Raw genomic sequence first — 230,686 nt, 5'->3', positions numbered from 1 at the left:
GGCGTCCCTGTCAAAATCATCTTCGAAAATGAGAGCGGCAATCACGGCATACTGATTCCGGAGATGAAGCTGCGGCTGGATGCCAAGAACGCCTCGCAGGTTGTCCTGCCCGAGGAAGCCGGAACCTTCGAGATGACCTGTGCCATCATGTGCGGCTCCGGCCACAGCGGAATGACTGCTAAGATTATTGTGGAGTAAGCACTCCAGTTCCAAGGGGCCGAATTACGCAAGTGGAAACGGCTTTGCCGTCCTTTTAAAGGACGGTACCGTTTTGGCGAGAAATAGAAGGATAATGTATAGCGTGGAACATATAAATTCTTATATTTGAACAAAATGCCTGCGGTATAGCCGGATGTGGTCAGTTTTTCGACCTTATTCGGCTCACTCGCCTCCGCCGCGCCAAATGTGATCGGTTTTCCGTTCTTATTCGGCTCACTCGCCTCCGCCGTGCCGAATGTAATCGGTTTTCCGTCCTTATTCGGCTCACTCGCCTCCGCCGCGCCGAATGTGATCGGTTTTGCGACCTTATTCGGCTCACTCGCCTCCGCCGCACCGAATGTAATCGGTTTTCCGTCCTTATTCGGCTCACTCGCCTCCGCAGCGCCGAATGTAATCGGTTTTGCGACCTTATTCGGCTCACTCGCCTCCGCCGTGCCGAATGTGATCGGTTTTGCGACCTTATTCGGCTCACTCGCCTCCGCCGTGCCGAATGTAATCGGTTTTGCGACCTTATTCGGCTCACTCGCCTCCGCCGTGCCGAATGTAATCGGTTTTCCGATCACATTCGGTTCTTGCACCTACGCACACAACTTATCCATATCGGACGAAAATCATGATTTCCTAGTCAGCAAATAAGCCGGAAGGGACAAGATCCCTTCCGGCTTATTTGCTCTGTATGCTTAAGCGGCTGCTACAGCCCCTGCTCTTACTTCACACCCTTGCTGCGGCCTGAAATGTCCAGCCAGACGGCGATGACCAGGATCGAGCCTTTGACCACATACTGCCAGAACGACTCCAGTCCCATCAGCGACATGCCGTTATCGAGCGAGGTCATCACCAGCGCCCCGATGAGAGCGCCAATGACCGTTCCGGCTCCGCCCATCAGCGAGGTTCCGCCGATGACGCAGGCGGCAATCGCGTCCATCTCGGCCATATTGCCTGCGGTAATGGTCGCCGAGGCCAGGCGGGAGGTCAGCACGATGGCGGCGATGGAGCCGAGCAAGCCGCTCAGGATGAAGACCAGCATCGTCTTGCGTCTGATGTTAATGCCGGAGAGCCGCGCAGCCTCAATATTGCCGCCGATGGCGTAGATATGGCGGCCGAAGGTCGTCTTGGTGGACAGGAAGTAGAAGATGACCGCCAGCACAATGACGAAGATGATCGGGAACGGAATCCCTTTGTAATTGTTCATCAAGGCCACAAAGACTACCACGAGCAGGGACAGTCCTGTTACCTTCGCGATATCCATGCCGAGCGGGGCGACGGTGAACCCGTATTTCTTGCGGGAGCGCCGCTTCGTGAACGCGCTATACAGCAGCAGAGCCACTGCGAGCACGCCGAGAATGATTCCGAAGCCTGAGGCAAAATAGGCATTGCCGAGCAGCGCCAGCACCGGATCAGATACCGGAATGGTCATGGATTCGGTCACGCCCATCAGCACCCCGCGGAACACCATCATCCCGCCGAGGGTGACAATGAAGGCGGGGATCATTTTATAGGCGACCAGCCAGCCTTGTACCAGACCCAGCACCGCACCTGCCGCAACCGTGCCCAGGATGACCACGATAGCGGGCAACTCCAGCCAATTGCTGAGAATCGCCGCCATCCCGCCGGTCAAGCCGACGATGGAGCCGACGGACAGATCGATATGGCCCGCCACGATTACCAGCACCATGCCAATAGCCAGTATAGAGGTCACCGACATCTGCGTGAACAGATTGGACAGGTTCCGCGAGGTCAGGAAGGTCGGATTCAGCACGCCGAACAACACCCAGATCAGAATCAATGCGCCAATCATTGTATAGGCGCGCATATCCATTTTGCCGAACAGGGTACGCAAGCGCGATCCTCCGGCGGCCGGAACCGCTTCAGGTTCCTTAAGCTCTTTTTGCAGCTGCATCTCTATCTGCCTCCTGTGGCGGCCAGCATAATATTCTCCTGTGTTGCTTCGCGCCAGTCATATTCCCGTACCAGTTGTCCTTCGCACATCACCAGAATCCGGTCGCTCATCCCCAGCACCTCGGGAAGCTCGGAGGAGATCATTATAATAGCTACTCCCTGCTCCACCAGCTTGTTCATCAGATTATAGATTTCGTACTTCGCCCCGACATCGATGCCCCGGGTGGGTTCGTCCATAATCAGAATCTTGGGGTCACTCATCAGCCATTTGCCGATAACCACCTTCTGCTGGTTCCCCCCGGACAGTGTGCCGACAAGCGTCTCCAGCGAAGCTGTCTTCGTCTTCAGATCCTTCACGTACTGCTCAGACCACTTGATCTCCTCATTCTCATTGATCACTCCCAGCCTTGAGACCTTGCCGAGTGTGGCCAGCGTCGTATTGCGCTTGACATCCATCCCCATGACCAGCCCCTGACGCTTGCGGTCTTCCGTGACCAGGGCAATCCCGGCCTTGATCGCTTCGGCAATCGAACGGATCTTAACGGCCTTGCCTTCGATCAGAACCGTACCTTCGCTTCTTCCGCCATATGCGCCGAACAGGCTGCTGACCAGCTCTGTCCGCCCGGCCCCCATCAGCCCGGCAATGCCCAGAATCTCGCCTTGACGGAGCGTGAATCCAATATCTCTAAGCACCTTCTGCTGACGCTTCTCCGGGTGCCAGACATTATAGTCTGCGACCTCAAGCACCTTGTCTCCGGGTGAATGCGGGACGCGCGGATAGCGCTCGGTCAACTCACGGCCGACCATCAGCGATACCACCTGATCGTCGTTCGTCGCCTGGCGCTCCAGGGTTGCCACCGTCCGTCCGTCGCGCAGCACGGTAATCGAATCGGCCAGTGCGAACACCTCGGGCATTTTGTGGGAGATATAGACACAGGTAACCCCTTCGCGCCGCAGCTGGTCCAGAATGCCCATCAGGATGGACACCTCACTCTCGGTCAGCGCCGCTGTCGGTTCATCCAATATGAGAATCCGGGTATGCTTGGAGAGCGCCTTGGCGATCTCTACGAGCTGCTGCTGGCCGATGCCCAGATTGCCGATCTTCGTATCCGGCGACAGGTTCAGCCCTACCTTCTTCAGCCACAGCGAAGCCTGATGGTACAGCTCATTCCACTGGATCGCCCCGCGCTTCACCGGCTCTGCCCCCAGGAAAATATTCTCGCCGACCGTCATCTCCTTCACGAGCGCCAGCTCCTGATGGATAATCGCAATGCCGGCCTGCTCGGCATCGGTAATTTGGTGGAATGCCTTCTTCTCCCCGCCGATGCGGATTTCGCCTTCATATGTCCCCGCAGGATACAGTCCGCTCAGCACCTTCATCAGCGTGGATTTGCCTGCGCCGTTCTCCCCGCACAAGGCGTGAATCTCTCCTTGCTTCACCTTGAAGTTCACATGGTCCAGCGCCTTCACGCCGGGGAAGCTCTTGCTGATCTCTGCCATTTCAAGTACATCCATGCCTGCCGTTCCTCCTTCCCGCCCTCAAGCAGCAAGCAGATGCGGGTTCGCCACTGGCTCCGCATCTGCTTGCCGTACAGGCTGCCCTTATTGTTTCGGCCACTGGTCCTTCGGAACGTTCTTATACACATCCTCCAGCTTGTGGAAGCCGTCCTTGATCAGCACATCCAGGTTATCCTTGTTGACGGCAAGCGGATCAAGCAGCACGGATGGAACATCAATTTTACCGTTGTTAACAGTCTTATCTGTCGAAATAGCCTCGCCCTTGGCAGCTGCCACCGCCATTTCCGCCGCCTTCGTGGCAATCGCGTTGATCGGCTTGTAGACCGTCATCAGCTGTGTGCCTTCCGCGATACGCTGTACAGCAGCGAGGTCAGCATCCTGACCGGATACCGGAATTTTGCCCGCCATGCCCTGCGCCGTAAGCGCCTGGATGGAGCCGCCTGCTGTCCCGTCATTCGCTGCTACAACGCCCTGTACATCGTTATTGTTTGCGGTCAGCGCATTCTCCATATTTTTCAGCGCTTCTTCCGGCTTCCAGTCCTTGGAGAACTGGTCGTAGACGATTTTGATATCGCCCTTCTCTTCCAGCGGCTTCAGAATATTCATCGCGCCTTCCTTGAACATGTGGGCATTGTTATCGGTATCTGCGCCGCCGATGTAGACGATATTGCCCTTAGGAGCCTTGTCGATAACCGCCTGAGCCTGGAATTCACCGACACGCACATTATCGAAGGAGATGTAATAATCCACCTCGGAATTGTTGATCAGCCGGTCATAAGCAATAACCTTGATGCCTTCCTTATGCGCCTTATCCACGATGGGAGCCGTAGCCTCCGCATTATGGGCAATGACCACGAGCACATCCACACCCTGGGAGATCAGTTGCTCCGCCTGGCTTAGCTGGGTAGCATCATCCCCGTTCGCGGCCAGCACCTTCACTTCACCGCCAAGCTCCTGTACTTTTGCTGTGAAAATATCCCGGTCCTTCTGCCAGCGCTCCTCCTTCAAGGTATCCATGGACATGCCGATGACAATTTTGTCCCCGTCCTTGGCCGCTCCAGCAGACTCCTTCTTCTCGTTGTCACCGCTTGAGACCACACCGCAGCCCGCCATCGATGCAGCCAGCACCATCGCCGCCAGCCCGAGGGAAATTGCTCTTCCGTATTTTCTCACGATTACTACGCCCCTTTTCGTCAGCCCTATATTTGATTGCGCTTACAAAAAAAGTGTAGCATGGAAAAACCGCCCCGGGAGCAGCGATTCCCTGCACTTATTTGCCCTCCACCCGCATTCTTGGTCTTGCCTGCTGTAATGTAATTCTCCGCCCCGGCTTTCATAGGATAATCCGGGGCAACAGCACAAAAAAGTCCTTGCTCACTCAGCAAGGACCCGGCTTCTCCTGCTGCTGGCGGAATTCGCTTGGCGTCATCCCCGCAGCCTTCTTGAAGACCCGGCTGAAATAATTCGGGTCCTTATAGCCTACTTCATAGCAGATTTCCTTCAGGTTCAGCTGATCCTCAGAGATTAGGCGTTTCGCTTCATTCATCCGCAGCCGTGTGACATAGTCGATGAAGGTCTCTCCTTCATGCTGCCGGAATAATTTGCTGAAATAATGCGGGCTCAGGTTCACATATTCAGCCGTCTGCTCCATGGAGATATCCTCTTTATATTTCTGGCTGATATAGAGCAGCGCCCGCTGATGCACATGGGACCGGTGATGCTCCTGCTCCTCCTCCAGGCCATCGATCAGCCGCTCCAGCCAGGACTCCGCGCTTAACCGCAGAGCACGCGGATCTTCCGCTGCGTTCAGCGAAGCCAGCAGCTCTGCACCGGCCGTGGAGTGAACGCCTCTGGCCAGGAACAGCAGCAGGCCTGTTACCTCCCCACGCACGGCGGACAGCGGCTGGTCCCCTCCTTGCTCGAAGGAGTCATACAGCAGGCTGAAGCGCTGGGCGGCCTCCTGCTTGCTGCGCTGGAGCAGGGCGGTAAGCAGCTTCTTCTCTTCATCCAGAGAGACCGCCGTCTGCCCCGAGCTCTGGATCATATCATCGTAATGGTGCACACCGAATGAATGCTGGTGGTCCGCACATATGCGGACGGCTTCGCGGTAGGAACGGCTAAGCCCGTCCCAGCCTTCACGGATCGAGCCGATCCCGACGCCAAGGGGCAGGCTGAAGCGCTCCCGGGTATAGGTGCGGAGCCGCTCTCCCCAGTCCAGCGAGCTGACGCGCTGGGAATATCCGGTCCTCCCCGGCGGCAAGGGAATGAACAGCGCCAGCTGATGCCCGGCCAGCGGTCCGGCAAGGCAGCCCAGTCCTGTTTTGGCAAACTGCTTGACCGCCTCATAGATCTCCCGCTTGGACTGCCGGAACGTCTCCCAGCCGCTCTCCCCGTGCCGGGGGAATGACAGGACCATCGCGTAGCCCTTGCTGAAATGCAGCTCCAGCAGCCCGGCCAGCTGCTCCGGCTCCAGATCCTGCACATGCTCCAGCATCAGCATCAGGGTCAGCTCATTCTCGGCCAGCGGCAGCAGATGGGCCAGCTTTTCCTGCAGCTCCAGCTGTTCATTCCTGCGCCGCCGCTCCTCCTCGATGACCGCCATCAGCTTCCTCAGCACCTCCGCCACCTCTTCCCGCCGGGCCGGCTTCAGCAGATAGTCGCGGACACCCAGCAGCAGCCCCTCCTTGGCATACGCGAAGTAGTCATGGGCCGTAATCATCACAATCTGCGCCGCCGGAAGCTTCTCCCGAATCTGCCGCACCGCCTCCAGCCCATGAATCCCGGGCATCTTAATATCCATGAAAATCATATCCGGCCGGTGCTCCTCCGCCAGCTGAATCGCCTTCCGCCCGTTCCCCGCATGCAGGAATTCGAATTTGTCCGGGATAAGATGCCGGATCATCAGCTCCAGCCCCTCCCGCTCCAGTGCTTCATCATCTGCGATCAGCAGCTTGTACATCGTTATCGCTTCCCCCTTCACTTCATATGAGTGCCTCTAGGCCGAGGTCCGGAAGGGCAGCCGGAACAGCACCGCCGTCCCCTGCCCTTCACTGCTGTTGATCTCGATGAGCTGCTGGCCGTCGAAGAATAAATGCAGTCTTTTGAAAACATTATGTGTCCCAAGCCCGGTAGACTGGCCCTTGCTGCTGGAATGCGGCGCCTCCTGCTGAATCGATCCCATCAGCCGGGCTACCGTCTCGCGGTTCATGCCCGCTCCGTTATCGCTGATTACAATCTCCACCTGCCCGCTGCGGTAACGGATCGATAGCGTAAGTATAGCCCCCTCCTCCATCTGCTCCAGACCGTGAACGAAGGCATTCTCGAAGATCGGCTGCAGCGTCAGACACGGCACCATCCCGTCCATCGCCTGCTCATCAATCTCCATTTCAAAAGCAATCCGGTCCCGGAAGCGGGCCCGCTGGATGTTGATATACTCGTTCACATGCTCGACCTCCTCGCGCAGCGGAACAGCCTGGTCCAGCTTTTGCAGATTATAGCGGAGCAGACGCGAGACCGACACGGTCAGATCGCTGGTTCTCGCCGCCCCTTCCAGATACGCAAGCTTGGCGATGGAATTCAGTGTGTTGAACAGGAAATGCGGATTGATCTGGCTCTGCAGCATTTTCAGCTCCAGCTCCTTAACCAGCCGGTCCTTCTCCGCACTCTTGATGTTCTCCTTCATCAGCTCCTGGATATTATCGATCATCCCGTTAAAAGCGCGGCACAGTATGCTGATCTCATCGTTATTAACACTCTCCGGCGCCTTGGTATCCATCCGTCCCTTCGAGATTTGCTTGGCCGTTGCCACCAGGCGGCGGATCGGTCCGGTAATGCTGCTGGACAGCCAGACGGCCATACAGATGCTAAGCAGCGCCGCGGTGATCACCAGCAGACTGCCCATCCGGTTCAGCTTCGCTGTCGTAGACATAATCTCGGCGTAGATCGGCTTATATTGGTCCAGCTCCAAATCGACCAGCTCCTGGGCCTCCTCACGGATGAACCGCTGCGTCTGCTCCGCCTCAATATAGGCACCTGCCAGCGAATTCGCATCCTGTCCGTCAATCTCCGTGATCATCTGGCCCGCCTGCTCGACAAAAGTATCAATAAGGTGGCTGTAGTTCATCAGCGGAAGGCCGCTGCCCCCGATGGTATTCATCCCGTCCAGCCTGCTGCGCAGCTCCAGTACCGCGCCCAGATGCTTCTCCACCTCCGGGAAGCTGTCGGTATCCACCTGCATAATGAAGCGGTTCAAGGAGCGCATATTCTCGCCGACCTCATAGGATACCTCCTTATACAGCATGATCCGGTTCATCATCAGGTGGTAGCTCTCCTGCACATTCTTCCCGCTCTGGAACAGTACGAAGGAGACCGAGCTCATCAGCAGCACCAGCAGCGGAATACAGATCAGCAGCTTCAGGCGGATACTCATAGGCTCTCTCCCTCCTGCACATTGGTCTTATCCAGTACCTTCACTCCGGTATAATACCTGGGCTGTAACTCAGCACCATTAAAATGCTCATGGAGCAGCCGGACCGCCATATTCCCCATCAGGTAGGGCTGCTGCGCAACAGTCGCTGTGATCGCTCCCCGGCTGATGGCATCCAGCGTCTCCGCCTGATTATCGAAGCCGATAATGGTCAGCGGCCCGCGCTTCAGGCTCCTCGATGCCTGCAAGACTCCCAGCGCGTCCGTTGAACTGGTGCCGACCATGACATCGATCTCCGGATGATAGCGCAGCATATCTGCCGCCTGCTGGATCGCCTCCATATGCGAGATGTTGGAGCTGCGGACATCGACAATCTCCATGCCGCCGTAGTCCTTCACGATGTTCTTCAGCCCGTCCAGACGCTGAAGCTGGTTTTTGGCCAGCTCGCTGCCGATGATTACGCCTATTTTGCCTTTTCCGCCGGTCGTCTTCACTACCATGCGCCCCAGCGCCTCACCGGCAGCTACATTGTCAGTGCCCACATAGGCCAGTCTCCGGCTGGCCGGAGCATCCGTATCAATCGTGATCACCGGAATCCCCCGGTTCACGGCCTTATCAATCACCGGCGTGAACTTCTCGTCGTTGAGCCCCTGGACGATGATGGCATCCGCTTTAGCGGCAATCGCTTTTTCCAGCAGGCTGATCTGCTCCTCCATGTTATTGCGCACCGGTCCCGTGAATTCGATCTCTATCCCGTATTTCGCTGCGGCCTCTGCGGCCCCCTTCTCGACCATCTCCCAGTAAGGGTGGTACCGCTCCTGCTCGATCAGCACAATATGATATCCGGGCTTGTCCTGACTGGGCTGGCCGCTTAATTCCTTGACAATATTGCCCATCCGGGCAGAATGGCGCGCGAAGCCTATAAACAAATATGACAACAGTATAAAAAGCACAATAACCCCAACGCCGCTGACCCATTTCTTATCCATCCCGTTCACCTCAACCAACATCCTACCCCGGGTTGTAACCGGTTGCAATACTTATTATGTCAAAGATAATTCATGCAGGGGGCAGTTAGGCTAATGTATTCTTCGTAAATACGTTCGAACTAATTTAGCTCACATCTGGTGATTTAGGGGCACTTGTGCTCCTCATTTACTAATTTGGCTAACTTCTGCTGAAATCAGGAGCACTTGTGCTCCTCATTTACTCATTTGGCTAACTTCTGGTGGATTCAGGAGCACTTGTGCTCCTCATTTGCTCATTTGACTAACTTCTGCTGAAATCAGGAGCACTTGTGCTCCTCATCATGAGCTGTTATCGCCAAGTGTTGCACATTTTGCAGGATTCATATCGGATTGTAGCTTGAGAACGCCAAATGTTGCACATTTTGCAGGAATGTTACCAGTGGAGCGGTCGTTGGCTGAAATATGTTGCATTCTAGGCAGGATTTCCCGCAATTTGCTGCCTCAGAGGTACGAATGTTGTATTTAGTGCAGGATTTGTCCAAGATGGCAGCCTAGATGTCTTCTTCACTCCCCCCTTCCCTTCACCAACTTCCCCCCCCCAGTAGAAATTACTTCTGTCCCATACTTCACTTCAGCCAACTTTAGAGCAGCAGCCCCCCTTGCAGTCCCCCTAAGGAGGAATCCGTCCCCCGTCCCTGCACAGCAGAAAAAGCCGTTCTAAGCATTCCTGCTTACAACAGCTCTTCCTGTGATGCATCCGCCATTCAACTGTCCTGTTCGATCAGTTGAATCCATTCATTATATTCACTCTGTAGCTTGGAATATTCCGCCTGCAAGCTGCGATGCTCCTGGGACAGCTTCTCCAGCTCTCCCTGCTGCAGCTCGAACTGGGCCTGAACCAGCCGCAGCTGGCCTTGGACCATCTCATAGCTCTCGCCGATCTCATCCAGCTGCTGCGCCGCCTCAGTACGTGAGCGGCTGACTGCTTCCGCCTGAGCCTCGGCTTCCCCGGCCTCCTGCTGCCAGATCTCAATCTCCTCACGCAGCTGTGCTTCCTGCTCATTCCACTGCTGCTCGCGCTGTTGAAGCTCCTCAACTTTCTGCTTCCAGGTAGCTTCGTACTCCCGGGTCTCACGGAGTGCTTCCTGCTGCTCCGCCGACGCAGCGGCAGCTTCACGGCCTGCCTCGTATAGCTCTTCCATTCGCCGCGCAGCTTCCTCGCCTTCAGCTTCCAGCAGCTCGCAGCGTTCCTTTAACTGCTCCCCGTCCTGCAGAATCTCGTCGTACTGGGCAATCAGCTCCTCGTAACGGCCGCGCAGCGCAGCCAGTTCCTTGCGGGCTGTCTCTGCCGCCTCCTGCTGAACGGCAAGCTCCTGCTCCGCTTCGGCACGAAGCCGCGCCTCCTGATCAAGCTGCTGAACCATGCCGTCTGCCTGTCCGCGAAGAGTCTCCACTTCGCGCTGCAAGGCTGCCGACTTCTCCCCTTCTTCCAGAAGGTTCATCTCCAGCTCGCTGATATCCTCCATATGCTTGTTCGCACGCTCCTGCCAGGAAGCCGCTTCCTCGGCCGTACGGTCGAATTCGACCTGCGTCCGGCTGAGCTGATCTGCGGTCTCCCGCAGCGATGTGCGCAGTGCTGCCGCTTCTTCCTGCGTCAGCTCATAACGCTGGCGCAGCCCTTCCAGTTCATCGTTCAGCAGATTGCCAAGCTCCTTAGTAGTATGCAGCTCCTCCTGCGCTTCACTTAGCTTGCCCTCTACATCCCGAAGTTCGCTGCGGATATCCACCGCCTCGCTCTGTGTAGCCGCAACCTGATTACGCAGCTCATCCAGTTCTTCGTTCAACAGGGTGCCGAGCTCGCTCGCCGTGTGCAGTTCCTCCAACGCAGCGCTTAGCTTGCCCTCTGCGTCCCGCAGTTCGCTGCGGAGCGTTTCCGCCTCGCTTTGCGCAGCTGCAACCTGCTGGCGCAGCCCTTCCAGCTCTTCGTTCAGCAGGGTGCCAAGCTCGTTCGCCGTGTGCAGCTCTTCCAGCGCAACGCTTAACTTGTCCTCTGCATCCCGCAGCCCGCTCCGGAGCGCTTCCGCCTCGCTCTGCGAAGCCGCAGCCTGCTTGCGCACTTCCTCCAGCGCCGCACTCTGCTGCTCTCCTTGCTCAGCGGCAAGCCTCAGCTCCTCCCCGAGCTGCTCCTCCCGCTTCAGCACAGCTTCGTACTGCGCCAGCAGCGTCAGCCGCGCATCGCGTTCACCCTTAAGCCCGGCTTCCGCCGCACGCAGCCGGGACTGGAGCTGCCCGGTTCCGCCGCGCAGCTCGCCAAGCTGCTTCTCCAGCTCCTGAAGCTGCTGCTTATGCCGGTGCTCCTGCGTCCCCTGGGACTGCCGCAGCTCCTTGTTCTTGGCCAGCTCCTTCTCAAGCGCTTCCCGCTCCCCGGTAAGCTCACTTGTGAGCGCAGCCTTGGTATCAGCCAGCTCCTTGCTTAACGTGGAGCGGATCTCCACGATCTCGCTGCCCATCGACTCCCGGGTCTCATGCAGCTCCTGCTCCAGGGCAGACAACGTCTCCGTCTTCTCGCGGATCAGAGTCTCGCGCAGCTGCTCCAATTCCTGCTGATGGGCAGCCTTTATCTCTTCCAGCTGCTGCAGCCGCATGGCTTCTACGGCTTCCAGCTCCTGACGCGCTGCCTCGCGGCCTGCAGCCTGCTCTGCTTCATGGCCCTCGCGCAGCGCCTTCAGCTCATCCTCGCGTGCCTTCAGCTCCTGCACCAGCTGCTCGCGGCCGGCGGCCGCAGCCTGCTTCTCTTCCTCCAGCAGCTGGGCATGCAGCTGCCGCTCCTGCTCCTGCTGCTCCAGATGCCTGGAGCGTTCTTCTTCGGCAGCGGCAATCAGCCGCGCCGCCTCTTCCTTCGCAGCCGCTTCCAGCTTCTCATATTCCTCCTGCTGTTCACGCTGCGCTTCCTGAAGGCGTGACACCTCCACGCGAAGCTCGGTACGTTCACCGGTCAGCATATTCAGCTCATTCTTGAAATCCTGAACCTGGATTGCCTGCTCTGCCATATGTACAGCTGTAAGCACCGCAATCCGCGGCGTATCCAGTCTGGAATGTGATTTCGATATTGCACGCATATGCTCATCGACATGACGGGCGACCTGTTTCATATATTCTGTGCTGCTTCCTACAAGCTTGTAGGAAGTTCCGTATATCTCCACGGCGACACGGGTCCGGTCCATAGCCACAGTTGTGCCCTCCTTTGTATGTGTGCGGATTCTAAGTTGGTTTCTTTGCTCTTGCTCCTATTGTAGCGTGATTTCCTGACCTTTGGCAAAAGCACGCGTCCATTGCATTTATTTGCATGTTCCTCCGCACTTCACAAGGGTACAGAAAAGCCGCAGGGAATCTCTGTTTCTAAATGGATTCGCTGCGGCTTTGCACAATTCCTGCTATTTTCTTAATTCTGCACCAAAAGTTTGTTCAAGGGCAGAGACCACTTTGTCATGCACTTCCACAACCTCTTCGTCAGTCAGCGTATGCTCGGTATGGCGGTACAAGAGCGACAGGGCAACACTCTTCTTGCCTGCCTCCATCTTGCCTCCTGTGTAGATATCGAATACCTGCACATTTTGCAGCAGAGTGCCACCGTGCTCACGGATCGCCGCGATCAGGTCACCTGCCGGAACCGCGTCATCGACTACCACTGCAATGTCCCGCTCCATGCCCGGGAAGCGGTGAAGCTCGCTGTACTGCAGCCCGGCGCGTGCCGCATCATAGAGCGGCTGCAGCAGGACTTCGGATACATAGGTATCCTCCAGATCCATCCGGCGTTGCAGCTCGGGATGAATCTGCCCCATCGAACCGATCTTCACACGGCCCTCTGCCTGAAGCAGATAGATGGAAGCGGAGCGTCCCGGATGATAGCCTTCAGGCGCGTCCCCTTCATAGATTACGCGATCCGTAAGGCCCAGATGTGCAAATACAGTCTCCAGCGCACCCTTAAGGTCGAAGAAATCCACCGGCTCAGCAGCCACGTTCCACTGCTTGGCTGCACGCGTACCGCTCAGCAGCAGCCCCAGCACCGGCAGCTCGCTCGGCTGGCGGGTAAGGACTTCCTCCTCCGTGAAGAAGACGTTGCCGATTTCGAATAACGCCAGATCGCCTTGGCGGCGGTTCGTATTGTAGAGGGCAATCTCCAGCAGCTGCGGCAGCAGGCTGGTACGCAGCACGCTGCGCTCCTCGCTCATCGGCATCGCCAGCTTCACAGACTGCTTGCCTTCCGCCAGCATAGGGAAGAGCCTGCTCTGCTCCGGCTGGATGAAGGAATAGCCCATAACCTCCTGATATCCGCCCAGCGAGAGCATGCGGCGCAGCTCGCGGCGCAGAGATTGCTGTCTGGTAAGCGCGCCCGGTGTTGTTGTGCCTTCGATCAGGGTGGTCGGGATGTTGTCGTAGCCGTACAAGCGGGCGATCTCTTCAATCAGATCCACATCCTGCGTAATGTCTCCGCGCCGTGTCGGCACCTCGACCTCGACGATTCCCTGAGCCGCATCACCGCACTTGAAGTGCAGACGTCCGAACAGGGTCTTCACTTCCAGCAATGACAGATCTGTCCCGAGATAGCGGTTCAGCTTCTCCAGCGATAAGTTCAGCACCTTCTCCTGAGCAGCGGCGCTGCCGGCCTGGACAATCCCTTCATGCACCGTTCCTCCGGCATACCGGGCAATCAGTGCAGCCGCGCGGTTAAGCGCAGGGATGACCGCATTCGGGTCAACTTCCTTCTCGAACCGCTGGGACGCTTCCGAGCGCAGACCGAGCTGACGCGAGGTCTTGCGTACCGTTCCGCCATCGAATTTGGCTGATTCCAGTACGATATTAACGGTGTCTGCGGTAACCTCTGTAGACAGTCCGCCCATCACTCCGGCCAGGCCAATTGCGCCTGAGCCGTCGGCAATGACCAGCATCTGCGGTGCAAGCTTGCGCTCTTGTCCGTCAAGGGTAACCAGTCCTTCCCCTTCACGGGCAAACCGTACACCGATGGTTCCTCCCTGGAGCTGCCCGCCGTCAAATGCATGCAACGGCTGCCCGTATTCCAGCATCACGTAGTTGGTGATGTCCACGATATTGTTAATCGGACGTACCCCGGCCGCCATCAGGCGGTTCTGAATCCACAGCGGGGACGGCGCGGTCTTCACTCCGGCAATATAACGCACGGCATAATGGCTGCAGAATGCCTCATCCTCAATGGTAACCGTGATGGAGTCCGCAGCCTTCCCGCCCGTTTCCACGAGCTCTGCCGCCGGATCAGCCAGCTTCAGCTCACGGCCCAGTACCGCGCTTACCTCATAAGCGGCACCGATCATGCTCAGGCAGTCGGAACGGTTCGGCGTTAGATCGAAATCAAGAATTTCGTCATTCAGTCCAAGCACCTTGAGAATATCCTGGCCCACCTCGGTCTGTTCCGGCAGCACGAGAATGCCCTCCTGCAGCTCTTTGGGCAGCAGCTTGTCGTTCAGGCCCAGCTCTTTGGCCGAGCAGATCATCCCCTGCGACAGCACGCCGCGCAGCTTGGCTTTTTTGATCTCCAGGCCCGGCAGCTTGGCACCTACCAGCGCGACCGGAACCTTCTGGCCCGCTGCGACATTCTTCGCTCCGCAGACGATCTGCAGATCCTCGCCCTGCCCGGCATCGACGATACAGATATTCAGCTTATCGGCGTCCGGGTGCTTTTCTTTGGATTTCACGTAGCCGGTCACAATCCCGGAGATCCCTTTGTTGCGGCGTTCTATTCCGTCAATCTCGATGCCGGCGGTGGTGATTTTGTCCGCCAGTTGATCAGCGGTCACTCCTTCCAGCGATATATAATCGGCCAGCCAGGCGGTTGATACTTTCATAATCGCACACTTCCTTTTTGTTTCAGATGTATTGATCTCCATGCCGGTTGTGCTGGGGAGCGGAAGCGGATATAAACAAGCCCACGTCAACTTCGCGCAAGAAAATTCTGCATTGCAGTGTTCCTACAGAGAATATTTGGACTTCCGGCCGCTGTTGTGTTTGGATTTCCTGATTAGAACCGCTTCTCGCGGTAAAAATCCAAACACAAAGGCGGACGCTACCGCTCCTACAGTTCCAAAATTCCCCTCCGGTCCTTCAATCGCAGTCATTTAATTAGCACTGCCGTCATCCCTCCGGCTTAACAATATCCGTCCAACGCCCCCACACACAACCGCCAAATCCCTAAATACCCTTGAACTGCTTCACAAAGCCCATATCATTCGTGTAGAAGTAGCGGATGTCATCGATGCCGTATTTCAGCATCGCGATCCGTTCCGCACCCATGCCGAACGCGAAGCCGCTGTAAACTTCCGGATCGTATCCGCCCATCCGCAGCACATTCGGGTGCACCATACCGGCGCCGAGAATCTCCAGCCAGCCGCTCTGCTTACAGAGACGGCAGCCGCTGCCGCCGCATTTGAAGCAGTTCACATCCACCTCAACGCTAGGCTCGGTGAACGGGAAGAAGCTGGGGCGCAGACGGATACCCGCGCTAGGTCCGAACATCTCCTTGGTGAACTGCTGCAGAGTACCCTTCAGGTCGCTCATGCGGATATTGCGGCCGATGACCAGGCCTTCAATCTGATGGAACTGGAAGGAGTGGGTCGCATCGTCATCGTCGCGGCGGAAGACTTTGCCGGGACAGATGATTTTGACCGGAGACTCCCCGTTCGCCGCTTGCATGGTACGCACCTGTACCGGCGAGGTCTGGGTACGCATCAGAATATCATCCGTGATATAGAAGGAATCCTGCATGTCCCGGGCCGGATGGTTCTTCGGCAGGTTCAGCGCCTCGAAGTTGTAATAGTCCGTCTCCACCTCCGGCCCTTCAGCGATCCGGAAGCCCATGCCGATGAAGATATCCTCGATCTCCTGGAGCACCCGGCTCAGCGGATGAATCCCGCCCTGCGGCAGGCCGCGGCCCGGCAGGGTTACATCGACCTTCTCCGCATTCAGGCGGCTCTCTGTCTCCTGCTGCTGGAACAGCTCCTGCTTGGCGCTGATCACCTCTTCAATGGCGCTGCGCACCAGATTGGCCACCTGGCCGATCACCGGACGCTCTTCCGCGCTTAATCCGCCCATACCGCGCAGAACCTCTGTCAGCTCGCCTTTTTTGCCAAGGTATTTGACGCGCAGCTCATTCAGAATCTGCGGATCGTTTACCGCCTGCAGCTTCGTCAGCGCCTCAGCCTTCAGTGCTTCCAATTTGTCTTTCATGGCTTGTACTGCCCCCTCAAATCTCGTATTGTTCAACAAAAAAAGGCCTTTCCTCCCGGTAAAGGGACGAAAAGACCGTGGTACCACCCTTGTTAGACGGCCGTACGCTTCCCTTAAGAGCACTATTCCCTCTTTCGGTGCGGCAAAGACCTGTCTCACTTTATACAGAAATAACGGTCTGCGGCCGGTCCCCCCTACTAGCGCTCTTCAAGCACATTCAGGGAACTGCTCCGGAGTGAACTTCGGCAGCTCTGCTCTCTTAGAAACGCTCTCAATCTGCGGCGCTTCCTCCCTGTAAGCCAGGCACTGCGTACTCTTCTCCATCATTGCATGTATGCGGATTATAACCTCTGCACTTCGATCCTCCACTTGGGAAGATATGCCCATCTATTATATGCAAAAACAGCCAGTTTGACAAGCCGCACAAATTCCGCTTATTTTTTATCTTTTTTTAAGCTCCTTTTAAGCTTCAGCGCGGTTTGACTGCTCTTTTTTCAGCGGACATTCAGTCAATGTTGATATTTTCCCTTAAGAGATCACACAAGGAGGAAATTACATGCTTACACGAAAAAAAGCATTTGTTCTGCTGCTGCTCAGCACATTTGCCGCAAGTCAAACCGCTGGAAGCCCGGGAACCGCGGCCTATGCCGCTTCATCCGGTTCAACGGCTGCCACAGCAGCAAGCGCGGTCACGGAAGTCTCCACACTTAACGGTCTAAGTGCGCTCAAGCTCGGTACCGCGCTTCAGGTGAAGCTGAGCCATGTAGGGATTCAGAGCCAAACCGGCGGTAATATTCTCACCTACACGCTTACCTATACCAACACTGCCGGCAGCAGCGTCAATCTGGCGGACTATTTCTCCAAAATTGTAACTGCGGGCGGCAGCATCATTAAGGGAATTCCGGTCAGCGCAGACAGTGCGGTCAAGAAAATCCCTGCTAAACAAAGCACCAGTCTTACATACTATGCGAATATTGGAACCGCCGCCTCAGTCAAAGGACTCAAAATCAACATCTACGGCTGGAATTTCAGCGCCGCTAATTATGAACAGCGTATAGGCACGTTCACGATTCCTTCCAATTATTCTCTGTCCTCGCTTACAGGGGAGACCCGAAAGGTTGAACTCGGCGGCATTACTGCCGGCACCAAAGCCGAATCCGTGCAAATCTACAAATATAACGGCAAAGTCTATGCCAAGGTCGGGCTTAGCCTAACCAATCTGGGTACCAAAGTGCTTACAGATCCGGGCTATACCTTGTACCTGAAATCCTCGGGCGGCTCTGTCTTCACGCTTACGCTGGATGACAGCAGCTCCGAATTCAAGCTTCAGCCTCAGGAGAAGAAGACGCTCTATTATATGACCGAGATCCCCTCCTACATGAATCTCAGCAAGATGACGCTGCAGATTGCCAAGCTGGATGAAGGACTCAAGCTGTACCTGCCTGTCTCTTCCTACGCACTTCCGGCTGCGGTAACTGCAGATTTCACTGTAGCGGCGGGCTATACCAAAAAGGTCTCCATCGACAGCAATCTGGTGGACTTGCAGCTGCTGAAGGCAAGTGTGCATGCGGATAACGGGAATGGTGTCTGGAGCTATCAGCTCCGGGTGAAGAATACCGGCAGCACAGCCGTTACTTTGCCTGCTTATGAGCTTAACGTCAAGTCGGCGGAAGGCTATAGCTTCCCGGTGACGGCCACTGCCTTGAGCAGCCTGACCCTGAAGCCGCTGGAAGAAAAGCTGATTGAGCTGAGCGCCAGTGTTCCGCTGGAGCTGGCTCAGAATTCGCTGGAGCTGCGAATGATCGCTCCTGCAGCCAGCGCGGATAAAGTAACGCTGCCTGTGGCCTATTTCCGCATCCCTTATACGCCTGAGAGACAGATTCATCTCGCCTCTGAGACCAGTGTAACCAATACCTATGGCACCTTCGCTGTCTCTCTGGACTCGCTGCTGCGTCTGCCTTGGGGCAGCGAGGATCTGGTACAGGCTGTACTAACGATACGCAATGCAACGTCCAAATCCATTACCTTACCTGCTCTTACCGGCGTACTCCTGGCGGATCAGAAGGATCTCAGTTCCTCTTCGCAGACTTATACGGACAACAGCTCTTCGGTGCTTGCCCCGGGTGCCAGCACTCAGATCACGGTTCAAGGCCATATTCCATATACCCTGGAGGTCAGACAAATCAAGCTCATCCTCCAGGAGACCAAGGGTACAGAGGTGTCGCAGTTCCTCTCGCTCAGCACAAGCGACAGCACCGTTAAGAGTGTAGCTCCGGTGGCTGCAGGGGAAGCCTTCAAGATCACCGCCACCGGCAAAAAAGCCACCGTGAAGGAGCGCTCCACCCTCCTGTATACAGGAACCGGCTCGAACCTGGTGTACAGCGAAGTGGAAATGAACAGCGAAGAAGTCCGGCAGGCAGATCTGGCCCGTCTGTACGCACAGTTCAGGACTGCTGACGGGCAATATTTTGAAGCGACTGTCAACCAGTCCGAGCTGTCGACCAGCCCTGAAGGCAAAACACTGGTTACCTTCTGGGCGAAAGTCCCGGCCACCCTGGACACCGCAGGTCTTGAGCTGTATATCAGCCAGTCGATTGCGGATGGCAAGCTGACTGCCGCAGGAACGGCTGCGACGGGATACGTCAATACGGCAGCGCTGACACTGACACCGGCAGAGGTTACGCCTCTGACCAATCTGGCTTCCGTTCCACTTTTCCCTTATACACTGGCAGTTACCAGCTCTACAGGGGAACTCACGAAGGGCGCAAGCAGCATTGCTGTGACGTTCAATTACAATCTCAATCAGGATACTACCTACCAGACAGGTGCTTACCAGCATAAGCTCATCCTTCAGGTTATCGATCCTTATGGACAGTCTCACGAGAAAGCACTGACGCTGGGAACCGACTTGACACTGGGAACCAACAACTCTTATTCAACGACTCTATCCAGCGTCCTGTTCAAAAACCTCAGCTCCGGCACCTATGCCCTTAAATTCTACGATGAATTCCAGGGAGTACGGACAGAGCTCGCCAGCCAGGCCTATTCCCTTGAGGTTACCGCCAAAGCAACCACCTCTTCCCCCGAAGGAGCTGCACAATGAATAAGAAGAAGATCATCATTATCGCTTCAGCGATAGTCCTCGTTGCTATTGCAGGGATTACGGGCTATAAGCTCTGGCCGGATCAGAACCGGCAGATCAATGCCGCTCCGCTGAATACGGCAGTTGCCAGTAAGGGGGATATCCTGGTGGGTGTCTCGGGTTCAGGTGCAGTATCGGCGATCAACAGCGAGAGCATCCGTACCAAAGAAGCCGGGAAGGTCGATACGGTCATGGTTAAGAAAGGCGATGTTGTTAAAAAAGGTGCTGTGCTGATCACATTTGTTGCGGGCGATCTGGACGATAAGCTGAAGGAAGCCACCAAGTCACTGGAGAATCTCAAGACGGAGCTGGAGAATAAACAGGAGAGCTACAAGACGCTGGCTATGAATAACGCGACAGAGGAAGAGCTGGAATCGGCAAAAAAAGCCATTGATAAAGCCAATAGCGATATCGTGGACGGACAGGAATCCATCGCTGCCATCCATGAAGATATGGCTCCGCCTGATCCGCTGACCGCTCCGATCGATGGAACGATCACTGCCGTGAATATTACGGACGGTGAGCAGGCCCAGAATGGTACAGAGCTGTTCACCATGACCGACTACGTGAATCTAAGCGTAACCGTGCAGGTAGACGAGCTGGACATCCCCAAAATCAAGCTGAATCAAGCCTCTACCATTACACTGGATGCCCTTGAGGACAAATCTTTTACCGGTAAAGTTATAGATATCGCCAAAGAAGGGACCTCCTCTAATGGCGTCTCCCTGTTCAACGTCACTGTAGGATTAAATAACTCGGAGGGTGTGCTTATCGGCATGTCTGCGGAGGTGGCGGTTACGATCGAAGAGAAAAAGGATATTCTGACCGTTCCCATCGAAGCTGTAACGAAGATAAACGGGAAATCCTTCGTCAATGTGCCGGGAACCGGGGATGAGCAAGCTAACACAACAGACAGAGATGCTGCTGACTCCAAGCCCCCTGCTGGCGCTGCAGCGGACGGTGAACCCTCCGGTAGTGAAGCGGGTACCCGAGGCACAGGCGCCCGCGGCGGCAGAGAATTCCAGGGCGGTGAACTTCCGTCTGGAGAGTTCCCTGCTGGCGCGGAGTTCCCCGGCAGAGCAGCCGGAAGCAAAGGTGCAGCCGGTTTCGCCTCAGGCATGAAACGGATAGCTGTAGAGGTTGGTATCCACAATGAGAGCAGCATCGAAATCGTCAGCGGCTTAAGTGAAGGGGATGAAGTAATCCTCCCGACCGTGATCTCCTCAGGCAATGCCACCTCCCCGCAGCAAGGCGGTATGGGTGGTATGGGCGGCTTCAGCGGCGGAGGAATGACCGGCGGGAGCGGTGGCTTTCCCGGCGGGGGCGGCGGCTTCGGCGGAGGTGGCAGCGGCGGAGGCTTCGGCGGAGGCGGTGGCGGACGATGACCGCACCAGAGCCGCTGATCCGGGTTGAGAAGATGCAGCACAGCTACACGATGGCCGGAGAATCGATGACGGTTCTGAAGAGCCTGAGCTTCAGCATTAATCACGGTGAATTCGTTGCGATCATCGGTCCGTCAGGGTCAGGTAAGTCCACCCTGATGAACATGCTGGGCTGCCTCGATGTCGCCAATGAAGGCGATTATTTCCTGGACGGCCAGGAGATCCGCAAGCTGTCTGACAACAGGCTGGCCCAGATCCGCAACGAAAAGATTGGCTTTATATTTCAAAACTTTAATCTATTGCCGAAGTTATCAGCGGTAGAGAATGTGGAGCTGCCCTTGATCTATCGTGGAATGTCCCATAGGGAGCGCAGAGAGATTGCCCGCAGTGCCCTGGTCCGGGTAGGCCTGGAGAGCAGAATGAATCATCGTCCCTCCGAGCTGTCCGGAGGCCAGCAGCAGCGTGTGGCTATTGCCCGCGCCCTTGCCGGAACCCCACCGATTCTGCTTGCCGATGAGCCAACCGGAGCGCTGGACTCCAAGACAGGCAAGGAGGTTCTGGAGATGATTAAGGAGCTTAACGTACAGGGGCATACCATTATTCTGATCACGCATGACCTGGAGATTGCCGAGCAGGCCAAACGGGTGATCCGGATTCAGGATGGGGATCTTGTAGAGGATCGGAAGGTGGTGCCCTCATGATGCTGTACCAGAGTATGAAAATGGCCTTCAAAAGTATCCTCAGCAGTAAAATAAGAGCCTTTCTTACCATGCTGGGCATTATTATCGGGGTATCCTCCGTCATTGCACTTGTCGCTGTGGGTCAGGGCACCACCTCACAGATTACAGAGTCCCTAAGCTCCCTGGGCACCAACCAGCTGACCGTCAACATTATGGGCCGCGGAGCCACCACATCGCTAACCTACGAGGAGGCCCTGGCTCTGGGTGAGATTGAAGGGGTGGACAATGTATCCCCGGTAATCTCCGGGAACGTTACCGCCAAGCACGGTACCGAGAACGTTTCCGTATCCGTTGAAGGCATTACACCTGCTTACGAAGAGGTCCAGGATTTCCATGTGCAATCCGGAAGATTTCTGCTTGAGATGGATACAGAATACCGGCAAAAGGTTGCGTTAATCGGATCAGATACGGCAGAGGATCTGTTCGGTACAAATAATCCTGTAGGCCAAAAGGTACAGATCAACGGAAGCAGCTTCAAGATCGTCGGGCTGCTGGAGAGTAAAGGCTCCACCAGCGTGGGTTCAAGCGATGAGAAGCTGCTGATCCCCATCTCTACAGCCGAACGGTTCCTGCAGAGCAGGGGAATCCGCTCCATTACGATCACAACCACTTCCAATGACAATGTGGATGCTGTCAAAACCAGGCTGGAGGCCAGCCTTGATGCCAAATTCAATGCCGCCGAGAACGCCTACTCTGTCTTTGATTCCCGGGAGATGCTGGAAACGGTAAATGAAACCAGCGCCACTCTGTCCATGGCACTTGGCGGTATCGCCGGTATCTCCCTATTTGTAGGCGGGATAGGGATTATGAACATTATGATTGTCTCGGTCAATGAGCGAACCAGAGAGATTGGCATCCGCAAGGCCATCGGGGCCAAGAAAAAGAACATTATGATGCAGTTCATGATCGAGTCCGTAGTCTTAAGCGGAACCGGAGGCCTAATCGGAGTCGCACTGGGACTTGGCGCCAGCTGGGCTGTCGGTAACTATACCACCTTGAATGTGGCGCCTTCCTGGAATATGGTCCTGATCTCCTTTTCATTCTCCTTGATCATCGGTGTCGTATTCGGAATGATTCCTGCAAGCAAGGCTGCAAGAATGCGCCCGATCTATGCGCTGCGCAACGAGTAGCGCCATCCTAGACGCTGCGTTATCATCAGCTTTTCAATCCGCCAGTCTCAGATCCCTGGGCTGGCGGATTTTCCTGTTTTATTTTTAATGCACAATTGATACCAAAGGGGTATCGTTTGCAGCAAAAGTGGGTAATAGGACTCAAAGGTCAGAATACCTTGTACATAGTAGTAGGGTATACATAATAGTTCTTTGTATCGGCTGTAACGGATATGTCTCCACTGTTTCCCCTCCGGCTCCAGGGTGTGCTTCACGGCCTGTCATCCGCAGCGGAAGCTGACGGGGCTTATTATTTTTTCAGCAATTGCTCTGCTTAAGGGATGTCCTATATACTGGTGAAAAGAAACCGCGATCTAACCGGAAGTTATTCTTTCTATTGCCTCCTTCTTCCCCTGCTTTCTAGGACTCGCTAACGTATACTCTCTTACATGCCTGCAAGAAGCCATATTCCGCATAAGGATAAGTTTCGCATGCACCAAAGCTACACCCATGAGATTTGCAAAAGTTCTGTGCGGGGAGAGGATGACAGTGGCAGTTTTTTCGGAAAACAAAAGTACACGCAGACTGATTATATTATTCACATCCATCACCGTTCTTCTGGTTGGGATCAGTGTGGCCTCCCTGCTGATTCTGAATCATACGATGAACAAATTATCCGATTCCCTGTACAGTGACGTCTACCAGAATTCCGAGCTCATTCTGAACGCCGACCGCGATCTCTATCAGGCAGCCCTTGCGCTTCAGACCACAGTCGGCGGGGCGCTGACCAGCGCGCAGCGCAGTACGCTGTCGCAGGAATTCGAGGACAATAATGCCCAGGCGCTGCAGCGGGTCAATACCGCCCGCTACAATCTGGATGCTGTGAAGAGCCCGTTCAATGGAATGAAGCAGAGCGAGCTGCTGCTGGACGAGCTGAGGAACGAGTTGGATCACTTCGGAACCACGCTTACCGTGTGGAGGGATAACGGCCGGGAGCTGATCTCGCAGCGGGTTCAGAAGAGCTGGAATCCCGCCTCTTATTCTGCTCTCACCATACATACGGAGCTGAATGAAGTACGGGAAAGCTTGAATCAGGCAGAGGACAAGATCGACACCTATGCAAGCCAAGTGATGACAGAGTTCAATAATCTCAAAAGCTCCCTGTTCGCCGTCTACTCTGTATTTCTGTTCCTGCTTGTTATGGTCATCATCTATCTCAGCCGCAGACTGATCTCCCTGCAGAACGAAATGCAAGACGAGCAATCGCTCTACCAGCTGATCGGTGAGACGATGTCCGACTTCATTGTGCTGACAGATCCGAACGGTCTGATCCTGTATGCCTCGCCTTCCCATGCAACTGCACTGGGCTATGTGCCCAGCAAAGGGGCACCGCTCTCCAACTATATCCGTGAAGCCGAAATCTCCTGGGCCAAGCTCAAGAGTGTGGTGCAGTCTTCACCGAGAATATCCGAGCTGCGCATGCGTTCGGCCGAAGGGCACTGGGTGTGGCTGGAGACCAAGGTTACCCCGATTGCGGGCAGCCGCAATTTCCCGGCACAGTTCATGCTGGTCTCGCGTGAGATTACCCAGCGCAAGCAATATGAGGAGCGCCTGCACAAGCTGGCCTTCTATGATCATCTGACCGCGATTCCCAACCGTGCCCATTTCAAAATGTACATGGAGAACCTGATCAACCAGCCCGAGGAGCGCCGGCAGGAGATCGCCGTGGCGCTGCTGGACTGCGACCGCTTCAAGCAGCTGAACGATACGCTCGGCCATCTGGCCGGAGATGAATTCCTGCAGCTGCTCTCCCGGGAGCTGCAGCAGACCGTGAAGGGCTCCGGCCAGGCGTTCCGGATCGGCGGAGATGAATTCGCGGTGGTGCTGCACCGGTTCACCAGCCCGCAAATGCTGGACGAGCTGCTGAACCGTCTGCTCCAGCTGTTCAACAAATCCTGGTCTATCAACCAGGGCTCCAGCTTCCACACCTCTGCCAGCATTGGCGTGGCCCTGTACCCGCAGCACGGCAGCAGCATCAACGAGCTGCTCCGTGCCGCCGATCTGGCGATGTACCGCTCCAAGAACCATGGCGGCAATGAGGCTAATCTGTACAGCGAGCATGTGGATAAGAAGTACAGCGATCAGCGGAACTAGCACCAGCGGAAGCTCATTCCTATACTAAGGCTTCTTTAATAACTCTTAGCCAAAAAGAGCTGATTGGTTCCATCCCTGGGGGAGGAACTAATCAGCTCTTCTTATGTTCTAGCTGGTCTGCGGCAGCGGATCAGCCAGCTCTGTCCTATGCTCCGGACTACGCTCCCGAACCGTCACCTTGATAACCTGCTCCCCGCTGCCCGAGCAGTCGATGAAGCGGTCAGCGGTGCCGTCTTTCTCCTCCCAATCGTTCAGCCGGAGGATGTAGCCTATCGTGGAGGTCCCCGGCAGCACTTCAATCCGTGCTACGGCATGACCTTCCTCCATGTGCTGGAAGTCCCGTTGCCCATCCTGAATGCCTGTACCCCACACCCAGAGATTCCAGCCCCGGTAATCGCCGTCCGGGCGGTCATAATGAACTTCCACAATCTTCGATCTCGGCTCAGGCTCTCCGTATTTATCATAGAGCACCATCATCGACAGTCCGGCAACCTCAACACTGCCGTTCTCCGTTTGCCGGAAGGCCTCCGGTCCGGCATGGGTATGATCGACTACGATGTTCCAGCAGCCGGAGGTCTCCGGGAGGCACTGGGTGACCGGCTCCACATTGGCATTATAGATCACCACGATATTATTCCATGGATCTCCGCCGGCGTGATCCTTCAGTCTGTAGGCAACGATTCCGCTGTCACAGCGCAGGAACTCCAGACTGCGTTCAATCTCCTGGCGTCCGTGCAGGCGGAAGGCCGGATGTGTCCGGCGCAGCTCAATCAGACCTTTGTAATACTGAAATACTGCAATGAATTTGCTTTTGTTCTCCCAGCGGATCGCATTGATACAGTCCGGGCTGCGGTAGCTGTTATGATCTCCGTATTTGCTGCGCAGCAGCTCATCCCCTGCATGAAGGAACGGAATTCCCTGCGAGGTCAGAATGATTCCATTAGCCAGCAACGAACGGCGTACTGTCTCATTATCCAGCACATTCTCGGGATCTACTCCCACATACGGATTCGCCTGCTCTAGTGCGGCCTTGAGATCTCCGCCGCCCCGCAGCTTGCCGCCCTCAAGCTCCGGCAGTCCGGCTTCCCCGCGAAGTCCCCGGGAAGCCAGAATTTTGTCCCACAGGTTGAGATTATCATGTGCGGTTACATAGTTCACAGTCTCTGTAGGCGCATCGGTGAATTCATGAATCGCCCCGCTCACTCCGGACGCGATCGCACCTTCCTTGCCGTATTCCCCGGTCACGAAGCCTTTGCCCCAGCCGTCGCTGTCTCCCTTGATGGCTGCGCGGAAGTTGTCGTTGAAGACGGCGTAGCCTTTGCCGCGCTGCACGCCCTTCAGCGTCTTGGAGGCAAGCGGCGAGTCGCCGCCAGTCCACGGTTCACCATAGATCAGCAGCCCCGGATTAATCTCCAGCCGCAGCTCCTCGGTAATCTCGCGCATGGTCACGCTGTCCATCAGCCCCATCAGATCGAAGCGGAACCCGTCAATATGGTACTCCTTAGCCCAGTAGATTAGGGAATCCTTAATATACTTGCGGACCATCGGCCGTTCTGTAGCCAGCTCATTGCCGACGCCCGAGCCGTTAGAGAGCCGGCCGCTCTGATCATGACGGTAGTAATAGTCCGGCACCAGCGGCTGGAAGGGGCCCTTCTGGAAGCCGTAGGTATGATTGTAGACCACATCCATAATCACCGAGATGCCGCTGCTGTGCAGCGCCTGGACCAGCTCCTTGAATTCCCGGATACGGGCTAGCGGGTTAGCCGGGTCTGTGCTGTAGGAGCCTTCCGGCACATTATAGTGCTGGGGGTCGTAGCCCCAGTTATAGTCTGTGAAGATGGAGGATGCCGGTTCTTCCCCTGGCTTGCCCAGCTCATCCACCGTCTGATAATCGAATACTGGCAGCAAATGAACATGCGTGATGCCCAGCTCAGCCAGATGATCAATGCCCAGCAGATGACCCGCCTCATCCCGCAGGCCGGTCTCGGTGAAGGCCTTGAATTTCCCCTTATACGTCAGACCGGAGCTAGGGTCTGACGAGAAATCGCGGACATGCAGCTCATAGATTACTGCATCTGCCGGATGCGGCAGCACCGGAGAGGCATCGCTCTCCCAGCCGTCCGGGTCTGTCTCGGACAAATCCACAATGGCTGTGCGTGTTCCATTGGCCGATACAGCCGTAGCGTAAGGATCGGCCGCTTCATTAATCGACCCGTCCGCAAATACGGCGCGGTACATATAATATTTCCCCTTGAGGTTACCGGAAACCTGGATCGTCCATACTCCGCCCTCAGCGCGCTCCATACTAAGAATTTTGCCGCTGTCCTTGTAATCTGCGGTCTGCGGGGTCAGCCCGTTTCCGCCTGTTGCATATAATACGAGCGACACTGTGAAGGCTGTTGGCGCCCAGACTTTGAATACACAGTATTCCGCTGTGTAGGTCAAGCCGAGGTCATTGCCTTGATAGGTATCGATTTCTTGTTCTGCTTGTATATAATTGCTGCTCATTGCTATTCACCATCCCTACGCTCATCCGTAATACTCCCGGAGAACTATCATTCTATTACTATCAAGCTATGTCCACATTCTCCTTAACTAATACTTTGTACTTGCACAGCTCTGCAAGCGGATGACGCCGGAATTACTACATAGGGTTCATTATATAATATGTAACACTATGTTCACAGGTCTGGGTTAAGGGTTGAATTGTGTCACCGGATATATCCTATATCGGCATGGATCGCCGGGGAATTAAGCTAATGAAGTTCCAAAACATCATGACCGCTTCCGCAGCACCTTGCCATATAACGCAATCACAGGTAGCAGCAGGAAGCCCGCCGACAGCAGCGAAGCTCTGATAGAGATCCGGCTTCCGATATATCCTACAACCGGACCGCCTGCACTCTGGCCCAGGGCATCGGACTGGCTGATCATCGACAAGAGTGTAGCCCGGTTCCGGGATGGCAGCTTCGTGTTCAGCCAGGTGGTATAGATCGGGTCGCTGACCGAAGCGACCACCCCCAGGAGCAGTACCGCCCCGATAGCCCAGTAGAAATTAGGCGCAAGTGCCACCATTATAATGCAGCCGGCACGGACGGAGGTCAGGAGGAACAAGGCGGCCGCTACTTGACGTTCCTTTTGCAAATCAATGATTGTCCCGGCCATATAGACAGCCAGCACACCCAGTAGAGTCGTCGCCGCACTGATCAGCCCGAAGCCGGCCGCCATCGAGACTCCAATCTCCGGGAACCCGACTTCGTTCATAAGAAAGACTGGCCATAGGCGATCATATCCTTCAGACGCAGCACCGCTGAATAAAGTTACAACCGTCAGCAGCAGGAGCAGCGGATGATGCCTCAGGATAGAGATGCCGCCGACCCAGGTCTTGCCCAGCTCACGGATAGCGGAGGAACGCGGCGCACGCTCCCGGCGTATGAACCCCGTCTCCTTCATGTGCCGGATCAATATGAACCCCAGGACGAAATAGATGACTCCACCCGCCAGAAAAGGGAGATTAGACGCAACCTGGGATAACCCTACGCTGACCGCAATGCCTAGCAGAGAGGCGCTTAAAGAGAAGATTTTGGAGCGCATAAAGATTCTTCCAGCCTGCTCCTCCTCAAGCTCATCCATGATCCATGCGGTATCCGCTCCGCTCAGGAAGGTCCAGCCGATCCCGTACAGCATCTGGGAGATCAGCAGCCAGCCGAAGGCAGGCAACAGGGAAGCCGGATGCATGATCCAGACAATACTCCCTTCGAGGACAAAGGCACTCCCCAGAACGAACACGGCAATAATGACGGACAGTCTGCGGCTATAGGTATCAGCGACCACTCCGGTGATTCCCTCGAACACAAGCACCGTTATCTCCAGCACCGTTCCAATCAGCACAAGCTGAAGCGGGTTCAGCTTAAGGTCAACTACATAATAAATACTGTAGGTTGTGAATATCGTACTGGCGGCAAGCGACAACATAAACACATGGATCAAATAAATCTGTGAAGCACTGAATCTCTGCACAATGGTTCCACCCTCCGAAAGTAATGGACACATTATATAAAATAACGCCCGGGTGGGCGGTTCCAGATTTGCTGAAATTCAAATAACCGCAAAAAAAAGCCCCCTGTAAAGGGGGCCGGAAAGTAGTTGGAGTTATAAACCAATGCTTGAGTAAAGAATTAATTCACGCGGGACTGCACCAGTGCGGCTACTTCCTCGGCCGTGCCGAGCTGCAGGGCCTGGGCAGCCATTTCCTTCATGTCGGCCGCAGACAGCTTCGAGATCTGGCTGCGTGCTGGCAGGATGGAGGTAGCGCTCATGCTGAATTCATCGAGGCCAAGACCGAGCAGCAGAGGAATAGCTGTGGCATCCCCCGCCATTTCTCCGCACATCCCGGTCCACTTGCCTTCGGCGTGTGCAGCATCAATGACGATTTTGACCAGTCGCAGAATTGCCGGGTTGTACGGCTGATACAGGTAGGCTACCTGTTCATTCATACGGTCCGCAGCCATTGTATATTGGATAAGATCGTTGGTTCCGATACTGAAGAAATCCACTTCCTTGGCGAACTGATCCGCCAGTACAGCCGTCGAAGGAATCTCAACCATGATGCCCAGCTGGATGCTGTCGGACACTTCTTTGCCTTCTTCACGCAGCTTGGCCTTCTCTTCCAGCAGCAGATCACGGGCTGCACGGAATTCACCAAGGGTAGCGATCATCGGGAACATAATGCGCAGGTCGCCGTGGGCACTTGCTCTGAGCAAGGCACGCAGCTGGGTGCGGAAGATATCCTGACGGTCCAGACAGAGACGGATCGCACGGTAGCCGAGGAACGGGTTCATTTCCTTCGGCAGCTCCAGATAAGGCAGCTCCTTGTCTCCGCCGATATCCAGCGTACGCACTACAACCGGCTTGCCTTGCATATTCTCAAGCACGGTCTTGTAGGCATTATACTGGATCTCTTCGGAAGGCAGCTTGTCGCGGCCCATATAGAGGAACTCGGTGCGGTACAGACCTACACCTTCGCCGCCGTTCTCAATAACGCCAGTCACATCATTCGGAGTCCCGATGTTGGCTGCCAGCTCTACATGCTTGCCGTCGGCAGATACCGTTGGCTCGTCGCGGAGCTTTTTCCATTCAGCAATCTGATGATTGTAAGCTTCCTGCTTCGCTGTATACTCGGCTACCTCAGCTTCGGAAGGGTTAATCAGCACATCGCCGCTCAGACCATCCACGATAACCAGATCACCTGCTTTGACCAGGGACATCACGTTCTTCGTGCCCACAACCGCCGGAATCTCCAAGGAACGGGCCATAATGGCCGAATGGGAAGTCCGTCCGCCGATATTGGTGGTGAAGCCTTTGACGAAATTGCGGTTAAGCTGTGCTGTATCCGATGGGGTCAGATCCAGGGCAATAACGATAACCTCTTCACTGATCTCAGCCGGGCTCACATAGTGAATGCCAAGCAGGTGGTTCAGCACACGTTTGGTTACGTCACGCATATCTGCTGCACGTTCCTGCAGGTAAGCGCTCTTCATGTTCTGGAACATTTCCACGAATTGATTAGCTACTTCATTCAGTGCGTAGTCCGCATTTACCGATTCCTCACGGATTTTGTCCATTACAGGGGTAATGAGCTCAGGATCATCAAGGATCAGCAGATGTGATTCGAAAATCTCCGCCTTCTTCTCGCCAAGCTCAGCCAGGGTACGCTCTTTGATGGTCTGAAGTTCGCCTCTGGATTTGTCCAGGGCGTCATTCAGCTTCGCAAGCTCAGCGTCCACATCCGTGACCGCTGTTTTGGTAATGGTATAGTCCGGGTGTTCCAGGATAAAGGCACGGGCTACTGCAATACCTGCGGAAGCCGCGATTCCTGAAATTTTATTCATGAACTTCTCCCAGCCCTTCTTTAACCATAACCTCCTGCAACGCGTTCAGTGCTTCTGCTTCTTCACTGCCTTCAGTAATAAGAGTCAGGGTATCTCCTGCTTCAAGGCCCAGGGAGAGAACGCCCAGGATGGATTTAAGGGTAACTTTTTTGCCTTTAGCTTCTGCAAAAGCTTCAGTGCCTTTGAATTTTGTAGCTGTATTTACCAGCGCTGTTGCCGGGCGTGCGTGAATTCCGTCTTCGTCAATAATTCTGAAAGTTGTTTGCATAATATAATCCAACTCGCTTTCTGTTAATTTGGGATGGTGAATTATAGTGAAGGCTTGCGCTCCCCTTCATTATAATGGAAGCGCTTCGCCATTGCACATTTTACTGAATGGTGATGATATCCTTGTCGCCGATGACGACTCTGCCCGGCTTATTCAAGGTAACGGAGGAGCCTTCCGGCAGGTTGGAGAAGATGACCGGAGAGATGACAGAAGGTGCATTCGCCTTCACATACTCCATGTCCACTTCCATAATCGGCTGTCCGGCAGCTACCAGATCGCCTTCCTCCACCAGAACCGTGAAGCCCTGGCCCTTAAGCTTAACGGTGTTGACCCCGATATGCACAAGGACTTCCTTGCCGCCGTCTGACATGATGCCAATGGCGTGCTTACTAGGGAACACGTTGAATACCTTGCCGTATACCGGCGAAGCAATCTTGCCGTCTTCGGACAAGAAGGCGAAGCCGTCACCGGTCATTTTCTGCGAGAAGACCGCATCAGGAACCTCTGTAATATCCATCAGCTCGCCGTTTACCGGGGATACGATATCCTCAGGGATAATAGCGTCGCCCTGCTCGCCGGCCTGTTGTTCAAGCTCCGGCTTCGGAGCAGCAGGGGCTGCAGCCGGTGTTCTGCCGTTCATCACATCCTGAATCTGTGACTTGATCGTGTCCGAACGTGTGCCGAAGATCGCTTGTACGTTGTTACCCACTTCAAGAACACCAGACGCACCCAGCTTCTTCAGCCGGTTCTTGTCTACGCCCGCTTTGTCCTTCACTTCGACCCGCAGGCGCGTAATGCAGGCATCCAGATGGGTGATGTTCTCTTTGCCGCCCAGGGCGGACAGAATGTTGCGCGGCAGATCGTCGCCTGCCTTGGACACACTCTCCAAGCTTACCTCATCCTCCTCCTCGGAGGCATCCTCACGGCCGGGAGTCTTCAGGTTGAACTTACGGATGACGAACCGGAACCCAAAGTAATAGATCACGGCCAGTACCAGACCTACCGGGATAACCAGCCACCAGGCGGTACGGTTCGGAATGACGCCGAACAGCACATAGTCGATGAACCCGCCGGAGAAGGTCATGCCGATTTTGACATTCAAGAGGTGCATGGTCATGAAGGACAAGCCTGCGAATACAGCATGGACGGCGAACAGCAGCGGAGCCACGAACAGGAAGGAGAATTCCAGCGGCTCGGTGATCCCCGTCAGGAACGAGGTTAGCGCAGCGGAAACCATCAAGCTTCCGACAATCCGTCTGTTCTCAGGCTTCGACTCATGGTAGATCGCAAGAGCCGCTGCCGGAAGACCGAACATCATGAACGGATATTTACCGGTTGTAAATGTACCCGCTGTGAACTCCACACCGTCACGAAGCTGCTGCATGAAGATCCGCTGGTCACCTCGGACCAGATCGCCTGCCTTGTCAATATAGCTTCCGAATTCATACCAGAACGGTGAATAGAAGATATGGTGCAGGCCGAACGGAATCAGGGAGCGCTCGATGACCCCGAAGATAAAGGCCGACAGCGTCAGGTTGGTATTAATCATACTCTGTGACACATAGTTCAGACCGTGCTGGATCGGCGGCCACACAATCGTGAGCGCAAGACCGAGCATCAGGGAGGTCACTGCCGTCATAATCGGTACGAAACGTTTACCCGCGAAGAAGCCCAGATACGACGGCAATTCTATACGGAAGAACCTTTTGTACATGGATGCGGCCAATATCCCGACCAGGATACCACCGAAGACTCCGGTTTGCAAGGTGGGAATCCCCAGCACACTGGAATACGAGAAATCCTTCCAGGTCAGCACGTAAGCATTGACACCGACTACCGTACCCATGGTTACGTTCATCACCAGGAAGCCGATAATCGCTGCCAGCCCGGCCACGCCTTCACCTCCGGCCAGCCCGATAGCTACGCCGACTGCAAAGAGCAGGGACAGGTTATCGAATACGATTTGCCCGGAGTTCATTAGTACCGTGGCAATGGCCTGTACGATATTATTCTCCAGTGCAGGCACGTATTGCAGGAAGTCCGGATTCACCAGCATGTTCCCGATTCCAAGCAGCAGGCCCGCTGCAGGCAGAATGGCAACAGGAAGCATTAGCGCTTTACCGACTCTCTGCAGAACGCCAAATAATTTTTTAAACATTCAAGGTCACTTCCTAATCCTTAATTTCTGTCAACAGAAGCCAAAAAAGGCATGAGCAATACAGCACATGGATTGCCACACTAACGCTAACGTTAGCGTACCCCAAGTTGGGGCAGGACAACCATAATACTGTAAATTACTCATGCCTGATCGTATCAGTTACACGTTGGTATTCTGCTTCTGTTTCATAACAGGGATCATTGTAGCACCATTGATTTGAAGTTGCAAGCCCCAAAATCGCCTAAAGCCGTTCTACTCCTCCAGCTCCGGCTCATCTTCCTTCTTCTGGGCAATACGCTGCAGATGAATCGTCAGATAGCTGACCTCGGCCGGATATACCGGAATGCGCACCCGCTGCTCAATCACCTTCGTCAGCTTCCAGGCAAGCATGTACATCTCGGGATACTCCCGCTTCATTAGTCCATCCAGGGACGAGGTCTCGCGCACAGTCTCTCCCCGGCGCAGACGCTCCAGAACGAACCGCAAATGGGTCACCAGTCTTGAATAGTCCAGAGAATCCCGCGGAATGCGGTATTCCAGGCTATCCTCGACCAGTCCCACCATGTCCCCGATGAGCTCGGAATGTTGCTTCACCTCAGAGATATGGCGGTTGCTGAGCGCACTGACAATATGCAGAGCCACGAACCCGATTTCATCCGGCGGCAGCGTCACCTTCATTGCCTCATTGATCCGCTCCACCGCATATTCCGCCAGACTGTATTCCTCCGGATAAATCTCCCGGGTCTCGTATAGAAAGGGATTATGAATAGCCATATGCTGCTCGCTTCTGCGGATCGCAAAGGAAATATGGTCGGTAAGGGCAATATGGATATGCTCATTCAGCGTCTGGCGGCTGCTCTGCATAATATGCAGCACAATCTCCTGGACCACCTCAATCAGCTTCTCATCTACCTGCGGCACCAGCTGCTTGTATTGCTCCTGCTCCTCCTGGCTGCGCAGAATGAACATCTTCTCTACGGAGGACAGATTGATCCTGTCCCGCGTTTTACGATTGAAGCCGATCCCCTTGCCAATCACCACAACCTCGGCATATTGGGGATGCTCGGCAATGATAACGTTATTATTAAGCACCTTGCCCACGGTAATGCTGCTCACTTGCGACACCTCTTTTACTTCTGAATCCTGATCTATTCCAGCAGCACGATACATGTTTCAACGTGTGATTCGTTACCTTAAGCTCCTATCATAACATCAAGAATCCCAAATTAGAAGGGTGCCGCAAACCGCCCGCGGGCTCCGTTCATTTCACCCGAAACGTCCGGCCTGAGAACCTGTATACCATGATAAGCGCAGCCAGCATATACACCACAGCAGAAAGCACTACGATCACGGCAAACATTCCAGGCTCACTCTTGAACTGCATCGCGATGAATCCGACCCCCAGCACCACACTGTTCACAATCGTAAAGAACGGATTCTTCACATTCAGCTCCGTGCTGTAGGGCTGGAAGATGTAGTACATGAACAGATGATGCACCGAGAAGAACAGGGACAGCGCCACAATCGTCACGCAAAAGAGTACGGCATCCCCCGCGCCCCAACTCTCCGCTGACAGCACCAATAGCAGGTTCACCGCCAGGCAGATCGCGGCAGCCGGGATCAGATTAAGCACGCTGATACGCAGCAGCCGGATACGGAAGTTGCTTAGAATCGCCGATTGTTCACGGTAGAATCCGTAGCGCAGCAGGCTGAGATCACAGTTATAGAACATCGCCTTGCAGAGGCGTTCGCCAATGGACGTGTAGTTCATAATGATCAGGAAGGTCGGCAACGCGGTAATCAGATAATGAGTCAGTTTGGTAAAAGCGGATTGCGACAACAGCATCGTCAGCAAAGCCGCGGCAAAGAGCGATCCAATAATAACCAGCCGCCGTTGAATCGGACTGGTGATCAGCCGCCGGTGACGTGAGAAAAAGATTGCATTCAGGTAAGCGTACCCGCTTTTCCCCTCGAACTTCTCTTGATTCTGTTGTTCCGCCGAGTAGTGCTGATCTTGGGTGGCCACATCCTTCACCCGTGCTTCTTTCATCATCCGTCCCATGTCGAGCAGCGGATCATCGATTTTGGTGACGGCATCGACGGCATTCGTATAGTCCTTATAACGGGCGATATAGACCGCACTTAAGGTTCCCAGCACCAGCACGCCAAGCACCACAGGCAGATTGAACAGCATTCCGCTCTCTACTACCGCATATCCGGGGAGCAGCGGAAGATAGGCCAGCAGATAGCCAGCGCCGATGGCGGTCCAGATCCAGCTTGTTTTTTTGACAATAACCATGCCGTAGCGGTCAAACACCCACAGATGCAGCGCCTCGCACGCCGTCCGCCAGAACGTCAGCAGCAGCGTAAGAACCGCCCCATGCCACAGCGGAGCACCGAGAAGACTCCCGAAGACCAGCATAGCCGGAATAAAAGTAACCAGGAAGCTGATCCCGCGCAAGGTCAGTGTGGTCCGCATATACCGCTCTGCCGGCAGCCTCATCAGCTTCACGAATATGTATTTATCCCGCTTCGGCTCCAGAATAACCGCGCTGGAAACCCCGGCCGTAAGGAAGCTTATACACAGCAGCATCTGCAAATAGAGCTGGTACTGAACAGAAAGGGATAAGCTGATATCATTACCGATGAACTTCACCGGCAGATAGATCATGATCCCAAGATAAGCGAACTTCGTCACAAAGGCCATAAGTACCTTGAGGATATGCACGATAACAGATAAGGTCCGCTTCAGCGTGGTTTCCGAGTAGACCGAGGCCGGGATCAGCTTACCCAGCACCGGGAGCTTACGGATATAGAACATCAGCCGGTTAGCGCCGGACATCCCCCGCACTTCCAGAATCGCCTTCAACGTCCTAATCATGATCCTCATCCTTCAGCAGGGCAATAATCTGCTCTTCAAATTCCGGACTGTGCAGGGTCTCCGCCGGAATCTCCCGCAGTGTACCCTTATTCAGAATAACCAGCTCATCGCAGAGATCGGCGGCCAGCTGCAGAATATGAGTGGAGAAAATAATGATATGATCCTGCTTCATCTCCCGCAACAGCTTCTTGATCTCCAGTGCCACTACCACATCGAACGAGGTTAACGGCTCATCCAGCAGGATCAGCGGCGGACGGGAGATGATAAAGCACAGCATCTGAATTTTGTTCTTCATCCCGTGGGAATAGCCTTTGATCAGACGGTGCCTGTCCGCCTCCTCGAAACGGATGATATCGAAATATTCCTCGATGGTCCGGTCCGCTTGTATCTTCCCCTTATTGATGTCCATGTAGAACTTCACAAACTCATAACCGGTCAGGAAGTCAGGCAGAATCGGCAAGGAGAAGACGTAGCCGATCTCCTCCTCAAGCAGCGGAAGACTCACCTCATCTCTCCGCAGAAAAGCCCCGCCGCTATCCATTTGGATCTCCCCGCTCAGGCAGTTGAACAACGAGGTCTTCCCCGCGCCGTTACGGCCGAGCAAGCCGTATATCTTGCCTTGCTCAAAGGTAAAGTCAATCCCCTTCAACACCTCTCTGCCGTCAAAGCTCTTGCGTATATTATCCAGTATAAGCTCCATGCCTGCCTCCGTTTCAGCGCGAATGATAAAGAATCTCTGCTTATATAAGACGCACTTAAGTTTTGAACTTGAAGCTTCATCGTCACTGCGGTGAACATTTGGACTTCCGGCCGCTGTTGTCACCAGATTTCTTGATTTATTCCGCCTTCGCGGGTGAAATCCGGTGACAAAGGCGGTCGCTACCGCTCCTACAGTTCCAAATTTCCCCTCCGCTTCTTTTGCTTTTTGTTTATTTCTATAGTGCCTTTTATATAGTTAAATTCTTGTAAAAAAGGTATGGCTGGCGTTACTGCTGCCTGCCATACCTTGGTGGCTTGCTCTGCTCTTATCCTTCAGGGTGTTCTGAAGGTTCCACCGGTTGTGCCGGAGTGACCGGAGCAGCCGGGGCCGGTCTGGTGACGACAGAGGTTATGGGCGCCGCTGTATGTCTCACCACGTCCTTAGGCTCCGTCTTGCCCTTGGTCAGCCCTTTGATCAGCGCCTCGACATCAATGCCGGACACGCTTTTGAGCATCTCAGGGGCTGTGGACATCAGTTGGGTCACATAATTACTGACACGCGCAGCTCCTTCACCGTTGCCGGTATCCACCACAGTCAGCTTGTCGATAGACGCCAGCGGCTCGGCAATCTTCCCGGCCAGCTCAGGCAGCATTTTGACGATAATATCGAGAACCGCCGCTTCGCCGAATTTCTGGAAGGCTTCTGCCAGCTTCTCCTTGGCTTCCGCTTCCGCCAGACCGCGCAGACGGATAACTTCAGACTCTGCTTTACCTTTGGCCAGCTCTGCATCCGCAATCGCCTGACCTTCCAGACGTTTCTGCTCGGACGTAGCCTGAGCCTGCTTCTCGATACTATACTGCAGGGCGTCGGCTTCACGCATGCGCTTGGCCTTGTCAGCTTCCGCCGCCTGCTCGACCGCATAACGGTCTGCTTCCGCTTTCTTCTTCACTTCTGCATCATACTGCTTCTCGCGCACCTGGATTTCCTTCGCCTGAATATCGATTTCGCGTTCCTTGCGGACCAGCTCAACCTTCATCTGCTCTTCCACCACGGTCTGCTTGGCACGCGCCTCCTGAATGTGGTACGCCTGGTCGGCTTCCGCCTTGGCAGTATCCTGATCGCGTTTGAACGCTGCGACCTTGAGCTGGTTCTCCTTCGATGCTTCGGCGATGTTGGTATCCCGCAGCAGCTCCGCCTTCTGCCCCTGCTCCTCGGCATTGGCCTTCTGAATCCGCGCGTCACGGACAGCTTCCGCTTCCGCAATCTCCGCATCCCGCTTCACTGCGGCAATCCGCGGTTTACCCAGCGCTTCCAGGTATCCGTGCTTATCACGTACGTCCTTGATGGTAAATGAGACAATCTGGAGTCCCATCTTCTTGAGGTCACGGGCGGCAACCCCCTGAACCTCCTGGGCGAAGCGGTCCCGGTTGCGGTAGACCTCTTCTACAGTCATCGTACCAAGAATCGCCCGCAGATGTCCTTCCAGCACTTCCTGCGCTTCACTCTTCAGGGATTCAATCGGCTTGCCCATGAACTGCTCGGCTGCTGTTGCCACATCTTCCGTGGAGCTGCCTACCTTGATGATGGCGACCCCGTCGGCAATGACCGGCACGCCTTGCTCCGTATAGACCTCCGGGGTCGTCACATCGAGCTTATGGGAGAGCAGAGACATGAACTCCGCTTTCTGGAAGACAGGCAGAATGAACGCACCGCCGCCGCGGACGATTTTGATTTTGCGGCCGGAGCCGTCATCCGATATATGATTGTTGCCCAGGAAGGAACCGGTGACGATCATGCCTTCATCCGGGCCAACCGTCTTGTAACGCGCCCAGAAGGCGAGTCCGAGGACAAGCAGTACAGCGATTACTATCGCAGGTATAAACAGGGATTCTGGAATATTTTCTAGCATCATAAGTCCACTCCTTTTCTCTCTTCGAATTCAGATACAAGTGCTACACCCTCACGTACCTCAACTACTACAACCTTGATTCCGGCCGGCAGTGCATGCTGCTCGAAGCTGGCCGCCGTATGCAGGCTGTTACCTGCACCGAACTTCACCATAATCTCACCGTAGCCTGTGCCGGGGACCGGGACGGTAACCTCACCGATCTTACCCGGCAGTTCATTCATGGAGAAGCCGTTCGACATCTCACTGTTCCTCATTGGCTTCACTACCACCAAATGCATCAATACGCCCATGAATGCCGCAACCAGCAGGGACAAGGCAAGAATTACGCCATCTCCCAGTCCGCTGTAGCGGCCCAGCAGCATGCCTGCTCCACCGAATACAGTGATCCCTCCTGCCAATAGGGTAGGATTCAGGAAATCAAAGGATACGATGTCAAAAATCCCGTCCAGAGCGCTCCCGATCAGGTCGCCCAACACTACACTCACTAAGGCAAATAAAATACCCAGCGCCAAACAGCCCAAATACAGCGTTTGCATTATAGTCTCCTCCCGTCGATACTTCCGGACTGTCATACTAGTATAAACGCAACTGTCATGCCCTTGGTTTCACAAAGTTGGGTATTGCTCTCATTAATGTATGCCGGAAGCGGGAAAATTAACAGACCAAAGAAGCCGCCCCCTTAGACGGGAAGCGGCTGTACTGTCGATGGCTGACTTACAAAGCCAGCTTATAAATTTCAACTACGTCCTGACGCTCCAGCTTGCGGAAGTTGCCGAACGGACCGAAGCGGACCGCCTTGTCGGCCATGCTGCCGATTTCGCTGTCGTCGATATCGTAATCGCCGAGCGTCTTCGGAGCGCCAATGGAATCCCAGAAGCGGCGGAGCGCTTCAATGCCTTCGAGGCCGGTCTGTTCATCGGTTTTGCCGGAAGGGTCAATGCCGAACACGTTCACAGCCAGCTGGCGGAAGCGGGCAGGATTCGTGCTGAGGTTATATCTCATCCACTGCGGGAAGAGAATCGCCAGGCCGCCGCCGTGGGGAATATCATACACAGCGGATACGGCATGCTCAATGTTGTGCGTAGCCCAGTCACCGGCAAAGCCCATGCTGACCATTCCGTTCAGCGCCATCGTCCCGCAGTACATAATAGTCTCGCGAAGCTCGTAGTTGTTCAGATCCTCAATCAGCTTAGGAGCCGTCTCAATCACGGTACGAAGCAGAGTCTCCAAGAAGCCGTCCTGTAAAGGCGTATTGCTGTCTGTATGGAAATAATGCTCCAGCGTATGGGACATGATGTCCACCATACCGTACACCGTCTGGTCGCGCGGCAGGGAGAAGGTGTTCTCCGGGTCAAGGATCGAGAAGGCCGGATAGGCATGGATGCTGCCCCAGCCCATTTTTTCCTGGGTCACTTCGTTGGTGATGACCGAGCCGTTGTTCATTTCGGAGCCGGTGGCTGCCATTGTCAGCACGGTTCCCAGCGGAAGCGCACCTTGAGGTGCGGCCTTGCGTTCTACGAAGTCCCACATATCCCCTTCATATTTCGCTCCGACGGCCACCGCCTTGGCACAATCGAGCACACTGCCGCCGCCGACGGCAAGAATCAGGTCAATCTGATTCTCACGGCACAACGCTACACCTTTATGTACCGTTGAGAGACGAGGATTCGGCTCCACTCCGGCAAGCTCGGTAACTACGGCACCAACCGCAGCCAGCTCGGCAATGACGTTATCGTACAAGCCGCTGCGCTTGATGCTGCCGCCGCCGTACATCAGCAGTACGTTCTTACCGTATTTCGGCACCTCGGTACGGAGTGCCTGCAATGTTCCCTGTCCGAAAATAAGCTTGGTCGGGTTATAAAATTCAAACTTGCGCATATGGGTAAACCTCCATGAGTATGTGAATGTGAAGCACTGTCTATTATAGTCCTCCAGCTTGGCGCATTCAAATCGCACAGCTCTCTATTTTGGATTAGAATCAACGTGAGCACTTGGGTGGACGCTCCGCAAACAGAACGTTGTTCCAATCGCTGTTGTGTCCAGATTTCAAAGCAACAAAAAAAATCGCTCATTTGGTGAAATGGAGGGACCACCCAGCCATTCTCAAAGGAACGATTTCTTTGTACATTCATTCTATCCAGACTTAGTTAAAGCCGCTGCTGTTCAGGAACCGGCGGAAGGCCGCCTGCCCTTCCCGCGTGCGTTTGTAGACTCCGGCATGCTCCAGAATGTAAGTGAACTTCGTACCCACCTCATTCTGGATGGTCTTCACCGCTTCTTCTCGGTTCAAGGAGGTACCGAAGCGGCTTACCAGTTCGGTAATCCAGGAAGTGTGCAGCGCCAGCGGATGCTCCTGGCCCTGGCTCTGGACATCTCCGAGAAGCGCAGTGTCGCCCGCCAATATGCCAGCGATGGCGTCAAGCTCTTCCTTGAGCCGCCCCGGTAGAATCGCCAGACCCATTACCTCAATGAGGCCGATGTTCTCCTTCTTGATATGGTGCATCTCCCGGTGCGGGTGGAAAATCCCTTCGGGATATTCTTCGCTGGTCCGGTTGTTGCGCAGCACCAGATCCATCTCGTAGCCGCCGTCCTCTGCCCGGCGCACGATAGGGGTAACGGTATTATGCGGAACACTCTCACCGTCCTCTTCACTGAACGCCAGCACTTCGGCGGCCGGATCGCTGTAAGTCTTCCAGGATTCGTAGATATGGTTGCCTGCCTCCAGCAGCACCGCCGGATCTTCCGCATGCATCCGCAGCACGGACATCGGCCATTTCACAGTGCTTAAGCGGACGCCGGGATACGAGGCATGCGTGAAGGTGTCCTCTTTGGGCGCCTTCTGGATCGGGAACGTATGCCGTCCGCCCTGGAAGTGGTCATGCGTCAGAATGGAGCCGCCGACAATCGGCAGATCAGCATTCGAGCCGATGAAATAATGCGGGAAGGCTTCCACGAAGCTAAGCAGACGCTTCAGCGTATCCTTCGTCAGCTTCATCGGCACATGATCGTGGTGGAACACGATGCAATGCTCGTTATAGTAGACATAAGGCGAGAACTGGAAGAACCACTTCTCGCTGTTCATCGAGAGCGGGATCACGCGCAGGTTCTGACGCGGCGGGTGATTGACCCGGCCGGCATAGCCGACATTCTCACGGCATAGCTGGCACTTCGGATAGACCGGAGGCGGAAGCAGCCGGGCCATGGCGATTTCCTTCGGACTTTTCTCCGGCTTGGAGAGGTTGATCGTCATCTCAATATCCCCGTACGGCGACTCCTGAAGCCAATACACATTCTTCGCTACACGGTCCATACGGATATAGTTGGAATCAATGCTCAGCTTATAAAAGCGGTCCGTTGCCGCCTGAATGCCCTGTGCCGCCTGGATCGCGGCGAACTCCGCATTCACCTCAGACGGGCGGGCCATCAGAAGGCCCATAATCTTCGCATCCAGCAGGTCGCGGTACGTATCCGTATTCTCCGGGATCAGCCCGAGACTGAACCCGTAATCAATCAGCTGGTCCAGCGGGGCCTGCGGGCTGTCCAGCGGACCTTCAGTGAACTCGCCGGGATAAGGCTCGCTGAAGCCGAACTGGTCCAGGAGTTCATTGCGGCTGTAATCCACATCTGCTGGCTGAATAAGTCCCGTATGTCCGGCAAACAGAACCAGCTGTTCAATCGCATACAGCGCCTTCTCAGCGGCAGCAGCCGTACTATTATCGTTCTGCATTTCATTTCTCCTTCTATGGTGCCTTATGCGGCGCTTTGCATTCTGTCTATTTCACCTTCGGGCAACAAGCAGAATTGCTTCTTACTCCCCGTACCCTTGCGGATTGGCAGAGTGCCAGCTCCAGGCGCTCTGAATAATGCCTTCCAGATCGGCATGCTGCGGGTCCCAGCCCAGAACCTTGCGGGCTTTGTCAGAGGAAGCGACGAGTACTGCCGGATCTCCGGAGCGGCGGTCCTGAACCACAACCGGAATGTCCAGGCCGGTAACCTTCTTCGCAGTCTCAATGACCTGCTTCACAGAGAAGCCCAGGCCGTTGCCAAGGTTGAAGACATTGCTTGCACTGCCGCTGCGCAGATAAGTGACTGCACGGACATGCGCATCCGCCAGATCGCTGACATGGATGTAGTCGCGTACGCAGGTTCCGTCCTCTGTCGGATAGTCTTCCCCGAACACTGCAATATTCTCGCGCTGCTTCAGCGCAGCCTGGAGCACCAGCGGAATCAGATGGCTCTCCGGACGGTGGTCTTCGCCGATCTTGCCGCTGGCGTGTGCGCCTGCGGCATTGAAGTAGCGCAGCGCTACGTATTTGATACCGAGCACTTTGTCGAACCAGGCCATCATGCGTTCCATGGTCAGCTTGGTCTCGCCGTAGACATTCGCAGGCTCGGTGCGGTCAGTCTCTTCGATAGGCACCTTTTCCGGTTCGCCGTAGGTGGCGGCAGTGGAGGAGAAGACGATTTTATCCACACCAGCATGCTGCATGGCTTCTAGAAGACACTGCGTTCCATACACATTGTTGTCGTAGTATTTAACCGGGTCCTTCATGCTCTCGCCCACCAGGGAGCTGGCTGCGAAGTGAATCACCGCTTCGATCTCATTCTCGGAGAACAGCTTCGCCAGCAGCGCCTTGTCGCGCAGGTCGCCCTCGTACAGCTTGCCGCCCAGCAGCGCCTCGCGGTGCCCTGTCAGCAGATTGTCGATCACCACAACCTCTTCCCCGCGGTCCAGCAGCTCTGCTACTGTGTGTGAACCGATGTATCCTGCGCCGCCCGTTACCAGAATCGCCATCTTATTTCACTCCTTTCAATTCTTCCACGCCGTTGCCGATGCCGCATACATAGAATTCGCCGGTCAGGCCGGTTCTGTTCTTGTAGGCTTCTCCAACTTCCGTTATGAACCGCTGCACATCATCCTCGTGTACCAGCGATACCGTACATCCCCCGAATCCGGCCCCTGTCATCCGTGATCCCAGTGTGCCAGGAATGCGCTGCGCTTCTTCCACCATTACATCCAGCTCCTCGCAGCTGACTTCATACAGGTCGCGGAGGGAGACATGGGAGTCATTCATGTACAGGCCGAACTGCTTCAGATCATTGTTCTTCAGCACCTCCACCGAGTCAAGCACACGCTGATTCTCCTCCACTACATGGCGGGCCCGGCGTCTGACGGTTTCATCCGTAATTTTATCCTGATGAAGCTCGAATTGTTCAGGTTTCAGCTCAGCCAGATAAGACAGGCCCGGCACCTCTTGCTTAAGAATAGCCAGAGCCTCGTCACACTGGCTGCGGCGCTCATTGTACTTGGAGTCCACCAGACCGCGCTTCTTGTTCGTGTTGCCAATGACCAGCTTATAGCTGCCTGTCACAAAAGGTACGAGGCTGTATTCCAGCGTATCGCACATCAGCAGGATGGCATGGTCGCGCTTGCCGTTGGCTACAGCGAACTGGTCCATAATCCCGGAGTTCACGCCGACGTACTGGTTCTCCACACGCTGGGACAGCAGGGCCAGCTCCACCGTATCTATCTCTCCGCCAAGCAGCGTCAGGAAGGCGAAGCCTGTGACTACCTCGATCGAAGCGGAAGAGGACAGACCCGAGCCGTTAGGAATTTCACCGTGGAACAGGAGGTCATAGCCGCCGGATAGCGGAAGATCCTTCTTGGCCAGTTCTACCAGCACACCCACCGGATAGTCAATCCATTCGCCGGTCTTGGCTTTGCCGATCTCGCTATAGTCAATAGAAGCTTCGTAAGGTAAATTCGTCGATGCGAATTGAACCTTGCCGTCTGCACGCGGGCGCACGATCAGCGTGGTGCCGAAGTCCAGCGCCGCCGGGAAGACGTAACCTCCGTTGTAGTCCAGATGCTCTCCGATCAGATTCACGCGGCCCGGAGCGTAGAATACCCTTGCTTCTTCCTTGCTTTCCCCATATTTCTCAATAAATTTGCTGTTCAGTTCCTGTGTGCTCAACATTGCCACTCCACCCTTTCGCTGCTTGCGCTTTGGAATTCAACTTACGTCCTTCATGCTTACATTATAATAAAATCAGACTTGCCCTGATAATGCAATCATGTGTGCAATATATGGACAAATGTGACTTTCGTTCCTGAAGAGACTATACTCGGTATGAGGAAAAGTGAACGGGCGCTCCCTATACACTTAGCTATGGAAGCGTTCTGCTCAGGAAAGGCGGCTTGCAGTGCAACATACCTATTCAGTAGGATCAAATCCTGTCTATTACGATAAGCAGCTGCTGCATGTACTCTTTGCGGGAGAGAGCCAGACCCTCCCGCTGCATCAGGCGGGTCCCAAGATCTACGATTACTATCTGCTCCATTATATTGAATCAGGCTCCGGGGTCTTCCGGACAGAGGAGCATACGTACGAGCTGGGAGCCGGAGACTGCTTCCTGATCCACCCGGGCCAGCTGGTCAGCTACATCTCGGATCAGCAGGCGCCCTGGCGTTACCGCTGGGCCGCCTTCACCGGCGCCGATGCCGGACAGCTTGCGGAGCAGGCGGGCTTCGCGCCGCTCGCCCCGGTGCTGTCTACCGCAGGCGGCAGTGTAATACCCGGAGCGCTTGCCGGGATGATGTCCGCCTTCTATGCCAATAAGGAGAGCGCCGCCTTGACCTCTCTGGGGTATCTGTACCTTATCGCTGGCGAAGCGGCGGAGCTGCTGGTCTCCTCCACCCGGCTGCCGGGTGCGGAATCACAGATCAAGCGGACGGTGAAGCAGATGATTCACTACATGGCTTCTCAGTATGCCCATCCGGTCTCGATTGAACAGATGTGCGGCTCTCTTGGGTATAACCGTGCTTACCTCTCCCGCATCTTCAAGCAGGAGACGGGGCTCTCTCCGGTCACTTACCTGCTGAAGCTGCGGGTGGAGAAATCGCGCCAGCTGCTGCGTGAACGTCCCGAGCTGTCCGTGGAGCAGGTAGCGGCATCGGTCGGACTGACCGATGCCCTGTATTTCTCCCGGCAATTCAAGCGTTTCTACCGCCAGTCCCCCACCGCTTACCGCCAGGCCACAGTGAACCCTGGAGAGAAATAGCTATATCGCCTAGAGCAACAGCCCGTCTCCTGAACAGGAAGCGGGCTGCTTGCATTGTTATCTATGGAAGCCGGACCTTATGGCAACTCTTAGGCTGAGCGCCTTAAGCTTCAATCCTCTGTCTTAAGGATCGTTTCGATCCGGTCCAGCTCCTCCTGCGTGAAGTCACTGTGGGACAGCGCGGCGATATTCTCTTCGATCTGGCTGACCCGGCTGGCGCCGATCAGCGCCGAGGTGATCCGCCCGCCGCGCAGCGTCCAGAGCAGGGCAAACTGGGCCAGACTCTGGCCGCGCGTTACGGCCATCTGGTTCAGCGCGTGGATTCTGCGCAGCACCTCCGGCGTAATCCGGCTCTCATTCAGCGCTGCCGAAGGTCCGGCTGCCCGGGAATCTCCGGGAATGCCGTTCAGATATTTATTCGTCAGCAGACCTTGCGCCAGCGGAGTGAAGGCAATACTGCCCACCCCATGCTCCTCCAGCACATCCTGAAGCCCGCCTTCAATCCAGCGGTCCAGCATGGAATACCTCGGCTGATGAATCAGCAGCGGGGTGCCCAGCTCCTTCAGGATCGCAATAGCCTGCTGCGTCTGCTCCGCCGAATAGTTTGACAAGCCGATGTACAACGCCTTGCCTGAGCGTACAGCATGATCCAGCGCTCCCATCGTTTCTTCCATGGGCGTGTCCGGGTCCGGGCGGTGGGAATAGAAGATATCCACATAGTCCAGTCCCAGCCGCTTCAGGCTCTGGTCCAGACTGGACAGGATATATTTACGTGAACCCCAGTCCCCGTAAGGGCCGGGCCACATCGTATATCCCGCCTTGGTCGAGATCACCAGCTCGTCACGGTACGGCGCGAGATCCCGGGCCAGCACTTTGCCGAACAGCTCTTCCGCCGATCCGGCCGGAGGCCCGTAGTTATTCGCCAGATCGAAGTGGGTGATTCCAAGATCAAAGGCACGGGTAATCATCCCGCGGCCATTCTCAAAGGCATCAATGCCGCCGAAATTATGCCACAGGCCCAGTGAGATGGCTGGAAGCTTGAGACCTGACCTGCCGGTGCGGTTGTAACGCATTCCTTCATACCGTTCATCACTAGCCACATATACCATGTTATATCCCTGCCTCTCGTATCTCTTGTGTGAATACCCTTCTTTAAACTCATGGCTTCATAAGTAATCTCACTCTACAAAAAAACTGGGCATTAGCCCAGCAGTCCCTGCACTCTACCCAGCACATCTCCGATACGCTCTGTAATAATCAGATCTGCCTGATCGTCATACGGGGTAGGCTCGCCGTTAAGCAATACAGTATGCTGTCCCCTGAAGTAAGTAACCAGGCTTGCAGCAGGATGAACCGTAAGCGAGGTACCGCCGATGATCAGCAGATCCGCCGCTGCAATGGCATCCACGGCTTCAACCAGCACTTCATGATCGAGCGCTTCCTCATAGAGCACCACATCCGGCTTGATGATGCCCCCGCAGTCCTCACAGCGTGGCACAGAGCCTTCCTGCTCCAGCCATTCCTCCAGGCCGTAATAGCGCTGGCACCCCATGCAGTGATTGCGGTGGATAGAGCCGTGCAGCTCCAGAACCCGGCGGCTGCCGGCAATCTGATGGAGGCCGTCGATATTTTGCGTAATGACCGCCTTCAGCCTCCCGCTCTCCTCCAGATCCGCGAGCAGCCGGTGGGCCCCGTTCGGCTTCGCTCCCGGATGTATCATCTTGCTGCGGTAGAAATCAAAAAAAATGTCCGGCGAGGACATAAAAAAGCTGCGGCTGAGCATCACCTCAGGCGGATAAGGGGAGTTGTGCTGTGTCTGGTACAGACCGGCTGCCGAACGGAAGTCCGGGATGCCGCTCTCCGTCGATGTTCCGGCACCGCCGAAAAAGACGATATTATTGCTTTTTTGAATCCAGGAAGCCAGTAGCTGTAATTGTTCCATAATCTACACCTGTCCTCTCTGTACCTCATTCGTAATGCATTCAGATTGTTAAGCGGAGCGCCGGATAGCCGGATACCACAATATCCGCATCCAGCAGATGGTCTGTCCTTCCGTCCGGTGAGATCCCGACTGCAAGGCGCAGTCCCGCCCCACGGCCCAGCTGCATATCCGCATTGCTGTCACCGATAATCACTGTGTCTTCGGGACGCAGCTCCAGCTCCCGGCAGGCCTTCTCGGCTATCTCCGGTGCAGGCTTGCCGTACTTTACCTGGTCGCGGGTAACCACCGCCCCGAAGTATTCTGAAATGCCAAGCCATTCCAGATGCTCACGGGTAGTGGACAGATTGTCAGAGGTCACAACGCCAAGCTTCAGGGAAGCGGCGGCACACTGCCCCAGGAATGGCAATACTCCCGGCATGGGTACAGCCGTACGGCGGCGGCGAAGCTCATTCATGGCCTCCTTGGAGATGGCATTCACGCGCGTCACCGCTTCATTCCATGGGAGACCTGCTGTATAGAGTTGCCAGGCCAGAATTCCGGTGGATTCCTCAGCCGTTGCCATGGAGAGCGGACCGGCGGGATCATAACCGGTAATTCGTCCGGAAGCATCATGCGTCGTCCCCAGCACCGGGGCCAGATCGGCTCCCGTAACGGGTCTGCTGCCCATTAAAGTCAGCTGGCTGCCCAGCCCCTCAAGCACCAGTTCAGCCCAGCTGCCCCAGGTGGCCAGGAGATCAAGCAGCGTGCCGTCCTTATCGAACAGGATGCCGCTTACGGGAACGGAGAGTTCATTGATGTGCAATACAGGCATTCCAGCGCTCCTCTGCATAAGATATATTACTTCAAGTATTCGTTGTTCATTTGCTCTGGCGCAGATTCCCCAGCCAGTCCAGCATCGCCCGGACGGTCCGGGTCTGCTGTTCATCTTCGGTAATCGTAGCGGTCCCGTCACCCTTTTGCGCGCCATAGCTGCCGAATTGGGCATGGTTACCGCCGTCAACCGACACATATACGGTATTGCCCGGCAGATAGGAACGCCCTTTGTTATAGCTCTTCTGATCTACGACTTCATCCTGCGTGCCAAGCACAGACAAGACGGATAGCGTGGTGTTCTTCAGGCTGCCTTTCTCATCGGGATACGAGGCCAGAAAAAAAACGCCTTCCAGCTGGCCGGCATGATCCGCAGCGAAGCGTGAAGCCATTACGCCGCCGAGCGAATGTCCGCCCAGGACAAAGGACTGCTTCGGATGCACGCGGATAATCTCTTCGGCGGCATCCCCTTTAATTACAGCCAGATTAAGCGGCATTCTGGCAATGTAGAACGGGTGACCGGCAGCGGCAACTTTACGGGCCAGCGGCGCATATGCTTCCGCCTTGACCAGTGCGCCCGGATAAAAGATCACGGCGGTGCCGAGCACCACTGAAGGGTCGAACGAGATCCAATTGTCATTCTGTTCAACAGTGACGCCCCCGGCAGAGATCAGAGCGGTTTCAGCCCGTGCCTCCGGCTTATACGGGGTCAGATATCTCCATATAAACACCCCCGCCACCAGTAGAACCAACACCACTCCAATAAGCACACGGCGTCTGATTATATTCTTTTTCATTAGTGTTCACTCCCGATTCCTGCATACTGAAAATTATAAGGGAATCGGTGAATTCAAACAACCTTCAAGACTTCGCCACATCTGGCCCTATCCGTTTCCAATGATAGCGCTTACTATTGTGATGTATTTCACAATTTATTGTCCGGAAATCATGTATTTTAAAATTAAAGTATCAAACCCTACGCAAACCCTAATTTCATTGGAGGTTACGTCATGACCCGGGTAAGCCCGCTTAACACGCGCGGAGAGACCTTTTTTCTTAATCTGCGCTTCATGCTTATTGTAACTGTCTTTGTGGCCAATGCGATCGAACCCCTGATTCAAGAAATGAGCGGACTTCATACGCTTTACCAATGGATCTTCAGTTTTCATATGCCGCTGTTTGTGCTGGTAACCGGATACTTTGCCCGTTCAAGCTTGCATGGAGCGCCTGGGCGCAAGATGCTGCTACAGATTGCCCTGCAATATGTTATTTTTCAGAGCCTCTACTCCCTACTTGACGCCTCCCTGTTTCATGTGAATAATATACAGCATTCGTTCTTCGCTCCTTATCTGCTGCTCTGGTTCCTGGCCAGCCACATCTGCTGGCGCCTGCTGATGCTGGGCATGAGCCGCTGGACCCGCAGCGCCCAGCTGGCCTTCGCTCTTACCGCAGGGGTGGCCGTAGGTTATCTGCAGCTGGACGGGATCTGGTTCAGCATCAGCCGCACCTTTGTCTACCTGCCCTTTTTTGTGATCGGGTACCATTTCTCCTTCGGGGCTTTCGTGAAGCTGTACCAGCGGTATGTCAAAAGCATTGCCGCCGCCGCTTCGCTCCTGCTGCTCCTTGCTATCGGCCTGCTTGGCAGTAATCTCCCCATAGGCTGGCTATACGGCAGTATGACTTATATGCAGCTTGGCGCCCATGAATGGTACGCGGGTCTGTTCCGGCTCGCGGTCTATGGCCTGCAATTCATCGCTTCTCTGGCATTTCTGGGCCTGGTGCCTTACGGGTTAAGCCGCATGACCGGCCTGGGACGCCGGACCCTCTATGTTTTTCTGCTGCATGGCTTTGTGGTCCGCACGGCGGTGATTTCCGGATTGTATACTTATATCGGCAACCCGGCCGGAGCAGCGCTGCTGCTCGCCGGTGCAGTAGGATGTACGGTGCTGCTCGCCCAGCCTACGGTCAGACGTCTGCTGAACCCGCTCGTGGAGCCGTCCGTAGAGTGGATGATCTCCCTGCAGCGTGCCGCCATCCGGCGCTCTCTATAGAATGAAGCTGCCATGCTATATCAATTTGCCGAAGTCTATCCTATACGGAATAGGCTTCTTTCTGTATATTAGCCCAGACTTTACATGCGTGACCCCCCGACAAACTTCACACTGCCCGGTAGAAAAAACAGGATTTTTGTGATAGACTCTCTATTAACGTTCGTAACCAATCACCGCAGGGTACGTATATTTCGGGATTGCAATGCGTTAATGCGGCACTATATTCGCTTTACCAATATTGTTAGGGGGAAAAGTCATCATGGCAAACAAGAAAATGCGATCAGATATGATCAAAAAAGGCTTCGACCGCGCTCCTCACCGCAGCCTTTTGCGGGCAGCAGGCGTTAAAGAAGAGGATTTCGGCAAACCGTTCATCGCGGTCTGCAATTCCTATATCGATATTGTTCCGGGTCATGTGCATCTGCAGGAATTCGGCAAAATCGTGAAGGAAGCCATCCGTGAAGCCGGCGGGGTTCCATTCGAATTCAACACGATCGGCGTTGACGACGGGATTGCCATGGGTCATATCGGTATGCGTTATTCGCTGCCAAGCCGCGAGATCATTGCCGACTCTCTGGAAACGGTAGTATCCGCGCACTGGTTCGACGGTATGGTGTGCATTCCCAACTGTGATAAAATCACCCCGGGCATGATGATGGGCGCACTGCGCGTCAACATCCCGACAATCTTCGTCAGCGGCGGGCCGATGAAGGCCGGCGTAGACAGCAAAGGCAAGAAGCTCTCCCTCACTTCTGTATTTGAAGGCGTTGGCGCGCATCAGGTCGGCAAGATCAACGATGCTGAGCTGCTCGAACTCGAACAATACGGCTGTCCTACCTGCGGATCATGCTCCGGCATGTTCACTGCCAACTCCATGAACTGTCTGGCTGAAGCTATGGGCCTTGCGCTTCCGGGCAACGGCACCATCCTGGCCGTAGCCGAAGAACGCAGAGACTTCGTCCGCAAGTCAGCAACCCAGCTCATGGAGCTGATCAAGCTGGACCTGAAGCCGCGTGATATCGTAACCCAGGAATCGCTGGACAATGCCTTCGCGCTGGATATGGCGATGGGCGGCTCGACCAACACCGTACTGCATACCCTGGCACTGGCTCAGGAAGCCGAAATCGATTATCCGTTGGAACGCATCAACGAAGTAGCCAACCGGGTTCCTTACCTGGCCAAGCTGGCTCCGGCCTCCGATATCTTCATCGAAGATGTGGACCGGGCGGGCGGCGTAAGCGCCGTGCTGAACGAATTACTGAAGAAGCCAGGCGCAATCTTCGGCGATTGCATGACGGTTACCGGCAAGACACTGGCCGAGAATGTAACCGGCCATGAGATCCAGGATACATCTGTTATTCATACCATTGACAACCCCTATTCCCAAGTTGGCGGACTGGCTGTACTCTACGGCAACCTGGCTCCTGAAGGCTCCATCATCAAGGTGGGTGCCGTGGATGCTTCTGTTGGCGGCTATCACAAAGGACCTGCCATCTGCTTCGACTCTCAGGAAGAAGCACTGGAAGGTATCGCGAACGGCAAGGTCAAAGAAGGCCATGTAGTCGTTATCCGTTATGAAGGTCCGAAGGGCGGACCGGGCATGCCGGAAATGCTGGCGCCGACTTCACAGATCGTCGGTATGGGCCTGGGCGCCAAGGTTGGCCTGATCACGGACGGACGTTTCTCCGGTGCCTCCCGCGGGATCAGCATCGGTCACATCTCTCCGGAAGCGGCTGAGGGCGGACCGATCGCTTTTGTAGAGGATGGCGATATCATTGAGCTGGACCTCAACAACCGCAAGATCGAGCTGCTGGTTGACGAGGAAGTGCTGGCGGTCCGCCGCCAGGGCTGGAAAGAATTCGAGCCGAAGGTGAAGACCGGTTATCTGGCCCGTTACTCCAAGCTGGTTACCAATGCAAGCAAGGGCGGCGTGCTGAAGATCTAATCGTTAGAGCCGCAGCCTTAAGCAAATGTAATGATGATATGAGCAGCTCCAACCGCAAATTCGGTTGGAGCTGCTCTTTTTGCTGCAGGAATTGAAGCTTTGAGGAGAAAAATGTTGCATCATGTGCAGGAACTAAAAAACCGCCAGCCCATTCAGGCCAGCGGAGATTGTAATCAATATAAGTGCATTAAACTGCGTATGCTTCATCTTCAATGAACTACCGTTGCTCCGGGAAGCTCAGCTTCAAGCGTCCGTTCCTCTTCGTGTACCCGCTGCTCCACATGCTTGTGCGGAAGCTGACGGTTCATCTGGTCCAGAAGCTGCGATACCGGCATCAGTATCATCTTGGGCACCAGTTGGTCACTGCGTTCCTTAAGTCTTGCGCCGCCTGACGGATGAATCACACTCATGAGAATACTAAGGTAGAACTTGGTGCTGCTGGCGAACAGTCCGCTGGGCAGATCCAGTACGATGAAGCCGAACTTCTCCGGCCCGCGGTTGATCATGCTGACTCCGTAGAGCGCTTTGGCTTCAGCTAGCTCCACATCACCACAAATCCGCTCGGCCAGCACCGGCAGATCCTTCTCCATCCGGCGGATCAGGCGGATCGCAAGCTGGGCAGTGGAACGGGAATGAATTCCCAGCTCGAATAGCTGCCTGTTATCGAAATGCAGCTCGATCACCTTGTCGCCCTTGCTTAAGGTCTCGCCATTATCCATGTGGACCGTTCTGCCCTGGTACTTGCGCAGCCGGTAATGCAGGAACGGGTCTTCCTGCGAGATTGTCTTGATCTGGAACAGCAGCTGAAAGAGCTTCTCCCAGCCCAGCCATAAACCGACAAGCAGCCGCTTGCCGAAGGACAAATGCGTGATCGGGGAGCGCTGCACCGCCTTGATCATCTCGTCAATCCGGACGCTGTGCAGTCCGCGCCGCTCGGCCTCGGCCAACATCCGCTCCAGCGCAATCAGCATATGCTCCGGTGCATTCGGATCAGCGCCGATCGTCGTACCGCAGTCATGCAGCAGCAGCACCTCCCCCGGGCCGAGCTTCGCAATAAGCTTCTCGGTCAGCTTCTCCGCTCCAAGCTTTTCCTTCCAGTCGCCGAACATCGCCGACCACAGCACAATCTGCACCTGACGGCGTTTGGAGAAGTCGAACAGGTTCACGATTCCCCAAGGAGGACGGTAATACGTGCTGCGCTCGCCGGTAATGGAGAAGATGATCTCGTCCGTCCGGTCAATCTGCTTCCTCACCGTGGCGGGACGCATCAGCCAGTTCGTCTTGTGCACATAATTATGAATTCCGATCAAATGCCCTTCGTCATGCATTCGCTTGATGATCTCGGGGTGCTGCTCCGCGTGCGAGCCAACGACAAAAAAGGTCGCCTTCGCATCGTAGCGCTTAAGCAGATCGAGCAGCAGCGGTGTATAATGCGGGTCTGGCCCGTCATCAAAGGTCAGGCCGTAATCCGTACGCCCAATTCCTTTGCGGAAGACACGATAACCAAATAAACGGCTGATCATACCGGGAATAAAAGCATAAAAGGTAGAGATATAAAATAGCCAGAGCAGCAAAGTCTGCATGTACAATCACCGCTTTTCCAGAGTTGACTTTGGCTCGCCTTACGTCTGTTAGGAGATAGATGTGATACGGCCAAGTAGAGTAAGTAGAAGCGACAGCTTTAAAAAACATCACCTCCTAGTTTAACACAGCTGCCAAAGAAATAGACGTTTTTTATTAAAATCGTGTACAATGAGTTGAAGTGCAGGTTACAAATTCATCTTCACAAAGGGGTCGTTTAAATCTATGCTGCCGCTGTACAGAAAATATTGGCGCACCTTTTTCGACATTGGGCTGCTTGTTCTAACCGTATATTTAGTGATGCTCGGCTTCAGTAAATTGTACCAGCTGGCTGCGCCGGTGTTCCTGTCCTTTTTTGTATTTCTGCTGATTGAGCCGCTGGCCCGCTTCCTGAACCGCAAGGGAATGGCCAAGCCCTTCGCCTCTGCGATCTCCGTGGTGCTCTTCCTGGTCATCCTGCTGGGCGTCCTGTTCGGTGCCGGACTGCTGATTACGACCCAGGCGATTCACCTCCAGAATAATCTGCCCAAATATACATACGTGGTCCAGCAGCATTTCGCAGAGACTACGACCTATCTTCAGCACAAAATCGATTCGCTTCCATCCGATGTGACAGATAAGCTGAACGGTTATTTCACAGATGCCACCAATATTCTCTCGAAGTGGATGGTCGCCTTCTTCAAATATATGGTCGGAGTGCTTGGCTCTTTCTCTTCCTTTATGGCTAATTTCGGGATTGCGATCATTCTCGCCTTTTTCCTCAGCATGGAGATTAAGGACTGGCGCCGAATTGCCCACGAGAAGCTGCCGAAGACGTTCAAGACGGCCTACGCCTTCCTGCAGGGAAATGTGTTCAAGGCTATCGGTTCTTATATCAAAGCACAGATGATCCTGATCAGCATCACCTTCGTCATTATTCTTGCTGGCCTGCTGATTCTTCAGACAGGCAATGTACTCACCATCGCGCTGGTCTGTGCCGTGGTCGATCTGCTTCCGCTGCTCGGGGTACCTGCGGTGCTGATCCCTTGGATCATCTATCTGTTCATTGTTGGAAATACTTCGCTTGCTGTCGGGCTCATCGTTCTGCTGGCTGTAGTAATGGTGGTTAGACAGCTGCTGGAGCCCAAAATCACAGGGAATTCGATCGGTGTCTCCTCTGCCTTCCTGATGCTCTCCTTCGTGATTCTGTCCTCCTCCCTGTTCGGGATAGCAGGACTCATTCTGTCGCCGATTCTGCTGATTCTGCTCAAGGAGCTGCTCCAGCAGGGATATCTCCAGCAGTGGATCTATCTGCCGCAGGAGGAGTTCGTCGTCTCGCCCTTCGCGGCCTCGGGAACCTCTACGGCAGGCGCTCCCGTAAGCAGCAGTCCGGCCGGGAATGCCGAGTCTAATGCGCAGCCTGCCGGTCCAGGCCCTCAGGCCCCGGTTGATCCGCCTTCCAGCCCCGACAACAGCTCGAACACCTGACCGAACAGGCGGGTGGCGGCCTGCGGACTGTCTGGAGCCACATTCTCTATCGCCACAGACACCGCATATTTCGGATGGTCAACCGGACCATAGCCGATGAACCATTGATTGTTGCGCGGTGTGCCATGCACCAGCGTCTGGGCCGTGCCTGATTTGCCGGCGAGCGGCCAAGCGGCAGGCTTCAGCATCCGGCCTGTGCCCTCTGTGACTACGCTGCGCATCATGCCCAGCAGCACACGGGCAGTGGCCGGAGCGATCCGCCCCTCCGGCGCTGGCGCCAGATGTCCCGGAAGCTCCTTAAGCGTCTGTCCATTGGCAAAATCAACCCGCTCCAGAATCCGCGGCGCTCTCACCTCACCGCCATGCAGCAGTGTGACGACCAGATTCGCCGCCTGCAGCGGAGTGATCCGCACATCGCGCTGGCCGATCGCCGTCTGGACTCTCGCCCCGCCGTCATCCGGCAGGAGCGTGGTGAAGATGGTTCCCGGCTGCTCTCCGGCCAGCGGCCGGAGCAGCGGCAGACCGAGTGTATTCTCCGCCTGCCACCCGATGCTCCGGCCCAGTCCAAGGGCAAGGGCGGTAGCTTGAAGCTTCAGACCGCTCAGCCGCTCGGCCAGCGTAGCAAATACAGTATTACAGGACACGGCGAACCCTTGCTTAAGCGTAAGGGCGCCGTGTCCTTTGCCGTGGGGACATGACAATCCGTATTTCCCATATGCTCCTGCACAGAAGAAAGGCTCCTCCGGTGTGGTCAGCCCGGCTTCAAGTGCGGCAGCGGCCGTAACAATTTTGAAGATAGAGCCCGGAGCGGCCGCTTGAAGAGCACGGTTGTTCCATTCTCCCCCTTGCGGTGAGACCTGCTGCGGATTGTAGAACGGCAAGGAGACCATCGCTGCGATATCACCGCTCCGGCTGTCCATTACCACAATCGCCCCTTCCTTCACCCCGGCTTCCGCCGCCAGCTGCTCAATGCTCTCCTGAAGCTTCAGATCAATTGTGGTATATAGTGACAGCGGATAATAGGGGTTGCCCGGCGCCTTGACTGTGATCGGGCTTCCCGGAACCCGTTTGCCGCGCGCATCAACCTGGGCAACGGCCTCCGTGTGCCCCACGCCCTGCAGCAGCGGCTCCAGCGTCTTCTCCAGCCCGGCTGTGCCGGTTCTTGGAATTCTCAGCCCTGTAGGGGATTGAGTGACAGCTTCTCCTGAAGCTTCAGACAGATAACCGAGCCACTGTCGGCCGGATGCAGACCCGTTATATCTGCGGGCAAAAGGCAGCGCCCGGACACCTTCAATCGCAAGCGCCTCCACTTCTCTGGCCTGCGGCAGGGTCAGGGCCAGCGGCCCCGTGCCTTGGCCGGAAGGCCAGAGCAACGGCTCCTTCAGCCCCAACCGTCTTGCCTGCAGCTGGCTGTAGCTGACGCCAAGAATCTCCGCCAGACGGTGAAGCTGCTGGTCATCGTTATATTCACCGGCACCATGATGCCGGTGAAGCTCTTCCTCCGGCGGGAACAGCGCAGCGGTCCAGACCGTCTCTCCAGCCAGCGCCCTTCCGTGTTTGTCATACAGCCGTCCTCTTCCGCTGTCCAGCACCGTCTCCCGCTCACTTTGCAGCTCTGCCATCTGAGCTACTGTGTAACGGGTGCCGCTTACTACACTATCCTTCAGCAGCAGCTGTACCCAGGCCAGCCTGATCATCAGGCCCGCCAGCAGCATACACAGGATCAGGCAACCCCAAAATATGCGTGTATGAATCAGCTTGTGCAAATTGCTATTCCTCCATCCAATGGGCTGAAAAACCTTGGCTACTAGCAGCTCATCAGATTTAAAAGTGTGAGAATCACTTTAACTAATTGCTTGCTGAGGGTTAGCAGCGCCCCGATTAGGGTCCAAGGGGGAGGCTTAATTGCAATCTGTACAACTAAATCGCCGGATATGCCGCCGAATCTCTGTTTAGTTGTATTTCGTGCAATTAAAATGCCTCTATACCTGGATTTTCGCCCATTCGGGCAAATTTAGTTGTATGGAATACAGTTAGGAGAGGCAGGCCTTCCTTTTAACTGTTTTTAGTTGCACCGAATACACTTATCTCTCATGGTTCGTTACAAACTGAATATTTTGTTTAATCCATGGGGTTCTTTACTTGCTAAAGGTGGCTTCCTTCCAGAATATGAGCTCCCTCGTTCGCTACACCGAGTCCTCCATTTTAAATCTGATGCTGTACTAGTATACCCAGCTCTAAAAGCAAAATAACCGCTTCCCATAAAGGAAAGCGGTCTGAAGAAGTTAGGCTCATACGCTGAACTTGGATAATCGCTCCCGCAGTCTGGAGGAGGCATTCTCCAGCTTACTGGAGAGGGTAACCAGATATTCGCTTACATTCTCCTGTTCTCCGGTAAGGGAGGCTACCTCTTCAGAGGCGGCCGAGGATTCTTCGGCGAATGAGCTGACATTACCTATCGTCTCTGACAGGACCTGCTGCGAGTGGTTCAGGCCGTCAATCGAAGAAGATACCGAATCCAGCCTGGTAATCAACTGATGCATCTGCCCCTGTACACTAATGAAGATCTCACTGGTGTTCTGAACATAGTCCATCTGCTCCCCGAACAGCGGCGCAACCTCGGACAAGGCGTCTACCGTCTCATGCATATCCCGCATGATCCGGTCAGTGATCTCGCCCACCACGGCAATCGAACGCTTGGACTGCTCCGCCAGCTGGCGGATTTCATCAGCGACAACCGTGAAGCCTTTGCCCGCTTCGCCTGCCCGCGCCGCTTCAATAGTAGCGTTCAGCGACAGGATATTGGTCTGCTGGGTGATGCTCTGCATGACCTCCAGCACCTGAATGACCGATGAGGCAGTATCCTTAAGCTCATTCACCTTAAGGACCAGCTTGCCTGTCCTGTCGCCAGTCTCTTGTGTTCTGCCCAGCAGCTCCTGCAGCTTGACTACCCCTTCCGCACTGGCTTGCTCCACGCTATGCGCAGTTCCGCCAATCTCATGGGCTACTGCAATGACAGCTTCCATCTTCTCCGAGATCTGAGCCGTCATCTCATTCCCCCGGTCCGCCTCCAGTGAGAGGCTGCCGGCACCGCCGGCAATCTCTTCCGTGGCTGCGGCAATATCCTTCGCTGCCACCGCTGTGTCCCGCGAGGCATTGCCAAGGGCTTCCGCTGCTTCCGTAACCTCACGCGCGGTCTCATTGGTGTGGACGACCAGCTCTGTAATCTGCTCCATCATCAGGTTGAAGGAGCCGGACAGCTGGCCTATCTCATCACGGGTGACGACATCGGTGCGTACGCGCAGATCCCCGTCTGCCCCCTTGACCATCAGATCCCGCAGACGTGAGAGCGGACGTGAGACCATCCGTACCATCCAGAGTCCTATCAGTACGGCAACGGCAGCAGCGGCGGCCACCGCTATGTAGGTCGTGTTAAGGATGCGTCCCGCATCCTTGGTCAGATTGCCGGAAGGTACCACACCGAGCAGTCTCCAGCCGGAGGTATGCAGCGTACCGTAGACCGCAAGAATGGATTTGCCCTTCTCATCCTTGGTCGGCAGGGAGCCGGAGGTGTCACTTAATCCCTTGAACAGGGTTCCCCCCAGGCGCAGATAGGTGTCCGTCTCCTCTTGCTGGGAAGAGGCAATCAGCTCATCTGTGGCAGTCAGCAACTGGATATAGGAACCCTGACCCAGATCAACCATTTTCAGCTGGCTGTCAAGCTCTGTACTCTTAATATCGCAGACCGCCAGATAACCGGTGTGATCCGCTTCCGCCGCCACAGACTTAGCGAAACGCACCACTCCTTCAGCCTCTCCCTGCTTCAACGCTTCGGTAATCCACCGGCTCTGCGGCTTCTCCTGCAGCTGCTTGTACCATGCTGCATCACGGATAGCCGCTAGGAAATCATTATCCACTTCACCAGCTCCGGTTGCGGGCAACGCTTTATCCAGCGGAACCAGATACACTGCCTGCACGCCGGGTACAGCCGAGAGCCATTGATCGAGCTCCCCGTTAATCGTCGTGGACAGCTCTGTACGCTTCGCAGGATCTGCTGCAGCAGGGCCTGCCAGTGCGACCGCCTGCTGAATATCCTCATTGTAGAACAGCTGACCCAGATTATCTTCATAGCGCAGCAGGACGACATCCAGCTTCTCAGCCGTCTGCTCCACAGTCTGCTGATTAGCAGACAATGCATTGTTCTCAATCGTATGTCTGGCCACAGCGTAAGAAATATAACCCAGAGACAGCACAATTCCCATGGTCGCGATGAAAAAAACCAGAAAGAGCCGCATCCCCAGCGACTTGGAGGGATGCAGCCGAGAAAGAATAGAGGTACTCCGAACTGTTGACCTGCTCAAAAAACCACCGCCAGATTCTATGTATTCTTGAACGGAAGGAGCCCGTTACAAGGTCATGAACATCTGAAGCGTCCGATCAGAAAGATAGGGAAGATATTCATGACCATATTCATGATATACCAACAGATCTTTTACGGCTGTGATTTTGTTGTATGCGGCGAATTGTGTCGACGGCGGACAGATCGTATCGGCCAGACCGGTTACCCATAATACCCTGCCCTGTATACGACCGGCTAAATTCTGGATGTCAATATAACCGAGCCGGTTAAAAATCTCTTCCTCCCGCAGATGATGCGGATCAAAGAAGCGGAAATAATAGTGAATCTCCTCGTAGGCAGAGGTTGTAATATCCAGCGCCCATGCCCCCTTGTAATCAGAGAGGAACGGATAGACCGGAATGGCAAGCCTGACCCTTGGCTCCAGGGCAGCGCAGGCAACCGTGAGTGCACCGCCTTGGGAACAGCCGAAGGCACCCACCCGCTCCGGGTCTACCTCCGGCATAGTCATCAGAATCCGTGCCGTCTGGACCGTGTCCAGGAACACGTTGCGGTAATACAGCTTGTCGGGATTGGGATCATCAATGCCCCGGATGATATGCCCGCGGACCGTCGTTCCCCGGACAGTCAGATTATCCTCGGATAACCCGCCCTGCCCCCGGCAATCCATGGCAAGCACGCTGATCCCGTGAGCCGCGTAAGCCACCTTTTCCATCCAGTCCCCGCTGTCGCAGGAATAACCGTGGAACATGACAAGGCCTGCACCTTTCCCTGCTCCCGCTTTCTTAGGCCTTACATATTTACAGTGCACTCTGGCACCGCCCACTCCGGTAAAATACAAATGAAAACACTCGGCCAGCTCACTCGAAAACCCTGCAGGCACCAGCTCGTATGCCAGTGTCTGATGGTCCAATTCATGAAGCGCGCGCTCCCAATAAGCATCAAAGTCACCGGGCTTCGGACTGCTGCCCTGATAATCCAGCAATTGCGGTATAGATCTTTGGTTCATCTGAGCGTCTCCTCTCCGGTTGTCACCCTAGATTCTGCCAGGACCGGCATCATCGCCAACCTCTTCATGAGTCTCGATAACGTAATTGACGATTTCCTGGACAGTGGTGTAGGCAACGCCGACATAGGTGTCCGCAGCCCCGTAATAGATGGCAATCCGGCCGGTATCCGCATCGCTGAGCGCAGCACAAGGGAAGAGTACATTGTTGACGAAGCCTCTTTCCTCATACCATTCTTCCGGGGTCAGCACGAAGTTACGGGAGCGGTATTTCACTCTCGAAGGCTCATCTGCATCCAGAATCACAGCGCCCATGCTGTAGACGAGACCGTTGCAGGTCCCTGTAACCCCGTGATAGAACATCAGCCAGCCTTCCGAGGTCTCAATAGGCGCAGGTCCGCCGCCGATCTTGGTGCTCTGCCACCAGCCTTGTCCGCCCTTGGTCATGACATGACGGTGTTTGCCCCAGTATACGAAGTCAGGACTCTCGCTCAGGAAGACATCACCGAACGGCGTATGTCCGCTATCGCTTGGACGGGAGAGCATGACGAAATTGCCGCCTATTTTCTTCGGGAACAGTACACCGTTACGGTTGAACGGCAGGAACGGATTCTCCAGACTGACGAAGTGCTTGAAGTCCTGTGTCTTGGCAACGCCGATCGCTGCCCCGTAGAAATCCGTGCACCAGATGATGTAATACGTATCCTCCACCTTCACCAGACGGGGATCATATGCGTAACGCGGCATATACGGATGGCCTGCCTCGTCCTTGAATTGGATCGGCTGCTCATCAATAATCCAGTCCAAGCCGTCCGCGCTGCGGCCCATCCGCAGATGGGGGCGGGTCGTGTGATCCTCCACACGGAAGACTCCCAGGAAGCTGCCCTCGTAAGCGATCACCGCGCTGTTGAAAATACGGGCGACCCCCTTCGCCGGATTGCGCTTGATCACCGGATTATCGCTATGTCTCCAGACCGGATTGTCATTCCCGGCAGGTCTGTCCTGCCAAGGCATATTCGGCAGACTCTGGCTGGCCGTCAGTTTAACTTCTCTCATAATAGAATCCCTCCAATGATAGTTGCAGCAGCCGCTGCGGTGGTGTGTTGCTCCCCGGCTTGCCGCTTTATTTGACCGACCCTTGGGCGAAGCCGTTATAAATGTATTTTTGCAGCGCTACGAACGCGATCAGCGTCGGAATGATGGCGATCATAATCGCGGCGCAGATAACCTCCCACTGGGAGCCGTAGGGTCCTTTGAATTTGAACAGTGCGGTAGAAACGACCTGCAGGCTGCTTTTTGGCATATACAGGAACGGGGTATAGAAGTCATTGTAAATATTAACACCCTTCACGATGATCACCGTCACAATGGCCGGACTCAGCAGCGGAAGAATGATTCTCCAGTAGATCGTCCAGTAGGAGGCACCATCCAGCATTGCGGATTCATCCAGCGATTCAGAGATCGAGTCCAGGAACTGCATGAAGATATAGACAGCGATAATATCGGTCCCCAGATACATCAGAATCGGCGCCCAGCGGGTATTGAACAAATCCAGAGCATTGATAATCTGAAAAGTTGCTACTTGTGTAGTTACTCCGGGAATCAGCGTAGCCAGCAGAAAAGCCCCCATCAGCGCCTTACTGCCTCTGAATTTGAAGCGGGCAAGAATATAAGCCATCATCGAGCCGGTAAGCGTAGCGCCCGCAATGGAGATCAGGACGATAATGATCGTGTTCATGAAGCCGAGCAGCATGTTCCCGTCTACGAAGGCTTTGGTGTAGTTGGCGAAATTCAGCCAGTTCTCGGGCAGGGTCAGCGGACCGGTTGAAGCGTACTCAGCATTGGTCTTTAAGGAAGCGAAGAAGACAACGACAATCGGGATCAGCGCCATCAGCGCACCCAGCACCAGGGAGAGATATTTGAAGAAAGCCGCCAGGTTGTATTTCAAGGTATGCATCGCTCTATTTCTCCTCCTTGATCAGAATGCGCTGCAGAATGGTAACCAGAACAACGATGCCCAGCAGTACTACAGCCATTGCAGAAGCCAGCCCCAGCTTGCTGTATTTGAAGGCCACATCGACGGTCTGGATGACAAAAGTGCCGCTGCCGTTAGAGCCGCCGGTCATGACATACGGAATCTCAAACACCCCGATGGCCCCGCTGACCGCGAGGATCAGATTGAGCTGGAGGATACGCTTGATGCTTGGGATAATAATATGCCGGAACTGATGCCAGCGGTTAGCGCCGTCTATCTCAGAAGCTTCATAGATATCGCTGCCGATCGAGGAGATTGCGCCAAGGAAGATAATAAAGTTCATCCCCATATAACGCCATACCGAGGCAAAAGCGAGAGAGATGTTAATGAGCTGCGGATTCAGCAGCCATTTCTGTTGCAGCGCCCCGAGTCCAAGCAGATCAAGAATGGTATTAAGCGTGCCTTCCGGCTTGAAGAAGAACAGGAAGATGAACCCGATCGCCACACCGTTCAGCAAGGTCGGAAAGAACAGAATCCCCTTGAACCAGTTCTTCATCCGGACATTGAAGCTCAGAATCGTGGCAAAATAAAGCGCCAGCCCCATCTGGACAAAGGTGGCAAAAAAGTAATACAAGCTGACCTTGAATACGGCGAAGTACTCCGGCTTGGTAAAGATCGTCTTGTAGTTGTCAAAGCCGATATACTCCATATTTTTGCTTAGCCCGTTCCAGCTGGTGAAGCTGTACTGAAACATTTTAAACACAGGTAAATAGGAGAACGTCAGCAGCAGAACTACGGGTACTAGCGAAAATAAAAAGATGATCAAAATCCGTTGATTTTTATAGCTCATGTTAGACAATTTGGGCACTCTCCACACCTCCAGAAAACTTACTGCTCTTAAGTCCGCTTCCATCCCTGCAAAAGTGAAGGGGACTATGCCGTTACCGGCATCTCCCCTTTCTTTTGTTCTTTAATTTACTTGGCAGTCACAATTTTGGCTCTGGCTGCTTTCCATTTATCATTCAGTTCTTTCATAATGTCATCATAGGATTGCTTGCGGTTGCCAATCGCCGCCTCGATAATTACTTTCTTGAAGTCAGGCTGCCAGAGACCGATTTCAGCTTCTTTATCAATGGCATCCACCCAGCCCTCTTCACCGGCTTTGGCTGGAGCAAGCGTGTCAAAGGTAATGTCAGTGCCTGCAAATTGCTTGAGAATTTCAGGCAATTCGGCTCCTTTTACCGGACTCATGCCCCCGCCTTCTGTAGTCGGGTAACCGGATTCATTGATGAACCAGTCTACCCAGGCTCTGGCGGCCTCTTTGTTTTTACTGTGAATGCTAACCCCCAGATTATAGTCGTCAGACAGAGGCACCAGGATCTTGTCGGCGTTGGTAGGGAATGGCATGAAGCCTATATCATCCGGGCTGGCAGCGAGCCCTTTGATCTGACCGATCGCCCAGGAGCCAAGCATCATGGTACCGATTTTACCGTTTGCCAGATCTGCCTTGGAGGATTCCCAGTCTGTTGTAGTAGGGTCCTCTTCAATCAGACCGTCTTTGGCCGCATCGTACATTACCTTGTACAGCTCGTAGTGCGGCTGGCCTGGAACGAAGTTATCGTCGGAGGCCACCTGGCCGATGTTGACATATTCACGGTCTCCGGCAACGGTAGCCAGATCCGCTTCCCACTGGGTCAGCGTCCAGCCCGCAGCATAGTTCGTGTAGAGAGGGACGGCATCCGTCTTCTCCTTGATGCTCTTCAGAGCGGCAGAGAACTGGTCAAAGGTTCTTGGAACCTCGGTCACTCCGGCGTCCTTGAAGACCTGCTTGTTGTAGATCACGCCGGAGAAATTAACCGTAATTGGAATGCCGTAGGAAATCCCGTCTACTGTCCGCTCTTCCAGGCCTGTATATTGCTGCTCCAGGTCAGACTTTTTACCCAGCGGCTCGAAGAAGTCCGGCAGATCCTTAATCGCTACGCTGGTTGGCAGCAGCAGAACATCCCCGTAATCACTGGTGCTCATGCGGATTTTGATCTGATCCTCATAGTTGGATAAGGCTTCGAAATTCACTTTGATATTCGGATATTTCTCATTGAACTTGGCGGCGTAGTCTTTGAACACGGTATCCACGATATCCGTCCGCTGTGTAATCACCGTAATATCACCCTTGAGATCCTTGGCGGCACCTCCCTCTGGAGCGGCTGTTGCCTCCGCAGTGGTACCTGTGTTGCCGCCTGCATTGGTTGCTGCCGCATTAGTGGCGTTATTGTTGTCAGCTGCACAGCCGGAGAACAGCCCGGCCATCAGTGTCAGCGCTGCCAACCCGGTAACTGCTTTGGTTTTTTTCATCATATTTCTGACCCCTCTCTTCATTTAGAACGAAATAGATTAATAACAAAACAATAACAATACGATCCGTTATTCCAATAAACAGAACTTAAATCATCTTGTCTTCACCTTGGATTCGCTGTTGTTATCGCTTACATCGCAATTATAGACCGTATAACCCCTCAAAACGATGGTTTCAATTGCTTTTTCTAGTCTTCAATTTGTTATTTTTGTTATATAAAAAATACAATAAAGAAAAACACTGCTCAATCACCTCTGGGGAGATGAAGGGCAGTGCAAATGTGTTCGTATCATTCTAAGAGACGCATATCATGATCTGTACCGGCCTTTATACTCCTTAGGAGTCATGCCGCACATCTTTTTGAACAGCTTATTGAAATAGACCGGATCACTGTAGCCGACTTTGTCAGCAATCTCATAATTCTTCAGGTCCGGATGATGGAGCAGCATCTTCTTGGCCTCCACAATGCGGATGCCGATCAGGTAGTCCGTAATGGTCTGCCCTGTCTTATGCCTGAACAGCCTGCTGATATAACTCGCATTCATTCCCACGGCCTCAGCCAGCCGCTCAAGCTCGAAATTAAGCCCGTATTCCAGTTGAAGAATACTCTTCATCTGCTCTACCACATAATGCTCCCCGCCTTCAGAAGGCTGATGCGGTACTTCTTCCGGGAGAGCAGCCGCAGGCGTCTGCTTAGTCGCTTCTACGCTTTTGAGCAGATCATATAATTGGGCCTTATCGATCGGCTTAAGCAAATAATCAAGCACACCGAAGCGCATCGCCTTACGGGCGTAGTCGAATTCACTGAAGCCGCTCAGTACAGCTATTGGCAACTGCTTGAGATGCGCTCTCGCCTCTTCAATCAGCTTGAATCCATCCATTCTTGGCATCTTGATATCTGTAATAAGAAGATCGATCTCTTCCAGGCTTAGCTCCTGCAGATGGTTCCAGGCCTCAAGCCCGTTGCCGTATGAGCCGATTACCCTGACTTCCACATCCATTCTGGAAGCAATCTTCTCAAGCCCGCGGCGAATCACTTCCTCATCATCCGCAATCATGATCCGGATTACCACCTTATCGCCCCCGTCATTTGATCCGCTATGATAGCGTTATCAATAATTATAAACTTTACAGATCCAATAGAAAATGTGTCCATATCCACTTTTATAGTCTTCAATTTACTTCATCCATTTCCCGCTTGAATTCCAGCCCGAAAAGGGTTATAACATGGTTATATATAGTTATTATTATACACTAACATAATAATAACAATTATAAAAAAGACAACTCCCATACCAGCAAGCAATATTAAGGAGTGAACAGAACAGGATGAACAATGCAACCGAAGTGTGGCGCACCCGGCTGGAAGCTGAGCTGTTAGACAACATTCTCGGCTTCTGGATGAAGCAGACCATCGACGAAACTCATGGCGGCTTTATCGGTGAGATGAACAACCAGCTGCAGGTGATATCCGGTGCAGACAAAAGCCTTGTACTGAATGCACGGATTCTCTGGACATTTGCAAGTGCTTACAGAATCTATGGAACGGCAGAATATTTGACTATGGCGGAACGCGCCTATGATTATCTCATTCAGTATTTCACAGATCCCGAATTTGGCGGATTCTTCTGGATGGTGGATGAGCACGGCGCTGCTTCCCAGCCTAAGAAGCAAATCTACGGACTCGCTTTTGTCATCTATGCCTTGGCTGAGTACCATCATGCCACCGGCCGGAAAGACGTCCTGCGCCAAGCAACCCAATTGTTCCATTTGATTGAGAAGCACGGTTATGATCCTCTTCACACAGGGTATATCGAAGCCTTGTCACGGGAGTGGGAGATGACCGACTCCCTAAGCCTCAGTTCGAAGGATATGAATGAGAAGAAATCCATGAATACGCATCTGCATGTACTGGAAGGGTACACCGGCTTGTACCGGGTGTGGAAGTCAGAGCTTCTTCGTAACAAGCTAGCTGAGCTGATCGAAACCATGCTGGAGCATATTCTGGATTCGGACGGCAAGCACTTCCATCTGTTCATGGATGAAGAGTGGCGGGTGAAGTCAGAGCTTATCTCCTTCGGCCACGACATAGAAGGAAGCTGGCTGCTCTATGAAGCTGCGGAGACCCTTGGGGACGAGGAGCTGCTTGGGCGTGTGCGCAAGGCATCCCTGTCGATGGCCGAAGCTGCGCTGGCAGAGGGGATTGAAGTGGATGGCGGAATCTGGAATGAGGCCGATCGTAGCGGCTTCATCGATAAAGCCCATGAGTCCAGAGACTGGTGGCCGCAGGCTGAAGCCATGGTCGGATTCTACAATGCGTATCAGTTAACCGGAGATTCGCGGTTCCTGGAAGCCGCTGAGAACTCATGGAGCTTCACAGAGAAATATATAATTGATCATAAGCTGGGCGAATGGCACTGGGGTGTAGATGAATCCCTGCAGCCGCTGGCTGATACTCCCAAGGTGAGCGCATGGAAATGTCCCTATCATAACAGCCGGGCCTGCTTCGAGATGATTAGACGGCTTGGCGAACCATTACATGTAGAGGAGATTATTTAATGAGCACAATCTTTGAACAACGGAAGCAGGCGTTGACGCAGCGCTATGAAGCTCTCATCGGCCGCACCAATGAGAAGCTGCCTGACGGCAACGGTATTTATGACCGCTACAAGTATCCCCTGCTCACTGCGGAGCACGCCCCCCTGATCTGGCGTTACGACTTCAATGAAGAGAGCAACCCTTATTTCGCAGAGAGAATCGGAGTGAACGGCGTATTCAATCCCGGCGCCATTGAGCTGAACGGCAAATTCTACATCATTGCCCGTGTGGAAGGCCATGACCGCAAATCCTTCTTCGCTGTTGCCGAGAGCAGCAGCGGGGTGGACGGCTTCCGCTTCTGGGATCACCCGGTAGTGCTTCCCGAGACCGCAGACCCGGATATTAACGTCTACGATATGCGCCTGGTGAAGCATGAAGACGGATGGATTTACGGCCTGTTCTGCAGCGAACGCAAGGACCCGGACGCTCCTCCTGGCGATTTGTCCAGCGCAGTTGCCCAGTGCGGCATTGCCCGCACCAAGGATCTAAAGACCTGGGAGCGTCTCGCCGATCTCAAGACCGGCTCCGCCCAGCAGCGCAACGTGGTCCTGCATCCAGAGTTCGTTGACGGCAAGTATGCCTTCTACACGCGCCCGCAGGACGGGTTCATCGACGCCGGTTCCGGCGGCGGCATCGGCTGGGGCTTAGCGGAGGAGATTGAGAACGCCGTTATCACCCGTGAGACGATTATAGACCAGCGCTACTACCATACCATCAAAGAAGTGAAGAACGGTCAAGGCCCGGCCCCGGTCAGAACTCCACTCGGCTGGCTGCACATCGCCCATGGTGTCCGGGGCACCGCTGCCGGACTGCGCTATGTGCTGTATGCCTTCTTGTCTGATCTTGCAGAGCCTAACCGCGTAACTCATGCCCCAGGCGGGCATTTCATTGCTCCGGACGGCGAAGAACGCGTCGGTGACGTATCTAACGTTGTCTTCTGCAACGGTATAATCGCCCGTGATAACGGCGAGGTCTTCATCTATTACGCTTCCTCCGATACCCGCATCCATGTAGCCACCACTACCATAGATCAACTGCTGGATTATGTCGTGAATACTCCTGAAGATCCGCTTCGTTCCTATGCTTGCGTACAGCAGCGTATCGCTTTGATCGAACGGAACCTGCAATTGAAATAACGCAAACAAGCGGAAACGGTACCGTCCTTTTAGAGGACGGTACCGTTTTCGCGAGAAATAGAAGGATAAGTTATCGTGTGCAACATATAAATTCTTATATTTAAGCTAAAGCTCCACTTTGTGGGGTTATTTTGTTGCTTCAAGCCCGGGGATTTCCCACAGAGTCCCGGTGGACGATATCTGCGGAGATCAGAATTTTCTCCAGCGGTACAGCGGGATTCTGGATACGGTTCAGCAGCTTCTCTACAGCTGCCCGGCCCATAGCCTCCTTAGGAACATGCACGGTTGTAAGCGGAGTAACCCCCCGCAGGGAATCCTCGATATTGTCAAAGCCTGTGACCGAAATGTCAGCGGGAATAGCAAGCCCGGCTTCCCGCAACACTTCGCTAACAGCAAGAGCGGTGAAGTCGTTCGCGCATACGAGCGCAGTGGGCAAGGTATCCGACTCTTGTCGTGCGGCGACCCAGCGTCTGAATTCTTCACGGAGCGCTTCGTCATACATCCCTTCCAGCAGCAGCTCATCATCTATAGCCGGGGGCTTCAGCTGACTCTCCTCCAGCGCGCTGCGGAACCCGATCCAGCGGTCACGGAAGCTGCGGGAGTAACGGATACTGCCGACAAAGTGAAATAACGTATGTCCGGTGCCAATCAGATGATTGACGAGCCGGGTCATCGAATCGATGTTATTCGCAAATACCGTATCACACGGAATTAAAGCATCCTCATGGTCGATCATGACCAGCGGAAGCCCGATCCGATGCACTTCTAGCAGCAGTGAGGTGGAGATCTGCCCAACTCCGATCAGACCGAGCAGGCCGTCCGGATTAAGGACATTTACGAAATTATCGGCCCGGTGCTCTGAGATGATCACCATGCCCAGCCCCTCCTGATCCAGCGCCAGCGCAATGCCATCGACGATTTTGCCCCAATATAGTGAATCCTGGGTCTGAGAGCGGATATTGGGCATCAGCACCAGCACGGACTGCTTATTGCGGTCTTGCTCTCCAGACAGAGAACGGCGCTTGGGACTTTGCACATAGGCGTTTTTTTGGGTGAAATATCCAAGCTGAGAGGCGGCTTGAATCACCCGCTCACGGGTGGTCTCATTGACCCCCTCCTTGCCGGAGAGCGATTTGGATACGACGAACTTGGAGACCCCAAGATGATCGGCTATTTTTTGCATCGTTACTTTTTTGGCCACAACACTACCTCCAGAATTTGATCTTGCTTACTGCGCAGACCCCGGCGGTTACGGGACAGACTGCTGACTCATGCGCGCTTCCTTCCATTTCGCATTCAACTGGTCAAAGGACTTCTGCAGATCCGGTGCCGCGAGCACATCCTGAATATAATCGCCCGACCAGAAGCTCAGCTTCGTCCGGTTCGCCAGATCAATGAAAGCATCCGTCTGCACCGTAGCCTCAACCAGCTTCGGATGATAGGAGAGGAACTCGCTGTATTGCTGTAAAGCAGGTTCGTCCGAACCCTTCGCCGGAAGAAATCCCCAATCTCTCGCATACGACGTTTCTGTAATGAAATACTCCAGCCAAGCCATCGCAAGCTCTTTATTGCCGCTGTACCTGCTAACCCCCATGAACCAGTCGGGATTCAGCGCAGCATAGTGGACCTGGTGATTATCATAGGGAAAAGGAAAGAAGCCGATATCCTCCGGTGAAGCACCTGCATCCATAATCTGCCGGATGGTCCAGTTCCCCTGGAGATACATGCCCGCTTCTCCTTTGGCCAGCCTGGCTTTGGAGATCTCCCAGCTGTTGGAGAATAGCTGTTCCTCGACATAGCCCTTGGCCAGCATCGTCCTGGCAATTCCAAGAGCCTGCCCCCATTCGTTACCGATCTGCCAAGGGCTGTCCTCATGGACCATATCATTCAAATAATCAGGGTTACCCGTCATATAATTAACCAGGTTATTGCCCCACTCCCGCAGCGGCCAGACTGCCCCGTAATTCATATACAGCGGGATAATGCCCGCCTGCTTCAGCTTGGCACAGGCCGCGTAGAACTCATCCAGCGTCTGCGGTACCTGCTCAATTCCCGCCTGCTCAAAAGCCTTTTTGTTGTAGACGATTCCGCTCGTAGTCGTACCTGTAGACAGACCGTATCGCTTGCCGCCAAAGGTTGCAAAGGTCGTGAATCGCTCCTGCGCCGCCAGCTCCCCGCTCAAAGGCTCGAAGAAAAGCTCCAGCTCCTTCGCAGGCAGATTGACCGGCAGCAACAGCACATCCCCTGTATCCTTGGTGGACAAGCGGACCAGGATATCCGTGGCATAGTTAGACAGCCCCTCGAATTCCACATGCGCCTCAGGATACCGCTTCCTGAATTCATCCGCGTAGTCCCTGAAGGTCCCATTCTCAATCAGGTCAATCCGGTTCGTCAGCATCACAATGGTCCCGGACAGCCCGGAAGCCGCTTCCTCTCCGGCAGAAGCCGCCGGGACCGATGCCGGCCCTCTACTGCTCCAGCTGCTACAGCCGCTTGCCAGCAGGAGCAGCATTAGCAGCAGTACAGTATACACCGGAAAGCGTACAATCCTCCATCTCAAGCTCATTCCTCCTTAAAAGGATCTTCCCTTCCATTCCCGGCGGCAAGCCCCGGCAGCGGTAATGACAAGATTACATCCGTCCCCTCGCCCGGCTTGCTGAACACCTCAATCCCATAGGCCGGACCGTAATGAAGCTGAAGGCGCTGGTGTACATTGGCCATGCCAATCCCTCCATTAATGCTCTTCTTCGGGGGGAGCTCGTGCCGGAGCCGCTCTCTTAGCTTATCTAGTGTAACCTGATCCATTCCGCAGCCGTTATCACGGATATGGAACAGAAGCTTCTGCTCTGTATACTCACACTTGATGCTCAGCTGCATCCGGGACTTGGTATCATCCAGCCCGTGATAAGCAGCATTCTCAATAATCGGCTGAAACACCAGCTTAATCATGGAATAGCTGTCAAGCGCCTCTGGAACATCAATCGTCAGCTCAAATCTGCCAGGATACCGGCTGCCCAGCAGCTCCACGTAGTTACGCACATACAGCAGCTCCTGTTTCATCGTCGCCCAGCCGCTCAAGTCACTGGTGCTGTAGCGCAGAAGCTTCCCCAGAATGGAGATCATGTCAGCGGCTTCCACATCATCATTAATCTCTGCGGTCATCCGGATGGTTTCAAGCGTGTTATAGATAAAATGCGGATTGATCTGGCTCTGAAGCGCCTGCAGCTCCGCCTCCTTCTTCTGCTCCTCAATCTGATAAATATCCTGAATCAATTGACGAATACGGGCCAGCATCCGGTTGAATTGATGCCCCAGGAGACCAATCTCGTCACGGCGTTTAATGCGGAAGGTCACATCAAGGTCACCGTTCTGTACCTTTTTCATAAGCTGGATCATCTGGGTTAGCGGCTTGGTCAGGGCAAACGACAGAATGAGCGAGATGATCAGGGCCAGCACAATGATGATTAGAGTAGCGCCTATAGTTGCATTGCGGGTCAGCTTCACTCCACGGGTCAATTCGTCCACCGGTATGGAAATAATCACCTTCCAATTCGTCTTGGTTGAGCTTGAATAAATATTAAGCCGGTCTTTGCCGGATACGGTGTCATAAAAGCTCCCGGAGCTCCCTTCCGCAGCACGGAATAAGGAGGACCGGGAAATATCCGCAGTCAGCAGCTTCTGCTCACTGTCATAGATGACTTTGCCCGCTTGATCCACAAGGATAGATTTCCCCCGGGTCACCTTGTCCAGCTCCGCCACCTGATTCTCCAGATTACTGAAGTTAGCCTCCACTGCGATCAGGCCGGCTGGCTTCCATAGCCCGTCCAGAATGGGACGCACCACCGTAAAAGCATATCGGGTACTCTGCAAATTGCTTGTATATGCCTGTGTTCCCAACAGGGTCGCTTCTCCGCCGGAGCCCTTTACCTGCTCGCTCCAGAACCTGTAGCTCTGCTGCAGATCCAGCCGAACTCCCCCATCCTTGGCAGAATAATAACCATTCCCGTAGGCATCAAAAATATAGACCGAATTGGTTCCCCGCTTAATATTGTTAATAAATGATATATTCTCTTCGATGCCGCGCTGAATGGACAGCAGGAGATCCAAATCACCGGGAGCCACCTGAGCCGTGTCCTGCTTGCCTTCCATCATCTGCTTTTGCTCATAATAGCGGTTCGAGCGGATCAGGTTCTGCTTAATCTCATTGACGTAAGCGGGCATGGAAGAAATCCGTTTCATATCTTCTATGTAATCATCGATGGAATCCATCATTTGATCAATCAGCTTCTCGGAATAGGCGATCGTGTTCGCCTGGATGGATTCGGAATAGCTCTTGAAGCTGATCACACTGATGAAGGACAGCGGGAGCGTAATAATGACCAGAAATACCAGGAACAGCTTGCGCTCCATGGACATGTCCTCGATATAAGACCACCAGTTGTGATTGCGTGCTGCTCTCATTCGGCCTTCTCCCAGGTTCAAATTACATAACTAATCCAGCAAACAACAATAACAAAACCCTAACAAAACCATTATACGCATTCGCTTAAGGATGTACAAGGACCTATAACCCTGCAAGGCCAACTATGCCAAAACCCCAAAACATATAAATTCTTATCTGTTGAAAAGGGCGTCACGCAGCCAAATATCGGCTTGCGTGACGCCCCTGCTTCAGATCCGGAACGGTTCTGATGTTTATTTGATCGTAAACAGCGACAGCTTGCTCTCCAGCTGGGTGGAAGCCCCTTGCAGCTTGTTCGACAAGGCTACCAGATGGTCACTGACATTCTGTTGCTCACTGCTGAGGGATGCTACCTCTTCCGAGGTTGCCGAGGATTGCTGCGCTACCGCACTCACATTCCCCATAGCATCGGACAGCACACCCTGTGAATGGTTCAGACTGTCGATGGCCCCTGTTACAGACTCCAGACTCATAATGAAGTCTTCCATCTGACCCTTCACGGACACGAAGATCTCACTGGTACTCTTCACGGACACCATCTGCTGCTTGAACAGCGGAGCCACTTCAGACAGGACAGCAACCGTCTCATCCATCTCAGCTACGATCTTATCTGTAATTCCGGCGACCAGAGCAATGGATTGCTTGGATTGGTCGGCAAGCTGCCGGACCTCCCCTGCAACTACCATGAAGCCACGGCCGGCTTCGCCTGCTCTCGCTGCTTCAATCGTTGCATTCAGAGACAGAATGTTCGTCTGCTGGGTAATATTCTTCATCACATCCAGCACCTTGATTACGGAATATACCGTTTCCTTGAGGTTATTGACTCTATCCACCAGAGCAGAGGTCATTTCACCTGTGCGTCCGGTCTGATCCAGTAGCTCTTCCAGCTGTACAGCACCCTGTCCGCTGGCTTCCCCGACTCCACGGGCTGCCTGATCCATCTCAGAGTTGGCTGCAATAACACTCTGCATCTGCGTAGCAATCAGGTCAGTCAGCTCATTGCCGCGCTCGGCTTCCTGGGCCAGACTTCCCGCACCACCGGCAATCTCTTCCGTGGCCGCAGCAATCTCCTTGGCGGAGATCGCCGTCTTGCGCGAGGCATCCCCCAGCTCACCCGCAGTCTCAAGGACTTCGCGGGCTGTATCTGTAGTCTGGGCTACCAGTTCCGTAATCTTACCCATCATCATATTGAAGGAGGCCGACAGCTGGCCGATCTCATCCTTCGAGACATACTGCGTGCGGACACTCAGGTTGCCTTCGGCTCCCTCCAGCATCAGGTCCTTCAAGCGTGCCAGCGGCTTGGCGATCATCTGGACCATCCAGAAGCCGACAACCATAGCAAGCAGGGCTGCCGCTCCAGCAGCAAGGAAGGTGGTGAACAGAATCGGCGTGGCAGCTTGAACCAGTTCTCCGGTAGGAACTACACCGGCAAGCTTCCAGTCTGCCTTCTGCATCGGGTTGTATACAGCAAGGATATCCTGGCCGTTCTCATCCTTCGCTTCCGTGCTTTCATTGTTCACCTTGCTGTCCTTGATGAAATTCAGTACGGTGGCTTTGCCGTCCTCTTCAGGCTGCGAGGAAGCTACTACCGTTCCATCCGGGGCAACGAGTTGAATCCGTGAGCCATCGCCAAGCTCTACGCTCTTGAAGGCTTCTTCCAGGAGGGTGCTCTTCAGCTCCAGCATGACTACATATGAGGCATTGGAGCCCAGATTCTTAAGCGTTCTGACCATGGCCAGATTCTTGCCGCCGCTGCCTTCAACGGCTGTAGGGAACCAGTAGTTCTGGGCGGATTTGGCTTCTGCCGTATAATAAGGCTCATAAGAGCTTGAATTCTTGACCACGGTCTTGTACCATTCCTGTGCTCTCACATCATCACCTGCGAGACCGGTGCTTCCGCTGGAGACGATCCCCATCTCAGGGTCCTCCGGAATAAGTGATATGGCGACGATATTGGCATCTGTTGTAGTCTGGCTGGACAGCTTCTTGCTGATCGCATCCGTAGCCACGAACTTATCATAGCTGCTCTTCGCCGAAGACAGCTCTGTCAGATTCGCCTGCATCTGTGTATCAAAATATAACTGAAGTGCGAGACTCTCATACTGCTTCAAGGTAATGTCCAGCTTCTCTGAGGTCTGAATAATCGTCTGCCGGTTCGCTTCAGACACATTATCTTTAATTGTATTCTTCGCTTTGTTGTAAGACAGAAGTCCTAAGAACAGGACCACCACCACGATAGAAGATAAGAAGATCAGGAACAGCTTCACCCCAACGGATTTGGTCGGGTTCACCCTCTTTACCTGGCGTAGTGAGCCGTTCAATACTGTCTTGTAATTTCTCTTCTCTGCCATAGTACTTGTTGTCTGTGAAGCTTCTGTCTTCTGGGCCTTAGCCTTTTGTGTGCTCTTTGGCTTTTTACTGTTTTTCGCCACTTTTACCCTACTCTCCTTCGTTTTATCTGTCTTTTTGTCCGGATTGGGAGCTCCCATAACCATCACCTGCCTATCGCCTAGAATGGAAGATATATGTAAGCGTTACCTGCCCTATATATCGGCACAAAGTCTCATTTTTCTTAGCATTATTTGCAAATTGCTTCAATACTCATATATTTTTGTCGAATTGCATAGGCAATTTGATGCAAAATAACCCCACAAAGTGGAGCTTTAGCTTCGATGCTTAATCAGATACTTTGCGGGGGCCCCAAAACACCTCCTTTTTTAGCACGCAAAAAAAAGAAATGCCCTTGTGTAAACGGGCATCCCTTAGTTTGTAAAGCCATTATTTTCGCTTGCGCATCATATCGAAATAAGCAACAGGCTGATCTACTTTCATCCGCACACGCTGAAGCGGGTGACGGGCCACATCCAGCGGATTGCCGGCCTCATCCCACAGCTCTCCAACAGTCTGCTTGAAGAAGGTGTCATCCGGGCCGAAGAATTCAACTTCTTGTCCCGGCTTGAAGTTATTGCGCTGCTGAACGAGCGCCATCCCGCTCTCTGCGTCATACTCCAGCACCAGTCCCGCGAAATCATACGGAGCCGCCTTCTCTTCCGGTTCATAGATATGGTCCTCATGGTCCGGTGTGTCGTAGAAGAAGCCAGTATTCAGCGGACGGTTAGCCGCCTTCTGCAGCTCCTCCAGCCATTCGGGCTTCAGTACATACCCTTCCGGGTCGGCCATGTAAGCATCTATGGCTTTGCGGTAGGCATTCACTACGGTCGCCACATAGTGAATCGATTTCATCCGGCCCTCAATCTTGAAGCTGTCGATCCCGGCTTCAATCAGGTCGGGAATACTCTCCAGCATACACAGGTCTTTCGATCCCATAGTGAACGGGTTGTCCTCGGGCTGATGCAGCGGCAGCTGGGTAATTCCGGGCTGCAAGGCCTGAGGCGCTTCAGCTTGTTCCTCTTCGGATACCCAGTTCCCTTCGGGACGGGCATCTTCGAACAGATCATACTTCCAGCGGCACGATTGGCAGCAGCCCCCGCGGTTGGAGTCACGGTCGGTGAAGTGGTTGGATAACACACAGCGTCCGGAGTACGAGGAGCACATCGCACCATGGATGAAGCTCTCGATCTCAATATCCACATGCTGCTTGATCTCGGCGATCTCCTCCAGGCTAGTCTCCCGGCCCAATACTACGCGCGGCAGACCTTCCTCCTTCCAATAGGACACTGCCTGCCAGTTGAGCGTGGACTGCTGGGTGCTTAGGTGCACCTCAAGACCCGGCACCAGGCGCAGGGCAGTATCGACAATCACCGGATCGGCTACGATAATCGCTGCAATTCCGGCCTCATATAAATTACGCAGGTATTCTTCAATCCCCGCGACATCTTCATTGTGAGCATAGATATTGGTGGCTACGAATACTTTGGCACCATATTTCTTGGCAAATTCAACGCCCTCGCGCATTTCCTCAAAGGTAAAGTTATCTGCGCCTGAGCGCAGGCCGTACTTTTGTCCTCCGATATAGACTGCATCCGCGCCATAATGCACGGCGAATTTCAATTTCTCTAAGTTTCCTGCCGGAGCCAGGAGCTCCGGTCTGTCCAGACGGTAACGCTTGCCCTTGAACTGGGGCTTGGTCATGGTTCCCATTCCTGTTCTCCTTTCGTTGTCTTTGCTGTCAAAAACCCACCTAAAACTTCCTATCAGATAGCACGTAACTGCGGAAAGCGTTTGGACTTCCGGCCGCTGTTGTCTCCAGATGTTTTTTGATTACTCCGCTGAGCGGATAACATCCGGAGACAAAGGCGGACGCTACCGCTCCTACAGTTCCAAACCTTCCCTCCGTTACTTCATCTTTAAGGTAAAGCTTTAAGTTCTCTTTTAGAACAGCAAAGATTTTTTTACATTAATATACCTGCTCTTTATAGAAGAAGCCGAACGACAGCTCACGCTCAGGGTCCTGCAAGGCACGGACCTCATCCAGCCAGGATTCCTCGAACGCATATTCAGCCGGATCAGCGGCGTAGACGTCCATAGCGTGACGGTAAGCCTTGACGACAGCTACATTATAAGCCACCGGCTTCAGCAGACCCTCGATCTTCAGGCTGTGTACGCCAGCTTTTAACAAGAAATGAAGATCCTCCAGAATGCAAATATCATCCGAGCTCATAATATGCGTGCCGTTCTCGTCCTCATAGATCGGGAACTTCTCATTCGGACGCTCTGCTTCAATCAGGAACAGCCCGCGCTCCTTGCCCAGGCTTCCGCCATCACTTGGACGGCCCTGGTGGGACATATAGCTTGCAACCAGCTTGCGCTTGGAATGATAGATATTCGTCATGCCATGTACCTGAACCTGGGCTTCCACTTCCAGATGAGGGACCATTTCGGTCATCTCATCCATATTCAGCTCGCGTGCCAGAACGACCCGCGTGGCTCCCTTGCGGCCCCAGTAATTGGCTGTAGCATAGTTGGTCGAGGTCATTTCCGCATTCCAGTGCAGCTTCATTCCCGGCGCTTCGGCTTTGACGGCCGCCAGTACGGCGGGATCACCGAACTCTACCCCATCCACACCCAGCTCGCCGATCGCCTTCACATAAGCCGGAAGCTCCTCCAGCATGGTATTTGGAATCAATCCATTGATGCTTACATATACCTTACCGCCCCGGGCATGTGCCAGCTTAACTACTGCGGCCGTATCTTCAAGTGTAAAATGTCCGGCAAGACGCATACCAAAGCGGTCATCGCCGACCAGCAGCGCACTCGCTCCTGCATCCAGCAGCGCTGCAGCTTCTTCCAGAGAAGCCGCTGTCGCCAGCAGCTCCGGTGTGTTATTCATTGTGTTACCTCCTGTGCGTTGCTCATCCTTACTATTGTAGCGGGTTCTTACGGATTTTGTTTACTTTTTTGAATATTGGCTAAATGTTCCTTGTAGGTTCTGGCAAATAAATGTCCCTGTGAGCCGTCCTTCTTAGTGACATAGAAGAAATAATCCGAGACCTCCGGCGTCATAGCTGCTTCAATCGACGCCAGCCCGGGGCTGCTGATCGGTCCAGGCGGCAAGCCTGCCTGCTTATACGTATTATAAGGACTATCCACCTTCAAATCCTTCTCATACAACCGCTCTTTCTGCTTGTCCAGTAAGTACTGGACGGTAGCGTCGATCTCCAGCTTCTGCCCTTTATCCAGTCTATTATAGATAATACCGGCCACCAGCGCACGTTCCTTGTCTACTACCACCTCACGCTCCACCAGTGAAGCTACGGTCAGCAGCTCATGCAGGGAGAGCCCGCGGTTCGCCAGCTTGGCCTTCCACTCTGGAATCGTATCCAGCTTCTTCACCAGCTGCTCCAGCATCGCCCCGATGACTTCCTGCGGGGTGCTGTCCTTAGCCAGTTCATAGGTCTCCGGGAAAAGGTACCCCTCCAGCCGGTGGCGCAGCAGCGGATTGTCCGGAATCTCCAGCTTGCTTACGGCTTCCATGCCCTTACCGGAATCAATCAGCGCAAGGAAGACCTCCGGCTTCTGATTCCAAGCAGCGGCCAGCTTCTCTGCCACCTGGACCGCAGTATACCCTTCAGGAATTGTAAAAGTAACGGTAGCTTCCTTCACAACATCTCCGGCATTCAACCGGCTGATCAGCGTATCGTAGGAGTCGCCGGGGCTTACCTGATACGTGCCGGCCTTGAAGCTGGAGCCTTCCTGGACCCATTTCAGATAGCCTTTGAAGAACAGGCTGTGCTTGATAATGCCCTCTTGCTCAAGCAGGTCGGCGATTTGCGAGCTTCCCATACCCTTCTCTATCGTAACCGTTACGGCCGGCCCTGCGGGCTTGACCGGCTGCATTCCATTCCAGATGTACCATGCTCCTCCTCCTGCAGCTGCTGCCAGGACCAGAATTAAGATAAGCACAGTGCGGATCACGGCTTTCAAATGTTACGCCTCACTTTCCGACTATAAAGTATAAAATTGTATTGTCCAAAATTCAACCTATTTTTATAGCATAAGCTTTTTTCAGGCAAACGGAAAGATCCTTTCGCTCCTCATAAGCAAAAAGAGCGCGGAAAAATTCCGCCCTCTTCCGTATCTGCCATACATGAAGTTGCTATAGACGCCTACTCGCTATCCGCAGGGAAGGTGAGCTCATCGTACAGCTCGGAAATATCCTCCCACTCTTCATCGTCCATAATGCTCTCCAGTTCCGGAAGTCCGTCCGGAGAAACTACGATGCGCAGAATTTCCTGCTCCGCAGCTCTTCCCGATCCGGCCAGAACGGCATAAGCACGGTCACCCACAGCAAATTCTGCAATAATATCGTAAACGGAAGACTTGCCCTGCTCATCCTCCAGTTCTACTGTTTCTCCATATACTTCCTTGAGCTTAGAAGTCCATACCGCCTGATCAGCGGAAAACTCAGTCATTCTCTGCTCCTCCATCAAGCTCGTCAACCAAGGTATTGAAGGTCTCCTCTACGATGGCCCACTCCTCGTCGTTCTCAATCATGAAGAGCTGCAGATCGTCACCGTCTTCCTCGTAACGGAACGCGTAGACCTCATCTGTCTCCTCATCCTCGGAATCAAGCGGAACCACCATCATATACTTGGCATCCGATCCGTCCACTTCAAACTTCATGATGACCTCGAATTCCTCTTCATTACCTTCCTCATCGGGAATATAGATAATTTCCGGTTCCTCTTCTTGGCCGATCTGTTCGTTTGTCATATCCGCACACCCCTCACCTTTTACTGTTAGCATCCAAAAAATTTTGCAAAATCAGCGCTGCGGCCATTTTGTCCACCAGCCCCTTGCGTTTCTTCCGGCTGACGTCCCCGTCTATCAGCACCCGCTCAGCAGATACCGTCGTCAGACGCTCATCCCAAAGGTGTACGGGTAAATCGAGTTGCTCCCGCAGCTTATCTGCGAATTCGATGCAAATTTCACCACGGGGTCCTACGGAGCCGTTCATGTTCTTCGGCAGCCCGACAACAATCTCGCCGATTTCGTACTCCTTGACCAGTTCACGGATACGTTCGAATTCATTGCCGTTTCCGCGCCGCTCAATAGTCTCCAGAGATTGTGCTGTCCATCCGAAAATATCGCTTGTGGCGACACCGATTCTGCGGTCGCCGTAATCCAGTCCCAGCTTCTTCATCATTTGGGCTGGTCCACCCGATGATTGGCCAGATAGAAACGGACCAGTTCTTCGATCAGCTCATCACGCTCTTTCCTCCGGACCAAACTTCTCGCATTGTTGTGGCGTGGAATGTAAGCCGGATCTCCTGAAAGAAGATATCCTACGATCTGATTGATCGGATGATATTCTTTCTCCACCAGCGCGTCGTACACGGCGAGCAGTATTTCCTGGGGAGAGGCTTCCTTTTCGTCGCCCTTCACATTGAATTTGACCGTTTTGTCCATGGAGTCCATGTGGTGACACCTTCCTTCTGCAAAATCACCCTGATTCGGGCGGCTTCGCAAAGTTGCTGCTGTACAGCTCACTTGCTGCCCTCATCATAACATATTCATGCCCCAACGAGGAAATCCTGCCATGGTTAAAGCGCTTTTTTTGGCATTTTGTCTACAAAACCAGATGTTTTTTTGGGTTTTAAGCTATTGCAAGCCCTGGGTCAATAATGAATAACCCCAAAAAATATACATTGTGTGAATAAAGCAGCGGCACCGAGGAAATGCCCTCAGCACCGCTGCTTCCCAACCCTTGATAGAAATCCACAGTTTCTTACAGACAAGAATCACTGCATACTGCTTAAGCCTGTGCAGCTACCAGTTCCTCTGCCTTCTTCAGGGCTTCGCCCAGCTTGGAAGCGTCCTTGCCTCCGGCCTGCGCCATATCCGGACGTCCGCCGCCGCCGCCGCCGCAGACAGCAGCGATCTCTTTCACCAGCTTGCCGGCGTGGAAGCCCTTCTTCACCAGCTCCTGAGGCACGGCGACCACGAAGTTCACCTTGTCCTCCATTGCAGCACCGAGCACCAATATGGCCTCCGGGAGCTTGGACTTCAGTTCGTCCGCTGTCGAGCGCAAAGCATCAATATTGCCGGCTTGCACAGAGACCGCAAGAAGCTGCGTTCCTCCGCCTACTGTGACTACACTGCTGGTCAGCTCTGCTGCGAAGGTTGCGCTCAGCTTGGACTGAAGCGATTCATTCTCACGGCCCAGCTCGCGTACCTGGGCATGCAGCGCCTCGATCCGCTTCGGCACATCGGTCAGCGACGATTTCAGCAGGGCTGCCGATTGCTTCAGCAGGTCCAGCTGACTCTCCGTGAACTGATAGGCATAACGGCCAGTCACAGCTTCAATCCGGCGCACCCCGGAACCGATGCCGCTCTCGCTGAGCAGCTTGAAGATTCCGATCTGCGCTGTATTAGACACATGGCATCCGCCGCACAGCTCCAGGCTGTAGTCGCCGACTTGAACGACACGGACAACATTGCCGTATTTCTCTCCGAAGAGGGCCATCGCTCCCATGGCTTTGGCTTCATCTATCGGCTTATTCTCAATGACTACAGGAAGGCTGCGCCAGATCTGGGCGTTCACGCGCCGCTCGATATCGCTTAGCTCCTCTGGAGTGATGGCTCCAAAATGCGAGAAGTCGAACCGCAGGCGTGAGCCTTCTACTAAAGAGCCTGCCTGATTCACATGGCTGCCCAGCACTTCCTTCAGCGCCTTGTGCAGCAAGTGAGTAGCCGTGTGGTTCTTCACGATATCCTCGCGCTCCGCCCGGTTCACTTCGGCACGGACGGTATCGCCAACCTTCAGATCTCCTGCTTCCACCGTAACCAGATGGACATGCTGGCCGTGCGGTGCTTTGAAGAGGCCGGTCACCTTAGCGGTCACCGATCCGCCGGTCAGAACGCCGGTATCGCTGACTTGGCCGCCGCTCTCTGCATAGAACGGTGTTGACTCCAGGATGACCTGGCACTCGGCGCCTTCGCTTACTGTATCCCGAAGCGCACCGTCTACCACAATCGCCAGTACCTTGGACTCTGTTACCGTGTCATTATATCCAACAAATTCACTTTTAACCGTCAGCTCGGCCAGGGCACCGCCCTGAATCTTCATGCTGGCGCTGTCCTGACGGGCAGCTCTCGCCCGGTCACGCTGCTCCTGCATCGCGGCATCGAAGCCGGCGCGGTCAACGGCAAGCCCCTGCTCGGATGCAAAGTCCTCAGTCAGGTCAAACGGGAAGCCATACGTGTCATAGAGCTTGAATGCATCGGCACCGGCAATGGTGCTCAGGCCGTCCGCTTTGGCTTTGGCGCTGATCTCCCCGAGGATCGCCAGACCATCGGACAGCGTCTCGTGGAAGCGCTCCTCTTCCAGACGGATGATTTTGGCGATATAATCGCGGTTCTCGACCACGGAAGGATAATAGACTCCCATAATCTCTCCAACGGTCTCAGTCAGCTCATGCAGGAACGGACGGTCCAGTCCCAGCGTCTTGCCGTAGCGTACGGCGCGGCGGAGCAGACGGCGGATAATATAGCCGCGTCCTTCATTGGAAGGAAGCACGCCGTCCCCCACAGCAAATGTAACGGTACGTACATGGTCAGCAATGACTTTTAGCGCGATATCCTGTTCAACATTATCCTTGTAGGTTACACCGGCAAGCCCGGCGGTCTTCTGGATAATCGGCTGGAACAGATCGGTATCGAAGTTGGAGTCCACATCCTGCAGAATGGAAGCGAAGCGCTCCAGGCCTGCGCCGGTATCAATATTCTTGTTCGGAAGCGGCGTATAGCTGCCGTCCTTATTATGGTTGAACTGCGAGAATACGAGGTTCCAGACCTCCAGCCAGCGTTCATTCTCACCGCCCGGATACATCTCCGGATCACTCATATCACTGCCGTATGCTTCACCACGGTCATAGAAAATCTCCGAGCACGGGCCGCACGGGCCTTCGCCGATATCCCAGAAGTTCTCGTCGCCCAGCTTGATGATGCGTTCTGCGGGCAGGCCGACCTTCTCATTCCACAGCTTGAACGCTTCTTCGTCCTCAGCATACACGGTAACGGAGATCCGGTCGCCGTCGAAGCCGATCCACTCCTTGCCGGTCAGGAATTCCCAAGCCCAGGTGATGGCCTCTTCCTTGAAATAATCGCCGATGGAGAAGTTGCCCAGCATCTCAAAGAAGGTATGGTGGCGGCGCGTCTTGCCCACATTCTCAATATCATTGGTACGGATACATTTCTGCGAGTTCGTCAGGCGGGGATTCTCCGGAATCTCCCGGCCGTCGAAGTAGGCCTTCAGCGGCGCCATACCTGCGTTAATCCACAGCAGCGAAGGGTCATTGTGGGGCACGAGCGAGGCGCTCGGCTCAATACGGTGGTTCTTGCTCTCAAAAAACTGCAGCCATTTGGAACGGATTTCACTTGCTTTCATCATGTACAGCTCCCGTCTCTTCATTAAAATGCGGCACGCTGGCCGGAAAACACATTGTTGCCGTAACCGTTACACGAAAAATCAAAAACAAAAAACGCCCCTGAATGAAATTCAGGGACGATGATTATCGCGGTACCACCCTGGTTATCGCCTTAATCCGTGTACACGGACAACTGCAGACGATCGCCTTGTGCGGCTGTTAACGGGTGCCCCCGGCGGGATTGTCCCCGCACTCCGAAATCAGCTTTCGGCCGGTCTGTCTCCCAGGTTCTCACACCCGATGCGGACCATCCGCAAAGGAACCTGTTCTCTGATGAAGCATTCTCCGGCGTACTTGTTTTCATCAACGCTTTGTCCGATTTGCTTTTTAACATTTCAAGTATAGCCAGCGGGTGGATATCTGTCAATCACAGGCCGTAATTTGCCGCAACAGAAGCCCATAATCGCTATAAAAAAGGTTATTTACAGCGCTTACACACAGGCGTATAATTTAATTATTCATAGCGTCGAGACGTAGCTCAGCTTGGTAGAGCGCTTGCTTCGGGAGTAAGAGGCCGCAGGTTCGAATCCTGTCGTCTCGACCATATCTAATTCAGATTCGCGGCTTTGGGGCCGCGATTTTTTGGTGTATCAAATCGCCTATTTCTGTCTTCCATGTTTAAAAGCAGTAATTATATATGTAGAGCCATCCTCAGATGGCTGATAGGAAACGATATAACGATCAATACGAATATAGTAAGTATCTTTATAAGTTCTTGATGGAAACAGCTTTCCTGACCGAGTCACCTTTTCCTCAATCCGCATGAACAGCTTTAATTTATATTCTGCTGTTTCCTGTGGTGAGAAGCGGATGCTTTCGATCTTGGAAAAGCTCTGAGCCGCACTCTTTGTCCAAACTACCTGCATCAAAGTTCTCCATTTCTTATCATCTCGATCATTTGCTTAGAAGAGATCATTGAACCATGTATAATATCCTGCTTGGACTCTTGGATCATTTTTGCAATTTCGGGGTCAGCATCCAGTTCAGCAATTTGCGCAGCTGAAAGAGCCTTTGAGTTGTCCTGATACTGGCTTATTTCAGATACTTCATACTCTGTGTCATTAATTACAATCACAGATTTCTGACTGGCATTGATAAAAGAACGATACACTTTGCCGCTCTTATCCTTTAATTCCAGGTACATACTCACCACTCCTTTGTTCAATATTATATCCTGATTTCGAATTAACGGATACCTCTTGAGGATATAACAAATACAGCTTACCTCCGCCCCGCCCACTCTACCATTTGCAACAATGGATCTCAGGGAGATGAAGTATAATTGCACATGCACACCAGCCACACTATTTCCGTATTCTTGGCAGGAATGCCGCCGGTATTAACGCCAGAGCCGAGAAGGCAATCGTCCACATAAACGTATGATCGAAGGCAACGGTCATTGCTGCCGGGTCAGGAGTCAGGACGGAATTCAGCTTATTTTGTAAAATAATTGCGATAACCGATACGCCGAAGGCACCGCCAATCTGCTGCATAATACGGGTGGTGCTGCTGGCGTGCGGGATCTGCTTCGAGGACAGACCGATATAGGCAGAAGCCATAACCGGCAGAAAAACAGCCCCTAATCCAGCACCTCTCACGATAAGAACCGCACTCAGAAAATAATAACTCGTATCTGCGCCAAGCTGCGTCAGCGGCCAAGTGCCAAGGATGGTAAGGACCGTTCCTACAAGCACCACGGGTCTCGATCCGATCTGATCTGTCAGCTTGCCGGCAAGTGATCTGGTCAGCAGCATCCCGATGCCTTGGGGAACGAGCAGCAGGCCGGACATAAGCACAGATTCACCCCGGACTTGCTGGAGATAGAGCGGCAGCAGCAGCATTGCCCCATAGGTGGTCAAGCCGGATAGAAACAGCAGCGATGAGGACACGGTTAAAGAGCGTACCCGGAACAGCGTGACATCAATCAACGCTTCGTCTCCCTTGCGGAAGGCATGGATTACGAATACTGTCAAAAGCGCCACACCTGCTATAACGGGAGCAAGGACTGCTGCATGACCGAAGCCGTGGCGGGAGCTGACTTCTCCAAGGCCATACAGGATAAGCACGATAGCCGGGGACAGCAATAACAGTCCAGGCACATCCAGCCGCAGCGTCCTGGCATTATGCTCTTCTTGGGGGAGCCCCTTCCACGCAACAATGATGGCAGCCAGGCAGAGCGGAATATTGACAAAAAAGATCCATCGCCAGCTCAGATGATTGACGATTAGTCCTCCCAGCACCGGTCCCAGAATGGGCCCAAGCAGCGCTGGCATAGCTATGGTCGCCATTCTTTTGCCCATATCCTGGCCCCCATAGGCACGTACGGCCAAGGTCTGCATAATCGGCATCAGCAAGCCCCCTCCGATCCCCTGAAGGGTACGGAAAATAATCAGGCTCTCCACGTTCCACGCCATGCTGCACAGCACAGAGCCAAGCAAAAACAGAACCAGCGAAAATAGCCACATCTTCCTTCCCCCAAACCGTTCCACAGCCCAGCCGGTTAGGGGAATAACCATCGCAAATGACAGCAAATAGCCGGTCATCACCCACTGAACAGTGGACACCGAGGTATTAAATTCCCGGACCAGCGTATCAATCGCCACATTGGTTATCGTCGTATCGAATATCGGGGCCAGAATACCAAGCATAAGAATCCACATCAGATTCTTGGCTGCTGCCTGCTGTTCAGCTGGTTCAAGTGCTGGTTTAGCTTGCTTTTGCAAGTTGATCATCTCCCTTTGGTCGCCAAATAAGATACTTAAAGTTTCTTATTTGAGCTTATGATATACTATCCTCATAAGAAACGCAACGAAATTCTCCAAAGGTGGTTGAGACCGGTATGTCCACTTCTCAAGAACAGGATCAATTGAAGAACAGACGCAGAGGCAAGGAGCTCGAAGCCGCTATACTCCAGGCCGTACGGGAAGAGTTGACAGAGCGGGGGTATTCCAATCTTACGATGGACAGTGTGGCCGAGCGGGCGGGAACCAGCAAAGCCGTACTCTACCGCCGGTGGGCGAACCGCGCTGAGCTTGTCCTTGGTGCCATCCGGGAACGAGTGCCCCTGCCGCTGGAGGAAGTGCCTGATAACGGGAATCTGAGGGACGATGTATGCGGGGTGCTGCGGGCCATGAACCAGAATAATATTCAAGTCATGTTGAATGCTTTCTACGGGCTTGTAGCAGAAATGGGCGATATGCCGCTTGCCTCTTTTATTTTCCCCCAGGGGCGTCAAAACAGGACCATGTCGATTTTGCTAGAGCGGGCTGTTGAGCGGGGAGAAGTATCTGCCGAAGCCGTGACTCCCCGAATGCTCACTTTGCCGTCCGATCTGGCCCGCCATGAGCTGATGCTGTACAACGCCCCCATGTCAGAGGAGACGATCGCCAATATTGTGGACGAGGTGTACCTTCCGCTGGTGTTGAAACGGTAAAGCATCATACGCTTATTTCTATTAAAATCAAGATTCACATACGTCAAAAGGAGCTGGGACCCGATGAGGAGGATTGAGAACGAATATGCGGTGGCAACGGTATCCGGTAACGACGACGGGCCGCTTGAGGCAGAAACAGCCAGGCTGGCACGCCTGATCTCTGCGCTTGCTCCTTACGACGGCATTTATAGCCAGCCTATACCCGGTTTGAATGTCAGCCGCTATTCAAGGACAGATACAGATACCATCAAGACGTTCTACTCTACCTCTCTGTTAATCGTGGCGCAAGGCGCCAAGAATATCACGATCGGGCAGCAGCCTTATCATTTCGACAAGTCGCGGATGATCCTGATGCCAGTTGCCCTGCCGGTAGCGATGCAGCTTACAGAAGCCGGCCCGGCCGAGCCGTACTTAGGCGTGAAGCTGGAGCTTGATCCGCAGCGGATCAGTGACTGGGTCTTGAAGCTATACCCTCAAGGTCTCCCTCCGGCGCGTCAAATGAGCAGGGAGTACATCACCGGCACCAATCTGAGTATCATTAACGCTGTGGTGAGGCTGCTGGAATGTGTGCAGAATCCCGTTGATATTGAGATGCTGGCTCCACTGGTGACAGATGAGATTCTGCTGCGGATTCTGCGCAGTCCGATCGGCGCTCAGGTGGTTGAGACAGGCCTGGCAGGGTCGGATGTACAGCGGGTGGCGAAAGTGATCGCCTGGCTGCAGAATAACTTCTCCCAGCAGATGAAGGTTGCCGAGCTGGCAGAGCTGGTGCATATGAGTGCTTCTTCTTTGCATGTGCATTTCAAATCCGTCACCTCCATGAGTCCGCTGCAATATCAAAAAGCGCTGCGCCTTCACGAAGCCCGGCGGCTGATGTTAAGCAGCCCCATGGATGCGGCCACGGCCTGCCGGCTTGTCGGATATGTGAGCGATTCGCAGTTTAGCAGGGATTACAGCCGGTTCTACGGCAGTCCGCCCAGCAGGGACATCGCCAGATTACGCCAGCAAGCCCAAAGACCGCAATAACTGTATGATCCCTAATGAAAGTCCCGCAGCCGGATGGCTTGCGGGCTTCTTTGCTTGCAATGACCCTACTACAATTCTTATAGGATCGGGCAAAAACGGAAAGGGAACAGGCAAAGCTCCTGATGAATCGCAGACTATAATGATTGTAGTCTTTGAGAACGAGGAGGAATTGAATATGCGAGTATTTGTTACAGGTGCAACCGGCTTTGTCGGCTCAGCCGTTGTAAGGGAATTGATAGAGGCGGGGCATGAGGTCACGGGCCTTGCCCGTTCGGATGAGGCCGCAGCGGCGCTCGCTGCGGCCGGGGCCGCCGTACACCGCGGCTCTTTGGACAATCCGGACAGTCTGAGGCGGGGAGCGGCGGCAGCGGATGGGGTTATCCACGCTGCCTTCATTCATAACTACGCGGATCTTACGGCCGCAGGCGAGACAGACCGGCTGGCCATTGAGGCAATAGGAGCCGGGCTGGCGGGGTCCGGCCGACCGCTGGTCGTAACATCCGTCATCGGGCACCTCACCCCGGGGCAGCTGGCCACGGAGGATACTGCACCCGATCCAGAAGCTTCAGTCAAGCATCGCGCCGGGTCCGAACAAGCGGCGCTTGCACTCGCCGACCAGGGCGTCCGCGTATCGGTGCTGCGGCTTCCGCTGTCCGTGCATGGCGAAGGCGACACCGGCTTTGTTCCGGGTCTGATCCAGCTTGCCCGCCGCAAGGGAATCTCCGCTTATCCCGGTGATGGCCTGAACCGCTGGCCCGCTGTGCACCGGCTGGACGCCGCGCAGCTGTACCGCCTGGCGCTTGAAGGAGCCCCGGCCGGGACCACACTTCATGCGATCGGCGACGAGGGGGTGCCGCTGATGGAGATTGCCGGTGTGATTGGCGCCCGGCTCGGCCTGCCCGTAGTCAGCCTGCCTTCTGAGGAGGCAGCGGAGCATTTCGGCTGGCTGGCGCATTTTGTCTCACTGGACATCCCTGCTAGCAGCTTTAAGACTCAGGCACTGCTGGACTGGCAGCCTGTCCATCCGGCGCTCCTGCCCGATTTGGACCAGGAGCATTACTACACAACGAATACACATAGGAATGGATGATTCTTGTGACAGAGCCTATGTACAAAGGAAGTCCTTCGGCTACTCGATATTCCGTGGTAACCGCCGTTCTGGTCCTCTGTTCGCTTATTGTCGTATCCGGCATCTACGTTACGCTACCGTTAGGCTCTTTGCTGGCTGATGCCTTTGAGGCATCGCCGGCCAGGGTGGCATGGGCAAGCAGTGCTTTTACGTTCTCTTATGCCCTGGGATTTCTGCTGTTCGCTCCACTCTCGGAGCGTTTCGGCCGCTGGCCGATGATGTTCTGGGGACTGCTGGCGCTTGGTGTCATCACCCCTCTGCTGGGGCTGGCACCGGACTTGTCCGCCCTCATAGCGCTCCGTTCTCTGCAAGGACTGGCGGCAGCCACCTTCGCTCCGGCGGTTATGATCTATGTCGCCGAGACCTTCCCGCCGGAACGCAGAGTGGCGGCCATGGGTTTTGTGAGCACCGGGTTTCTGGTTTCAGCCATCGCCGGCCAGTTATTCAGCAGTGCGGTCAGCGGATACTGGGGCTGGAGTTATGTATTTTATATTCATGGCGCCTTATGTCTCGTTGCCGCAGGGTTGACCGGCGCCTTCGTTCCAAGAGGCAAAGAGCGCCGGACCCGTGCAGGAATGACTGCACTCTACAAACAGCTGCCCGCGCTATTCCTTCAAAAACAGCTTGTACTGTGCTACCTGATCTGCCTGACGATTCTTCTCTCGTTCGTCGGCATGTATACGATATTTCAGAACGATCTGACGGAGACTCCCTTTACACTGACCGCCGCCCAGCTTATGCAGGTAAGAGCGGCAGGACTCGCGGGGATGATTCTGGCGCCGTTCGCGGGACGTCTGGCAGCCAGATTCGGCTTCAAGCGCACGCTCCAGGCCGGTCTCCTGCTCGCCGCCGGGGGACTGGGCGCGGTCGGATTAAGCTCAACCCTGCCTGTACTTGTAATAATGAGCATTGTGTATATTGCGGGCATCTCCATCATGATCCCGGTCCTGATCTCATTGATAGGCGTGCTCGCGGGAGAGAGGCGCGGCCCGGCTATTACCCTATATTCGCTGATGTTGTTCATTGGTGCCTCAGCCGGTCCGCAGGCAGCACTGAATCTTATCCAAGCAGGCGGCAGTCTGACCGCATTCGAAGCACTGGCTGCACTTTTGCTTACAGCCTTCGGGTTGTCCCGGTTCATTAAGGTGCCTGAAGCATGACCATTTAAAATAAACTGCTATAATGCTGTGCGTACGCATCAAGTGCCGAGAGTCTGGTCCGTTAAAAGCAAACCCGCCGCACAAGCAGCCAGCCACCGGAATTCCTCCCGGCGGCTGGCTGCTATAGAAATTTGCGGGTTGCACTATCGTTATGCGGATTTACAGCTTCCAGATCCGGTACAGAATCACTGCTGCTTCCGCACGGGAGAGGGTGTCCCCCGGAGCAAGCTTATTGTTCTTACCGTTCACTACGCCGTATTTCAGCAAAGCGGACACGCCGTCCTTGGCATAGGCGGAGATTTGACCGGCATCGGTGTAAGATGCTATCGATCCGCTGCCTTCAGCGATGATTCCGGCCGCCTTCAGGGCACGCGCCGCAATTACCATCATCTCCTGGCGGGTGATGACGCCCGCTGGCTTGAAGGTATTGTCCGCATAGCCTGTGACGATACCGAGCTGCTTCGCGGCCGCAAGCTCCTTGCTGTATGCCGCATTACTCTGGACATCGCTGAAGCCTGCAACTGCTTCAGCAGCAGCCTTAAGCTCCAGCACCTTCACCAGCGAGGCTGTGAAGTCTGCTCTGTTCATAGGTGCCGCCGGCATGAAGCTGTTACCACCCGGAAGGATATCGCGCGCAGCCATGGCAGCAGCTGCCTGCTTCGCCCATGACAGGCTGCCGAGATCTGTAAAGGCCGGCGGAGCGAAGGCTGCGGCAAATATGCCGAACTCTGTAGTACGGAACACCAGCGCTTCCTTCACTGCATCATAACGGCTGTTCACCACAGCAGACCACGCGCCGTTGCCGGTGAGTGAACGGACCAGAAGAGACTCCAGGCTGTCAAGCTCTGCTGCTGACGGTTTGTAAGGAATAGAGACGGTCATCGCGCTGCTGCCAGACAAGGCTACCTTCTGCCCGCCTGCAAGCAGACTCAGCTCCACCACCGGACGGCTGCCGGTCTGCAGGAGAGCAGTGGCATCCATGCCTTCGGCTGTGGAATGCTTGACCCGGATGCTAACATATTCAGTAGTTGCTGTAATCCCTGCGAGCTGCTCACTTGGAATGGACAGCGTAGCAAGGCCGTTCTGGAGGACAAGCAGGAACTTCTCCTGCGTCTTCAGGCCTTGAAGCGGCAGCTGGGCTTCATAGGAGGCCACACCTGTCTGGTTCGCCAGATCGATGATGATCTGCTTCCGCCCGTCTGCTGCCGGGGCCGCCTGCTTCAAGGCTTGCTGCCACAGCTCGCCCGTCACAGTGGCTTTGGCCACTGTGCCTTCGGTCTTCACCTCAGGTCTGATCGTCACTACGCCGTCCTTGACATCAAACTGTGCAGGCTTAGGCGCAGGTGTGCTGCTGGTATAGCTGGTGCCGCCGGAATCCGGTGCCGATGTTGGCGTTGGCGCAGGTGTTGGTTCCGGAGTCGGCGTTGGCGTCGGCTTCGTTGGCGGCTCGCCGCCGTCTTTGGCCTTAAGCGTCAGCACCCCGAAGACGGAGGTGTCCTGATAGCCGTTGCCGGTTGTATCATTCCAGGCGGCCACACTTTGCCGGACGCCGTTCTTGGCATCGTTGATCTGAGTGTCGAAGCCGACCTTAGTTCCGCCGGCTGGCATGATTGTTTTGAACGGAATCTTCATTTCAAGCGTATAGTTGGTTCCGTTAACCTTGGTTACCGATTCGAAGCCTGCACTGATGGCTGCAGGACTGAAGGAGGCTTCATTGTCATAATTAACCCGGTATTGTCCGTCATCACTCTCATAGAAGGTCGTACGGCCGAAATTCTCATCCAGGAAAATCTCTACAGAGTCCTGCTCCCATGCATTCACATTACTTTTGTCCAATTGAGCGTCATTGACTTGAACCAGCACATACAGATTCTGGTCATCCCACAGGGTACGCGTGGTTCCGCTTGCGCCCTGCCAGGCCATCTGATAACGGTTCACAGCCATCTCAGGCGCAGAGGCCCAGATTCCATCCGCTGTCCCGTCAATAACCGGCGTGCCGTAGACCGCCTCTGACACGTTAGCTTCTGCCGTATTCGGCTCATGCTCAGCCATGAATTTGGCCGGATCAATGACCGCGTAGTAAGCCGGCTTCGCCTGCAAATCCCTGTCGAACAGCAACGGGCTTGACTCCGCTCTCCAGCTTGTGCGGTCATCCATGCCCCAGAAGGTTACCCGCGCAATATGGTCGGCATGGGCCTTGTAGAGATCCATCAGCCTCGCATACAGATAGCCTTGAGCAATCCGTTCCTTCTCTGTCTGCGTATTCTGGCTGCCGGCCTGAATATCCAGTTCGGTAATGCTGACCTCTACGCCAAGGGAGATGAACCTCTCCAGCGACAGCTTGACGTTATCTGGGTTCGTATTGACATTGTAGTGCGCCTGCATCCCCACACCATCAATCAGCAGCTTGCCGGGATGGGCCAGCGCGTACTTCTCATTCAGTTCCTTGACCATACTGTAGATGGCCTGGGCCTTGTTCTGGTTATCGTCATTGTAATCATTGTAATACAGCTTGATATCCCATTCCGGATGCTGGTCCAGCACCTCTCTGGCCGCCAGGAACGCCTGCTCCAGATAGTCCGGACCGATAGCATCATACCACGGAGCCTTACGGAGCGCCGCTTGCCAGTTATTCGGATTGGACGGGTTATCGTTCATTGCCTCGTTGACTACATCCCAGGAGATTACCCGGTCTCCGAAATGCTCCATAACTCCCTTGATGTGCGCTCTCAGGTTAGCGAGTGCTTCGTCACGCCCCAGCGGAACGCTATGGCCTGCTGCATCCGTCGTCAGGTTCATCCAGTCAGGCGATTGCTGATACCATACCAGTACATGCCCATGCATCTTCATCCCTTCAGCCAGCACCTTGTTCACCATCGCATCCGCTGCTGTAAAAGTGAAATTGCCTTTGGTCGGCTGCAGCGCATCCGGCTTCATGGCATTACCTGCGGTAGCAACGTTGTGATGCATCTTCAGCAGGTCCAGCCGTACGCCTTCCAGATCCTCGGCGGATAGCGCGTTGCCGATCAGGAAGTCATTTTGATAGGCTGTTTTTAGCGGAATCAGTTCTCTCTGAATATCCACCGGAGCGGTACCTGTATGCTCGAAATTAATATCATCGATATAGAAGGAAGCGGTTGCATTATTGGAACTCTCAATGTACAGGGTCAGATATTCGCCGCCCACGCTGTTATAGCGGTAGCTGCCCTCATATTTCACCCAGCCGTCAGCCGTACTGATCGTCTTAGGGGACAGGGTCACATAACTTGCACTGCTGTCTGTGCCTACTTGTGTAGACAGCTGGAGCTGTGCGCTCACCGGTTCGATCAGCTTCACCCAGGCAGACAGGGTATATTCGCTGCCCTTGTCCACGTACTTCTCCACACGCAGGGAAGGCCCGTGCCAGGTATTGCTTCTGCCCTCGACCTTCAGGGAATATGAACCGCCCTCGGTATGATTCGCTTCATTCGTTACGGTCAGCGTCTCGGTTCCGGCTCTGCCGGTGAAGCCGCCCAATTCCTGATCTTCAAAAGTCACTGTACTGAACGGCAAAGCCGGTTCACGCACAGGCTCTTCCCCGCCGCCCGGAGTGGACTCTGTCGTTATCAGAAGATCGCCAAGGTAGAAGGGTACTGTGGCTCCCTTATCGTTGGAGTTGATGCGCAAAGAATGGTCTCTCTTAGTAGAATCTGTGGCACTGGTGTCCACAGTAAATGTCTTCGTCAGTGTGACCGATTGCCCTGCCACATAGGGTATTGCTGCATAATTCCCGTAGCTGTTCACAGTCTGCAGCGCTGCCTCTGCTCCCTCTGGGAGCGTCACCTTCGCATCAACGTAGACAACTGCCGTTACCGTGTACGTTTTTCCATGCTGGAGACCGAGATCGGTGAACTTGAAATCAACTCCATCCCAGTTATCCTTCCGGTTGTTTACGTATAATGCTGCACCATCGGCATTCCCTGCAAAAGGAACCTCCTTCACCGCACTCAGACTGGCTCCCCCAGACTGGCTAGTCTTGCCTGCGCCATTCGCAAACGTCTCGTGATATACCGTGGTCTGTGCCTCGGCTGCCTGAGCAGCCGGAAGATATCCGCCTGCCGGAAGAAGCAGAAGGGCTGCCAGCAGTACCAGAGAGACTTGCTTGATTATTCTCTTCATGCGTTGCACTCCTCTGTATGAATTTGGGTTTCAATGAGTTAAGCGCTTACAGCTAATGTGGAAGCCTCCCCCTTCACCACCCAAATCGTAGCATACGGACCAAAGTGCGTCTTACCTGAAACTAAAGGTTGTACCGTGCTTTTTATAGATGATTCCGGCTGACTGCATAGCAAAGAAGACCCCTGAATTAGGAGTCTTCTAACCGGCAGTATCTATATCAGCTTGTGCGCATACCACTTCTTGCCCCGGAAGCGCCAGAGGAACACCGCTCCGCGCACTGCCCATTCGCAGTTCATCGCCAGCCATACCCCCAGCACTCCATAGCCCAGCACGATCCCAAGAATATAGCCGAAGACCACCCGGAACAGCCACATCGTCAGCATCGAAGCGATCGAGGTGAAGCGGGAGTCTCCCGCTGCCCGCAGCGCGGACGGCAGAATGAAGCTGAAGGCCCAGAGCGGAATCTGGGCAATCGCATTGACCAGCAGCACCACGAATAGATCATCGATAATCTCCGCAGGCGGGGAGAAAATAGAGACCAGCGGGTGGAACAGCGGCATCAGGATCAAGGCCACCAGGGCGTAAGAGGCGGAACCGATCCACAGGAAGGACTTGATGAACTTCCGGGCATCCGCTACATCCCCCCGTCCGATACACTGGCCGACCACGGTTACAATCGTCAGCGACAGTGCACTGGCCGGAATCTGAAAGACCATCGCCAGCGATCCGGCAATCGCATTGGTGGCGATGGCATACGTGCCCAGACTGACAATGAAGATCTGTGTCAGCAGCTTGCCGCCGTTGAAGAACATCTGCTCTGCGGCGAACGGTACGCCGATGAACATAATTTTGCGCAGCATCGTAAGTGGTACATGGAACAGGTCGCGGAACTGCACACGCAGCACCGAATCGAACTTGAACAGATAGATCAAGGCACAGGCCATCCCCACATAACGAGCAATATTAACCGCAAGTGTCATGCCCAGCACACCCATGTCCAGCAGGTTAATGAAGACAACGTTGAGGATAACATACAACACGTTCATAATTAGCGACAGCATCAGCGAAGCCCGCGTCCGGCCCACGCCCCGCAGCGCACCGCATACAGCCTGAACCACGGCAATCCCCAGATACGAAATGCTGCTGCCGATCATATAGACCCGGGCATTATCCAGCACATCGGCGGAGGCCGTCCCGAACAGCAAATTCAGAATTGGCGTATGGAAGGACATCAGCAGCAGACCGATTCCCACCGCAAGCAGCGAGACCGAGGTAACCGATCCGGCCGTGGCCTGGGAGACCATGCGGTCATTCCCGCTTCCTTTATACTGCGCAACCACCACCGTCCCCCCGGTCGCAATCGCCACAAATACATTGATCAGAAAAATATTCAGGGAATCCACCATATTCACCGCACTGACTGCCGCCATACCCGACGAGCTGATCATCGCAGTGTTGACCAGATTCAGCCCGATAATGAAGGCCTGGTCAATGAGAATAGGCAGAAACAAGGCGATAATTTGCCGGTAATCCATGCTGTCTCCGGACAGATATTTTTCCAGCCATTTCTTGGCCGGTTGAGGAGCTTGAAGCTGCATACATTGATCACATTCTTTTCTGTAGAATAATTGCAGGCGTACTATACATTCCTTCCAGTTTACTACAGATCCCGCTTCAAGTCTGTGATAAGAGTGGAATTCGTTCAGATTACCGGATAACATTCCCTGCTCCCTAAGTAAAATCCTGGGTCCGGCCGAAATATAGAATGAGAGTATTTACATTCGGAAGGAGGAGCCTATTATGAACAATGAGATCGTTAAAAGTCTGATCCAGCAGGTGACGGAAGAAGTGTTATCCGAGAATCAAGCTGCCTTGGAGCAGAGCGGAAACAGCCAAGCCAGCATTCAACTAGCTGTGCAATTGTCCGCCGTTACCACCCTTAAGATCCTTGAAAAGCTGGAGCTGATCGATAAAGATTAACCGCACAGCCTGCCTATGCTACATACCCGTAAGGCACTCCGCGCAAAAAAACCGCAGGAAGCGAATTTTCGCCTGCGGGATTTTTGCGTGGCTATGGGGGATTCAGGGGCAGTTGTGCTCTTCATTGACGCTCTCCGCCCGCTTTCGGCGAATTCAGGGGCACTTCTGCTCTTCATTTACGTTCTCCGCCCGCTTTCGGCGAATTCAGGGGCACTTCTGCTCTTCATACTGACGGCTCAGAGGGATTTATCCCTTTCATTTCGCTGTATTCTGTATACGCGCGATTCCCGGGTTCTGCGGCTGTACGGCTATATGAAGAAGAGGCTATCGAACTCAAGCAGATTGAAGATAACTCTGCATGAGTAGCAATAGCCTATGATTGATAAATTACTTTTTTTAGCAGCCTCTATTACTCTACAACTCTTACATGCGCTGCGCCTCCAGCTCCCGCCTAAGCTCAAGCGCTTCAATACCGGCCAGCAGCACAATGCCGATTCCGTGAGTATCGTTGAGCTGCCAGGTGAGCTGTTCCTTGTAATACAGTTTGTTGAAGGAATACCCCGAGCCCCGGCAGACGCCATAGACGTTCCCCTGATAGTCGATACAGTATTCGGCCAGCGCCGTCCAGCCGCGCAGCGCTGCATCGGCATATGGATACGGCTCTGTCAGCCAGCCTCTGCGCACACCGCGTGCAAAAGCATATACAAACATCGAAGAACACGATGCCTCCGCATAAGATTCGGGATCAGTCAGAACCTGATGCCATAATCCTTCCGCATCCTGCAGCCGTAAATAACCTTCGCACAACAGCCGGTAATAATCCAGCAGTTCTTCCCGCTGCGGATGCTGCTCCGGCAGTACCTCCAGCAGCTCAGTCAGCGAGAACAGCACCCAGCCATTGCCTCTTCCCCAGGCTACACCGTTCGGCTTGCTGAATTTGTAATCATACACATGATGCATAATGCCAAGCTCCGGCTGGAACAGCCGATTACGGTAATGAAGAAACTGTGACACTGCATCATCCAGATAAGCGGTATCTCCCGTCAACAGATAATACCGGCTCAGGAACGGAGTGCTCATATACAGATCATCGCACCACATCGTTCCCTGCATGAAGTCGGTGGTGCCCCGTGTACGGTAGAGCGCCCCATCTTCATCGCGGGACTGCGTATTTTGAATATACCGGGCGATATACGCCGCTGTTTCGGGCGCTCCATGCAGCGGCTGCTCGGCATGAGCGGCGAGCATCACCGCACCGAAGGAGCCGCAGTCGTCCAGTGAGTCCATAAGCGCCAGCTGCTGGTTAATACCCGGAGCACCATAGCGGCTGCGGTCCCAGAGCGAATAAGTATGAAGCCGGGTGCACTGCTCAATATGTCCTCTGGCATAAGCGGAATAATGAGGATCGCCCAGAGCCTGACCGGTACGCAGTAGACCATAGAGGGTCACTCCCAGCGGATAATTCCAGCGTCCGTACAGCGCACTCTCCAGATATGGCCTGACTGCCCCGCCAGGACGGTCCACCCGCCAAAAGCATTCCTCCGCCCCTTCACCGAAGGGAGCATCCATAGAAGCCGCTTCCGCAGGCTGCGGTGCCGCCGATTGCAGAAACGGACCCAGGTACAGCCATGGCCCGGTCTGCCCTTCCACCGGGCAAGGACTCACCAGCTTCACTGTGCCGTGGACTCCACTGGCGCCAGCTCCCTTATTCAAGGTTCCCTGCGGAGAGCAGCAGGGTGAAGCTTCCGCAAAAGCCGCGCTACACTCCGCTTCCACCTGTACTTCTGATGTGTCCCCAGCCTCCGCCGCTTCCAGGCGGAAGCTCCACCCGGGGCCGCCGCACACAGCCTCGACCAGCAGGTCATGGCTGCCGAAGCTCAGCGGCAGCACACACTCAAGGCCGGCACTCACTTCGGGCTGGATGGCGGCAAGCCTGCCATCCACGCAGACCTTGAGTGCCGCTACATCCCGGCTGCGGAGGAGCAGCCGGACGTCTATTCCGCCCGGCGCTGTCACCGCCAGCCTGCTCCAGGCCAGCGCCTTCGCGCCGGGAACCTCGCCGAGAACGCGCGCGAGGTTCCCGCTCTGCACCTGGGTATCCGGCCATCCGGCCGCCGGATACCAGGCACAGCGGGCCGCCAGCGCAGCTTCGGCGGCCTCCGCGGCTTCGCCGCAGCGGACGCGTTGCGAAGGCTCCGCGCGGTGCGCCGCAGCCTCTCCCTCAGGAACGCCGCCCCCCTCCGGCTGCAGCGTCCATCTGCTCTGCTGCGGCGCGCTATAGATCCAGCCCTCACAGCCGCTGCGCTCCGCAGTCGGGGCCAAAAAATGCAGCGGCGCGCCCTTCACGCTGCCGGTGCCAAAAACCCCGCCGCAGCCGGTACCAACTGCGGTACACTCCAGCAGGAAGTGATTCCACCCTGCCTTCAGCCCGGTACGGAAGAACGCCTTGCGGTCCGGGAACACATCATCGTTCAGATTGGACGCGAACACGGCAATGCCGTTGACATAAACCGTCACCGGACCGAAGCAACTGAGAGCGAGCGGAATATCGCTGTCCGTATCGCTCCACAGCTTCCCCCAGGCATAGACAAATTCCCCGTCCCGCAGCTCAGGCAGCCGTTCTTTCAGGTTCATCTCATACCGGCAATCCGACAGGCGCGGGAAACTGTTCTCCAGATGAACGCGGTAGACCGGAGTCTGCGGCGGATTTGCACCAATATAGCGGTTCGCTATGATGGCAAGCATCGCTTCCGTATGCTCTCCGGCTGTGCGGACGATGGAATGACGCGGATGAAAGTAGGCTGGAATGCTGGCCTCAGCAGCCATAACAGCTTCAACGCTGTTGTCTGACCCGCCATCCTCTAAGGCACCGCTCCCCCTAACTTCCCCGCTGCTCTTCACAACGTCACCTCACCGCCGGGGTACAGGGTGGAGCTGTACAGCCGTTTGGGCTGGGGCAGCTGTTGCCCGGGGTGTGCCGCTTGCAGCGGGAGCGCTTCACCGGCATAGACAGCGGCCAGCTCATCCGTATAAATAATGACCTGCTCACTTCCACTGCCCAGCAGATCCCCGTGCACGGCGTAGCCCTGCTCGGCGAATTCGGCTACGATATTCATATGGCCGTTATAGAGTGCGGGAAGCACCGCTTCGCCCCGGCGGTACGCCAGAATATAGTCGGGTGCACCCGGCCAAAACCGGCTGACGGCTTCGACAATGGTCAGCCAGCCGTCAGTGGTACGCTCTTCCTTCCACAGCTCGCGGCCGGAGCAGTCCAGCAGGAACATGGCATCCTTGCCCCGCAGACCCTTGCCGTCATCCTCGCGGACCATACGGTCAAGTCCGGCAATCTGCAGGCCGGGCAGGTCCGGGCGAAACCGCCCGAGCGCCAGATGCTGCGACTCGACAGAGCCTTCGTACCGCCACAGCTCGTGCCCGTTGCGGTCGTACATCACCGTCACACTGCCGCCGATGACCAGCTCCGGTAACCCGTCCCCGTTCACATCGCCGACCCACAGGCAATCGGCATGATCGTCCAGATCATGGCAGCTCCACAGCTTATTTCCGTCCGCATCCAGCAGATCATATCCGGCCATCACCTCATCGCGCCCGTCACCGTCCAGATCGTACACCCAAGGATAGTGCCCCACATTGCCCTGATGGGTCCAGAGCAGCCGGAAGTCCCGATCCAGCGCCCACAGCTGATGGTAGCGGTCTTTGAGAATGATGTCGGAAGGATAGCTGCCGCCTGACAGGTTGGCAATAATGATACAGTCATGAGCCTCCTTCGCCGGCAGCGGATGAACTGCTTTGACCTTGCCCGTCGCCCCCTCCAGAATATGCAGCTGGTCCTTCATCACACACAGCACCTCCAGCGCCCCGTCACCATCGATATCGGCAATCTGGGCCGGATAATCGGAGCCTTGGCTGCCTGCGTTCGAATCCGGCTTTCCCGTCTGCCACAGCAGACGGCCATCGAGATTATAAGCCGTCAGGCACTGCACCTGATGCGGAATATAACGGACATCCTGGCGGTTATCCGGCTGCACCAGCAGCAGTTCGGCCCGGCCGTCCCCGTCCAGATCGCCGAGCAGCATTTTGCATCTTGGACCGGCGACGGAGATATCCAGTTCGGCCAGCCGGTGCAGCTTTTGACTATGATCCGTATGAGTCACTATTCTTCCTCCTTCACTCTATCCCTGTTCTGTATCAGCTCAAATCTACAGTCTGTCCCCCGGGCACTTCGATCACCGTACCGTCAACCTCCAGCCAGACAGCAGCCGCTCCCGGATTATGGACAAAATCCCTTGCCGCCGAGAACAGGAGCCCCCGGCAAGCCTTCATGTAATGCACCAGCTCCAGATTGGTCGCATACCAGATGTCGCCGCGTCCGCCCGCCATGGCGCAGAAGCGCTCCATCAGCTCCCAGTTGTTATCATTGTCGAACTCGTAGCTATGTCCCCACACATACATCAGGTACAGATACTGCCGCTTATGCAGCCCCACAAAAGTCTCCCCGTGAGCCAGCAGCTCCCGGTTATGATGACAGGTCGCCTGCCACTCCAGCCAGTCCTCCGGGAGGGCGAACCCGCCGGTAGACTGCACTGTGCGGGCATACTCAATGCCCAGGTGCGGCAGCAGCGCCTTGATCTCCTGCGTATAGGAGCCGTTCGGGTAAGACATGCCGCGCACAGGCTGGCGGACCAGTCCTTCCAGCACCCTGCGGTCCTCCATAATCTCCTCCACGACCAGCTCCTGCGGGCAGCGCGCCAGCGTCGGATGGTTCCGCGTATGCACGCTGACCTCATGTCCGTGGTAGAGAGACGCAACCTCGTCCGCCCTGATGCGGTCTCCTTCGCCAAGCAGCCCCGAATTCAGATGGAAGCTGCCCTTGATTCCATACTGATTGAACAGGCCGACCAGCCGTTCATCCGCCCGCCGTCCGTCATCATAGCTCATGGTCAGCGCCTTATGACGGCCTTGCGGATAGCAGTAATACACTCCCGGCATTGCAGTTAGACCTCCTTCGTAAATTGAAACTTGTATATTTTCTGTTATGGGATATCCGTGACTCCAGAGAATGTTTGGAGTGGACGCATATGTTCATCCGCCCAGCCAGCGATCCTCACGGAGCATAGACAATCAGATCGCTATATTCGGCAATCAGCGGGGCCATCTGGCGGAAGCCTAGTCGGCCTGCGCCGAGCAGCGGACCGAAGGACGAGCCGTCATCCACCCAGTGCAGTACCGGCAATTCATTAATTGTGAAAGTCACAGCAGTCCCCCGCTTCATCATCAGCATCCGGTAAGCCTCAGTCATATCGGCGGTATCCGGGAGCGGATCAGCCCCTTGGGCGACAAGGTGGAAGCCGTAGCTTTTGCGCAGATTACAGGTGTGAAAAGCCCGCTCCTCCTCCCACATCCGGCGAAAATACGAGATATGATAGGCATCCATCTCCCCATGATGGTACTGGTCATATTCGCCCGTGCGGACCGGCAGGGACGGGTCGAACAGATCCTTGCCCCCGGCACCGGCTGCCGCGAAGAACAGAATGGCCAGCCCCGGCTCGTGCAGCGGGCGGAACCTCCAGGATACGGCAACCTCGGCGGGGAATATCTCCGGGCACCAAAAGACCACATTCGCCTTCTGCCCTTCCTCTGCACTCCGGGTGCTCTCCAGCCGCAGCCGTCCCTGCGGAAACGAAACTGCTCCGTCGCCTTCCATACGGAAGCCTTCCACCTGTGTGGGTCCTTCCAGGGTATTGCGGTAGATCTTGTGCCAGCCTTCCGGAATCATTGCTAAGTTCTGCTGCACCGTCATCGGACATCCGCTCCCTTCCCGCGACCTGCACCGTCAATAGCTCCTGCCTGTGTGCTACCCCCAGCTACGGGATCAGTTCTTGCACCCGCTTTATCACCAGTTCCTGCGCCAGCTTCTGCACCCGCTTTTGTATCAGCTTCTGCAGCTTCTGCAGCGGCTCCAGCTTCCGCATAGCCTTCTTCACCAGCACTAGCTTCAGTTTCCGCACCAGTTCTTGCACTAGCTCCAGCTCCAGCGGCTCCGGCTTCTCCTTCGGAACCTTCTTCCCGTGCAGGCAGAGCTTCAGCGATCAGCTCCAGTGCAATAATCGTATTCAGCGACCACTGTGAGGCCTCATTCGTATTCATCCAGTCCACTTCATCCAGCGCTTCCGTATAATTCACCCGCTTCTGCTCCGCTTGCAGATTGACGGTGCCGAACGGATTCTCAAGCAATATGCTCCAGCAGCGGTCCGCCGTCACCCGATCGTCCTTGACCCATGCGCCGTAGGCGGCAATAGCCACACTCAACACCGGATGCTCGAAGCGCTGCTTGCCTGTAATCGCGCCCCCGGATCTACGCAACTGTTCTTCCTCAGGCAAGTTATAGAAGACACCGAACTCCGCCAGCATGTCCTCCCACTCCGGGTCCTCCAGCATCATCGCCAGCTCGAACCATACCTGCGGCCCGCCCATGCAGATCGCCAGATGCCGGCCCCAGTTATCGTCGCCCATGGGACTGAGAATTCCCGTTGCGGGATCGTAACCATAGGTTGGACCAGAGATCAGCCGCAGATTGGTTGCTTTGATGCAGCCGATGCCAGTTAGGATTTTGTCACGGTAAAAGGTATCCTCATAACGTTCCCAGCGGGTCATCCAGTTGGAGCTGAACGCGGCCCAGTCCGGCCCCACGCGCACATGCGTCTTGAATTCATCCTTCGGAAAATATGCCCGCATCGGATCCAGATTCACCGTGGAATAATCCGCATCCTTCACACTGTCCATGATGTCGCCGGTCCGCTCATCACCGGTTAGATAATAGTAGTAGCGGTGCAGACCCGCCATAGCAATCCGCGCTTCCTTACAGCCGCAGCCCCAATGCACAACATTATGCCGGGAGCCCAGACCCGCATATTCCCCGAAATGATACACATCCACCTCGCTGGTATGCCGGGTCATTGCTTCAGCCATCCGGTAAATATCCGCACGTCCGGTCCGCAGGAAGCTCACCCACAGCCACATATTCGGCACCAGCTCGGCGTTCTGCCACGCACAGCCGCCCAGATCATAATTCCAGACATGGCGGACCGGATCATAGCTGTGCATGAAGTCGCCGTAATCCCACAGGCCGTACCACTTCCGCTGCTCAATCTCCTTCTGGTAAAAACGGATGATCCCGTCCAGCCGTTCCTCCAGGTACGCCTTGGCCGGGGTGCTCCGGTCCGGCAGGCTCCAGAGTCCAAACGCCCGGCTGCGGTGATAATATTCTGGTTCACAGACCAGCAGCGGCGGTTCATCCGCCTGCTGCTGCATCTGCCGGAGCTGCCCGGAATCCGGCGTCCGCAAGGTACACCACAAGGTCAGCTCGTTCGTATTGGCGATGCCGTAAGGGGTTGCCCGCAGCTCCTCCGCGCCTTCATAGGAGGATTCGACATGCGTCTTCGTATCATAATGGCGCAGGTCCATCGCTTGCGCCTCCGGCGTCCAGAACCAGACGGTTAACGCCGCTTCCGCGCCGGAGGTGCCGCTGATCTCCAGCCCGGACGGATGCTTCTGCCAGAAATCCTTCACTCCGGCAGCCAGTCCTCCGCCGTCACAGCCGATATAGCCCAGTCCTCCGGCCCTCCGGCCTTCAGCGCCCTTAATCCAGACGCAATCCGGCCCCGTCCGCTTATGGACGGCATAATGCTCGGACGAATTCTGCACCAGCCGGAAGTCATCCCATACCGCAGAATCCTGGAGCAGGCTGGTGAAGTATTCATCCTCCACGGGATCGAAGTGCTGGCTCTGCCCTTCGAGCTGCCCGGCGAACATCTCGCCATATTTGCCCCGGGTTCTGCGGGTCCGGAGCGTCTTTGGCGATTCGCTGAAAATCCCCCCGCTGCCCGCCAGCCGGACATGACGGTTGTACAGCGGACCGCTGAGCGGCACCTTGAACAGCAGGCCCAGCCCCTTGATGAAATCCTGCTGCGGGTTGCCGTCATAATGGAAGGTATGCACCAGCCGGATGGACGCAAGCCCGGCATAGAAATAGAGCCGCAAAGTATAAGGAAGCCATTCCCTGGCTCCGCTTGCATTTCTATGCCGCCCGTCCAGCCGGATCACGGCACGCACCGGTCCCCGCTCCTCCAGACTGGCCTTCAGCGTCACTCCGGTGAACCGCTCCTGCCGCATCGTCAGCTCCCCGCTGAGGAGGTCCCGCTGCTCGCGGAGACAGACTAATTCGCTACCGCTGCACACCAACTGCTCTACAGGGCTGGACTGCGGCGCTATGTCAACAGCTGCACCATCTGAAGCTGCACTAATATCCGCACGTGCACCTGCACTCGCACCTGCACTCACATCAGCACTTGCACCTGCACTGACATCAGCACTCGCACCTGCACTCACATCAGCACTCGCCCCTGCACTCACATCAGCACTCGCCCCTGCACTCGCACCTGCACTCACATCAGCACTCGCCCCTGCACTCGCACCTGCACTCACATCAGCACTCGCCCCTGCACTCACATCAGCACTTGCACGCTCACCAGCCACCGTACCCACACTCAAGCCCGCACTCTCACCCGAGCCTAATCCCAACCCCGCCTCCGAAGCTCCATAATATCCATGATCGCCGTCCGGTCCCCCGGATTCCGCCGTGTCCCGGCGGATGATCCGCGAGATCACACCCGGGCCATGCTTGACCACGGTGCAACGAATGCTGCCGGTATCGACGATATAAGATTCCTCCGTCTCTTCCACGGATACCTCAAAGGCTGCTGGCACAGTGTTCTGCCCGGCAGAGCGTTCCAGCGTATATCCTGCCGTACTCCCTTCAGGGCATACGGCAGAATGCAAAGACCATTTGATGCTGCCGTCCGGCCAATACGCGGCCGGGCGGCTCTGCAGCGGCAGACAGGAGCCATCGTCTGCTCCGCTAAGACATAGCGCGTCCAGTTCGCCGCGCTTCAGATCGCCCTTGGACCAGGGTACACCCCAGGTCACCCCCGCAGCCGCAGCAGGAGGGTTCAGCCACCGTAGCTGGACTGGCAGGGCTGAGGATAAAGAGGTCATCTTCTGTCATCTCCTTGATGGGACATCACCCGGACGAATGAACCGTTCCCGGAGCAGGAGGCCTGCGGACACCGGGATCACGGGAAGTGAGCCGCTGTCATTCTCACCCGGTTCCCGCTTACCGGGTCCCGTTCTCCTTCTCCCCCTCCTGCCGGCTCAGTTCACGGTAACGTGTCGGCGTGATGTCCTCCTGTTTTTTGAAAATCCGGTTGAAATAGCTCTGCTGATAGCCAACCTGCAAGGCGACATCGTTCATCTTCAGATCGGTGTCACGCAGCAGCTCCTTCGCCTTGGTGAGCCGCAATTCCGTTACATAATCGATGAAATTCTGCCCGGTGACCCGCTTGAACGATTTGCTGAGCAGAAAAGGGCTGGTCCCTGTATAATCCGCACAGCTGTCCAGCGAGATATTGTCCATATAATGCTGCTGAATGTATAGCATCGCCTGATCAATCGTCCTTCTTATTCCGGCGTCCGATCGTTCACACAGTTCCTTCAGGAAGGGGGCGATGACCTGCGTGCGGAACCAGGAGAGAATCAGCCCCGGCTCATGAATCTGCGAGAGACTGGCATACAGATTCCTGCCGCCGAATAACTGGCTCTGGGCCATCCCGGCCTCCAGCACCGCATGAAGGATTGCGCCGAGCAGATGCAGCATGCCCTGCTGTACGTAGATCACCTTCGCGCCGCCTGCGGAGAGCGTCTCCAGGAATTCCTCCAGCAGCCGGTCCGCCTCCTCCGCCTCACCGGTCCGCAGCGCCTGAATCAGCCCGCGCTCCAGCGCGAAGGAATACTGCGGCAATGGGGCACCCTGCCCCTCCCGCTCCAGCTGCTCCAGGCTGATAATCTGGTTCCCGCCGCCGTACCTGCTGTGGCTGGCCGCCTGCTTCGCCGCCTCGAACGCCCGCGGAATCGCGGAGATGCTCCCGATCTTTGCACTGTACGCCACCGTGGCCTGAAGCTTAAGCATCCGGCTCAAGGTAGCCGCCAGCTCTTCACCGAAGGCGCCCACGCGGGCCGGATCAGGGCCGCTTCCCGGTTCCATCAGCAGCATACCGGAGGTGAGGTCATGCAGATTGACCGTCTCCGCCCGGCCGAAATGCTCACGGGCAAGCTCCAAGGTAATATTGACGGCCGCGAACGACACCAGACTCTCGTCGCCGCTGCGGAACTTGGCCTCCAGGCTGGAGATGCCGGTCAATTGGATATACAGCACCACGAACGTACAGTTCTCCACTTCCCACTTATACTGCTTCATCCGGCTCAGGAGATCCTGTTCGGAATAGGCATACAGATACCCCTGGAACAGCTGGTGCAGGAAGCTCTGCTGCACATGCGGAAGCTGCTCCGAGAGCGTGTACTGGAGAGCATGCTGCTGTCCGTGCAGGTTCTGCCAGTGCCGCTCGATCAGCGTCAGCTCATCCACCCGGTCCCCGGAGGCCGCATGCTCAGGGAGCAGCGTCTGAAGCAGGCGGCGGACCGGCGAATAGATTCTGCGGGAAGCAATCCAGGACAGGACCGCCGCCAACAGCAAGGCGCACAAGCTGACCAGGATAATCATCCGGGACAGCCAGACCACTGGAGAGGTTACGCTGGAGATCGGAGAAGCCGACACATACCGCCATTCACTGGCAATCCGCGAGAAATCACCATAGGTCACCGCATAAGTAACCCCATTCCAGTCATACAAAAAGGATCCGCTATCCTGGCTGCCTTTGGCTGTAATCGCCGTCCGCAGCGCCGTAACCAGCGGCGTGGGCGCATCCATCCCGCCCCCCGAGATGAACAATCCGCCGGATTTCTGCTCCATGAACACCTCCCCCGTGTTGTACGGGGTCATGGTCCGCAGCATCGCGGATACCTTCTCTGTATCCATCCGCAGCAGCAGCGCCCCGAAGGGCTCCCTGCTGCCGCCGGGGATATGGTGCACCAGCGTCAGCTCCTTCTGCTCCGGGTTCACCGGATCAAAAGCCCATTCCGTCCAGTACGTGCTCCGCTCCTGCTTCAGCAGCTTCCCGTACAGCACTTCCTCCTCCGCAGACAACGTCCCGTACTCCGTTCCGAAGCGTACCGGCTGATTACCGGCCAAATACAGTTCAACCTGCCGCACCATGGAATTGGAACCCTGCATGACTACCAGCGTCTTCGTAATATCCCAGGCCCGTTCATGATTCCGGGTGAAATCCATGTTGCTCAGTCCGTAGTCGAACTTCGGATCGAACGCCCAATGGGCCAGCATCAGCTCCAGATTGGACAATTGATCATTAATGTTGTCCGCCCGCTGCTCAATCTGCCGGTTATGCATCCGGAGCAACTCCTTTTCCAAACTTCCCCCGGCCATAAAGTAAACCAGCAGTCCAATGATCAGCCCGGGAATGGACGAGACGATCAGCACAATAATGAGATTATTGCGGTAATAACGGCCCTTGCGTCCCGCCCGGCCTCCGGTATACCTGTTCCGTGCTCCTGCCGCTTCATTCTCCATTCGTTTCACCAGCCGAATCCTTAGTTTAGGGTTGCCGCCATGCAGCCGCAGCGGGGACAGACCGGCCGGAGACTGGAGCAGGACCGGACTTTACTTGCCGCCTGAGGCGTACAATTCATTCATTTCCTTCACAAGCTCATCTCCGCCAGTCTTCCGCCATACCTCAAAAGCGGACTTCAACCCGGCCTCATCGATCTGGCCGACAATAAATTTGATGCGCGCATCGTTGATCACGTTATCGAGCTGTGAGCCCTTTTGCGTATAGACTGCCGAGATCAGCGCTTCGGCGGGATTGGTCACAATCGTCGCTTCATTCGTCTTCTGTACCTCAGTCTGCTTCAGCCGCAGCGGCGTCTGCTTCACCTGCTTCGCCTTGTCCTCAGGAATGAACGGCAGCATCTGGTTCAGGCCTTCCACTTCCGATTCCAGCAGAACGGTATCGCTGGAGCGTTCGATATATCCGTCTACCAGCTTGTAATGCACGCCTTCAATCCCATAGTTCAGCATCGTCTGCAGATCCTCGTCATTCAGCCGGTCCAGGAAGGTCAGCACCCGCTTCAGCTCCTCCTCGGTTTTGACCGAGGACTTCGGAATCGCCAGCATGCCGGAGAAGCCCGAGGTCGGAAGCGTATGCAGCGCGCCGTCCGCTCCGCTCACACCGCCGATGACATCCATATAATGGCGTTCCGGCTCGTCTTTGCCTTCCTTTTGCAGAGCGGCATGAATCTTGTCATCCAGCCGGGCCGCGTTATCGACCACATCGACAATGACGCCGGCCTTGTTGTTGACGACCGGATCATTCCATTTAGAGCTGTCCATCACCGCGAAGTCGGCGTTGATCAACTGCTCGTCGTACAGCTTTTTCATGAATTTAAGCGCTTCCAAATAACCGGGGTATTCATGCTCAGGCACAAGCTTCCCTTCCTGCACACCCCACTTGTTCGGTGCTCCGAACCACAGCTTCATCGTATCGAAGCCGCTGGCCCACTGGCCGGTCCACTTGACCAGCACCATGCCATACGTATCCGCCTGGCCGTTGCCGTCCGGGTCCTGCTCCTTGAACGCTCGCAGCATATTATAGAAATCGTCCACGGTCTTCGGGGTCTCCAGCCCCAGCTTCTCCATCCAGTCCTTGCGGAACACCACACCGTTGCGTCCCAGCGCCCGCCCTCTGTAGATTCCGTAATTCTTGCCGTCGATGGCCGAGTTATTCAGAATAACCTCCTTCGCCCCGCTGAGATTCGGATAATCCTTGAGATACGGACCCACCTCCCAGAAAGCGCCGGATCTGGCCGCATTGACGAAGCTGGACGCTTTCACGTCACCTACATACATAATATCAGGCAGCTTGCCGGAAGCGAGCGTAATGTTAAATTTGTCGGCATAGGATGCATTCGGCACCCATTCGAAATGGATTTTGGTGTTCGTCAGCTCCTCCAGCTTGGCGGCGACCGGACTGCCGTCCTTCGGATAATTGGTTTTGAAAATCGGCAGCATCAATGTCAGCGCAAGCGGCTCCTCAGCCTTGGCGGTGCCGTCCGCCTTCCCGCTATCCCCGGCAGTCTCCTTCTGTCCTGCTCCCGTATTCTCCCCATTCCCGCCGCAGCCGGACAATACACTTAGAATCATAATCATAGCCAGCAGCATGAACAACCCTTTTTTCACAGACCGTGAACCTTGGCTCCGCTTCATCTTCATCATCACTTGGCCTCCCTTTATATGTTGACTAACCGGTTACCCTTTGACTGAACCCAGCATCACCCCTTTGGCAAAATGCTTCTGCAGAAACGGATACACGCACATAATCGGCAGGGTGCCGACCACGATGACGGCCATTTTGATCGACTGCTCCGGCGGCTGCACGAAATTGGGGTCCATGGAGCTGAGATCCCCCGCTGCCGACTGGGACAGCATGACGATCTGACGCAGCATCACCTGGAGCGGCCACTTGGATGGATCATTAATATAGAGCAGCGCCGAGAAGAAGTTATTCCAGTGTCCGACCGCATAAAAGAGGGTGAACGTCGCCAGCACCGGCTTCGACAGCGGGAGCACAATCCTCCACAGCAGCCCCAGCTCCGTACAGCCGTCGATGCGTGCCGCCTCCTCCATCTCGGCCGGAAGCTCCTGGAAGAAGTTCTTCACAATAATCAGATTGAAGGCGCTGATCGCCCCCGGAAGAATCAAGGCATTCAGCGTATCGAGCAGATGCAGCTCGCGGATCACCAGATAGGTGGGAATCATCCCGCCCCCGAACAGCATGGTGAAGATGACCAGATTGAGGATCAGATTGCGGCCCATCAGGTACCGTTTCGCCATCGGATACGCCATGGTAACCGTGAAGAACAAATTGACTGCCGTCCCGATCACTGTCACGTACAGCGACACCCCGATGCTCCGGACAATGGTATCTGTGGAGAAAATAAACCGGTAGGCGTCCAGCGAGATCGTCGTCGGAATCAAAAAGACAGCGCGCTTCGTAATTTCCGCCTCGGTGGCGAAGGAACCGGCGACTACAAACAGGAACGGCAGGATGGCTGCGATCCCGATGATGCCCAGCACCACGTAATTAAAGACGTCAAAGGTGATCTCTCCGGCGCTGCGGTAACGTTTAGCCACACATAATGCCTCCTTTTCAATATAATCCGGATTCGCCCGACTTCTTGGCGAGCCAGTTGGTGCCGAGCACCAGCACGACCCCGATGACCGATTTGAACAAGCCGACGGCGGTGCTGTAGCTGAACGCTCCCTGGGTAATCCCCAGCGCATACACATAAGTATCAAAGACCTCCGCCACCTCACGGTTCAGCGCATTCATCATCAGATAGATCTGCTCGAAGCCGTTATCCAGAATCGTGCCCATCCGCAGAATCAGCAGAATGACAATCGTACTGCGGATCGCGGGCAGCGTAATATGCCAGGTCTGACGCCAGCGGCTGGCCCCGTCCACCACGGCTGCTTCATATTGCTCCACATCGACACCGGCCAGAGCAGCGAGAAAAATAATCGTCCCCCAGCCGCACTCCTTCCAGATGGTCTGCAGAATAATCATCGGGCGGAACCAGTCGGGACTGGCGAGGAAATCGATCTTGCGCCCGGTGAACGTGAAGAGGAATTCGTTGACTGCGCCGCCCTGTGTCGTAAGGAACACGTAGGAGATACTGGCGACGATGACCATGGAGATGAAGTGGGGCACATAGATCAGCGTCTGTATCGTCCTTTTATAGAAGGAGAGCCGGATCTCATTGAGCAGCAGCGCCAGAATAATCGGTGCCGGGAAAAAGAACACCAGATTATACAGCGACAGCACCAGCGTATTGCGCAGCAGCATGAAGAAATCAGGGTTCTGAAAAAACGTGCGGAAATGCTCCAGGCCGACCCAGCCGCTCTTCCAAAAGCCCAGAAAAGGCTGATAATCCTTAAAGGCGAGCAGCACTCCCCACATCGGCACATATTTGAACAGCAGGAAATACAGGAGTCCGGGGCTGAGCAGAATGTAAAGCCATTTGTCCCGCTTCAGACGTCTGAAGCGCTGCTCGCGCCTGCTGCGGCGGAAGCTTGTACCTGCGCTTACCTCTGCTGCCCCCAATGCCGCTCCTTGCTTCATTGACATTCACCTCCGTATGGATAAGCAGCCTCCGCTACTACACTTCACTACATTGCCGTGGCTGCGCTTTCTATTATGGTTGGCGGGTGTTTTTCCGGCAATCGGACTTTTTGGACAGCGCTTTGAACGCCTTCTGCGCCGCTTCCGCAATAAAGTCCAAAACCGGCAAAACTTTACTATTGCATGTGGGGGGCGGACACTATATAGATTGAAATGATAATTTCATTTTTGGGAGAGTCGTGACTCCAGAGAACTTTTGGGCTTCCGGCCGCTGTTGTCTGCAGATTTCTTTGATTAGACCGCTGTTCGCGGTTGAAATCCGCAGCCAGCTGATGCTGTAGATAGCGAGCTTTCCTGCGGAAAGCTTTCAGGCGGTCGCTACCGCTAATGCAGCTCCAAAATTCCCTTCCGCCACTCCTCCCAAAATTTATGTTTTCAAGTTCAAACTATATAGCTTAGGGATGGGGAATAGAAAGATAAGATCATACAGAGCCCGTGTGGGCTTTTTCCAGGAGGTTATAAGAATGCAGCAAAAGCTATATTACGGCGCCGCATGGTACCCCGAGCTGTGGGGGGAGGCTGAGCGGCAGCAGGATCTTCAGCTCATGCAGGAGACCGGGATTAATCTGGTACGCATGGGCGAATTCATCTGGTCGCTGCTGGAGCCGGAGGAAGACTCCATCGATGTCCGGCCGTTCGCTGAGCATATCCGGCAGCTCCATGCCCATGGCATCGATACGGTCATGTGTACGCCGACCGCGACCCCGCCGGTCTGGCTGACCCACGGGCACCCGGAGCGTCTGCACATCCGGGCAGACGGGGCGGTGATGAGCCACGGGTCCAGACAGCATGTCTGCACGAATAACCCTTATTTCCGACAGCGGGCTGCGGTAATTACGGAAGAGCTGGCCCGGGTGCTGGGGCAGCTCCCCGGCCTAGTTGCCTGGCAGCTCGACAACGAGCTGAAGGCACATGTGGCGGAATGCATGTGCGGGGCCTGCCGCTCCCTGTGGCATGAGTGGCTGGAGCACCGTTACGGTAGCATCGGCGAGCTGAATGTAGCGTGGGGAACCGGCGTATGGAGCCACACCTACCAGCGGTTCGATCAGGTGCCGCAGCCGGTGGCTACGCCTTTTCTGCATAATTCATCGCTCGTCACCCAGTACCGGTTGTTCCAGATGGAGAAGGTTGCGGAGTTCTCAGGGGAACAGGCGGCGATCATCCGCCGCTATTCGGCGGCTCCGATCACGCACAACAGCAATGTCCCTTTTCATCTGGACAATGAGCAGCTGTTCCGGGAGCTTGATTTCGCTTCGTTCGACACCTACGCCTCTCAGGCCAACAGGCACGCTTATCTGCTGAACTGTGATCTGTGGCGCGGGTTCAACCCCGGGCGGGATTTCTGGCTGATGGAGACCGGCCCGGCCTATGCCGCTTCGCTTACAAGCTACGGCGAGCCGCACCCGGACGGCTATCTCACCGCTGAAGCCGTGGCCGCCTACGCGCTAGGGGCAGGCGCCTTCTGCTACTGGCTGTGGCGGCAGCAGCGCACGGGCAGCGAGCAGACGCATAGCTCGATTATCAGCGCCTGGGGCCAGCCTGCGCTCGGGTATGACAATGTGCGCACAGCTTCCTCCGCCAGGCTGCAGATCGAGCCGCACATGCTGAATACCCGGCCGGTGCAGGCCGAGGTGGCGATTACTTATTCGGACCGGGCCAAGGCGTTCCTGGCCACGGAGCCGCACCGGCAGCTGAACTACCGTTCCCTGCTGGGGGACTTTTACAGACGGATTCTCGATCTGGGGATTCACCGTGACCTGCTGCCGGAAGGCGGCGATTTAAGCGGCTATAAGCTGCTGTTCACGCCTTTTGTCCATTATCTGTCGCCGGAATACATGGCGCGGGCGCTCGCCTTCACCGCGGCTGGCGGCATCTGGATCGTTGGCCCGCTTAGCGGAGGCCGCACCGCCGAGCATAACCTGCATACAGATGCTGCGCTGGGAGAACTGGAGCGCTTCGCAGGTGTGAACACTACCTTCGTCTACCCGATGGAGGGGACGGGCAGCAGCGGGGAAGCCTTCGGATGCTCCGCACCGCTGTCGCTATGGAGCGCCGTCTTCGAGCCGCTGCCGGGCGGAGCCACCGTGATCGGCATGATCACGGAAGGCCGGACGCCGGGCCTGGCCTACCTGACCGAGCAGCCCTATGGCCGGGGAGCCATCGTCATGCTTGGCTCGCTGCCCTCGGGCAGCGAGGGCGACAAGCAGCTATGCGCGCTGATTGAGCATTATGCCGCCCGGGCCGGAGTCACCCGGCGCAGTGATGTCACGCCGGGCACCATTCTCTGCCCGAGAAGCGGCGCTGCCGGGGAGCTGTGGACGCTCGTCAATATGGACGGGCTTGGCGGCAGCGTCACCCTGCCGCACAGCGGGCAGGATGTGTTGACCGGCACTCCTGTGCCCGCCGGTCCGCTGCCCATTGGCGCTTATGAATACAGGCTGATCTCGCTGTAGTAGTGGAATATCCTCCTGCCGATGGCGGAGATCGCTGCCTCCCAGCAAACAAGTGGAAAAACGCAGCTTGCTATGCTGGTTTCCAAGGAATTTCCGGAAGCAAGTGGATAAACAACAACTAATTATGGTCGTTTAGGCCAGTTTGGGGGAAACGGGTTCATTTAAGTGCTGTTTATCCAATTGCTGTCCTGGCATAGGACCGTTGCCGGTCAGCAGGTGGAGTTTATCCAACTCTTTCCCTCCCGCATCATACGCGAGTTGTCTAGTCATAAGGCGCGTGAAGCTTACGCTGGCTGGGCCCCTCCCCCTTAGCGGTGTTTCACCAGCAAGAGGAGTGTTACCTGTGCCCATGCCGGACACAACACAAAAACACCCGGCCGCCGCCGGGTGTTTTCCTTTTACCATATCTGCTTATACGTTAGTCTTCTCTGCTTCTTCCGCCTGCTGGAGCAGCCCGATCTGATGCAGATGATTCAACAGCTGCTGGTAATGGTCGGCCTTCTTCTGGACGGTAAGAACCAGCTTACGGAACTGGTCTGTGTCCTGGCCCGATTTCTCCAGAATACGCAGCAGGTCGCTATTGATCTGCTCCACATCCTCCATGCTGCTCTCCTGGGACTCCTGGATTGCCTCCAGATGCTCGAAGACCTGCTCCTCCGCGACTACGATTTCATTCATATATACGGTGGACTCACCGATCTTCGCCGTGGTCTCGTTCATCGCGAGCATTCCATCCCCGGACTTGCTGTGGATCTGCTCCATGACGCGGGTCATTCCTGAGAGTGAACCCATGATCTCCTTCACATGGCTGCGGGTGCTGTCAGCAAGCTTGCGGATCTCCGTGGAGACAACGGCGAAGCCGCGCCCATGCTCACCAGCCCGCGCCGCCTCAATCGCCGCATTCAGCGAGAGCAGATTCGTCTGCTCGGCAATATCCGTGATGATCTTGGCCAGCTGCTCAATGCTGTGGAAATGCTCCCGCAGATCCTCATTCAAAGCAACGAACTCAGTAAATACCTCCGAGGCCTTCTGCATTTCCGCAGAGATCTGGATATTGGCTTCCTTGGCAAATTCGATTTTGTTGGATGAGTAGGACAAGCTGCCATACATTTCATTAATCAGATCTTCAGTCTGTCCGTTGTTGGTCTTCAAATGCTCCAGGAGCTGCTGAGTCCCGGCGATTTGGCCGATCATCTCCCCGCCGCCTGCCCGCAAGGCCTCGAAGTCCTCCACCAGTTGGGCCTCTTCCTTCAGGATAGCTCCAGTCTCAAGGCGGATCTGCTCCGCCAGGGCATATGCATGTTCCCCATAAGACACCCTGCCTGAAGCGTGTGCAGACGGTTCTACGCTATCGTTACCGCTGTGAGGTACATGTGCGTTAGTGCCTGCTTCCTCTACTGCGGCTTTTCCCTCTGCTATAACCGTTTCTGTTAATGCAACCGTATCCTTAGCTGCGATCACACGCTCTGCTATGGCTCTCTCCGCTAACCCGCTTGTATTACTCTGACTTTGAACGCCTTCAGCAGAGGGGGTTCTCCCCCAAGCTGTGCGCAGTTTGCTTAACCACTCCATCCGATTTCAACTCTCCCTTATTCAACCAGCAGCAGAATCATAGTCTGATTGGCATGCTTAGTATAATATTGCTCTCCATAGCTGATGAAGCCTGTAGTGTTGCCGCAGAACCCAAGCATCTTCTCGTCAAAAGCTCCCCAAAGACCGTCCCGTGTAAACAGCTGGTCCCGCAGCGTACAGTTAATATTGAGGACAAACGAAGGCTTGAACGGACTGCCGCCCAGCGTCTCCTCCAGCACTGCCAGCGGATCGGCTGAACTCAGCAGCTCCACATAAGTACTAGACATAATCTGACTGTAAAATGTGACAGAGCCATCCGGATGAACCGCCTTCGGGGAGGCTATGATCAGATCATCCTCGTATCTTTTGCCCAGCGGGCTGCTCAGAAAATGCTCTGCCAGCTCCTTCTCCGGCACGCCCAGGACACGCGCGTATTCCCAAGCCGCAGGCCGCCCGTTGAAGGAATATACCCGTCTGCCGAACACATCGGCTTCTGTCACCAGCAGCGTCTTTCCGGCCGGGACATATATATTCTCTTTGATCAGGGCGGTGCGGTCAGGCATATTGAAATAAATCCCCAGGTTCCGCACCCGGCGGGTTCCTATATACAGGTAAGTCTCGCCGCGCTCATCGTCAGCTGCACTACCGCCAATCACCTTGAATTGGGGGTCCATAAAATACAGCGAGGAGAGCAGCATCTCTTCCATCCCGCCTGTGCCGTCACAGAGCAGCATCAGAAAAGCATTCGGATTGCCCCGGACCTTGCGGTAAGCAATCTCCAGCGTACTTGCGCTAAGCACGGGAGGGTGCAGAATGCCCACAATATCTGCTATACCGGCTTCGTATTCAAAACCAGTAATTACACCGCTGCGGTAGCCCTGCGGAGTATATTCCCCCTTGGTTGAACACAATACTGCCCGCGAAGGCGCATGACGGGATAATTCCCGGACAGCCGCAGCCGCAGCGAACAGCACCAGCCCACGGTTCACATCCAGCTCCTCCAGATGGTGCCTGGCCTCGTCCAAGGTGTTAAAAGATACAGCAATCATTATGTATACCAAACCTTCCTTTGCGGAATTTTCTCCCGCATACTGTTACTGAAAAATTAAGTTATAATTTTCAATACTACTCATGGTAAAACCAGAACCGGGTTCATTGTCTGTGAACAATGTCGCAGCCTGTGCCGGGTTCCCATGTAACAAGGTTGAGCCGTTCCTGCAAACCCTGTATCATGAATATATCACAGATCACAGAAAAGAGGCCTCGGCATATGACCTATTCCCAACGCTCCACCCATCCTGCCGCCGCATCCGACTACACGTATCTGGAATATCAGATCAGCATAGCTGCCGATGAATTGGCAGTCGCGGTGAAAGCGCAGGACGAGCCCCGGGCAGAAGCTATCCGGCTAAAGATTGCTGAACTCGAAGACAAGCTTGCGCTGCTTGAGGATTAAGTACAACTACTCTATCCCCACCACGGAAGGAAGGCTGATACAATGGCGATACGCGGATATTACTTTGCAATGGAAGATGAACTGGTGCAGCAAATTGCCGCAGGCAGCACCCCGCTGGCGAGCTTGAACATAGACAAGTACCCGGGGCTGGATATCGACCGTACCTGGGAGGCGATTCACTACCTGCTCTGCGGTGATATATCGGATGGGCCAGCGCCGCTCGGATATGTGGTCCCGCTGCACTCCGACCAGGGCATCGAGTTCGGGGCATACGGGGCATTCTGCCTGCGTGCCGGACAAGTGGCCGAAGCGCTTGACGCTATTTTCCGGCTGGATGAAGCGCAGCTGCGCCAGCAGTATGATTTCCGGACGATGGCCGAGGAGGAGGTCTACCCGCTGGATCCTGATACAGTGTCTGACGATGATGCGGATGCTTTCTTTGCCTATCTGCTCCAGTTCTTCACCGAGATCCAGCGGTTCTACAGCCAGACTGTCGCTGCTGGTAAAGGCATTATTTTTTATTTGTTTTGAAGCCTGGCTCTCCCGTCAGATGGCGCGCTGGACTGGTGAGGGCGGGCTGGACGGGTGAGGTGCACTAATGCACCTCATTTGCTCCTTTCGGCCTCTTCGGCTGAATTCAGGTGCATTTGTGCCTGATTTGCTCATTTCGGCCGTTTGCGCCGAATTCGGGTGCACTTGTGCTCCTGATTTGCTCGTTTCGGCCGTTTGCGCCGAATTCGGGTGCACTAATGCACCTGATTTGCTCGTTTCAGCCGTTTGCGCCGAATTCGGGTGCACTAATGCACCTGATTTGCTCATTTCGGCCGCTTGCGCCGAATTCGGGTGCACTTGTGCTCCTCATCGGCCTCCCTCTTCCCACCCGGCAGCTATTAGAGGGATTTATACACTTGATTTCCTCACTCAGCCTACTTCTAGCAAGATTAGAGGGATTTATACACTTGATTTCCTCATTCAGCCCACTTCTAGCAAGATTAGAGGGATTTATACACTTGATTTCCTCATTCAGCCCACTTCCAGCAAGATTAGAGGGATTTATACACTTGATTTCCTCATTTAGCTTACATCCAGCAAAAATCAGATGGATTTATCCCTGTGATTTCACGACGCAGCCACGCTTCCGGCCTACGGTGATTAGGGGAGGAAGGCGGGAGACCGTCTCACCTTCCGCGACCACCAAAAAAGGCTATCCCTGTCACTGCTGACAGTGGGATAGCCCAATCACTCAGTTACTTCACACCATTCTCACTCTAGCTCAACCTAAGTCATCTGTCTTACTTTAGCTCATCTAGCTCAACCTAACTCATCTATCTTACTCTACCTCATCTAGCCAAACCTAACTCTTCTGGCTCATCCTAGCTCATCTAGCCAAACCTCACTCATCTCTGTCTCACCCTAGCTAATCTACCTCACCCTAGCCACCATCAACCTCGTTCCAGTTCACCCTCAGCCTCGTTCCAGCCTAACACCGCTCCAGATCTGGCTCAACATCCGGCCCGCTATACTCGCCTTCCGCAAACCATCGCCCGGCAGCTTGCGCTTAGACCAGCTTCACCAGGCTATAATTCTTCTTGCCCTTGCGGACGATGATGAACTTGCCGCCGATGGCATCTGCAGCTGTAATCTCCGTCTCCAGCTCATTCACACGCTCCCCGTTGATCGAGATTGCGCCTTTGGTGATATCCTCACGCGCCTGGCGCTTGGATGGCTCAACCCCCAGGTCCACCAGCCAGTCTACAATGTTCTTGGTCTCAGTGCCCGCTGTGAAGGTCGGCATTTCCTTGAAGCCTTCCTCGATCTCGTCCGCAGTCAGGGAGCGGATATCGCCGCTGAACAGTGCCGCGCTGATACGTTTGGCCTGCTCCAGCAGCTCCTCGCTGTGCACGAAGCGGGTCATTTCCTCGGCCAGCGCTTTTTGCGCTTCGCGTTTATGCGGCTCAGTGGCTACCTTCTCCTCAAGCGCCTCAATCTCTTCCTTGCTCAGGAAGGTGAAGTACTTCAGGTATTTAACCACATCACGGTCATCGGTGTTCGCCCAGAACTGGTAGAACTCGTAAGGGGTAGTCTGCTTCGGGTCGAGCCAGATGGCGCCGCCGGCGGTTTTACCGAACTTCGTACCGTCAGCCTTCAGCATGAGCGGAATGGTCAGGCCGAAGGCTTTGGCTTCATTCCCTTCTTTTTTACGGATCAGATCGAGGCCGCTCGTAATATTCCCCCATTGATCCGAGCCGCCGATCTGGAGCTGCACATCCTCGTTCTGGTACAGATGCAGGTAGTCAATGGACTGCAGAATCTGGTAAGCGAACTCCGTGAACGAGATGCCGCTGTCCAGACGGCTGGCGACTACATCCTTGGCGAGCATCGTGTTGATGCTGAAGTTTTTGCCGAAATCACGCAGGAAATCAATGACGTTCATATCCTTGGTCCAGTCGTAGTTGTTCACCATCCGCACCTGATTGTCGCCATCAGTAATGAACAGCTTCTTCATCTGGGCCGTCAGCGCATCCACATTCTCCTGCACCTGCTCCATCGTCTGCAAAGAGCGCTCACTCTGGCGTCCGCTCGGATCGCCGATCGTTCCCGTAGCTCCCCCGATCAGAATCACCGGACGGTGACCGGCCAGCTGGAAGCGCCGCAGCATCATGAATGGAATCAGGTGGCCGATATGCATACTGTTGCCCGTCGGGTCCACGCCGCAATACAGCGATACCGCCTTACTCTCCGTCAATTCACGCAGTCCGTCCGCATCTGTCTGCTGGTTAATGGCATCGCGCCACAATAGCTCGTCGATAATGTTCAACATGTACAGCCCCTTTTGTGTAAGTGATTGTTCTATATCCCTTGGTATCCGTCAAAAAAACAGCAGCCCTACCGCAGCAGCCTCAGAAGCTTAAGCCCGCCACGCACCCAGCCAGCAAACCGCACAGACAACAAAAAAATCGCCCCTTGTCTATTCAGACACAGGGACGATTATCATTAACCGTGTTACCACCCAAATTGCACAGACCTGATGCTGCACGCAGGTCCATACCACTCTCAGGCGAGTTATCGTTCGCTTAGCTCCGCTTGGCATTACCCAAGATACTCCCGAGGCGTAATTCGCAGTCCGCTTGTGTGTACCGGGTTCCATCGACCCCCGGCTCTCTGGGAACAGGGACAAGGCTGCTACTGGCTCGTTCAACGTATACCAACTATAAGATTACAGAAAGTATAGCCGCTCCGCAAAAGGTTGTCAATGCAGAGCACCACCGCAATTAAACCGCCTGCTCCGGCAGCGAGAAAAATGTTACATGCACCTGAATCCGTGATACATTAGGTAGAGGAAACAACCGTTCTTCAAAGCACATTACAAATTATCTTAAGACAAAGGAGAGTCAGCAGCTTATGAAGAGTATCGCAGTGTTCTGCGGTTCCAGTGAAGGGGCTTCGCCCGTATACAAGGAATCCGCTATTCTACTCGGCAAGGAGCTTGCCGCACGTAACATTACGCTGATCTATGGCGGAGCTACTGTAGGGTTGATGGGCGCTATTGCAGATAGCGTGATGCAGGCGGGAGGCCGCGTGATCGGGGTGCTGCCGCATTTTCTGAAGCAAAGAGAAATCGAGCACACCCGTCTGACAGAGCTGATTATGGTAGACTCTATGCACGAGCGGAAGCTTAAGATGTCTGAGCTGGCGGACGGATTCATTGCTATGCCGGGCGGCCCGGGCACGATGGAAGAGTATTTCGAGATCTTCACCTGGGCGCAGCTCGGCCTGCATCAGAAGCCCTGCGGACTGCTTAATGTGAATCATTATTATGATCCGCTGATTGCCCTGTTCAGCAACATGGCCCGGGAACAATTCTTGCAGGAGAAGCATCATTCCATCATGCTGAACGCTACCACGCCGGAGGGCATTCTGCAGCAGTTCGCAGAGTATACGCCGCCTCCAGTGAAGCAATATCTTACAGATGAGCGTACTTGAAAAGTCTCTGCCCTCCTTATAACGCAATACACTATGCGCGAGACTGCAGCTATAGCCTGACCACTATGTAGCCTGCCTGTTCCTGCCAGAAAGAGGTTATACCTATGTCGTTGTCTGCTTATTCCGGTTATGATGCGCTGGGGCTTGCCGCCCTAGTGAAGGCACGGGAGGTCTCTGCAAGTGAGCTTGTGGAAGCCGCCTATGCCCGGATGGATGAGGTGAATCCGCTGCTGAATGCGGTGGTGCGCACCCGCCGGGAGGCCGCGCTGAAGGAGGCTGCGGGGATGCCCCTTGATTCCGGGGATACCCCCCGTCCGTTCGCCGGCGTCCCCTTCCTGCTGAAGGATATCTCCCAGGCGATTGGCGGCGAACCGCTGACCTCGGGCGCTCTGCTGATGAAGGACAATGTAGCGAAAAGGGACTCTAACTATGTGGCCCGTATCCGGCGTGGCGGCTTCATTCCGTTGGGCCATACGAATACGCCGGAATTCGGGCTGAAAAACATCACCGAGCCCCTCCTTCACGGCCCGGCCCGCAATCCCTGGAACCCCGCCTGTTCACCCGGCGGCTCCAGCGGCGGTGCGGCGGCAGCGGTTGCCGCCGGGATCGTCCCGGCCGCCGGAGCCAGTGACGGCGGCGGCTCCATCCGCATACCGGCCTCGTTCACCGGCCTGTTCGGGCTGAAGCCGACGCGCGGGCGTACGCCGGTCGGCCCGGGAATCGGCCGCCAGTGGCAGGGCGCGTCGATTGATTTTGCGCTGACCCGCTCTGTGCGGGATAGCGCCGCGATGCTGGATCTGCTGCAGGTGGTGCAGCCGGAAGCAGCTTTTCAGACGCCGCTGTATCCGGGCGTCTACCTGGACGATCTGTTGAGGCCTGCGCAGCGGAAGCTGCGGATCGCCTTCACCACCGCTTCGCCGGTGGGAACACCGGTATCCGCTGAGGCGGTAGAGGCCGTGCTGAAGACGGTCAAGTGGCTGGAGTCCGAGGGCTATGAGGTGGAAGAGAAGCTGAGCCCGGTCAACGGGGTGCGGCTGATGGACAACTACTATACGATGAACGCCGGAGAAGTATCCGCCATGTTCCTGTCGCTTGAGAGCGCCATGGGCCGTGCAATTAAGGCAGAGGAAGTGGATATTGTCACCTGGGTGCTGGCCGAAGCCGGGAAGCAGGTCTCGGCGGCAGAGTTCGTACACAGTCTGCACGAATGGGATGTAGCCGCTGCGCAAATGGCTGCGCTGATGGACCGCTTCGATCTGTATATTACTCCGGCTAATGCAGACTCCGCTCCGAAGGTCGGAGAGCTGACCCAGACCATGGCGGAGACAGAGAAGCTGATGCAGATCAGCGGGCTGCCGAAGGACGCGCAGCGGCGGATGATCTACGAGATGTTCGAGCCGAGCCTGACGTACACGCCCTTCACCCAGCTTGCCAACCTGACCGGCCAGCCCGCCATGAGCGTGCCGGTGCATCTTACGGCCGAAGGAATGCCGATCGGCGTCCAGGTCATGGCCTCCAAAGGGCGCGAGGACCTGCTGCTCCAGCTCGCTGCTTGTCTGGAGCAATCCCCGCTGTGGGTGGGGATGAGCGGGAATCCTGGATTTGCCTGAGTTTGCCTGATGCCTATACGAACCCAGGGCGGGAATGAAGCAGGTGATTGTATTTTATACAGCAGAATCCGTGTAAAAGCCTTTAAAAACACATTCTGCTGTATTTACTGCAATAGAATTCTGCAAATCCGCCCGGTTCAGGCTGTATCGCAAAAATCTAATGTACGAAGTACAATCGATCGCTGAAATAGAGCCTTTTCGCTTCATCTGACTGCACAAAATACAATAGAATACTTCCGGGGCCGGGCACCTACCCGACTCTCCTTGGTCCGGTTCCTCTAGCCTATAGCCCCCTTCAGCCCATTAAGCGGTTTCTGTTACCTACAGCGACCCATCAGCCCTCTACCAGAAAAGTTGCATTGAACTTCCGCAGCAGCTCCCCGAACAGCTGTCCCTCCTCCTCTGACCAGCCCTTTAGCAGTTGTTCGATCATCTCCTGCCGGACCTGCCGGTTCTCCTCCAGACTTGCTTGGCCCGTCTCCGTAATCTGCAGCGAATAAGCCCGCCCGTCCACAGGGTCCGGCACCCGGGTGATGTACCCCTTACTCTCCAGTGAGGCAGCCTGCCGGCTGACCGTAGAAATATCCAACTGAAACTCATCGGAGATTGCCTTTATCCCGGCAGTTCCTTCACGAGAGGCAATGTGATGCAGCAGCAGGTAAGCCGCACGATCCAGATTGCCGATTTTTTTGAACGTGGTAATTGAAGTGAGACGGCGGAACAGAACCGCCATTTCCAGCTCTATTGTCTCAATTGAATGTTTGTCCATGCCGATTGCCCCTCTTCTCTTTTATTCATTGACTTTACTCTTTCCACTTGTATAATACAAGTATATACTTTCATGATACAACTTATTTCTGCAAAAGCTAATTTTCAGGGGGAACCGGTATGAAAGCCCATGAATTCATGGTCCGTCAGGTGTATAAGGTTAAGCAGGAGGACACCGTACGGACTTTTATTGAGAAATGTATTGCCCACCGGATCAGCGGTATGCCTGTCGTGAATGACCGGAATGAGATTGTCGCCTACCTCAGCGACGGGGATATTATGCGCTATATCGGCAGGCATGAGGATCTGATTGTGGATTCTTTTTTCCAGATTAATGTGTTCGTCGGGGATAATGATCTGTTCGAGGAACGGGCGCAGAAGCTGCTGGGTCTGAACGTAATGGCTATCGCCAAGAAGAAGGTCATCACCGTGCATGCCGAAGAAGATATTGAAGCCATCGCCACTATCCTCGGCAAAAAGCAAATCAAAAAGGTTCCCGTTGAACGGAACCATGTGCTGGTCGGCATCATCAGCCGCGGCGATGTGATCCGCCATTCCTTCAAGGCGCTGCTCTAGGATGAACAATCCCCTCCACTACGCCTGCTTATCCTCATATGCTGCCTGACTGTCCTGCGTCTCTCCCCGGCAGCGGCTACATATTCGAAATGGCGCTTACGCTCTCCTTGTGATAGTTGCGGCACCCTGCTTTTTATGTCATTGTTGAAGCAGATGTAGTCCATTCGTCAGGTATAGTCTTTTCATAAGGAGAGAACCATCTGTGCTGCCTATTCATGAAATCATCGCCAATCCCAAAGCCAGAGAGATCTATTTCACGGTCAGAAAACACGGTACCGTCTCCAAGCAGACCCTGCTGGACGAAAGCGGACTGACCATAAGCACGTTAACACGCATCCTGGATGAACTGTTGTCCCAGGAGCTTCTGGTTGAGGTCGGCTTCGGCGAATCCACCGGAGGACGCCGCCCTACCCTCTATGAGACGAATCCATCTTACGCTTATCTGCTGGGGCTGGAGATCTCCCGTACCCATGCCAAGCTTGTGCTGACAGACTTTCATCTGCGCTTGCTGGGCGAGCATACCTGGAACATGGATGCAGGGCTTACCCCCGAGCTTCTAATGGAGTCGCTCCACAGACAAGGCTTACAGATGCTTGACGCAGCCTCTGTCCAGCTTAGCCGGGTCGCCGGTCTTGGCATCGGTGCGGTTGGTCCGCTGGATCGCACAGCCGGAGTTATCCTGAATCCGGCCCGTTTTCCTGCAGAGGGCTGGTCACAAGTACATATCAAGGAACAGCTGGAGCAGCGCCTGGGGGTGCCTGTTTATCTGGATAATGGAGCCAATACGGCACTGCTCGGCGAATACTGGGCCGGCAGCAACCGGATGCAGCAGCACCTTCTCTATCTCCATGCCGGAATCGGCCTGCGCTCCGCTATTATGAACGATGGGCGGCTGCTCTACGGCATAATCGATACCGAGGGAGCGGTCGGGCAGATGATCATTGACCGCGCGGGAGTACCGCCGCAGCTTCCCGGCGGCAACGCCGGGGCCTGGGAGAGCTATGTGTCGGTCCGGACGCTGGAGGGGCAGGCCCGCGAGGCCTGGCGGCTGGACAGCAGCACAAGCCTCCGTGCTCTGGCAGAGCATGCGGAGGCTTTGGAATTCGTCCATCTGCTGGAAGCGCTCCGGGAGCGCGATCGTGTGATGGTCCGGTTATTTGATGAGATGGCGGTGGCCTGCGGCATCGGGCTGGCGAACCTGATTAACATCCTCCACCCGGAGGAGGTCATCCTGGGCGGCCCGCTGTTCCTCGCCGCAGATTTCTACGAGACCGCCACGCGGATCGCCCTGGAGCGGACCTACTACCGCGGACAGTACAATGTCCGCTTCACCCGGAGCAGCCTGGGCGAGCGCGCAGTTGCAACAGGTGCATGTGCTCTGGTGCTGCACCAGTTGACGAGCTGAGAGGGCGTACCGCATTCCCGCCCTGCGCCTGCTTTAGGCCGGGATAAGGTGCACTTCTGCACCTTACTCCTGCCCATCGCCAACTTTCAGCGATTTCAAGTGCACTTTTACACCTCATTCTCGCCCAACGCCAACTTTCGGCTAATTCTGGTGCACTTCTGCACTTCATTTCCACCCATCGCCCACTTTCGGCCAATTCAAGTGCACTTTTACACCTTATTCCCGCCCCAACGCCCGCTTTCAGTTAGCGGGTTTGGCTGGGTTCCGGCAATGTTGCACCTTTTGCAGGATTTCTCTACATTGGTTACTGGCTGTGGAGCTATTGTTGCAGATTTTACAGGAATTTCGGCGAACCGGTGCTAATTGGATCTGTGTTGTTGCAATTTGTGCAGGATTCCTGCGCTGGCTGCTCCTATGGGGCTGCATTGTTGCACTTTATGCACAATCTGCCTACGGTCGCTGCAATTGAGCTAGAAATGTTGCATTTTAAGCACACTCCCCGCTCAAGTCGCTCCCATTGAGCTGCAATGTTGCACTTTTTGCACATTCTGCCCACGGTTGCTACTATCGTGCTAGAATTGTTGCACTTTATGCACACTCTCCGCTCAAGTCGCTCCTATTAAGCTACCGTTGTTGCACTTAATGCACCATCCCACCACTGCCGCTCCTCATTCCCGCTTTCAGCCAGCTTGCAACTTTACTTATTCCCCCGGCTCCAGACAGAGCCGGAGCAGATCGTCCACATGGGCAGTCGCCAGGCATTCAACCGTATCCGCAGAGCCGTAATAGATCTTGACCTCGCCGTCATCCTCCAGAATCATCCCGCCGGGGAAAATCACATGATTACGGAAGCCCCCGCCAATCTCATAATCCGTCTCCGGCGCCAGCAGCGGCTGCTTACTCATGCCGAGCACCTTGCGGGGGTCCTCCAGATCCAGCAGCATAATTCCGGCAGTATAGCGCTTCTTCCAGGTGTCCTCCCAGCCGTGCTTGCCTCTGGCCGGGTCTACATCCACCGCATGGAAGGTGGTCAGCCAGCCCTTGTCCGTCCGGACGGGAGGCGCAGCCGGACCGACCTTGTCATTGGCAAACGGCACCTGCTCGACGGCGAGCAGCAGGCTGGAGTTGCCCCAATGCACAAGGTCTGGCGACTCGGAGATCCAGGCGTCGAAACGATCCCGGCCGCCGCGGCTGTACACCGTGAAGGGACGCTCCAGCCGGACGTATTTGCCGCCAATCAGCTCGGGAAACAGCACCATATTGCGCAGGTCCGGTGTGGACAGGCTGAGTACCTCAAAGTGTTCCAGATCATCGGTGACGGCAATTCCGCCGCGGATGCCATGGCGTGTATCCACGGCAAAACACATATAACAGCGGCCGCCGAGCACGGTCAGGCGCGGGTCGTAGGCACGGATAATTTCCTCATCGTGCATTTTGAACACCGGCTTCGGGCCGGCGGTCCAGCTCAGCCCGTCGTCGCTGTAGGCAATGCCGAGATCCGTGGTGTGGTGCGGCTCAAGCGTCTGATCGGCCAGCGAGCCGTAATCATTGCGGAAGATCATCACATATTTGCCGTTGAATTTCGTTACACCGGCATTGAATACCAGTGCGGTGGAGTAAGGAACCTTCGCTGCATCCAGCACCGGATTGCCCGGATACCGCCGGATGAACGGGGCGGATTGCAGAATCGCCGGAATGTGTAGTGTCATGGGGTGTACCTCCTTAAATGTTGAATGTTGAGTGTTTCATGTTGTCTATAGTCTGTGCAGAGCCCTACAGCTACCCCTTCAGGGAACCGGCGGTCATCTGCATGAAGGATTTGTTGGCGAACAGATAGGCGACGAGAATCGGCAGAATGGATAAGCAGGCGCCCGCCATCATGTAGTGGGTCTGGGAAGCGGCCGAAATCCCGTATTTCAGGTTCGCCAGCCCGACGGTCAGCGTCTGCAGCTCCGGCTTCGTCATCGTGAACACGAGCGGCAGCAGATATTCATTCCACGCGCCGCGGAAGGTGAATAAGGCGCCTACACCAAGTCCGGGTCCGAGCAGCGGCAGAATGATCCGCCAGAAGGTCCGGCCCGGGGAGCAGCCGTCGATCAGCGCCGCCTCGTCCAGCTCGCGGGGAATCCCCTTCATGAAGCTGAACAGAATGAAGAAGATCGAAGCATGGGCGGAGATCAGAATCAAAATAACGCCCCACAGGCTGTTGTGCAGATGAAGCTTAACCATCAGATCGAACTGCGGACGCAGCACAACCGCCCCTACTGCCACGAACATGGTGAAGGACTGCAGTCCGATATACAATTTTTTGCCGGCAAAATCCATCCGGTCCACTACATAAGCCGCCATGGATGATACCAGAAGCGTGCCGACCACTGCCGCCAGAGAAACCATCAGGCTGTTCAGCGTATATCTGGAGAAATTCGCCTGCGACCAGGCTTCGGCATAGTTCGAGAAGTGCCAGCTCTCCGGCAGGAAAGTCGCTCCCGCAGTAAGCTCAGCATTGGTCTTGAAGGAGCCCAGGATCGTGATTACGACCGGAATCAGGGTGATAAAAGCAACAGTCAGCAAAAAAATCCACAGGATGATTTTACCCAGTATGGTTCTTAGTCTCATAATAGCCTCTCTCCTCAATCGGTCTGATTCATACGTCTGGATGCGTAGAAATAAATGAGTGATATCATCCCTACAATGACCGCAGACACAAAGGCGACCGCACTGCCGTATCCGAACTCCTGGACCTGAACCGCCGCGCTGCCCCCGCCGACAGGGAAAAATAATTTGTACAAATACAGGAACATGACCTCCGTCTTGCCTACAGGACCGCCTTCAGTCAGTACCATGATGCTCTCGTAGCCCTTCAGGGCTGTGATGATCGCCAGCATAATAACCATCTGCATGACAGGCCCGAGCATCGGCAGGGTGACATAGCGGAACTGCTGGATTTTGCCTGCCCCGTCCAGAGAAGAAGCCTCGTACACATCCTCGGGAATATTCTGCAGACCGGCGAGGAAGAGCAGCATGTAATTGCCGACCGCCCCCCAGGCCGCAACCAGGATGACAGTGAGCATGGCATATTTCGGCCCCAGCCAGTCGACACCCGAATCGGAGAGGCCCGAGCGGATCAGGAACTGGTTGAGAATTCCGTTATATGAGTTGAAAATCGTGAAGAAGACTACGGCCATTACCGCGGTACTGATGACGGTAGGCATGAAGAAAATCCCCCGCAGCAGCTGTCTGCCCCGCAGCCCCCGGTTCAATATGGCGGCCAGCAGCAGGGCCAGCGGAATGGTGATCAGCAGCTTGCCGCCGGCATAGACAAACGTATTCACCACCGAATCCCAGAACTGGGTGTCCTTCAGAATGCGGCTGAAATTGGCCAGACCGGTAAACCGGGCCGTTCCGAACCCTTTATAATCATAGAACATATAGCGGAACGCCCAGGCAATTGGGTAAATCCCAAGGACCAACGTAAGCAAGGCACTTGGAAAGATAAAGCTGTATGAAAATAAGGCATGTTTCGTTTTGTTCATCTGGTTTCTTCCGGCTCCTTTCCTTTACGGCCAGAGCAGAGGGATGAGGAAGCTGCTCCCTCATCCCCCGCTATCCCGGCCTATATATCTCTATCCCTAACCTTTTGTCTATTTGGCGAACTTGCCGCCCAGAGCGGCGGGATCAAAGCCGGCATCCGGCTCGGCCTTCACGCCGTCATTCGCAATCACACTGTCCAGTGCAGCATTATAGCGTTTGTTCAGATCAGCGATAATCGCCTTCAGGTCGCCGCCGTTTAGCATATATTTGAAGAAGGCGTCATCCGATTTCATGCCTTCCGGTGCTACAGACGGATAGACCGGCCACACTCCATCGTACTTGTTCGGCAGGAAGCCTTCAATGCCGTTCACATCCGGTGTCTTGGCTGCTGCGCTGATGGACGGAACCATGGAGATACCGAAGCCTTTTTCCTGATAATCCGTCAGCACCTGATCGCCGTACATGAATTCCATGAACTTCCAGGCTGCTTCTTTGTGCTCTGATTTCGAGCTGAGCGCCAGCCATTGGCCCCCGAGGAAGCCGGAAGCCCCCTTCACATTGCCGTCGATGGTCGGAACTGGAGCAGCCGCCCAGTCAATCTTGGCCGGGAACTGATTCTTGTAGACGCCCGGCTCCGAGGAGTAGGACATGTACATTCCGATCTTGCCTTCCGCAAACTGCGCCCGCAGCGGATCAATATCCAGCGATTCTACACCCGGCAGCATACTGCCGTCGTCCTTGATCTGCTTAAAAGCATTGATGATCGGCTCGAAGCCGCTGAAGTCATAGCGGGCCGTCTTGAAATCATACCCGAAGCCGCCATAGCCGCTCATCTCCGCAACCACCCGCGCCGAACGTGCGAACGCACTGCCGGGGTTCTTGAAGTTCAGGGCGAAGCCGTAAGCACCGTCCGTTTTGCCGGCTGCTGTCAATTTCTTGGCGGTATCCACCAGCTCCTGCAGGGTTGTCGGCGGATGCTCAATGCCTGCTTTGGCGAACAGATCCTTGTTGTACACCAGACGCATGGTCGTTCCATAGTTCGGCAGACTGTAACGCTTGCCGTCAAATTCGTTCAGATCCGGCATGGCCGGGAATTTCGTCTTCATCTCATCGCTCAGGAACTCGTCAATCGGAGCGAGAAAGCCTTTTTTGTAGAAGGTCTGGATGGTATTCTCCTTCGCCCGGATCACATCCGGCGCATCCGAGGTCTGGAAGGACAGATCGAGTGCGGTATCAAAGTCATCGCCCTTGACGACCAGCTCCACTTCAATCCCGTCAGGATTGGATGCGTTGAACTCGGCTACCTTCTCCTTTATAAAATCCGCATCGTGGCGGTCGCCTGTCCAATAGCTGATTTTAGTTTTTTCCCCCGAACCGGCCTTCGCCCCTTCTCCCTTGCCTTCAGCTGCATTGCCGCCGCTGTTACCATTGCCGCAGGCTGCCAAGCCGAGTGCCAGGACCAGGCTCAGAGATGTCATTAGCGTACGCTTCATCATTGGTAGTGCCCCCTTATATACCCTGCTGTATTCGCTTACAACTTGATTATAGTTCTATAGGCGGATTCAGATAAGGCGGGTAAGCCCACATTAAGGGCAGATTTCTGTAGGAGTTGTATACAAACAGGGGAGGCAATCTCCGCCCTGCGGAAATCCCTCCCCTGCTGATTGCTATTCTTTTCCAATATAATGCAATTTGAACTCCGACGGAGTCATGCTCGTATATTTCTTGAATACCTCGCTGAAATAGCGCCTGTGCTCATACCCGAGATCCTGGGCGATCTCCTGAACCTGCCGGCCGCTGATCAGCATCGCCTTCGCCTTCTCCATCTTCTCATGCATCACATACTGCTGGAACGAAATTCCCTGCACCTTCTTGAACAGATTGGAGAAATACCCCTGGCTAAGGTTAATCTGCTTCGCCATCTGCTCCAGTGACAGCCCCGTGTCCAGATGACTATGGATGTATTCGACGGCTTGGCGGATAATCCGTGTGGACTCCAGAGAACGGGCCTCCGTAACCAGCGCACAGGCCTCCCGGCACAGCCAGGACAGCAGGTCCCGGATATCTTGCAGGGAAGGATGCATCTGGTTCTTCAGGGCGGAAATTCGGAGCTCCAGCGGCTCCACCTGCCCGTAAGGGAACTGCTCCAGCAGGACCCGGCAGATCCTGGAGCTCAGCTCATAGCCGACACTTTCCACATAACGCGGCTCAGGCCAAAGCCCGCTGTCCAGCAGCTCCGCGAACAACTGCTCCAGCACCTGCAGGCTTTTGGCGGAATTGCCGGAACGCAAGGCGAACAGCAGCTCCTGCTCGGCGGCGGCAGAATAGCTGTGGAGCGAGAGAGGTTTATTCTCGATATTGCTATAATGAAATACCCCGTTGCCCCCGGTATAGAAATGATACCCCAGGGCGCTCAGCGCCTGTCTGTACGCCGTACCCAGCCCCTGAATCGCCGCCGTGCCCAGCCCCACGCCAATAGAAATGGTATGACGCGAGAAACGGCTTACATTCGTACAGCAGGCCTCCGTAATCAGCGCGGCGGTCTCCGGGTCCGAACCGTTCATGATGCAGACGTACCGGTCTGTCGCCTCCCGGATAATAATGCCGCGGGTCCAGGCGGAAATCGTCTCTTCAAGAATATTGTGCAGGCTGAACCTCAGCAGCTCGACCTCCTGCACAGGCTGGCCGCCCAGCTTCTCCGCGAAATGATCGATCTCGGCGACAAACACGAAGAAATCATGCTGGTCCAGCGGGATATCAAGATAGGCCCAGCGGGAACGGGCATCTGTCTCTGTCGTCTGGTGGTGCAGCAGGAAGGTGAGATATTCCTGGCGGAGAATAGGCAGACTTTCCCTGATTCTCGCCTCCATCACAGCAAGTCTGGCCGTCTCCTGACGCTCCTCCCGGCACAGCTCCCTGGCCTTCAGCACTGCATTCACAATCTCCTCCAGGGAAAAGGGCTTCTTCACGAAATCAAGTGCCCCCAGCCGGATCGCTTCCTGGGCATAAGAGAACTCCGAGTAGGCGCTGAGAATAATAATCTTGCAGTCCGGCAGCACCTCCAGAATCGCCCGGGTCATCTGCAGGCCGTCCATTCTTGGCATGCGGATATCCGTCAGTACAATGTCCGGACGGGTCTCGCGGATGATCTGCAGCCCCGCTTCGCCGTCAAGCGCCGTACCGGCGACCTCAATACCGTACTCCTGCCACGGCGGCTTGCGCGAGACCATCTCCACCACACTTTTGATATCGTCGATTACACATAATTTGAACTTTTCCGGCTCCAGCTTCCAGTCCATCCTTCAACGCTCCTCCTCTGAGGGAATCCACAGATCCGTCCGTGATCCCTTACCTGGCTCGCCGCCCACATCCATACGGGCTTCATCCCCGTAATACAGCGCCAGCCGGTGCCTGATGTTGAACAGGGCATAACCTTTCCTCGACTGCGGAACCGTGGCCATCCCCTGCTTGACCTGTGCAGCATCAAGTCCCCGTCCGTTGTCGGTAATACAAATATGCAGCATCCCCTGCTCCCGGCTGACCGTGATGTCTATCCTGCCTCCTATGGTCCGGTCGCTGAAGCCATGCTGAATGCTGTTCTCCACCACCGGCTGCAGGATAATCTTCGGCAGCAGGCAGGACAGCAGAGCCTCGTCCTCTACCGTCACCGTGTATTCGAACAGACCTTCATAGCATTTCTGCTGAATGGCAAAATACTGCCGCATATGGGACAGCTCATCCGCAAGGGTAATCAGATCCTTGCCGCCGCTGAGTCCGATCTGGAACATCTGCGACAACGACAGGATCATCTCATTTACATCGTCATTCTCGCCCATGACCGATTTGCAATAGATGGTATTGAGCGTATTGTACAGAAAGTGCGGCTCCATTTGCGCCGTAAGGGCACGGATCTCTGCATGCCGTTTGCCCTCCTCCTTGGTCTTCACATCCGCGATCAGCGTCTTAATCTCCGACATCATCCGGTTGAACTGAAAGCCGACCTGGGCAACCTCATCCTCATAACGGCTCTCATACACCACACTGAGCTGGTTCTCTTCGACTCTGCGCATCAGCCGCCGCAGCTTGAACAGGGGCTTCAGCAGTACAGATGTCAGCTTATTCGAAATGAGCCAGGTCGCCAGCAGGAAAACAACGATGACATAGAGGGTGATCCGCTGCACCCGCTGCAGCTTGCCCAGCAGCTGGTCCCGCGACTGCATGCCGGAGATGATCCAGTCGTGTGATACGGCTGAGCTTGTATAATTCACCAGATATTCCTTGCCGCCATAGCTGTAGTAGTGATCCTGCGGATCGGCCGCTTTTCCGGCTTCGACAAGCACCGGCTTCCAGGGGAACCTGCCCCGGAACGGCCAGCGGGACTCCACCACAGCTTCTCCTTCCCCGCTCACCAGATAATAATTTCTCCCTGCTTGTTCTCCGCCTGTATTCAGCAGCTCATCGATCCGGTTCTCCCTGATATTGACCACAATAAATACATTGCTGATCGGCGTGTAAGGGTATTCATAAATTCCCCGGACTACGAAGGAGACCACCCTCTGGCTGCCTGTGAACAACCGGTCATAATGTCCTTTGGCCCAGTAGCCGCCCGGCTGCTCCTTGCTCAGATCATATAATTCCGAGCCGTAGAACGAGTTGTCCTGCGCCCGGATCTGCGTAGTGGGATAGAAATCGCCAATCGGGGTTACGATCAGCACACTCTCAATGATCGGCTGATTGAACATTGCCTGAGAGAGGACATATTGCAGATCGGACAGGTGTACATAGTAATTCGACACCTCATGGCTGAACACATCGAGCATCATCTTGCGGTACGCATCGCTCAGCATCAGGGACTGTACAGACAGCGCTACATCATTCAGGCGGGAATCCAGCAGCTGGGCCGTTTTGCTTACGGTCTCCCGGCTACCGGCGTAAGCATTATCCTCGATCTCCTGCGCGGCAATCCAATATGAGAAGGTGCCCATTGCACCGATGGACAGCGTGATCAGCACGATGAACGAGAACAGAATCCTCTGTTTGATCGATATCCGGTAATACCTGCCGGCGATCTGCCGCCCGAGCTGCCGGCCATAGGCTGTGAATGTATTCATAGCTTTTCCTTCTGAAGCATGTACCTTGTACCTCCCTTTGGTTATCGGTTCTTGTCACTTGTACGATACGGCTGCTCCGGCCCGGCGTCAAGACAGGGCATGATAATTCGGCAGATTCCGCTGCATATTTGAACAAAATCATCCTGCGGGTAAGGGATGCTGACGACTTCTCTCACCTACTGCTTGGATGGGGGGCAGCATTGTTGCACTTTTTGCAGGATTCATCTATAAATGTTACGGGGTCGAAGTACAATGTTGCATTTTTTGCACAAATTTCGATAGTTAGAGCAAGTTATTGCTGGATTTGTTGCAGTTTGTGCAGGATTCCGGCAGAGGCCGCTTCTATGGGGCAGTATTGTTGCACTTCTTGCAGCATTCTTCTATACATTTTTTGCGTACATACCTATCCACAGGCGGCGTAAATCATAATTTCTCAACAAAAAAAGGCTGGAGCCCCCCGCATAACGGAAGGCCCCCTGCCTATATAACCGGTCTAATTATCTCTTCGGCTCCAGGCAAAGCCTGAGCAGATCGTCTACATGGGCCGTGGCCAGGCATTCCACCGTATCGGCTGCACCGTAATAGATTTTGACCTCGCCCGAGTCCTCCAGGATCATCCCGCCGGGGAAAATGACATCGTTGCGGAAGCCGCCTGAAGTTTCATACGCTGTCTCCGGCACCAGCAGCGGGGCTTCCGCCCGGCCGATAATCTTGCTCGGATCTTCCAGATCCAGCAGCATAATTCCGGCGGTGTAGCGCTTCTTCCAGGTTTCCTCCCAGCCGTTCTTGCCCCGGGCAGGATCGAGATCCACTGCATGGAAGGTGGTCAGCCAGCCCTTGTCCGTCTTCACCGGAGGCGCACCTGGACCTACCTTATCGTTGGCATAAGCCACTTGCTCCACGGCCAGCAGCAGCTTATGGTTCCCCCAGTACTTCAGATCCGGGGAATCGCTCATCCACATATCGAAGCGGTCGCGGCCGCCCCGGCTGTAGACCGGAAGCGGGCGCTCCAGCCTTACATACTTGCCTCCGATCAACTCCGGGAAGAGTACCATATTGCGGTTATCCGGCAGCGACAGGCTTAACACTTCAAACGAACGGAAATCGTCAGTAACAGCGATCCCTCCGCGCAGCCCGTGGCGCGTATCAACCGCGAAACACATATAACAGCGGTCTCCGACGACACTCAGGCGCGGGTCATACACCCGGACCACCTCTTCATCATGCCAGGACCAGCAAGGCTCCGGCTGTACCTCCCAATGGACGCCGTCATCGCTGAAGGCAAGCCCCAGATTGGTGGTATGATGGGGAGCGACGATTCCCTTGCTCTCATCCCCGTAATCATTGCGGAACACCATGACATATCTGCCCTTGAATTTCGTCACCCCGGCGTTGAATACCATCGCCGGTCCATAGGGTACATCAGAAGGCTTCAGAATCGGGTTAAGCGGATGCCGGACCATCACCGGACTTGAAGTCAGCGTTCCTGTCGTCAGATCGTTCATTGTGCAGATTCCCCTCTGTAGTTTAATAGATGAAAGCGCAACCAGTGTCTTTGCATCCCTATTATGCATCATCTTGCATAGTTAATCTATAAAATGTTCACATGAAATCTTCCATTTTCAGCTAGCAGAGCATAGAGCACAAGGACTGAATTTAGTTAATAATTATGGTAACGTTAAAGTTGCATTTGAACCGAGTATTCGGCGATAGTTGTATTCTGTACATCTAAAAACCGTGAAAAGAAAGGTTCGCCTCTTCTAGCTGTACTTTGTACAACTAAATCTGCCGGAATGGGCGATAACCCAGGTAGGGATGCCAGTTTAAATGTATGAAATACAACTAAATGCATATTCAGCGGTACATCAGAAGATTTAGTTGTACAAAATACACTTAAGCCTATTGCTGGTACTTAATCGGGTCATAGCAAACCCTCATAGTGAGGTTGGATGCTCTACCGGTGCAGCATCAGATTTAATATTCTGAATATGGGACCATTACCGGACCTTAACAAGCCAGCGTCTCATTCGCACAGCAGTCATTCGGATGCTTAGGCGCTGGAACGATAGTAACTGCATTTTGTACATTAGAATACTGTAAAAAAGGCTTCGAAAGAGAATCTATTGTATTCCGTACAATTGAATGTGGAACAAAGGCCAGTTTTCACCCAAAACACAACATTCTACTGTATGAAATACAATAGAATCTCATTTTACGGCCAGAAATCCATTTTCTATTGCAGGAAATACAATAACCTACTTGAATGTAAGAGCAGAAAGCGGTAACGGGTGCAGGATCAGCCCAACATCTAGCTTGATGCTCATGCTCAGCCTTTAACCCCCCTGAGGTTCATCTTACAATTTTTAAAGTTGATGCTCTACTGGTGCAGCATTTCGCCCTGAAGCGCTGCTGCCAACCTGCCGCTGAAGCGGCTGCCCAGCAGCTCATAGCCCTCAGGGCCGGGGTGCAGACCATCGGTCAGCAGGTTTCCGTCCGCCGTACCGAACCACTCCAGCCCATCGAGGTAATGCAGATGGCGGTCTCCCCGCGCCTGCAGCAGCTTCACTGTATCCGCGATCTCCCGGCGCATCAGCGGCAGGGTGAAGCCTAGCGGATTCTCCTCCGTCTCTCGCTCCGTTCCGTAAATAGGCGAGATGACCACCATAGGTGTCTCTGTATGCTTCTCCCGGATCGTCTCCAGCAGGCCGATCAGCAGCGGCTTGAACATCCGCGGGCTGGAGGACACTGCGCCGTAGATGTTCACGCCGACGCACAAGGTAATCAGGTCAGCCGGCAGATCCCGGATCAGCCGGCCCGCCATCGGCTCCATCAGGCAGTTGCCGGAGAAGCCGAGATTGGTCAAGTGATAGCCGATCTCCCCGGCGGCGATCACCGGCCAGGTCCGGGAAGGGCTCGAAGCCGCAACACACTGGGTAATCGAGCTTCCATACGTCACCCAGCGGGGCCGCAGGTCCTCCAGCAGTTCGGCAACGGCATCATCATCAATGGCAAGACCGCTTATCGTCATACCGGTATTCTGCGGCAGATAGATTTCCAGCTCCTTCACACCAGGGGGAAGCCCGGTGAAGCGGGCCTCCGCAGACTGCGCAGCAAGCCGGAGCGTCTGCACCAGCCGGCCGTCAGCCAAACAATCCAGTGAAGCGTCCTCCGCAAGCGGTTCAAACCAGAGTGCGAAGGTGCTGGAGCTGGTGGACAGCCGCAGCCGGATACCGGAGCAGATCTCCGCCTTGCCGCCGATTCCATCCGGCGGATATAGATCATAGTCCCGGAACGGAATTCGCCAGGGCTTGATCCCCTCCTGCCGGTGCTCCAGTGAGACCGCCCCGTGAAACCACTCCTCCAGCAAAGGGAGGCTCCTCACGTTGTTCACGATCCTCTCGTCCTTCTCCCTCTTCCCGTTCTCCACGCTCTCCACACTCTTCCCGCTCTTCCCGCTCTTCCCGCTCTCTGCGCGCTCCTCTCTCCTCACCTTCTCCACGTTCTTTCCGTTCCCCACGCTCTCCACACTGTCCACGCGCTCCAGGCTCTTCCCGCTCTCCACACTCTCCACGTTCCCCACACTCTTCCCGCTCTCCACACTCTCCACGCTCTTCTCGCTCTTCCCGCTCTTCCCGATCTTCCCACTCTCGGCGCTCTTCAAATTTTCCGCGCCGCTCACTGCGCCTGCCCCGCTTCCTGATCCGCTGCCCCGGGAACGAAATTCTCCCCGAGCCACACATCCTGCTCCAGCAGACGCTGCTGAAGCTCAGGAATCGAGATACTGCGGGAGTCCGTGCCGTCCCGGAGTGCAAGCGTTGCTGCTGTGCCGCAGGCCTGGCCCATCGAGAAGCAGTTCGGCATGACGCGCAGGGAGCCTTGCACCGCCCGGTCCGAGGACACCGAACGTCCCGCCACCCACAGATTGCGGATGCCCACCGGCAGCATCACCCGGTAAGGCACCCCGTGGGAGACTCCCGGCGGCAGATGATTGAAGGTCATTTCACTTTTGCTTGTCGCCAGATGAATGTCAATATAGTAGGCATTGCGGGCGATATCGTCAGGAAAAGAACGCGCGGCCACGAAGTCGTCCACAGTCAGCGTATAATCCCCCTGGATACGCCGCGTCTCCCGGATGCCAAGCTGCTCTCCGCTTGCCACCAGATGCGCCTGTTCGAAGCCGGGCACATACCTCCGGAAGAATTCGAGCTGCCGCAGCACCGTCCTGCGGCCTTCAATGGCTCCGCGTGTCAGGTCCTCGGCCTTCGTTCCGTCCACCCCGAACACATGGCCGAAGTTAACGCCGACCAGTTGATCGCTCACCCAGGCCAGGCCGGAGATCGATTTGCGGCCTTCCGGCAGCGCTCCCTCCAGGATGGCCTGCTCCACCGTCCGGTGTAACTGACTGGTATCTCCCGTCTCCGCCAGGAAGCGGCTGAAGCTTGGACGGTCCACATTCGCCAGCAGATAACACATGCTGCCCGGCTGAAGCTCTCCGTCTCCGCCTCCCTTCTGGAACGGTACGCCCGACAGGGCAGCAATGTCGCCGTCCCCTGTGCAGTCAATAATATAACGGCAGCGGATGAAGGATCTCCCGGATTTATTGACAATGATTACACCCTCTATCGTCTGTCCGTCCGGAGAACGCACCACATCGTAGACAAAGGTGTGGAACAGCGGCGTCACACCGCTCTCCAGTACCGCATTGTCATAGACGCGCTTCAACACTTCAGGATCAATCGGCACCCAGTCCAGCTGCTCGCGGTATTCCTCCTGATACCCCGGATCACAGGCCTGCTTCATCCGCTCCATCAGCTTCAGGCCCAGGCCGCGGATAATCGGCTTGACCTTGTCCGTATAGGGACAGAAGGCAGGCACCAGCGCCACTGTGCCCATTCCGCCCAGATACCCGCGCTGCTCCACGATCATGGTACTCGCCCCGCCTTCAGCCGACGAGATCGCGGCGGCAATCCCTGCCGCCCCGCCGCCGATAACCAGCACATCAACCTCGCTGGAGACAGGCACCTCAGCCTGCGGTACTGTAATATGTCCGTAATTCATCGTTATCCTCCTAAAAGTTTTGATAGCGTAGCTTCACCTGAATCCACCTCGCAAAACTCGCTTCGGAAGCATAGGCTTATCTTCAAATTTATTACCCCTTCACCGATCCGGCCGTCACCTGGATGAAGGTCTTATTCGCCAGAACATACGCCAGCAGCATTGGCAGGATGGACAGACAGGCCCCGGCCATCATCAGGTGAATCTGCATCGCAGCCGAAGAGCCATAGCGGAGATTCGCCAGTCCGACCGTTAGCGTCTGCAGCTTCGGATTGGTCATCGTGAACACCAGCGGCAGAATGTATTCGTTCCAGGCATGGCGGAAGGCGAACAATCCGGCCACCCCAAGCCCAGGGGTCAAGAGCGGCAGAATGATGCGGAAAAAGGTGCGGATGAAGCCCGAGCCGTCCACCATTGCGGCCTCATCCAGCTCCCGGGGAATTGCCTTGAAGAAGCCCTGCAGCATGAAGAAGGTGCTGGAATGGGCGCTGACCAGAATCAGAATAACCCCCCACAGCGTAGTATTCAGATGCAGCGCAACCATCAGATCGAACTGCGGGCGCAGGACAATGGCCCCGACTGAAATGAACATCATGGACGCCTGCACCGTTACATATATTCTTTTCCCCGGAAAATCACGCCGGTCCACCACATAAGCAGCCATCGAGGCCACCAGCAGCGTCCCCACCGTCACCATTACGCTCATAAATGCACTGTTCCAGGTATAGCGGGCGAAATTAGCCTGCTTCCAGGCTTCAGCATAATTGTTGAATTGCAGCTTGGCGGGAAAAAGCGTTCCCCCAGTCATCATCTCGGCCCCGGTCTTCAAGGAACCGGTCAGTGTCATCAGCAGCGGAAACAGTGTCAGGACCGCCGTTGCCAGCAGGAAGAGCCACATCACGGTCCGGGTTACGATTCTCCCGGCAGTACCGGGCGTCCGGTCCACCGTCTGCGGCCGCCTTCCGGGCTGCTTGGATATCACAGATTCGTTCATTTGGATAAGCCTCCTAATACACCTTGTTCATTTTGCGGCTGAAGAAGAAATACAGGCCGGTTACCGCTCCGACAATCACTGCGGTGGCGAAGCCCACGGCGCTGCCGTAACCGAGCTGCTGCGTTACCGGTGAACCGGTGGATACAGGGAATAGCAGCTTGTAGAGATAGAGATACATGACTTCCGTTTTGCCGATCGGTCCGCCTTCGGTGATGACCATGATGCTCTCATAGCCCTTCAGTGAAGCGATAATCGCCAGCATAATGACCATCTGGGCTACCGGAGCCAGCATCGGAAGCGTAATATTCCAGAAGCGTCTTCCGGCGTTCGCTCCGTCGATGGACGCGCTCTCGTACAGGTCCTGCGGAATGCTCTGCAACCCGGCGAGAAAGAGCAGCATATAGTTCCCGACGGCACCCCATACGGCCACAAGAATAACCGTCAGCATGGCGTGCTTCGGACCGAGCCAGTCGACCGGCTGGGAGACGAGATGCAGCTTCATCAGAACTGTGTTAACCATGCCGTTATAGGAATTGAAGATGTTATAAAAAACAACAGAGATCACTGCGGTACTTATAACCGTCGGCATGAAATAAATGCCCCGGAGCAGATTCGACCCGCGCAGTCTGCCGTTGAGAATAACAGCCAGCAGCAGGGACAGCGGCAGGGTCAGCAGCAGCTTCCCTCCGGCAAAAACGAAGGTATTGCCGACCGATTCCCAGAACAGGGTATCCCGCAGCAGCCGGCTGAAATTGTCCAGCCCGGTAAACAGCGCCTCGCCGTATCCGGCATAATCATAGAACATATAGCGCAGCATCCAGATCAGAGGATAGATGCCGAGCGTGAGTGTCAGAATGATGCTCGGTGCCAGGAACAGGGAATTCTCCCCAAGTCTTTTCCATTTGTAAATCATAATTAGTCTCCTTCAGGGAAAGCAAAGGGGCTGATCCGGGAATCCCGTACAAGCCCCTGTGTAACCCGTTATTCTCCCTGCGGCTTCATTGGATCAAAGGCCGGGTCCGGTGTAACGGTAACCTCACCCTTCTCCACTGCTTTGGACAATGCGTCATTGTATCTTGTATTCAGATCAGCAGCAATGGCCTTGGCATCCCCGCCCGAGAGCATATACTTGAAGAAAGCATCCGCATAGGTAGAGCCTTCCGGCGTGACGTTCGGCACAGCAGGCCAGAGCGAGTCATGCTCACCGACCAGGAAGCCTTCCATACCGCCAATTTCCGGCTTTTTGGCCTGCTCCACAATACTCGGCACTACAGCAATCCCGAAGCCCTTCTCATGATACGTCTTCAGAATATCGTCGCCGTACATGTACTGCATGAATTTCCAGGCGGCCTCCTGATGTGCCGATTTCGCGCTGATCCCGAGCCAGGTGCCGGCGGATACGATCTCCGAGGTTCCCTTAATCTGCCCGTCCAGCGTAGGGGCCAGGGCACCTGCCCAGTTGATTTCTGTCGGGAACTGGTCCTGGTATACGCCGGGCTCCGTCGAGAAGCTGAGGTACATGCCGATTTTGCCTGCGGCAAATTGGGCGCGCAGCGGGTCGATATCCAGTGTCTCCGCCCCCGGCAGAATACTTCTGTCTTCGTACATCTGCTTGAAATACTCGATAACCTGAGAGTAAGGCGCGAAGTCGAACTGGCCTGTCTTCAGGTCAAAGCCAAGGCCCTGGTAGCCGCTCAAGGAGAGAATCTCGCGGATCGAACGGTCAAAGGCCGCCTTCGGGCTTTTGAAGTTCAGCGCGAAGCCGTATATGCCCTCGGCTTTGCCGGCTTCAGTGATTTTTTTGGCATCATCGACCATTTCCTGCAACGATACCGGAGGATTCGCGATGCCTGCTTTGTCAAAGAGATCCTTATTGTAGATCAGACGCAGGGTGAGGCCGGTATTGGCCAAGGAATACACTTTGCCGTCAAAACGGTTGACATTATCGATCAGCAGGCTGCCGAATTTCGTTTTGATCTCGTCGGTCAGGTAATCGTCAATCGGAGCCAGATAGCCTTTTTTGACAAATTCGGGGGTGTTGCCGCTCTTCAAACGCAGGATATCCGGTGCCTGGTTGCTGGTGAAGGCAATGTCAACGCTCTGCGCGTAATTCTCAGACATGACTGTCAGTTCCACCTGGATATTCTCGCCGTTCGTCTCATTGAACTTGTTGATCAGTTCCTTGATATATTCCTGGTCATGACGGTCATCCGTCCAGTACTTAAGCTGTACCGGCTCGCCTGTTTCTGCTGCGGCCGAAGCTGTCGGACTCGCTGTTGCCGCTCCGGATGTTCCCTCTGCCGCACCGCCGCTCTTGTTATTGTTCCCGTTCCCGCCGCAGCCGGCGATTCCGGCGGCCAGCATGAGGCTCAGGCTGAGGCCCAACCATTTTTTCTGCATACGTTCTACCCCTTTGATTGACATTTGTATTGTGAGCTCGTTCTCTATTATAGGCCACCCCTCCCGCAAAAGGAGTGCGGCAGACTCACTCTTGAGGGACAGAATTCTATTCTTTGCGGCAGGCGGCAGCGGCCGGGCTCTCCCGTTACAGCAGGATGCCGTTCTCATCAAATGTCCGGATATACTCCAATAATTCCGCAAAATGGACCCAAGCGATACCCGCCTTTTGATCTGCAGCGCCATAAGACATGATTAGATCCTCCCCCACGACAATACCACCCGTGGTAAACAGACAAGGCGTAGGGTAATCCTCCGGCATCTCCCAATCCCGCTCGGCATACATCAGACGGTCAGAGCACCGGTGAATGATAACCGGAAAATCATTGTCCTGCTCCTTGAGGATCATGAAGGACTGGGTATAGCCAAACTGCACATTTTTCTTCGCGTGATAAGCCACCAGCCACTCCTGATCCCCCAAGGCGATCGGCGGCCAGCTTGCCCCCACTCGATCCTCCTCCCAATCAAACAGCGGACTGGCCAGCAGCCGGTGGACTGCCGCAGGTGAAGCGAAATCCGCAATCGATTCTGCCGCTGCCAGATAGATAGAAGGCTTGCCCGCCCGCTCCCCTCCGGCAAAAGGAAGGACATTCATCGGCCGGTGCAGCATCACATATTGCCATTTACCTGCAATCCTCATCTTCTCAGGAAACAGGAACACATCACGGTTATCGCTGACATGCCCCTCGGTAAGCGGGCCTACATACACGAAAGCGTCTTCATATTTCCTCTCCTTCAGCTTGGCTAAATCCAGCTTGTACAGAACGCTGACCGTGTCATTCGCCCGGGCCGATTGAATGAACGGATCTGTACTCTCTCCCGCAAAGATCCAATCCGGCACATATTCAAAGCGCGTCTGGACCGGAGGCTGCTGGCTGCTAAGCCAGTAGGGGCCAGGGGGAAAGGCCCGGCAGGCCACCGTGACATACAGCTCGTTCCCGATATAAAAGATACGGGGGTCCTCCACGCAACCGTTGGCATAATTCCGCACTCTTTTTCCGTAAATGTCCGTAATGTACAATTCATGCTCTTCATACCCGAGGGCCGGAGCCAGGGCAGGTCTTGAAAAATCCGCCTCCCAGGTCTCTCCCCGATCCCTGCTCCGCGCATAGCCCAAAAAAATCGGATAGGGATCATGACAGCCCTCTCTTCTCTTCTGCGGCCACGGGCCCGTTGCCCGAAACAGCATATGAATGTCATTCGAGTCAGGGTCCTGAATGATCGCCGGATTCAACACCATTTTGTCCGCCCAGTCACAGCCTGGTACAGGTTCAAGCGCCGGTTTGCTCAAATAGCGAAATTGTGGTTTCATAGTTCCTCCTGGTCCGCCTCCTGAAGCAGGGGCATATTCCGTTTTTCAGCAAACAACTTATCATAGGCCATCCGCGAATTCAAAAGACTTTTCCCCTGAAAACGGACTTTCGGACAAAACAGTAAGATCCGTCAACTGAAAAAGGAAGATCCATCATTCACGCGGGTCCTGGCAACGGCTTATAATCATTTTTGCAGGCAAAATCGTTACCACGAAGGAGGATGAGCCGGATGAAACAGTATGATCTTGTCATATACGGCGGAACGGCTGCAGGCATTACAGCGGCTGTCCAGGCAGCTATCATGGGCAAAAGTGTGGTCGTCATCGAGCAGAGCCGGAGGATCGGCGGCATGACCACCGGAGGGCTGGGCGATACGGATGTGGGAATGAAAGAGGCAGTCGGCGGCCTGTCTCTGGAATTCTACCAGCGGATTGCGCAGAAATATGCGCAGGACGGAGCGTGCTGGCTGTTCGAGCCCAAGGTTGCGCTTGAGGTGCTGCAGGACTGGGTGGCGGAGCATAACCTTGAAGTCGTCTGCGGGGAAAGGCTGGAGCTTAAGAATGGGGTGACCCGGCAAGGCTCAAGAATCACCTCCATTACCATGGAATCCGGGAAGGTCTATCACGGCAAAATGTTCATTGACGCCTCTTATGAGGGAGACCTTATGGGCCATTCCGGTGTGTCTTATGTGGTCGGCCGGGAGCCGAACGCACAGTATGGGGAGACATTAAACGGCATTCAGCCCGGCCCTGAACTGAACGAGCTCCCTCCGGGAATTGACCCCTATGTCATAAAAGGAATGCCTTCGAGCGGACTACTCCCGCGTGTAAATGCGGACCGTGGCGGCGATGCCGGCGAGGGAGACCGTAAGCTGCAAGCCTATAACTTCCGCATGTGTCTGACAGACAATCCGGGCAATCGCCTGATGATCAGCAAGCCTGAGGGCTATAACGAAGCCGATTATGAGATTCTGTTCCGGGCCATTGAGCAGGGGCAGCGCTCACGCTTTTTTAAGCTGAACCGGGTCACTGCGGACAAGACCGATTCCAATAACAACAGCGGCATTTCTACCGATTACAACGGGATGAACCACTGCTATCCAGAGGCGGATTATGCGGCGCGGGACAAGATATGGGAGGCCCACCGCATCTACCAGCAGGGGGTTGTCTGGACGATCCAGAACCATCCGCGGGTGCCGGAGGAGATCCGGGAGGCCTACAAGCCGTGGGGCCTGCCGCTTGACGAATTCACCGATAGCGGCCACTGGCCGTCTCAGCTCTACATCCGGGAGGCCCGCAGAATGACCGGAGATTATGTGGTGACGGAGCATGATGTAAGGCGGGAGCACCCGGTGCCGGATTCCGCCGGAATGGGCTCCTTCGCCATGGACTCGCATCATACGCAGTATTATGTGAACGAAGACGGGCATGTCAGCACGGAGGGCGGATTCTATATCCGGTTAGACGAGCCTTATCCGATCAGCTACCGGGCGATGGTGCCGAAGCGGAGCGAATGCACTAACCTGATCGTACCGGTCTGCCTGTCTGCCACTCATGCGGCCTACGGTTCCATCCGGATGGAGCCGGTCTTCATGATTCTGGGACAATCGGCAGCGGCCGCTGCTGTACTGGCGCTTGAGGCGGACGGCATGATTCAGGATGTGGAGTATGGACAGTTGCAAGCGGTACTGCTTGAGTCCAATCAGGTTCTGTACACCACCGGACTCACCCGGGATTGAACCGGAAGCCGAAGCTGCGCCGGTACTCTCCCGGGGGAGCGCCATACCGTTCCCGGAACATCCGGCAGAAATGGGCGTAGCTCTGGAAGCCCGCATTGTCGGCAACCTGCTCCAGTGACAGTGTGCTGTAGAGCACCTGCTGCTCGGCAGACCTCAGCCTGACATCAATGCAGTAGGCGAACGGCGATTGGCCAAAAGCGGCTTTAAACAGGGAGGAAGCGCGGGAGATGCTTAACCCGGCGGAGGCGGAGATCTGCTCCAGGCTGAGCGGTTCATGGGCATGATTGTCAATGAACTGCTTCAGCCTGTAGGCGGTCTCCGCCCCTTTGGTGCGCCGCCGTGCCTGAACGATCTGCTCCAGCGTCAGACAGAACGTTCTAAGCAGACAATCCATCAGCTCCTCCTGATGCTGCATTACTTTCCTCTTCTCGCCGGCAATATGCTTCCATAAGGTAATGACCGTATCGTCGAAGCCGATATTCGTCCGGGCCGGCAGCCTGCGGTCCTGCCACCAGGAGTCCAGCCACTCGCCGCTGGCGATCAGGAAATAATCCGAGGCGGGCTGAACTCCGCCAGAGCCTGGAGCGCTGCGGGGCTGTACGATCAGCTCGTACGGCTGATCCGGAGCATAGATCAGCAGATCGCCGGGGATGATCGTCTCGTACACTCCTCCTACCAGCGCACGGCAGGTCCCTTCCATCTGAAGTCTGAAGAGATAGAAGGATAACCCGTCCTGATACTGAACGGAGTGAGGCTGCGTGTGTGTGAAGTAATTGGCATACAGGACGCTGCACCGTTGCGGATCGGACGCTGTCACGGGTAGGACTCCTCATGGCGGTCCGGGTGGTACCCCGCCCTGAATTCCGACGGCGTCTGGCCGGTGATCTTCTTGAACATCTCGCTGAAGTATCTGCGCTCCTCATACCCCACAGCGGAGGCCACCTCCTGCACCTGTGCCCCTTCCACCAGCAGCAGCTTGGCCCGGTGAATACGCTCTGCGGTGATATACTGGGTAACGGTCACTCCGTTCACCTTCTTGAACAGGCTGGAGAAGTAGCTGGTGCTGAGATGAACATGCGCCGCGCATTCACCGACACTGATATCCTCGGACAAGCGGCCCTTAATATACTCTACCGCTTCATAGATCACCTTCTGCCCTTCGGACAGGCTGCTCCTGCGCACCAGGGCGGCCCCCTCTGTACACAGTTCCAGCAGCAGCCGCTGGAGAGTCGCAAGCGGCAGCCCCGCTGTTCCCTGCACCGCCCGGAACCGCTGGATCAGCGGCTGAATCTCCCCGTACGGAACCAGCTCATAGAAGGTGCGGATCGCTGATGCGGCCAGCTCCTCATACAGAACGAGCAGATAATCGGGATTGTGCCCGGAGCTCAGATTCTGCAGCGATTCTGAGATCGCTGCGAGGATCGCGCCAGTCCGGCTGACATTGCCGGAGCGCAGCGCCAGCAGCAGCTCGTCCTTGTATTCCAGCGCCAGCGGCTCCTGGCTTCCGTTCTGGTGAACATCATCATACATAATGGCCGCGTTGCCTCCGGTGAACAGATGGTGGGCCAGCGCCCGGTGCGCCTGGCGGTAGGAATCCGGCAGCTCGCTGGTCTCCTCCACCCGGCCTCCTACCCCGGCAGATACCGTGAACTTGGTATACCGTTCAATGTTCTTGCAGCAGCGTTCGGCAATCTCCACTGCACTGGCCGGACCACAGTCATTCATCACCGCAAGATAGCGGTTATGCTTGGCCCGGAACACCACGCAGCGCGTATGCCCGGCAATGGTCTCCTGGGTGATATTCAGCAGGGAGAAGCGGATCAGCTCCACCTCGCGGATCGACAGCTCTGCCGCCCGTTCCTGAAAGTGATCGATCTCCAGCAGCATCACCACGAACCCCTTGGGGTTCAGATCGATGTCTAAGAATTCCCAGCGCGGCTTCGCCTGCTCCCACGCCGTTCTGTGGCTGACCAGCAGAGCGAAATATTCCTGCCGCAGCACCGGCAGACTCTCCCGCAGCTTGCTCTCCATCTCCCGGAGCGTATCCAGCCTGGAACGCTGCTCCATAATCTCCGCCTTTGCCCGCAGCACCGCCTTCATGATCTCCTCTTCCGTGAACGGCTTGACCACGAAGTCGAACGCGCCAAGCTGTACAGCCTGCTGCGCATATTCAAAGTCGGCATATCCGCTGACCAGAATGATTTTACAGTCCCGGTGGTGCTCCAGTACGGCACGCAGCATGGCCAGCCCGTCCATCCTTGGCATACGGATATCCGTAATGACCAGATCCGGGCGCAGCTCCCCGATCAGGTCCAGCCCATCCTCACCGTTGGCCGCTGTTCCTGCCACCCGGATGCCGTGCTCCGCCCAATTCATACAGGTCAGGCCTTCCACCACGCTTTTAATATCATCAATGATACAGAGGGTTACGCTATGATCGTCCATCCTGATGCTCCTCCCGTTTGGGTAAAGATATAATAACCGCCGTCCCCCGGCCCGGCCCGCTGTCCACCCGTAATGCTGCACTGTCCCCATAGTAGAGCTGCAGCCTGCGGATCAGATTGGATACGGCATAGCCCTTCTCCGATTCCCGCCGGAACAATGCACGGACCGCCTCCTCATCCATACCAGCTCCATTGTCGCTGACCTTGATACACCAGCGTGCTCCCTCATCGAAGACTTCGATGTCAATCTGCCCCCCGCTCTCCCGGTTACGGAAGCCATGCAGAATGCAGTTCTCCACCAGCGGCTGAAGCAGAATACGCGGAATCGGGAGGGTAACCAGCGCTTCATCCTCGACATAAATCTCATAACGGAACAGCCCTTCATAGCAGCTGCATTGCAGTTCCAGATACATGCGGACATGCTCCAGTTCCTTAGACAGCGTAGTGATCTCCTGCCCCTTGTTCAGCCCGAGCTGGAACAGCCGGGACAGCGACATGACCATGCTCTGCGACTGCTTCACCTGCTTCAGATTGAGCTTCCAGTAGATCGTATTCAGCGTATTGTACAGGAAATGAGGGTCCATCTGCGCCGACAAGGCTTTGATCTCTGCCGAGCGCTTATTGGTCTGCGCCTGTGTGACCTCTCCGATCAGCACTACGATCTGCTCCAGCATCTGGTTGAACCGCATCCCGACCTGGGCCAGCTCGTCTCCGCCCCCGCTCTCGAATCTTGCCGTCAGATCATTGCTCTCCACCCGCTTCATCACCTTCATCAGACCTTGCAGCGGACGCAGCAGATAACGGGTAAAAGCTCCTGATACCATCATTGTAACAGTGAAGGCAAAGAGGGCTACCACCACGAGCAGCCATTTCACATAGATCATATCCTTCAGCACACCAGACTTGGACTGGATCGTGGTCATCGTCCAATCGGCAATGCCCAGATGGGCATAGTTCAGCAGATACGATTCGCCGCCCAGCTTGAAGGTATTGCTGAGATCCCGGCTGCTGCTGATCATTCCGGTCAGATCACTGCCCTCCACCGCCTGCAGAACGAGCGGGTCCTTCACAGAATAGACGGGGCTGCCTGCCGCGTTCAGCAGGAAGCTGCGCGCCCCTCCGCCGGTATCCCCGCTCACCAGCTTGCGGAAGCCGTCTTCACGGATGTTGACGATAATATAGACCCCGCGGACCGCTGTATCAAATATAGGTTCCAGAATCAGTGAAATCACCCGTTCCTTCCCGGAGAAGAGCATGTCCTCATGGCCTTCAACCCATGTATTCTTCTTCTCCTGTTCGATCCGCTCATATAGTAAGGTATCCTTGAACTCCGTCAGACGGTTCCGGTTCATTGAGGAAGGGTAGAACTCCCCGATCGGCGTGGACACATAGATCGAATGGATCAGCGGCTCCGCAATCCGCGCTTGTGAGAAAACGTTATCAAGATCATTCAGGTGAGTATAATACCGGCCCGTGTCCCCGGTGACGACATCCCTCATCATATCGTGAAAGGGCTGGCTGATCATGAAGGTCATCATAATCAGCATCAGCTTGTTCAGCTTCTCGTCGATGATCTGCGCTGATTTGACAACATTATCCTGGGTAAGCTTCAGCGCATTCTTCTCCAGAGTCGCCGCCGAGATGGAATACGACAATCCCCCGGTCATCAGTACGGAGAGGAGGATCACGGCTAAGAATGCAGTTTTTAATTTGCTGCGGAATGATTGCTTCCGGAAATAGTTCAAGTCGTTCACGCCTTCCTGTGTGCAGATGCCCTGCTCTTCGATTATGTCACCTGAACGTTCGGTCCGACAATACGCAGCGCACGAAATAGTGAATTCACCGTATGCGGAGCATGGATCTACCGTATGTACAAGGCAACCCGCCGCCTCCCTCTCCGCCTGCGCCAAATAGCCTGTTTGAATTCCGGCAGGCACCGGCTTCAAACAGGCTATATTAAGTATGGCTATGAATATCTCACTGGTTGCAGAACACCAGGAGGAGTATGCGCCATCAGGACTCCGGCTTACTGTGCTTCAGCAAAGCCAATATGTTATTGAGCAGATGCACCTTACGGATGGGCTTGATAATGATGGAGGAAAACTGCGCTTTAGTCTCCTCGTCCAGATTCGTCCCCAGGGGAGCAAGCAGAATAACGGGCAGCTTCCTGCCCGGAACAAGCTGACGCATGTGCTTGGCAAGCTCTGTGGCTTCTGTCCCCGCAATATCCTTATCCATAAGGATTAGATCATAATCGTTATTGGCCGCCAGAAGCTCCAGGGCCTCTCCGGCAGTCCGGGCAGAAGACACTGCCACGCTCCAGTCCTCAAGTACCGAAGAGATGACATCCAGACTGGTCTGATTATCATCCACAACCAGAATCTTAATTGCGTCAAGCACATCCTTCTCGAAGGGAATCGAGGGCAGGCTTGTATATTTCTCAAGATACAGCGTGACCTCCAGCTTCGTCCCTGTCCCTTCCTGGCTTTCCGCAGAGATCTCTCCCCCCATCAGCTCCACCAGCTGTTTACAGATGGCCAGCCCCAGTCCGGTACCTCCGTAATGATGCAGCTCGCTGCTCTGGTGAACCTGGGTATATTTGTTGAACAGCAGCTTCAGCTTGTCCTGCGCTATACCTATTCCAGAATCCGTAACCGTGATCCTAATCCCTATTTCTTCACGGTGAACAGGCAAGGATTTCAGCTCAATCAGAATTTCCCCGGCGTGGGTGAACTTCAGGGCGTTGCTTACGATATTCATGATGATCTGGCGTATCTTGGGGGCATCCCCCAGAACATAGAGGGGAATCTCCGAATCCACATTCAGAATAACCTCCAGGTTTTTCTCAAAAGCCTTGGTGGAGAACAGATAGACGCTCTCTTCCAGTGCGGTAATAATATCGAACGGTTCCTTTTCAATGAGCAGCTTGCCCGCTTCCATCTTGCTGAAATCCAGAACATCGTTCAGGAATTGCAGCAGCTTGGCATTGCTCGATTCAATGATCTCCATGTAATACTGCTGCTGCTCGTTCATCTCAGTCGTCATCATCAGATCGGTCATGCCGATAATGCCGTTCATCGGGGTGCGGATTTCATGGCTGAGCATAGCGAACAGATCCATTTTCGTTTGTCTCCGCTGTTCCAAATCTTCAAGCTTCCGTTCCAAGTTCATAATATAGGTGAAAAAATAAGCCATAGCGCTTAAGAGGTCCAGGTCTTCCTTCGTATGCCGCCCGGCAGCAGGGTCCAGCAGGCAGATCGTTCCCAGAGATTCGCCATCCTCAGTGAGCAGAGGAACGCCAATGAATGAATGTACTCCCTGTGTGTGTATGAAGTCAAGTGCAGGGGACGCGGGCTGTTTATGCGTATCAGAGACCAGTAACGGTCCATTGTCATTCAGAAGGATCAGACTGCCAATAGAATCAAACAACACAGATCCCTGTGTATCCGGCCCCAACAGCTCTTCCCGGTTGAACACCCGCAGCAGGGGATCTGAGCTTACACCATGCACCGAAATCAGAATCGTGTTTGACTTGAAAAGTTGGCTTAACAGCTCTATCATCCGGTCTGCGGCATCCTCTATATTGCGAATCGCCGAACTGCCGGTATCGTTCATCTCCATCGTCGTTCCAGAACCCCATTTCCAAAACCTAAATATGTTACCATAAACTTGACTGGTCCTTATCATAACAGAAAAAACACAGCAACAACCTGCAAAATTCACAAAAATAGGCTGAGGAAGGAATTGGATGGGATGAAAAAGATACTTCGTTACTCCTGCAGGGATTCTGTGGTCCTCTTTGCTCCGGTGTGGGCCAGCTGGACTTTATTGATCAGACGCTTATACCGATCCTGGTCTTCCGCTGAAGCGTGCGGCCGGAATTGTTCGAATAATCTTACACAGCGGATCACACAGGCTATGCTGCCAAGTGCGGCGGAAGCCTCCAGGCTCCCGAAGATATAACGTATCCCCTGCTCTATCTTCTCTGCTTTGAGAGAGTACAGCGCCAGCTCATAGAGCAGTACCGGATATTGCTCAAGCGTCTCCCTGCCCGGAGTTCCTTCGGCTTGCCCGGAGGCCGTTCCCTCCGGCGTAAGCAGCGGCTGGAAGCGGCTGATAAGCTCATCTACCTTCCAGCCATACCGGTTAGCCGCTTGAACTGCCTTAAGCAGCCCGTCCAGCAGTCCAAGCCCGGGGGTGCCGATAGATTCCATCACCTCGGGAAGAGCCTCCAGCTCACCGCACATCAGGCGGTATAGAGACTTGTAGACTGTTCCCAGCCTGCTGAACTGCGCCCGGATCTGCTGAACCTCTTCCGATTCCTCGACAATCCAGCTCATTTCAGTGTAAAGGCCCACATATTCCAGCGCCCGCTCATATTCACCGGATTCCTCGCATACCTTGGATTGCAGCCAGTAAGCATACAGTATATAGAAGCAAAGAGGTCTGGGCGCCTGCCTCAGCTCCTTCTTCTTTTTCGTTTTGTAGAATCTAATTTCGTACTGGATAGATGTCTTATGACGGAGCTCCTCTGCCAGTAGTCTGGCCTTCTCCCAGTGCTGTAGAGCAATATAGATATCCGCCAGCTTCCGAAGCGCTTCCAACTGGTCTATTTCCTCCAGGCGCTCTACAAAATATTCAAACCGGGTCGCCGCACGGAAATCCACCTCCGGGCTCTGTCCGATCCGGATCATGAACAGCCGGTACTGACACAGAGCCAGCCGCTCCGAATGCTGATATTTCTCAGTGTCGGCTACCCCTTCATACAGCAGAGCCGCTGCCTGAAGCTTGCCTTGCCCGTAGAATTCCTCCGCCGTATCGAACAGGAGCGGGGCATATGTAATATTGTCCATGATGATTTGAACCACCTGCCGGATACACTCCAGCTTGTCCAGCTCCGCACAGCGGTGCAGGAAGGGTCCCAGCCGCCGCCAGTCGGGTGCGGAATGTACGACACATTCATCTATATATAACTCATAAAATGTTCCTTCAGGAAGCCCCATTCCGGCGGTAATCCGGTCCAGCTGCTGCATGGCAATAGGACGGTTACCATTAATAATGCTGCTGAGCGTTCCCGAATTGACACCGGAGATTCCTGCGAACTGATTGATTGTCTGGCCTTCTTTTTTAAGAAAAGCAGCCAGTTCTGTTTGAATTGTAGTGTGCTGTTGCAAACCAATACCGCCCCTCAAGAACCAGATATTCTAGTAAAAATCCAGATATTCCTATATCATAAATCCCTTAATTAGGCAGGTCAATCTGGTTTGAACGGTTCAAAAGAGGTTGACAAAGACGGAATATTTGTTATATATACCCAGTTAAAAAATCTTTTGCAACATTTCTGCTGATCCAACGTTTATTAGGGTATAAACAAGTTTGAGAATATTCCGGCAGGGTAAATAAAGAGTGTAGACTCACGCCGTGTAAGATTACGCCAAGGGGGAAATTCATAATGTTAAAAAACAAAAACGTCTACCTGCTTCCTGTTCTGGTCCTGTTGTTCCTTTCCCTCGTGACTACGGCAAGCACAACCATAAAAACCGCTGATGCCAAGAGCGAGGGGTTGGCCCAGCATCTGACGGTGTATATACATTCCTTAGAGAATCATAACGGTCAGACGACCCTTACCGGGGATGAGATCGAATGGTATGAAGGCGCAGCTGCCGACGCGGTCTTCGCCCAGCGGGAGCCGGAATCCGCAGCCGAAATCGGCGGTGCCCCGGACGGTTACTATATCGTGAACGACAGCGACACGCTGACTACTTATACGGTAGCCCCGGATGCCAAGGTCACCATGCAGATCTATGACCGCACCGGCAAGCTCGAAGACCTGGATACGAACTGGAACGAGTCGCTCACTTTGGAGAAGTTCATTCATGAATTCGCCAAGACGGATGTATTCGATCTAAGCGGTTCGCCTTATCACCTCACGATTAAGGATGGCCAGATTGTATCGATCGTACAGCAGTACACTCCATAAGGAGCTGCTATCTTAATCCCTTCCATAAAATAACCTCAAGCCACAGCCTGTTGCCCAGCAGCGGTTGTGGCTTTTTTGCGTCTCCCCCCACTAATCTAACCTTTTCACACATATTCAATCCTATCACTATTTACCCCCAACCCCTCTATCTATAAGCTTAATATAGGATGTTCATCCAGCAGTAACCCTACAGAAACCATAGGAGTGAGAATACAAAATGACAATTACACCCCATCAGCCTCTGGCGGCCCCGATTCAGGGTAAGCCCTTGTACGAGGAATACCGCATGGACCAGGTCCGTGTGTCCGATCCGTATATCGCGAACGCCTTTGCCAAGGAGATCGAATATCTGACCAGCTATGATCCAGACCGCCTGCTGGCGGGCTTCCGCGAGAACCGGGGACTGCCGAAGCGTGCCGACAAATATCCCGGCTGGGAGAACACGGAGATCCGCGGACACACGCTGGGCCACTATCTGTCGGCGCTGTCCCAGGCCTATGCCTGTACGCGGGATGACGCGCTGGCGCTCAGGCTGAACTATCTTCTGGGAGAGCTGGCCCTGTGCCAGCATGAGAGCGGTTACCTGTCCGCGTTCGAGGAACGCCTTTTCGATCATGTGGAGAACAAGCAGCCGGCCTGGGTCCCCTGGTATACGATGCACAAAATCATCGCCGGACTCACCGCGTCCTACTCTGCTACCGGCAGCAAAACGGCCTATGACCTCGCGGATACGCTCGGTGACTGGGTGTACCGCCGCACAGCCTCCTGGTCTGAAGAGGTTCATCAGCGTGTATTATCGGTGGAATACGGCGGGATGAATGATTGCCTGTACGACCTGTACAGAATCACCGGAAAAGCAGGCCATTTAAGCGCCGCACATAGCTTTGACGAGCTGACGCTGTTCACTCCTGTCCATGAGGGCAAGGATATTCTCAAGGGCAAGCACGCCAATACCACGATTCCGAAATTCCTCGGTGCGCTGAACCGTTACCGGACGCTCGGGGAGAGCGAGGCCTTTTATCTGGAAGCGGCGGTGCAGTTCTGGGAGATGGTTGTTCATCATCACAGCTACATCACCGGAGGGAACAGCGAATGGGAGCACTTCGGTGACCCGGATATGCTGGACCGGGAACGCTCCAACTTCACAGCGGAGACCTGCAACACCTACAATATGCTCAAGCTGACCCGCGAGCTGTTCAAACTCACGGGAGATCCCTGTTACGCCGACTTCTACGAGAACACGTATCTGAATGCTATTGTGTCATCACAGCACCCGCATACCGGCATGACGATGTACTTCCAGCCTATGGCGACCGGGTATTTCAAGGTCTACAGCTCGCCGTTTGAGCATTTCTGGTGCTGTACGGGAACCGGCATGGAGAGCTTCACCAAGCTGAATGACAGCCTGTATTTCCATGATGCGGACAGCATAGTGGTCAACCAGTACCTTAGCTCTACCCTGGATTCTGCTGCGCACGGCCTGATGCTGATCCAGTCGGCCAATCTGCCTTATAGCGATACTGTAGAGTTCAAGATCTCAGTGATGCAGTCCCAGGCTCAGTCCACCACGCTGAAGCTTCGTCTGCCGGATTGGCTGGCAGGAGAACCTGAGCTTCTATTGAATGGGCAGCCTGTGAACTCAGCGGTCAGCGGAGGTTACCTCTTGACGGACAGAGTATGGGAAGACGGCGACACGCTTCAGCTCAAGCTGCCGATGAAGCTGACACATTTCAGCCTGCCGGATGCCCGTCAGGTGGTCGCGTTCAAGTATGGGCCGGTGGTGCTGAGCGCTGCTCTGGGCCAGAGTGATCTATCTGTGTCCGCTACTGGGGTTGCTGTAAGTGTCCCGACCCGCAACATGCTGGTGAAGGACTTCATCACGACGGTGAACGAGAGCCCGCAGGAGTGGCTGGCGCAGCTTTCGGACCGCGCAGTCCGGCTGGAGCAGGATGAACTGGCCTTTGCACTGCGGGGAACGGATGAGGATCAGCGGCTGGTCTTCACCCCGCATTATAAGCAGCATAGTGAGCGTTACGGCATCTACTGGCGTCTGGTCGAGGCCGATTCGGCTGAGCTGCAGAAGCATATTTTACAAGGCAAAATCCGGCAGCGTGTGCAGGATGCTACCTTGGACAGCCTGCCTGTCGGCAATGATCAGTATGAGCTGGAGCATGGCATTGAGGGAGAGAACACCTCCGTAGCCACATGGGACGGATATAACATCCGCAAAGCGGAGAACGGCGGCTGGTTCAGCTACCGGATGAAGGTGGCGCCGCGTACGGACAACTACCTCTCGGTCACTTATTTCTCAGGAAATAATGGTAAGAAAATAGCGATTTATGTAGACGGTGAGCGGATTGCGAGCGAGGTCATGCATACGGATGAAGCCCGCAGCTTCTACGAGCGGAGTTATCTGATTCCTGCTGAAGCGGTTGGCGGCAAGACTGAGGTGGAAGTCAAATTCGTGGTTCCGGGTAAGGAGAATGGCATCTTCGACCTGCTGCGCATGATGACCGGTTATGATCACAATGCCGGACTGCGCCAGCTTGCCTTCAGTGAAGGAACGCTGTCTACCTCCTTCAGCGGCGGGATAACCACGTATAGCCTGAGCGTTCCGCAAGCTGCGAGCCGTGTACAGTTGAATGTTACACCACACCATCACAATGCCCTGGTCTATGCAGACGGGATTCTGATTGAGGATTCACTCCCGCGCGAGATCAAGCTGCCACATAGCCGCACTGAGGTGAAGCTCATGGTTAAGGCGGAGGATCATGTTACGGTGCAGGAATATAAGCTTCAGATTGTGAAAGAATAACAATTGGCATAATACAATACACTGTTCCACACAAGGGTTATCTCGGATGCAGCTTCTGCTGTATTCAAGATAGCCCTTATTTGATATGGTAATAGGATAAGACTATTTCCACAACGAGGGGGATTATGACATGACTGCATTCACACTGCTGGTAGATAAGCCGGTACATCTGGAGATGACCGGCAAATTCGTGGCCCCCTCGGCGGAGTGGATTCACTTAAGCCGGATTTTACAGGATTATGAGCTGATAGTTATGACCGAAGGCGTGCTCTACCTGGCGGGTGACAACCAGCAGTTCGTCGTCTCCAAAGGCGAGTTCCTGCTCCTGCCTCCGCTTACCAGACAATACGGGTACAAGTCTTCAGACTGTAGCTTTTATTGGCTGCATTTTCATGCTGCGAACGGTAGTCAGACTGCGGGCCCCCCTCCGTCAAACGGCGACAAGGAAGAATATGTAATTCACCTGCCTCAATACGGAACCCTGCGGAATGTCGAGAAAATCATCGTCATGATGAAGCAGCTCCAGGACTCGGTGCGGAGCTACAATCAGACGGTGCTGGGCAACTATATGTCTACCGTTATTCTGTGCGAGCTGTACAGCCAGACCCTGCCAACCGATGCCGATCCGTTCAAAAGAACCAAGCAGGAGCAGCTCTACAACGATATTGTAGATTACATCAAATGGAGCCGCAGCGAGCATATTAAGGTATCACAGATCGCCGCCTATTTCGGCTATAACGAGAAGTATCTCTCCCATCTGTTCACCGTCATCTCCGGGATCTCCCTGAAGCAATATATTCTGCAGCAGAAGATGGAGCTGGCGAAATTCCTGCTGACCGACACCAACCAGAACGTCAGCGAAGTGTCATTGCAGCTAGGCTATAAGGATTGCCATAATTTCATGAAATCTTTCAAAAAAATTGTTGGCCTCACTCCCACCGAGTTCCGCAACGCTTATGCCAAGCGCCTGCTGTTCTACGAATGAGCGTGAGAGCATTCGCCAGCTCCTGCCTATTCTTCGTTCCCTCCACAGCCTACCCAGAGACTAACGATTTCTCTGGAATAGGCTGTGGATATTTTTTTGAGAGCATAATGAACTTTCCGGGCCGCTACGCACTCTTATCTGTGAAAGGGGTGAGCACATGAATATAAGCCGTCTTGTCAGAGCCGCACAACGCGGTAACAAAGAAGCATTATTAGAACTAATCCTAGCCGAACAGGACGCTTATTATCGTCTTGCCTATAGCTACATGAGGAATGAGCATGACGCGATGGATGTAATGGAGGATATGATCGTCACGCTCTATGAGAAGCTGGAACAACTGAAGAAGCGCGAGGCCTTCTATAGCTGGAGCAAAACCATTCTGGTCAACCGCTGCAAAACGGTCCTCCGCAACCAAAACCGGTTCGTTCCCCTGGAGGAGGAAGAGGCGCCGGAGCCTGCAATGGAGGCATGGACTGCAACTAACCCGTACCGCGATACCGAGTCTGAAATGGATTTGTCCGTCCTGCTCGCACATTTGAATCCCCGGCAGCGGGAAGCGATTGAGCTGCGTTATGTCCACGATCTGCCGTATCAGACCATTGCCGATATCACCGAAGCGCCGGTCGGCACGATCAAGTCCAGAATATCGCAGGGAATACAGAAACTAAAAGCTATGATTGGAGGTGACCGTTATGAGAACGATCGAGGAGAGATTACAGGAGCATCAGCAGACCATGACGCCGTCAGAACTTGAAGGCAGATTGCGGAAGGCGCTGGAGCAGGCTCCGGTTAGACGGAAATCACGGGCTGGACGGACACGGACCTGGGCCGCCACAGCCGCCGCAGCCATGTTACTGACAGTGGGCGTCTATCAGTATCCGGCGTTGGCCTATTACGGCGGGAAGCTGTTCAGTCAGGCTGATCTGAATACAGTGAACTTCACTCAAGTAGTTAAGCAGGGTTACGGACAAGCGGTCAACCAAAGCAAAACCCTTAAGGACGGGACCGTCTTCACCGTCAAAGGTGTGATTGCAGACGATAATAATCTGCTGATGCTTTACAGTATACAGCTTCCGGCCGGCCGGGTGTTTGATGAGACGGCCTTCTCGAATTACTCCTTCAATAATATTAAAGGCTTGTTTACTGACTCTGATCCTATCGGAGGCGGCGGAGATTACAGCCCGGACAGGACCCGGTACGAGGGTGTTTACAAATTTGAGCCGGTCAGCCCTTTTTCCAGAAATTTGACCGTGAATCTCAATGCAAAGCTGACAAGCGGAGAACTGGTCCAATTCCCTATCTCTTTCAAATATGACCCGAATCTTGCCATGAAAAGCCTGCTCGTTGCGGATATTGACCAGGCTGTACCGGTGGATCAGGGAACCGTCTACTATGACACGATTACGGCTTCTCCTACGTCAACCATCGTAAAGGGTCATTATAAGATGGATAATGGAGAAAATCCAAGATTCTCTGCTGTAACCAAACTGTATGTGAATGGGACGGAAATGAATTCCCGGTCGATGCGGGGTACGAATTCCAGCAAAAAGGGAACCCCGGAATTTATAATTGAATACGATGTGCTGCCAACAGACAAGCTGCAAAGTGTTGAACTTGTACTGGATAATTTCAGCGGATATCAGAAGGTCGGGCAGCCGATCCCGCTGGCCTCACCCTCAGACCACTCCGTTAAAGTCGGCGAGGAGAAGCTCTGGATTCGCAGCGTCTCCCGGACTGCTGACGGCTATGATATTGTGGTCGCCGGGAAGCAGTTCACTATGCTGGATAAGGATACTTTGGCTGTTCAAGCCGAAGGAGCCGCCGTTCCCGTCAGTTCGATATCCGATTCCCGCCCGTGGGACCTCAAGAACGGCAATATCCTGTGGGAACGCACATACTCCTTCCAGACCACAGAGAAGCCGGAATTCCTGGAGATGGACGGCTTCCACTATATTAAGTTCTATAGACACACTATTCCGGTTCCTCTAGGGGAAAAGTAAGGGCATTCGTGCAGAATAAAGCACTAGCGAACAGCCAGCTCGGAAATCCTGCAAGGAATGCAACAATGCAACTCATTAGACGCCAGTCACGCCAACATCCTGCACAAATTGCAACAATGCACTTCAATAGAAGCGGCCTATGCGAAAATCCTGCACTAAATGCAACAATGTAGCCCAAACTAGCACCGAATTGATGAAATTCCTGCAAAAAGTGCAGCAATGTGTCTCAGCCAGTAACAAGTGTAGAAAATTCCTGCAATAAGTGCAACAATGCAGCTCAATAGAAGCTGCCAGCGCGGAAATCCTGCACAAACTGCAACCGCAAGGTACAGTTACAGCCCCTCTATTCCTATATCCTATTGCCGCAGCTCAGCACCAAAAAGTCCCGCTCCCCTTCAAAGGGTTGCGGGACTTTTGGCATTTCATTCTATGCAGCCGATAGCCCACCTTCGGAGCGGCCTTCAACGGAACTCCGCAGTTCAGCGTGCTATCCCACTCTATTCCCGACTGAATTCTACCCTACTCCCTGCCATCCCTCACCGGCACCCCGAAATCCGGCGTGCCGTCCGCGTTCCAGCGCAGGCGCTGGGCACGGGTGTGGCGGTTCGGGTCGTAAAGCGGGTCGCCGGTGATCTCCTTATAGCTGCGGGCATGGTAGATCAGCACATCCTCGCCGTTCTCGTCCACGGTGAAGCTGTTATGTCCCGGGCCGTACTGCCCGTTCTCCTCACTGGTCTGGAACACCGGCTCGGGATGCTTGGTCCAGGATGCAGCGTCCAGCAGGTCACTATCCTCGTCTGCGGTAAGCAGCCCCATGCAATAGTTGTGATCGGTGGCGCTGGCCGAGAAGCTCACGAAGATCCGGCCGCCCCGCTTCAGCACGGCAGCACCCTCGTTTACCTTGAAGCCGATGACCTCCCACGGATACTCCGGCGAAGAGATCATCGTCTGCGGACCCTTGAGCGTCCAGCCGTTCTCCATGGCTGAGATATACAGATTGGAGTTGCCGTCAATCTCAGGGTCCTTTTGCGCCCATACATAGTACTGTACTCCCTTATGCCCGAATGAGGTGCCGTCCAAGGCAAAGGATTCCCAGGCGGTTTTTATCTGGCCCTTCTCCACCCACTCCCCTTGCAGCGGGTCAGCCGAAGTATTCTCCAGGGCGTACATCCGGTGGTCGAACAGTCCTTCCTTCGTTTCAGTGGTCCGGGCGGCAGCGAAATAAATATACCATTTGCCGTCAATGAAATGGATTTCGGGTGCCCAGATATTGGCGCTGAGCGGGCCGCTCTCATATTTGCGCCAGGCGACTACCGGCTGTGCTTCCCGAAGTCCCTCAATCGTTAACGCTCTGCGTACTTCAATCCGGTCGTACTCCGGCACGGAAGCGGTGAAATAGTAATAGCCGTCGGTATGCTTGTATACCCAGGGATCTGCACGCTGTTCGACAAGCGGATTAGTGTACTCTCTATTTGTATTCATTATGGTTTCTCCTTTGGTCTTGAACTGGTGGCTGGCGGTGCTCAGCCGGTAATTTGGTATTCCGAAGGAAGGGTCAACCCTTCACTCCGGAGATGGCAACAGATTCAATAATTTGCTTTTGGAAAACAAGGAAGATAATCAGCATCGGCAGCAGGGCAATAATCGAAGCCGCCATAATCAGCGGATAGTCCGTCTGGATCGCATAGGTCGCATTGAAGTTGGCGATAACCAGCTGGAGGGTCTGCTTCTCCGGTGAATTCAGATAGATAATCGGAGACAGGTAGTCGTTCCAGATGCCCATGAACCACAGGATCAGCTGCGCTGCCACCGCCGGCTTGATCAGCGGGAAGGTAATTGAGCTGTACAGGCGGAAGTACGAGCTTCCGTCGATTTTGGCCGCTTCGATAATGGCATTCGGCACACTGCTCAGATACTGCCGCAGGAAGAAGATCATGACGATATTGCCGAACAAGCCCGGCACGATCAGCGGCAGCAGCGTATCAATCCAGCCCAGCTTCGAGAACATGAAGAACTGCGGAATCATGACTGCCGGATACGGAATCATCAGGGATGACAGCATCAGCAGGAATATTTTATTTTTACCCGGAAACCGCAATTTAGCAAACGAAAACGCCGCAAGACTGGAGGTAAACGTACCCACGATCGTTACCGTGACGGCGATAATCAAGCTGTTCTTGATCCCGCTCAGGAGCGGACCCGCTTCCCAGATCTCACTATATTTATCGAAATGGAACGGCCGCGGAATCCACACCGGAGGCAGGGCGAACACATCCTGCTTATCCTTGAATGAGGTGGACAGCATCCAGAGCAACGGGCCGATCATGAACACCGCGCCGATTAAAAGTAGAACAAAGATAATGCTATGCGTAACTCTTCTTCTGCTCGTCATAGTTATGGTCTCCTCCCTCTTCGGTTAATCGACATCGAACGATTGCTTCTCGTTCATTCGGAATTGGATAAGAGTCACAACAAATATGAACACGCCGAGGAATACCGCCATAGCAGAGGCATAGCCCATCTGGAAGTTGCCGAAGGCTTTTTGCCAAATGTAGAACACCACGGAGGCCGAAGCATATTCAGGCCCGCCTGTAGGAGTCATAATGTTCATCTCGGTAAAAATTTGCGATCCTCCAATAATGTTGGTCACGATGATGAAAAAGGTTACCGGGCGCACCATCGGCCAGGTGATATGCCAGAAGGACTTGAAGCCGCTGGCTCCGTCCAGCTCCGCCGCTTCATAATAAGATCTGGAGACACTCTGCAGCGCCGCCAGATATAGCAGCATTGTATAACCGAGGCCCTTCCATACCGCCATAATGATCAGCGCCGGCTTGACCGTATATTTATTCGCCATCCAGTTCGGCCCGCTGATTCCGAAGAGATCGAGGAACTGGTTGACGAGACCATAATCACCGTTATAGGCCCAGTTCCACATGATCGATACTGCGGCCAGAGAAGAAATGACCGGAACATAATAGATGACCCGGAACGCTGTAGTCCCCGGCACCCCCCGGTTAAGCCCAAGCGCCAGCAGCAGCGCCAGCGTAATGCCGATCGGAATGCCAAGCATCATGAACAAAGTATTGAATAAGGCCTTATGGAACAGCTCATCCGACCACAGATCCTTGAAGTTGCCGAGGCCGATGAAGTTCATCTGGCCGAGCCCATCCCAATCCGTGAATGAGCCATAGATCGAATAGATCATCGGATACAGCGTAAAAATCAGCAGTCCCAGCAGCGGAGGCAGGATAAACAGAAATCCGTAGATTTTCTCCTTGCGGTACAGACCCAGCTTAGTGTTCATTAGAATCACCTCAAATTCGGATAGTCTATAACTTTCCCCACAAAGTGATGCATCAGCTCCGATGAGTATTCAGATACTTTGCGGGGTCCCCATAATATATACAAGTTCATCTCAGAATAAAGTGATGCCGGCCCGTTGTTACAGGAGACCGGACATCACTTTGTATGCTGGATAAGAACGATGCGTACCGCTTATTTCTTGGATTTCGCCTCTTGCTCAACCGCTTTATCCAGCAGCTTCTGCATCTTCGGCTGTTCCGTCTTCACATACTCCTCAGGGGTAACCTTGCCGTCAAGCACCGGCTGGATGTCCGTGTAGAACAGGTTATACCATTCAGCATTGTACGTGTAGTGGCCAGGCAGCACCCGTCCGTATTCATTCACGACCTGGAGGAATTCTTCCTTGTTCGCCGGTTTGGTCGTAGTATCAGCAGCCCATTCCTTAGCCATATCCATCAGGTTCGGAATTTGCACCTTAGCCTTCACCAGCGCTTCCATTCCCTCCTTGGAGGCCGTCAGATAGTTGATCAGATCCACGGCTTCATCGGGATGCTTGGTTTTGGCGGAAGCACCGATACCGAGTGAGCCGGTCCATGTGGCGGATTTGCCTGTAGAGCCGGCAGGATATGGAATCAGGTCATAATCGAAGGGAAGCTTCTCGTAAGTGCTCATATCCCAAGGACCTACAGGGAAGAAGGCCATTTCACCTTTCATCCAGCGCTGGTAGGTATCCAGAGTCTGAGCTTGTTCCGTTGATGGCGTAATTCCGTATTTAAGCTGCATGTCAGTGAAAAATTGCAGGGCTTCGATAAACTTCGGATCATCAATCGTAACCTTGGTCTTAGTCGCATCCAGCCAGTCCGCCCCGTTGCTCCAGACGAAGGAAGGCAAGGCCCACTGCACGTTGAAGCCTGCGCCGAATTGATCCAGCTTGCCGTCCCCGTCCTTGTCAATCGTCAGCTGCTGGGCGACTTTGATGAATTCATCCCAGGTGTACGGTTTGTCTTTGTCCGGCAGCGGGATACCCGCAGCTTCGAACATGGTCTTGTTATAGCCGAGTGCAAAAGGGCCTACGTCCTTAGGCATCCCATACAGATTGCCTTGCCCGGCCATGGTACCGTCGTAACGGTACAGATCCACGCCATATTTCCAGATATTATTCAAATCAATGTTAGGGTTCTTCTCCACATAGCTGGTCAGGTCCAGCAGCACACCGCTGTTCACATACGCCTTCAGGTCACCGGATTCAAAATAGAATACGTCCGGAACGCTGTTTCCCGTAATAGAGGCTTTCAGCTTAGTCGCATATTGATCCGCCGCAGTCACAACGATCTTAACCTTGACGTTTGGATGATCAGCTTCATATTTTTTCACTACACCCTCATAGGCCTTCTGCTCATCGGTTCCCCCGCGGAACATAAAGGTAAGATTCTTGGTTTCCTTGGAATCCTTGTTCCCGGCATTCGCCGTAGCTTCGCTTCCGCTATTGCCCCCGGACGATGCATTGTTCTTCCCGCCGCAGCCTGTAAGTACAACCGATACCATCAGAACTAACGACAGCAGTGTGAACCAGCCCTTTTTCTTTAACACTGTAACCCCTCCTAGGATTTGCTGAGCAATTCAATTGATACAATCTATATAGAAGAACTAGGGAACCTCACCGGCTCTGTTAGTTCAAGCTACCGCATGATGTACTATATTTCACACTTTAATCAAATAATTGAGAAACAATTGAATGTATTCGCTTACAGGTATAAAATAGCATATATAAAGTGGAGTGTAAATATAAAAGTATAAATCTTTTTAAACACATTCAAACTAAACGTTGTTAATTGTCTTTTTACTGAAAAAAATCATTAATTATTGACTTAACGGCGCATTAAGTATTCATATTTATATAAAATAAACAGCCTTCAACTTTAACTTTTAGCTTAAATTTAATCGTTTTCTACAAATAAAGGCAGAATACTTTCCTTTTAGGGTTGATTAGTTTATAATTTTATAAAATAGTTTCGATTCACATGACCTCAGTGGAAGAAGGTACCCTAAATATGATTTATATTAAAGATCTGATGAGCGGGATTGATATCTTCAAGGCGCTCAGCTCGGAAATCCGCATCCAGATTCTTGAGCTGCTGGCGACCAATCAGGCCCTGAATCTCAACGAAATTGCCAAGAAGCTGAATCTCAGCAACGGGGCCATCACAATGCATATCAAGAAGCTGGAGGAGAGCGGCTTAATTGAGATTAATACGGCCGTAGGCAAGCACGGAATTCAGAAGGTCTGCTACCTGAATAAAGATAAGCTGATGGTGGATCTGCGCAGCAAGGATGTCGATAATCTGTACGAGGTCGAGATTCAGGTGGGCCATTACAGTAATTATCAGGCCGTTCCAACCTGCGGTCTGGCCACCAAGGACAGCATCATCGGGGACTTCGACGAGCCGCGTTACTTCGCCGATCCCCAGCGGATCGATTCCGAGATTATCTGGATGGCCGAAGGCTTCCTGGAGTACCGCATCCCTAACTATCTCAAAGCCAACCAGACCTTCCGGGAAATCCAGTTCTCCATGGAGATCGGCTCCGAGGCTCCCGGGTTCAGCGACAATTACCCCTCGGATCTGTACTTCTATGTGAACGGAATTGAGATCGGCTTCTGGACCAGCCCCGGGGACTTCGGCGATGCACGCGGCACCTTCAACCCGGACTGGTGGCCACCCCACCTTAACCAGTATGGCATGCTGAAGCTGATCCGCATTAACCAGGAGGGCAGCTTCATTGACGGCTGCCGCATCTCAGACATCACCTTGGATGACATTAAGCTGGATTACAAGAGCGAACTGACCTTCCGCATTGCCGTCACCGACAAGCCGGTTAACAAACGCGGCTTGACCATTTACGGCAAGCACTTCGGCAATTACAGCCAGGATCTGCTGGCGCGTGTGCTCTATAATGTGCATGAGGTCGAAGATCCGGCCGGCCGGCCGGCGACCACAGCAGGAGTGGCAGATTGACTGTTTATGACAGATAGCCACCTCCCTGCCGCCGCTGGCATAAACTCTAAGTATAATTGTTCCCTCCGTAACCCACACTAACGAATGTCTTTCAAACTACCGTGAGGGAGTGTTTCGAATGCGTGAAGGGATGATACCCGCCGTACTGGGGACCGTAGTTACTGCTTCGAGTGCAGCTTTTCTGGGAAGCAGATATAAGATCGCGGCAACCGGCATTCTTGGATTTGGTCTGGCGCATATTGTACTCGGCACCATCGATTTGTTCGAACACCGGTAAGCCTGCTTGAAAGATGACCGGATCGTATCCTTCGGATAGGGTCCGGTTTGCTATGGCATGCAAGCAGGAACGGCTACACACCTCGCGCCTGCCGATTGCACCTTAATTCGCTGAAAATAGTCTAACGGCGGGAATGAGGGGCAGAAGTGCCCCTGAATCCGTGAAAAGTGAGCTGACGGTGGGAATGAGGGGCAGAAGTGCCCCTGAATCCGTGAAAAGTGAGCTGACGGCGGGAATGAGGGGCAGAAGTGCCCCTGAATCCGTGGAAAGTGAGCTGACGGCGGGAATGAGGGGCAGAAGTGCCCCTGAATCCATGGATAGTGGGCTGACGGCAGGAATGAGGGGCAGAAGTGCCCCTGAATCCGTGAAAAGTGAGCTGACGGCGGGAATGAGGGGCAGAAGTGCCCCTGAATCCATGGAAAGTGAGCTGACGGCGGGAATGAGGGGCAGAAGCTTGCATTCAGTTTTTTGCACACATTTGGTCCATATCAAGATCAAAGAAGGCCCTTACCTAATTCAGGTAAGGACCTCCAATACAACCTCAACCATATATGAAGCTCTAAAGAATTCAACAAGAAGCAAAAAGGAACGGAGGGGAAATTTGGAACTGTAGGAGCGGTAGCGACCGCCTTTGTCGCCGGATTTCTACCACGAACAGTGGTTTAAATCAAGAAATCTGGTGACAACAGCGGCCGTAAGTCCAAATGTTCTCCGCAGTGACGATTACGCTTCAAGTTCTCATCTGTGCTCTATATAATCAAGAAATCTGCAGACAACAACGGCCGTAAGTCCAAATGTTCTCCGCAGTGACGATTACGCTTCAAGTTTTCTTTAGCAGCTTCATTTCACAGCCACATAGAACAGCCGCTGCGCCGAATCATCCGCCGCCACCCACTCGAAATCCGCATACACCGACACCTCGCTGAATCCGGCGACAAGCAGCTCCTGCTTCATCCACTCCGGGTCATAGGCACGCTGGGTATGGGTCTCCTCGAAGCGGCGGTACATGTCTGAACGGCCCTCCTCGCGGGCGAAGATGGACAGGTGATGCTCAATCTCCCGGCGCGGCACATCCAGCTCACAGGTCCAGATGTAGGATACATCCAGCTCATCCAGCACGAAAGGCTGCTCTTCCTCATAGCGGATCAGCGTGTTCGGATGATGCACATCGAACAGGAAGGTCCCGCCTGGCTTCAGTCCGTCATATGTACTGGAGAACACAGACCGGATGTCCTGCTCCTCCAGCACATAGTTCAGGCAGTCGCAGAAGGAGATGACGGCGTCTACCGGCTCCGGCAGCTCCCATTCCTTCATGTTCTGCTGAACCCACTGCACACTGCCCTCCCGCAAAAAGCGCCGTCCCTGCGGCTGATGCTCCAGCTTACGCTGGGCAACGGACAGCATGTCCGATGAAAGATCAATCCCCGTCATGTGATACCCTGCCCCCGCCAGCGGAATCGTCAGGCTGCCGGTACCACAGCCGAGTTCGGCTACCGTGCGCGGCTTGCCGTATTTGCCCCATGCCGTCTCGGCAAAGGCCAGCCAATCCGGATACGGCATATCCGCCATAAGCGCATCGTATACATAAGCAAATTTGCCATAGGAAGACACTGCGTACACCGCTTTCTCTAAACTATTGGTTGTCAGAATCGCTGTCCGGTCCGGCCTGCTCCTCTTCGCGGGCAGCCAGATAGGTCCAGTTCTCCTTCTGGACAACCAGCCCTTCCTTCATCAGCTTGCCAAGCGCGCGCTTGAACGCTGATTTACTGATGCCGAAGCGCTGCTTGATAATATCGGGAGGCGTAGCATCCGAATATGGCATTCCGCCGCCTGGACGGGAAGCCAGAAAATCCAGCAGAGCCGCCGAATCCACATCACGGCCCACTTCCTTGCGGTGGCCCATGCTGAGGTTGACGCGGCCATCCTCACGGATATGGGCCACGCGCGCTTCAATCACTTCACCCAGACGCAGCAAGCGAACACGTTCAGAGGAGTGGACCATACCGATGATGCCGAAGCCGAGCACACCGGCATCTACAAGCACGAAGGTGCCCATCTGCAGCGGCTTGTATACCCGGGCTGTGACCGTCTGCCCCTGCCACGATTCCGGTGCAGGCAAGGCCAGCGGCGCAAGCTCCTGCTCTCCGGCCAGCTTGGCACGGAGACGTCCCTGCTTGTCATGCTCCATAATTGCGAAGACCTTGTCGCCAATCTGCGGACGCAGCTCCACCAGCTCGGGAAGCTCGCTGAGCGGCAGCAGCAGCTGCCGTCCAAGCCCCATCTCCAGGAAGCAGCCCAGCCGCGGATGGATATCCGCCACTTCAAGCAGCGCCATCTCGCCAAGCGTCAGATAAGGCTTCTTCATCGTTGCCGCAGGACGGTCCTCGGTATCGAAGAAGAGGAAGACCTCCACCTTGTCTCCGATCTTCGGCTTGCTGCCCACAAGCTCGGTGTAATGAAGCATGATATCCTGGTCGCCTGCGCTCAGGAAGTACCCGTAAGGGGATACCTCCCGCATCACTTCAAGCGTAACCGTAGTTCCTGCAATCAGACTCATACCGTCTCCACGACCTTGGCATCCGACCACAGACGCTCAATATTGTAATATTCACGCTCATCGCGGTGGAAGACATGGACAATCACATCGCCAAGGTCCATCAGTACCCAGCGTGCGGCATCCATCCCCTCAATGCCTTTGATCATTCCGCCAGCTTCATGAACAACCTTGCGCACCTCAGTGGCAATCGCCTGAACCTGGGTATCGGAATTACCGTGGCAGATGATGAAATAATCGCTGATCGGCGACACACTGCGCAGATCGAGAGCCACCACGTTCATTGCTTTTTTATCCTGAACGGCGTGTAGCGCCAGTTCAAACAGCTTGTTTGATTGTACACTCATAGTTTATCCTCCAATGTTCTAACTAAATCGTTGCGCGCCAGCACCGTAAGCGGAAATACGACCCGGCGCTTCTCCAGCAGCACACGTATAGTGGAATCCAGTCCGGCAATCAGGCCTTCCTCCAGGCTAACCTTCGATAGCCTGCGGATCTCCTCCACACCGGGGAAGTCCCGTCCAGGCTCAATATAATCAGCCAGACAGACGATCCGCTCCAGCAGGCCCATGTTCTCCCGTCCCGAGGTATGATAACGGATCGCGTCCAGTACCTCAGAATCCGTAATGCCATAATCATGCTCGGCGGTATAAGCACCAACCTCAGCATGCCATAGCTGCTTGTCATATTTCAAAAGCTCAGCGGATAATCCGTTCTGTTCAATGATCTCCCGCATCCGTTCCACCGGCCAATATTTGGCCACATCATGCAGGATGGCGGCGGTCTCGGCCCGCTGCGGGTCAGCGCCATACCGCTGCGCCAGCTTCACAGCAGACTCCATCACACCGAGTGTATGCTTCCAGCGTTTGTCCGGCATCTGGCCGGAGACCGCCTCAATCAGCGCTTCACGGCTGTACTCCATACAATCCACTCCTTTGAACATATTCATATACAGCATCCGGAACCATATAGCGGATCGACTTTCCTTCGGCGGCCCGGGCTCTGAGCATGGTGGAGGAGAGATCGACCAGCGGCATATCCGCCAGCAGCACTTTACCGGCAATGAACTCCGGCAGCAGTCCCAGATCCAGCGGAGTGCCCGGACGTCCCACACCGATGAAGGTCAACCGCTGCACCAGCTCTTCGATCCCCTGCCACTTGGGCAGATACTGAACCATATCCGCACCCACGATGAAAAAGAACTCATGCTGAGGATACTCCTCCTGCAGACTAATCACCGTCTCCAGCGTATAGGATACTCCGCCCCGCACGATTTCCCAGTCAAGAATACCAAAGGAAGGGTGATTCTTCACCGCTCCCTCCACCATAGCCAGCCGCTGTTCACCGGTTGCCCCGGCCTCATGCTTATGAGGCGGAATATGCGAAGGCATGAACCAGACCTCCTGCAGACTGTAGCTCTCGCGCGCCGTCTCAGCGGCCATCATATGGCCGATATGCAGAGGATCGAAGGTCCCTCCCATTATCCCTACTCTCAAGAGGTCAACCTCCTATCTTGGAAGCTCGATCGTTTTGTTGTCGCGTGATTCCTTGTACAGAACGATAGTCTTGCCGATAACCTGAACAAGCTCCGAACCGGACTGCTCGGCAAGCGCGGCACCAATTTCCTTGGGATCATCAGCGTTGTTATTCAGTACACTGATCTTCATCAGCTCGCGTTTCTCAATAGCTTCTTCAATGTGACGGATCAGATGATCGTTTACGCCGCCTTTGCCAACCTGAAATACAGCATCCAGATGATGAGCCAAAGAGCGCAGATAACGTTTTTGTTTGCCTGTTAACATAAATGTGAAAACTCCTTAATTAACATATATTATTACCCTGTTCAGTGAAAATCATTTGCCCGGCACCTGGCCGAGGCAATCCGCAATAGTCTGCCGCATAATCGCTGCGGGAGCCACAAGCCCCGTCCAATACTCCAGGGCGTAAGCTCCCTGGTAGACGAACATGCCCAGCCCGCCGTGAACGGTGCAGCCGCGCTTCAGACTCTCTGTAAGCAGCCGGGTATGCAGCGGATTATAGATCAGATCGCTGACGATCATCCCTTCGTGCAGCCCGGCCGGATCGATCGGCATGTCCTCCATATGCGGATACATGCCTACGGATGTTGTATTAATTACAATATCCATGCTGCCAAGCACGCCGGGAACGGCATCCATCCCTGCTCCGGTTAAGCTGCCCCGGCTGCTGAAGCTATCTGCCAGCTGACGGGCCCGTTCCTCATTTCGGTTCACAATCAGGACCATTGCCGGCTGCTCCTTCAGCAGCGCCGAGACAATCCCTCTGGCCGCACCGCCGGCTCCAATCACGAGGATGCGGGCGCCGGTAAGATCAGGCGCAGCCTCTGTCTTCAGTGAGCGGACATATCCGATGCCATCCGTATTGAAGCCGGTCAGTATACCATTGTCGTTGACGATGGTATTGACTGCGCCGACATCCACCGCACTTGAATCCAGCCGGTCCAGATACTCCATCACGGCAACCTTGTGGGGGATCGTTACATTCACGCCCCGGAAGCCAAGCGTCCGTATCGCCTGCACCGCATCGCCCAGCTTGTCCGGCGTAATGTGCAGCGGCACATAAGCGCCGGAGAGACCGAGCGCCTGGAGCGCCGCCCCGTGCATCAGCGGGGATTTGGACTGGGCAATCGGGTCACCCATCACGCCCAGCAGGAGCTCCCCGTGACTCTGCGTGTTCCTGTTTGTCTCAGTCATGTCGCCTTCCTCCTGTACAATTAGATCAGCGAAGGACGGGTAAGCACCTTGACGCCGCGCGGCACATGGACAGCTACTACTGCTCCGGCTGTACCGTTCACCTTGATCCAGCCCAGACCGGAGATGAACAGGTCGGTCTCACTATTCCTGGCGATACGGAATTCATGGCGCTGCCACTGCGGCAGCTTGTCTATGTCGGCAGTCCCCGGCGGAGACAGCAGCTCGCCCCGGTGGTCTTGATACAGGGAATCTGCACGCTCCAGCTTCGTGCGGTGAATCTTGAGGGTGCCGCTGATGAAGCAGGTGAAGGACTGACGTTCCCCCTGAATGAAGTCGAAGCGTCCCAGTCCGCCGAAGAACAGCGACTGGCCTTCATTCAGCTGATAGACCGCAGGCTTGAGCGGATTCTCGGGCATCACTGCGCCCAGATCCTTGCGCTCGACCAGCTCGCTGTACCTCCACGGGTAGACGATTCCCGGCGTATCAATGATGGAATGGCCGTCATCCAGCGGGATTTTGACCATATCGAGGGTGGTGCCCGGATAACGGGAGGTCGTCAGCTCCTCTTCCAGGTCACTGTAATCGGAGATCAGCCGGTTAATCAAGGTGGACTTGCCTACATTGGTAGCCCCGACAACGTATACATCACGCTGCCCGCGCAGCTCGGTAACGGCCTCCAGCAGACGGTCGAAGCCCTGATTGCGCTTCGCGCTGACCAGGACAATCTCCGCCGTGCGCAATCCCTCTTCCTTACAGCGCTGCTGCATCCAGTTGCGCAATCGGTTCCAGTTGGTCACCTTCGGCAGCAGATCGATCTTGTTCACCGCCAGAATGACCTGATTATTGCCGACAAACCGCTGCAGCCCGGAAATCAGACTGCCTTCGAAATCGAACAGATCCACAATATGGATCACCAGTGCATTCTTCTCGCCTACTCCGCTTAACAGCTTCAGGAATTCATCCTGATTCACCGATACGGAAGAGGCTTCATTGTAATTCTTGATCCGGAAGCAGCGCTGGCAAATTACCGGCTCCCGTTCGAAGGCGACCTCCGGGATATAGCCGGGGAGCTCCTTGTCTACGCTCTGTAGCTTAATGCCGCAGCCGCTGCATTTCTCAGGCCGCGCTGTTCCATCGTTCATTGCATTCATTAAGATTTATCCTCCTCTTGCCACAATCCTTGCTTCCGCAGACGGGTCAAGGCAATCTGCTCCACTCTGCGGTTAATTCTTGTTCCTATTCCCTCATCCTTGACCGAGATCGGCAGCACGAGTACCGTGAACAGACCCAGCCGGTTGCCGCCGTATACATCGGTCAGCATCTGGTCGCCGACTACAATCGTCTGCTCCGGTCCCAGCTCCATCAGCTTCATGGCCCGCAGGAACGGGGAATTGCTGGGCTTCTTGGCCTGATGTACAAATTCAATATTCAGCGGGGTGGCAAAACGCGACACCCGGTCCATATTGTTGTTGGATACAATCACAAGCTTGAAGCCCAGCTCCTTCACCTTGGTGAACCAGAGCAGCAGCTCAGGAGTAGCCAGCGGCGCCTTGGCGCCGACCAGCGTATTATCCAGATCCGTAATAATTCCCCGGTAGCCTTGGCGGTACAGCTCCTCCAGAGCGATATCAAACACCGTGTTTACCCGGAGCTTGGGGACTAATCTTTCAAACAATACATTCACCTCATTTTCATACAGGAAACTTGTAACCCGGCTCTATAGGACTGCAAAAACCCCAGGGTCCGGCAGCATTTCATCACCAGTGGGCATTACTTGCCGGACTTCATGCTTTTTCGCAGCCGCAAAGCTTCAGTATACACGCTGTGCCAGTCTTTGTCTTCAATAACCTCAGGGCTGTAATTCGCCCGCTCAAACATCTTCAGCAGCGCAGCAAGACTGCCTGCAGCTTGCGGGCGTTCCACGCTCCACCGTGCCACGGATTCGCGCAGGGTTTCATGCTCTTTCTTCAGCATACCCTTCCTGCGCATATACCTTACCCAGCGCTCCGTTTCTGCGACAACTTTTTGCGCCGGAGTCGGCTGACCGCCGAGACGCATACGGGTAATCAGGAAGCGCAGGCTCAGCCGGCGCTGCCAGATCAGGAATAGGGTCCAGAGCAGGAGTACAGCAGCTGCTCCAGCAACGGCCCAGGTGCCGGGATGGAATCCGGAGGACTTGTCCGTCTGGCCCGCTACCGCCGGTTCAAGCTCCTCGGGCTCCTCAACCTCTACTTCAGGCTGATCCGGATTATCCTGCTCACTCTGCGTCAGCACCGGAACATCGAAGCCCGGTGTTGCCTCTACAGGAACCCATCCGTAATCGCCGAAATAGATCTCAGCCCAGGAGTGGGCGTCCGCATTGGTAATCGTGTAGTTGTTATTCACATAGCCGGCAGCGCCCTGCTGAAGCATTACGCTATCCGGAATCTCGGCCTGCTCCCCGGGAGCATATCCCTTCACCCAGCGGGCCGGTATATCCAGTGACCTCGCCATGGTGACAAGCGCCGTGGAATAGTAATCGCAGTATCCCTCCTTAATCTCAAACAGGAAGCTCTCGACCATGTCCTTGCTTCTGGCCCGTGAGGTATCCGGCTGATTCGTATAAGGGAAAGAAGCTTGCAGATATTGCTGCAGCAGAATCGTCTTCTCGTAAGGTGTCTGCGCTCTCGCCGTAATCTCCTTGGCCAGCGCGCTCACCCGCTCAGGATAGTTATCCGGGAGCTGAAGATACTGCGGGTCGATATTCTTGTTGCTGTAGAGCTGCTCGAAGGTCTGCATGCTCAGTTCCTTAAGGGGAACCACCGGCACCTCCGAGGTTATCACATAGGTCTGCGGGTAAGCTCTTGTTTTGCCTCCGGGATTCCACAGCAATTCACTGTCTTCACTCCGCCAGGACAAGCCGCTGCTCTGTTCCTGCCCGTCCACCGAGTCTACCCCCGAGATCGAATAGCCGCCGAACAGAACCGGATAGCTGTTCCCTCCGAGCAGCTTGACAGTCTGCTTGAGCGTACGAGTCTCTGTCTTGGAGGCGGCAGCACGTTCCAGCGGCTCGCCCACCTGCACCTCGTTATGCGGTCCCCGGCCGGAGGTATCATCATCTGTCCAGCCTTTGCCCGAATACACACTGCGGATCTCGCCGCGCATATAGGTGCGCAGATCGGAGGTCACTTGCATGACCGGCGAATAATCGAAGTTGAAGCCCCCGCCCAGATTGTCATCATTCAGGCTGTAGCCCGAGGTCGTCCCGTTCGCCGCTGACCCGCCGCTTGCGCTGTCACCGCTCCCGGAGGAGGGTCTGGACGAGACGGAGTTACCGTTCCACTTTTGCCAGGCGGTATAAGGGTCGGTCAAGGTGGGACGCACGCCCGGCATATTCACCCCGGCAAGGATAACCAGTGAGAAAATAATCGCTATATTCAAGGCAACCTTCATCGGATACCTCAGCATATAGGTCCAGCCGCGCGGATAATGCAGCTGGAAATTCCTCAGATGCCGGGTGACCAGCCAGCCCATACCGGCAAAGACCGTCCAGGCTACCTCCTGCCACATTACCGCTGTCGTGAATGAATCCAGCGCGGCGAAGGCCGTGATATTCGCCGCGATGAACATCAGAATCCGCGCCTTGCCGTTCACCCACCAGGCGGACACAAGCAGCAGCGCCCAGGCCCCCAGCGCAAACCAGATGTAAGGAATCATCGATACCGCTATCCCGGGCAGCCGGTCAAGAAATGCCGGCAGCAGCGGATCGGGAATGTAAATCCCGTAGCTGATAATCACGTTGTATACAATAAGTACCACTGCTGCGCCTTCCAGCACAATGCGGTACACTCTTTTGAACGGAAAAATGATTTCAATAGCTGTAACAGCCAGCAGGGTTAGCGCCACAGAAACGGTGGTCTCCTGCAGCCAGAAGGGCACCGTATAGGACACCCACTGCATAGCGATAATACTCAGCCATAGCAGCGTCAGCCCGTGATGCCATGAGGAACGTATCGCCTGGAACCAGTGCTTCATCGGACAGAATCACCTCCAAGTACCGCAGGAAGCTCCTGAAGTGTACTGATGCTATGTCCGGTAACGCCATGCGAGTGCAAAATATTCTGCCACTCTCCGGCCCGGTATTTCCCGGAAGGATGCAGAACATGAATATGGGAAGGGGTCATCCCCCGGTTCTCCGCCCAGCGCAGCGTATCCAGTACCGCTCTGCCGCTCTGCGGACTGATCAGTACGAAATACGATCCCTTGGGGAACATCCGCTGGACACTCTCCAGCCTGTCAATCAGCGGCCCCTTGCCTTCTGCGTTGATGTCTATTAAATATTGAATCATCTTTTGCCGCTCGGCATTGCCTTCCGCCGGACTGAACACCTTATTATGCTTATCCAGACAGCACAGGCCGATGCCGATCCGCTCCCGGATGCCGAAGCCGAGGAGAGAAGCCGTGACCGAGACTGCCAGCTCGAATTGTGCGGAGTTGTAATAGCCGCTGGAGGTTCCGTCCAGCACCAGAATGGTTCTGGGAACGGATTCATGCTCGAATTCCTTCGACTTCCACTCGCCGGTCTTCGCCGTTGCATTCCAGTGAATGCGCGTCAGCCGGTCCCCGTAGACATAATCACGGACACCGTTGATCTGCGTGGTCTCGCGCCTGGACTGAAGCAGCGATACCTGCGGCCCCGACAGCCGCGCCTTGCGCTCATACAGTTGCCAGCGCGGCACTACGACGGCCCGGGGCATCACCCGGAATTGGCCTTCTGCCTTGAAAGTCCCCTTATGCTCCATCAGACCGAAGATATCCTCGCTGAGAATATCCGTATTCTCAAAAGAATAACGGCCCCGCTCCAGCAGCGGCGTCTGGAACAGCAGCTCGCCCCGTCCGCCCATGTTCGGAATCAGGCTCTCCTCGAACACCCAGGACTCTCCGTTATGGCGCTTGAGGATTTCTCTTACAACCACGTAGGGCAAAGGCAGAAATCCCGGAATGGTCACTTCCAGCTTCACCTTTAAAAAACCCCCGGCATAGAGCAGATCCGGCTTATCCTGTTCGGAATAGAAGCTGCGTGCGCCTCTGGCCCGCCGGACCCCTTCAAGACCGCCAATGAACAGATACAGAAAAAGAACAGAGACCATGATGAACAGCATGAACGAGGTTTTGCCGCCCTGAAACAGCACGTAGAAGAGTGTAATGACCCAAATCGCCAGAACGCCCGTGAACTTCCTCAGCTGAACCGCAGCGGCAGCCCGCGTAAGTAAGGCCCTCATCTTATTGCCTCATGGTTACAGGCACGTTAATGCTCTGAAGCAGCTTCTGCAGAAGGGAGTCCATGCTGACGTTGTCCAGGCGTGATTCCGGCCGCAGCAGGATCCGGTGTCCCAGTGTATACGGGGTCAGGGTCTTCACATCATCAGGCAGCACATAATCCCGTCCCTGGAGAAAAGCGTAGGCCTTGCAGGCCATCATGAATGATAAGGATGCCCGGGGGCTTGCGCCGAGCAGCACCAGCGGATGCACCCGCGTCTGGCGGACCACATCCAGCAGGTAGTTCAGCACCGGCTCGCTGATGAACACATCGCGGATCTCCTCCTGAATGGCCGCAATCGTCTCCATGCTGGTTACGGGAGCCAGCCTGTCCACCGGTTGGCCCTGCTGATGGGTTAGCAGCAGGTTCTTCTCGGTATAGGCATCGGGGTAGCCCAGGCTGATCCGCAGCATGAAGCGGTCCAGCTGAGCTTCGGGAAGGGTATAGGTTCCCTCGAAATCTATCGGATTCTGGGTCGCACAGAGCATGAACGGATGCGGAAGAGGATAGGTCTCTCCATCGACCGTAACATTGCGTTCTTCCATTACCTCAAGCAGTGCGGACTGGGTCTTGGTGGTCGCCCGGTTGATCTCATCGGCCAGCAGGATATTGGTCATCACCGGACCCGGACGGAAGTGGAACATCTCATCACGCGGATGATAGACGGATACGCCGGTAATATCACTCGGAAGAATATCCGGGTTACACTGGATGCGCCGGTATTCGCCGGACATCGACCGGGAGAGCGCGCGGATAAGCTGGGTTTTTCCAGTCCCCGGAACATCCTCAATCAGGACATGTCCGCCTGCTAACAGTGCAGTCAGCAGCAGTTCTATTTCAAAGCTTTTACCGAGAATACAGGATTCCAGATTAGTGCGGACAGCGTTCATAATTTGCGTGGATTCTTGACGTACGGGCATGTATATTAAACCCTCCTATATCAGAATAAGCAGTAATATATACATTTTACATGATAGGAGTACCGAAAGTACATGTTAGGCTGGTGATATCACTGTAAATGCCAAAACAAACAGCACAAATCCCGGATAAGGGAATTGTGCTGCAGTGCCTGTCGTACTTGACATTAAACCTTGAATTTGCCGATCTGCTCCTGAAGCTCTTCAGCGATAGTGGACAATGAAGTGGCCGAAGCCGAGATGCCTTCCATTGAAGCCAGCTGCTCCTCGGTAGCAGCCGATACATGCTGTGTTCCCGCCGCTCCATTCTCGGCTGCGACAGATATCTGCTTGATGAAGTTGACCACTTCATCCGTTCCTGCTGACAGCTGCTCTGATCCGGCCGATACTTCCTCAATCTCTCCGGTAACCTGATTGACAGTATTCAGAATATGCTCGAAGGAATTACCGGCGCTGCGGACGGCTTCCAGCCCAGCAGCGACATCCTGTCCGTTCAATGTTACCGCTTCAATCGCTGTGACGGTATCGGATTGGATGGCTTCTACCAGTTCGGTAATCTGCTGGGCTGAGCCGGCGGACTGCTCTGCAAGCTTGCGGACTTCTCCTGCAACCACAGCAAAGCCCCGTCCCTGTTCTCCGGCACGCGCAGCTTCAATGGCAGCATTGAGCGCCAGAAGGTTGGTCTGTCCCGCGATGCCGGTAATGACACTAACGATTTTGCCGATTTCATTGGAACGTTCTCCGAGCGCCGACATCATGCCGCCGAGCTCTGTAACCGACTGATTCACAGCGTTCATCTGTGTCACTGCTTCCTGAATCCGCTGATTCCCTTCGGCAGACCTCTGGGCTGCTCCTTGTGCAGATGCGAAGACAGACTGGGTGCGTACAGCAATCTGTTCTACACCAACGGACATCTCTTCAATAGCCTGCGTAGATTTCCCAACCATATCCACCTGAAGTGCAGCCCCGCTGGCTACTTCCTGCATTGTCTCTGTAATCTGCATAGACGCCTGACTGCTCTGCTCTGCACTTGCTGTCAGCTCTTCGGAGGAAGTAACTACAAGCTCTGTCGTCGCGTTTACAGCCTGAATGAGGCTCCGGAGATTCTGTACCATTGCATTGAATGCAAGCGAGAGTGTATGCATCTCGTCCCTGCTCTTCACAGTTACCGGTTCACCGGTCAGGTCCCCGCCAGCGATACGTTCCGCAGCACGGCTGATTCTCAGCACCGGACGCGAGATGGAGTTCGACAGCAGGATCGAGATCACAATCGCAACCAGGATCGCGGCAGCGCTGAAGACAATGATCATCCGCTGTCCTGAAACGTAATTCGCCACCGCTTCATCGTTCATCAAGGCGGCTCCGCTGTTATTAAGTTCAATCAGCTTCATAATGGTGTTATTTGCGTTATACCACAGCCCATAGGATTCTTTGTGCAGCATATTGGCCTTGCCATAGTCCTTGGCCTCTCCGGCACTAATAATCTCCGGCAGCTTGGCCAGATAGGACGCATATTGTTCAGTAAAGCCCTTGTAGATTTCCCTCTCCTCATCGGAGCTGATCAGGGCTTCATAGACCTTAAGTCCGTCGTCCACCTTCTTAAGCACATCATTATAATCGGCTTGAACCTTGTCTCTTTGCGCAGTATTCTGCTCCAGCACCAGATTCAGCGCAAGGCGTTCAACATCCGAGACATCTCCATTCAGTGTACCAAGAATCGTGACACTGGGCATCCAATGTGAGTCGATGTCTTTCGCTGTATCTCCAAGCTTGTTCAGGCTGAGCAGAGAAGCAGTGCTACTGACAAACAGCAGTGCTACGACAACAAAAAAAGCAAGCAGCATCTTCAATCGTATATTTATTTTCATCTCAACGCTTCCCCCGTTAACTTATGTATTCTCTTGATTGCACAAGCATACATCTATATCGACAAAAGCTGACATTTCGTTAATATTTCGATTATATATTTTTAATTTATTCAAATTCCTGTTAAGACCCAAAAACAAGCATAAACGGATGCCGCCCTTATAAGGACGACATCCGTTTATAAAAGACCGCCAGAAGTTGAAGCGGTCCCGAATATACTTATCTATGCTGCACTACCCCTTCGGCCGGACCACCAGCGCCGCCAGGAAAGAGAAGACAATCGCCGAGGAAATCCCGGCGCTGGTCACATCGAAGATCCCGGTGACGACACCGACCCAGCCATCGCGCTCCAGCTCCGTCAGCGCGCCGTGGACCAGGGAATTCCCGAAGCTGGTAATGGGTACGCTGGCCCCGGCTCCGGCGAATTTCACGAGCGGATCGTAGATGCCAAAAGCATCGGCAGCCGCTCCAAGCACCACCAGCGTACTCATGGTATGGGCCGGAGTCAGCTTCAGCACATCGAACATCAGCTGGCCGATCACGCATATCGCTCCTCCGACCAGAAAAGCCCATAAATAAATCATGCTCCCTCACCTCCGATCTCCAGGGCTACCGCATGGGCTACACACGGAATACTCTCCCCTTGCTGATAAGACAGCGGCGAGAGCAGCGCTCCAGTCGCCACGATCAATACCCGTTTCAACTCACCCTTCTTCATCCGGCCGATAATATGCCCGTAGGTTACTGTGGCCGAGCAACCCGCGCCGCTTCCCCCGGCAATGACATACTTCTGCTTGTCCAGATCGTACATCATGAGGCCGCAGTCATTGAAGACCGTCTGCTCCATTGGGATGCCTTCCTTGGCCAGCAGATCCTTGGCAATCGGCAAGCCGACGGAAGCCAGATCGCCCGTAACAATCAGATCATAGTGACCAGGCGACAGCCCCGTATCGCGGAAATGTGCCGTGATGGTATCGGCGGCTGCCGGGGCCATGGCCGTTCCCATATTGAACGGATCTTTCAGCCCCAGGTCCATGATGCGCCCAAGAGTTGCGTACACCACATGCGGGCCTTGAACCGTCCCATCGTTCACTCCTACCACTGCGCAGCCGGAGCCTGTAACGGTATATTGGGCGGTGGGCGGCTTCTGCGAGCCATACTCTGTCGGGTAGCGGAACTGCTTCTCAACTGTACAGTTATGGCTGGATGTGCCGGCCAGCGCGTACTTGCCGCCGCCGGAATCCACAATCATGGTGGCGATGGCGAGGCTCTCCATCGAGGTGGAGCAGGCACCGAACACTCCCAAGTAAGGCACGCCGAGCTTCCGCGCGGCGAAGGAGCTGCTGATGATCTGATTCATCAGATCCCCGCCGACGAAGAACTCCAGCTTCTCCTGCTCCAGATTCGCATTCATCAGGGCGAGCTTGGCGGCTTTTTCGAACAGGGCGCGTTCTGCCTTCTCCCATGTCTTCTCGCCCATCTCCAGCGAATCATAGACGAAGTCGAAGCTTGAGGCCAGCGGCCCTTCTCCCTCTTCAGGCCCCACTACAGCGGATGTCCCAAGGATCACCGGACGGTTCGTAAATTCCCAGGTCTGACTGCCGAGCTGCTTCATCGTTTAATGCGCACCTCCCCAGCCCATAACGGCATACACTACACCCACGATAAAAGCGGCAACGACACCGAACACAATAACCGACCCGGCCAGCTTGAACATGTTCCCGCCCACGCCCAGTACCAGCCCTTCAGCCCTGTGCTCCAGTGCGGCAGAGCACATGCTGTTGGCGAATCCTGTGACGGGCACCGCTGTGCCTGCACCGCACCACTGGGCGAGCTTGTCATATACCCCGAAGCTGGTCAATATGACGGAGAGCAGAATCAGAATGGCCACGGTCGGGCTTGCCGCCTCTCTTGAGGTCATATCGAATATCGCCATGAATGCTTCCTGGATGCCTTGTCCCAGCACACAGATGAGTCCCCCGGAGAGGAAGGCGCGTATACAATTCTTGAATACAGGACGAGAAGGCACGTAAGGCTTGGCCAATTCCTGATAAGCCTTCGGGGTCAGACCATCAAGGTTCAGCTTGACGCCTGACTTTTTTGTTTTTGCCGGCAATGCAGACACCCCCTGAACTGTTGGATACGAAAGGGAACGGGCAGCGGGTAAGCTGTAGTCCCGTTCCTTCGTGCTATGCAGAATTAAGTTTTCCTTATTGTTCACTTCAGGCGGCCCCGTTATGTCCCTCCTGCTCAGGAAAAATAAAACAGCACAACAATCAGCAGCAGAAACAGCACCAGAATCAGCACTGCCTCATTCTCCCGCCCGTACCGGCGGCGGTACCGCCTGGGCAAGCCCTGCCTGCGGACCGGCACTTTCCGGAAACCGCTCCGGCTGCCTGCCTGGGCTACGCTCCCCGAGAGCCACATTCTCCTCGCTTCCTTTCTCCGGCCCCTGCCTGCAGAGCCCTTACTGTATAGTATTCGCACAATGAGCCTCTGTGTTCATTTGCCCTTCCAGCATGGACAAGAGGCGCAACAATGTTCATACTAGATGACATAAAGGAGCGATATATGTATGAATACAGACACACTTGAATTATTTAAGACATTGACTGAATTCCCCTCAGCCTCCGGCTTCGAGCGCGAACTGCGCGCTTATGTCAAAGAGGCAATGACGCCTTATACGGACGAATTTGTACAAGACCGACTGGGCAGCCTGTTCGGCGTGATGCGCGGTGAAGCTAACGGTCCCAAGATTATGGTGGCCGGCCATTTCGATGAGGTAGGCTTCATGGTTACCGGCATTACAGACAACGGGATGATCCGCTTCACACCGCTGGGCGGATGGCTGGCTTCGGCCGTGGCCTCACAGCGCCTGCAGATTATTACGCCGAAGGGTACGCTGAACGGCGTGGTCGGCAGTACACCTATCCATCTGCTGAGCGCGGATGAACGCGGCAAGGCCGGGGAGATCAGCAAGATGTACATCGATATCGGCGCAGACAGCCGGGAAGAGGCGCAGAGCTTCGGTGTAGCTCCGGGACAGCAGGTCGTGCCGGTCTGCCCGTTCACACCGCTGGCCAATCCGAAGAAGATTATGGCCAAGGCCTGGGACAACCGCTACGGTGTCGGCCTGGCTATTGAATTAATGAAGGAACTGCACGGACAAGCCTTGCCGAATACGCTCTACTGCGGCGCTACCGTTCAGGAAGAGGTCGGGCTGCGCGGTGCAAGGACGGCTGCCAATCTGCTGCAGCCGGATATTTTCTTCGGGCTGGACGCCAGCGCCGCTTCCGATATGACCGGCGACCGCCAGGCCTTCGGCCATCTGGGCCAGGGCGCACTGCTGCGTATTTTTGACCCGACGATGATTACCCACCGGGGACTGATTGAATATGTGCAGGATATGGCTGACACCCATAAGATTAAATACCAGTATTTCGTCTCCCAGGGGGGAACGGATGCGGGCCAGGTGCATCTAAGCGGAATCGGTATTCCTTCAGCGGTGATCGGGATCTGCTCCCGTTACATCCACACGGCAACCTCGATCATCCACAGTGATGATTATGCGGCAGCCAAAGAGCTGCTGATTAAGCTGGTACAAGGATTGGACCGCACGACACTGCAGACGATTCTGGAGAACAGCTAATAGCCTCCACACAAAGTGGGGCTTTAGCTCTCACAGACTAACGCAAACAGCCGCAGGGATAAGCTTATAGGCTTTCCCTGCGGCTGTATTTTTATGTTGTTAGCTCATATGTCCTTAGCTCAGCTTCGCGTATTGCTCCATCGCAGACTGATGGATCGGATGGTCAGCAGCAAGACCCGTATACTTCGTCAGCGCTGCTTCTGCTCCAAGCTCCGCGATTGCGGCTTGCAGCTCCACCGCTTCCGGGTCATCCCCCGCCTTGAACAGCAGCGCACCGGCCATGGAACGTGTCAACGCGGTGTAACTCAGCCCTCTGTCATACGCCTGCGTTGCAGGGGATACCAGACGATCATTTGGCGACAGCTTGCGCAGCGGCGAACGGCCTACACGGGACACCTCATCGGTCAGCGCCGGATTGCGGAAGCGCTCCAGGATTTTATCGATATACTTACTGTGCTCTACTTCATCGAAGCCATGCTTCTGGACCAGCACTGCGCCGGTCTCCTCAAGTACCTCACGAACCTTCGCCGTTAACGCCTCATCCGCCATAGCCTGCTGTATGGTCTCGTAGCCCTGCAGATAGCCCAGGTACGCCGCAGAGCAGTGCCCCGTGTTCACAGTGAAGAGCTTGCGTTCAATATACGGCTCCAGATTCTCTACATAATGCACACCTTCAACCGGCGTATAGCCCGGGATCATCTGCGAGGCGTCCACCACCCATTCATAGAACGGCTCAACGACCACCTTCAGAATATCCTCATGCTGCTGGAGCGGAACGATCCGGTCCACTGCCGCGTTAGGAAAAGCAACCGAAGATTCAGCCTTCTCACGTGCAGCTTCATCGAGCTTCGCGTATACCAGCTCCTTGAGCTGTGCACTGCCGCCAATCGCATTCTCGCAGGCAATGACATGCAGCGGTGCGGAGGAGACAGCTACTCTCCGGCGGATGCCGTCCGCCACCGTTCCCGCAATGTGCTTCAGAATTGACACGCCGACCGCGGTTGTAACCAGATCGGCTTCAGCAATGGCGGCCGCCACTTCATCCGCATGCGTGACACTGCTAAGAGCCGTTACATTCTTCACGATGACCGTTTCCTGACCGTCGCTGGCCAGCGTGACCGGATACTCCCCGCGTTCCTTGAGCTGGGTAACAAAGGCCTCATTCACATCCACAAAAGTAACTTCATAGCCCGCCTGCGACAGCAGCAGCCCGATGAAGCCCCTGCCGATATTGCCCGCGCCGAAATGGACCGCCTTCATTACTCCAGTCCCCCTTCGAAGATTGCAATAACATCAGCAGCCGTAGGGGCGTTCATTACGCGGTCAATAGCATCATCCTCGGTGAAAATCATCGCCACGTTCGTCAGAACCTCCATATGCCCGTCACCTGCGGCTGCAATGCCGATGACTACAAACGCCGGCTCATCGCCGCCGAAATCCACCCCGTCCGGAAAGCGGATGATAGACAACCCAGTTGACTTGATAAAAGGCCGCGCTTCTTTAGTACCATGCGGAATAGCCAATCCGCCGCCCATATAAGTGGACACCACTTCCTCGCGCTCCAGCATCTTGGGAACATATTCCTCCGTTACATGCCCTGCATCGACCAGCAGCTTGCCCGCCATCTTGATGGCTTCGTATTTATCGTTTGCCGCACCGTGCATAATCACTTTATTTTCTGACAGTATACTCATATGGTTTCTCCCGCTTTCAACTTTTATTTTGGAAAAAATGAAGCAGCTCCGAGGACAAATACCCCCGGATCTCTGACTCTGAACGCTCTTCCAGCAATTGAACCAGCTCGGAATTCAGCAGCAGTGCGCTGATCTCGCTGAGCACCTCCAGGCTCTCCTTGGAGAGTCTGCGCGGAGCCAGCATGAGCAGAATGACTCTGACCTCTGTATCCCCCTCCAGAATTACGGGCTGATCAAGCCGGTACAGGGTCAGCGATGACAGGTGAATATGGCTGCTTCTGGTATGGAACAACGCCAATGCGGTATCGGGGATCACCTGGCTGGTCATCCGCTCCCGTTCGAGCAGACGCTCCAGCACAATACCGGCATCCCCAACCACGCCGTTTCCATTCAGTGTCTCCAGCATCTCCACTATCGTCGCTGACAGATCCATTCCCTTGTTGTCAATCGGATGGAACCTGAACCGCTCCAGCAGGCTGACGATCTCATCCAGAACGCCCTTGTAGCTCCTGAGCCGTTCAAGCGAGGCTTCCTCCCGCACCGCCTGGTCCGGTTCACTGGGCATCCCCTTCTCCCGTTCCCGCAGCGTAGTATTCTGGATGTAATTCAGCAGCTTCTCGATCTCCTCCGCTGTGAGCAGGGGGCTGATCTTGATGTAACGCTCCTTATCAATCGGCAGATCAATGGTAGATATAATCAGATCATAATCTTCATCCGGCAGGCGTGCTGCTTCATACCAGGAGATGTTGCCGAGAATCTCAATCTGCGGCATTTCCTTGGTCAGCCGGGTGGCTAGCAGCCGGGAGGAGCTAAGGCCGCTGGCACAGACCAGAATGGCTCTTACGTTGCGCCTTAGCTGGTTCAGCCGCTCTGCGGAAGCTCCGAAATGCATGACCAGAAATCCGATCTCTTCATCCGGGATCGCAAGCTCCAGCTGCATATCCTCCACCGCTGCGCGGATGATGTTGAACAGATATTCGTAATCCCTGCGAATCGGGCCAAGCAGCGGGTTACGGATACGCGTGCCTTCCCGAATCCGCTTCAGTGCCGGATCAATATGCTCCAGCAGACCCTCGCGCAGGGAACGGTCACTCTGGAACGGCAGCCCTGTCCGCTTGACGACACTCTCCGTCAGCTTGTAGACAATCTCCATTAATTCAATGTCGCCATAGGCATAGCCCGACGAGGAGAAGGAATCCTGAACCCGGTCGAACAGCCCGGCGATATACAGAATCTCTACCCGGGGGATTTTCAGCTTAAGCACCTCAGCGAGCTGCCCCACAAATCGCTCGGCTCCGGCAATGTTCCGGTGATCGGACACCCTGGAATAGCCCGCTTCCGCCCCGCTGTCGATGCTTCGGCTAAGCTCAATCCGCCGGGTAGTGACAGCAAGGGCCAGGAGCATCTCCATATAGACAATTTCGGGCAGCTCCGCCGTCCATTTCCATTCCATATCCCACAGCGTATTCTCTACTTCCATAAGGTTGGATTGTCCAACTGTAGTTAATAGAACACGAAAAGCCGGATTGCTCTCAGCCACAGAACCATGGCCGACCAGATCGGACAAATCCAGATGCTCTGCGGCTAACCGGCCAATCGCCCGGCGCTTGTCGAGCTCGCTGCCGGTGATTTCTACGCCGTAGCCTCGTCTACGAACCAGCTCCAGGCCGAACTTACGGACCCATTGCTCCAGTTCATCCAGATCGTAGCTAATAGAAGCAACTGTAACCTTGAGGGAATGCGCAAGTGTGAACAGCTTCACCGGCTCCTCTGCCTCCAGCAGCACACAGAGCTCGAATACCTTGCGGTCTTCGCCGGAATAATCCGCCGGCTTCTCTTCCCGCAGGAATAGGCGCAGCTCCGCAAGACCGGCCTCCGGGCCGCTCAACTGGATGCCTTTGCCTGATTTTTTGATCAGATCAAGACCAAAGTCCTCAAGCGCGGACTCTATATCCTCCATCTCCCGGTGTACGGTCCTTACGCTTACCCCGGTAGCCTCGGCAATTTTTACAGCGGTAATCTCTCCGCTTGCTTCAAGCAGAAGCCACAGGATCTGGCGCTGTCTGGCGGTAATTTTCGTCATTTCCGCTAACCCTCCGCCTTGCATCAAGTACAAACGGATATGCCGTCCTATAAGGGACGGCATCCGTTTCAGCGAGAACTATATACTTAGATTTTACACTTGTGCCGCTTACTTCAAACGTTCTACGAGCTCATCATATTTCGGACTCTTCAGGAAGTTATCGATCGAGATATGCTCTGCCTGCGGATTGCTGGCAATCGCCCGGTCGGTAAGCGTCTTCTGGGTAACTACGATATCCGCGTCAGCAGGAATTTCACTAACAGCAGAGTTCGTCACCGTAATGTTGACCCCTGCGTTCTGCAGTTTCTTTCTCAGCACCGAGGCCCCCATGGCACTGGAACCCATCCCTGCATCACAAGCGAAGACGATTTTGTTCACATTGGCTTTGCTGCGGACATTGGAAGCTACAGCTGTAGTTGCGGCGGTCTGTGCTGCTGTACCGGCCGACTTCATGTCTCTCATTCTGGCTTCTGCCGCTTCCAGATCCATCTCCTCTTCATCATTACTCTTGGAAGATCTCAGAAGCACAGCTGCAATCAGGAACGATACGATGGTAGCCACGACAACCCCGGCAATCATCGGAAGATATCCGCCCTTAGGCGTCATTGCGAAATAGGCAAAGATACTGCCTGGTGAAGGAGAAGCTACCAGACCGGCGCCCAGCATCTGGAAGGTGAATGTACCGGACATTCCGCCACCGATGACCGCCAGAATCAGACGAGGGTTCATCAGGATGTAAGGGAAGTAGATCTCATGAATCCCGCCCAGGAAGTGAATGATAATAGCGCCCGGTGCAGAGGATTTGGCAGAACCTTTGCCCGCCAGCCAGTATGCAAGCAGGATACCCAGACCAGGACCCGGATTCGATTCAAGCATGAACAGGATGGATTTGCCGATTCTCTGGGACTCTTCAAGCGCAATCGGTCCCAGTACCCCGTGGTTAATTGCATTGTTCAGGAACAATACCTTGGCCGGCTCAATGATGATGTTGATGAGCGGCAGCAGGTTATGGTTCACCAGGAACTCCACGCCATTCGAGAGGATATTGGTCAAGCCTTGAACCAGCGGTCCAACGCCCTTTAAGGCTCCAAGCGTCAAAGCGCCGCCGATGATACCCAGCGAGAAGTTGTTGACCAGCATTTCGAACCCGGCTCTGATTTTGCCGTCCACAGCTCTGTCGAACTGCTTCAGCACCCAGGCAGCCAGCGGACCGACAATCATCGCACCCAGGAACATTGGAATCGTCGAGCCGACGATAACCCCCATGGTCACCAGCGCGCCGATGACAGCACCGCGTTTGCCGTGAACCATCTGTCCGCCGGTGTAACCGATCAGCAGAGGAAGCAGGTAGTTAATGATTGGGCCTACTAGAGCTGCAAGGCTTTCATTAGGATACCAGCCCGTTGGAATGAATAATGCTGTAATCAATCCCCAAGCGATAAAAGCGCCGATATTCGGCATAACCATACCGCTGAGCATACGTCCGAATTGTTGAACCTTCACCTTTGCACCGCCGGATGAAGTTTGTTTCGTTGCCGTTGTGGCCATTTAAGATGCCCCCTTATTGTAATGAACGGGAACCTTCCGCACCGCATACTGAAAGGTGTTTTCCCTTTGAACACATCGTAAATCAAAGCGCTTTCTTTGTCACCAAATTGAAAACACGGTTTCGGCATGAACATTGTTGACAACATTTAAGAGCTCCTGCCAAGGGGCTTAAGTCCAGTATCCTGCTTGCTTCCAACGGCCTACAAGCTTCCTCATAGGATGCACAATTTCACGTATAATATCATTTAAGGCTTAGGTAGTGTAAAGAACAGAATGAACCTGCGGATGGATAATGTAAGAACTTAGGGCTGTAGCTCATACGGCTATATTTGCCCGCTGTCGGGGCAGACAAAAAAAGCCGCCCCCTCAACGGAGACAGCTATGCCATGCGGCAGCGGTTAAGCTATGATTAAATCATGTCCAGCGGAACCTTCCACGACGGCTGGGGAAAAGCATCGTCGAGCTGCCACAGCTCGTCGTCTGTAAGCACAAGCCTCGCGGCAGCCGCATTCTCATTCACATGCTCACGGGTGGCAGCCTTGGGAATAGCGATGACCTCCCCGTCCCGGATGGTCCAGGCCAGCAGAACCTGCAGCGGAGTGACCTCATGATTCCGGGCAATCTGCTGCACAGCTTCATTCTCAGTCAGCCCTTTTCTCAGTGTGCCTGCCTGGGCCAGCGGAGAATAGGCCATGACAGGAATCTTATGTCCTCTCAGCCAAGGCAGCAGCTCATGCTCAATCCCTCTCGAGCCCAGATGATAGAGCACTTGATTAACTGCACAGTGATTGCCGCCGGGAATACTCAGCAGCTCCTGCATATCTGCCGTATCCAGATTGGATACGCCCCAGCGGGCGATTTTGCCGGAAGCAACCAGTGCCTCCATCCCCTCCACGGTCTCTTCCAGAGGAATGTTGCCGCGCCAATGCAGCAGGTACAGGTCCAGATGGTCCGTCCCGAGCCGCTTGAGGCTGGCTTCGCAGCTGCTAATCAGCTTAGTCCCGCCCGCATTATGCGGATAGACCTTGGAGACCAGAAATACGCTGTCGCGGATTCCCCGCAGCGCTTCACCAACCAGCTCCTCGGAGCGGCCGTCACCGTACATCTCAGCCGTATCAATCAGATTCATCCCCAGCTCTACACCCTGGCGAAGCGCAGCAATCTCTTCTGCCCGCTTCCCCGGCTGGTCGCCAATCCGCCACGTTCCCTGCCCCAGTCTGGGCAGCACGGCTCCGTCGTTCAGGCGGATATTCTCAGATACAGGTCTGCTCATATGTGATAAGTCTCCTTATAAGAATAATGTTCTTACTTACTATACTTACCATATCCAGGGCAACGAAACATCCGTTAAGTGTCCAACTCAGTAACGTTTCAGCGGGAATTCTCAGCCGATCAGCTTCAGGCCGGCTACGGCTCCCAAAATCACTACAATACAGGCAATCCGCTTCACATCCCTTGCTTCACCGTAGAACAACATGCCCATAATCGCTGCCCCGGACGCTCCAATCCCTGTCCAGATCGCATATGCAATCCCCATCGGCAGACTCTCCATCGCCAGAGACAGCAGCAGGAAGCTTGCCCCGAAGCCTAGGATCAGCAGGCAGACAGACTGCCAGTTGCGGTCCTTGTGCAGCTTGCCAATCATGGCGACCCCGAACATTTCACATATACCAGCGGCAATCAGCATCACCCATGCCATATCAGTTCAGCTCCTTTGTCTGTTCAGATTCAGCCTGAGCCGGGGTAACCAGCTTCAGTCCGACGACCCCGGCCAGCAGCAGGCCGATCAACAGCAGCTTCAACGGCCGCAGCGGTTCACCGAACAGAACTCCACCCGCCAGAACGGTACCCGCGGTTCCAAGTCCGACAAATACAGCATAGACCGTCCCGACCGGCAGCCTGCCGCTAGCCCAGATGAGGGCGTAGAAGCTGATCAGTATGGCCGCTACCGTAACCGCCCATTCCCATGGAGCGGAGGCATGCTTCAGCCCGATGACCCATATCACTTCAAAGCAAGCAGCGCCTGCAATCATGATCCAGCTCTTAGTGCTTTTCTTCATTTCCCTTGCCTCCTGTGTCATAAAATAAGCCCGGAAGGTTATCGTCATTACCTGACGATACCTCCCGGGCTTTTGTCCCTCCGTGTATACACGGATTAGCTTCATCCGTGTGTTCTCCCTCGGACCAGGCCAGCGGTGTGTACCTGCTGCGGAACCCTAGAGAACTATTAACTGCTTATGAACTTACAACGTATGTTAGCAAATCACGCTACGGAATGCAACCCCTGTATCTCTTACTCCTGTCCGGCCAGCCTGTTCAGCTCCTGTAGATCCGCTTCCAGATCCGCCTCGGTATACTTGCCCTGACCAAAGCCGATCATGGCGCGCAGCGGCATGTATTTCATCATGGCCAGCAGCATCTCCGGATTGTCGCCAAGCGCATCCTCCAGCCCGAACACGCTGCTGAAGCTCTTCGCCTTCTCCTCCGTCAGCGGATTGGCAAGCAGGTCACCGACTGTGGTGTTGCGGTGGAACCGGGTGGTCAGCTTCACGGTGGATTCCACCTCAAGCTCCGTGCTCAGGCGGATATCGCGCGAGGAAGAACCTACAGCGATCTTGAACCTCCCGCTCTCCACATGCCAGTCGCCTAACTGCACATTATAATAAGCGAAGGAACGTTTATCCAAAGTGAAGGTTACGCTGCGTTCTTCCCCAGGCTGCAGCTCAATCTTGCCGAAGCCCTTCAGCTCCTGCAGCGGACGGATCACATGACTCTCCACATCACTGACATAGAGCTGTACGACTTCCTTGCCCGCTCTGCTGCCGGTGTTCTTGACAGTGACCGATACCTGAACGGTATCTGTGTCCTGAATGCGGGTCTGATCCAGCAGCAGGCGGCTGTACTCGAATTCCGTGTAGCTGAGGCCGTAGCCGAAGGGGAACAGCGGCTCGATTTCTTTTTTGTCATAATAACGGTAGCCTACGAACAAGCCTTCCTTGTACTCCACCGTATCGCCTTCACCGGGGAAGTTCAGGAATGTCGGATTGTCGCTCAGCTTCATAGGGAAGGTCTCCGCCAGCTTGCCGCTCGGGCTCACTTCGCCGAACAACAGATCCGCAACCGCACCGCCAAAAGCCTGACCGCCCAGGTAGCCTTCAAGCACCGCTTTCGCCCTATGCAGCCAAGGCATCTCGACCGGAGCGCCGTTGCTCAGCACTACAATAATTTCGCTCTGAACCTCGGCCACCGCTTCAATCAGCGCCTTATGGCTCGCAGGAAGCAGCAGATGGCTACGGTCATAGCCCTCCGATTCGTAGCGGTCAGGCAGACCAAGGAACAGCACAGCTGCATCCGCCTTAGCTGCTGTATCACAGGCTTCGCGCAGCAGATCAGCATTGATGTCATCGCTCTCCAGCTCATAGCCCTGTGCGTACAGGAAGCTGGCCGCATCCCCGGCAACGGCCTGCAATTCAACGAAGGCATCATCCATCCGGGATGGATTCACATGCGAGCTGCCCCCGCCCTGATAGCGCGGCTGCTTGGCGAATTCACCGATCACGGCGATCCGGCCGCTCTTCACGAGGGGCAGAATCCCGCCTTCGTTCTTCAGCAGCACCATACTCTCCCGGGCCACTTCGCGTGCAAGCTGATGATGCTTATCTGCATCGAAGACAGCGTGCGGGTTGCGGTTTTCGACACTTTTGAAGATAAAGGCCAGCATCCGTTCTACAGCGAGATCCAGCGTCTCCATAGCCAATTCACCGCTCTTCACAGCCGCTACAATCTTGGCGTCTCCGATTCCAGCACTTGACGGCATTTCCAGCTCCAGCCCTGCTGCCAGTGCCTTCACCCGCTCATTGACCGCTCCCCAGTCCGACACAACGAAGCCTTCGAAACCCCAGTCCTCACGCAGCACCTTGGTCAGCAGCTCATAGCTCTCGGAAGCATACTCTCCGTTCACCTGATTATACGAGCACATCACACTCCACGGCTGGCTCTGCTTCACGGTGCCTTCGAAGCTGGCTAGATAAATCTCGCGGAGCGTCCGCTCATCAATAACTGCATCCACTGACATGCGGCGGTGTTCCTGGTTATTGGCAGCATAATGCTTCAGCGACGTCCCCACTCCCTGGCTCTGCACACCCTTCACATGATTTGCAGCCATCTCTGAGGCCAGGAACGGGTCCTCCGAGAAATATTCAAAGTTCCGCCCATTCAGCGGAGAACGCTTGATATTATTGCCTGGTCCGAGCAGAACGGCGACATTCTCCACCTGGCATTCCGTTCCCAGCGCCTCGCCCACCCGGAAGATCAGATCACGGTCCCACGAGGAGGCAAGTCCGGCTGCTGACGGAAAACAGGTTGCCGGTACACTGTTATTCAATCCAAGATGGTCTGCGTCACCCTGCTGCTTGCGGAGACCGTGGGGACCGTCTGTTACCATCACTGAGGGGATACCCAGACGTTCAATGCCTTTGGTGTTCCAGAAATCCAGCCCGGAGCAGAGTCCGGCCTTCTCTTCCAGTGTCATTTGCGAAATGAGCTTTTGAAGCTCTGTTATGTCCTTTGCCATTATATAGCCTCCTATGAATACGGTTTCTTGACTCCATTCTATATGACTGTTCCGGCCAATTATGGTACTTTCATTCGATTTTTGGTATTCTAAGTAGACAAAAAAGGGGGCGGCCTATGGTGAAGGGAATCGGGAATGACGACGGTATACAGTACATCTGCAAGCTGGTCTACGAAGCTTACCGGGTCCCGGTCTTGCGGGTTGATGAAGCGGCTGCGCCCCGTCTAGCCCTGGGACCGACTGCACTAAACCGCCCTTCCGTTCAGGGAACGGGCGGCCTGCCGGTTGAGGTGATGGAGCTTGTCCGGGGGCACGGAGGAGCGGCGGCGGGCAGGAAGCTTAACATGGAGACGGTCGAGACGTTTAGTACAGTTAGTAGCAGGACAGCAGTTGAAGGCGGGACGCTTAACGCGGTGACGGGCAGAACTGCTGCTGCGGCCTCGCCCGCGTTGCCGTATCTGCACACAACTGGCTTCCTGGAGAATTTCATTATTCTCCAGCTTCCCGGCGCTGACGGTGCCATCGTCACCGGTCCGGCGCTGAACGCACCTGTTACCGGTGATAATGCAGCCAACCTGCTGCGCGACCACAACATCCCGCCCGGGCAGCAGGCAAGCTGGCTAGAGTATTACGGCAACCTGCCTATAATTAGCCGGAAGCGCTGGTATCATGCGGCGCTGCTGCTCTACACGCTTGTCACCGGGCAGGCATTGTCCGTAACGGAGCTGCTGCTGGCGGCGGGTCCGCTGGCGGAACCGCTGCATCCGGCGGACGACAGCCCGGATCTGGACTTGTCCTACCGCCGCGAGCATACATGGCTGCACCATGACCCGATGCAGGAACGCGAAATGTTCCGCTATATTACCAATGGGGACAAGGCGGGGCTGCTGCGGACCCATGCTTCTTTTGCCGAGGAGAGCTTCGGAAGGTTGTCCCGCAAAAGCCAGCTGCGCAGCAAAAAAAATCTGGCTGTCTCCTCCATCACGCTGGCCACCCGCGCGGCGATTGAAGGCGGGCTGTTCTGGGAGATTGCCTATACGCTAAGCGACTTCCATATCCAGTATATTGAGGAGCTCCGTGATATTCCGGCGGTGGACCGGGCTATGCTGGCCGCACTCTGTGACTTTGCCGATCAGGTGGAGGGCAGCCGCAGCGCAAGACATTCCCGCATCTCCGACCGGTGCCGGAATTATATTTACAATCATCTGTATGAGGAGCTTCCACTCGGCAGGCTGGCTGAATACGCCGGAATGAGTGCCAGTTATCTGTCCCAGCTGTTCAAAAAAGAAACTGGAACCGCCATCAGCGACTACATCCAGCAGCAGCGGGTCGAAGAAGCCAAGCGTCTGATCCAGCTGCCCGGTATCACGCTGTCGGATATCGCTACCCGTCTGCATTTTAACGACCAGAGCTATTTTACCAAGGTATTCAAGAAATATACCGGCCTCACCCCGAGACAATTCAAGCAGCATTTCAAGTAGTTTCCAGAATTATGGTATGATTCAGCTATGAGGGCAATCTTACATTTGGTTATAAGGAGAGGTTCTGCATGATGGGAAGCTTACTATTCGCAGGAGCAGTTATCTTCGTTGCGGTGAAGTTGATTAATCGCAGTAATCGTAATGCGCGGTACAAAAATTACGGCAATAGAACCCGCTCTCACTCTGGAGATCATTATTTTATCACAGGTACCGGAGCCGATGCGGGCAGCTACAACGAAAACAGCCCACATAAAATCCATCCAGGCACGGACGGGCACAGCGGTGCCAGCCATCATCATGGTCATCACCACGGGAATCATTCACATGATCATCATCACGGCAGCCACGGAGGCTGGGATAGCGGAGGTCACAGCAGCCATGGAGGAGGCGATTTCGGAGGCGGTGGCGATTCTGGTGGCGGTGATTCTGGTGGCGGTGGGGGAGACTGACGGATAGAATCATGGAGCCTCTCAGACTGCCGGGAAGCAGCAGCCTGGGAGGCTTCTGTGGTGAAATGGATTAGGGGGAACGCTTGCTGCGTCTGAATGGGCTACTCTTTAACGCTTCCGCCATGGAACACACATTCATACACTTTCGTCTCTCCAGTCCAAATCTCCTCCACCCCGCTGAACCAGGAGAAATCTCCGGTTACGGAGCATTTATAGCTGTGCTGACCCTCCGAATAATGCTCCGGTCCACGAAAGGGCTTCTCTTCCGGGACCCGGAGCAGAGCAGCCTTCAGAAAATCAGGGTTGAAGCCTGCTGCGGTTACTCTCCCTATGTAATTCATCGCCCAGAACGGCTTGTCATCCTCCCACAAAGCTTCTTGTCCGGCAAACTTCTCTGCGCCCAGGTAGGTATCTATGTACTTCAGGTTCCCGCGCATGAACTCCAAATCATGAGAGGCTGGCCGTGAGGATTGTCCCTGCGGACCTTTGCCTGCATAAGTAGCTTTCTTGGCTTCAATCAGAAACTGAATTTGCTCCAACATAATAATCATCCTCCAGAAATTTATCTCCGTCATAATAGAACATACGTTCCGTTTTAACAGTGACTAATCTCATAAGATCAAAATCTTCGTGAACAGGGAACGTAACGTAATTAGTAAAAAGCGGCGCTAGTCTTAGTACCTCTCCCGAAATCAGGTGCACCTATGCCCCTCATTTGTCATCCCGCCGGTACATCCCGGGTTAGGCTGTTACTGGGACGGGCTGATGAACTCCTGCTGATCGGCACGGACTCTCCGGGCCGGGGAGAGTACAGACTGAAGGCTAAGGGCCAGCAGAAACGCCATGAAGAACAGCATAGTGGAGATGCCGAAGATCAATCTGGCGCCAGTGTACACATACAACCATCCGAAGAATAGATAAGACAGCATATTGGTCGCCAGCGGACCGCCTTCAAACACGGAACCGACGCGTCCGAGCAGGTTCTCAGGAACATAGGTCATTAACAGAGTCGACAGCGTAATGCTCAGCAGGGATATGCCAATCCCGATAATGACACGGCTGAGCAGCATGGACCAAGCGCCGAAGGAGAGCGTGAGCAGCAACAGCCCCAGAGTCATGACCGCTGCTCCCCAAATGTTGATTCGCACATAATTTTTGAATTTTGTCCCAAGCAGGTTCAGACCGAGCGCCCCCGCGAACATACCGATGCCCCCGGCGGTGCTTGCCCAGGCTAAGTAATTCTGGTCTAAATGCAGCTCTTTCACTACGAAATATATATTTAACAGATTAATCGCCCCTGTGCACGCCCCCATTACCGCCAACATGATAAATAAGCGTTTGGTGAGCGCAGAAGCGAAGATATACCGGAAGCCTTCCAGGACATCCACCCAAAAGGAGGTTGCCGGACCGGAATCGGAGGGTGCTGCCAGGGGGGCCGGGCTCACCTTAAGACTCAGAATGAACAGGCTGCCTGCGATGAAACAAAAGCCGTCCACAATTAAAGAAGTTGACGCCCCCCACCATTGGTAGACAAAGGCTCCGATTGCAGGCCCGGCAAGACTGATCAGCGTATCTACCGTCTTTACAGAGGAACTGGCGGTACCGTAATCCTCGTTGTCCACGGCTGTGACCGTTAATTTACTGATGGCAGGCTGAAAAAATTGCTGAACCGTACAGGTGAAGGCCAGCATGACCAGCAAAAGCGGAACCTGCTCCATCCAGATCAATCCGGCCAGTACAAAAGACATCGCGGCCCGGATCACCAGCGTCGCCTGCAGCACCTTCTTTGGTTTCCTGCGGTCAACCCATGTTCCGGCAAGAGGAGCCATGATAAAGACCGGGAGCATCTGGGCAAACAAAAGAGCCGTCCGGTAAAAGACAGCTTGATCCGCTTCTGCAAATACCCAGAACAGGATGGCCCAGTTCCTGATCTCATCTCCTACAGAAGATAAGGTCTGCGTGCACCATAACCGTCGGAACACTCCGTTCTTCAGCATACTCCACAAGGAAAGGCCCCCTCTCTTTCGGTATTGTCACCCTAAGAAGTCAGCAATTCATGCGTATGGAAATGGTCGTACACCCGGCTGATCCATTCCTGCCGATCCTGTTCGCTGGCAGCAAAAGGATTCTCTAACGCCAGGTTGTGTACAACCGTCCTGAAGTCGCTCCCGTCCTCCATCTGTTGAATAATAGCAATGCTTAAAGGGTCCATGCTCATCACCCGGACGTAGCGCCTGCGCCCTTCAAGAGCCGGTGCGCTCTCCAGCACCAGCAGAATCCAATCTTCATGCCCTTCCGCAAGCTCAAGCTCTGCAGGAAGGGGACTGTGCAGCTTCAGCGCAGGGATGGAATAGTGCGGTTGCATCACTTTGACAGGCTTCATAGCAGTTGTGTCCTGCGGAGCTGTATCCTGCTGCATCAGTTCCATCACCGCACGCTCATAAGACAGGAAGTCCTTAAGGACCCGCCCGGTTTCCGGCACAAGACCCTGCACCAGCTCATCAAGAATGAGGGCCAGCTCCGCTTCCGGCGGTGTTGCCTCATGCATATCCAGCCTGGCAGAGACATAATCGATTGTACGGGTGTATGGAACAGCCGCCAGATGATTGAGATAATACAAGGTGCGGAAGAACGAACGGGCCAGCGGGTAGTAGAGCTTTCTGATCCTGTGCAGAGTGTGTGTATCCACAGACCGCAAGGAGTAATAGTTGCTGAAAATTTGCGGGTAGCTGGCAATCCAGTTCTTTTCAATGCCGGATAGCTGGAAATCACTGTTCATATCGTTCGTGCTCCAGAACTGCTCGTCCAGCACCAGGCTGCCCTTCGCTGCGTCAAACAATTGGGTTCCGGGAAAAAGGGACAGTTGATGCAGCTGCACATCCGCTATTCCTATGGAGAGCAGCCGGACAATCATATCCAGCGTCTGATTAAGGTCTTCGGTTGTCTCTTCGGGAAATCCGGTAATAAATGAAGCCGTACATGACAGACCCAGCCGATGAAGCTCGCGGAGCAGCTCATAAGCCTGGTTCAGATCGAGCTTTTTGCCAATGACCTGCTGGATGGGCTGGCTGCCGCTCTCAATCCCGAAGAAGACGCCATTACATCCAGCCTGCATCATCACCTCAAACAGTTCTATATTGACGTGGTCCGTCCGGGAGGAGCAGCTCCAGGTGAAGGGCTCGCTGCAATCCAGCAGCTCCTGGCAGAATTGTCTGACAAACTTCTGATTAACCGTGAAATTATCATGCGTTAAGCTGAAATGGGTGATTCCCCAACGATCCCTGACGTATCTCATCTCGGCGATGATCCGTGCAGGACTTTTAGTTCTGTATTTTCGTGAAAAGAAAGTCGAGGTGCTGCAAAAGCTGCAATTAAAGGGACAGCCGCGTCCCGCCTCAACCGGAAAAAACCGGCTCTCCGGAGTGGTAAAATAAGCTTCAATATCCTCGATTAGATGAAAGGCAGGGAAGGGCGTATCATCGAGATTCCTCAGAATCGGCCGCGGCGGATTGGTGCGGATTGTCCCCTCTTCACGGAAGCAGATTCCTTCTACCTCTGAGAGCGGATGGCCCGACTCCAGGACCGCAATCAGCTCCGGCAGCGTCAGCTCGCCTTCTCCGGCAACGATATAGTCTATCGCTGGGAAATGGGTTAAGGTTTCAGCCGCTACGAAGCTCGCATGGGGTCCGCCAAGAATAATGATTCTGTCCGGGTCCAGCCGTTTGCATTCCTCCGCAATTCTCAGTGCGATCGAATAATTGCCGCACATCGCCGTGAATCCGAGAACTCTGGAGGGCTTGCCGATGATTAATCGGGCAATACCGGCAAGGGCTGCTGTATCGAAATGGCTGGTGCCTGAATAGAGTAATGCCAGATCAGTGAGACATACCCCGTACCCCGCTTCAAGAAGTGCAGCGCCTAGCACAAGCAGGTTGAGCGGAGGATCAACGGTATCCACAGCTGCATTATAGGGCGGACATATCAATTGAATCATTTCCCAGTCACCTCACGTAGGAGAAGATTTAACTTAAGGCGGTGAACGAAGCATTCAGCAGCTCCAGATGGCTGTCAAGGTCACGCTTCACATTTCCGCAGTAGGCGCCTAAGATCGAACCGGTGGTTCGGTCGGCTTGAACCGGACAATTCCCGGAGCATAGAAAAGCGATATTGCATCCTTTACACTCCGGCTGATTCAAGACATGACGTTCCTTCCAGAGCGCCAGCTTCTGGTCATCCAGCTTAAGCTGAGGGTAATACGTTCCAAGACTCCATTTGGGATTACCTATAATACTGGTGCAAGGGTAGACCTGGTGGTCCGGCGAGAAGGTGAATGTTTTTCCTCCGGCCGCCTCACAAAAATAATAGTTAGGGAAATAGTTATCTTTAGCGAGGCCTGTTCCCAGCACGTGCTCGAACGGCAGGGAGAGTCTGGTTAGATCACTGTTTAATACGACATTCAGCCTTTTTAGTTTATCGTTTGGCACATGCACTTTGATGAATTCCGTGAGCTGATAGCTGGGCAGCAGGCCCGGGGCGGAATTCCCTGCATAATTCTCAACGGGAGACAGTGAAACCGAGAAGTTAGGGTAAGCATTCCATTGCCGTTCCTGGAAGAAATCCAGGAGTTCATTCAGATGCTCTATATTCTCACCATCCAGATTGACACGAATAGCGATGTCGAAATTATGCTCCAGGAAGGAGTCAATCTGAGCGGTTATTTTCATAAAGGTTCCCTCATTGGCCCGGGTGATCCGCCGCCGGTCATGAACCGCCTGGGGGCCGTCTATGGTTAACTGGATTCTGAGCATGTCCTTGTAAGGCTCTAGCAATTCCTGATAGTGTGACAGGAACACCCCATTGGATATGACCGTTCCTGTAATTCCCCTAGCTTTGGCCTGCTCAAGAATAAGTCCGACGATAGAATGGTTCAGGGGCAGGAGCGGTTCCCCGCCAAAAATAACAAAATGATGCCGGGCAGACTGTTGCTGCTGCATGATTTGATCCATGGCCAGGAAGGCAGCCTGCACCTGATCTTCAGTCATCTGTTCATGGCTGGAGCGGATCTCTTGGGGCTCAAAGCAGTAGACACATTTCAAATTACAGGTCATGGAAGGACAGAACACAAAGGAAATGTCACCCGATCCATGCTGATCCAGGTATTCTTTGTACCGGCGGATCAGGGCTTGCTCCTCTTCACGCTCCCTGTACAGATAACCTCTGCCGGCCAGAAACTGTTCTTCATCAGCGGTGAGAGTATAGGCAACAGGCTGTTGTTTCTGGAGGAACTGGCTGATATGCTCTTCCACAATATCCATTGCGCCTGACAGGGAATTGAAGATAAGATGACGGCCGTTTCTTAAGCGATACGTAAGAATATATTCTGAAATATACAATATCTATCCCCCCTGGTATGAACAGCGGGAAGGCATAAGGATGCGCTTCCCGCTATTTCCCAAATATAAGGATGCTGTTAGATGGCTTTTTTGGTAGGATTGTTGATTTGAATGGATGCTTTCTGGCAACATGCCATTGGAACCGTAATTTCTTCAAGGTCTTTGGCTGTGAGATTCGTCCAGAGATCCTTGTTCTTCGTCAGTGATTTCATGTACATTACCTCCTCTCCTCTAAGAATATTTATGGCAAGGTAAATACCTTGACATCAGGGTAATGGTGTTCACTGGCAATAGCTTTCGAGCAGACGGTCCCGGTGAAGATCGAGATAGGTCTTCAGATATTGCCTTGTATCGCTGCAGTTCGATTCGAAATCCCGTAATTCCCCGTCTCTGCTTCCTTTCAGTACGCAGCCGCCACCACAGAGAGGCGCAAGATTACAGTGTCTGCATTTGTCATTCACCACGATATCCCGGTGCCATCTCTGCCACTTCTCTTCATCCAAATGCAGCCCTTGAAGGTAGCTTCCAATCGAATAATCCGGGAATCCGACGGTTTCAACACACGGATACAGCCGCCCGTCTGCACCAAATACGAGATTATGACGCTTTGAAGCACTGCAGCCGGACAGATCGAAGTAATAGTGGTCATCGTCTGTGTCAAACATAGCTTTGCGGAGTATCCGCAGCTTCTTCTCCATGAAATACCCCAGGCTGACCTTATACCTGCGCCGGGTGGCTTCCCAATCCGGGAAGAGTAAATGAAGCTGCTTCAGAAGATCAGATTCAGGCTGGAAGCCGGCAACCTTCCCCGTATTGAAATTATCATTGATCGGGGCAATCTGGCAGGAGAAATCAGGTGAGCTTGTCCACTGAAGCCGCTCGAACCCGGCGAACATCTCCGGCAAATGCCGGACATTCTCCCGGCCTGTGTTGATTCGGACGGTTACGGGTATATGGTGCTCCAGGAGAAAAGTAATGTTTGAGCAGATAAGATCATAGCTGCCGCTGTTGTTCCTGTATTTACGCAGCTGGTCGTGGATCTCCTTCGGGCCGTCCAGTGTGATTTGCATATGGCGGAAATGCGCCGAGTGCTTCTGCAGAAAAGGGAAATACGCACCGAGTTCGGTACCGTTCGTAATGGAGAGAATAGGCCAACTCCGCTCAATAGCCTGCTGTAAAATATACTCCACCTGAGATTGATTACGGGCCAGGAAGGGCTCGCCCCCGAAAAGCTCGAACTGGACGGCCGCCTCAGGCTTCAGATGCACCATCTGATCCATCGCCTGAAATATCTCATTAATCTGTGCAAGGTCAAGCGTCGGCGAGTCCTGGTGAATGTCCGATTGGAAGCAATAAGGGCAGGCGAGGTTACATTTGTATGTGGGGCAGATTGTGAATTGTAAGGCCGGATGAGAGCGGTAGTGGGTTTCAAGTGATTCACGGACATAATGTTCTTCGTTCATATCCGTGAGATACCCTCTGCTCTTAAGCAGGGTACGCGTTTCCGGATCCAGATCGTTTAATGCAGATGTATCAGAGCTTCTATTAAAAAGAACACGGGCTACCTTAGGCTCAACCAAGTCTACAGCGCCGGTTAATGTATTCATGATCAGCAGAACATCATCGCTTAATCTGTGTTTGTAGTTATACTTAGACAATCTCATACGCCCTCATCCTCCTCAGGACTGATAGAGTTGCATTTACTAACTTGTAAATAATGTAAAACTTTTCCTGATGGACAACTATGATAAAAGTCATAAAATAGGAAATAATCTATTAAATGATAAAAAAACAGGGAAATAGAAATTCCCAATTACTCTTACAATAAGTAGATAGAAGCGGTTAACCACTCCAGTCCGCACCTGCCGCCAACTTTCCCCGAAATCAGGTGCACTAATGCACCTCATTGTGCCAACCGTATCCTCACGCCAAAGACACCAGCCTCCGAAGATGCTGGTGTCTTTGCGCATGTCCAAGTGAACATGTCAGCGCCCACTCAATCCTATCTCAAACCCTGCCAACTCTACTGCGCAGGAGACAGTGTAAGCGTAAATGTCTTATCAAACGGGGTCACCAGGTTAACCTGCACGGTTTTGTAGCTCTTCGGCGGGCCGGGTTCCGGGGATGTTCTGCCCAGATGGGCCATTTCGCCGCCCGTCAGGTCGATCCACTCTCCGCCAGAAGTATACCGAATCTGTCCGCCGCTCCACAGGAAGTTATCCTCGTCCACTGCCTGCAATTCTCCCAGGGTGAAGTTGTCCTGAGCCGCTGGCGGAAGCTCGCTTGAAGCGAAGTTACCTTCCCAGCCGAATTTGAAGGACAACTGAGCCAGGACCTGGGCAGGCTCCGCGCAGTGCAGCCGGATAGTCCAGCCCGTCTCCGTACGGTGTACCTCAGTCTCCACAGACAACGTCTGTTCATGGGTCAGCGGACGGCTCTGATGCGGCAAAAGATACCACGGACTGACAGCCGTACCCGCTTCCGGCGGGAGAAGCGCACTCTCCACCGGACCGTAGTAGCCCTTCTTCTGCACGCCCTTCAGCAGGTAGCCCTCTGGCAGCCGGGTCATCTCCTGCATCGGCACGAATCCGGGGTAGAAGCTGGTATTCAGCTGCACGGCCAGCAGCCTTACAGCACCGTGACGCATCGCGAAGAACGAAGGCGTCTCCGTAATCAGCGTCACGCTGGTCGCCCCGTCTCTGAGCCGGGCCACAGGCGCCCCGAAGTCGGTATGCAGCCGGCTGTGGTAGATCCGTCCCTGGTGACCCGCCGACTCCATTCTTTGCAGATAGCGCTCCCGCAGGAAATCACCGTTCAGGATTTGCTCATACTGCACAGGCAGCTCTGCTGTAGCCTCCGGCGGCTGCTGCAGCTCCGGCTCCAGCAGCATACGTACCAGGGCGTTCACCGAGCAGACGCCTGGATTGGACAAGGAGCGTCCGGCCCATTCCGCCATACCGGCCAGCACGGCATCCTTGTCCGAACGGGCAAGGATCGCATACGGCAGATAATAAGGAGACAGATCATGGAGCACCCCCAGATCCTGCCGCCCGGAATAATCGGTCACGACTTCGCCGGACGGGTGAACAAGGTAGACCATCATGTGCAAGTTCCGGCGCACCGGTTCCAGTAGCTCCGGCTTATCCAGCAGCCGGGCTGCATGAATCAGCATAATATCACTTACGGCGCTGTAGATGCCGTTGCTCCGCTCGGTCCATTCCCCGTCCGGCGTGATGTCCATTCCTTCTGCCAGCCATTCATCCGCCCGCTGCCGGGCCTCTTCTTTGCCGAACAGCTCATAGAGAAACCCTAACGCCGCGCACATCACCCAGCGGTGATTCGGAGTATGGACCCCGCCCGTAAGCATTACGGGGAGGGACTGCTCCAGGAACAGGAGCATGTTGTCCAGCACCGGCTGAAGCGGCGGCCACTCCTGCTTCGCCAGCAGCTGATATAACTGCGCGTAGCCGACCACAACGAAGGCCGTATCCGGCGGCGAATGATAATTCGTCCAGCCCGGGGAGATAGAGCCGTCCTGATGCTGGAAGCGCAGCACGAACTCCGTCGCCAGCTTCAGCCGTTCCAGCAGCTCCTCATCCCGGTAATACTTCGAATCCGGGTTCACCAGCGCCGCACCCCAGTAACACATATCCGTCGGGGTACCAGTGGTGTGATTCACCCAGGCAATCCCCGTATGGGGATCAAGAGTTCCTCCATAATACAGGTTGCTCTGATCCAGCACCTGCCGGGGGATTCCCTGTTCTACTGCTCTGTCATTACTCTCTACCAATTGCTTATACATTAGGGTTCCTCCTTGCGGGAAGCTCTCTGGCTAATTTCTCTGATTTCTCTGATTCCCATCCGCCTTCTGCCTATCCCCTGCGCGCCAGCTTAGCTGTAAGCAGACGGTGGCTCTCATGTATCTCTTCCGGGCGGCAGGCCGCCTTCAGCTCATACACCTTGACCTGCGCTCGTTCAATCATCGGCAGATAGGCATCGTAGAAATCCGGATCTCCGCTGTTCACATAAGGGCACCAGTGGTCGGCAAGGCCGATCGTCTCATGAATATGGACACCGACGATATCATCCATCAGCCCTTCCATTTCCCCTATACTGTCATACAGGCCCAGACGGTCCATCAGAATAGCGTGACCCGTGTCGTACCAGATGCCGACAGGCGCTCCCTTTAAGGCATGGATGATCGTCTTCGCTTCCGCCAGTGTCGGAATCTGCTGCGGCTTGGAGCGGGTCTCGATGCCGAAGCGGATATTCAGCCCCTTGGACACCGCGCGGTTACACACCTCGTCCAGACTCTCGATAATGGTCTGCACATAGCCTGTACTATACGCTTCACGCCGCTCCATCAGCTCCGCCCATTTGCTGCGGTAAGCTGCCGAATCCCTGCCCTGCCCCTCGTAGATCTGCTCCAGCTCCCCGGAGATATCATACGGGAACGGTACCTCGCCCGGATGCACTACCACGGCTTCGCCGCCGTAACGCTGAGCGTACTCTGCCGAGCGAACCAGCAGGTCTATCGCCCGCTTCCGTTTCTCCTTGTCCTCGAAGCCCAGCAGGACCGAATCCGTGCCGTAGTCAGGGTCCGGGACATGGGGGAACGTATTATGAACGCTCGATATACCGATCTCCCCGCGTTCAATCATCGGCTCGATGGTAACCAGCATTTCCTCCGTCACATTATAATTCAGCTCCACCCTGCGGAACCCCAGCTCCCGGATCTCATTAAGTAATCCATCACCTGTAGAATGACGTCTCATATTCCAGCAGGTGGAGAAGGAGAATTCTCCCTTATCCTCCACGACCGTCTCTCCTCTCGCAACGCCTAAGTAATATCAATCAGCCCTTCACAGCTCCCAGCATAACACCACTGACGAAATATTTCTGCAGCCAAGGATAGACGACCAGAATCGGTACCGTGGCGAAGACGACAGTAGCGGCCTTGAGGCTCTCCGGCGGCAGCTTAGTGCGGGCCGCCCCCTCCAGGTTCGTCAGCTCAGTGATCATGTTGTTCTGAACCATCTGGAAGAGCTTCAGCTGAAGCGGATAGAGATCGGGATTATTGATATACATCAGGGAATCTTGGAATCCGTTCCAGCGTCCCACCGCATAGAAGAGCGCGAGTGTTGCCATAACCGGCATGGATAACGGCAGAACGATTTTGAGCAGGGTGCGGATATGCGAGCTGCCGTCAATCTCGGCCGATTCTTCCAGACTCGGCGGAATGCTGCGGAAGAAGGAGATCAGGATAATCAGGTTGAACGGGCTGACCAGACCGGGCAGAATCAGCGACCAGACAGAATCGATCATATGCAGATCACGGATCAGCAGGTACTCAGGAATAATACCGCCGCTGAAGAACATGGTGATGATGATCAGGTACATGAACATCGTACGGCCCTTCAGCTTGCTTTTGGTCAGCGGGTAAGCAGCTGCAACGGTGAAAAGCATACATAATACCGTAGTCGCAATCGTCAAAATAATGGTGAAGATCAGCGAGCGGATCATCGCATTGTCGGTGAAGACCTGCACATACGCCTTCCAGTTCAGCTCAATCGGGAAAATCGTAACTTCCCCGGAAGTAATGGCCCGCGTGGAGCTGAGGGACACCGCAATAACGTGTATAAACGGAGCCAGGCAGAACAGCACGAACAGCGCAATAAAGGTAACGTTAACGATATCGAATATCCGGTTAGAGGTACGTTCACTCATCGTACTCCGCCTCCTTTCTGTATAATCATAGAATGCCGTCGCCGGTCACTTTTTTCGATATATAATTGGAACCAAGGATGAACACCAGTCCAACCACCGCCTGGAACAATCCAACTACAGTTGCCAGCGTATATTGGCCCGATTCCAGACCAATCCGGTAGACGAAGGTACTAAGCACATCGGAGTATTCGCGCACTGCCGTATTCCCGATGATGTAAGGACGATCGAAGCCGATGCTGACCATTTTCCCCAGGTTGAGAATGAGCAGGGTAATAATGGTTGGTTTGATACTGGGCAACGTAATGTAGAAGATCTTCTTCATCCGGGTAGCCCCATCCACTTCAGCAGCCTCGAACAGCTCGCGGTTGACACCGGTAAGCGCCGCCAGATACAGGATGGTCCCCCAGCCGGCACTTTGCCAGACACCCGTGAACAGGTAGGTAATCAGCCATGGATTTTTTTCGGTCAAAAAAGGAATAGGATTCAGCCCCATGCTCTCCAGTACACCGTTCACCATACCGGATTGGTTGCCGAACAATTGATAGACGATACCCCCGATAATCACCCAGGAAATGAAATGGGGAATGTAGAGGAGGGTCTGTGATATTTTTTTGAACCATACCGACTTCACTTCATACAGCATAATAGCCAGAATAATCGGGGCCGGGAAAGACACTATCAAATCGAGAAAATTCAGCATAAACGTATTGCGCAGACTGCTGTAAAACTCCTTCATGCCAAACACTTCGCGGAACGCATCGAAGCCGATCCACTCACTGCCGTTGATGCCTTGGAACAGGTTGAAATCCTTAAAGGCAATCTGCACCCCGTACATCGGGCCGTAGCGGAAAATCAGGAAATACATAATGGGCAGTGAAAGCAGCGCGTATAGTTGCCAATACCTTCTGATGTAAGACGCTTTGCTCAAGTTCCTCTCCTCCTATGGAGAAAAAACCGGGCAGAGCAGCATGCCAGCTCCCCCCGGTTTTCACTTTTTTTAGTTTATTTGGCTGAAATCTCTGTAAGCGCCTGCTCCAGCTCCGCTTTCAGCTTGTCTCCGCCCAGAGACATGTAGTCCTTCATTTCCTGTTCGAAAATAGTATCGAATTGATCCGGCTTCGCCATCGCAGTCTTCACGATAATCACGTTAAGCTTGTCGCTGAGCGTAGTGCCGTATTTCGATTCCGATTCAATCGGCTTGCCGAAGACGATAGGACCCACAGTATCTGTGTTGGCAATGTCAATGGACTGCTTCAGCACCTCCTGATTGTTGGCAGGGAAGCCCAGAACCCAGGCTTTCTCATTGGTAGCCTGATCGCCGAGGTTCTTACCGTTGGAGATAATCGCGGTGTCCCCGGAAGTGAACAGACGGTCTTGGAATTCCTGGGAAACATCAGCCTTAACGACCGGGATGCCGTCCACCATATCATAGTTCTCGCCTTCAACACCGTTGTAAATGTCAATCAGGTTGTTGCCAGTCGCCATCCAATCGAGATATTTCACCGCTTCCACCGCACGCTTGCTGCTCTTAGGGATCATGATGTACATGCCGTTCGAGGCATAGCGGGATTTGATATATTTATTGTCCACCTTGGCATTGGTGAGGATATCCGCCGGCAGCACCTTGCTGCCCGGCACATTCTTGTAGAGATTATCAAGAGTGCCATCGGCATAAAACATACTATCCACATCCTCCGACCAGAAGCCGACGTTGCCGTTCTGAATATCCTTGGATACCTGGGCTTTGTCTTCATCCAGACTGAAGTCCTTGCTGACCAGCCCTTCATTGTAGAGCTTGTTGAGGAACTGTGCCGCATCCTTGAAGCCCTCATGCAGCGGCAGCTCGTAGCGCTGGCTGTAAGTAAGGTCGCCGCTGATCGGCTTGATGAAGGAGTAGATCAGGGTCTCCAGCTGAGCCGAGCCGAGGGACATGCCCATCGGAATGGTTTTGCTGCCAAGACCGCCCGGGTCCTTCTCTTTAAACGCTTTCAAAGTAGTGTATAGCTCATCGGTGTTCTTCGGTACCGGCAGCCCCAGCTTATCCAGCCAGTCCTGGCGGATGTATGAAGCGTAGCGGCCTGTAATCGCCCGTTTACCAGGGATAGCGAACTGCTTGCCGTCGAGCTGGCCGAAGGCCATCGTCTCGTCACCAATGAATTTCTTCAGCGTCTGGCCGTGCTCCTCTAATAAGGAACCTACGTCGGTCAACCCGCCCTGCTGGGCGTAACGGTAGAAGACACTGGAATCATAAGTGAAGACAATATCCGGCACATCCGTATTACTGGCCATCAATACGTTCAACTTGGTCACTTCTTCAGAACGCTGCACCGGGACAAATTCTACATTGATATTATTAGGATCACCGAAATTTTTCTGAATCATCTGGGACACGAAGTTGTTGGTAATGGTGTATTGCTTCGGCGTTTTACCGCGGTCGAAGATCTCCACCTTCAAGGTTACGCGTTCCGCACTCTTCCCGGGTGCGTCTGTACCTCCGGCTGCCGAATTCGATTTACCGTCTGAGGAACAGCCTGCAAGCAGAGTAGCTCCCATTACTGCGGTCAAGCCGATGCCGATTGCCTTCTTCAGAACTCTTTGGTTTACGTTCACTGTCATTGTTCCATCTCCCTCGCCTTAGCAGGCTATAATGGTGACTTCATGATACCCCCGAGCTTGATGATGCCCGTATGTCTTATTCGTTCATCCCGTTCATGTAGGCCGGCCTCAGTGTTTCAAGGCTGCTTGCTGCTGCGGGATGACCACAGTATTCCATAACTTTCGGAGGTCTGACAATAAACCTGTTTCGGATGCGATAAAGCGCCTGAATTCGGACATCCGGTTTATCAGACCAACGATTTTCGTACAATAAACCGCTTTCATATCAGCAAAAACACAGGCCGCATCGCTATTCGCCCCCCCTTGTTCAGAGGTTGGCGTAAGAGAAATGCGGCCTGGACCTTACACGAATGCGGCAGATGAATCCCATGCTTCACCATCAAACGGAATTCCTTCATTTCCCCAGCTTACGCTAGTCCTGCGGCTCCAATCTGGAGGCTGCTTCGCGGCGTCTGGAGGAGCGGTAATCGCCCGGCGTGATGCCGGCAATCCGCTTGAAGACTCTTCCGAACGAAATGGCATTCGCATACCCTACTTGAAGTGCGATGTCCTGGAGGGAACAATCCGTATCTATCAGCAGCTGCTCCGCTTCCTTCATCCGCAGCTCGGTGAGGAAATCCACGAACTTCATTTTGAATTCGGTCTTGAACAGATAGCTGGCATATTTGCCGGAGACCTGGAACCGGTCACTCAGATGCTTCAGCGAGAGATCGGGATTCGTGAAATTCTCTTCGATATAATCCTTCATCTCATTGACCATGGCCCGGTAGCTCTTCGTTTCGCTGGCAGAGACATAGGTGCGGAATAGATCGGTGACATATTCGAATAGAATGGTTTTCACTTCATAGAGCGCCTCGGCCTCCTCCAATTGCTTCAGCCGGACCTCAGCATTCTCTGCCGACAGCTCGTCCTGCAGCTGTTCAGACATCACCGCCACTTCCCGGCTCAGCATCTGCAGCATAGCCTGGATCAGGGAACGGATATCCTCGTCCTTCAGGAAATCCTGTTCAAACGACTCGAAGATCCGTTCCAGCTGCTCCCGCCACTGGCCGCTCGACATGCGGAAATACTTCACGAATTCAGCAATCATCTGCAGATATTTATACGTCTCAAGCAGCGGCTGGCGCGCTTCGCCGCTGCCTGCCAAGACGATATCCTCATGAATCAGCAGCTTGTGCTGCATCACATATTCGGCTGCCGCATAAGACTCCCGGATCATCCCCGGCCCGGCGGCAGCGGAGCCGATACCGAAGCTGAGCGAGATCCGCAGATTCTGCTCAACCCAGGAGCGGCAATCCTCCGCGAAGACCCGGAGCTTGGCCTCCATCTCCTGATCGCTGCCAGTCGCCAGGAACAGAATCGCTGCGCGTTCGGTTCCCACCCATTCTGCCCATCCCTGCAGCTCCGCATTCCGTGCCAATTCCTGAAATACATTCATCAGGGCAAACTTCAGCGTATTCTGATCCCCCCGGGTATACCGGTCCTCGAATACCTGCTCATAGCGGTTAATCTCCCCAAGCACAACGATGAAGCGCGAGGAAGCATTCGCACCGGTAAGCGGAGACAGCTCCTCCAGCCGCCGGGTCACCTGCTCCAGCCGCTCGCTGTGCAGCAGATCGGTGAACAGCTTGCTGCGCTGCAGCAGCAGGTTCTCCCTGGTTTTGGTATCATAATCGGTCATGTGGTTAATCAGATTCTCCAGCACGCCGTCAATCAGCATCATCTCGTCCGGCCTGTCGGTAGACTGATCCATCGTGCGGATCTGATGGCCTTCAATCCGGTTCATAATCACCTGGATCGGCTTATAATTGCGCCGGGTGACATAGATCAGATACAATACCGCACAGACCACGGTCCCCACCGCTATCGCTACCCAGAGATAAGAGATCACAGAGACCCAACTGAACAGATTCCCCGCCTTGATTCCGCTCTCGAACGTCCAGCCGGTTCTCTCCAGCTTAAGTGTGTTCAGCAGCTTGCCGTCAGCCGCACCTTCCGTATCGGAATGGGCCTGGTACACGGTGTTGCCATTGCCGTCCAGAATAGTCATGAACGAGAGCTGCTGGTTAACCATGCTGTCGATGAGCTGCTCCAGGGCACTCACTTTGATGTTAATGACCAGTATCCCCCCGGAGCCGAAGGGAAGCGGCATTGCTTTATTGGTTGTCAGCACACGAATTTCTGTACGCTGGGACAGACCCGAATGATAATCCCTGACCGGTTGCCAGCCTTCCGGTACTGCCGGAGTCGAAGTCATGGCCCTGATCCAGTCCTCATCGGCGAATCCCTCCAGCTCCTTCAGCCCCGTATCGGTTAGAACGCTTCCACGCACCCGGTCATACAAATACACCGACTGGATATATGAGGATTCCTGTATCAGATTGCGCAGACTCTGGGCAACCGCATAGATCGTCGCCTGGTCCGGCTGGCTCTGCGTATTGAAATAACGTTTGTAGACCTCGCTCCGCTCTACCGCATCAAGCACCGACAGCTCGGCTTCCTTGATCGTCCGGTCCACACTATCCCTGAGATAGCTGGCGGAGATGCGGTCTGCCTTCTTCGTCTCCGTCCGGGAGATATCATTAATAAACACAAATGAGGCAAAGATCAGAATCGTCACCGTCAGCAAAAATATAGGGAAATAAGACAGCAGCAACCGGCGATACCAGGAACGGGACATTCGACAACCTCCTCCACAACCATCAGAATACCCGGCCGCATCCGGCCGCTTCATATACATATCGTCCAAGGCGGCTCTGGGGCGGCTATGGACTTCAGATCTATTTCATCTGCGGCAACCGGCCATACTGACCGCCGTTCGAATTCCTGCCATTATAGCACATGCGCTTCCCCTCCAGCTAACCAGATAAAGTCATTCTACCCGCAGCCCCTCCCTCCCCGCGCACCTGTGCCAATGCCCGCTTGGGAATAACGGGCTGGAGTGGGTAAATGTGGAGATTAGCTGCTGGCTGTGGACTAACTTCTGTCTGGGACCGGCTAATTAGATGAACTGTGATGGGCCGAACTCACCACTTCCAATTAAGCAGCATTGCTGCACTTTGAGCAGGAATTATCTAAATTAGTTACTGGCTGTGGCGTATTGTTGCAGCATTTGCAGGAATCCTAGTGTATAAAGTAAATTAGGGCTGGCATTGTTGCTTTTCGTGCAGGATTTCCGCACAGGCCGCTCCTGTTGAGCAACATTGTTGCAATTTATGCAGGACTTCCGCACTCACCCTTATCTGCTGAATTCAGGTGCACTAATGCTCTTCATTTCCTCATTTCGCTCAAACTTGCCGAATTCAGGTGCACTAATGCTCTTCATTTCCTCATTTCGCCCACATCTGCTGAATTCAGGTGCACTAATGCTCTTCATTTCCTCATTTCGCCCACATCTGCCGAATTCAGGTGCACTAATGCTCTTCATTTCCTCATTTCGCTCAAACTTGCCGAATTCAGGTGCACTAATGCCCCTTGTTTCCTTAATTAGCTACCAGCCCGTACAATAACAAAATCACCCCGAAGGGTGAAATGTTCAAACCATATACTATCCCATACATCATCTATCCCGAGGCGGCTCGCCCTAAACCCGCAGGCTACAAACCGCTATGCTCCCGGATATACCGCCGCGCCTTGATCGCATATTCCAGCGGATCGGCCAGCGCCGGGTCCTGCTCCGCTTCAACAACGAACCATCCCGTGTAGGGCGAGGCAGCCAGTTCGGCAAAAATCTCCCCGAATGCGATACAGCCATCGCCCGGTACGGTGAAGGCTCCCGCTTTTACCGCCTGAAGGAAGCTAAGGTTCTCCGTCTTCACGCGCTGGACCACCTCAGGCCGGATGTCCTTCAGATGCACATGCTTAATCCGTGGCAGATGCTCACGCAGCACCTCCAGAGGATTCTCGCCGGAGAAGGCCAGATGTCCCGTATCGTATAGCAGCGATACTTCATTAGGATCTGTAAGCTCCATCAGCCGGGCAATCTCCGCTGCAGTCTGCACCCCGGTGCCCATGTGATGGTGATAGACCAGCGTCATGCCCTTCTCAGCCGCCAGCCGTCCCAGCCCGCTAAGACCTGCCGCAAGCGCAGCCCAATCCGCTTCGGTAAATACCGGCTTGTCAGCGAACAGCGGCGTATCCATCTGCCCCTGAATGCTCCCGCCCTGCTCGGATACGACAATGACCTTGGCGCCCATCTCATGCAGGAAATCCCGGTGCGCACGGAATGCTTCCGCTGTCTCCTCATACGGACGCACCGTCAGGAAGGCGCTGAACCAGGCACTGGCGATACTCAGACCGCGCAGTTCCAGTGCCTTGTGCAAAAGCTCCGGGGAACGCGGATACTTGTTGCCCACCTCGCTGCCCTCATATCCGGCAAGTGCCATCTCGCTGATGCATTGCTCGAACGTATTGCCTCCACCCAGCTCAGGCATATCATCATTCGTCCAGGCAATCGGAGCGATCGCCAGCCGGACGGCATTGTCTCTGAACATGCTCATGTTCTACCCCTTCCACAATCCCAAGTATGGCAGAATCCTTGATCCACTGTGCGCCGTCTGCCTTGGTTCGCGCACATGCAGCGCCCGCTTAGTAGCTCCGGGCTGTCTTGAGTCCGCTGCGATTCCGGTCATAGGCTTCCTGCACCGCTTCCTTGCCGGACACTTCCGCAACCCCGACATTCCACCAGGCTCCATAGCCGTGGGTCATCGTCTTCGGCAGCACTTTGATGTCGATCAGCGTGGAGCGTTCCGATTGGCGGGCCGCCGCCAGGGCCGTGCTAAGCTCCTGGGCTGTAGACGCGCGGAAGGTCTGCACCCCATAACCGGCCGCACTCGCCGCATAGTCGATCCGCATCAGCTCACCGCTGAGCTGGCCGTCCGTACCCCGGTGGCGGAATTCTGTGGCTATGCTGTCCATTCCCTGCTCCATCTGCAGATTATTAATACAGCCGAAGCCTGCATTATCCAGCAGAAGGACGTTGATCTTCCGGTTCTCCTGCAGGCTGGTTACCAGCTCGGAATGCAGCATCTGGTAGCTGCCGTCCCCGACCAGCGCGTAGACTTCACGCCCCGGCTCAGCCAGCTTGATGCCCAGCGCCCCGGCAATCTCATAGCCCATACACGAGAAGCCGTATTCCATATGGTAGGTATCCGGTATCTCCGAGTTCCACATCCGCTGCATATCTCCCGGCAGACTACCCGCCGCTCCAATGACAATCGCATCCTGCGGAATCGCTTCATTAATGATCCCCAGCACCTGCGTCTGGGTCAGCGAGGTGCCTAGCACCTCTGCATATTCCGGGAGCTTCTCATCGAGATGACCGGCTACCTCCGGGGTGAACGCACCTGTGTTGCCGGTGTTCACCGGATACTCCACACCAGCCAGGCGTTCCCTCTCCGCAGCCCACGATTTCTTCGCCTGGGTGATCTCATCCGTATACGCAGAGCGGTATCCCCGCTCTTCCAGCGCTGCGGCTAAGGCGTTCAAGCCTTCGGCAGCATCGCAGACCACAGCCAGCGCATCCAGCTTGGCCGCATGATATGGCGAGGCGTTCAGCGTCAGGAATTCCACCTCAGGATGACTGAACAGACTCTTCGAGGCGGTGGTGAAGTCCGTGAACCGGGTGCCGACGCCGATCACCAGATCGGCCTCCGGGGCCAGCGCATTCGCGCAGCCGTTGCCGGTGACGCCGATGCCGCCGAGGTTGTACTCGAAGCTGCTGGCTACGGCGCTTTTGCCGGCCTGGGTCTCTCCGAACGGAATGGCGAATTTCTCGGCAAAAGCGCGCAGCGCCGCTCCGGCATCCCCATACCGGACACCCCCGCCGCAGACCAGCAGCGGCCGCTGCTTGCTGGCGATCAGCTCAGCCGCAGCCGCAATCTCCTGCGGATGAGGCAGCCGGGCGATGACCCGGTGAATCCGCTTGCGGAAGAAATCAGCCGGATACTCCCAGGCTTCGCCCTGCACATCCTGCGGCAGCGCAATCGTAACCGCCCCGGTATCTCCCGGATCAGTCAGCACCCGCATCGCGTTCAGCATTGCCGACATCAGCTGCTCCGGCCGGGTGACCCGGTCCCAGTATTTGCTGACCGCCTTGAAGGCGTCATTGACCGTGATCGACAGATTATACGTATGCTCCATCTGCTGGAGCACCGGGTCCGGCTGGCGGGTAGCGAAGGTATCTCCCGGCAGCAGCAGCACAGGAATCTGATTCGCCGTTGCTGTTGCAGCAGCCGTCAGCATATTAGCAGCCCCCGGCCCTACTGAAGCCGTACAGGCCATAATCTTCCGTCTGCGGCTCTGCTTGGCGAACGCGGTTGCCGCGTGAACCATCCCTTGCTCATTGCGTCCCTGATACACCGTCAGCTCTCCCGGTGCCTCCTGCAGCGCCTGCCCCAATCCAAGTACATTGCCATGCCCGAACACGGTGAATACCCCGTGCACGAAGCGTTCCGGCCCGCCGCCGTAATCCACATACTGCTGATTCAGAAATTTAACCAGCGCCTGCGCTGTCGTTAATCGGATACGTTCCACTTCATGTCCTCCCTTCGCCTTGTCTACTGCCAGCGGGCAGTGACGACTTTTTTGCGCGTATAGAATTCCACCCCGTCGCTTCCGTTCGCATGAAGATCGCCGTAGAAGGAATCCTTCCAGCCTGAGAACGGGAAGAAGGCCATCGGTGCAGGCACTCCAACATTGACTCCCAGCATGCCGGACTCGATATGTTCGCGGAAGTAACGGACTTTCCCGCCATCATTCGTGAAGATACAAGCTCCGTTCGCAAACCGCGAGCGATTCGCAATCTCCACCGCCTGGGCTACATCCTTCACCCGGATCACCGACAGCACCGGCGCAAAAATCTCCTCCTGCCAGATCTTCATCTCCTCTGTCACCCCGTCGAACAGCGTAGGTCCGATGAAATAACCGTCTCCCTGTACCGCCGCATCCTCACGGCCATCCCTGAGCAGCTTCGCGCCTTCGGCGATCCCCTGTTCAATGTAGCTAACTGTCCGCTCTTTATGGCCTTGACGGATCACCGGCCCCAGGAACGTATCCTCCTCCAGTCCATTCCCGATGGTCATGCTGTTGCACTCCCGCAGCAGAATCGAGATCAGCTCATCAGCAACTTCCTCCTGCACCGTTACCACCGAGCAGGCCATGCAGCGTTCCCCGGCAGAGCCGAAGGCCGCATTCACAATCTGGGAGGCCGAAGCCTCCAGGTTCGCGTCCGCCAGTACGATGGAGTGGTTCTTCGCTCCGGCCAGCGCCTGAACGCGCTTGAGATGGTCCGTTCCTTTTTTGTATACATATTCCGCCACCGGCTGCGATCCGACAAAAGAAATCGCCTTCACATCCGGGTGCTCCAGCAACCCGTTCACCACCTCATGCGCGCCGTTCACCACATTCAGCACACCGTTAGGCAATCCGGCTTCCTCCAGCAGCTCCGCAAGGCGGGCCGCCAGCAGCGGTGTACGCTCCGATGGCTTCAGCACAAAGGTGTTGCCGCAGGCAATCGCCAGCGGGAACATCCAGCAAGGCACCATCATCGGGAAATTGAACGGGGTAATCCCGCCAACCACTCCAATCGGATAGCGGTACATGCCTGACTCGATGCCAGTCGCAATATCCGGCAGCTGCCGGCCCATCATCAGTGTCGGAGCACCTGCTGCGAATTCTACGCATTCAATGCCGCGTTGGACCTCGCCGTAGGCTTCTTTGAAGCTTTTGCCGTTCTCCAGGGTGATGATCTTAGCCAGCGGCTCCCAATTCTCTACTAGCAGCTGCTGATATTTGAACAGAATCCGTGCTCTGCGCGGCACCGGTGTTGCAGACCAGCCTGCAAAAGCTGCCTTAGCCGCCGCCACCGCCCGGTCTACATCGGCTCTGCCGGATAGAGGCGTTCTGCCCAGCAGCTCACCTGTGGCCGGATTCACTACCGGCTCCGTCTGCTCCGTATCGGCTGTTACCCATTGCCCGTTGATATAATTTTTGAGTACTTGTGCCGTTTGCTCTGTCATTCTGTCCACTCCTTCTGTTCTATATAAAGTCTGCTGACTAACCTTACTTATTGCGCCCCTGCTGTAATCTCCTCGTTGGTTCGCAGGAATTCCTCCAGCTCCTCCAGGGTTGGCATAGCATCGGAGCAGCTGTGGCGGGAGATGACAATGGATGCTGAAGCACTGCCGCGCCGCATCGCCTCGCTGACACTGTGCCCGCTCATCAGACTGTGGATAAAGGCTGACGCATAGGAATCACCTGCACCGAACGTCTTGAGTACTTTTGCCGGGAAAATCCCGCTCCGGTGGCTCTGTCCATCCGCTGTATAGCCAATTGAGCCGCTGCCGCCGTGCTTGATGACTACCAGCTCTGCCTGATGCGAGAACCAGCGGGCTGCCGTGGCCTGATCATCGGCGCCAGCCAGATTATACAGATTCTCCATCATGTCGAATTCTTCGCGCGTGCCGATGATGCAGTGGCTTTTCTCAGCAGCAAGGTTATAGTAGACCGCCGTTTCAGCGGCTGATGTCCAGGTATAAGGGCGGTAATCGAGATCGAAGAACACGGTCACATTATGCTTGCGGGCAAATTCCAGTGCCAGGAACACCGCTTCGCGGGAAGGGCTCTGCGCCAGCGCCGTACCGGAGATGAGCAGCGCCTTGGAGCTGGCGATGTACTCCTCCGAGATCTCCTCCGTGTTCAGCAGCAGATCAGCCACATGGTCGCGGTACATTAGAATGCTGCATTCCTGCGGGCTCTTGATTTCTGTAAAAGCCAGCCCCGTCACCGCACCCGTCCGGTCCACGCACACCTGGCTGTCGTCAATGCCATCCTTGCGCAGATAGCTGCGGATGAACCTGCCCATCTGGTCGTCGGCCAGCTTGCCGATGAAGCCGGTACGCATGCCGAGCCGCGCTGCACCAATGATAATATTCGCCGGAGAGCCGCCGACATATTTGGTGAAGGTCATCGTCTCTTCCATCGGCCGCCCGGTCTCATTAGCGTTCAAATCAATACACAACCGGCCAACAGCAACTACATCCAGCCGCCGGTCAGGGTCGAACTGTAAACCGTTCATAGTGATGCCTCCTTGATCAAGCTAGGGAAAAGGTAGTTCATTCGGTAACACGAATGGCTGTAAAACGTCATGAATTGGACAATGAAGATGTGAATTGAGCAATGAAGCTGTATTTCATACAGTGAAGCTGTAATTCGTACCGTGAAGCTGTAGGTAGCTCGCATGGTGAAGTTGTAGATCGTACAGTGCAGCTATAAATCGCATACGCGTAAGATTATTTTGATACTGCTGTAAGAGTCGCTTGGCGTGTGGATTGAGCATTTCAACATTTAATCGTTTCCTTCGGCACAGAATGTTTCATTTCTTTTCGGGGGAAGGGTAAGCGCTTAACCTAATTTTCTACTTTAGTATAGTTTAGAAGCGAGCTTTTGGCAATCCTCAATTTGAAAGCGATATCAATAATCGGGTGGAAGGAGATGAAGGGGGATATCCCCCCCCCGGAAAAACAGGTGGAAAACCGCAGCTTAATTCCGCGTTTTTTGATACTTAGGAGCAAGCAAGTGGAAAAAAAGCAACTCCTGTGATTGATTTTTCCTCCACGGGGGGTGTCGGGATTATTTAAGTGCCCTTTTTCCAACTACTGCTCCTCCGGCGGGCAATCGTTCCTCAGTAGTTGTAGTAAATCCACTTGTTCTCCGACTTAGCACACGTTGTTGCCTAGCGGGGAGAGTCGGCTAGCCCATTGTCTTCGGTTTGTGGCATACATTCGGTCCGCTCGCTTGCTAACTGGCACATTGTGTTCGGTTTTTCGCTTACATCTCGCCCACACGCCTCCACAGCGCCCATTGTGTTCGGTTTTTCGCCTACATTCGGCCGTGTTCCCTCGCGGCGGTGCATTGTGTTCGGTTTTTCGCCTACATTCGGCTGTGTCCCCTCGCGGCGGTGCATTGTGTTCGGTTTTTCGCCTACATTCGGCTGTGTCCCCTCGCGGCGGTGCATTGTGTTCGGTTTTTCGCCTACATTCGGCTGTGTCCCCTCGCGGCGGTGCATTGTGTTCGGTTTAATACGAAAATAAAAGTCGGGATGCGACTGATGCACCCGACTTATTTTCATTCCTGGGGGTGACAAGGCCTCTGTCTTGTCATGCCTGTTTTTCGCTTACATTCCGCCCACACGCCTCCGCAGCGCCCATTGTGTTCGCTTTTTCGCATACATCTCGCCCACGCACACTCGCCCCGCCCAATGTATTCGGTTTTCAACATACATCTGGCGCACGCCCCCCACACATCCCACTCTTCCCCCACTACAGCACGCAAAAAAGACCCGCTCCCAGCCGCAGCCGGAACAGGTCTTGAATAGATAGTGTGTGGTTAGTGCGGAACCGGACCCGTCGAATGACGGATGACAAGTTCGGGCATCAGCATGATTTTGCGCTTGGGGCTGGTGGGGTTACTGATTGATTCATTCAGCAGAAGCATCGCCTGCTCAGTCATCTCGCGCAGAGGCTGGGCGATACTGGTCAGCGAGGGATGGCAGATTTCGGCCAGCATCGTATTGTCGAAGCCTACTACGGACAGGTCGCGGGGAATGGACAGGCCGGCACTGCGCGCCTCCTTGAGCACCCCGATCGCCAGCAGATCATTGCAGCCAAAGATGGCGGTCGGGCGTATGTTCTGTGCCTGGTTCAACATTTCTGCTGCTGCCGTACGCCCGTTCTCCAGCGTTGCCGAGGTGTGAATCATATTCGCCGGATTGTCAAAAGAAACCCCCGCCGCCTTCAGCGCATCCAGGAATCCCTCCACACGCAGCCTGCTCCCCGGCAGATTGTCAGAGATCACTCCCAGCCTGCGGTGACCGAGGGACAGCAAATATTCCGTGGCCTGATAGCCGCCCTTGTAATCATCGACGGTGACACTGTTGCCCTCCAGCATACGGATATCGGCTGAGAACAGCACAAGCGGCACATGATCAGCCACCATTCCGCGAATCAGCTCAGGATTCCCCGTATGAGAGGCAATAATCAGGCCATCCACCCGTTTGCGCAGCAGCAGCGAGATGTACCGGGCCGCCTTCTCATCGCTGCGGTCCGTACTGCACACGATTAAGTCGCTGCCCTGCTCCTGGGCGTAATCCTCGATGCCGCGGGCCGTCTCCGCAAAAAAAGGATTGGCAATATCGGGGATCATCAGCCCGATGGTACCCGTCCGGCGGCTGGTCAACGCAGAAGCTACCAGACTGGGCTGGTAGTTCAGCTCCTCCATGACCCGCCCTACCTTTTCCCGCGTCTTGTCGCTGATCCGGCCGCTTTTATTCAATACCTTGGACACCGTAGCGATAGAGACGCCTGCTTCCCGTGCCACATCATAGATCGTAGGTTTCATTGTTATTAAGCCCGCCTTTGCGTTCATGCCTTCTTATCCTTCGATTATAAGGAAGTCCTCCCACGCTGTCTATCTATCGGGTATGTGTGTCTTCAACAAACCAGCTATTTAAATAACCCTTACGGGTGAATGAGATTACCTACGCGCCAGCAAATGTATGCTGTTTTTTGCATACATTCGGGCCATGCGCCTGCATGTGAGCACAATGTATGCTGTTTTCCGCATATATTCGGGCCACATGCCTGCGTACCAGCAAATGTATGCTGTTTTCCGCATACATTCGGGCCACATGCCTGAGCGCCATTTATCCACAACAGAAGAAAATCATAATTTCCTCTACAGTAAAAAAGGCTCCCGCTGCGCGGAAGCCCCATTATAAACCATTCGCTTGTCTACCAAGCTACATACCTTCTACCCTCTTCGACTCTATTCACTCTGCCGCTGCCGCAGACCCGCTCTGTCCCGGCTTGAACAGCCACTCATGATCGGGATCATTGTGGAACACCCATGTGCGCACCGGTCCGGCCATCACGTTAAGATAATACGAATCATATCCCGGCGGTGCTGAGACAGGATGATAGCCCTCCGGCACAAGCACAATGCTCTTATCCGGAACAGCAATAGTCTCGTCGAGACTGCGGTCATCATTATAGACCCGCTGCACCACGAAGCCGTGGGCGGGATTGACCCGGTGATAGTACGTCTCCTCCAGATAGGATTCGGCCGGCAGGTTATCCTGGTCATGCTTGTGCGGCGGATAGCTGGACCAATTGCCGCCGCCCGTACGCACCTCGACCACCAGCAGGCTCTCGGCCACACTCTGCTCAGGCAGGATATTAACAACCTTGCGTGACATACTGCCATAGCCGCGATCCTCAATTGCCGCATCTGACGGGGTAATCAGCCGTGCCGGATATTTGCCGCTTCCCGGAGCAAGACAGACTCCAAGCTCCAGCTCTGTCAGTGCAGTAACCTCATAATGCGCTCCGGCCGGAACATACACAGCATAAGGAGCCATATCTTCAAAGACTGACATGCGTCCGCCGATATCGGCGAACCGCTCGCCATCCACCTCTATATCTGCTTTGCCCGCCAGCAGCACCAGGCAGATCTCGTTCCCCCCGCTATCACGCTCCAGGGTAGCCCCGGCCTGCAATTGGTACACCTCGAACCCGACATACTTCCATCCGGCACTCTCGGGGCTGACCGCAGCGATACAGCCATCCTTATCCGGCGCTCCGGCCTTAATCAGTAGATCAGACATCCTCGTTCATCCTCCTCTGTCTTCAGAATCTGTATCCGCTTACAAGGCCTGCAGTTCAGAAAATCCTGCTTCCGCAGCAGTTACAGACAGCTTGACGGGAAGTCCGCTCAGATACGATTCTCTGGCTGCTTCAGCAATGAGCTGTGCGGCTTCGCCGTCACGGCCGCTGCAGATCACCGGCTCCTGTAGCCGCACGGAACGGGCGAACGCAGCAATCTCCTCCGTGAATGCCTGGTTATAGCGCTCCAGGAAGAAATGCTCCGGCTGATCGCGGGTAACCGAAGTCGCGGTGGATACCTCCACTGTTGTCGGGCGGCAGTTGTCGGCGGTCGCCGAACCCAGCGTTCCGAAGACCTCGACCCGTTGATCATAGCCGTATACGGCCTGCCGGCTGTTGTCGATCACGCAGATGGCCCCGTTCACGAACGTCAATGTAATGACGGCGGTGTCCACATCCCCGCAACGGCCGAACATCGGATCAATCAGGTTCGCCCCCCGGGTGTAGACCTCAGCCACTTCACTGCCTACCAGATAACGGGCCATATCGAAATCATGAATCGTCATATCCATGAACATCCCACCGGAGGAACGTACATAAGCTTCACCGGGAGGCTGCGGGTCACGCGAGGTAATCTTCACAATATGAGGATTCCCCAGCTCTCCGGACTGAACCAGCCGCTTCAGCTTACGGAAGCTGGGGTCCATCCGGCGGTTGAAGCCCACTTGCAGCAGCACACCAGCGTCCTCTGCCGCCTGCAAGGCCCGCTGGGTCTCTTCCGAGGAGAGGCTGATCGGCTTCTCGCAGAAGATATGTTTGCCCGCGTGCGCAGCCCGCTCAATCCAGGACGCATGCGAATCAGTCGGCGTGCAGATGAACACCGCTTCAATCTCAGGATCATTCAGTATATCTTCACCCGCAGCAAAAACAGAGCCAAGCCCCCTGCTCTCTGCCCAGGCCAGTAATTCCTCACTCATCATAGCTTCAGCTATGGACTTCAGCTTGAACGACGGCAGCGCACGCAGATTGTCTGCGTGGAGGCGGCCGATTCTTCCCGCGCCGATAATGCCAACTACAATCGGTTTAACCATGTTCGCTTATCCTCCTCGAAGGGTAAGCGCTTAACCTTCCCGAGAACAGTATACTTCATGCCCGGGAAAGCTTCAAGCAAATCTTTTCTCAAAAAGATCAGATAAGCGTAGGCCGAAATAAAATAGGAAATAGATACAGTAAGATTTCTCTTTAACACCCCATGAATTCCTATATTATCTAAGCTAGAACAGCAAATGAGGTGACTTATGAGCAAAATTAATTTTACCGAAAGCCTGCTTCGTGTCATTATTTCTCTGATCGGACTTCCATTCACATGGATTCAAGCGGCTCTTTCCAGATACCTTCTGTATAAATATAAAGCTCCAGGAGAAAAGATTTCCGTTGGCTCACATCATCTCCATGCGATGGTTACCGGCAGCAACACAAGTAATCTTCCGACGATTCTATTAGAAGCAGGAATGGGCGGTTGTGCTCTGGATTGGTCATTGGTTCAGCCCGCATTAGCCAAGCATACCAAGGTCCTCTCCTATGACCGGGCCGGTTTCGGTTGGAGCACTACACCTATCAGTCAGCCGACTTGCGAAGGCTATGTTCGTGATTTGCGGGAATTATTGACGCAGCTTGAATTAGAACCCCCATACATTCTTGTAGGGCACTCCTATGGCGGAATGATCATGCGGCTGTTTGCTTCTAAGTATCCTGAAGAGGTCTCCGGGATTATTCTTGTGGACTCCACACATGAGCAAAGATTCATAGAATCCACTTTTAATCAAATCAGATATGAAGAACGGCTGCGGCACCTGAGACGGCTAAGAATGGGTTATCTTTTATCCCCTATTGGGTTGCCCCGTCTATTAAAACAACCTATTGGTGCCAAACGGCTGCCTCCACCAGTTCAACATACAGTGAATACACTCGGATATCGAAATAATGCGTATAAAGCGGCATATCTGGAATCTCTCTGCACTATAGAAAGTGCCCTCCAATTAATAGAGTCAGAGCCTTTAGTTCCGGAATTACCAATCATCGTATTATCTGCCGGAAGGCAGAATGAGGATTGGCAGCAAGCACAGAAGAAGCTCCTCCAGTTAACCGCAAAAACCCGGCAGATCGTGATAGAGGACAGCTGGCATTCTATTCAACTGTATAAACCGCAAGCTGTCGTAGATTCGGTACTGAGTCTATTAAGAGATAATCACCGCAACCAAACAGACAAGCAGGCGTCTATTTAGTAGGAATATATATCCATTAAGAAAGGTGAGCTAGCATGATTGGGAGATTCACAAGGGTTGTGGAAGGAAGTTCCAGACTGGTTATTAGTATTTTTCATCCAGCCATCGGGGGAGAACCGGTGAAGGGTATAGATCTGTATGCCCCTTGTCAGGCGGAGGCGGCTAAGCTTTTGACAGAGATGGGCGTTGATCTGGACAAGCTGAATATTGCCAGTGTAACAACCAACGGAGCATTAGCTCCCAGAAAAGAAGGGTATCCCGTCGTCCTCTTCTCCCCTGGTTTCGGTGTAGAACGCGATATGTATCTTGGATTGATCTCCAAGCTAGTCTCCAAAAACTACGTGGTAGTTACGATCAGCGCTCCGCATGAGTCCGTGTTCACCGTATTTCCAGATGGCAGTTATCTCAAGCAGGCACCAGAAATGGCGGAGCTGGCAAGCAGTGACTACACCAGTTGGTCCCGTCTGCTCCTCAACCGGGTTCAATACATAAACGCAGTTATGGACGTTCTTGAGACGCTTAACTGCTCCGATGATGCTGAGCTCGCCGGGCTGTTCGACCTGGATAAGGTTGCTGTCATGGGACATTCGCTCGGAGGTGCCGCCTCCCTGGAGGCCGCCAAGCAGGATCACCGGATCAAGGCGGCTGTCCTGCTCGATCCCAGTTTTCACCTCATTCGCCGCGAAGAGGTACCCTCTTCTGTTCCAGTTCTGCTGCTGCGGCAAGAAGCTTCGGCGTACCGGGAGATGGCAGCATCTATGAATGAGACCATTGCATACGATTACATCGATGGGCAGCGCTATGCCTTCAACTCTCTGAACAATGCCCATTTCTATCGGGTAAAAGGGGCTCAGCACATGTCGTTTTCGGATATTCCGCTTCATTACGGTGATCAACACGCAGTTCCCGTTCATGCCGTTACCGCAGAAGCTGCAACCGCATTCATGGAGGCGATCTTTTGTAAGGGTGAGTCGGGCCGAAATTTCGCTTTACAGCCTGGAGAAACCGTCGTTCCCATCAACGCAGAGGGTGAACCTGTAGGAACTTAGCATGAATTGATAAACGTAGTTGCAGGGACAGTATTGCTTAATTTTAAATGTTCTTTACAGCTAAATAACGGGTACTCAATGATACACTTAAGCTATCATAACTCTTGCTAGAAGGAGTGTTCCAAATGCAATTACAAATAGTGAAGGTGCCCGGCACAAACGATACATCTTATGTTACAAACAAAATGATTGAATTCAATCTCAAGCATTTCCCTGACGAATTGAAGGGCAGATATCAAGCCGTCAACCTTCTTTTGAAGGATAGCGATGGAAATGTATACGGCGGACTAACTGGTGAAATATGCTGGAACTGGTTAGAGGTACAGTATCTATACGTTGACGAGGACTACAGGAAATTCGGATATGGAAAGAAACTGCTGCTCGAAGCCGAAAAAATGGCTAAAGAAAAAAAATGTGATTTTATCAAATTAGATACCCTAAGCTTTCAGGCATTGGATTTTTACTTAAAGCAAGGGTTTGAAGTTTTCGGAACGATACATAATGCCGGCAGCCATACTCATTATTATTTGAAAAAAGAACTCTCTCAAAACAGTTAATTCGTTAGCCAGCGCTTAGACTACCGCCCCCCCCTAGGCAAGCATACGTCTATTCAATTGGGAAAAGCAGATTGGAAATTAAAGGTGTTTCCGGAAGCATCTAAGAGAAGGATAGATTACTTATGAAAGCTAAAAGGAATATAGCACTTATTCTTAGTTTCATTGCCTTAACTGGAGGCATGTTCATCTCGTCGCTGATTGGTGTTGTCTTTGGAATCATTAGTATAGCTTTGAGTTTGCAACAAATGAAGGCTGATAGAAAGAAATCCTTAATCGCTATAATAATCAGCACAATTGCAATGTTAATTCCAATAATCCTGGCGGTCACTCTAGCCACTATACTCGATGAGTAGGATAACGCGGGAGTAATTAGAATTATTAACAGGTCAACGCCATGCCTTTACATCCTTGAAGAGTGCGCATTTCTATCGGATAAAAAGTGCTCAGCATATGTCTTTTTCTGACATCCCGCTTCATTATGGTGATAACCATTCAGCTCCAATTCATGCCGTTACCGCAGAAGCTGCAGCCGCATTCGTGGAAGCCGTTTTTCATAAGGGTGCTGTGTCTCGAAATGTAGCATTACAGCCTAGCGAAACCGTTGTTCCAATCAATTCAGAGGGTGATCCTGTAGTAACTGTATCGTAGGAGGGTTTTCATGAAAGTTAGACTAAGCGATTATAATCCGGACTGGGTTAACCGTTACCAAGAGGAAGCTTCGTTTTTAACTACAATATTTGCGGATGAAATCGTACGTTTTGAGCATTTTGGCAGCACCTCAGTGCCCGGTTTAAAAGCTAAACCCGTCATTGATATGATGTGTATTGTAAAAGACATAGGCAAAATCGACCCGTACAACGATAAGATGACACTGCTCGGATATGATGTAGCTGGAGATTGGGGGATTCCCGGCAGAAGGCTATTCCGCAAAGGCGGAGAGGCAAGGACGCATCATATTCATTGTTATCAGGCAGACAACCCTCAGATTGAACGGCATCTCGTGTTCAGAGATTATTTAAGAGCCCATCCGTCGGAAGCGGCAAGATACAGTCAGTTCAAACAAGAATTAGCGGATCGCTTCGAGGATACCAACCAGTACGGCCGGGCCAAAAAATCATTTGTGATTACTATGGAACAACGGGCGCTTTCCTGGTACGCAAGCCTGCGTTCTGATGCGAGGTGAGCCGATGAATTTCAGATGTGAATGCGGACACCGAATCCACGACAATACGGATTATTTGCCCTATAAAGGATACTTCCTTGCGGACCAGGATCAGGATGATCTTATGGATGAGATTGACGATGCTATTGAGAAATCGGGTCCGACGCCGCGGGATAAGGAAGAAGCTGCTATGAGGATTAGATCCTTAATCACTAGACTGTTCAAATCCGCTTACCAGTGCTCCAATTGCGGGAACCTCTTCATGGATCTTGGTCCTGCCGGACTGGAGATGTTCAGGGGAGTTGATCCTGTGAATAAGAATCTGTTACGGTCGGCTTTAGGGGAGCAGTGGCGGGGGCATGTATATGGAGAATGGAAGGACATCCTGCCTGAATGGCAAACTTCCCATGGCATCCTGTACAATGAGACCAATGTCAGCTGTCCAAGCGGAGAATCGGCGGGGAATGGACATTATAGCGATTGGGAAGCCTTGGAACGGGACTATTATCAGTTGTTTGATGAACTCAAGAACAGGAATGCCATACGGTACAGCCAATTGGAAAAGAACGGGACCCTAATTCATTCATGGAGCTTACCTAAATAGCTTTTCTGTATAGGCTGAATGAGTGGAAATAAGCTAAAAAACTCTAAGGAGGAACTCCAATGAAGACAATCCTGCGCATGATGGACCACCTGTACTGGGCGGACGGACGAATTTTGGATGCACTTGAAGCGAGTCACACGAAGGACGCGGAGCTTCTGAAGCTGGTGCGGCATGTGGCGGTGGCGGAGCAGGTCTGGCTGTCGCGCTTGCAGGGAAAGGGCAACGTACAATATTGGTTATGGGAGGAAGCAGAAAACCTGCCGGAGATTCGGCGAATGTTCGAAGCTAACGCTAAGGAATACCGCAGCTATACCGGCAAGCTGGAAGAATCTGCGCTGGATCAGATGATCAGCTACAACAGCCAGAATGGACGTTCGTTCCAGACCTCCATCGGGGACATCCTGCTGCAGGTGCTGTTACATGGGCAATATCACCGGGGACAGATCAACCGGGCCCTTCGGATGGAATCGGCAGAGCCTTTCCCCGTTGATTACATCACCTTCGCGCGACTCTAACAGGGCTTCACGAATGTAATGCAACGGGTAGCTTTCATATCGTGGACTGGTTACATCTGACTTGTTAATGAACAAGGAGCGAATACCAAAAATGGAGATCAGAGCATTACATACGGGTGAACCGCCCCCAACCGAATTGCTTTTATTGGCGGACCCTTCCCCGAAGCTGGTTGAAGACTATGTGGCAAGAGGGCAATGCTTCGTTGCTGAGGCGGATCAACAAGTGGTCGGAGTCTATGTGTTACTGCCTACAAGACCGGAGACTGCCGAGCTGGTCAATATTGCAGTGAATGAGGAGTTCCAGGGGCAGGGAATCGGGAAGCAACTGGTGAATCACGCGATTCAGGAGGCTAAGCGGCTCAGATTCAAAACGCTGGAGATCGGCACAGGCAACTCTAGTATCGGCCAGCTTGCGTTGTATCAGAAATGCGGCTTCCGGATCACCGGGATCGACAGGGACTTTTTCATCAGACATTATAGTGAAGAAATCTATGAGAACGGGATGCAGGTTATAGATATGATACGCCTGTCAAAGGATCTCTAAGTCAATCAGGGCTGCGGAACAGCTTCACCAATGTTAATGCCGTGCAGAAATTACTGCGGGAGGTTAGCGCATCTTATGGAAACACAGATATTGCAATTCCTTAATACCACCTATCCGGTTCAACTCTCCAGTGTGGAGGCGGTCACCAACGAAATGTACCGTTGTCACTCGGATAAGGGGACATTCTTCGCCCGAATCACGAATTATAAGACCTATGAAGAACAATTAGCTGAAGTGAACTGGACTACTTATCTGTTCAATCGGGGCGTACGGGTGCCTGAGGTTGTACCTACAATACAGGATTCGCTTGTCAGCACCCTGCTGCTGAATGAAGAAGAGAAGTCCGTAGTCTTGTTCCAGGCGGCAGCCGGAATCCACCTGCCCCGGGCCAAATGGGACAAAACCATATTCAGAACCCTTGGACAACAGATAGGCAGAATGCATCAGGTGAGCAAAGAATACCAGCACTCTGAAGCGGCACAGCCGATTCCACATTGGTATGATAACGATGAATATGATTTTCTCAAATACATTCCTGCAGAAGAGCGGGCCATACGGGACATTGCGAAGGATGTGCTCAAGCAGGTCCGAAGACTGCCCAAAGATGAGGCGAACTACGGCATCATTCACGGCGACCTGTGGCTGAACAATACGCTTGTGGACAGTGACTCTGCGCTGACGATGATTGACTGGCAGGATTGCGAGCGGCATTATTACGTCTATGATCTGGCGGTGCCCATCTATTCTGCACTAGAATTCTCGTTCACGGGCGGGCAAAACCTCATAGATTATAAACGCGCGATTACCAAAGCAATCACGGACGGATATAAGGAAGAGCATCCCCTCTCCGCCGAGATGTCCAGACAGCTGCCGCTGTTCCTGAGACTGAAGGAGCTGTTTGAGTACAACCTGATGCATATGTATTGGAACTTCGAGGAGCTCAGCGAGGAGCAGGTGCGGATTCTGAATCTGTACAGAAGCAAGATTGAGTATATGCATACGTGAGGTGAGTGAAGTGTATGACTATATCAGTATTCATTCTGCGGGCTACGCCAAGACTGTAAGAACGGAGGTGCTGGAGCGGTTTTTTATTAGTACGATGAGGTTTGAAAAAATCGGTCCTCTATCTTTCTCCAAGGCGCTCCATGGAGCACATATCGGGGTAAAGGGAATCTCCGCAAATTCGGATGGCAGTTATGCTTACTACACCCTGGAAGGGATTGAAGAGGTGAATCTGGTCGAGGTCATTCTGCCGGTGATGATGGATAAGCAGCTCGAACATGCCATAACCGCTCTGGCGATGGCCATTGTTGACGAATTCCATTGGTGTATTGATGAGGACCACGGTTTGGATACTTGACGCAATCATACCTATTTTCTCCGTGCCTGCACAATGTATGCTGTTTTTCGCATACATTCGGGCCATATGCCTGCTTGCGAACACAATGTATGCTGTTTTTCGCATACATTCAGGACATACGCCTGCATGTGAGCACAATGTATGCTGTTTTCCACATACAT

At 54.5% G+C, this 230,686-nt stretch carries 180 protein-coding genes, 1 tRNA gene, 1 riboswitch and 1 other annotated feature (1 of these 183 only partly in view); of the genes, 47 read left to right on the top strand and 134 right to left on the bottom strand.

Annotated elements, in window-relative coordinates:
- Together MKY12_RS06975 and MKY12_RS06970 are read left to right on the top strand one after the other, a co-directional pair.
- Window positions 1-198: the 3' portion of a cytochrome C oxidase subunit II gene (locus MKY12_RS06975; protein ID WP_339313261.1), read on the top strand. It extends 189 nt beyond the left edge of the window; 198 of the gene's 387 nt are visible here — the last part of the coding sequence; the start codon falls outside the window, past its left edge; its stop codon occupies window positions 196-198.
- 156 nt (window positions 199-354) lie between these two features.
- The gene (locus tag MKY12_RS06970) at window positions 355-855 is read left to right on the top strand and encodes a hypothetical protein (RefSeq protein ID WP_339313260.1); all 501 of its coding nucleotides are present in this window, start codon (window positions 355-357) and stop codon (window positions 853-855) included.
- Window positions 856-925: 70 nt separating this feature from the next.
- On the opposite strand, the gene MKY12_RS06965 is transcribed toward MKY12_RS06970, so the two are convergent.
- The 9 genes from MKY12_RS06965 to pheS form a co-directional block, all read right to left on the bottom strand.
- Window positions 926-2,119 (bottom strand): sugar ABC transporter permease, encoded by a 1,194-nt coding sequence (locus MKY12_RS06965; protein ID WP_339254922.1) that lies wholly within the window; start codon window positions 2,117-2,119, stop codon window positions 926-928.
- Window positions 2,120-2,121: 2 nt separating this feature from the next.
- On the bottom strand, window positions 2,122-3,633 hold the full coding sequence (locus tag MKY12_RS06960) for a xylose ABC transporter ATP-binding protein (protein WP_339313259.1): 1,512 nt from the start codon (window positions 3,631-3,633) through the stop codon (window positions 2,122-2,124).
- An 87-nt stretch (window positions 3,634-3,720) separates the two neighbouring features.
- A complete protein-coding gene (gene xylF / locus MKY12_RS06955) occupies window positions 3,721-4,749 on the bottom strand; it encodes a D-xylose ABC transporter substrate-binding protein (RefSeq protein WP_245368554.1) in 1,029 nt (342 codons plus the stop codon).
- Between the two features lie 265 nt (window positions 4,750-5,014).
- Window positions 5,015-6,595: a helix-turn-helix domain-containing protein gene (locus tag MKY12_RS06950; protein WP_339313258.1), complete on the bottom strand. Its 1,581-nt coding sequence runs from the start codon at window positions 6,593-6,595 to the stop codon at window positions 5,015-5,017.
- A 36-nt stretch (window positions 6,596-6,631) separates the two neighbouring features.
- Window positions 6,632-8,065, bottom strand: coding sequence for a sensor histidine kinase (locus MKY12_RS06945; RefSeq protein WP_036722538.1), 1,434 nt, complete (start codon window positions 8,063-8,065; stop codon window positions 6,632-6,634).
- Window positions 8,062-9,051 carry a sugar-binding protein gene (locus tag MKY12_RS06940; protein ID WP_339313257.1) on the bottom strand — a complete coding sequence of 330 codons (990 nt, stop codon included), beginning with the start codon at window positions 9,049-9,051 and terminating at the stop codon, window positions 8,062-8,064. Before MKY12_RS06940 ends, MKY12_RS06945 begins: the two co-directional genes overlap by 4 nt.
- A gap of 743 nt (window positions 9,052-9,794) precedes the next feature.
- Window positions 9,795-12,260 carry a hypothetical protein gene (locus MKY12_RS06935; protein WP_339313256.1) on the bottom strand — a complete coding sequence of 822 codons (2,466 nt, stop codon included), beginning with the start codon at window positions 12,258-12,260 and terminating at the stop codon, window positions 9,795-9,797.
- Window positions 12,261-12,464: 204 nt separating this feature from the next.
- Window positions 12,465-14,909: a phenylalanine--tRNA ligase subunit beta gene (gene pheT / locus MKY12_RS06930; RefSeq protein WP_339313255.1), complete on the bottom strand. Its 2,445-nt coding sequence runs from the start codon at window positions 14,907-14,909 to the stop codon at window positions 12,465-12,467.
- 343 nt (window positions 14,910-15,252) lie between these two features.
- Window positions 15,253-16,287 carry a phenylalanine--tRNA ligase subunit alpha gene (gene pheS, locus MKY12_RS06925; RefSeq protein WP_339313254.1) on the bottom strand — a complete coding sequence of 345 codons (1,035 nt, stop codon included), beginning with the start codon at window positions 16,285-16,287 and terminating at the stop codon, window positions 15,253-15,255.
- A 59-nt stretch (window positions 16,288-16,346) separates the two neighbouring features.
- Window positions 16,347-16,623, bottom strand: a binding site (T-box leader).
- 220 nt (window positions 16,624-16,843) lie between these two features.
- On the opposite strand from pheS, the gene MKY12_RS06920 reads away from it, so the two are divergent.
- The 5 genes from MKY12_RS06920 to MKY12_RS06900 all read left to right on the top strand — a co-directional run bounded on the left by MKY12_RS06920 (window position 16,844) and on the right by MKY12_RS06900 (window position 24,814).
- A complete protein-coding gene (locus tag MKY12_RS06920) occupies window positions 16,844-19,390 on the top strand; it encodes a hypothetical protein (RefSeq protein ID WP_339313253.1) in 2,547 nt (848 codons plus the stop codon).
- A complete protein-coding gene (locus MKY12_RS06915; RefSeq protein WP_339313252.1) occupies window positions 19,387-20,814 on the top strand; it encodes an efflux RND transporter periplasmic adaptor subunit in 1,428 nt (475 codons plus the stop codon). The genes MKY12_RS06920 and MKY12_RS06915 overlap by 4 nt, the downstream gene beginning before the upstream one ends.
- A complete protein-coding gene (locus MKY12_RS06910; RefSeq protein WP_339313251.1) occupies window positions 20,811-21,512 on the top strand; it encodes an ABC transporter ATP-binding protein in 702 nt (233 codons plus the stop codon). The genes MKY12_RS06915 and MKY12_RS06910 overlap by 4 nt, the downstream gene beginning before the upstream one ends.
- On the top strand, window positions 21,509-22,681 hold the full coding sequence (locus tag MKY12_RS06905; RefSeq protein ID WP_339313250.1) for an ABC transporter permease: 1,173 nt from the start codon (window positions 21,509-21,511) through the stop codon (window positions 22,679-22,681). The genes MKY12_RS06910 and MKY12_RS06905 overlap by 4 nt, the downstream gene beginning before the upstream one ends.
- A 528-nt stretch (window positions 22,682-23,209) precedes the next feature.
- Window positions 23,210-24,814 carry a sensor domain-containing diguanylate cyclase gene (locus tag MKY12_RS06900; protein WP_339313249.1) on the top strand — a complete coding sequence of 535 codons (1,605 nt, stop codon included), beginning with the start codon at window positions 23,210-23,212 and terminating at the stop codon, window positions 24,812-24,814.
- Window positions 24,815-24,922: 108 nt separating this feature from the next.
- Here the strand turns inward: MKY12_RS06900 and pulA are convergent, their stop codons facing one another.
- The 14 genes from pulA to MKY12_RS06830 all read right to left on the bottom strand — a co-directional run bounded on the left by pulA (window position 24,923) and on the right by MKY12_RS06830 (window position 44,596).
- On the bottom strand, window positions 24,923-27,322 hold the full coding sequence (gene pulA / locus MKY12_RS06895) for a type I pullulanase (RefSeq protein WP_339313248.1): 2,400 nt from the start codon (window positions 27,320-27,322) through the stop codon (window positions 24,923-24,925).
- Between the two features lie 267 nt (window positions 27,323-27,589).
- A complete protein-coding gene (locus MKY12_RS06890; protein ID WP_339313247.1) occupies window positions 27,590-28,834 on the bottom strand; it encodes an MFS transporter in 1,245 nt (414 codons plus the stop codon).
- Between the two features lie 158 nt (window positions 28,835-28,992).
- Window positions 28,993-30,705: a phosphoenolpyruvate--protein phosphotransferase gene (gene ptsP / locus MKY12_RS06885; RefSeq protein WP_339313246.1), complete on the bottom strand. Its 1,713-nt coding sequence runs from the start codon at window positions 30,703-30,705 to the stop codon at window positions 28,993-28,995.
- The gene (locus tag MKY12_RS06880) at window positions 30,698-30,973 is read right to left on the bottom strand and encodes an HPr family phosphocarrier protein (protein ID WP_036696683.1); all 276 of its coding nucleotides are present in this window, start codon (window positions 30,971-30,973) and stop codon (window positions 30,698-30,700) included. The genes ptsP and MKY12_RS06880 overlap by 8 nt, the downstream gene beginning before the upstream one ends.
- Before the next feature lie 100 nt (window positions 30,974-31,073).
- Entirely contained in the window at window positions 31,074-33,131 is a 2,058-nt protein-coding gene (gene ptsG, locus MKY12_RS06875; protein WP_339313245.1) for a glucose-specific PTS transporter subunit IIBC, read from the bottom strand.
- 252 nt (window positions 33,132-33,383) lie between these two features.
- Window positions 33,384-34,247: a PRD domain-containing protein gene (locus MKY12_RS06870; protein WP_036722556.1), complete on the bottom strand. Its 864-nt coding sequence runs from the start codon at window positions 34,245-34,247 to the stop codon at window positions 33,384-33,386.
- Window positions 34,248-34,392: 145 nt separating this feature from the next.
- On the bottom strand, window positions 34,393-36,012 hold the full coding sequence (locus tag MKY12_RS06865) for a hypothetical protein (RefSeq protein ID WP_339313244.1): 1,620 nt from the start codon (window positions 36,010-36,012) through the stop codon (window positions 34,393-34,395).
- Entirely contained in the window at window positions 36,005-36,712 is a 708-nt protein-coding gene (locus MKY12_RS06860; protein ID WP_339313243.1) for an ABC transporter ATP-binding protein, read from the bottom strand. The genes MKY12_RS06865 and MKY12_RS06860 overlap by 8 nt, the downstream gene beginning before the upstream one ends.
- 325 nt (window positions 36,713-37,037) lie before the next feature.
- The gene (locus tag MKY12_RS06855; protein ID WP_209878459.1) at window positions 37,038-38,621 is read right to left on the bottom strand and encodes a flotillin family protein; all 1,584 of its coding nucleotides are present in this window, start codon (window positions 38,619-38,621) and stop codon (window positions 37,038-37,040) included.
- Complete coding sequence (locus MKY12_RS06850; RefSeq protein ID WP_339254890.1) at window positions 38,621-39,157, bottom strand: protease; 537 nt, start codon at window positions 39,155-39,157, stop codon at window positions 38,621-38,623. Before MKY12_RS06850 ends, MKY12_RS06855 begins: the two co-directional genes overlap by 1 nt.
- Before the next feature lie 178 nt (window positions 39,158-39,335).
- Entirely contained in the window at window positions 39,336-40,499 is a 1,164-nt protein-coding gene (locus MKY12_RS06845) for an iron-containing alcohol dehydrogenase (RefSeq protein ID WP_036722565.1), read from the bottom strand.
- A gap of 265 nt (window positions 40,500-40,764) precedes the next feature.
- A complete protein-coding gene (locus MKY12_RS06840) occupies window positions 40,765-42,348 on the bottom strand; it encodes a UDP-glucose--hexose-1-phosphate uridylyltransferase (protein ID WP_339254888.1) in 1,584 nt (527 codons plus the stop codon).
- An 81-nt stretch (window positions 42,349-42,429) separates the two neighbouring features.
- On the bottom strand, window positions 42,430-43,416 hold the full coding sequence (gene galE, locus MKY12_RS06835; protein ID WP_339254886.1) for a UDP-glucose 4-epimerase GalE: 987 nt from the start codon (window positions 43,414-43,416) through the stop codon (window positions 42,430-42,432).
- 1 nt (window position 43,417) lies between these two features.
- A complete protein-coding gene (locus MKY12_RS06830) occupies window positions 43,418-44,596 on the bottom strand; it encodes a galactokinase (RefSeq protein ID WP_339257377.1) in 1,179 nt (392 codons plus the stop codon).
- A gap of 229 nt (window positions 44,597-44,825) precedes the next feature.
- Here MKY12_RS06830 and MKY12_RS06825 point away from each other — a divergent pair, with 229 nt between their 5' ends.
- Window positions 44,826-45,683, top strand: a complete 858-nt coding sequence (locus MKY12_RS06825; RefSeq protein ID WP_339254884.1) for an AraC family transcriptional regulator — start codon at window positions 44,826-44,828, stop codon at window positions 45,681-45,683.
- Between the two features lie 110 nt (window positions 45,684-45,793).
- On the opposite strand, the gene mgrA is transcribed toward MKY12_RS06825, so the two are convergent.
- From mgrA to MKY12_RS06805, 4 genes are all read right to left on the bottom strand, one after another.
- Complete coding sequence (gene mgrA / locus MKY12_RS06820; protein WP_339254882.1) at window positions 45,794-46,792, bottom strand: L-glyceraldehyde 3-phosphate reductase; 999 nt, start codon at window positions 46,790-46,792, stop codon at window positions 45,794-45,796.
- A 92-nt stretch (window positions 46,793-46,884) separates the two neighbouring features.
- The gene (locus MKY12_RS06815) at window positions 46,885-47,625 is read right to left on the bottom strand and encodes an NAD-dependent protein deacylase (protein ID WP_339254880.1); all 741 of its coding nucleotides are present in this window, start codon (window positions 47,623-47,625) and stop codon (window positions 46,885-46,887) included.
- A 40-nt stretch (window positions 47,626-47,665) separates the two neighbouring features.
- On the bottom strand, window positions 47,666-48,436 hold the full coding sequence (locus tag MKY12_RS06810; protein WP_339254878.1) for an HAD-IA family hydrolase: 771 nt from the start codon (window positions 48,434-48,436) through the stop codon (window positions 47,666-47,668).
- Window positions 48,437-48,482: 46 nt separating this feature from the next.
- Window positions 48,483-49,232 carry an alpha/beta hydrolase gene (locus tag MKY12_RS06805; protein ID WP_339254876.1) on the bottom strand — a complete coding sequence of 250 codons (750 nt, stop codon included), beginning with the start codon at window positions 49,230-49,232 and terminating at the stop codon, window positions 48,483-48,485.
- 213 nt (window positions 49,233-49,445) lie between these two features.
- On the opposite strand from MKY12_RS06805, the gene MKY12_RS06800 reads away from it, so the two are divergent.
- Entirely contained in the window at window positions 49,446-50,486 is a 1,041-nt protein-coding gene (locus tag MKY12_RS06800; RefSeq protein WP_339254874.1) for a fucose 4-O-acetylase, read from the top strand.
- A 259-nt stretch (window positions 50,487-50,745) separates the two neighbouring features.
- On the top strand, window positions 50,746-52,431 hold the full coding sequence (ilvD, locus tag MKY12_RS06795; RefSeq protein WP_036722581.1) for a dihydroxy-acid dehydratase: 1,686 nt from the start codon (window positions 50,746-50,748) through the stop codon (window positions 52,429-52,431).
- A 209-nt stretch (window positions 52,432-52,640) separates the two neighbouring features.
- On the opposite strand, the gene MKY12_RS06790 is transcribed toward ilvD, so the two are convergent.
- Window positions 52,641-54,014 (bottom strand): polysaccharide deacetylase family protein, encoded by a 1,374-nt coding sequence (locus MKY12_RS06790; RefSeq protein WP_339254872.1) that lies wholly within the window; start codon window positions 54,012-54,014, stop codon window positions 52,641-52,643.
- A 223-nt stretch (window positions 54,015-54,237) separates the two neighbouring features.
- Between MKY12_RS06790 and MKY12_RS06785 the strand changes: the two genes are divergently transcribed.
- Entirely contained in the window at window positions 54,238-55,479 is a 1,242-nt protein-coding gene (locus MKY12_RS06785) for an AI-2E family transporter (RefSeq protein WP_339254870.1), read from the top strand.
- Here MKY12_RS06785 and MKY12_RS06780 read toward each other — a convergent pair.
- The 8 genes from MKY12_RS06780 to MKY12_RS06745 form a co-directional block, all read right to left on the bottom strand.
- Window positions 55,428-57,245, bottom strand: coding sequence for a penicillin-binding transpeptidase domain-containing protein (locus MKY12_RS06780; protein WP_339313242.1), 1,818 nt, complete (start codon window positions 57,243-57,245; stop codon window positions 55,428-55,430). The genes MKY12_RS06785 and MKY12_RS06780 overlap by 52 nt on opposite strands.
- Before the next feature lie 525 nt (window positions 57,246-57,770).
- Window positions 57,771-59,741 (bottom strand): methyl-accepting chemotaxis protein, encoded by a 1,971-nt coding sequence (locus MKY12_RS06775; protein WP_339254867.1) that lies wholly within the window; start codon window positions 59,739-59,741, stop codon window positions 57,771-57,773.
- Window positions 59,742-59,885: 144 nt separating this feature from the next.
- The gene (locus tag MKY12_RS06770; RefSeq protein WP_339313241.1) at window positions 59,886-60,845 is read right to left on the bottom strand and encodes an alpha/beta fold hydrolase; all 960 of its coding nucleotides are present in this window, start codon (window positions 60,843-60,845) and stop codon (window positions 59,886-59,888) included.
- 27 nt (window positions 60,846-60,872) lie between these two features.
- Complete coding sequence (locus tag MKY12_RS06765; RefSeq protein ID WP_036722586.1) at window positions 60,873-61,898, bottom strand: glycoside hydrolase family 130 protein; 1,026 nt, start codon at window positions 61,896-61,898, stop codon at window positions 60,873-60,875.
- A 67-nt stretch (window positions 61,899-61,965) separates the two neighbouring features.
- The gene (locus MKY12_RS06760) at window positions 61,966-62,799 is read right to left on the bottom strand and encodes a carbohydrate ABC transporter permease (RefSeq protein ID WP_339254863.1); all 834 of its coding nucleotides are present in this window, start codon (window positions 62,797-62,799) and stop codon (window positions 61,966-61,968) included.
- Between the two features lie 4 nt (window positions 62,800-62,803).
- A complete protein-coding gene (locus MKY12_RS06755) occupies window positions 62,804-63,685 on the bottom strand; it encodes a sugar ABC transporter permease (RefSeq protein WP_036722590.1) in 882 nt (293 codons plus the stop codon).
- 107 nt (window positions 63,686-63,792) lie between these two features.
- Window positions 63,793-65,169 (bottom strand): extracellular solute-binding protein, encoded by a 1,377-nt coding sequence (locus MKY12_RS06750; protein WP_339257375.1) that lies wholly within the window; start codon window positions 65,167-65,169, stop codon window positions 63,793-63,795.
- 309 nt (window positions 65,170-65,478) lie between these two features.
- Complete coding sequence (locus MKY12_RS06745; RefSeq protein WP_339254861.1) at window positions 65,479-66,243, bottom strand: response regulator; 765 nt, start codon at window positions 66,241-66,243, stop codon at window positions 65,479-65,481.
- Between the two features lie 256 nt (window positions 66,244-66,499).
- Here MKY12_RS06745 and MKY12_RS06740 point away from each other — a divergent pair, with 256 nt between their 5' ends.
- Window positions 66,500-67,729 carry an AGE family epimerase/isomerase gene (locus MKY12_RS06740; protein WP_339254859.1) on the top strand — a complete coding sequence of 410 codons (1,230 nt, stop codon included), beginning with the start codon at window positions 66,500-66,502 and terminating at the stop codon, window positions 67,727-67,729.
- Window positions 67,729-68,904, top strand: a complete 1,176-nt coding sequence (locus tag MKY12_RS06735) for a glycosidase (protein WP_339254858.1) — start codon at window positions 67,729-67,731, stop codon at window positions 68,902-68,904. Before MKY12_RS06740 ends, MKY12_RS06735 begins: the two co-directional genes overlap by 1 nt.
- A 139-nt stretch (window positions 68,905-69,043) precedes the next feature.
- On the opposite strand, the gene MKY12_RS06730 is transcribed toward MKY12_RS06735, so the two are convergent.
- The 13 genes from MKY12_RS06730 to MKY12_RS06670 form a co-directional block, all read right to left on the bottom strand.
- Complete coding sequence (locus tag MKY12_RS06730) at window positions 69,044-70,105, bottom strand: LacI family DNA-binding transcriptional regulator (RefSeq protein WP_209878447.1); 1,062 nt, start codon at window positions 70,103-70,105, stop codon at window positions 69,044-69,046.
- 48 nt (window positions 70,106-70,153) lie between these two features.
- Window positions 70,154-71,464, bottom strand: a complete 1,311-nt coding sequence (locus MKY12_RS06725; RefSeq protein ID WP_339254855.1) for an ABC transporter substrate-binding protein — start codon at window positions 71,462-71,464, stop codon at window positions 70,154-70,156.
- A 2-nt stretch (window positions 71,465-71,466) separates the two neighbouring features.
- Complete coding sequence (locus tag MKY12_RS06720) at window positions 71,467-73,365, bottom strand: sensor histidine kinase (protein WP_339254853.1); 1,899 nt, start codon at window positions 73,363-73,365, stop codon at window positions 71,467-71,469.
- Between the two features lie 234 nt (window positions 73,366-73,599).
- Entirely contained in the window at window positions 73,600-75,717 is a 2,118-nt protein-coding gene (locus MKY12_RS06715) for a methyl-accepting chemotaxis protein (RefSeq protein WP_235191751.1), read from the bottom strand.
- A gap of 427 nt (window positions 75,718-76,144) precedes the next feature.
- The gene (locus tag MKY12_RS06710; protein WP_036722597.1) at window positions 76,145-77,467 is read right to left on the bottom strand and encodes a U32 family peptidase; all 1,323 of its coding nucleotides are present in this window, start codon (window positions 77,465-77,467) and stop codon (window positions 76,145-76,147) included.
- A gap of 256 nt (window positions 77,468-77,723) precedes the next feature.
- Window positions 77,724-78,656 (bottom strand): peptidase U32 family protein, encoded by a 933-nt coding sequence (locus tag MKY12_RS06705; protein WP_339254849.1) that lies wholly within the window; start codon window positions 78,654-78,656, stop codon window positions 77,724-77,726.
- Window positions 78,657-78,703: 47 nt separating this feature from the next.
- Window positions 78,704-79,750, bottom strand: coding sequence for an endolytic transglycosylase MltG (gene mltG / locus MKY12_RS06700; protein WP_339254847.1), 1,047 nt, complete (start codon window positions 79,748-79,750; stop codon window positions 78,704-78,706).
- Window positions 79,751-79,932: 182 nt separating this feature from the next.
- Window positions 79,933-80,238 (bottom strand): DUF1292 domain-containing protein, encoded by a 306-nt coding sequence (locus MKY12_RS06695; RefSeq protein ID WP_036722601.1) that lies wholly within the window; start codon window positions 80,236-80,238, stop codon window positions 79,933-79,935.
- On the bottom strand, window positions 80,231-80,539 hold the full coding sequence (locus MKY12_RS06690) for a DUF1292 domain-containing protein (protein WP_036696606.1): 309 nt from the start codon (window positions 80,537-80,539) through the stop codon (window positions 80,231-80,233). Before MKY12_RS06690 ends, MKY12_RS06695 begins: the two co-directional genes overlap by 8 nt.
- A gap of 13 nt (window positions 80,540-80,552) precedes the next feature.
- Entirely contained in the window at window positions 80,553-80,969 is a 417-nt protein-coding gene (gene ruvX, locus MKY12_RS06685; protein WP_200869510.1) for a Holliday junction resolvase RuvX, read from the bottom strand.
- The gene (locus tag MKY12_RS06680; protein WP_036696603.1) at window positions 80,969-81,244 is read right to left on the bottom strand and encodes an IreB family regulatory phosphoprotein; all 276 of its coding nucleotides are present in this window, start codon (window positions 81,242-81,244) and stop codon (window positions 80,969-80,971) included. Before MKY12_RS06680 ends, ruvX begins: the two co-directional genes overlap by 1 nt.
- Window positions 81,245-81,581: 337 nt before the next feature.
- A complete protein-coding gene (alaS, locus tag MKY12_RS06675; protein WP_339257372.1) occupies window positions 81,582-84,215 on the bottom strand; it encodes an alanine--tRNA ligase in 2,634 nt (877 codons plus the stop codon).
- 152 nt (window positions 84,216-84,367) lie between these two features.
- On the bottom strand, window positions 84,368-84,562 hold the full coding sequence (locus MKY12_RS06670) for a hypothetical protein (RefSeq protein ID WP_339313240.1): 195 nt from the start codon (window positions 84,560-84,562) through the stop codon (window positions 84,368-84,370).
- A 160-nt stretch (window positions 84,563-84,722) separates the two neighbouring features.
- On the opposite strand from MKY12_RS06670, the gene MKY12_RS06665 reads away from it, so the two are divergent.
- Window positions 84,723-84,799, top strand: a tRNA-Pro gene (locus tag MKY12_RS06665).
- 55 nt (window positions 84,800-84,854) lie between these two features.
- Here the strand turns inward: MKY12_RS06665 and MKY12_RS06660 are convergent.
- The 3 genes from MKY12_RS06660 to MKY12_RS06650 form a co-directional block, all read right to left on the bottom strand.
- Entirely contained in the window at window positions 84,855-85,121 is a 267-nt protein-coding gene (locus MKY12_RS06660) for a type II toxin-antitoxin system RelE/ParE family toxin (protein WP_339254844.1), read from the bottom strand.
- The gene (locus tag MKY12_RS06655) at window positions 85,121-85,399 is read right to left on the bottom strand and encodes a hypothetical protein (RefSeq protein WP_339254842.1); all 279 of its coding nucleotides are present in this window, start codon (window positions 85,397-85,399) and stop codon (window positions 85,121-85,123) included. The genes MKY12_RS06660 and MKY12_RS06655 overlap by 1 nt, the downstream gene beginning before the upstream one ends.
- 160 nt (window positions 85,400-85,559) lie before the next feature.
- Window positions 85,560-86,978 (bottom strand): MDR family MFS transporter, encoded by a 1,419-nt coding sequence (locus MKY12_RS06650; RefSeq protein ID WP_339254840.1) that lies wholly within the window; start codon window positions 86,976-86,978, stop codon window positions 85,560-85,562.
- 116 nt (window positions 86,979-87,094) lie between these two features.
- Between MKY12_RS06650 and MKY12_RS06645 the strand changes: the two genes are divergently transcribed.
- From MKY12_RS06645 to MKY12_RS06630, 4 genes are all read left to right on the top strand, one after another.
- Complete coding sequence (locus MKY12_RS06645; protein ID WP_339254838.1) at window positions 87,095-87,688, top strand: TetR/AcrR family transcriptional regulator; 594 nt, start codon at window positions 87,095-87,097, stop codon at window positions 87,686-87,688.
- Between the two features lie 63 nt (window positions 87,689-87,751).
- Window positions 87,752-88,714 (top strand): AraC family transcriptional regulator, encoded by a 963-nt coding sequence (locus MKY12_RS06640; RefSeq protein ID WP_339254836.1) that lies wholly within the window; start codon window positions 87,752-87,754, stop codon window positions 88,712-88,714.
- A 175-nt stretch (window positions 88,715-88,889) separates the two neighbouring features.
- Window positions 88,890-89,804 carry an SDR family oxidoreductase gene (locus MKY12_RS06635; RefSeq protein WP_339254834.1) on the top strand — a complete coding sequence of 305 codons (915 nt, stop codon included), beginning with the start codon at window positions 88,890-88,892 and terminating at the stop codon, window positions 89,802-89,804.
- 17 nt (window positions 89,805-89,821) lie between these two features.
- Complete coding sequence (locus MKY12_RS06630) at window positions 89,822-91,003, top strand: MFS transporter (RefSeq protein WP_339254832.1); 1,182 nt, start codon at window positions 89,822-89,824, stop codon at window positions 91,001-91,003.
- Between the two features lie 159 nt (window positions 91,004-91,162).
- On the opposite strand, the gene MKY12_RS06625 is transcribed toward MKY12_RS06630, so the two are convergent.
- Together MKY12_RS06625 and MKY12_RS06620 are read right to left on the bottom strand one after the other, a co-directional pair.
- Window positions 91,163-95,161 carry an endo-1,4-beta-xylanase gene (locus MKY12_RS06625; RefSeq protein ID WP_339254830.1) on the bottom strand — a complete coding sequence of 1,333 codons (3,999 nt, stop codon included), beginning with the start codon at window positions 95,159-95,161 and terminating at the stop codon, window positions 91,163-91,165.
- 212 nt (window positions 95,162-95,373) lie between these two features.
- Entirely contained in the window at window positions 95,374-96,759 is a 1,386-nt protein-coding gene (locus tag MKY12_RS06620; protein WP_339254828.1) for an MATE family efflux transporter, read from the bottom strand.
- Window positions 96,760-96,961: 202 nt separating this feature from the next.
- Between MKY12_RS06620 and MKY12_RS06615 the strand changes: the two genes are divergently transcribed.
- Window positions 96,962-97,141 carry a hypothetical protein gene (locus MKY12_RS06615; protein ID WP_036722620.1) on the top strand — a complete coding sequence of 60 codons (180 nt, stop codon included), beginning with the start codon at window positions 96,962-96,964 and terminating at the stop codon, window positions 97,139-97,141.
- 423 nt (window positions 97,142-97,564) lie between these two features.
- On the opposite strand, the gene MKY12_RS06610 is transcribed toward MKY12_RS06615, so the two are convergent.
- The 9 genes from MKY12_RS06610 to MKY12_RS06570 form a co-directional block, all read right to left on the bottom strand.
- Entirely contained in the window at window positions 97,565-100,042 is a 2,478-nt protein-coding gene (locus MKY12_RS06610; RefSeq protein WP_339254826.1) for a glycoside hydrolase family 88 protein, read from the bottom strand.
- Window positions 100,039-101,235: an FG-GAP-like repeat-containing protein gene (locus MKY12_RS06605; RefSeq protein WP_339257371.1), complete on the bottom strand. Its 1,197-nt coding sequence runs from the start codon at window positions 101,233-101,235 to the stop codon at window positions 100,039-100,041. The genes MKY12_RS06610 and MKY12_RS06605 overlap by 4 nt, the downstream gene beginning before the upstream one ends.
- Window positions 101,236-101,347: 112 nt before the next feature.
- Window positions 101,348-102,148 carry a polysaccharide deacetylase family protein gene (locus MKY12_RS06600; protein ID WP_339254824.1) on the bottom strand — a complete coding sequence of 267 codons (801 nt, stop codon included), beginning with the start codon at window positions 102,146-102,148 and terminating at the stop codon, window positions 101,348-101,350.
- Window positions 102,149-102,263: 115 nt separating this feature from the next.
- Window positions 102,264-102,959 (bottom strand): DUF1961 family protein, encoded by a 696-nt coding sequence (locus tag MKY12_RS06595; protein ID WP_339313239.1) that lies wholly within the window; start codon window positions 102,957-102,959, stop codon window positions 102,264-102,266.
- Complete coding sequence (locus MKY12_RS06590; RefSeq protein ID WP_339313238.1) at window positions 102,956-106,213, bottom strand: hypothetical protein; 3,258 nt, start codon at window positions 106,211-106,213, stop codon at window positions 102,956-102,958. Before MKY12_RS06590 ends, MKY12_RS06595 begins: the two co-directional genes overlap by 4 nt.
- Window positions 106,214-106,331: 118 nt before the next feature.
- Complete coding sequence (locus MKY12_RS06585; protein ID WP_339314808.1) at window positions 106,332-108,698, bottom strand: AraC family transcriptional regulator; 2,367 nt, start codon at window positions 108,696-108,698, stop codon at window positions 106,332-106,334.
- Window positions 108,699-108,788: 90 nt separating this feature from the next.
- A complete protein-coding gene (locus MKY12_RS06580; RefSeq protein ID WP_339257366.1) occupies window positions 108,789-110,396 on the bottom strand; it encodes an extracellular solute-binding protein in 1,608 nt (535 codons plus the stop codon).
- A 36-nt stretch (window positions 110,397-110,432) separates the two neighbouring features.
- Window positions 110,433-111,317, bottom strand: coding sequence for a carbohydrate ABC transporter permease (locus MKY12_RS06575; RefSeq protein WP_036722627.1), 885 nt, complete (start codon window positions 111,315-111,317; stop codon window positions 110,433-110,435).
- A 16-nt stretch (window positions 111,318-111,333) separates the two neighbouring features.
- Window positions 111,334-112,305 (bottom strand): sugar ABC transporter permease, encoded by a 972-nt coding sequence (locus MKY12_RS06570; RefSeq protein ID WP_339254820.1) that lies wholly within the window; start codon window positions 112,303-112,305, stop codon window positions 111,334-111,336.
- 524 nt (window positions 112,306-112,829) lie between these two features.
- Here MKY12_RS06570 and MKY12_RS06565 point away from each other — a divergent pair.
- A complete protein-coding gene (locus MKY12_RS06565; protein WP_339313237.1) occupies window positions 112,830-114,818 on the top strand; it encodes a beta-galactosidase in 1,989 nt (662 codons plus the stop codon).
- A 411-nt stretch (window positions 114,819-115,229) separates the two neighbouring features.
- Here the strand turns inward: MKY12_RS06565 and MKY12_RS06560 are convergent, their stop codons facing one another.
- Both MKY12_RS06560 and MKY12_RS06555 read right to left on the bottom strand, forming a co-directional pair.
- Window positions 115,230-116,390, bottom strand: coding sequence for a methyl-accepting chemotaxis protein (locus MKY12_RS06560; protein WP_339313236.1), 1,161 nt, complete (start codon window positions 116,388-116,390; stop codon window positions 115,230-115,232).
- 17 nt (window positions 116,391-116,407) lie between these two features.
- A complete protein-coding gene (locus tag MKY12_RS06555; protein WP_339313235.1) occupies window positions 116,408-117,439 on the bottom strand; it encodes an FIST N-terminal domain-containing protein in 1,032 nt (343 codons plus the stop codon).
- A gap of 221 nt (window positions 117,440-117,660) precedes the next feature.
- On the opposite strand from MKY12_RS06555, the gene MKY12_RS06550 reads away from it, so the two are divergent.
- Together MKY12_RS06550 and MKY12_RS06545 are read left to right on the top strand one after the other, a co-directional pair.
- A complete protein-coding gene (locus tag MKY12_RS06550) occupies window positions 117,661-117,846 on the top strand; it encodes a hypothetical protein (protein WP_036722636.1) in 186 nt (61 codons plus the stop codon).
- Between the two features lie 42 nt (window positions 117,847-117,888).
- Window positions 117,889-118,377, top strand: a complete 489-nt coding sequence (locus MKY12_RS06545) for a YfbM family protein (protein ID WP_339313234.1) — start codon at window positions 117,889-117,891, stop codon at window positions 118,375-118,377.
- A gap of 1,027 nt (window positions 118,378-119,404) precedes the next feature.
- Here MKY12_RS06545 and tyrS read toward each other — a convergent pair.
- Entirely contained in the window at window positions 119,405-120,664 is a 1,260-nt protein-coding gene (gene tyrS / locus MKY12_RS06540; protein WP_036725840.1) for a tyrosine--tRNA ligase, read from the bottom strand.
- Window positions 120,665-121,248: 584 nt separating this feature from the next.
- On the opposite strand from tyrS, the gene MKY12_RS06535 reads away from it, so the two are divergent.
- Window positions 121,249-121,830 carry a TIGR00730 family Rossman fold protein gene (locus tag MKY12_RS06535; protein WP_339313233.1) on the top strand — a complete coding sequence of 194 codons (582 nt, stop codon included), beginning with the start codon at window positions 121,249-121,251 and terminating at the stop codon, window positions 121,828-121,830.
- A gap of 104 nt (window positions 121,831-121,934) precedes the next feature.
- A complete protein-coding gene (locus MKY12_RS06530) occupies window positions 121,935-123,440 on the top strand; it encodes an amidase (RefSeq protein WP_339254805.1) in 1,506 nt (501 codons plus the stop codon).
- A gap of 334 nt (window positions 123,441-123,774) precedes the next feature.
- On the opposite strand, the gene MKY12_RS06525 is transcribed toward MKY12_RS06530, so the two are convergent.
- Window positions 123,775-124,209: a MarR family transcriptional regulator gene (locus tag MKY12_RS06525; protein WP_339254803.1), complete on the bottom strand. Its 435-nt coding sequence runs from the start codon at window positions 124,207-124,209 to the stop codon at window positions 123,775-123,777.
- Between the two features lie 119 nt (window positions 124,210-124,328).
- Between MKY12_RS06525 and MKY12_RS06520 the strand changes: the two genes are divergently transcribed.
- Complete coding sequence (locus tag MKY12_RS06520) at window positions 124,329-124,784, top strand: CBS domain-containing protein (RefSeq protein WP_036696539.1); 456 nt, start codon at window positions 124,329-124,331, stop codon at window positions 124,782-124,784.
- A 202-nt stretch (window positions 124,785-124,986) separates the two neighbouring features.
- Entirely contained in the window at window positions 124,987-126,189 is a 1,203-nt protein-coding gene (locus MKY12_RS06515) for an ROK family protein (RefSeq protein ID WP_339254800.1), read from the top strand.
- A 701-nt stretch (window positions 126,190-126,890) separates the two neighbouring features.
- On the opposite strand, the gene MKY12_RS06510 is transcribed toward MKY12_RS06515, so the two are convergent.
- The 13 genes from MKY12_RS06510 to MKY12_RS06450 all read right to left on the bottom strand — a co-directional run bounded on the left by MKY12_RS06510 (window position 126,891) and on the right by MKY12_RS06450 (window position 144,649).
- Window positions 126,891-127,898 (bottom strand): glycoside hydrolase family 130 protein, encoded by a 1,008-nt coding sequence (locus MKY12_RS06510; RefSeq protein WP_339254798.1) that lies wholly within the window; start codon window positions 127,896-127,898, stop codon window positions 126,891-126,893.
- Window positions 127,899-127,968: 70 nt separating this feature from the next.
- The gene (locus tag MKY12_RS06505) at window positions 127,969-128,805 is read right to left on the bottom strand and encodes a carbohydrate ABC transporter permease (RefSeq protein ID WP_076079688.1); all 837 of its coding nucleotides are present in this window, start codon (window positions 128,803-128,805) and stop codon (window positions 127,969-127,971) included.
- Window positions 128,806-128,819: 14 nt separating this feature from the next.
- The gene (locus MKY12_RS06500; RefSeq protein ID WP_036725649.1) at window positions 128,820-129,722 is read right to left on the bottom strand and encodes a sugar ABC transporter permease; all 903 of its coding nucleotides are present in this window, start codon (window positions 129,720-129,722) and stop codon (window positions 128,820-128,822) included.
- Between the two features lie 108 nt (window positions 129,723-129,830).
- Window positions 129,831-131,216, bottom strand: a complete 1,386-nt coding sequence (locus MKY12_RS06495; RefSeq protein ID WP_339254795.1) for a sugar ABC transporter substrate-binding protein — start codon at window positions 131,214-131,216, stop codon at window positions 129,831-129,833.
- Between the two features lie 171 nt (window positions 131,217-131,387).
- On the bottom strand, window positions 131,388-133,019 hold the full coding sequence (locus tag MKY12_RS06490; RefSeq protein WP_339254793.1) for a response regulator: 1,632 nt from the start codon (window positions 133,017-133,019) through the stop codon (window positions 131,388-131,390).
- Between the two features lie 3 nt (window positions 133,020-133,022).
- The gene (locus MKY12_RS06485) at window positions 133,023-134,831 is read right to left on the bottom strand and encodes a sensor histidine kinase (RefSeq protein ID WP_339313232.1); all 1,809 of its coding nucleotides are present in this window, start codon (window positions 134,829-134,831) and stop codon (window positions 133,023-133,025) included.
- Window positions 134,832-135,328: 497 nt separating this feature from the next.
- Window positions 135,329-136,336 (bottom strand): glycoside hydrolase family 130 protein, encoded by a 1,008-nt coding sequence (locus MKY12_RS06480; protein WP_339313231.1) that lies wholly within the window; start codon window positions 136,334-136,336, stop codon window positions 135,329-135,331.
- A gap of 872 nt (window positions 136,337-137,208) precedes the next feature.
- Complete coding sequence (locus MKY12_RS06475) at window positions 137,209-138,567, bottom strand: SGNH/GDSL hydrolase family protein (RefSeq protein WP_339313230.1); 1,359 nt, start codon at window positions 138,565-138,567, stop codon at window positions 137,209-137,211.
- On the bottom strand, window positions 138,507-139,889 hold the full coding sequence (locus tag MKY12_RS06470) for an FAD-dependent oxidoreductase (RefSeq protein WP_339313229.1): 1,383 nt from the start codon (window positions 139,887-139,889) through the stop codon (window positions 138,507-138,509). Before MKY12_RS06470 ends, MKY12_RS06475 begins: the two co-directional genes overlap by 61 nt.
- Before the next feature lie 91 nt (window positions 139,890-139,980).
- Window positions 139,981-140,880 (bottom strand): carbohydrate ABC transporter permease, encoded by a 900-nt coding sequence (locus MKY12_RS06465; protein ID WP_339313228.1) that lies wholly within the window; start codon window positions 140,878-140,880, stop codon window positions 139,981-139,983.
- A 13-nt stretch (window positions 140,881-140,893) separates the two neighbouring features.
- Window positions 140,894-141,793, bottom strand: coding sequence for a sugar ABC transporter permease (locus MKY12_RS06460; protein WP_339254781.1), 900 nt, complete (start codon window positions 141,791-141,793; stop codon window positions 140,894-140,896).
- A 68-nt stretch (window positions 141,794-141,861) separates the two neighbouring features.
- The gene (locus tag MKY12_RS06455; RefSeq protein WP_339254779.1) at window positions 141,862-143,280 is read right to left on the bottom strand and encodes an extracellular solute-binding protein; all 1,419 of its coding nucleotides are present in this window, start codon (window positions 143,278-143,280) and stop codon (window positions 141,862-141,864) included.
- A 145-nt stretch (window positions 143,281-143,425) separates the two neighbouring features.
- Window positions 143,426-144,649, bottom strand: a complete 1,224-nt coding sequence (locus tag MKY12_RS06450) for a hypothetical protein (RefSeq protein WP_339313227.1) — start codon at window positions 144,647-144,649, stop codon at window positions 143,426-143,428.
- Between the two features lie 230 nt (window positions 144,650-144,879).
- Between MKY12_RS06450 and MKY12_RS06445 the strand changes: the two genes are divergently transcribed.
- On the top strand, window positions 144,880-146,388 hold the full coding sequence (locus MKY12_RS06445) for an FAD-dependent oxidoreductase (RefSeq protein ID WP_339313226.1): 1,509 nt from the start codon (window positions 144,880-144,882) through the stop codon (window positions 146,386-146,388).
- On the opposite strand, the gene MKY12_RS06440 is transcribed toward MKY12_RS06445, so the two are convergent.
- The 5 genes from MKY12_RS06440 to MKY12_RS06420 form a co-directional block, all read right to left on the bottom strand.
- The gene (locus MKY12_RS06440; protein ID WP_339313225.1) at window positions 146,375-147,205 is read right to left on the bottom strand and encodes an AraC family transcriptional regulator; all 831 of its coding nucleotides are present in this window, start codon (window positions 147,203-147,205) and stop codon (window positions 146,375-146,377) included. The two genes, MKY12_RS06445 and MKY12_RS06440, sit on opposite strands and share 14 nt — an antisense overlap.
- Window positions 147,202-148,833, bottom strand: coding sequence for a response regulator (locus MKY12_RS06435; RefSeq protein WP_339313224.1), 1,632 nt, complete (start codon window positions 148,831-148,833; stop codon window positions 147,202-147,204). Before MKY12_RS06435 ends, MKY12_RS06440 begins: the two co-directional genes overlap by 4 nt.
- A complete protein-coding gene (locus MKY12_RS06430; protein ID WP_339313223.1) occupies window positions 148,820-150,586 on the bottom strand; it encodes a sensor histidine kinase in 1,767 nt (588 codons plus the stop codon). Before MKY12_RS06430 ends, MKY12_RS06435 begins: the two co-directional genes overlap by 14 nt.
- A 259-nt stretch (window positions 150,587-150,845) precedes the next feature.
- Window positions 150,846-152,453 (bottom strand): ATP-binding protein, encoded by a 1,608-nt coding sequence (locus MKY12_RS06425; protein ID WP_339313222.1) that lies wholly within the window; start codon window positions 152,451-152,453, stop codon window positions 150,846-150,848.
- Between the two features lie 149 nt (window positions 152,454-152,602).
- Complete coding sequence (locus tag MKY12_RS06420) at window positions 152,603-154,006, bottom strand: helix-turn-helix transcriptional regulator (protein WP_339313221.1); 1,404 nt, start codon at window positions 154,004-154,006, stop codon at window positions 152,603-152,605.
- Window positions 154,007-154,284: 278 nt separating this feature from the next.
- Between MKY12_RS06420 and MKY12_RS06415 the strand changes: the two genes are divergently transcribed.
- The 5 genes from MKY12_RS06415 (at window position 154,285) to MKY12_RS06395 (ending at window position 160,612) form a co-directional block, all read left to right on the top strand.
- Window positions 154,285-154,812 carry a hypothetical protein gene (locus tag MKY12_RS06415; RefSeq protein ID WP_339313220.1) on the top strand — a complete coding sequence of 176 codons (528 nt, stop codon included), beginning with the start codon at window positions 154,285-154,287 and terminating at the stop codon, window positions 154,810-154,812.
- A 217-nt stretch (window positions 154,813-155,029) separates the two neighbouring features.
- On the top strand, window positions 155,030-157,627 hold the full coding sequence (locus MKY12_RS06410) for a beta-L-arabinofuranosidase domain-containing protein (protein ID WP_339313219.1): 2,598 nt from the start codon (window positions 155,030-155,032) through the stop codon (window positions 157,625-157,627).
- Between the two features lie 130 nt (window positions 157,628-157,757).
- Window positions 157,758-158,612, top strand: coding sequence for an AraC family transcriptional regulator (locus MKY12_RS06405; protein ID WP_076079707.1), 855 nt, complete (start codon window positions 157,758-157,760; stop codon window positions 158,610-158,612).
- Between the two features lie 157 nt (window positions 158,613-158,769).
- Window positions 158,770-159,366 (top strand): sigma-70 family RNA polymerase sigma factor, encoded by a 597-nt coding sequence (locus tag MKY12_RS06400; RefSeq protein ID WP_339313218.1) that lies wholly within the window; start codon window positions 158,770-158,772, stop codon window positions 159,364-159,366.
- A complete protein-coding gene (locus MKY12_RS06395; protein WP_339313217.1) occupies window positions 159,305-160,612 on the top strand; it encodes a DUF4179 domain-containing protein in 1,308 nt (435 codons plus the stop codon). Before MKY12_RS06400 ends, MKY12_RS06395 begins: the two co-directional genes overlap by 62 nt.
- Before the next feature lie 519 nt (window positions 160,613-161,131).
- Here MKY12_RS06395 and MKY12_RS06390 read toward each other — a convergent pair.
- From MKY12_RS06390 to MKY12_RS06375, 4 genes are all read right to left on the bottom strand, one after another.
- Entirely contained in the window at window positions 161,132-162,094 is a 963-nt protein-coding gene (locus MKY12_RS06390) for a family 43 glycosylhydrolase (RefSeq protein WP_339313216.1), read from the bottom strand.
- Between the two features lie 73 nt (window positions 162,095-162,167).
- A complete protein-coding gene (locus MKY12_RS06385; RefSeq protein ID WP_036725688.1) occupies window positions 162,168-163,010 on the bottom strand; it encodes a carbohydrate ABC transporter permease in 843 nt (280 codons plus the stop codon).
- Between the two features lie 18 nt (window positions 163,011-163,028).
- Complete coding sequence (locus tag MKY12_RS06380; protein WP_036725691.1) at window positions 163,029-163,919, bottom strand: sugar ABC transporter permease; 891 nt, start codon at window positions 163,917-163,919, stop codon at window positions 163,029-163,031.
- 191 nt (window positions 163,920-164,110) lie between these two features.
- Complete coding sequence (locus MKY12_RS06375; protein WP_339313215.1) at window positions 164,111-165,508, bottom strand: sugar ABC transporter substrate-binding protein; 1,398 nt, start codon at window positions 165,506-165,508, stop codon at window positions 164,111-164,113.
- A 461-nt stretch (window positions 165,509-165,969) separates the two neighbouring features.
- Between MKY12_RS06375 and MKY12_RS06370 the strand changes: the two genes are divergently transcribed.
- Together MKY12_RS06370 and MKY12_RS06365 are read left to right on the top strand one after the other, a co-directional pair.
- Entirely contained in the window at window positions 165,970-166,932 is a 963-nt protein-coding gene (locus MKY12_RS06370; protein WP_209878121.1) for a winged helix-turn-helix transcriptional regulator, read from the top strand.
- 118 nt (window positions 166,933-167,050) lie between these two features.
- Window positions 167,051-167,209: a hypothetical protein gene (locus MKY12_RS06365; RefSeq protein WP_036725695.1), complete on the top strand. Its 159-nt coding sequence runs from the start codon at window positions 167,051-167,053 to the stop codon at window positions 167,207-167,209.
- Window positions 167,210-168,049: 840 nt separating this feature from the next.
- Here the strand turns inward: MKY12_RS06365 and MKY12_RS06360 are convergent.
- The 17 genes from MKY12_RS06360 to MKY12_RS06280 all read right to left on the bottom strand — a co-directional run bounded on the left by MKY12_RS06360 (window position 168,050) and on the right by MKY12_RS06280 (window position 183,004).
- The gene (locus MKY12_RS06360) at window positions 168,050-168,820 is read right to left on the bottom strand and encodes a class I SAM-dependent methyltransferase (protein WP_339314806.1); all 771 of its coding nucleotides are present in this window, start codon (window positions 168,818-168,820) and stop codon (window positions 168,050-168,052) included.
- Window positions 168,821-168,842: 22 nt separating this feature from the next.
- A complete protein-coding gene (locus MKY12_RS06355) occupies window positions 168,843-169,766 on the bottom strand; it encodes a S1-like domain-containing RNA-binding protein (protein WP_339254747.1) in 924 nt (307 codons plus the stop codon).
- Entirely contained in the window at window positions 169,763-170,110 is a 348-nt protein-coding gene (rsfS, locus tag MKY12_RS06350) for a ribosome silencing factor (protein WP_036725699.1), read from the bottom strand. The genes MKY12_RS06355 and rsfS overlap by 4 nt, the downstream gene beginning before the upstream one ends.
- Entirely contained in the window at window positions 170,107-170,685 is a 579-nt protein-coding gene (gene yqeK / locus MKY12_RS06345) for a bis(5'-nucleosyl)-tetraphosphatase (symmetrical) YqeK (protein ID WP_339257359.1), read from the bottom strand. Before yqeK ends, rsfS begins: the two co-directional genes overlap by 4 nt.
- A complete protein-coding gene (locus tag MKY12_RS06340) occupies window positions 170,669-171,259 on the bottom strand; it encodes a nicotinate-nucleotide adenylyltransferase (protein WP_209878117.1) in 591 nt (196 codons plus the stop codon). The genes yqeK and MKY12_RS06340 overlap by 17 nt, the downstream gene beginning before the upstream one ends.
- A 12-nt stretch (window positions 171,260-171,271) precedes the next feature.
- Window positions 171,272-171,565 (bottom strand): ribosome assembly RNA-binding protein YhbY, encoded by a 294-nt coding sequence (gene yhbY / locus MKY12_RS06335; RefSeq protein ID WP_036697934.1) that lies wholly within the window; start codon window positions 171,563-171,565, stop codon window positions 171,272-171,274.
- Window positions 171,566-171,616: 51 nt separating this feature from the next.
- On the bottom strand, window positions 171,617-172,495 hold the full coding sequence (gene aroE, locus MKY12_RS06330) for a shikimate dehydrogenase (protein ID WP_339313214.1): 879 nt from the start codon (window positions 172,493-172,495) through the stop codon (window positions 171,617-171,619).
- A gap of 20 nt (window positions 172,496-172,515) precedes the next feature.
- Window positions 172,516-173,637 carry a ribosome biogenesis GTPase YqeH gene (gene yqeH / locus MKY12_RS06325; RefSeq protein ID WP_209878215.1) on the bottom strand — a complete coding sequence of 374 codons (1,122 nt, stop codon included), beginning with the start codon at window positions 173,635-173,637 and terminating at the stop codon, window positions 172,516-172,518.
- 8 nt (window positions 173,638-173,645) lie between these two features.
- Window positions 173,646-174,170: a YqeG family HAD IIIA-type phosphatase gene (locus tag MKY12_RS06320; RefSeq protein WP_339313213.1), complete on the bottom strand. Its 525-nt coding sequence runs from the start codon at window positions 174,168-174,170 to the stop codon at window positions 173,646-173,648.
- A gap of 95 nt (window positions 174,171-174,265) precedes the next feature.
- Window positions 174,266-176,509 carry a transglutaminase domain-containing protein gene (locus MKY12_RS06315; RefSeq protein ID WP_339313212.1) on the bottom strand — a complete coding sequence of 748 codons (2,244 nt, stop codon included), beginning with the start codon at window positions 176,507-176,509 and terminating at the stop codon, window positions 174,266-174,268.
- On the bottom strand, window positions 176,506-177,756 hold the full coding sequence (locus tag MKY12_RS06310) for a DUF58 domain-containing protein (RefSeq protein WP_339313211.1): 1,251 nt from the start codon (window positions 177,754-177,756) through the stop codon (window positions 176,506-176,508). Before MKY12_RS06310 ends, MKY12_RS06315 begins: the two co-directional genes overlap by 4 nt.
- Before the next feature lies 1 nt (window position 177,757).
- Window positions 177,758-178,714 (bottom strand): MoxR family ATPase, encoded by a 957-nt coding sequence (locus tag MKY12_RS06305; RefSeq protein ID WP_339313210.1) that lies wholly within the window; start codon window positions 178,712-178,714, stop codon window positions 177,758-177,760.
- A 164-nt stretch (window positions 178,715-178,878) separates the two neighbouring features.
- Entirely contained in the window at window positions 178,879-180,579 is a 1,701-nt protein-coding gene (locus MKY12_RS06300) for a HAMP domain-containing methyl-accepting chemotaxis protein (RefSeq protein WP_339313209.1), read from the bottom strand.
- A 231-nt stretch (window positions 180,580-180,810) separates the two neighbouring features.
- Entirely contained in the window at window positions 180,811-181,161 is a 351-nt protein-coding gene (gene spoVAE / locus MKY12_RS06295) for a stage V sporulation protein AE (RefSeq protein WP_036697920.1), read from the bottom strand.
- On the bottom strand, window positions 181,158-182,192 hold the full coding sequence (gene spoVAD / locus MKY12_RS06290; RefSeq protein ID WP_339313208.1) for a stage V sporulation protein AD: 1,035 nt from the start codon (window positions 182,190-182,192) through the stop codon (window positions 181,158-181,160). The genes spoVAE and spoVAD overlap by 4 nt, the downstream gene beginning before the upstream one ends.
- Window positions 182,193-182,195: 3 nt before the next feature.
- Complete coding sequence (gene spoVAC / locus MKY12_RS06285; protein ID WP_076079722.1) at window positions 182,196-182,693, bottom strand: stage V sporulation protein AC; 498 nt, start codon at window positions 182,691-182,693, stop codon at window positions 182,196-182,198.
- 134 nt (window positions 182,694-182,827) lie between these two features.
- Window positions 182,828-183,004 carry a hypothetical protein gene (locus MKY12_RS06280; RefSeq protein ID WP_209878112.1) on the bottom strand — a complete coding sequence of 59 codons (177 nt, stop codon included), beginning with the start codon at window positions 183,002-183,004 and terminating at the stop codon, window positions 182,828-182,830.
- A gap of 148 nt (window positions 183,005-183,152) precedes the next feature.
- Between MKY12_RS06280 and MKY12_RS06275 the strand changes: the two genes are divergently transcribed.
- Entirely contained in the window at window positions 183,153-184,226 is a 1,074-nt protein-coding gene (locus MKY12_RS06275; RefSeq protein ID WP_339313207.1) for a M42 family metallopeptidase, read from the top strand.
- 114 nt (window positions 184,227-184,340) lie between these two features.
- Here MKY12_RS06275 and MKY12_RS06270 read toward each other — a convergent pair whose 3' ends face one another.
- From MKY12_RS06270 to MKY12_RS06235, 8 genes are all read right to left on the bottom strand, one after another.
- Window positions 184,341-185,486, bottom strand: coding sequence for a mannitol-1-phosphate 5-dehydrogenase (locus tag MKY12_RS06270; RefSeq protein ID WP_339313206.1), 1,146 nt, complete (start codon window positions 185,484-185,486; stop codon window positions 184,341-184,343).
- A complete protein-coding gene (locus MKY12_RS06265; RefSeq protein WP_076079725.1) occupies window positions 185,486-185,920 on the bottom strand; it encodes a PTS sugar transporter subunit IIA in 435 nt (144 codons plus the stop codon). Before MKY12_RS06265 ends, MKY12_RS06270 begins: the two co-directional genes overlap by 1 nt.
- Before the next feature lie 16 nt (window positions 185,921-185,936).
- Complete coding sequence (locus tag MKY12_RS06260) at window positions 185,937-188,003, bottom strand: BglG family transcription antiterminator (RefSeq protein ID WP_339313205.1); 2,067 nt, start codon at window positions 188,001-188,003, stop codon at window positions 185,937-185,939.
- Window positions 188,004-188,111: 108 nt separating this feature from the next.
- Window positions 188,112-189,551: a PTS mannitol transporter subunit IICBA gene (locus MKY12_RS06255; RefSeq protein WP_339313204.1), complete on the bottom strand. Its 1,440-nt coding sequence runs from the start codon at window positions 189,549-189,551 to the stop codon at window positions 188,112-188,114.
- A gap of 409 nt (window positions 189,552-189,960) precedes the next feature.
- Entirely contained in the window at window positions 189,961-190,824 is an 864-nt protein-coding gene (locus MKY12_RS06250) for an aldo/keto reductase (protein WP_339313203.1), read from the bottom strand.
- A 111-nt stretch (window positions 190,825-190,935) separates the two neighbouring features.
- The gene (locus MKY12_RS06245) at window positions 190,936-191,250 is read right to left on the bottom strand and encodes a multidrug efflux SMR transporter (RefSeq protein WP_209879950.1); all 315 of its coding nucleotides are present in this window, start codon (window positions 191,248-191,250) and stop codon (window positions 190,936-190,938) included.
- Between the two features lies 1 nt (window position 191,251).
- Window positions 191,252-191,611 (bottom strand): multidrug efflux SMR transporter, encoded by a 360-nt coding sequence (locus tag MKY12_RS06240; RefSeq protein WP_339313202.1) that lies wholly within the window; start codon window positions 191,609-191,611, stop codon window positions 191,252-191,254.
- 59 nt (window positions 191,612-191,670) lie between these two features.
- Window positions 191,671-191,782, bottom strand: a riboswitch (guanidine-I (ykkC/yxkD leader).
- A gap of 62 nt (window positions 191,783-191,844) precedes the next feature.
- Window positions 191,845-194,124 carry a glycoside hydrolase family 3 C-terminal domain-containing protein gene (locus MKY12_RS06235; protein ID WP_339313201.1) on the bottom strand — a complete coding sequence of 760 codons (2,280 nt, stop codon included), beginning with the start codon at window positions 194,122-194,124 and terminating at the stop codon, window positions 191,845-191,847.
- A gap of 116 nt (window positions 194,125-194,240) precedes the next feature.
- Between MKY12_RS06235 and MKY12_RS06230 the strand changes: the two genes are divergently transcribed.
- Both MKY12_RS06230 and MKY12_RS06225 read left to right on the top strand, forming a co-directional pair.
- A complete protein-coding gene (locus tag MKY12_RS06230) occupies window positions 194,241-195,605 on the top strand; it encodes a helix-turn-helix domain-containing protein (protein ID WP_339313200.1) in 1,365 nt (454 codons plus the stop codon).
- A gap of 141 nt (window positions 195,606-195,746) precedes the next feature.
- Window positions 195,747-196,061, top strand: coding sequence for a hypothetical protein (locus MKY12_RS06225; protein WP_339313199.1), 315 nt, complete (start codon window positions 195,747-195,749; stop codon window positions 196,059-196,061).
- Window positions 196,062-196,155: 94 nt separating this feature from the next.
- Here MKY12_RS06225 and MKY12_RS06220 read toward each other — a convergent pair whose 3' ends face one another.
- The 20 genes from MKY12_RS06220 to iolG form a co-directional block, all read right to left on the bottom strand.
- Window positions 196,156-196,596 carry a DUF5680 domain-containing protein gene (locus MKY12_RS06220; RefSeq protein ID WP_076079734.1) on the bottom strand — a complete coding sequence of 147 codons (441 nt, stop codon included), beginning with the start codon at window positions 196,594-196,596 and terminating at the stop codon, window positions 196,156-196,158.
- A 207-nt stretch (window positions 196,597-196,803) separates the two neighbouring features.
- Window positions 196,804-198,051, bottom strand: coding sequence for an MFS transporter (locus MKY12_RS06215; RefSeq protein ID WP_339314804.1), 1,248 nt, complete (start codon window positions 198,049-198,051; stop codon window positions 196,804-196,806).
- Window positions 198,052-198,092: 41 nt separating this feature from the next.
- The gene (locus MKY12_RS06210) at window positions 198,093-200,048 is read right to left on the bottom strand and encodes a radical SAM protein (RefSeq protein WP_036725741.1); all 1,956 of its coding nucleotides are present in this window, start codon (window positions 200,046-200,048) and stop codon (window positions 198,093-198,095) included.
- A 28-nt stretch (window positions 200,049-200,076) separates the two neighbouring features.
- Window positions 200,077-201,447: a radical SAM protein gene (locus MKY12_RS06205; protein ID WP_036725742.1), complete on the bottom strand. Its 1,371-nt coding sequence runs from the start codon at window positions 201,445-201,447 to the stop codon at window positions 200,077-200,079.
- Between the two features lie 77 nt (window positions 201,448-201,524).
- On the bottom strand, window positions 201,525-201,665 hold the full coding sequence (locus tag MKY12_RS06200) for a hypothetical protein (protein ID WP_339313198.1): 141 nt from the start codon (window positions 201,663-201,665) through the stop codon (window positions 201,525-201,527).
- Window positions 201,666-201,728: 63 nt separating this feature from the next.
- Window positions 201,729-203,111 carry a radical SAM protein gene (locus MKY12_RS06195; protein ID WP_339313197.1) on the bottom strand — a complete coding sequence of 461 codons (1,383 nt, stop codon included), beginning with the start codon at window positions 203,109-203,111 and terminating at the stop codon, window positions 201,729-201,731.
- A 359-nt stretch (window positions 203,112-203,470) separates the two neighbouring features.
- A complete protein-coding gene (locus MKY12_RS06190) occupies window positions 203,471-205,249 on the bottom strand; it encodes a hypothetical protein (RefSeq protein WP_339313196.1) in 1,779 nt (592 codons plus the stop codon).
- Between the two features lie 70 nt (window positions 205,250-205,319).
- Window positions 205,320-206,222, bottom strand: coding sequence for a TIM barrel protein (locus tag MKY12_RS06185; protein ID WP_076076924.1), 903 nt, complete (start codon window positions 206,220-206,222; stop codon window positions 205,320-205,322).
- 79 nt (window positions 206,223-206,301) lie between these two features.
- Entirely contained in the window at window positions 206,302-207,174 is an 873-nt protein-coding gene (locus tag MKY12_RS06180; protein ID WP_339313195.1) for a carbohydrate ABC transporter permease, read from the bottom strand.
- A 25-nt stretch (window positions 207,175-207,199) separates the two neighbouring features.
- Complete coding sequence (locus MKY12_RS06175; RefSeq protein WP_235191891.1) at window positions 207,200-208,039, bottom strand: ABC transporter permease subunit; 840 nt, start codon at window positions 208,037-208,039, stop codon at window positions 207,200-207,202.
- 137 nt (window positions 208,040-208,176) lie between these two features.
- Window positions 208,177-209,790 (bottom strand): extracellular solute-binding protein, encoded by a 1,614-nt coding sequence (locus tag MKY12_RS06170; RefSeq protein WP_339313194.1) that lies wholly within the window; start codon window positions 209,788-209,790, stop codon window positions 208,177-208,179.
- A 412-nt stretch (window positions 209,791-210,202) separates the two neighbouring features.
- A complete protein-coding gene (locus tag MKY12_RS06165; protein ID WP_339313193.1) occupies window positions 210,203-212,470 on the bottom strand; it encodes a helix-turn-helix domain-containing protein in 2,268 nt (755 codons plus the stop codon).
- A 916-nt stretch (window positions 212,471-213,386) separates the two neighbouring features.
- The gene (iolE, locus tag MKY12_RS06160) at window positions 213,387-214,283 is read right to left on the bottom strand and encodes a myo-inosose-2 dehydratase (protein WP_339314801.1); all 897 of its coding nucleotides are present in this window, start codon (window positions 214,281-214,283) and stop codon (window positions 213,387-213,389) included.
- 94 nt (window positions 214,284-214,377) lie between these two features.
- Window positions 214,378-216,324, bottom strand: coding sequence for a 3D-(3,5/4)-trihydroxycyclohexane-1,2-dione acylhydrolase (decyclizing) (gene iolD / locus MKY12_RS06155; protein WP_339313192.1), 1,947 nt, complete (start codon window positions 216,322-216,324; stop codon window positions 214,378-214,380).
- A gap of 23 nt (window positions 216,325-216,347) precedes the next feature.
- A complete protein-coding gene (locus MKY12_RS06150) occupies window positions 216,348-217,808 on the bottom strand; it encodes a CoA-acylating methylmalonate-semialdehyde dehydrogenase (protein ID WP_036725762.1) in 1,461 nt (486 codons plus the stop codon).
- Between the two features lie 47 nt (window positions 217,809-217,855).
- Window positions 217,856-218,866 carry a 5-dehydro-2-deoxygluconokinase gene (gene iolC, locus MKY12_RS06145; protein WP_339313191.1) on the bottom strand — a complete coding sequence of 337 codons (1,011 nt, stop codon included), beginning with the start codon at window positions 218,864-218,866 and terminating at the stop codon, window positions 217,856-217,858.
- Window positions 218,867-219,523: 657 nt separating this feature from the next.
- A complete protein-coding gene (locus tag MKY12_RS06140) occupies window positions 219,524-219,919 on the bottom strand; it encodes a hypothetical protein (RefSeq protein ID WP_339313190.1) in 396 nt (131 codons plus the stop codon).
- A gap of 257 nt (window positions 219,920-220,176) precedes the next feature.
- Window positions 220,177-221,187: a LacI family DNA-binding transcriptional regulator gene (locus MKY12_RS06135; RefSeq protein WP_339313189.1), complete on the bottom strand. Its 1,011-nt coding sequence runs from the start codon at window positions 221,185-221,187 to the stop codon at window positions 220,177-220,179.
- A 430-nt stretch (window positions 221,188-221,617) separates the two neighbouring features.
- Entirely contained in the window at window positions 221,618-222,451 is an 834-nt protein-coding gene (iolB, locus tag MKY12_RS06130; protein ID WP_036725770.1) for a 5-deoxy-glucuronate isomerase, read from the bottom strand.
- A 39-nt stretch (window positions 222,452-222,490) separates the two neighbouring features.
- The gene (gene iolG, locus MKY12_RS06125; protein WP_339254688.1) at window positions 222,491-223,540 is read right to left on the bottom strand and encodes an inositol 2-dehydrogenase; all 1,050 of its coding nucleotides are present in this window, start codon (window positions 223,538-223,540) and stop codon (window positions 222,491-222,493) included.
- A gap of 207 nt (window positions 223,541-223,747) precedes the next feature.
- Here iolG and MKY12_RS06120 point away from each other — a divergent pair, with 207 nt between their 5' ends.
- The 10 genes from MKY12_RS06120 (at window position 223,748) to MKY12_RS06075 (ending at window position 230,525) form a co-directional block, all read left to right on the top strand.
- Window positions 223,748-224,734 (top strand): alpha/beta hydrolase, encoded by a 987-nt coding sequence (locus MKY12_RS06120; RefSeq protein WP_339254686.1) that lies wholly within the window; start codon window positions 223,748-223,750, stop codon window positions 224,732-224,734.
- Window positions 224,735-224,853: 119 nt separating this feature from the next.
- Entirely contained in the window at window positions 224,854-225,783 is a 930-nt protein-coding gene (locus MKY12_RS06115; protein WP_339254684.1) for an alpha/beta fold hydrolase, read from the top strand.
- Between the two features lie 125 nt (window positions 225,784-225,908).
- Entirely contained in the window at window positions 225,909-226,340 is a 432-nt protein-coding gene (locus tag MKY12_RS06110) for a GNAT family N-acetyltransferase (protein ID WP_339254682.1), read from the top strand.
- A gap of 122 nt (window positions 226,341-226,462) precedes the next feature.
- Complete coding sequence (locus MKY12_RS06105) at window positions 226,463-226,693, top strand: hypothetical protein (protein ID WP_036725782.1); 231 nt, start codon at window positions 226,463-226,465, stop codon at window positions 226,691-226,693.
- Between the two features lie 305 nt (window positions 226,694-226,998).
- Window positions 226,999-227,523, top strand: a complete 525-nt coding sequence (locus tag MKY12_RS06100; protein WP_339313188.1) for a GrpB family protein — start codon at window positions 226,999-227,001, stop codon at window positions 227,521-227,523.
- A 4-nt stretch (window positions 227,524-227,527) separates the two neighbouring features.
- Window positions 227,528-228,106, top strand: a complete 579-nt coding sequence (locus tag MKY12_RS06095; protein WP_209875179.1) for a hypothetical protein — start codon at window positions 227,528-227,530, stop codon at window positions 228,104-228,106.
- Between the two features lie 59 nt (window positions 228,107-228,165).
- Entirely contained in the window at window positions 228,166-228,621 is a 456-nt protein-coding gene (locus tag MKY12_RS06090; RefSeq protein ID WP_339254677.1) for a DinB family protein, read from the top strand.
- Window positions 228,622-228,712: 91 nt separating this feature from the next.
- On the top strand, window positions 228,713-229,165 hold the full coding sequence (locus MKY12_RS06085) for a GNAT family N-acetyltransferase (protein WP_339254675.1): 453 nt from the start codon (window positions 228,713-228,715) through the stop codon (window positions 229,163-229,165).
- Between the two features lie 75 nt (window positions 229,166-229,240).
- Window positions 229,241-230,170, top strand: a complete 930-nt coding sequence (locus tag MKY12_RS06080; protein ID WP_339254673.1) for a phosphotransferase — start codon at window positions 229,241-229,243, stop codon at window positions 230,168-230,170.
- Between the two features lies 1 nt (window position 230,171).
- Window positions 230,172-230,525 (top strand): hypothetical protein, encoded by a 354-nt coding sequence (locus MKY12_RS06075; protein ID WP_339313187.1) that lies wholly within the window; start codon window positions 230,172-230,174, stop codon window positions 230,523-230,525.
- The last annotated feature ends 161 nt before the right edge of the window (window positions 230,526-230,686 follow it).

The organism is Paenibacillus sp. FSL M7-0896 (assembly GCF_037975415.1).
Classification (GTDB): domain Bacteria; phylum Bacillota; class Bacilli; order Paenibacillales; family Paenibacillaceae; genus Paenibacillus_AQ; species Paenibacillus_AQ silagei.
The sequence above is the reverse complement of the archived record's forward strand: the minus strand, read 5'-3'. Positions and strand labels throughout refer to the sequence as shown.

Bases quoted from the DNA above. Each gene is read 5' to 3' on its own strand.
- MKY12_RS06905 (WP_339313250.1), top strand. From the start codon at position 21,509: ATGATGCTGTACCAGAGTATGAAAATGGCCTTCAAAAGTATCCTCAGC.
- ptsP (WP_339313246.1), bottom strand. From the start codon at position 30,705: ATGAATAAAATTTCAGGAATCGCGGCTTCCGCAGGTATTGCAGTAGCC.
- MKY12_RS06135 (WP_339313189.1), bottom strand. From the start codon at position 221,187: ATGAAACCTACGATCTATGATGTGGCACGGGAAGCAGGCGTCTCTATC.
- MKY12_RS06695 (WP_036722601.1), bottom strand. From the start codon at position 80,238: ATGACTGAGTTTTCCGCTGATCAGGCGGTATGGACTTCTAAGCTCAAG.
- MKY12_RS06770 (WP_339313241.1), bottom strand. From the start codon at position 60,845: ATGAACCAAAGATCTATACCGCAATTGCTGGATTATCAGGGCAGCAGT.
- MKY12_RS06620 (WP_339254828.1), bottom strand. From the start codon at position 96,759: ATGCAGCTTCAAGCTCCTCAACCGGCCAAGAAATGGCTGGAAAAATAT.
- MKY12_RS06635 (WP_339254834.1), top strand. From the start codon at position 88,890: ATGCGAGTATTTGTTACAGGTGCAACCGGCTTTGTCGGCTCAGCCGTT.
- MKY12_RS06630 (WP_339254832.1), top strand. From the start codon at position 89,822: ATGTACAAAGGAAGTCCTTCGGCTACTCGATATTCCGTGGTAACCGCC.
- MKY12_RS06505 (WP_076079688.1), bottom strand. From the start codon at position 128,805: ATGAGACTAAGAACCATACTGGGTAAAATCATCCTGTGGATTTTTTTG.
- pulA (WP_339313248.1), bottom strand. From the start codon at position 27,322: ATGAGCAGCAATTATATACAAGCAGAACAAGAAATCGATACCTATCAA.
- MKY12_RS06945 (WP_036722538.1), bottom strand. From the start codon at position 8,065: ATGAGTATCCGCCTGAAGCTGCTGATCTGTATTCCGCTGCTGGTGCTG.
- MKY12_RS06405 (WP_076079707.1), top strand. From the start codon at position 157,758: ATGACTGCATTCACACTGCTGGTAGATAAGCCGGTACATCTGGAGATG.
- MKY12_RS06910 (WP_339313251.1), top strand. From the start codon at position 20,811: ATGACCGCACCAGAGCCGCTGATCCGGGTTGAGAAGATGCAGCACAGC.
- MKY12_RS06120 (WP_339254686.1), top strand. From the start codon at position 223,748: ATGAGCAAAATTAATTTTACCGAAAGCCTGCTTCGTGTCATTATTTCT.
- MKY12_RS06085 (WP_339254675.1), top strand. From the start codon at position 228,713: ATGGAGATCAGAGCATTACATACGGGTGAACCGCCCCCAACCGAATTG.
- MKY12_RS06600 (WP_339254824.1), bottom strand. From the start codon at position 102,148: ATGCCGGGAGTGTATTACTGCTATCCGCAAGGCCGTCATAAGGCGCTG.
- MKY12_RS06710 (WP_036722597.1), bottom strand. From the start codon at position 77,467: ATGGGAACCATGACCAAGCCCCAGTTCAAGGGCAAGCGTTACCGTCTG.
- MKY12_RS06370 (WP_209878121.1), top strand. From the start codon at position 165,970: ATGATTTATATTAAAGATCTGATGAGCGGGATTGATATCTTCAAGGCG.
- MKY12_RS06175 (WP_235191891.1), bottom strand. From the start codon at position 208,039: ATGTATTTCCTGATTTTCCGCTACGGCCCGATGTACGGGGTGCAGATT.
- MKY12_RS06255 (WP_339313204.1), bottom strand. From the start codon at position 189,551: ATGGCCACAACGGCAACGAAACAAACTTCATCCGGCGGTGCAAAGGTG.
- MKY12_RS06200 (WP_339313198.1), bottom strand. From the start codon at position 201,665: ATGTACATGAAATCACTGACGAAGAACAAGGATCTCTGGACGAATCTC.
- MKY12_RS06840 (WP_339254888.1), bottom strand. From the start codon at position 42,348: ATGCAGAACGATAATAGTACGGCTGCTGCCGCTGAGAAGGCGCTGTAT.
- MKY12_RS06080 (WP_339254673.1), top strand. From the start codon at position 229,241: ATGGAAACACAGATATTGCAATTCCTTAATACCACCTATCCGGTTCAA.
- MKY12_RS06480 (WP_339313231.1), bottom strand. From the start codon at position 136,336: ATGAACGATCTGACGACAGGAACGCTGACTTCAAGTCCGGTGATGGTC.
- MKY12_RS06965 (WP_339254922.1), bottom strand. From the start codon at position 2,119: ATGCAGCTGCAAAAAGAGCTTAAGGAACCTGAAGCGGTTCCGGCCGCC.
- MKY12_RS06815 (WP_339254880.1), bottom strand. From the start codon at position 47,625: ATGGAACAATTACAGCTACTGGCTTCCTGGATTCAAAAAAGCAATAAT.
- yhbY (WP_036697934.1), bottom strand. From the start codon at position 171,565: ATGTTAACAGGCAAACAAAAACGTTATCTGCGCTCTTTGGCTCATCAT.
- MKY12_RS06470 (WP_339313229.1), bottom strand. From the start codon at position 139,889: ATGAATTACGGACATATTACAGTACCGCAGGCTGAGGTGCCTGTCTCC.
- MKY12_RS06880 (WP_036696683.1), bottom strand. From the start codon at position 30,973: ATGCAAACAACTTTCAGAATTATTGACGAAGACGGAATTCACGCACGC.
- MKY12_RS06455 (WP_339254779.1), bottom strand. From the start codon at position 143,280: ATGCAGAAAAAATGGTTGGGCCTCAGCCTGAGCCTCATGCTGGCCGCC.
- MKY12_RS06680 (WP_036696603.1), bottom strand. From the start codon at position 81,244: ATGGACTCCATGGACAAAACGGTCAAATTCAATGTGAAGGGCGACGAA.
- yqeH (WP_209878215.1), bottom strand. From the start codon at position 173,637: ATGAACGATGGAACAGCGCGGCCTGAGAAATGCAGCGGCTGCGGCATT.
- MKY12_RS06170 (WP_339313194.1), bottom strand. From the start codon at position 209,790: ATGACAGTGAACGTAAACCAAAGAGTTCTGAAGAAGGCAATCGGCATC.
- MKY12_RS06270 (WP_339313206.1), bottom strand. From the start codon at position 185,486: ATGAAGGCGGTCCATTTCGGCGCGGGCAATATCGGCAGGGGCTTCATC.
- MKY12_RS06560 (WP_339313236.1), bottom strand. From the start codon at position 116,390: ATGGAGTGGTTAAGCAAACTGCGCACAGCTTGGGGGAGAACCCCCTCT.
- MKY12_RS06300 (WP_339313209.1), bottom strand. From the start codon at position 180,579: ATGAAAATAAATATACGATTGAAGATGCTGCTTGCTTTTTTTGTTGTC.
- MKY12_RS06260 (WP_339313205.1), bottom strand. From the start codon at position 188,003: ATGACGAAAATTACCGCCAGACAGCGCCAGATCCTGTGGCTTCTGCTT.
- MKY12_RS06615 (WP_036722620.1), top strand. From the start codon at position 96,962: ATGAACAATGAGATCGTTAAAAGTCTGATCCAGCAGGTGACGGAAGAA.
- MKY12_RS06790 (WP_339254872.1), bottom strand. From the start codon at position 54,014: ATGCAGACTTTGCTGCTCTGGCTATTTTATATCTCTACCTTTTATGCT.
- MKY12_RS06525 (WP_339254803.1), bottom strand. From the start codon at position 124,209: ATGGACAAACATTCAATTGAGACAATAGAGCTGGAAATGGCGGTTCTG.
- MKY12_RS06220 (WP_076079734.1), bottom strand. From the start codon at position 196,596: ATGTTGGAGCAAATTCAGTTTCTGATTGAAGCCAAGAAAGCTACTTAT.
- ruvX (WP_200869510.1), bottom strand. From the start codon at position 80,969: ATGAAGAAGCTGGGACTGGATTACGGCGACCGCAGAATCGGTGTCGCC.
- MKY12_RS06530 (WP_339254805.1), top strand. From the start codon at position 121,935: ATGTCGTTGTCTGCTTATTCCGGTTATGATGCGCTGGGGCTTGCCGCC.
- galE (WP_339254886.1), bottom strand. From the start codon at position 43,416: ATGGCGATTCTGGTAACGGGCGGCGCAGGATACATCGGTTCACACACA.
- MKY12_RS06735 (WP_339254858.1), top strand. From the start codon at position 67,729: ATGAGCACAATCTTTGAACAACGGAAGCAGGCGTTGACGCAGCGCTAT.
- MKY12_RS06280 (WP_209878112.1), bottom strand. From the start codon at position 183,004: ATGTGGCTCTCGGGGAGCGTAGCCCAGGCAGGCAGCCGGAGCGGTTTC.
- iolG (WP_339254688.1), bottom strand. From the start codon at position 223,540: ATGGTTAAACCGATTGTAGTTGGCATTATCGGCGCGGGAAGAATCGGC.
- MKY12_RS06855 (WP_209878459.1), bottom strand. From the start codon at position 38,621: ATGCTAGAAAATATTCCAGAATCCCTGTTTATACCTGCGATAGTAATC.
- MKY12_RS06655 (WP_339254842.1), bottom strand. From the start codon at position 85,399: ATGTACCTGGAATTAAAGGATAAGAGCGGCAAAGTGTATCGTTCTTTT.
- MKY12_RS06150 (WP_036725762.1), bottom strand. From the start codon at position 217,808: ATGACAGAGCAAACGGCACAAGTACTCAAAAATTATATCAACGGGCAA.
- MKY12_RS06555 (WP_339313235.1), bottom strand. From the start codon at position 117,439: ATGATTGCTGTATCTTTTAACACCTTGGACGAGGCCAGGCACCATCTG.
- MKY12_RS06490 (WP_339254793.1), bottom strand. From the start codon at position 133,019: ATGGACTGGAAGCTGGAGCCGGAAAAGTTCAAATTATGTGTAATCGAC.
- MKY12_RS06915 (WP_339313252.1), top strand. From the start codon at position 19,387: ATGAATAAGAAGAAGATCATCATTATCGCTTCAGCGATAGTCCTCGTT.
- MKY12_RS06450 (WP_339313227.1), bottom strand. From the start codon at position 144,649: ATGAAACCACAATTTCGCTATTTGAGCAAACCGGCGCTTGAACCTGTA.
- yqeK (WP_339257359.1), bottom strand. From the start codon at position 170,685: ATGGAGTACAGCCGTGAAGCGCTGATTGAGGCGGTCTCCGGCCAGATG.
- MKY12_RS06495 (WP_339254795.1), bottom strand. From the start codon at position 131,216: ATGATGAAGCGTACGCTAATGACATCTCTGAGCCTGGTCCTGGCACTC.
- MKY12_RS06105 (WP_036725782.1), top strand. From the start codon at position 226,463: ATGAAAGCTAAAAGGAATATAGCACTTATTCTTAGTTTCATTGCCTTA.
- MKY12_RS06960 (WP_339313259.1), bottom strand. From the start codon at position 3,633: ATGGATGTACTTGAAATGGCAGAGATCAGCAAGAGCTTCCCCGGCGTG.
- MKY12_RS06580 (WP_339257366.1), bottom strand. From the start codon at position 110,396: ATGAAGATGAAGCGGAGCCAAGGTTCACGGTCTGTGAAAAAAGGGTTG.
- MKY12_RS06240 (WP_339313202.1), bottom strand. From the start codon at position 191,611: ATGAAGAAAAGCACTAAGAGCTGGATCATGATTGCAGGCGCTGCTTGC.
- MKY12_RS06210 (WP_036725741.1), bottom strand. From the start codon at position 200,048: ATGATTCAATTGATATGTCCGCCCTATAATGCAGCTGTGGATACCGTT.
- aroE (WP_339313214.1), bottom strand. From the start codon at position 172,495: ATGACTGAGACAAACAGGAACACGCAGAGTCACGGGGAGCTCCTGCTG.
- MKY12_RS06230 (WP_339313200.1), top strand. From the start codon at position 194,241: ATGGTGAAGGGAATCGGGAATGACGACGGTATACAGTACATCTGCAAG.
- MKY12_RS06590 (WP_339313238.1), bottom strand. From the start codon at position 106,213: ATGACCTCTTTATCCTCAGCCCTGCCAGTCCAGCTACGGTGGCTGAAC.
- MKY12_RS06265 (WP_076079725.1), bottom strand. From the start codon at position 185,920: ATGAGTATACTGTCAGAAAATAAAGTGATTATGCACGGTGCGGCAAAC.
- MKY12_RS06445 (WP_339313226.1), top strand. From the start codon at position 144,880: ATGAAACAGTATGATCTTGTCATATACGGCGGAACGGCTGCAGGCATT.
- alaS (WP_339257372.1), bottom strand. From the start codon at position 84,215: ATGAAAGCAAGTGAAATCCGTTCCAAATGGCTGCAGTTTTTTGAGAGC.
- MKY12_RS06390 (WP_339313216.1), bottom strand. From the start codon at position 162,094: ATGAATACAAATAGAGAGTACACTAATCCGCTTGTCGAACAGCGTGCA.
- MKY12_RS06510 (WP_339254798.1), bottom strand. From the start codon at position 127,898: ATGACACTACACATTCCGGCGATTCTGCAATCCGCCCCGTTCATCCGG.
- MKY12_RS06250 (WP_339313203.1), bottom strand. From the start codon at position 190,824: ATGAGCAGACCTGTATCTGAGAATATCCGCCTGAACGACGGAGCCGTG.
- MKY12_RS06315 (WP_339313212.1), bottom strand. From the start codon at position 176,509: ATGAAGCACTGGTTCCAGGCGATACGTTCCTCATGGCATCACGGGCTG.
- MKY12_RS06185 (WP_076076924.1), bottom strand. From the start codon at position 206,222: ATGAGACGTCATTCTACAGGTGATGGATTACTTAATGAGATCCGGGAG.
- MKY12_RS06645 (WP_339254838.1), top strand. From the start codon at position 87,095: ATGTCCACTTCTCAAGAACAGGATCAATTGAAGAACAGACGCAGAGGC.
- MKY12_RS06095 (WP_209875179.1), top strand. From the start codon at position 227,528: ATGAATTTCAGATGTGAATGCGGACACCGAATCCACGACAATACGGAT.
- MKY12_RS06625 (WP_339254830.1), bottom strand. From the start codon at position 95,161: ATGAAGAGAATAATCAAGCAAGTCTCTCTGGTACTGCTGGCAGCCCTT.
- MKY12_RS06355 (WP_339254747.1), bottom strand. From the start codon at position 169,766: ATGAGTCTGATTGCAGGAACTACGGTTACGCTTGAAGTGATGCGGGAG.
- MKY12_RS06195 (WP_339313197.1), bottom strand. From the start codon at position 203,111: ATGAGATTGTCTAAGTATAACTACAAACACAGATTAAGCGATGATGTT.
- MKY12_RS06410 (WP_339313219.1), top strand. From the start codon at position 155,030: ATGACAATTACACCCCATCAGCCTCTGGCGGCCCCGATTCAGGGTAAG.
- MKY12_RS06305 (WP_339313210.1), bottom strand. From the start codon at position 178,714: ATGCCCGTACGTCAAGAATCCACGCAAATTATGAACGCTGTCCGCACT.
- MKY12_RS06395 (WP_339313217.1), top strand. From the start codon at position 159,305: ATGAGAACGATCGAGGAGAGATTACAGGAGCATCAGCAGACCATGACG.
- MKY12_RS06565 (WP_339313237.1), top strand. From the start codon at position 112,830: ATGCAGCAAAAGCTATATTACGGCGCCGCATGGTACCCCGAGCTGTGG.
- MKY12_RS06245 (WP_209879950.1), bottom strand. From the start codon at position 191,250: ATGGCATGGGTGATGCTGATTGCCGCTGGTATATGTGAAATGTTCGGG.
- xylF (WP_245368554.1), bottom strand. From the start codon at position 4,749: ATGGCGGGCTGCGGTGTGGTCTCAAGCGGTGACAACGAGAAGAAGGAG.
- MKY12_RS06660 (WP_339254844.1), bottom strand. From the start codon at position 85,121: ATGCAGGTAGTTTGGACAAAGAGTGCGGCTCAGAGCTTTTCCAAGATC.
- MKY12_RS06190 (WP_339313196.1), bottom strand. From the start codon at position 205,249: ATGTATAAGCAATTGGTAGAGAGTAATGACAGAGCAGTAGAACAGGGA.
- MKY12_RS06865 (WP_339313244.1), bottom strand. From the start codon at position 36,012: ATGATTAGGACGTTGAAGGCGATTCTGGAAGTGCGGGGGATGTCCGGC.
- iolB (WP_036725770.1), bottom strand. From the start codon at position 222,451: ATGTCTGATCTACTGATTAAGGCCGGAGCGCCGGATAAGGATGGCTGT.
- MKY12_RS06810 (WP_339254878.1), bottom strand. From the start codon at position 48,436: ATGCCTGTATTGCACATCAATGAACTCTCCGTTCCCGTAAGCGGCATC.
- MKY12_RS06140 (WP_339313190.1), bottom strand. From the start codon at position 219,919: ATGAAAATAAGTCGGGTGCATCAGTCGCATCCCGACTTTTATTTTCGT.
- MKY12_RS06485 (WP_339313232.1), bottom strand. From the start codon at position 134,831: ATGAATACATTCACAGCCTATGGCCGGCAGCTCGGGCGGCAGATCGCC.
- MKY12_RS06365 (WP_036725695.1), top strand. From the start codon at position 167,051: ATGCGTGAAGGGATGATACCCGCCGTACTGGGGACCGTAGTTACTGCT.
- MKY12_RS06425 (WP_339313222.1), bottom strand. From the start codon at position 152,453: ATGGAGATGAACGATACCGGCAGTTCGGCGATTCGCAATATAGAGGAT.
- MKY12_RS06845 (WP_036722565.1), bottom strand. From the start codon at position 40,499: ATGCGCAAGTTTGAATTTTATAACCCGACCAAGCTTATTTTCGGACAG.
- MKY12_RS06850 (WP_339254890.1), bottom strand. From the start codon at position 39,157: ATGCAAACGCTGTATTTGGGCTGTTTGGCGCTGGGTATTTTATTTGCC.
- MKY12_RS06400 (WP_339313218.1), top strand. From the start codon at position 158,770: ATGAATATAAGCCGTCTTGTCAGAGCCGCACAACGCGGTAACAAAGAA.
- MKY12_RS06785 (WP_339254870.1), top strand. From the start codon at position 54,238: ATGCTGCCGCTGTACAGAAAATATTGGCGCACCTTTTTCGACATTGGG.
- MKY12_RS06775 (WP_339254867.1), bottom strand. From the start codon at position 59,741: ATGGGAATTGTGCTGTCTCTGGGTTATATTTCTTACGCTGTGGCCAGA.
- MKY12_RS06950 (WP_339313258.1), bottom strand. From the start codon at position 6,595: ATGTACAAGCTGCTGATCGCAGATGATGAAGCACTGGAGCGGGAGGGG.
- rsfS (WP_036725699.1), bottom strand. From the start codon at position 170,110: ATGAGTGTACAATCAAACAAGCTGTTTGAACTGGCGCTACACGCCGTT.
- MKY12_RS06465 (WP_339313228.1), bottom strand. From the start codon at position 140,880: ATGAACGAATCTGTGATATCCAAGCAGCCCGGAAGGCGGCCGCAGACG.
- MKY12_RS06940 (WP_339313257.1), bottom strand. From the start codon at position 9,051: ATGGATAAGAAATGGGTCAGCGGCGTTGGGGTTATTGTGCTTTTTATA.
- MKY12_RS06110 (WP_339254682.1), top strand. From the start codon at position 225,909: ATGCAATTACAAATAGTGAAGGTGCCCGGCACAAACGATACATCTTAT.
- MKY12_RS06520 (WP_036696539.1), top strand. From the start codon at position 124,329: ATGAAAGCCCATGAATTCATGGTCCGTCAGGTGTATAAGGTTAAGCAG.
- MKY12_RS06415 (WP_339313220.1), top strand. From the start codon at position 154,285: ATGTTAAAAAACAAAAACGTCTACCTGCTTCCTGTTCTGGTCCTGTTG.
- MKY12_RS06765 (WP_036722586.1), bottom strand. From the start codon at position 61,898: ATGAGAGAAGTTAAACTGACGGCCAGCCAGAGTCTGCCGAATATGCCT.
- MKY12_RS06740 (WP_339254859.1), top strand. From the start codon at position 66,500: ATGAACAATGCAACCGAAGTGTGGCGCACCCGGCTGGAAGCTGAGCTG.
- MKY12_RS06860 (WP_339313243.1), bottom strand. From the start codon at position 36,712: ATGGAGCTTATACTGGATAATATACGCAAGAGCTTTGACGGCAGAGAG.
- MKY12_RS06535 (WP_339313233.1), top strand. From the start codon at position 121,249: ATGAAGAGTATCGCAGTGTTCTGCGGTTCCAGTGAAGGGGCTTCGCCC.
- pheT (WP_339313255.1), bottom strand. From the start codon at position 14,909: ATGAAAGTATCAACCGCCTGGCTGGCCGATTATATATCGCTGGAAGGA.
- MKY12_RS06275 (WP_339313207.1), top strand. From the start codon at position 183,153: ATGAATACAGACACACTTGAATTATTTAAGACATTGACTGAATTCCCC.
- MKY12_RS06235 (WP_339313201.1), bottom strand. From the start codon at position 194,124: ATGGCAAAGGACATAACAGAGCTTCAAAAGCTCATTTCGCAAATGACA.
- MKY12_RS06585 (WP_339314808.1), bottom strand. From the start codon at position 108,698: ATGGAGAATGAAGCGGCAGGAGCACGGAACAGGTATACCGGAGGCCGG.
- MKY12_RS06705 (WP_339254849.1), bottom strand. From the start codon at position 78,656: ATGAATAACACACCGGAGCTGCTGGCGACAGCGGCTTCTCTGGAAGAA.
- MKY12_RS06595 (WP_339313239.1), bottom strand. From the start codon at position 102,959: ATGACGGTGCAGCAGAACTTAGCAATGATTCCGGAAGGCTGGCACAAG.
- MKY12_RS06310 (WP_339313211.1), bottom strand. From the start codon at position 177,756: ATGAGGGCCTTACTTACGCGGGCTGCCGCTGCGGTTCAGCTGAGGAAG.
- MKY12_RS06500 (WP_036725649.1), bottom strand. From the start codon at position 129,722: ATGAACAAAACGAAACATGCCTTATTTTCATACAGCTTTATCTTTCCA.
- MKY12_RS06690 (WP_036696606.1), bottom strand. From the start codon at position 80,539: ATGACAAACGAACAGATCGGCCAAGAAGAGGAACCGGAAATTATCTAT.
- pheS (WP_339313254.1), bottom strand. From the start codon at position 16,287: ATGAAAGACAAATTGGAAGCACTGAAGGCTGAGGCGCTGACGAAGCTG.
- MKY12_RS06380 (WP_036725691.1), bottom strand. From the start codon at position 163,919: ATGAACACTAAGCTGGGTCTGTACCGCAAGGAGAAAATCTACGGATTT.
- ilvD (WP_036722581.1), top strand. From the start codon at position 50,746: ATGGCAAACAAGAAAATGCGATCAGATATGATCAAAAAAGGCTTCGAC.
- MKY12_RS06435 (WP_339313224.1), bottom strand. From the start codon at position 148,833: ATGGACGATCATAGCGTAACCCTCTGTATCATTGATGATATTAAAAGC.
- ptsG (WP_339313245.1), bottom strand. From the start codon at position 33,131: ATGTTTAAAAAATTATTTGGCGTTCTGCAGAGAGTCGGTAAAGCGCTA.
- MKY12_RS06545 (WP_339313234.1), top strand. From the start codon at position 117,889: ATGGCGATACGCGGATATTACTTTGCAATGGAAGATGAACTGGTGCAG.
- spoVAE (WP_036697920.1), bottom strand. From the start codon at position 181,161: ATGATTTATTTATGGGCTTTTCTGGTCGGAGGAGCGATATGCGTGATC.
- mgrA (WP_339254882.1), bottom strand. From the start codon at position 46,792: ATGGTATATGTGGCTAGTGATGAACGGTATGAAGGAATGCGTTACAAC.
- spoVAD (WP_339313208.1), bottom strand. From the start codon at position 182,192: ATGAAGCAGCTCGGCAGTCAGACCTGGGAATTTACGAACCGTCCGGTG.
- MKY12_RS06720 (WP_339254853.1), bottom strand. From the start codon at position 73,365: ATGAGAGCAGCACGCAATCACAACTGGTGGTCTTATATCGAGGACATG.
- MKY12_RS06750 (WP_339257375.1), bottom strand. From the start codon at position 65,169: ATGAAAAAAACCAAAGCAGTTACCGGGTTGGCAGCGCTGACACTGATG.
- MKY12_RS06920 (WP_339313253.1), top strand. From the start codon at position 16,844: ATGCTTACACGAAAAAAAGCATTTGTTCTGCTGCTGCTCAGCACATTT.
- MKY12_RS06460 (WP_339254781.1), bottom strand. From the start codon at position 141,793: ATGATTTACAAATGGAAAAGACTTGGGGAGAATTCCCTGTTCCTGGCA.
- MKY12_RS06225 (WP_339313199.1), top strand. From the start codon at position 195,747: ATGCGCGGTACAAAAATTACGGCAATAGAACCCGCTCTCACTCTGGAG.
- MKY12_RS06805 (WP_339254876.1), bottom strand. From the start codon at position 49,232: ATGAAAAAGAATATAATCAGACGCCGTGTGCTTATTGGAGTGGTGTTG.
- MKY12_RS06570 (WP_339254820.1), bottom strand. From the start codon at position 112,305: ATGAAGCAAGGAGCGGCATTGGGGGCAGCAGAGGTAAGCGCAGGTACA.
- iolE (WP_339314801.1), bottom strand. From the start codon at position 214,283: ATGTTCAGAGACAATGCCGTCCGGCTGGCGATCGCTCCGATTGCCTGG.
- MKY12_RS06715 (WP_235191751.1), bottom strand. From the start codon at position 75,717: ATGGCAGAGAAGAGAAATTACAAGACAGTATTGAACGGCTCACTACGC.
- MKY12_RS06800 (WP_339254874.1), top strand. From the start codon at position 49,446: ATGACCCGGGTAAGCCCGCTTAACACGCGCGGAGAGACCTTTTTTCTT.
- MKY12_RS06090 (WP_339254677.1), top strand. From the start codon at position 228,166: ATGAAGACAATCCTGCGCATGATGGACCACCTGTACTGGGCGGACGGA.
- MKY12_RS06550 (WP_036722636.1), top strand. From the start codon at position 117,661: ATGACCTATTCCCAACGCTCCACCCATCCTGCCGCCGCATCCGACTAC.
- MKY12_RS06180 (WP_339313195.1), bottom strand. From the start codon at position 207,174: ATGAGTGAACGTACCTCTAACCGGATATTCGATATCGTTAACGTTACC.
- MKY12_RS06640 (WP_339254836.1), top strand. From the start codon at position 87,752: ATGAGGAGGATTGAGAACGAATATGCGGTGGCAACGGTATCCGGTAAC.
- MKY12_RS06215 (WP_339314804.1), bottom strand. From the start codon at position 198,051: ATGCTGAAGAACGGAGTGTTCCGACGGTTATGGTGCACGCAGACCTTA.
- MKY12_RS06605 (WP_339257371.1), bottom strand. From the start codon at position 101,235: ATGCTGCTCGGCGATCTGGACGGGGACGGCCGGGCCGAACTGCTGCTG.
- MKY12_RS06760 (WP_339254863.1), bottom strand. From the start codon at position 62,799: ATGCATACCTTGAAATACAACCTGGCGGCTTTCTTCAAATATCTCTCC.
- MKY12_RS06100 (WP_339313188.1), top strand. From the start codon at position 226,999: ATGAAAGTTAGACTAAGCGATTATAATCCGGACTGGGTTAACCGTTAC.
- MKY12_RS06165 (WP_339313193.1), bottom strand. From the start codon at position 212,470: ATGTCCCGTTCCTGGTATCGCCGGTTGCTGCTGTCTTATTTCCCTATA.
- iolC (WP_339313191.1), bottom strand. From the start codon at position 218,866: ATGAACGGTTTACAGTTCGACCCTGACCGGCGGCTGGATGTAGTTGCT.